The sequence below is a fragment of the Streptomyces gamaensis genome, assembly GCF_042656465.1.
Lineage (GTDB): Bacteria > Actinomycetota > Actinomycetes > Streptomycetales > Streptomycetaceae > Streptomyces > Streptomyces gamaensis.
Window position 1 is genome coordinate 57,429 of the sequence record NZ_JBHSPB010000007.1, and the last position, 228,196, is coordinate 285,624.

A 228,196-nucleotide genomic window follows, 5' to 3' on the forward strand; every position below is an offset into this window, starting at 1 on the left:
AGTTGAGCGTCCCGGTTGGCGGGCCGCACGAACATCTGCAGCGGCATGTCCTCCTGGAAGGGGCGCCCGATCAGGAAGTCGAGCAGTGCCTTGCCGCCCTCGGGGTTCTTCGCGCCCTTGAGCAGCCCGGCGAACTCGGTCTGCCGGAAGCAGGTACCGGTCGCGACGCCGGTCGGCGCGTCCTCGGCGCTCTTGGGCTGCTCCTTCATGCCGACGACCTCGACGGGCGGGCTGGAGGCGTAGGAGACCACGAGCGGCCGGTCGCCGCCCGCCTTCTTCCCCGCGGCGGAGCCGGAGAAGCGGTCGTTGTACGCCTGCTCCCAGCCGTCGACGACCTCGACGCCGTTGGCCTTGAGCCGCTTCCAGTAGTCCTGCCAGCCCTGTTCGCCGTGCGCGGCGATCGTGGCGAGCTGGAAGGCGAGGCCGGGCGAGGACGTGGCGGCGTTCTCGGTGACCAGGAGGTTCTTGTACTCGGGCTTGAGCAGGTCGTCGAAGGTCCGCGGCGGCTGCAGCCCGTGTTCGGCGAAGTAGGCGCGGTCGTAGTTGACGCAGATGTCGCCGGTGTCGACCGGGGTCACCCGGTGCTCGGGGTCGGCCTGGAGGTCCTTGGGGATCCGGTCCAGGCCGCGGGCCTCGTAGGGCGTGAACAGGCCGTTGTCCAGGGCGCGGGAGAGCAGGGTGTTGTCGACGCCGAAGAAGACGTCGCCCTGCGGGTGGGCCTTGGACAGGACGGCCTGGTTGACGGCCGCTCCGGCGTCACCGCCCTTGACGACCTTGACGGTGTAGCCGCTGGTCTTCTCGAACTCCTTGAGCACGGCGTCCGAGGCGCTGAAGGAGTCGTGCGAGACGAGCGTGACGGTCCTGGCGTCGCCGGCGGCGGAACCGCCGGAGCTGCCGCAGGCGGCCAGGGCCGGAAGGCCGAGCGCGAGGGCGGCGGCCGCGCCCAGGGCACGCCGGAGGCTGGTGTTCATGATGGTGCTGACTCCCTACGCCGGTATGACCCGGATCAGGTCCTGAGGGTCTGCGGGCCGTTCCCGCACTCTCAGCGCTCTGCGCGCTCCCCTGTCGGATGTTCATTTGTGCGAGTGCACCGTATCAGTGCCGGTCGGCGGGCCCCGGGGCGCGGGGCCCGCGCGGTCAGCGCTCGGCCGCCGCCAGCTGTCCGCAGGCGCCGTCGATCTCCTGGCCGCGTGTGTCCCGTACGGTCACGGGCACGCCGTGCGCGGCGATCGCCGCGACGAAGGCGCGCTCGTCCTCCGGCCGGGAGGCGGTCCACTTCGAGCCCGGGGTGGGGTTGAGCGGGATGAGGTTGACGTGGACGCGCTTGCCCTTGAGCAGCCGGCCGAGCAGGTCGCCGCGCCACGCCTGGTCGTTGATGTCGCGGATCAGCGCGTACTCGATCGAGACGCGGCGGCCGGACTTCTCGGCGTACTCCCAGGCCGCGTCGAGGACCTCGCGGACCTTCCAGCGGGTGTTGACCGGCACGAGGGTGTCGCGCAGCTCGTCGTCGGGCGCGTGCAGGGAGACCGCCAGACGGCACTTGAGGCCCTCGTCGGCGAACCGCAGCATGGCCGGGACCAGGCCGACGGTGGAGACGGTGATGCCGCGCTGGGACAGGCCCAGGCCGTCGGGCTCGGGGTCGGTGAGCCGGCGGATGGCGCCGATGACGCGCTTGTAGTTGGCGAGCGGTTCGCCCATGCCCATGAAGACGATGTTGGACAGCCGGGCGGGGCCCCCGGGCACCTCGCCGTCGCGCAGCGCCCGCATCCCGTCGACGATCTGGTGCACGATCTCGGCGGTCGACAGGTTGCGCTCCAGGCCGGCCTGGCCGGTGGCGCAGAACGGGCAGTTCATGCCGCAGCCCGCCTGCGAGCTGATGCACATGGTGACCCGGTCCGGGTAGCGCATCAGGACGGACTCGACGAGCTTGCCGTCGTGCAGCCGCCACAGGGTCTTGCGGGTGGTGTCCTCGTCGCAGGAGATGTGCCGCACGATGCTCATCAGCTCCGGCAGCAGCCCTTCCGCGAGCTTCTCGCGGGCGGCGGCCGGGATGTCGGTCCACTGCGCGGGGTCGTGCGCGTAGCGGGCGAAGTAGTGCTGCGAGAGCTGCTTGGCGCGGAACGGCTTCTCGCCGAGGGCGGCGACGGCCTCGCGGCGCTCGGCGGGGCTGAGGTCGGCGAGGTGGCGCGGGGGCTGCTTGGCACCGCGCGGCGCGACGAACGTGAGCACACCGGGCTGGGGCGGTGCCATGGGCAGGACTCCTCGGGGGACGACGGTGACGGCGGCGTTCCGCGCCGACGCCGCGCGGGCGTACGGTGCGCGGGCGGGGCCGGGCCGGGGCCCGCGGCCGCCGCGGGGCCGGAAAAGGGCCCGCCGCGTGGGCGGCGAGCCCTTCCAGGGTAACCGGCGCGCGTCAGGCCGCGCCGACGAAGATCACCATGAGCAGCCAGACCACGGGCGCGGTCGGCAGCAGCGAGTCCAGCCGGTCCATGATCCCGCCGTGGCCGGGCAGCAGGGCTCCCATGTCCTTGATGCCCAGATCCCGCTTGATCATCGACTCGCCCAGGTCGCCGAGGGTGGCGCTGGCCGCGACCGCGAGGCCGAGCAGCAGCCCCTGCCACCAGGCGCCGCCGTCGATGAGGAACTGCATGCACAGCGCGCCCGCCACCATCGCGAAGACGACCGCGCCGATGAGCCCCTCACGGGTCTTGCCGGGGCTGATGCGCGGAGCGAGCTTGCGCCGGCCGAACTTCCAGCCGACCGCGTACGCGCCGGTGTCGCTGACGACCGTCAGGATCAGGAAGGTCAGCACCCGCCAGGCACCGTCGCCCGCCGCGAGCATCAGCGCCACGAAGGTGGCGAGGAACGGTACGTAGAACGCCGCGAAGATGCCCGCGGTGACATCCCGGAGGTAGTCCTCGGGCGGCTCGGTCATCCGCCACAGCAGCACCGCCAGCGCGGTGAAGGCCATGGCCACCCACGCGCCCTCGGCGCCGGCCGCGTAGCCGGCGATGACCATGGCGGCGCCGCCGAGCGCGAGCGGCACCAGGGGGGCCCGGATCGCCTTGCGCTCGGCGAGCCGGGAGGTCAGCTCCCACAGCCCGACGACGACGGCGAGCACGATCACGCCGAGGAAGACGGGCTTGTAGATGAACAGCGAGGCGAGGATCACCGCACCGAGCCCCAGCCCGACCCCTATCGCGGCACGCAGATCGCGGCCGGCGCTCTTCTTCCCGGCCTGGGACACCTGGGGGGACGAGGGCACCGGTGCGGGCTCCTGGGGCCGGATGGCGGGCTCCTGTTCATCGCGGAACAGGGGGCCGCTCAGGCGGGCGGCCCCCTGGTCACGGTCGTCCTGGTCTCCGCCTGCGGCGGGCACGATGGGCATGGGCCGAGTCTGCGCCGCGCCGCCGCTCTCGCGCACAGGACCCGCCGATACGGCCGGTCCCCGGTCGGCGGGCCACCGGTGCCCGGTGCTCGGCGGGGCCCCCCAGGATGTCTCGTTCATCAGACCTCTAGGAGCTCGGATTCCTTGTGCTTGAGCAGCTCGTCCACCTGCGCGACGTACTTCGCGGTGAGGTCGTCGAGCTCCTTCTCCGCGCGGCGCACCTCGTCCTCGCCCGTCTCCTTGTCCTTGACGAGCTTGTCGAGGGCGTCCTTGGCCTTGCGGCGCACGGAACGGATCGAGACCTTGGCGTCCTCGCCCTTGGTCTTGGCGACCTTCACGAACTCACGGCGGCGCTGCTCGGTCAGCTCGGGGAACGTCACCCGGATGATATTGCCGTCGTTGCTGGGGTTGACGCCCAGGTCGGAGTCGCGGATGGCCTGCTCGATATTGCGCAGTGCGCTCTTGTCGAAGGGCGTCACCACGGCCATGCGCGGCTCGGGCACCGAGAAGGACGCCAGCTGGTTGATCGGCGTCAGCGCCCCGTAGTAGTCGGCCACGATCTTGTTGAACATCGCGGGGTGCGCACGCCCGGTGCGGATCGCCGCGAAGTCCTCCTTGGCGACCACAACGGCCTTCTCCATCTTCTCCTCGGCTTCGAGGAGGATCTCTTCGATCACCACTTGCTCCTGGTGTTATCAGTAAGCAGAGCCTCGCCCCTGCGCGCGTCTTCTCCTGCACGGTGTCCGACCGGCAGGCGGTTGTCCATCCCCGTGCCGAGGTCTTCCCGCGGCCGGGGGTTGCCGTCCGCCACCGGCTGCTGCGGCGGGACGGGCTGCGGGAGGTCAGTCCCGCGTGCTCTGGTCGCTCACGAGCGTGCCGATCTTCTCACCCTTGACAGCGCGCCCGATGTTGCCCTCGGCGAGCAGCTCGAAGACCAGGATCGGCAGCTTGTTGTCCATGCACAGGCTGATGGCGGTGGCGTCGGCGACCTTCAGACCGCGGGCGAGCACCTCGCTGTACTCCAGGGCGTCGAACTTCACCGCGTCGGGGTTCTTCTTCGGGTCCGAGTCGTAGACCCCGTCGACGCCGTTCTTGCCCATGAGGATGGCCTCGGCGTGGATCTCCAGAGCACGCTGGGCGGCGGTGGTGTCGGTGGAGAAGTAGGGCATGCCCATGCCCGCGCCGAAGATCACGACACGGCCCTTCTCCAGGTGCCGCACCGCGCGCAGCGGGATGAAGGGCTCGGCGACCTGGCCCATGGTGATCCCGGTCTGCACCCGGGTCTCGATGCCCTCCTTGACCAGGAAGTCCTGCAGGGCCAGGGAGTTCATCACGGTGCCGAGCATGCCCATGTAGTCGGAGCGGGCCCGGTCCATGCCGCGCTGCTGCAGCTCGGCGCCGCGGAAGAAGTTGCCTCCGCCGATGACGACCGCGATCTCGTAGCCCTCGCGGACGACCGCGGCGATCTCCCGGGCGATGGCGTGCACGACATCGGGGTCGACACCGAGCCCCCCGCCGCCGGCGAAGGCCTCGCCGGACAGTTTCAGCAGGAAGCGGCGGCGTCCGCCGTGGTGAGCGCTCTTGTCGTCGGCGGCCTGCGCGGCGTCAGCACCCTGGTTCATTGGAGATCTCCTCGTGCACATACGAAGAAGGCCATTGCCGGTGGGTCCTGTGAGATCCCTGTGCGGCAATGGCCTCCTCGTCACATCAGCGGCCGACCGGTGACGGGCCGGCTGCGTACGACCCTAGCGGGTCGCAGGTCTTTCGCTGCCCTGCTGACGACTCAGGCGCCGACGCGGATGCGCGCGAAGCGCTTCAGCGTGACACCGGCCTCGTCGAGGACCTTCTGGACGGTCTTCTTGCTGTCCTTGGCGAACGCCTGCTCCAGCACGGCGTTCTCCTTGACGAAGCCCGTGACACGACCCTCGACGATCTTCGGCAGGGCGGCCTCGGGCTTGCCCTCCTCGCGGGCGGTCGCCTCGGCGACGCGACGCTCGTTGTCCAGGAGGTCGGCCGGGATGTCCGCGCGGGAGACGAACTTCGGGGCGAACGCGGCGATGTGCTGCGCGACGTCCTTGGCGACCTCGGCGTTCTCCTTGTCGAGCTCGACGAGGACGGCGACCTGCGGCGGCAGGTCGGCGGCCGTGCGGTGCATGTAGACAGCGACGTAGCCGTCGGCGAAGCGGGCGAAGCGGTCCACGACGATCTTCTCGCCGAGGGTCGCGTTGGCCTCGTCCACGAAGGCCTGCACGGTCTTGCCGGGCTCGATCTCGGAGGCCATCAGGGCCTCGGCGTCGGCCGGAGCGGTCTTGGCGACGTGGGCGGCGAGCGCGTCGGCGACGGCCAGGAACTTCTCGCCCTTGGCGACGAAGTCGGTCTCGCACTTGAGCTCAAGGATCACGCCGGAGGCGTTGTCCTCGGCGATCACGGAGACGACGGCACCGTTCTCGGTGGTGCGGCTCTCGCGCTTGGCCACGCCCTTCAGGCCCTTGACGCGGACGATCTCGACGGCCTTGTCCAGGTCGCCCTCGGCCTCGGTCAGCGCCTTCTTGCAGTCCATCATGCCGGCGCCGGTGAGCTCGCGGAGCTTCTTGACGTCAGCGGCGGTGAAGTTCGCCATGGTCTGTGAATCTTCCTCGAAAGTCGTTCGTGACTACGGGTGCACGGCGGGGGCGGTGCTGCTGCACCGGCCCCCGCCGTCGACTACCGCGACGTGAATTGTCAGGCCTGCTCGGCGTCCGCGGCCGGAGCCTCGGCAGCGGCCTCGGCCGGCTTCTCGTCGGCCTTCTTCTCGCCCTCGAGCAGGTCGCGCTCCCACTCGGCGAGCGGCTCGCCGGCGGCCTTCTCGCCCTTGCCCTCACCGGCGGCACCGGAGCGGGCGATGAGGCCCTCGGCGACGGCGTCGGCGATCACACGGGTGAGCAGGGTGACGGAGCGGATCGCGTCGTCGTTGCCCGGGATCTTGTAGTCGACCTCGTCGGGGTCGCAGTTGGTGTCGAGGATCGCGACGACCGGGATCTTGAGCTTGCGCGCCTCACCGACGGCGATGTGCTCCTTCTTGGTGTCCACGACCCAGATGGCGCTCGGCACCTTCTGCATCTCGCGGATACCGCCGAGGGTCTTCTCCAGCTTGGCCTTCTCGCGGGAGAGGACCAGGAGCTCCTTCTTGGTGAGGCCGGAGGCGGCCACATCCTCGAAGTCGATGAGCTCGAGCTCCTTCAGGCGCTGCAGGCGCTTGTAGACGGTCGAGAAGTTGGTGAGCATGCCGCCCAGCCAGCGCTGGTTGACGTAGGGCATGCCGACGCGGGTCGCCTGCTCGGCGATGGCCTCCTGGGCCTGCTTCTTCGTGCCGACGAACATGATGGAACCGCCGTGCGCGACGGTCTCCTTCACGAACTCGTAGGCGCGGTCGATGTAGGACAGCGACTGCAGCAGGTCGATGATGTAGATGCCGTTGCGCTCCGTGAAGATGAAACGCTTCATCTTCGGGTTCCAACGACGGGTCTGGTGACCGAAGTGGACGCCGCTCTCCAGCAGCTCCCGCATCGTGACGACGGCCATGGCCGCGCTCCTTGAAATACTCGGTTCGTGACGACGGCCGGGTGGCCGCCGCTCCTGACGCCCCGGCGCGCCTGCCGTGGAGGGTGCCCTTGCGAGGAACCTTTCCGCGGACCGAGAGGCACGGCCACCGGGCTGCCCGAGGAGGGACGAAAGCACCGGCGGCGGGGCGTGCGAAGTCGACCCGGTGACCCGGATCGCCATGAGAAGTGTACGGGACCGGGCGGGGCCCGGGTGACGGGCTTGTCCCCAACCGGTGGGTAATCCACAGATCAGGCTCAAGATCCCCGCGATGCGGCGGCTTGCGCCACGGTACGGACATGACCTCGCTCCCGGCTTCCGCGCGGCGCTCCGGGCGCCGTCCCCGTCACCGGTCCCGCCCGCCCGCGGGGCCGCCGCCCACGCGCCGCCGGCCCGTGGCACGGCCTCCGTCGGCGTCACGTCCGCTCCTGGCGGCGGTCACGCTCTGTGTCCTCGTGGCGGTCGTGTCCCTCGTCGCGGGCGTGGCGTACGCGCGGCCCGCGCCGGCCGCCGCGGTGGCCTCGGCGGTGACGGCCGAGGGCGGCGGGGCGGGGCTCGCCGCGGGGGAACGGGCGTGGCCGGTCAGCGGCTCCCACGGGCCCCGGCCCCGGGTCGTGCGGGCCTTCCGGCCGCCCCCGGTGCGCTGGGCGGCGGGCCACCGCGGCGTCGACCTCGACGCCCGCCCCGGACAGCCGCTGCGCGCGGCCGCCCCCGGCACCGTCTCCTTCGTGGGCACGGTCGCCGGGCGCGGCGTGCTGGCGATCGAGCTGTCCGCGACGGGCGAGCCGCCGCTGCGGATCACCTACGAGCCGGTGCGGGCCACGGTGCGCAAGGGCGACCGCGTCGCGGCGGGGCAGGAGGTCGCCACCCTGGACGCCGGCCCCTTCCTCCCCCACTGCGCGGAACCGGCGGCCGCCGCCCCGGGCCCGGTGAGCTGTCTGCACTGGGGCCTGCTGCGCGGCGAGGTCTATCTCGACCCGCTCACCCTGCTGCCGCCGTGGATGCTGCGCCGACCGCCGTCACGCCTGCTGCCCCTCGCCCGCGACCCCGTGCAGGGCCATGGAGACCGCCGCTTCCGTGATGCGGTCCGGGTGCTCGGCGGCGCCGAGTTCGATGCGGCGGACGGCGGCGTCCACCACGCCCTGCAGGAGCATCGCGGCGAGGCGGGGCTGCTCGTGGCCCAGCCCTTCCAGGGCCTCCACGACCATGGCGACGAGCCCGCCGTGCGCGGCGCGGATCTTCTCCCGGGCGCCCGCGTCCAGCTCGCCCGCGGAGATCGCCACGACGGCCCGGTGCCGCCGGTCGCCGACGAGGGCGAGCTGCCGGCGCACATACACCTCGATCTTCGCCTCGGGGGTGTCCACGCCCTCCATGGCGGCCTCGACCTCGGCCGCCCAGACGGGGAAGTCGACGGCGCACAGCTCCTCGACCACGGCTCCCCGCGAGCGGAAGTACTCATAGACGGAGGACCGCGCCAGACCCGTCCGCTCGGCCAGGGCCGGGAAGGTCAGCGCCTCCGTACCGCCTTCGGAGAGCAGGGTGCGGGCGGCGTCCAGCAGGGCGGCTCGCTGCATCGTCCGGTGCTCGGCCACTGAGGCCGCTCGAATCCTGGGCACGACCCCACTCTACGGACAGCGGGCGCCGCGATCGAGGTCGGCGGGGTGTTCGACACCCGCGCCCGGCCGGATCCGCCCCGCCGGCGGCCTCCGCCCCGCTTCCGCTGCGCCTCCGGGCCGGTCAGCGGCCGACGTCGGCGAGCTTGGCCCGCAGCTGGAGCACGGACTTGGTGTGGATCTGGCTCACCCGGCTCTCCGTGACACCGAGCACCTGACCGATCTCGGCGAGGGTGAGGCCCTCGTAGTAGTAGAGGGTGACCACCGTCTTCTCGCGTTCCGGCAGGGTGTTGATGGCCCGGGCGAGGAGCCGGCGCAGCTCCCGGTCCTCGGCCACCTCGACCGGGTCGTCGGCGGCGGTGTCCTCCAGCGTGTCCATCAGGCTCAGCCGCTCGCCGCCCTCGCCGCCGACGTGCAGCAGCTCCTCCAGCGCCACCACGTTGGCGAGCGACAACTGGCTGAAAACCCCGTGCAGTTCCTCGACGGCGATGCCCATCTCCGCCGCCACCTCGGCCTCGCTGGGGGTACGCCGCAGCGCCGCCTCCAGCGTCGCGTACGCCTGCTCGACGGCGCGCGCCTTCTGCCGTACGGAACGGGGGATCCAGTCCAGCGCCCGCAGTTCGTCGATCATCGCCCCGCGGATCCGGGTGATGGCGTAGGTCTCGAACTTGATCTCCCGGGCGGGGTCGAACTTCTCGATGGCGTCGATGAGTCCGAAGACCCCGGAGGAGACGAAGTCCGCCTGCTCGACATTGGGCGGCAGCCCCACGCTGACCCGGCCCGCCACGTATTTCACCAGGGGCGAGTAGTGCAGGATCAGCTGCTCCCGCAACCGGTCGTCGCCCGACGCCTTGTACGACCGCCACAGCTCGTCGAGCGTCGAGGGTGCGCCGGTGCGCACGGCGCCGCGCGCTGCGGGCGGTACCGCCGCGCGGTCGGAACCGGAGGTGTGCTGGGGCATGCGTCGTCTTGAGCCGTTCTGCTGTGACGTGGGATCGGTCGCCGTATCGGCCCCCGTGGTCGTCCCCTTAACCTTTTCACCCGATCGCCCCAGGTCAAGAACCGCCTCGCCGCGCGGGTGGGCGCCGTCCGGGGGGCTTGGGGGTGCCGGATGTTGACGAGGGCCCGGCCAACTGCCATTGCTCACCGTGGCGTTCGACGAAGCCGAGGGCCTGGAGCTCGTAGAGGCGTTTGAGCGTGCCGTCCGGGCCGAGGCCCGCGTCGCGGGCGACGGTCTCCAGCGTCCCGCCGTCCGCCGGCACCGCTTCCAGCACGGCCGCCACCGCGGGGGAGAGCAGGTCCCGCGCCACGACGGGGCCGCGCCGCCGCGGAGCCAGCTCCCCCATGGCGCCCACCAGTTCGGCGATGTCGTCGGCATCGGTCACCAGGCACGCCTCCCCCCGCAGCAGTTCGTGGACCCCCGCCGACAGCGCCGAGGTGACCGGGCCCGGCACGGCCATCGTGTGCCTGCCCAACTCCCGTGCCCGCCGGGCCGTGACGAGTGATCCGCTGCGGTACTGGGCCTCCACGACCACGGTCCCCCGCGTCAACGCGGCGATGACTCTGTTACGCAGGACGAAGCGGCTGCGCGTGGGGTGCCCTCCGGGCGGCAACTCGGCCACGAGGAGGCCCTGTTCGACGATGCGGTCGAGCAACTCCGTGTGTCCCCTGGGGTAGGGCACATCGATCCCGCAGGCCAGGACGGCCACGGTCGCCCCGCTCGCGGCGAGCGCCCCCCGGTGCGCCGCCCCGTCCACGCCGTAGGCCGCCCCGCTGACGACGGCCCAGCCGCGCTCGGCGAGCCCGGCGCCGAGCCGGGTGGCGACGTGCGAGCCGTAGTCGCTGCAGGCCCGGGCACCGACGACGGCGACCGAGCGCAGGGCCCACAGCCGCAGGTCGGCGCTGCCGCGCACCCACAGCCCGACGGGGCGGGCATCCCCCAAGTCGTCGAGCTGTCCGGGCCATTCGAGGTCGCCGGGGCACACGAAGCGGCCGCCCAGCGCCGCGACGTACTCCAGGTCGCGGCGGGGATCGGCCGCGGCTGCCCGTGCCCGGCAGCCGGCCAGCCGCTCCGCGCTCGCCCCCTTCGGGGGCGGCCCGGCCCCGGTCAGCCCGCGCGCCAGCCGTACCGGCCCGAGCTGTCGCAGCCATCTCCCCACGGTCTCGTCCCCCGGCTCGGTGAGCCGCGTCAGCGCGGCCCGCGCCAGCTGCTCCTCCGTCCACGGCCCACCCGCCCCGCTCGGCACGGCCATCTCCCCCGCTCCCTTCCGCCGCTGCCGCCCCACGCTGTGAACTCCGGCCCGCCCGGGCCCCTCGCCTCCGGTCGCCCCCGCCCGGCCGTCCCCGTTCCCGGCACCGCGGGCTCGGGGGGGCCAGCGTCGACGGACCCGCCCCGCCCTTCACCGGCCACCCGCCCGTCTCACCCCGAGCCCACCGGCTGCCCCCTCGGCACCCCCGTACGCAGTTCGAGGGCCTGCGCGACATCCCCGGCCTCGGGGCGGTCGCGGCCGGACAGGTCCGCGACCGTCCAGGCGACGCGAAGCACCCGGTCCAGGCCACGGGCCGTCAACAGCCCGTACTCCAGATCGCGTTCGGCCTCCCGCAGCGCGTCGGGCGCCGGATGCCAGCGGGTGCGCAGCTCGTGCCCCGGCACCTCGCTGTTGACCCGCCACGGGGTCGCCCCGTACCGGGCGGCGGCCCGCTCACGGGCCTCGCGCACCCGTGCGGCGATCGTCCCGGTGCTCTCCGCCGGGCCGTCCCGCCCGGACAGCTCGGCCCGACTCACCGCCTCGACCCTGACCCGCAGATCGACCCGGTCGAGCAGCGGCCCGGACAGCCGCGCCTGGTAGCGGCGGATCGCCATCGGCGTGCACTCGCAGCCCTCCACGAGCTCCGAATGCCGCCCGCACGGGCACGGATTGGCGGCCAGCAGGAGGAGGAACCTGGCGGGCATGCGCATCATCCCGGCGGACCGGGCGACCACCACGTGCCCGGACTCCAGGGGCTGTCTGAGCGCTTCGAGCGCCCGGCTTCCGAACTCCGGCGCCTCGTCCAGGAAGAGAACGCCCTTGTGCGCCAGCGACACCGCGCCCGGCCTCGGCAACCCGGTGCCGCCGCCGATCAGCGACGCCATCGTCGCCGAGTGGTGCGGGGCGCAGTACGGCGGGGTGTCCACCAGCGGCTTGCCGGGCGGCAGGACTCCGGCCACCGAGTGCACCGCGGTGACTTCCAGGGCCTCCTGCTGCGTCAGCGGCGGCAGCAGCCCCGGGAGTCGCTCGGCGAGCATCGTCTTGCCGGCGCCGGGCGGCCCGGAGAGATAGAGGTGGTGGCCGCCCGCGGCCGCGACCTCCAGGGCCCGGCGGGCGGTGCCCTGGCCCGCGACCTCGGCCATGTCGAGCGGCCGGGCCGTGGCGCCCTCCCGGCACAGCACTCCGGTGCCCAGCCCCGCCCCGGGCACCGACAGCCCGGCGAGCATGGGATCGGGCTGCCCCTCCCGGGGCGGCTCCTCCTCCTCGGGCACCGGCTCGTCCGCCAGGACCGCGATCAGCTGGCGCAGGCTGCGCACACCGAGCACCGAGACTCCGGGGACCAGCGCGGCCTCGGCCGCCGTCCGCTCGGGGACCACGACCTGGCGGTATCCGGCGTCGGCGGCGGCCAGGACGGCCGGCAGCACCCCGCGCACGGGGCGCACCCGGCCGTCGAGGCCGAGCTCGCCGATGAGCACGAGCTCGGCCATGGCGCGCGGGTCGAGGCGCTCGGCCGCGCCGAGGACCGCGCAGGCCACGGCGAGGTCGAAGCCGCTGCCGGCCTTGGGCACCGAGGCCGGGCTCAGCCCCACGGTCAGCTTCTTCTGCGGCCACTCGGCGCCCGAGTTCACCATGGCCGCCCGGACCCGGTCCCGGCTCTCCACGAGGCTCTTGTCGGGCAGCCCCACCAGCGTGAAGGCGGCCACCCCGGGCTCCAGGTCGGCCTGCACCTCGACGACCACGCCCTCGACGCCGACCAGGGCCACCGAGCAGGTGCGTGCGAAGCCCATCACGCCACCCCTTTGACGTGCTCGACGAAGGGAGCTCCCCGGTCGGGGACCACGACGCCCACCACGTCGATGCGCACCCCGCCCGGCGGCGCGCCGCCGCGCCCGGCGAGCCACCCCTCGGCGAGCCGCCGCAGCCGCTCGGCCTTGGCCGGGGTGACCGCCGCCATCGGATGCTCGTAGCCGCCGCGGCGGCGGGTCTTGACCTCGACGACGACCAGCGCGTCGCCGTCGCGCGCGATCACGTCGAGCTCGCCGCCCCGGCAGCGCCAGTTGCGCTCCAGGACCACGAGCCCCGCCTCGGTGAGCCGGCGCACCGCCAGGCCCTCCCCGTACCGCCCGAGCGCCCGCCGGGCCTGCCCGGAGCCGCCCCCGCCGGCCGCCGGTCCCCCGGCCGCCGCCCGCAGGGCCCGGCCGGCCCGCGCCCCTCCGTGTCCCGGGAACGCCCCGTCCCCCCTCGCCCGCAGCATGGGCACCACCTCCGGCACCGACTGTGCCGCACCCGCCGCGAACTGTTGGATCTTGGTGGACTACCGGCCGGTTGTGGAGAACTCAGCCACTCGGAAGGTCGAGATCGCTCTTGTTGAGCTCCTCGATGTTCACGTCCTTGAAGGTCAGCACGCGCACCTGCTTGACGAAGCGGGCGGGCCGGTACATGTCCCACACCCACGCGTCGGCCATCGACACCTCGAAGAAGACCTCCCCCTGCACCGAGTGCACCTGCATCTCGTAGTCGTTGGTGAGGTAGAAGCGACGCTCGGTCTCGATCACGTATTTGAACAGACCGACGACATCGCGGTACTCCCGGTAGAGCTTGAGCTCCATCTCGGTCTCGTACTTTTCGAGGTCCTCGGCGCTCATGGCATGTTCCCCTTCAGCCGTGCGTCCCCCCATTGTGCGTCAGGACCGCTCCGTCTCCAGGAGCACGGGTGTCCTCGGGGGCCCCTCGTCGAGCAGCCTACGCAGCAGTCCGGCGAGACTGGTCGGATACACCGTCTCACGGGACGTGAACAGTTCCGCGCACGTCCACCAGCGCAGTCCCGTGACGCTGCGCCGTTCCAGGTCCGTACTGCCGCCCGTCCACACCCCGCGCTGCCGGGTGCGGGCCAGGTAGAAGTCCTCCTCCTGCTCCCAGCGCCGCCCGTCGAAGGGGAAGGAGCAGCGGCGCCGCCACAGCAGCGGGCCGAGCTCGGCGTCGGTGATACCGGTCTCCTCGGCGAGCTCGCGGCGGGCCGCCTCCTCGCCGCTCTCGTCGCCCTCGATCCCGCCGCCGGGCGTGAACCACCATGTGCTCGCGGGATCGTCGGGGTCGTGGCCGTACAGGAGCAGGACGCGGTCGTCCGGATCGAGCAGGACGACGCGCGCGGCGCGCCGGTACCCCGTGGCCGGGGTCGCGGGTGCGTCATCGGGCACCGCTCGCCACCTCCTTCGCACCGCCGGCCCGCCGTGGGGCGAGCAGGCGCGCCAGCGGCCCGTACGCCGCGCCGCCCAGGACGAGCAGCGCGCCCGCGCCCGCCGCGGCCGCGATCAGCGGCAGCGGGCCCGGCCGGGAGGTGCCGCCCGGCAGGGCGTCGAACGCGGGGGGCCTGTCCATCATCCCCCAGCTGCCCGCCGGCCAGGCCGTGGCGTCGACGCGCGCTTTCACCGCGTCCCGGGGCACGGTGCCCTGGCCGGCATCCGCGAGGTGGCCCCGGGAGTCGATGGAGTCGCCGCGGTGGTCCCCCAGGAGGAACAGCCGCCCCTCGGGCACGGTGGTGGAGAACGGGGTGAGGGAGGCGGGACCGGACGACCGCAGATACGGTTCGTCGACCGGCCGGCCGGCCACGGTCAGCCGTCCCTGGCGGTCGCAGCAGGCCACTGTGTCGCCGCCGACCGCGACCACGCGTTTGATCATGGGGGTGTCGCCCCAGAGCCGGTCCTGGAAGACGACGATGTCCCCGCGCCGCACCTGTCCGCCGGTCACGCGCTGGGCGAGGACGTGGTCGCCGCTCCCGATGGTGGGCGCCATGGAGTCCGTGGGCACGGTGTACGGGCGGTACAGCAGCGCTCCCCAGACGAAAGCGCCGAGGAAGAGCACACAGCCGACGGCCACGGCCAGCCCGGACAGCACCCTGCCGGCACGGCCGTGGCCCTCGCGTCCCGCTCCGCTCATCCCGTGCCCCCCGGTCGTGGAAAAGGTGCGTTCCCGCGCTCGTCGAGCGCGGGAACGCACCTTACCGGGCGGTACGCGGGCCGGTCAGCCCCGCGTGCTCCCGTTCTCCCGCTGTGCTGCCGACGCGGACTGGCCGGAATGCGCCGCCTTCGCCAGGATCCGGCGCCGGCGCCACAGGACGAGCGGCACGGCCCCGGCGAGCCCGAGCGCCGGGGGCACCGCGCCCGCCGCCGCGTTCAGCCCGGGCTGGTCGAAGGTGTCGGGGACGGGCAGGAAGCTCCAGCGGTTGATCGGCCAGCCCACCGCGAAGGCACGGCCGACGACGTCCTCGACCGAGATGGTGCCGTCGTTGAGGTTCTGGTGCCAGCGCGAGTCCATGGAGTCCTGGCGGTGGTCGCCCATCACCCACAGCCGGTCCTTGGGGATCTTGATGGGGCCGAAGGGCTTGTCGCCGCAGGGGGTGTTGTCGGGGAAGATGTAGGACTTCTCGCTCAGCGGCTTGCCGTTGACGAGCACCGGCGAGTCGTTGCCCTTGCACTCGACGGTGTCGCCGCCGACCGCGATGACCCGCTTGATGAGGTCCTTCTCCTCCGCGGACGGCATCAGCCCGATGAAGCTGAGCACCTTCTGCACCCCGCTGCCGAGCGGGCCGGAGGGCTGGGTCTGGGTGTTGTCCAGCCAGCCGCCCGGATCGTGGAAGACGACGACCTCGCCGCGCTCGGGTTTCGCCCCGAACCAGGGCGTGAGTTTGTCCACCAGCACCCGGTCGCCCCGCTGCAGGGTGTTCTGCATCGAGTCGGACGGGATCGAGAACGCCTGCACCAGGAACGTCTTGATGACGAGCGCGAGCACCAGGGCGATGCCGATGAGGATCGGCAGCTCCTTCAGGAACGAGCGCTGCTTCTTCGGCTGCGTGTCACCGGAGCCCGTGCCGGGGCCGTCACCAGGCGCCCCGCCGTCGCCCCCGGACCTCTCCGGTCCCCCCTCGTCCGTCCGGGCCGCCCGGTCCGCAGAGGACATGGCATCCTCCGGCGCTCCGCCCGCCGGCGACCCGTCGGTCCCTCCGGGCCGCTTGTCGGGCTCTTCGTGACCGGACCGTGCGCCGACCGCCAAGTCCCCCACAACCACTCCTTTCGCCACTGTGCCGCCTGTCGTACGTACGACGCAGGCCCGCCACTCCCATAACGAGCGGGAGTTCCGCAGGGGTCGGGAGCCGGATCATTCCGTCCTGATCCGTGAGGGACACACTATGCGTGAAGCCGCCCGGTTGCGGTGCCGCGCGCGGCGCGTTGCCCACGGATGCGAACGGTCCCGGTTCCGACAGGCTCCGCCAGTGTCCCAGCGGCCAGGCGATCACCACCGCGCGCCCGACGACGAGGTCCTCCGGGACGGTACCGCCGCCGGGTTCGTTCAAGTGGTAGCGCGAGTCACCGGAGTTGCTGCGGTGGTCGCCCAGGACGAACAGCCGCCCCGGTGGCACGCGCACGTTGAACTCCAGCTGCGAGGGCGGGTTCCCGGGATGGATGTAGGGCTCGTCGAGAGCCTTGCCGTTGACCGTGATTTTGCCGTTGGTGTCACAGCACGTGACGGTGTCGCCGCCGACGCCGATGACCCGCTTGATCAGGTCCTGTTCGTCGGCGGACGGCAGCAGCCCGATGAACGTGAGGAATTCCTTGGCCTGTTTGACGCCCACCGGGTCGCTCGCGGCGGCGGCCGCCCGCTGTTCGGCGTCCAGCCAGCCGCCGGGGTCCTTGAAGACCACGACGTCGCCGCGCCCGGGCTTCGAACCGAACCAGGGCGTGAGTTTGTCCACCAGCACCCGGTCGCCGATGCGGATCGTCTGCTCCATCGACCCGGAGGGGATCACGAACGCCTGCACAAGGAACGTCTTGAGCACCAGGGCGATCAGCAGCGCCACCGTGATGAGGACCGGCACCTCCTTGGCCAGGGACCGGCGCCGGCGCCGCTTGACCCGCTGGGCCGCTCTGCGGCGCGCGGCACGGCCGCCGGGGACCGCGGCGGCCTGCCCGCCGGCCTCGGCCCGTACCGGGCGCGCGTGCCCCGGCTGCGTACGCCCCCGGCTACCCATGCGGCGCCCCGGCGTGCCCAGGACCGGAGTCCGGGTCGGGGACCCGCGCGAACGAGCCGGGCCGCTGGAGCGAGCGGATGTGCCCGAAGGGCCAGCCGATCCAGTCCGCGCGCCCGACGACCCGGTCCACCGGGACGGTGCCGCCGCCCGGCTCCCCCAGGTGGTCGCGCGAGTCCCGGGAGTCGCTGCGGTGGTCGCCCATCACCCACAGCCTGCCGTCCGGCACCACGATGTCGAAGGGCACCCTCGACGGCTCGTCGCCCGGATACAGGTAGTCCTCGTCGACGGGCTGCCCGTTGACCATGATCCGGCCGAGCCGGTCGCAGCAGGTGACGCGGTCACCGCCGGTGCCCACGACGCGCTTGATGTAGTCGTTGCGCGCGGGGCTCATGAGACCGACCGAGGAGGCGCCCTCGCGGACGAGCGCGGCCAGCGGGTTCTCCTCGGGCGTCTCCTGGGTGAAGGAGCCGAGGCCGTCGAAGACGATCACGTCGCCGCGCTGCGGCGTCCCGCCGAAGCGGTAGGCGAGCTTGTTGACCAGCACCCGGTCCCCCACGGCGAGGGTGCCGCGCATCGAGCCGCTGGGGATCAGGAAGGGCTGGACGAGACAGTTGCCGACCAGCAGCAGCACGATCACGCAGGCCACGAGCAGCACCCCGGCCCGGCGCAGCGGCCCGCCCCCGCCCGGCCACCGGAGCACGGCGGACAGCGCCCCGCGCAGGCCGCCGCGGTCCGTGATACGCGCGGAGCGCGGCCCCTCCTCCTCGCCCTGTACGGGCCCGGAGGAGCGGTCGCGCTCCGGAAGCTGTGTGTCGGTGTCCATCGGGCCAGAGCCTATCCGGCCGCTCCGGAACACCGGCGAGAAGCTCAGTGCTCGCGCTTCTCCTTGATCTTCGCGGCCTTGCCGCGCAGCTCACGCAGGTAGTACAGCTTGGCGCGGCGGACGTCACCGCGGCTGATCAGCTCGATCTTCTCGAAGATCGGGCTGTGCACCGGGAAGGTGCGCTCGACGCCGACGGAGAAGGAGACCTTGCGGACCGTGAAGGTCTCGCGGACGCCCGCACCCTGGCGGCGGATGACAACACCCTTGAACTGCTGGATACGGGAGCGGTTGCCCTCGATCACGCGGACGTGCACGTTGACGGTGTCACCGGGGCGGAAGGCCGGGACGTCGGTGCGCAGCGACGCGGCGTCGACGGAGTCGAGCAGGTGGGACATGATGTCTGCTTCCTCGCCGATGCCACAGGTCATCAGCGGTATTCGTAGAGAGTCTGACAGTGCTGCCGATCCACCGGGCGGGCGTCTGTCCCCCTGTGGCAGGGGCGCACACCGGGCGCAAGGCAACGGCTCATTCTTCCACGTCCGGGGCCACCCGCCCAAATCGGCCGTCGGGGCCGGGGGCCCAGCCCAGGATCGAGAGCATCTCGCGGTCCTTCTTGTCGAAGGCGGCCGGGTCGGCGCGCTCGATCAGATCGGGCCGGTTGACGGTCGTACGCCGCAGCGCCTCGTCGCGGCGCCAGCGGGCGATCTTCCCGTGGTGGCCGCTGAGCAGTACCTCGGGGATGCCGCGTCCGCGCCACTGCGGCGGCTTGGTGTAGACCGGGCCCTCCAGCAGGTCGGCCATGGCGCCAGGGGCGAAGGAGTCGTCGCGGTGCGACTCGGCGTTGCCGAGGACGCCGGGCAGCAGCCGGGCGACCGCCTCGACCATGACGAGCACCGGGGCCTCGCCGCCCGCGAGCACGTAGTCGCCGATGGAGACCTCGCGCACGTCGTATCGCTCGCCGTACTCCTCGATGACGCGGCGGTCGATGCCCTCGTAGCGGGCCGGGGTGAAGACGAGCCAGGGCCGCTCGGAGAGTTCGACGGCCAGCTCCTGGGTGAAGGGCCTGCCGCTGGGGGTGGGGACGACGATCGTGGGCCCGCCGTCCGGGACCCGCGTGCCCTCCACCTGCTCGCCGCCGCTCCCGGAGGCGATGATCTCGTCGAGGGCCTCGCCCCACGGGTCGGGCTTCATGACCATGCCGGGGCCGCCGCCGCAGGGGGTGTCGTCGACGGTGTTGTGCCGGTCGTGCGTCCAGTGCCGCAGATCGTGGACCCGCACGTCGAGCACGCCGCGGGCGCGGGCCTTGCCGACGAGCGAGACGTTCAGCGGCTCCAGGTACTCGGGGAAGATCGTGACGATGTCGAGCCGCACTACGCCTCGTCCTCCCCCGCGCGCTCGGCGCCTTCGGTCTCGCGGGAGCCCGCGACGACGGCCTCGGCGGCGTCGATCAGTCCGGGCGGCGGGTCGACGACCGCGCGCTGCGCGCTCAGGTCGATCTCCGGGACGATCTCCTCGACGAAGGGGATCATCAGCTCGCCGCCGTCGGGCCGCTCCACGATCAGCAGGTCCTGGGAGGGCAGGTGCGCGATCTCGGTGATCCGGCCGAGTGGGGTGCCGTCGACGGTGACGACGTCGAGGTCCACGAGCTGGTGGTCGTAGAACTCCTCGGGGTCCTCGGGCTGCTCGTCCGGGTCGACCTCGGCGATCAGCAGCGTGTTGCGCAGTGCCTCGGCGGCGTTGCGGTTGGCGACGCCCTCGAAGCGCAGCAGCAGCCGCCCGCTGTGCACCCTGCCGGCCGCGACGGTCAGCGGGCCCGCGGCCGCCGGGTCCGTGGCCAGTACGGCGCCGGGCCCGAGCCGCAGCTCCGGTTCGTCCGTACGCACCTCAACGGTGACCTCGCCCTTGATCCCGTGGGCGCGGCCGATCCTGCCGACTACCAGCTGCATGCTGCTGTCCCTCGAACTGTCCCTCAAAAACTGTCTACACCGACAAAGGCCGGGGGTGGCAAGCCACCCCCGGCCCCAGCCGGTGCTCAATCGCCGCTCAGCGGACCTGATCCACATCGACGAGGTCGACGCGGATGCCACGGCCGCCGATGGCGCCCACGACGGTGCGCAGAGCGCGCGCGGTGCGGCCGTTGCGGCCGATCACCTTGCCGAGGTCGTCGGGGTGCACCCGGACCTCCAGCACGCGCCCACGACGCAGGTTGCGCGAGGCGACCTGCACATCGTCGGGGTTGTCGACGATGCCCTTCACGAGGTGCTCAAGGGCCTCCTCAAGCATCCTCAGGCCTCGGTCGACGCGGACTCGGCCTCGGCGGCCTCGTCCTTCTTCTCCGACTTCTTGGCCTTCGGGGTGATGGCCTCACCCTTCGACTCGCTCGCCTCAAGGGCCTTGGTGAACTCCTCGAACGCGGCGCGCTTGTCCTTCGGCTCGGCCACGAGCATCGGGGCCGGGGCCGGCAGACCCTTGAACTTCTGCCAGTCGCCGGTGACCTTCAGGATGGCCAGCACCGGCTCGGTCGGCTGCGCGCCGACACCCAGCCAGTACTGGGCGCGCTCGCTGTCGACCTCGATGCGCGAGGGGTTCTGCGTCGGGTGGTACAGACCGATCTCCTCGATGGCCCGGCCGTCACGGCGGGTGCGGGAGTCGGCGACGACGATGCGGTAGTGAGGCGCGCGGATCTTGCCCAGACGCTTCAGCTTGATCTTGACTGCCACGGAAGTGGTGTCTCCTGGTCTTGACGTGGTTGGGCACAACAAGATGCCACGTGGGGTTGCGGTACTCGGGTGCCCGATGGACGCGTCAGCCGGAGGAGAGAGGGGTCCTGTGCGACTGTCGAGTACAGCCACCCATTGTGCCACACGGCTCCGGCTCAGCCGACCGGGACCGCCTCGGGGATCCGGAACGGCTGCCCGCAGCCCCCGCACATGATCGGCGCCTGGGCCAGCACCGAGGGCACGACCCGGACATTGCGCCCGCAGTCGCACACCGCCTTCACCCGCACCCCGCCGCCGGACGAGCCGTGCCGCGCGGCGGGACCGCGGAAGGAGCGCGCCGTGTCGGCGGCGGTCGCCGCCGTGTGCGCCTTCAGGGCCCGCTGGAGTCTGTCGATGGTCGGGCGGTAGCGCTTGCGCGCCTCCGCGGTGAGCACGACCAGCGAGAAGCCGCTGCTGGGATGCGGCTCGGCACCGTGGTCGAGGCCCAGCTCCTCGGCGATCGCCAGGAACCGGCGGTTGTGATAGCGGCCCGCGCGCGAGGTGTCACGCACACCGCGGGCGGCCGCGATGCCGTGCACGGCCTCGTGCAGCAGCCGTTCGAAGGAGAGCTCGGCGCCGCAGGCGGACGACGACTCCCCGATCAGCGATTCGGGCGCGGCGAGATCCGGCAGCTCGGGGTGGAACCGCTGAATGTCGGCCCACGCCTGCGCCAGCTCCGCGGCGAGAACAGGTGGTGTCGTGCTCACGTCGTGACAACGAGCAAGGACGGCCCGGTGTTCCGATACCGGGCCATCCCAAATAATTTGCACGTACCAGTCAGTTTCACGCTCATGCGTCCCGACGAGGGCGGGTGCGCCGAACTATGGAGAAGCCGCGCACCCGTCCGCAAGCCGGGACGTACTGACTCGCGGGTCAGCACACGCCGGGAGCGTGCGCCCCGCGCGCGCTCAGTAGGCGCGCGCGACGATCGCCACGGCGCCCGGCGCGTCGTCCGACTCCGGCACGGAGCCGTCCTCACCCACCAGACAGCGCACCGTCACGGCCTGCTCGGCCAGCTCGGCCTCGCCCTCCGTGCCCAGCACCGCCCACGGGATCCGCGCCCAGCCACCCGCGAGCGCGGCCTCGGCCGCCTCACCGATCGTGGCGACATCGCTCGTGCGCGACTCCCGGCGCTCACGCGACTGACGCAGCAGCAGCGCCTGGTCCTCCTCCAGCACCTTCGGCAGCAGCGCCGCGAGCTCCTCGATACGCACCGGCTCCTTGCCGCCCGGAATGCGCCGCGCCAGCATCGCCGTACCGTTCTCCAGGTCACGCGGACCGACCTCGACGCGCACCGGGACACCCTTGAGCTCCCAGTCGACCGCACGCCGCCCGAACGGCGTGTCCGTACGGTCGTCGACCTGCACCCGCACCCCGGCCGCCGCGAGCGCGTCACCGATCTCGCGGACCTTCGCGAGCACCGCCTCGTCACCCTTGATCGCCAGCACGACCGCCTGCACCGGCGCCAGCCGCGGCGGCACCCGCAGACCGCTGTCGTCACCGTGCGACATGATCAGACCGCCGACCATACGCGTCGAGACACCCCACGAGGTCTGCCACACCAGCTCCTGCTGCCCGTCCTTCGACAGGTAGGAGGTGTTGAACGCCTTCGCGAAGTTCTGCCCCAGCTCATGGCTCGTACCCAGCTGCAGCGCCTTGCCGTCACCCATCATGCCTTCCAGCGTCAGGGTGTTGATCGCGCCGGCGAACCGCTCCCGGGGCGTCTTGCGACCGAGCACCACATCGATGCCCAGCACATTGACCATGAAGTCGTAGTACACGTCCCGGTGGATGCGCGCCGCGTAGTCACGCGCGTCCTCGTACGTCGCGTGCGCCGTGTGCCCCTCCTGCCACAGGAACTCACTGGTGCGCAGGAACACCCGCGGACGCATCTCCCAACGCACCACGTTCGCCCACTGGTTGATCAGCAGCGGCAGATCGCGGTAGCTCTGCACCCACTTCGAGAAGTACTCGTTGATGATGGTCTCGGACGTGGGCCGGACGACGACGGGCTCCTCCAGCTCCTTGCCGCCGCCGTGCGTGACCACCGCCAGCTCGGGCGCGAAACCCTCGACGTGCTCGGCCTCCCGCGTCAGATACGACTGCGGGATGAACAGCGGGAAGTACGCGTTCGAGGCGCCCGCCGCCTTGATCCGCACGTCCATCTCCTGCTGCATCCGCTCCCAGAGCCCGTACCCGTACGGCCGGATGACCATGGTGCCGCGCACCGGGCCGTTGTCGGCCAGCTCGGCCTTGTTGATCAAGTCCTGGTACCAGCGCGGGAAGTCCTCCGCCTGGGGAGTGAGAATGGGAGCCTTTGCCATGGTGCGAATGGTACGGGGCCGATCCCCCCGAGCGTGAATCCGCTCCCTCCCACCCCCGCCCGCACCACCCCGCAGCCCGTGCGAAAGCTCCTGGCACATGCCATCGTGGACCCCACGGCAACTCGCCCGCGCGCGCCCCTGGACGCCGGGACCCAAGCGGAGTTCCCTGGCATCGGGGGGCTCTTCGCTGCGGCGCGCACAGCGGCAGCACCTGGGGGACAGCAGGTCTCGGACAGCACGTCTCTCCGCGGATTGGGGCGCAATCGATGACACCGACCCTCGTACGACGGCACCCGCCGTCCGCCACGCAGCCCACCGCCCGGGCCCGCGACTGGGCGGAGATCCAGGAACGCATGCTGGTGCCCCTCTACGAAGCGGTGTACGACCGCCTGGAAGTCGGCCCCGCCACCCGCCTGCTCAGCCTCGGCTGCGGCTCCGGCCTCGCCCTGCTCATGGCCGCCGCCCGCGGCGCCCGCGTCTGCGGAATCGACCCCGACGCCCGCCGCCTGGACCTCGCCCGCGAACGCCTCCAGCCCCGCGGCGAACTCCCCGGCGGCACCCGCCTCGGCCGCGGCGGCCCCGAGACCGTCCACGCCCCCGGCACCCCCGCCTTCACCCTCGTCACCGCCTTCGACCCCCTGCACTGCGCCGGCAGCACCACCCGCAGTCCCGTCCGCAGCCTCGTCCGCGCCCTCACCCGCGCCGCCGCCCACGCCGAACGCGGCACCCCCGTCGTCCTCGCCGGCTGGGGACCCCCCGAACGCTGCGCCGCCTCCGGGGCACTGCGCGTCGCCGCCCGGCTCGCCGACCCCGTGGGCAACCCCGCCCGCTGGCGCCCCAGCGGCCGCGACGACCTCGAAAACCTCGCCCACCACGCCGGACTGCGCCCCGACGGATCCGGCCGCGTCGCCTGCCCGTACGGCTACGCCGACATGGACAGCGCCCTCCGCGGCCTGCTGTCCACCGGCGCCTTCGACGCCGCCGCCCGCGCCACCGACGAGGAACAGGTCACCAAGGAGCTCACCGAGGCCCTCCACCCCTATCTGCGCGGCGACGGCACCGTCTGGATGCCCAACGTCTTCCGCTACCTCATAGCACGCACCTGACACGCACGAGGGCTCCCCGCGAACCCGTCGCGGGGAGCCCTCACTTGCCCGGTCGCGCACGCCACGACCAGTGCGTCACTTCATGAACTTCTTGAACTCCTCCGGGAGTTCGAACTGCTCGTCCTGACCCGACGGCAGCCCGAACGCGCCACCGGACTGCGCCTGCTCACGGCGCGCGGCCGCCGCCTGCTCCTCGGCCTTGCGCTTCATCGGGTTGCCGCTCTGCCGCTTGCCCTTGGCCTGCTTCTGCTGCTTCTTCTTACGGGCGGCACCGCCACCCATGCCCGGCATACCCGGCAGCCCCGGCATGCCACCGCCCTGCGCCATGCGCGACATCATCTTGCGCGCGTCGAAGAACCGCTCCACGAGGTTCTTCACCGCGCTGACGTCCACACCCGAACCCTTGGCGATCCGGGCCCGGCGCGAACCGTTGATGATCGTCGGGTCCTGGCGCTCGGCCGGGGTCATCGACTTGATGATCGCGGCGGTGCGGTCGACGTCCCGCTCGTCGAGGTTGTTGATCTGCTCCTTCATCTGGGCCATGCCCGGGAGCATGCCGAGCAGCTTGCTGATGCTGCCCATCTTGCGGACCTGTTCCATCTGGGACAGGAAGTCGTCGAGCGTGAACTCCTTCGGCCCCTTCGCCAGCTTGGCCGCCATCTTCTCGGCCTCGTCCTGGCTGAAGGTCTGCTCGGCCTTCTCGATGAGGCTGAGCACATCGCCCATGCCGAGGATGCGGGACGCCATGCGGTCCGGGTGGAACGCGTCGAAGTCGTCCAGCTTCTCGCCGTTGGAGGCGAACATGATCTGCTTGCCGGTCACGTGCGCGACCGACAGCGCGGCACCACCCCGGGCGTCACCGTCGAGCTTGGAGAGCACCACGCCGTCGAAGCCGACACCGTCGCGGAACGCCTCGGCCGTGTTGACCGCGTCCTGACCGATCATCGCGTCGACGACGAAGAGGACCTCGTCCGGCTGCACCGCGTCGCGGATGTCCGCGGCCTGCTGCATCAGCTCGGCGTCGATACCGAGACGGCCGGCGGTGTCCACGATCACGATGTCGTGGACCTTGGTCCTGGCGTACTCGATCGAGTCCTTGGCGACCTGCACCGGGTCGCCGACGCCGTTGCCCGGCTGCGGCGCGTAGACGGCCACGCCCGCGCGCTCGGCGACGACGCTCAGCTGGTTGACGGCGTTGGGGCGCTGGAGGTCACAGGCGACGAGCAGCGGGGAGTGGCCCTGCTTCTTCAGCCAGAGACCGAGCTTTCCGGCGAGCGTGGTCTTACCGGCACCCTGCAGACCGGCGAGCATGATCACGGTCGGGGCGGTCTTGGCGAACCGGAGGCGGCGGGTCTCACCACCGAGGATCGTGATCAGCTCGTCGTTAACGATCTTGATAATGGTTTGCGCAGGATTAAGGGCCTTGGAGACCTCGGCCCCGAGCGCCCGCTCCTTGACCTGCTTGATGAACGCGCGGACGACGGGCAGAGCGACGTCGGCTTCGAGCAGGGCGATACGGATCTCGCGCGCCGTGGCGTCGATGTCCGCCTCGGAGAGTCGGCCCCGGCTCCGGAGGTTCTTGAAAACATCCGCAAGGCGATCGGAAAGGGTATCGAACACGTCGCTCGTCGGTCCTCGGAGTCGGGGGCAACCAGATATCGCTCCCCAGGGTATCCGGCCGGGCGGACAAGGGGGCCCCTGCCCGGCGATATCACCGGAGAGGAGCCCGAAACCCCGCATGCGCGGGGACGAGCGCATTGACGATCTTCACGATCTGCTGCGCCGGTGGAACATCCCCGCACGCGCGGGGCCCACACCCGGCACAACGCCCCGCCGCCCCGCAGGTCACGCCCCCAACGCCCCCTCCACCGCGCGGGCCACCGCCACCGCCCGCTCCCCCTCCAGCGGCCCGCCCGCCACGTCCGTCACATAGAACGCGTCCACCACGCTCGCCCCCAGCGTGCTCACGTGCGCGCTGCGCACCCACACCCCCGCGTCCTCCAGCGCCCTCCCGATGCGGTGCAGCAGGCCCGGGGCGTCCTGCGCCCGTACCTCCAGCACCGTGGCGTCCGCCGGGCCGTCCGCCGCGACCGTCACGCGGGGCGGCGGGGCGGGGCGCCCCCGGCGGCGGCCGCCGTAGGCCGCTTCGCGTTCGGCGAGGCGGGCCGCGACGTCGAGGGTGCCCTCCAGCGCCCGTACGAGATCCGCGCGCAGCCGGGCGGCCTCCGGCAGGGAGCCGTACTCGGCGGCCACCCGCCACTCCAGCAGCAGCGCCCCGGCCTCCCCCGGTACGTCGAGCGCGCGCAGGTCGGCCGCGCGGACCGTGAGCCGGTGCAGGGCGAGCACGCCCGCGACGGCCGGGAGGACACCGGGCTGCCGGGGTACGGCCAGCAGCAGCTCGGCGCCGAGCGCTGCCGCTCCCTCCGCGCCGGGGCCCTCCGGCCGTGGCCGCAGCGTGAGCGCGGGCCCGCCGGTGCGGCACGCCTCGGCGGCCAGGCGCCGCTGCCCGTCGGTGGGTTCGGGGCGCTCGGGGCGCCGCGGCTGCGTACCGCTGCCGAGGGCGGCGGCCGCGCGCCGCACCAGTTCGGCGACCAGGGACGCGCGCCAGGGGCTCCACGCGGCGGGACCCGTGGCCCGGGCGTCGGCGACCGTCAGGGCGTGCAGCAGCTCCAGCGTCCCGGTGTCGGGGACCGCGTCGGTGACCGTACGGACCGTGGCGGGGTCGTCGAGATCGCGCCGGGTGGCGGTGTCGACGAGCAGCAGGTGGTGGCGGACGAGCACGGCGAGGGTGTCGACGTCGGCGGGGCCGAGGCCGAGCCTGGTCGCGATGTCCCGGGCGAGGGCCTCGCCGGTCACCGCGTGGTCGCCGGGCCGGCCCTTGCCCATGTCGTGCAGCAGGGCGGCGAGGAGCAGCAGGTCGGGGCGGCCGACGTCGCGGGCGGACTCCCCGGCGCGCACGGCCGTCTCGACCAGGTGGCGGTCGACGGTCCAGCGGTGCACGGGGTTGCGCTGCGGGCGGCAGCGCACCGTCTCCCACTCGGGGAGCAGCCGGGAGACCAGGCCGTCGGCTTCGAGCGCCTCCCACACGGGGACGGCGGCCTCGCCCGCGCCGAGCAGGGTGACCAGCGCCTCGCGGGCCTCGGCGGGCCAGGGCAGCGGCAGCGGTCCGGCCCGGTCGGCGAGGCGGCGCACGGCGTGCGGGGCGAGCGGCAGCCCGGCCTGCGCGGCGGCGGCCGCGGCACGCAGCGGCAGGACGGGGTCGTGCTCGGGCCGGGCGGTACGGGCGAGGACCGCCTCGCCGTCCTGCTCGACGACGCCCTCTGCGAGCGGCAGGCGCTCGGGTTCGGCGAAACCGCCGCGGCCGCCGCGCCCGCCCAGGATGCGGCGCAGCCGGGGCCGGCCGGAGCGGGCGCGCAGGATGCGGCCGACCTCGCGCCAGGTGATGTCGGCGGCGTAGGAGACGGTGCGGGCCGCTTCGTACACGCCGTGCAGCAGGGCGTCGGCGTCGGGCAGGCCGAGGGCGGCGGCGACCTGGTCCTGTTCCTGGAGGGAGAGCCGGTCGGTGGCCCGTCCCGTGGTCAGGTGCAGGGCGTCGCGGACGTCGAGGAGGTGGGCGCGGGCGCGGGCCAGGCCGGAGCGGGGGGCGTCGGCGAGCCAGGAGGCGGCGACGGCGCGCAGGGCGGTGGCGTCGCGCAGTCCGCCGCGCGCCTCCTTCAGGTCGGGCTCCAGCAGGAAGCGCAACTCGCCCTGGACGCGGGCGCGTTCCTCGCCGAGTTCGCGCAGTTCGGGCAGCCGGGCGGGGGCCTGGGCGCGCCAGTCGGCGTAGGCGGTGGCGCGGACGGCGGAGGTCAGACGGGCGTCGCCGGCGAGGTGGCGGGCGTCGAGGAGGCCGAGGTGGACCCGCAGGTCGCCGGCGGCGGCCTTGCGGGCCTCCAGCGGGGTGCGCACGGAGTGGTCGAGGGCGAGGCCCATGTCCCACACCGGGTACCAGACGCGGTCGGCGACGGCGCCGAGTTCGCCGGGGCCGGCGGAGCCGTCGTGCAGCAGCAGGACGTCGAGGTCGCTGCGCGGGGAGAGTTCGCCGCGCCCGTAGCCGCCGACGGCCACGAGCGCGACGCCGCGGCTGTGGCCGAGCAGCCCGCCGAGCCACTGGTCGGTGAGGCGGGCGAGGGCGGCGCGGCGGGGCGGGCCGGTGAGGGTGTCGCGGTGCAGCAGGTGCAGCCGGGCGGCCGCGTAGCCGCCGGACTCCGCGGTGCTGCCGTCCGTCGTCAGCTGCGTCAACTGCGGTCCCCTCGTGGTCGCTTGTCCGTGCCGTCGGCTCAGAGCGCGTCGGCGCCGCGTTCGCCGGTGCGGACCCGCACGACCGTCTCGACGGGGACGACCCATACCTTGCCGTCGCCGATCTTTCCGGTGCGGGCGGCCTTGGTGATGACGTCGACGATGTCCTCGACGTCGGCGTCCTCGGCGAGGACCTCGATACGGACCTTCGGTACGAGGTCGACGCGGTACTCGGCGCCCCGGTAGACCTCGGTGTGGCCGCGCTGCCGGCCGTAGCCGCTGGCCTCGGTGACGGTCAGGCCATGGACGTTGAATCTCTGCAGGGCGTCCTTGACGGCGTCGCGCTGGAAGGGCTTGACGATCGCGGTGATGAGCTTCATGCCTCCACCTTCTTGTGCGGCGCCGACGGCTGCTGCGGCTGCTCGGCCGCGTGCTGCCGGTCGGGTTCGGGCGTGCTGCCGCGGGGGGCCGCGGCGCCGCCGACGGCGCTGAAGTCGTAGCCGGTCTCGGCGTGGTACGCCTGGTCGAGGCCGCTGATCTCGTCGTCGTGGCGGGAGCGGAAGCCGATGGTCCTGTCGACGAGTTTGGCCAGCAGCCAGGAGAGGGTGAAGGAGTAGGCCATGACGGAGAAGGCCCCGGTGGCCTGCCGGCCGAGCTGGGTGAGTCCTCCGACGCCGTCCGTGGCGAGCAGGCCGACGAGCAGGGTGCCGATGACGCCGCCGACGAGGTGGACGCCGACCACGTCGAGGGAGTCGTCGAAGCCGAGCCGGAACTTCAGGCCGACCGCCCAGGAGCAGACGGCGCCGGCGACGAGGCCGATGAGGAGGGCGCCGAAGGCGTTCACGGCGGCGCCGGAGGGGGTGATGGCGACGAGTCCGGCGACGGCGCCGGAGGCCGCGCCGAGGGTGGTGAACGCGCCGTGCCGCACGCGCTCGTAGGCGAGCCAGCCGAGCATGGCGGCGCCGGTGGCCACCTGGGTGTTGAAGGCCATGTTGGCGGCGGTGCCGTTCGCGGCGAGCGCCGAGCCGGCGTTGAAGCCGAACCAGCCGAACCACAGCAGGCCCGCGCCGAGCAGGACCAGCGGCAGGTTGTGCGGCCGCATCGGCTCCTTGGCGAAGCCGGTGCGCCTGCCGACGACGAGGACGGCGGCGAGCGCGCCGATGCCCGCGTTGATGTGGACGGCCGTCCCGCCCGCGAAGTCGATGACCTTGAGCCGGGCGAGCCAGCCGTCGGTCTGCCAGACCCAGTGCGCGACGGGGAAGTACACGACGCTCACCCACAGCGTGATGAACAGCGCCCAGGCGCTGAACTTCACCCGGTCCGCGAGCGCCCCGCTCATCAGCGCCGGGGTCAGTACCGCGAACATCAGCTGGAAGAGGGCGAAGGCGAGGACGGGCACGGACTCCTTGCCCGCGTCCGTCAGCGAGGACGGGCCGATGCCGCGCAGGCCGAGGTGGGCGAAGTCGCCCAGCAGTCCGGCGCCCAGGTCGTCCCCGAAGGCGAGCGCGTAGCCGTAGAGGACCCACAGGACGCTGACGATGCCCAGCGAGATGAAGGACATCATCAGCATGTTGAGGGCGCTCTTGACGCGCACCATGCCGCCGTAGAAGAAGGCCAGCCCGGGTGTCATCAGCATCACCAGGGCGGCACTGATCAAAACGAACGCTGTGTTGGCGCCATTCATGGTCGGTCTCCGTCGGTCTCCTCGAAGCGGCGGCCGCCCGTACACCCGAGCGGGCGGGGACTTCGGTGGGCCGGTGTGGCCACGAGGCTGACGCAGACGGGTTTCAGCCGATGCAGCGGGTTGTTTCGCTCCAGTGACGAAGACGTCCTTGGTGTTACGCACGGATGAACCGGCCTTGATCGTCCGCCGCCGGCGCGCGGGAGGGCGCGGGAGCGGGGTGCGATGAGCCGGCCGCGGCGACCGCTCGGCGGACCTGGCGTGGGGGAGCCGAGTCGGGCTGTACGGGCGGTGCGCCGCGGCCGGGTCCGAAAGGCCCCGCGAGCGGGGCCGGGCCGGGCCGAAGGAGGCGGGTCAGACCGCGTGCGCGGCCTCGGCGGACTCCGGCAGATGGACGGAGAGTTGGTCGGTGAGCGCGACGACCTCGGCGACATCCCCGAAGTCGCGCGCGGCCGTGCCCACCGTCTTGCGCAGCCGGTTGTTGACCCGCTCGGAGCGCACCCGCTTGGCGATCCGCAGGGCCTTGGCCGCGTAGACGGCGGACTCCTCGGGCTCGCGCTCCATCAGATTCACGGTGGCCAGGCCGATGAGGTTGAGCGCGTACGAGCGGTAGTGCTCGGTGTCCTGGGAGAACAGCTCGACCGCGCGCTCCATCTTGGGCCGGGCCAGCGAGGTGTAGGCGGGGCTGCGGCCGGCCACATACGCCAGGTCGCGGTAGGAGTGGGCGTTCTCCGCGTTGAGCTCGGCCTCGGAGAAGAAGCGGATCCAGTCGGGGTCGCCGTCGCGCGCGGCGCAGTCCGCGAAGCAGTCCTCCGCCATGTGCACGGCGCGCTTGCACTTGGCCGGCTGGCCCAGGGTGGCGTACGCGCGGGCCTCGACCGCGTACAGCATCGCCTGGGTGCGGGGGGTGGCCGTCTCGCGGGAGCCGTACTGCCCGAGGTGGATCAGCTCCAACGCGTCCTCGGGGCGGCCGAGATGGATCATCTGGCGGCTCATGCTGGAGAGGATGTACGAGCCGAGGGGGCGGTCACCGGCCTCCTTGGCGGCGTGCAGGGCGAGCACGAAGTACTTCTGGGCGGTGGGGTGCAGGCCGATGTCATAGCTCATCCAGCCCGCCAGCTGGGCCAGTTCGGCCGCGACCTTGAACAGGCGCTTGCCCGTGGCCTCGGACTGCGGCTCCTGGAGCAGATCCGTCACCTCGTGCAGCTGGCCGACGACGGCCTTGCGGCGCAGGCCCCCGCCGCACTGGGCGTCCCACTGCCGGAACATCGTCGTGGTGGACTCCAGCAGGTCGAGCTCGGGCGGGGAGAGCTTGGCGCGGCGCGGACCGCCGTGCCGGTCGGCCGCCGCGACGGCGGCCTCCCGGCCCGAGGAGCCCGGGGCCAGCCAGCGCTGCATCGGCTCGATGAGCGCGGGGCCCGCGGACAGCGCGAGCGAGGCGCCGAGGAAGCCGCGCCGGGCCAGCATCAGATCGCTGCGCGAGAACTCGCTGATCAGCTCGACCGTGCGGGGGCCCGCCCAGGGCAGGTCCACCCCGGAGACGGACGGCGACTGGTGCGCGGGCCGCAGCCCGATGTCCTCGATGCCCACGACACAGCCGAACCGCTCGGAGAACAGCTCCGAGAGGATCTTGGGGATGGGCTCGCGCGGCTGCTCGCCGTCCAGCCAGCGGCGCACCCGGGAGGTGTCGGTGCTGATGTGGTGGGCGCCCAGCTGCCGCGCTCTGCGGTTGACCTGGCGCGCGAGCTCGCCCTTCGACCAGCCGCTGCGCAGGAACCAGGAGTTGAGCTGCTCATTGGGGCGCTTGCCGTCCCGCTCGGCCGCGTCGGCCGTCCCAGCCCTGTCGGCGCCGACGGTACCGCCGGTGCCGCTGTCGTTGCCGCTCAACCGGAACGCCCCCATCCAAAGAGCTCTGCTTCTGCGCGCGGCCCCGTCCGCGGCCGCGTGAACGACCCACGGTCCGCCGCCTCTTGCGGCCGCCCGCACTGTCCGCGGCACTCCCGGCGGCACGTCCCCCGTGGTCGGATCCTGATCGGAAACCTTCGCGACGAGGGCCTCTGCGGCGGGAGACGGGGAGAGTCCGCGCACCGAAAGTAATCCTACGATCACCGATGAAGCGAGGGCAGTCCAGCAATCGCCACCATTCGCCACCCCAAGGAATGAACCCAACGGGGCCGTGAGGCGATTGACTTGACGCCGGCTTGACGCGGGACGATCAGAGAGGGGCCAGGGAGAGGGTGGATCGGTGCACGTCATGGCGCACACCCCGGGCCGCACCACCTGCCGCACACCGTCACGCCGCCCCACAAAGGGATTCGGCGACCGTCCGTGTTCGAGACACTCCGACTCGTAACCATCGGCGAGCACGACCCGTTGGAGGGGGCATGGGCTTCACAATCGGCGGCATCCGGGACCTGCGTCCGAGCACTCGGCGCCGTGGACGCGCGCCCGAGTGCGTGACGGCGGTGGCGGAGTACACCGGCCTGTGGCGGTGGGACGTGGTGCCGGGGGCCCGTGCCTCGCGCGGCGGCGGGCGCGTGGTCTGCTCGTGCGGGGCCGCCGACTGCCCGGCCCCCGGCGCCCACCCGCTCTCCTTCGCCTCCGCGGTCCCGGCGGGCGCCACGCTGGACGCCGCGAGTGCCGCGTGGGCCGAAGTGCCGGGCGCCGCCGTGCTGTTGCCGGTGGGCCGCAGCTTCGACGTCCTGGAGGTCGCGGAGGCCGCGGGGCGGCACGCCCTGGCCCGCCTTGAGCGGATGGGGCTGCCGCTCGGCCCGGTCGCCCTCAGCCCGCACGGGCGCGCGCTGTTCTTCGTCGCCCCCGGTGCCGCGGCCGAACTCCCGCAGCTGCTCTACCGGATGGGCTGGGACGACGCGCGGCTGGACCTGCGCTGCCTGGGCCCCGGCGACCACGTCACCGCGCCGCCCTCCGACCACGCGGGCCTGGGCCCGATGCGCTGGCTGCGCCCGCCCACCCTCGACACGGCGGGCCGCCCGCCGCAGGCCCGGCTGCTGCTGGGCACCCTGGCCTACGTCTGCCACCGCTCGGCGACGGCCTGAGCACCGCCGCGCCCCGGAGGAAGCGCCCCGGGCCGGGACGGCCCGGGTGAACCCCCGTACGAAAGGGCCCCGTTCGCAGCTGCACCTGCGAACGGGGCCCTTTCTCCGCCCTCGCTGTGCCGCCCGCGCCGGGCGGCGGGGGGTCAGTCCCCGATCAGGGCGTCGACGAACGCCTCCGGCTCGAACGGCGCCAGGTCGTCCGCACCCTCGCCCAGGCCCACCAGCTTCACCGGCACGCCCAGTTCGCGCTGGACGGCCACGACGATGCCGCCCTTGGCGGTGCCGTCCAGCTTGGTGAGCACGATGCCCGTGATGTCCACGACCTCGGCGAAGACCCGCGCCTGCGTCAGGCCGTTCTGCCCGGTCGTCGCGTCCAGGACGAGCAGCACCTCGTCGACCGCGCCGTGCTTCTCCACCACGCGCTTGACCTTGCCGAGCTCGTCCATGAGCCCGGTCTTGGTGTGCAGCCGGCCGGCGGTGTCGATGAGGACGACATCGGCGTTCTCCGCGATGCCCTCCTTGACCGCGTCGAAGGCGACGGAGGCCGGGTCACCGCCCTCGGGCCCGCGGACCGTACGGGCGCCGACGCGCTCGCCCCAGGTCTGGAGCTGATCGGCGGCGGCGGCACGGAAGGTGTCGGCGGCACCCAGGACCACGGACCTGCCGTCCGCGACGAGCACCCGGGCGAGCTTGCCGGTGGTGGTGGTCTTGCCGACGCCGTTGACGCCGACGACCAGGACGACACCGGGCTTCTCCGCGCCGTTCACGCCGACACCGGGCTCGGTGTGGACGGCGCGGTCGGCGTCGGCGCCGATGAGGGCGACGAGCTCCTCGCGGAGCAGGCCGCGCAGCTCCTCGGGGGTGCGGGTGCCGAGCACCTTCACGCGCTCCCGCAGCCGCTCGACGAGCTCCTGGGTGGGGCCGACGCCGACGTCGGCGGTGAGCAGGGTGTCCTCGATCTCCTCCCACGTCTCCTCGTCGAGGTGCTCGCGGGAGAGCAGGGTCAGCAGACCCTTGCCCAGGGAGTTCTGCGAACGGGAGAGCCGGGTGCGCAGCCGCACGAGCCGGCCGGCGGTCGGCTCCGGGACCTCGATCGCGGGCGCGGCCGGGGCCTCCGGCTCGACGACCGGGGCGGGCTCGGCCGGGGCCGCCGGCGCCTCGGCGGCCGGCAGCTCCACTTCCTCGATGGTCCGGCGGGGGGCCTCGGGCGCCGCCTCCGCCTCCTCGCCGACGTGCGGCTCGGCGGGCGGCGCGGTGACGGACGGGCTGCTCGGCGGGGCCGGGGGCAGCTGCTTCTTCTTGCGGCTGCTCACCACGAGCCCGCTGATCGCGCCGAGCGCGACGACAGCGATGACTACGGCAAGGATGACGATTTCCATAACGGACCCAGTATCGGACACCGCGGCGGCAGGACCGCGCCGTCGGCGGTGCGCCGGATTTTTTGCCGTCGAGACCGACTCGGTACGACTCAGTACGGCCTGTTTTTGGAGGTATCTCTAAGGACTAAAGCCACTTTCCGGCCAAAGTTGGAGCAAAGTACGATGGCATGCGACGTTGCGACGCGCGTAGAGTCCCAGCGTTCCCCTCCTGTCAACGGCACGTAAAGCCCCGCTTCACCGGAGCCCCCCACATGGACAACGCGTCCACCGTCACCGAGGTCAACGGCGACCTCGACGGCGCCATAGAAACCCGCGGCATCGAGCCCGTACCCGACCACGAGCGACACGGCAGGGTCCGCGAGCTCTTCCCCACCTGGGTCGCCGCCAACATCAGCGTCCTGCTGCTCACCATGGGTGCCGCCCTGGTGGTCTTCAACAAGCTGAACTTCTGGCAGGTCCTGATCGTCGCGGCGTGCGCCGCGGTCGCGTCCTTCGGCCTCGTGGGGCTGCTGTCGGTCTCCGGCAAGTGGGGCGGTGCTCCCGGCGCGATGCTCTCCCGGGCCACCTTCGGTGTGCGCGGCAACCTCTTCCCCGGCGCGATCCTGTGGGTCGCCCGCTTCGGCTGGGAGACGATCAACGCGGTCACCGGCGCCTACGCCGTACTGACCGTCCTGGACCTGCTCTTCGGCATCAAGAGCAACACGATCCTGATCGTCGTCACCCTGTTCGCCTTCGTGGCCTGCACCTTCCTGGTCAGCGGCATGGGCCGCAAGGCGCTCAACGTCTGCAACAAGTGGTCGACGTACCTCTTCGGCGTCTTCAGCGTCCTCGTGCTGGTCTACCTGATCGCCAACATGGACTGGGACAACGTCTTCTCCAAGCCCGCCGGCTCCACCGCCATGATGATCGCGGGCATCGGCACCATCGCCGCCGGCGGCATCAGCTGGGTGCCCACCGGCCCCGACTTCGCGCGCTACCTGCCGCACGCCGCCTCCGGCAAGAAGATCGTCGGTGCGACCGTCTCCGGCGCGGGCATCGTCATGGTGCCGATGGTCCTCATGGGCGCCGTGATGGCCGTCGCCACCCCCGGCCTGGCCGACGCCCCGGACCCGGTGTCCTTCCTCGGCGACATCCTGCCGACCTGGATCGCCGTGCCGTACCTGGTCACCGCGATCGTCGGCATGCTGCTGATCAACAGCCTGTCCATGTACTCCGCCGGTTTCACCGCGCAGACCATGGGCGTCAAGCTGCCGCGAGCCCTCGCCGTCAGCATCAACGCCGTCATCTCCCTCGTCGGCGGTCTGCTCCTGATGCTCGTCGCGAAGAGCTTCCTCAGCTCCTTCATCACCTTCCTGATCCTGCTCGCGGTCTCCTTCTCCGCCTGGATCGGCGTCTACTCCGTCGACATGCTGCGCCGCCGCGCGCGTGCCGTGCGCTACGACGCGGAGGGGCTCATGGACACCGGGCGCACCAGCCGCTACTGGTACGCGGGCGGTTTCTGCTGGCAGGCCATGACCTCCTGGGCCGTGGCGCTCCTCGCGGGCCTGTCCTTCACCGCCTGCGACTGGTTCAGCGGCCCGCTGTCGTCGACGTTCATCGGCAAGTACGGGCTGGGCTGGGCGGCCACGATCGCCATCTCGGCGCTGCTGATGGCCGTACTGCCGACGCCGCGCGAGAACGGCTCCGAGGAGTCCGCGGCGGAGGCGGACGCCGGGGCCGAGAAGGTCTCCGTGTAAGGGCGCGCTCGCCGCTCCGGGTCCGAGGCCCCCTTCACCGCTCAGAGCGGTTGGAGGGGGCCTTTGCCGTGCCGTGCCCACCCACGCTCCCGGCACCCGGAAACACGTCCTCCCCCACCGGGGGCTCCGCCCCTGGGCCTCCTATAGCGGTGGTTACCGGTGAGTTTACCCACCGTGGGTACTCACGGTGGGATCGATTCCTGAACTGGCGCCCGCAATGCTGCTGGGCATGAAGGGGAAGCAGGAAGAGATCGAAACGGTCTTCCGGCGTGACGGCCGGACCGCGGTGGACGACGCGGACCACCGGCGCCCCGCGGCCCGTGCTGACGACGAGCACGGCGGCTGGGGACTGTCCCTGCCGGCGGCGCCCGCCGACTGCCGGGGCGTGAGCAGCCAGTCAGACATCGGCAAGTCCGGGCCATGCGCGAGTCAGACAGCCTGTGGTCCGACGCGGGAGAGCCCGACCCGGACCTGGTGGCGTGGGTGCGCGGAGTGGACTACGTGACGGGCTGGCGTGCGGCGAAGGACGCGGCGGCGGAGCTGGAGCAGGCACTGACGGCGGCGGGAGTGGACGCGGTCGGAGCCTCGATGTCGGCGGCGGCGCGGGCGGACGGGGCCGGGGTGGTGCGGCTGGTGTGGCCGGTGGAGACCGTACGGACCCTGGCAGGGCTACTGGAGGGCGCAGGGGAGCCGAAGCGGGCCGGGTGAGCCGCAACTCCCCATGGTGGAGCGGGCGGACGCCTGGCCACGGTGGTGCCACGCCGAGCGGAGCGCCCACGACGGGCCCGGCCACAGCGCGGCAGCTGCCCGCTCCCCCAAACCACGGCCTATGGCCTATGGTGCGGCCTCCTCACGCGGCCCCGCCCGACGCGGTTACCGGACCCGCGCCCCCATCGCCCGCTCTCGGCCTCCGCCCGGGTCGGCGCCGGGGCCGCCCGGTGCGCCCGTGGGCGGCGGCTCGGGGGCGGCAGCTGAACGCGCGCGGGGTTCGTCCGGGGCGGATACGATCTTGGAGTTCGCGCTGCTTGAGGGGGATTGAGGGGCTTTGCTGAGGCGTATAGGGGACTGGGGGATCTGGTCCACACCCCTGGGGGCTGTCGTGGTTTTCGCCCTGATCCTTGGGATCCCGTTCGTCATCATCGGCGCAGTGGTGCGCAGCAAGACGACTCCGCGAGAGGTCAACGAGGTACTGACCAGGAGCAGCAGCCTGATAGGACTGTGCGAACTCCCGCCCAGCTACTTCCGCGGGAGCGCGCCCCGGACGGGAGCCGGCCCGGCTCCCGTCTGGCTCTACCACCAGCAGAGCGGCGGCAGCCCCGGCCGGGCCCGGATCGAACTGGGTTCCCTGCCCGACAGCGCGCATCTGACGTGGAAGGAGCAGGACGCCCGTCGGGTGCAACTGGTCGGCTGCACGGGCATCGACAAGGACGACAACTGGGCCACCGGGCGGACCTGCACCTACGCGGGCCGCAGCGTCCCGCTCCGGACCGGGAAGTACCTGCTGGAGCTCCGCGCGGCCGCCACAGGCCACGTCATCGCATCCGGCAAAGTCGTCCCGGCTTCTCGCCAGTGCCCCGCAGAGGAGGGGTACATCACGCCGAGCGCTGAGGAGTACGCCGATGCGTTCGAGCAACTCGCCAAGGAAGCCGCTGGTTAGACGGCCGTCGCCAGAGGCTCAAGAACGCTTGGGCGGCGTGCGTGCTGCCCCGCATCCGCATCCGCATCCGCGCTCGCACCCCGCACCCCGCACCCCGCACCCCACGCAAAAGGCCGCTGCCCCGGCTCCGCGTGGAGCCAAGGCAGCGGCCTTCGAGGAGAAGGGCGGCGGGGGGGGTTAGCCCATCTCCTCCAACGCCTTGCCCTTGGTCTCCTTCACGAACTTCAGCACGAAGGGGATCGAGAGCACGGCGAAGACCGCGTAGATGATGTACGCCCCGGACAGGTTCCAGTCGGACAGGCTCGGGAAGCTGGCCGTGATGGCCCAGTTGGCGACCCACTGCGCGGAGGCGGCGACGCCGAGGGCCGCGGCGCGGATGCGGTTGGGGAACATCTCGCCGAGGAAGACCCAGACCACGACACCCCACGACAGGGCGAAGAAGAGCACGAAGGCGTGGGCCGCGATGAGGGCGACGGTGCCCTGGGCGGTCGGCAGGGTGCCGTCCGCGGTCTTGGAGGCGAAGGCCCAGGCTTCGAGGGCGAGGGAGACGGCCATGCCGGCGGAGCCGACGAGGGCGAGCGGCCTGCGGCCGATGCGGTCGACGAGGACCATCGCGATCACGGTGCCGACGATGTTGATGATCGACGTGGTGAAGCTGTAGAAGAACGAGCTCTCGGGGTTGATGCCCACGGACTGCCACAGCGTCGAGGAGTAGTAGAACGCGACGTTGATGCCGACGAACTGCTGGAAGACGGAGAGGCCGATGCCGATCCAGACGATGGGCAGCAGGCCGAAGCGGCCGCCGAGCAGGTCCTTGAAGGTGGACTTCTGCTCGCTGTGCATCGCGTGCTCGATCTCGGCGACGCGGGCGTCGAGGTCGATGCCGCTGCCCTCGACGTCGGCCAGTACGGCCTTGGCCTTGTCGATCTTGTTGACGGAGATCAGGAAGCGGGGGGACTCGGGGATCGCGAAGGAGAGCAGGCCGTAGAGGACGGCCGGGACGACCATGACGCCGAGCATGACCTGCCAGGCCTCGATGCCGAGGAGGTGACCGCGCTGCTCGCCGTTGGCGGCGTTGAGGATGCCCCAGTTGACCAGCTGGGAGACCGCGATGCCGACGACGATGGCGGCCTGCTGGAAGGAGCCGAGGCGGCCGCGGTAGGCGGGCGGGGAGACCTCGGCGATGTAGGCGGGGCCGATGACGGAGGCCATGCCGATGGCGATGCCGCCCAGGACGCGCCACATGGCCAGGTCCCACAGGGCGAAGGGCAGGGCCGAGCCGATCGCGCTGATCGTGAAGAGGACGGCGGAGATCTGCATGACGCGGATCCGGCCGATGCGGTCCGCGAGCCGGCCCGCGGTGGCGGCGCCGACGGCGCAGCCGATCAGGGCGATGGCGATGACCTGGGCCAGGGTGGCCGAGCCGATGCCGTACTTCCCTCGGATGCCCTCGACGGCGCCGTTGATCACGGAGCTGTCGTAGCCGAAGAGGAAGCCACCCATGGCCGCGGCCGCGGTGATGAAGATGACATGGCCGAGGTGGTCGGGCTGGGCCTTGCGGCCCTGCGACCCCTGCGCCATCGCAGTGCTGGTCAACGTGTACTCCAAAGGCCCGGCGACACTGCCGGACGTGAGGGGGGTGGCCCTTCCAGTGGGGCACGGAACGAGGGGGGCCACCACTTGAAGGTAATAGCAACGTTGCAGACCCTAAGCCTTCATTTTTCTAAGTCAATAGGTCGTAAGCAAGAAGTTTCTCCCAAGCTTCGCGGATGTTGACTTCAACACATGAAGGGAACTGGGAAGGGAAGCAAAGGGATGGCTCAGCGCAGTCGCTGGCTGATGACCTTGGACACCCCGTCGCCCTGCATGGAGACGCCGTAGAGCGCGTCCGCGACCTCCATCGTGCGCTTCTGATGCGTGATCACGATCAGCTGCGAACTCTCCTGCAGCTCCTTCATGATCCCGATAAGGCGCTGGAGATTGGTGTCGTCGAGGGCGGCCTCGACCTCGTCCATCACGTAGAAGGGGCTGGGGCGCGCCTTGAAGATCGCGACGAGGAGCGCGACCGCGGTCAGTGAGCGTTCGCCGCCGGAGAGCAGCGAGAGCCGTTTGACCTTCTTGCCGGGCGGACGGGCCTCGACGTCGACGCCGGTGGCCAGCATGTCCTCGGGGTCGGTGAGGACGAGACGGCCCTCGCCGCCGGGGAAGAGCCGGGAGAAGACGCCCTCGAACTCGCGGGCGGTGTCGCGGTAGGCCTCGGTGAAGACCTCCTCGACCCGCCGGTCGACGTCCTTGACGACCTGCAGCAGGTCGCTGCGGGTCTTCTTGAGGTCCGCGAGCTGTTCGGAGAGGAAGTTGTGCCGCTCCTCCAGGGCCGCGTACTCCTCCAGCGCGAGCGGGTTGACCTTGCCCAGCTGCTGGTGGGCGCGCTCGGCGGCCTTCAGGCGCTTCTCCTGTTCGGCGCGGTCGTAGGGCCGGGGCCGCATCCCGGGGTGGTCCGGGTCCTCGGGCAGCCGCTCGCCCTCGGCGGGGGGTGAGGGCGGTACGGGCTGGTCCGGGCCGTACTCGGCGATCAGCCCGGCGGGTTCGACGCCCAGTTCCTCCAGGGCCCTGGTCTCCAGTTGCTCGATGCGCAGCCGCTTCTCGGCGCCGAGGACCTCGCCGCGGTGCACGGAGTCGGTGAGCTTGTCGAGCTCGGCCTTCAGCCCGCGGCCGCGGTCGCGTTCGACGGTGAGCTCGCGTTCCCGCTCGGCCTTCGCCGCCTCGGCCCGGGTGCGCTCCTCCTCGGCGCGGACGAGGGAGACCTCGACGTGGGCGAGCAGTTGCCGGGCGCCGGCCGCGACCGCGCCGGCCACCCGGGCCTCGTACTGGAGCCGGGCGCGGCGCTGGGCGGCCCGGGAGCGCGCCTCGCGTTCGGCGCGGGCCGCCCGGTCGAGTCCGTCCGCCCGGCCCGCGAGGGCCTTGACGCGCTCCTCGTGCGTACGGACCTGGAGGCGGGCCTCCATCTCGGTCTGCCGCGCGTTGGCGGCGTCGGCGGCCAGCCGGTCGCGGACGGAGGTGTCGGGTTCGTCCGTGCCGGTGCCGGGGGCGGCCTCCTCGGCGGCGGCCAGCCGTGCGGCCAGTTCCTCGGCCTCCTCGGCGGCCCGGGCGAGGGCCTCCTCGGCGCGGGTGACGGCGGCGGCGGCGCGTCCGGCCTCCTCGGCGGCGGCGCGCGCCTGCCCGGCGAGGCGGCCCAGCGCCTGGGCGACCTGGGACTTCTCGCGGTCGGCCGCGCTGCGCCGGGCCGCGAGCTCCGCCACGCGCGCGGCGCACTCGGTGCGCCGTTCCCCGGCGGCCCGTTGCTCGGCGGCCAGGTGCTCGCAGTGGGCGGCGAGGCGGGCGAGTTCGGCGTCGGCCTCGTCGACGGCGGCCTGGGTCTCCAGCAGGCTGGGCGCCCCGCCGGAGCCGCCGCGCGCGAAGTGGGCGCCGAGCAGGTCGCCTTCGGCGGTGACGGCCGTGAACCGCGGGTGCGCGGCGACGAGTTCCTCCGCGTCCTCCAGGGTGGCGACGACCACGATGTCGCGCAGCAGGGCGTGCACGGCGGGCAGCAACTCCTCGGGGCCGCCGACGAGTTCGGCCGCGCGGCGCAGTCCGTCCGGCGCGGGTTCGGGGCGCGGCGCGAGGAGGCCGCCGCTGACGAGCAGGGCCACCCGGCCCGCGTCCTGCTTGCGCAGCCGCCGCAGCGCATCGGCCGCGGTGGCGGTGTCGGTGACGGCGAGAGCGTCGGCGGCGGCGCCGAGGGCGGCGGCGAGGGGAAGCTCGAAGCCGGGGGTGACGGTGAGGAGTTCGGCGGCCGGGCCCAGCAGACCGGCCAAACGATCCTGCGCGCTGAGCAGGGCCCCGGTGCCGTCCTTGCGGCGCAGGCCCAGGGCGAGCGCGTCCCGGCGGGCGGCGGTCGCGGCGCGGCGGCGTTCGGCGGCGGTGAGTTCCTCGCGGGCCGCGGCGAACGCGGCGTCGGCGGCGGCCAGTTCGTCGCCGGCCGCCGTGTGCGCTCCGGCGAGCTCGGTGTCGCCGGCCGCGAGGCCGTCGACCTCGGCCTGCCGGCGCTCGTACTCCTCCTGGGCCCGGGCGGCGCGTTCGGCGGACTCGGCGCGGGCCGCGGCGAGCCGGCCGATCTCGGCGCGGGCGGCGGCGGCGCGCCCGTGGGCGGCGGTGACCCTGCCCTGGAGCCGGGCGAGTCCTTCGCGGTGGTCGGCGAGGGCGCGGGCGGCGTCGCGGAGCCGGCGGTCCTCCTCGGCGAGGCGGCGTTCCAGCTCGGCCCGGTGCGCGGCGGTGTCCTCCAGGGCCCGGCTCGCGGCTTCCAGGGCGGCCTCCAGCTCGGCCTCCTGCTCGCGGATCCGCACCGCCTCGCGCTCCAGGTCCTCGGGGTCGCGGCCGCGCCGCTCCTCCTCGGGGGCCGCGCCGGCGCTGGTGACCCGGGCGTCGGCGAGCCCGATCGTGCCGCGCACCCGTTCGGCGAGCCGGGACAGCTCGTGCCAGGTCTGCTGGGCGCGGGCGAGGCGGGGGGTGAGGGTGCGCAGCTGTTCCTCAAGGCGGGCCTCGCGGTGTGCGGTTTCCCGCAGTTCCGCCTCGGTGGCCTCCTTGCGGCTGCGCAGGGCCGCCTCGTCGGCGACCTCGGTGCGCAGCGCCTCGCGCAGGGTCACCAGGTCGTCGGCGAGCAGCCGCAGCCGGGCGTCGCGCAGGTCGGCCTGGATGACGGCGGCCCGGCGGGCGACCGCGGCCTGCCGGCCCAGTGGCTTGAGCTGGCGGCGCAGTTCCTCGGTGAGGTCCTGGACGCGGGAGAGGTTGGCCTGCATCGCGTCCAGCTTGCGCAGCGCCTTCTCCTTGCGCTTGCGGTGCTTGAGGACGCCGGCGGCCTCCTCGATGAAGGCGCGGCGTCCGGCCGGGTCGGCGTGCAGGACGGAGTCGAGCTGGCCCTGGCCGACGATGACGTGCATCTCGCGGCCGATGCCGGAGTCGGACAGGAGCTCCTGGATGTCCAGCAGGCGGCAGGTGTCGCCGTTGATCTGGTACTCGCTGCCGCCGTTGCGGAACATGGTCCGCGTGATGGTGACCTCGGTGTACTCGATGGGCAGGGCACCGTCGGAGTTGTCGATGGTCAGGGACACCTCGGCGCGGCCGAGCGGCGGACGGCCAGTGGTCCCGGCGAAGATGACGTCCTCCATCTTGCCGCCGCGCAGGGACTTGGCGCCCTGCTCGCCCATGACCCAGGACAGGGCGTCGACGACATTGGACTTGCCGGAGCCGTTGGGGCCGACGACGCAGGTGATGCCGGGTTCGAAGCGCAGGGTCGTGGCGGAGGCGAAGGACTTGAACCCGCGCAGGGTCAGGCTCTTGAGGTGCACGCGGTAGGACTCTACCGGCCGCCCGGCTCCCACCGGCGCCCCGTGGCGGCGGCTGGCGCGCCGTCCGCGTCAGGGGCGCGCCGACGACCGGTGTCCTTGGCCGTGTCCTTGGTCAACGCGGGGTTTCGCCCGGCGGGAGGCAGGGCACATCAGACGTGAAGCGCGCGAGGGAAAACGGCCGGAAACGGCGGGGCACAGGGCTTGCGTACGGGGCGGACACGACGAAGGGACGCCGAAGCGCCCCTTGCAGAATCTCAAGCGGTTGACAGTGCGGCCCGACCGGCCCTCGGGGGCAGGGCGTGCGGTCAGGCGAGCGCAGGCTCCGCCTTGGATACGTCGATGCTGTCGAGCAGCGAGTCGCCGTGGTGAGCGGCGGCAGTCAGCGCGTCGTTCTCGGCCTGCATCCGGATGAGCTCGGATTCCAGGTCCTGGACGCGCTGCTGAAGCCGTCGCATCTCGGCGAGGACTCGGGGGTCGGAGCCGCCGACGTAACCGAGAAGCGCCTTTGCCATGATGGATGGTCCTCCACACTGAGTGACCGACCGAAGCGGTGTGGGTCGTGAGGGATTCGCACCCGCGGTGTCTGCCATCGCTACTGCGGTGCTCAATGCCAAACAGCTAAGGTGCGCGGGGCTTCCAGAGTCTCACCAAAAAGTTTGACGGTCAACACGATCACACCCTGTATCCACGGGCGTCGCCGGGGGCGCGGCGGGGAATCCGCGGCTCTTTGTCACCCGGGCCCGGGGGGCGTGGAGATCATCCGTTGACTGGCAGCCTTCCACGGCTCGGCCGTCTTGGCAACCATCAGGGAATTGCTGCCTTTTGCATATGCCAATGACATATCGAGCAAGGCCGCCGCTTCCCTGTCGCCCCTTGGGTTCCGGCGCTTCACTTCCCCCGCGCGGAATATCCTTTTCCGCTCCCGTCCCGCCCCCGCTCCCCCGCCCGGCAGGGGACTCCTCAACGGATCTCGAAGCCGCCGTAGCCGCCGCGCGGCTCGCCCCAGATCTCCGTGACACCCTCGACGCGGCCCGGCGTGTCGCCGGTACGCAACCAGTCGAGCAATCGTTCGCAGCCTTCCCGGGTTCCTTCGGCGACCACCTGGACGCGGCCGTCGGCGAGATTCGAGGCGAATCCGGTGAGCCCTCCGATCCGCAGCGCATTCTCCCGTGCGAACCAACGGAAGCCGACACCTTGCACACGACCACGGACCCACGCCGTCAGACGGACATTCTCGTTCATGTCTGCACGCTAACCGGCCAATTGCAGACGCAGCACTTCGGCCCCGCGCTTATTGCCCTACAGTCGCCGCGCACAGCTCTCCCTCGTGGTCTCCCCGTACGAGTGACGCACGATCGACGCCGAGCAGCCAAGGAAGGCAGCGGATGGGCCGCCATCGACGCTCCGCCCACCGGACCCCGGGTCTCCCGTCGGTGACTCCCCCGAGCACCGGGATCCCCCTGACGAGCGGCACCGCCGCGAGCGGCCCCCCGCGCACCGGTCCGCCGTCCGAGCAGGACGGCGGGACCGCCGCCGGACGGCACCGCGGCGGGCGCCGGGGCGGCCGGGGCCGCCTGCCGGGCCGGCGGACGCCCGCGCGGACCGGCCTGCTGGGGGCGTCCGCCGCGATGGCGATGGGCGTGGTCGCGATGGCCTCGGGGCTGTTCTCCGGCGGCGACAGCGTGCAGCTCGGGGGCGGCCCGGGCGGCCAGGTACGGGCGGACGAGGCACCGGCGCCGCGCACCCGGCCCGAGGCCCCCGCGCCGGACCGCGGGCAGTCCCACCTCAGCCGCCGCGACGAGCGCGCACCGCTCCCCCCGGCCGCCCCTCCCGCCCCCTCGGCGCACCCCGCCCCCGCGCCACCGGCCGGGGCCGTCCCGGCCCCTTCCCCGCCCGCCCCCGACGTCGCCCCGGCCCAGGGCGGCGCCCCCGGCGCGGCCCCGCCCCAGGCCCGCGGGCCCGCCGGGCCCGGCGCGGGCACCGTGGCGCACCTGGCCCCGGTCGCCGACCGCGCCTCCGGCGAGGCTCCGCAGCACCGGGCCGAGCGCCCCTCCGCCGCCCGTCAGGTGCTGGCGCTGGTCAACGAGGAACGGGCACGGGTGGGCTGCCGTCCGCTCGTGGCCACGGCCCAACTGTCCGGCCTCGCCCAGGCGTTCAGCGACGACATGGCCCGCCGGGGCTTCTTCTCGCACACCGACCCCGAGGGCCGCACCCCCTGGGACCGGGCCTCCGTGCGCGGCGTCAGGAACCTCGGCGGGGAGAACATCGCCCGCGGCCACCCGGACGCGCAGGCGGTCATGGACGCCTGGATGCGCAGCGCCGGGCACCGCGCGAACATCCTCAACTGCGACTACCGCACCCTGGGCGTCGGGGTCAGCCCCGGCCCCAACGGCCCTTGGTGGACCCAGGACTTCGGCTATTAGCCACGATGAGCCGCTGTGAGCCGCGCCCCGCGCCCCGGCCCTCAGGCCGGGCGCGGAGGGCGCTGGCAGCGCGGGCAGAAGTAGCTGGACCGGTTCATCCACGGGCGGCGGCGGATGGCGGTGCCGCAGCGGCGGCAGGGCTCGTCCTCGCGCCCGTAGGCGTCCAACGACCTGTCGAAATAGCCGGATTCGCCGTTCACGTCGACATAGAGGGAGTCGAAGCTGGTGCCGCCGACGGCGAGGGCCTCGCGCATCACCTCGCGGACGTGGGTGAGGAGTTCGGCCGTGCGCGGGCGGGTGAGGGTCGCGGTGGGGCGCTCGTAGTGCAGCCGGGTGCGCCACAGCGCCTCGTCGGCGTAGATGTTGCCGACGCCGCTGATCAGCGACTGGTCCAGCAGGGCCCGCTTGACCGTGGTGCGGCGGTGGCGCAGCGCGCTGTGGAAGGCGGCGTCGTCGAAGGCGGGGTCGAGCGGGTCGCGGGCGATGTGGGCGATGACGCCGGGCAGGCCCTCGGGGTCGTCGGGCACGCAGTCGTGCAGGGACAGCCCGCCGAAGGTGCGCTGGTCGACGAAGCGCAGCTCGGTGCCGGCGGCCTCGTCGGCGGCGCTCACGGGCGCTTCGGTGTCGGTGAAGCGGACGCGGACGCGCAGGTGCTTCTCGTCGGGGGCGCCGTGCGGCTGCACCAGGAGCTGGCCGCTCATCCCCAGGTGGGCGAGCACGGCCTGGCCGGGAGTGTCCCCGGAATGCCCGACGGGCAGCCAGAGGTACTTGCCGCGCCGCCGGGCGGGGCCGAGGCGGTGCCCGGTGAGCCGGTCGGCGAAGTCCCGCGCCCCGGCCGGGTGCCGGCGCACCGCGCGCGGGTGCAGCACCTCCACCCCGGCGACCGTACGGCCGCTGACCCAGCGCTCCAGGCCGCGCCGTACGACCTCGACCTCGGGCAATTCGGGCATGTGCCTCTTCCCCTCCCCTGCGGACGGACAGCCGACGGCCGGCCCACGGCGCGGGTGCGCCGTGGGCCGGCCGGGGTTCTCGGATCAGGCGCCGCGGGTGCCGCCGGCGGCGGGGTCCGCCCCGGTGCCCTGCGCTTCGCACTCGGCCTTCGCCTCGGCGGCCCGTGCCTCGGCCGCCGCGTGGATGGCCCGCCAGGCGGCCTCCGCCGCCTGCTGCTCCGCTTCCTTCTTGCTGCGGCCGGTGCCGGTGCCGTACGCGACACCACCGACGCGGGCAGCAGCCGTGAAGGTCTTCTCGTGGTCGGGTCCGGTCTCGGTGACCAGGTACTCGGGAACGCCGAGGCCCTCGGTGGCCGTGAGCTCCTGGAGGCTGGTCTTCCAGTCCAGGCCGGCGCCCAGGTTGGAGGACTTCTCGATCAGCGGGTCGAAGAGCCGGTGCACCAGCTCGGCGGCCGCGTCGAGGCCCTGGTCGAGATAGACCGCGCCGATCACCGCTTCGAGGGTGTCGGCGAGGATGGACGCCTTGTTGCGCCCGCCCGTGCCCTCCTCACCGCGGCCGAGCCGGATGAAGGAGCCGAGGTCCAGGCCGCGGCCGACCTCCGCGAGCGCCCGGGAGTTGACCACCGCGGCCCGCAGCTTGGCCAGCTGGCCCTCGGGCAGGTCCGGGTGGATCCGGTAGAGAGTGTCGGTGACCACCAGGCCCAGCACGGAGTCCCCGAGGAACTCCAGCCGCTCGTTGGTGGGCAGCCCGCCGTTCTCGTAGGCGTAGGAACGGTGCGTCAGCGCACGCACCAGAAGGGCGGTCTCGAGTGTGTACCCGAGCCGCCCTTCCAGAAGCGTGTGGGACGAGGCCGTGTCCGCCTGCGGCGCCTTCTTCGGCGTGGTGGCGTCTGACATGAAGCCTGTCACCCGCCGATCAGACCGCGAGGACCTGGCGCTTGTTGTAGGTGCCGCAGCTGGGGCACGCGATGTGCTGCTGCTTCGGCTCGTGGCAGCGCTCGCACGCCACCAGGGTGGGGACCGCAGCCTTCCACTGCGACCGGCGGTGGCGCGTGTTGCTGCGCGACATCTTCCGCTTCGGAACAGCCACGGCTACTTCTCCTGTGAGTCATCCCCGCCGGAGCGGGGTGCGTTGTCCATCTCGCCGTCCGTGTCGGATCCGGCGAATCCCTGCAGTGCCGCCCAACGAATGTCGACGGTCTCGTGGTGGTGGTCCGGGTCGTCCGCCAGCCGTTCCCCGCAATCGGGGCACAGACCGGGGCAGTCCTCCCGGCACACCGGCTGCAACGGCAGTGCGAGCACCACCGCATCCCGCAGCACGGGTTCGAGGTCGAACAGGTCGCCCTCTAGGAAGAGCGTGTCCTCCTCTTCCTCGGCGTCGTCGCCGGATTCCGCGGGGCGGCTCCGGTCGTCGGCGTCGGGGTAGGAGAACAGCTCCTGGAAGCCGACTTCGAGCTCTCGCTCAAGCGGCTCCAGACACCTTACGCACTCCCCCGTGAGCGGCGCACGCGCGGTGCCTGTGACAAGCACCCCTTCGACGACCGACTCCAGGCGGAGCTCCAGCTCCACCGCCGCGCCCTCGGCCACACCGATGACCTCGATACCGAGATCCGCGGGCGCCTCGATCGAGCGGGAGAGCCGCTTGAGCGCGCCAGGACGCCGGCCCAGCTCACGTGTGTCGAACACGAGCGGGGAACGGGGGTCAAGACGGGCGTTCAGGGCTTCCTGCTTTCTACGCTGCGGTGCGGCCGCCCGACGTCGTTGTCGCACGCGGGCAGCCCTGATCGCGGATGCACGCGCGACCGAAGAACCAGAATACTGGACGGGCCGCCGTGGTCCCAATCGGCCACCCGCGTCACCGGCCCGGCCCCGCCTGGCCGGCTGGGGCCGGGGCGGGTCAGCGGCCCTGCTCGTACCGGCGGAGCGTGTTCAGGTCGATCATGCTGGTGTCGAACAGGCTCGTCTCGTCGAGCTGCCGGGGCGGCTGCTGCGCCTCCTGCTGCCCTGCCTGCTGCCCTGTCTGGTGTGCCGCGGGCTGCTGGGGGGCGTAGCCGCCGGCGGCCCCATAGCCGCCGTCCGCGGCCGGTGCGGGCCAGCCGTAGGGGTCGTAGCCCGGCTGCGGCTGGTAGCCGCCCTGGGTGCCCTGCAGGCCGTGCTCCTGGGGCATCGCGTAGGGGTCGGCCTGCTGTCCGTAGGGCTGCTGCTGATAGCCGTAGGAACCGGCCTGGTAGCTCTCGTCCTGCCGGTAGTGGCCGGGCTGCTGCGGGGGCTCGGGGGCCTGCTGGGGCGCGGTGGGCGCGGGCTGCTGGGGGGCGGCGAGCCCGGCGAGGTAGTCGGCGTCGCTGGTGGGGGCGCCGGACAGGCCGTCCTGGGCGGCCAGGTGCGCGCCCAGTTCGTCGATGGGCCGGGCGCCCTCCAGCTTCTGGCGGCCGCGTCCGACGGCCTCCAGGGTGCTGCCCAGGACGGCCGCGACGGCGCCGAGGCGGGCATCGACATAGGCGTCGGCGCGCTGGCGCTGCGTGTGCGGGTCGGCGCTGGGCTCGGGGAGCTCCTCGCCGTCGTCGTGGCCGGCGGAGCCGTCGGCGCGGCCCAGCAGCTTCTCGCGGCCGCGCTCGACGGAGCCGATGGTCTTGGTGAGGACGACCTCGAAGTTGGCGAGCTTGGCGTCGACGTAGTCGTCGGCCTCGGCCCGCACCTCCGCGGCCTCGCGGCGGGCCTGGTCGAGGATGCGCCCGGCCTCCTCCCGGGCGGAGCGGGCGATCTCGGTGTCGGAGATCAGCGAGCCGCGGTGGGCGCGCGCGGCGTCGATGATCCGCTCGGCCTCCTCGCGGGCCTCGGCGACCACCTGTTCCCGGTCGCCGATCAGCTCCCGGGCGCTGGCCAGTTGGGCGGGCAGCGCCGTGCGGACCTCTTCGAGCATGGCGAGCAGATCCGCGCGGTTGAGCACGCAGGACGCCGACATGGGCATGGACCGGGCACCGGCGACGACCGTGACGATCTCGTCGAGCTTCTTCTGGACGTCCACCTTGGCGCTCGCCACTCTCTCCTGACGGATGGACACGGGACGCAACGACTGTACGGCCGCCCGGGGCCCGCCCGACACCTGATGACGGAACGTCAGTGAAGCCCGGGGCGGTCCGTCGCCGGCCGCCCCGGAGGGTCACCGGTCGCGGTGGAGCCGCTCGCCCAGGGCCTGGAGCACCACCGGCGGCACCAGGTGCGAGACGTCGCCGCCCCAGGCCGCGACCTCCTTGACGAGGCTGGAGGAGAGGAAGCTGTAGGTGGGGTTGGTGGGGACGAAGAGGGTCTCGACACCGGAGAGCCCGTTGTTCATCTGGGCCATCTGCAGCTCGTAGTCGAAGTCACTGACGGCCCGCAGTCCCTTGACGATCGCGGGGATGTCGCGCTGCTTGCAGAAGTCGACCAGGAGACCGTGGAAGGACTCCACCTCCACGTTGCCGTACTCGGCGGTGACCTGGCGCAGCAGGTCCATGCGCTCGTCGACGGTGAACAGGCCCTGCTTGGACTTGTTGATCATCACGGCGACATGCACGACGTCGTACAGCCTGGACGCGCGGGCGATGATGTCGAGGTGTCCATTGGTGACGGGGTCGAACGACCCCGGACAGACGGCGCGGCGCAACAGTGGTTCCTCGCTCTCCGGTCCATTCATGACGCGCATGCGGTCCCTACTCGTCCGTGCACGTCGAGGCGGCGCGACCGTACCAAAGCGTCCCCTCGCCGTAGCGGCGGGCCCTGACCGGCTCGAAGCCCTCCGGCCAGGGGAATTCGCCGCTGCGTGTGCTGCGCTCCACGGTGACCAGCGCCTCCTCGGCAAGCCAGCCCCCCGAGCGGAGTGTGAGGAGAATCTCGCACAGGTGCTCGTTGTCCACGACGTAGGGGGGGTCGAGGAAGACCACGTCGTAGGGGCGCCCGGGGGCCGGACCGGCGGCGGTCTGCTCGGCCCTGCCGGAGCGGACCTCGGCGCCCGGCAGCCCGATGGCGCGGACGTTCTCGCGGATGGTGCGCAGGGCGCGGGCGTCGGACTCGACGAGCAGGACGTGCTCGGCGCCGCGCGAGAGCGCCTCCAGGCCGACGGCGCCGGAGCCGCCGTACAGGTCGAGGACGCGGGTGCCGTGCAGGGTGCCGAGCAGCGACTGCCAGGTGGAGAACAGTCCCTCGCGCGCCCGGTCGGAGGTCGGGCGGGTGCCGGTGCCCGGCGGCACGGCCAGGCGGCGCCCGCCGGCGGCGCCGGCGATCACGCGGGTCATGGGGTCTTCGGGTCCTTCGCGAGCGGGGGTGGGTGTGCGGCCGGCGCCGTCCGGCCCGTACGCGCGCGTACGGGCGGGGCACCGCACCCTCAGCCTAGGCCGTCGCCCCGCGGCGGGCTCCGCGCGGGCTGCCGGACGGGGCAGGCCGGGGCGCGGGGGCGGCTAGCCCTTGTCGAGGTAGCGCTCGCGGTCGGCGTCGAGGAGGGCGTCCAGCGCGGTGCGCAGGGCGGGGAGGGCGGCGAGCTCCGGGTCGGCGGCCACGATCGCGCCCGCCTCCTCGCGGGCGGCGGCGATGACCTCCTCGTCGTCGATGACGGTGAGCATCCGCAGGCTGGAGCGGACCCCGGACTGGGCCTGGCCGAGGACATCGCCCTCGCGCCGCTGTTCCAGGTCGATGCGGGAGAGCTCGAAGCCGTCGAGGGTGCCGGCGACGGCGGCGAGCCGGGCGCGCGCGGGGCTCGCCTCGGGCGCCTCGCTGACCAGGAGGCACAGGCCGGGGGCGGAGCCGCGGCCGACGCGGCCGCGCAGCTGGTGCAGCTGCGAGACGCCGAACCGGTCCGCGTCCATGATCACCATGACGGTGGCGTTGGGCACGTTCACGCCGACCTCGATGACGGTGGTGGCGACCATGACGTCCGTCTCGCCAGCGGCGAAGCGGCGCATGACCTCGTCCTTGGCGTCCGGCTGCATCCGGCCGTGCAGCACCTCCACGCGCAGTCCGGCGAGGGGGCCCTTGGCGAGCTGTTCGGCGACGTCGAGGACGGCCAGCGGCGGGCGCCGCTCGTCGCCGGCCTCCTCCTGCTGCCGGGCCTTGTCGCCCTTGGTGCCGTTGTTCTCGTCGAGGTCGTCGCCGATGCGCGGGCAGACCACGTACGCCTGGTGGCCGGCCTGCACCTCCTCGCGCACCCGCTCCCAGGCGCGCGTGAGGAAGTGCGGTTTGTCCTTGGCGGGCACGACGTGGGAGGCGATCGGGGAGCGGCCGGCCGGGAGCTGGTCCAGCACGGAGGTCTCCAGGTCGCCGAAGACGGTCATGGCGACGGTGCGCGGGATGGGGGTGGCGGTCATCACCAGCAGGTGCGGCGGCTGTCTGCCCTTCGAGCGCAGGGCGTCGCGCTGCTCGACGCCGAAGCGGTGCTGTTCGTCGACGACGACCAGGCCGAGGTCGTGGAAGCGCACCTTGTCCTCGATCAGGGCGTGGGTGCCGATGACGATGCCGGCCTCGCCGGTGACGAGGTCGAGCAGGGCCTGGCGGCGGGCAGGGGCGCCCATGGAGCCGGTCAGGAGCACGACCTTCGTGCCGTGCTCGGCGCCGCCGAGGAGGCCGCCCTCGGCGAGCTCGCCCATCATCTCCGTGATGGAGCGGTGGTGCTGCTGGGCGAGGACCTCGGTGGGGGCGAGCATGGCGGCCTGGCCGCCCGCGTCGACGACGCCGAGCATCGCGCGCAGGGCGACGAGCGTCTTGCCGGAGCCGACCTCGCCCTGGAGCAGCCGGTGCATGGGGTGGGCGGTGGCGAGGTCGGCGAAGATCTCGGCGGAGACGGCCTGCTGGCCCTCGGTGAGGGTGAAGGGCAGCTTGGCGTCGAAGGAGTCGAGGATGCCGCCCGGCCCGGGCTTGCGGGGGACGGCGGGGAGCTGGCCGTCGGCGTGCCGGCGGCGGGCGAGGGCGACCTGGAGGACGAACGCCTCGTCCCACTTGAGCCGGGCGCGGGCGTCCTCGATGTCGGCCTTGGTGCGCGGCCGGTGGACCTTGCGGAAGGCGTCGGGGAGCTCGTCCAGGCCGCGGCCCTCGCGCAGGGCGGGCGGCAGCGGGTCGACGAGGGCGGCCCACTGCTCGGCCTCGAAGAGGGCGAGGAGGGTGTCGACGGCCTTGCTGATCTTCCAGGACTGGAACTGCTTGCAGGCGGGGTAGATCGGCAGCAGCCGGCCGGCGAAGGACTCGGCGGCGTCCGCGCCGCTGTCGCGGTCGAGCAGCTCGTAGTCGGGGTGCAGGAGCTGGCGGGCGCGGTTGAAGACGGAGACCTTGCCGGCGAACATGCCGCGCCGCCCGGGCACCAGCTCCCGCTCGCGCGCGTAGGCGCTGCGGCCGAAGAAGACGAGGGTCAGCGAGCCGCTGCCGTCGGTGACGACGACCTCCAGGCGGACGCCCTTGCCGTGGTTGAAGGTCTTCATGGCGGCCTTGGCGACCTGGGCGACGACGGTGACGTGCTCGTCGAGCGGCAGGTCGGCGAGGCGGGTCAGCTCGCCGCGCTCGGCGTACCGCCGCGGGTAGTGGTGCAGCAGGTCACCGGCGGTGTGCAGGCCGAGGTGCTCGGCCATCACCTTCGCGGTGTTGCCGCCGAGGAGCTTCTTGAGAGGTTCGTCGAGCGCGGGCACGCCACCTATTGCACACCATGGCACCGACATCCCGGCGGGATCGCGGGCGGCCCGTCACTCCCGGCCGCATGCCCTCGCCGGGTGCTCACTCCACGCCGAGGATCAGCGGCGGGGAGTGCTGTCCGCCCCGGTAGACGACGGTGTCGACGGCGAGGTGGCCGCCGCGCACGTGTCTCTCCAGCCGCTCGGCGACCGCGTCGGGGACGTCGGCGCCGAGGACGAGGGTGACCATCTCGCCGCCGGCCGCGAGCATGCGGTCGAGCACGGTCTCGGCGGTGGCGGCGAGGCCGTCGCCGATGACGGCGACGTCGCCGTCGATCAGGCCGAGGACGTCGCCGGCCTGGCAGACGCCGGCCATGGTCCACGAGCGGCGTTCGGCGACGGCGAGTTCGGCGTGGCGGGTGGCGCCAGCGGCGGCGGTCATCGCGACGACGTCCTCGTCGAAGCGGCGGCCGGGCTCGTGGACGGCGAGCGCGGCGATGCCCTGGACCGGGGAGCGGGTGGGGATGAGGGCGACGCGCACGCCCTCGCCGCGGGCCTGCTCGGCGGCGGCGGCCGCGGCGTGCCGCAGTGCGGGGTCGTTGGGCAGCAGCACCACTTCGCGTGCGTGGGCGCGGCGGACGGCGCCCGCGAGTTCGCCGCTGGCGGGCGGTTCGCCGGGGCGTACGGTCACGGCGGTGGCGCCGGCCCGCTCGCACAGGGCGGCCAGTCCCTCGCCGGGCACGACGGCGACGACGGCGCGCTGGACGGGCTCGCGGGCGGCCGCCGCCGCGGTGGTGCGGGCGCTGCCGAAGTGGGTGATGCGGACGCGGTACGGGCGGCCGGCGTCGATGCCGGCCTCGACGGCGGCGCCGGCGTCGTCGACGTGCACGTGGACGTTCCACAGGCCGTCGCCGCCGACGACGACGAGGGAGTCGCCGAGGGCGTCGAGGCGGGCGCGCAGCCGGTGCACGGCGTCGTCGTCCGCCTCCAGCAGGTAGATGACCTCGAAGGCGGGGGCGCCGTCTGCGGGGGCTGCCTCGCCGGGGTCGGCGCGGCAGCCTGCCGCCTGCCACGCGCGCGTGCCCGCGTCCGTGGCGGGGGCGGCGGGTGCGGTGGCGCCGCGCAGGGTGCGTTCCAGCGCGCCCAGGACCTCGACCAGGCCGCGGCCGCCGGGGTCGACGATCCCGGCCCGGCCGAGGGCCTCCAGCTGCCGGGGGGTCGCGGCCAGCGCGGCGCGGGCGGCGGTGTGCGCGGCGCCCGCGACGGCCGCGCTGTCGCCCTCGGCGGCCGCCGCGGCGCCGGCGGCCGCGGCGCCGACGGTGAGCACGGTGCCCTCCACGGGGCGGGCCACGCCCTCGTAGGCGGACTCGGCAGCGCGCCGCAGGGCCTGCCGCAGCGCGGCCGCCTCGTCGGTCTCCCCCGCCGTGCCGGCCGCGTCGGCGGCGAGGGTCTCGGCCATGCCGCGCAGCAGCTGGGCGAGGATCGTGCCGGAGTTGCCCCGGGCCCCGATCAGGGCGCCGTGGGCCATGGCGCGCATGGCCTCGGGGAGGGCGGGGCGGGCGGTGGGGCCGGTGGTGGCGTGGGCGTCGAAGACGGCGTCGACGGCGCTGCGCGCGGACTCGACGGTCAGGTAGAGGTTGGTGCCGGTGTCGCCGTCCGCGACCGGGTAGACGTTGATCGCGTCGATCTCCTCGCGGGCCCGGCCCAGGGCGTCGAGGGCCAGCGCGCACCAGGTGCGTACCGCGTCGGCGTCCAGCGGGTGGGGCACCGGCTTCTCCTTCCCGGCCGGGGCGTTCCGCGCTCCCGGCGGTGATCGGCGTGCGTGGCAGTGACCGGCAGCGTAGTCCGCCGCCGTGCGTGCCGGGACGGCCGGTGGGGGCGTCGGCGGCGGCCGGGCGGGCCACGGACCGGGCGTGATAGTTTCGTGGTCAGGGAGCGGCCGTTGTATGCTGCTCCGGTTGCCTGATGAGAATCAGGCGGATCCCCCCTGGCACTGCCGGTCATCGAATCCACTTCAGACTTCGATCCCGTCCTTGCCGGGATTTCACCGTAAGTGCATCTGAAGTCTTTGGAGTGACCCGTGGCTGCCAACTGCGACGTCTGCGGCAAGGGGCCGGGCTTCGGCAACAACATTTCGCACTCGCACCGCCGTACGTCCCGTCGCTGGAACCCCAACATCCAGCGCGTGCGTGCGATGGTCGGTCGGACGCCGAAGCGGCTCAACGTCTGCACCTCGTGCATCAAGGCCGGCAAGGTCTCGCGCTAGCGAGTGGTCCTCCCCGCGCAAGCGGGGGTGAGCCGGTCTCGCGCCGACGGCTTCCGTCGTGGCGCAGCCCCCTCCGGTTGCGTGAAAGCCGGTCCGCCTCAGGGCGGACCGGCTTTTCGCGTGCCCGCGTGCCCGCGCACCCCGGGACGGCGCGTGGCGGTGCCTCAGCCGCGCAGCCGCCAGGCGTGGTCGACCGGTCCGATGCCGGCGCCGAGCGGGAAGCCGGCGGCGATGGCACCGGTGACGTAGTCCTTGGCCTCGGCGACGGCCGCGGGCACCTGGCGGCCCTTGGCGAGTCCGGCGGCGATCGCGCTGGCGAGGGTGCAACCGGTGCCGTGCGTGTGCCGGTTGTCGTGGCGTGCGGCCCGCAGCCAGTGCTCCTCGGTGCCGTCGGTGAGCAGGTCGACCGCGTCGCCCGCCAGGTGCCCGCCCTTGATCAGGGCCCAGCGCGGCCCGTGGGCGAGCACGGCGTGCGCGGCGCGGCGCAGGTCGGCCTCGCCGGTGACGCGGACGCCGGTGAGGGAGGCGACCTCGTCGAGGTTGGGGGTGGCGACGGTGGCCAGCGGCAGCAGTTTCGCGCGCAGGACGTCCAGGGCGGAGCCGGCCAGCAGCGCGTCGCCGTGCTTGGAGACGCCGACGGGGTCGACGACGACGGGCGCTCCGAGGCCGGTGAGCAGGTCGGCGACGGTGGCGACGAGTTCCGCGGAGGCGAGCATGCCGGTCTTGACGGCCTGGACGCCGATGTCGTCGACGACGCTGCGGAACTGGGCCCGTACCGCCTCGGCGGGCAGCTCCCACGCCCCTTGCACACCGCGGGAGTTCTGGGCGGTGACGGCGGTGAGCACGCTCATGCCGTGTGTGCCGAGGGCGAGCATCGTCTTCAGGTCGGCCTGGATGCCCGCGCCGCCGCCGGAGTCGGATCCGGCGACGGTCAGGACGCGTGGTGGTATCGGCATGCCGCCGAATCTACCGACCCGTTCACCCGCGTCCTCGGCCGCCCGCCGGGGGCTAGCCCTCCGCGTCCCCGAAGTGGTCCCAGCCGCCCGCCTTGTCCCAGGGGGCGCCGTCGACGGTCACCTGTGGCAGTGCGGAGGGGTTGAGGACCTCTCCGATGACCTTCCAGCGCGCCGGGAGCTTCACGTCGGGCGGGAAGGTCGCGACGATCGCGTGGTCCTCTCCCCCGGTGAGCACCCACTGCAGGGGGTCGACGCCGACGGCCTGCCCGATGTCGTGCATCTGGGTGGGCACGTCGATGGCGGCCGTGCGCAGGTCGATACGGACCTTGCTGGCCTCGGCGATATGGCCGAGGTCGGCGATCAGCCCGTCGCTGACGTCGGTCATGGAGCTCGCGCCGAGCGCGGCGGCGGCGGGGCCGGCGTGGTAGGGCGGTTCGGGGCGGCGGTGGGCCTCGACGAAGGCGCGCGGTGAGCGGAAGCCGCGCACCAGTACCGCGTGCCCGGCCGCTGACCAGCCGAGCCAGCCGGTGACGGCGACGACGTCGCCGGGCCGGGCGCCGGAGCGGGTGACGGGTTCGGCGTTGCGCAGGTCGCCCAGGGCCGTGATGGCGACGGTGATGGTCTCGCCGCGTACGACGTCGCCGCCGACCACGGCCGCGCCGGCGACCTGGCACTCGTCGCGGATGCCGTCCATGAGCTCGGTCGGCCAGGTGGCGGGGAGTTCGGCGGGCACGACGAGGCCGAGCAGGACCGCGGTGGGCACGGCGCCCATGGCGGCGATGTCCGCGAGGTTCTGGGCGGCCGCCTTGCGGCCGACGTCGTAGGCGGTGGACCAGTCGCGCCGGAAGTGCCGTCCTTCCAGCAGCACGTCCGTGCTCGCCACGACTCTGCGGTCGGGGGCGGCGACCACCGCGGCGTCGTCACCCGGCCCGAGCCGGACCGCAGGGGTGGTGGTGAGCCGGGAGGTGAGCTCTCTGATGAGCCCGAACTCCCCCAACTCGCCCACGGTGCCTTTCACTGAGCTCCTCCTAGGAGTATTCCGTTGTGACGTGCGCCGCGCCGCGCACGCAGCGCGGGTCTCCCCGTGCCGTACGGCGACGCGGTACCGTGGCGTCTCTTCTCCCCACATGATCCTCGTAGCCGCCCTGGAGGTTCCGTGGTACAGGCGTACATCCTGATCCAGACCGAGGTCGGCAAGGCGTCGACCGTGGCCGAAGTCGTGGCGAAGATCGCGGGGGTGGTGCAGGCCGAGGACGTGACGGGCCCGTACGACGTCATCGTGCGCGCCCAGGCGGAGACCGTGGACGAGCTCGGCCGCATGGTGGTGGCCAAGGTGCAGAAGGTGGAGGGCATCACCCGGACCCTGACCTGTCCGATCGTCCACATCTAGTCCCCCCGTATGCTCGGCCGGTGAAGTCTTCGCTCCGCCGGCCGTCCGCGCTGTCCGCCCTCGTTGTGCTGCTCGCCGTCGCCGGCTGCGCGACGGAGCGCGGCCGGGCCGCGGCTCCCGCGCCTCCCACGCCGGGTGCGCGGGAGGCCGGGCTGTGCCGGGCCCTGCAGCGGGAGCTGCCGCGGACCGTCGACGGGCGGGAGCGGCGGGAGACCGGCTCGGAGCTGACCGCCGTGTGGGGTCCGGCCTCGGGGCCGTCGATCGTGCTGCGCTGCGGGGTGCCGCGCCCGGAGGTCCTCACGCCCGGTTCCGCACACTACAGCCCCACCACGGACGCGGCGGAGATCGACGGGGTGGACTGGGTGCCGGAGCGGCAGCCGGACGGCAGCGTGCGCTGTACGACCCAGTGGCGCGCGGCCTTCGTCGAGGTGACCCTGCCGAAGGAGGTCACCGGCGGCGCCGGCGACATCAGTGCGCTCACCGACCTCGCCGACGCCGTCAAGAAGGCTCTCCCCTTCGGGGCGTTCTAGAACGCCGCCCAGAACGCCGCGCGGGCTCTAGCGCAGGCCCGTCGGGCGCCGCAGCGCGGCCTCGACCAGCCGGTCGATGAGCTCCGGGTAGCTCACGCCGCTCTCCTGCCACATGCGCGGGTACATGGAGATGGGCGTGAAGCCGGGCATGGTGTTGATCTCGTTGATGACGAACTCGCCGTCCTCGGTGAGGAAGAAGTCGGCGCGCACCAGGCCCTCGCAGGAGGCGGCGTCGAAGGCGCGCACGGCGAGCTCCTGGACCCGGCGCGTCTCCTCCTCGGTCAGCGGCGCGGGCACGATGCCGGACGCGGAGTCGATGTACTTCGCCTCGAAGTCGTAGAAGTCGTGGGCGGTGACGGGCGGGATCTCGGCGGGGACGCTCGCGCGCGGACCGTCGGCGAACTCCAGCACGCCGCACTCGATCTCCCGGCCGCGCAGCAGCGCCTCGACGAGGATCTTGGGGTCGTGGCGCTGGGCCTCGGCGATGGCCTCGTCCAGACCGGCGGCGTCGGCGACCTTGGTGATGCCCATGGACGAGCCGGCGCGGGCGGGCTTGACGAAGAGCGGCCAGCCGTGCTGCTCGGCGAAGTCGGTGATCTTGCGGCGGGCGGCGACCGGGTCGGCGGCCCACTCGCGGGGGCGGATCACCTCGTACGGGCCGACGGGCAGCCCGAAGGAGAGGAAGATCCGCTTCATGTACTCCTTGTCCTGGCCGACGGCCGAGGCGAGCACCCCGGAGCCGACGTAGGGCACCCCGGCGAGGTCGAGCATGCCCTGGAGGGTGCCGTCCTCGCCGTACGGGCCGTGCAGCACGGGGAAGACGACGTCGACCTCGCCCAGCGCCTTGGGCACCGTTCCGGGCTCGCTGTAGACGACCTCGCGGTCGGAGGGGTCGACGGGGAGCACGACGGTGCCGTCGGGCGAGCGGTCGAGCTGCTCGACGCTGGGCAGGGCGCGCTCGGTGATCGCCATCCGCTCGGGGTCGTCGGTGGTCAGCGCCCAACGGCCGTCGGTGGTGATACCGATCGGCAGCACGTCGTACTTCGTGCGGTCGATGGCGCGGAGCACGGCACCGGCGGTGACGACGGAGATCGCGTGCTCGGAACTGCGGCCGCCGAAGACGACCGCGACGCGCGGCTTGCGGCCCGTCTGCGGGCTCTGGGGGGAGATCTCGCTGCTCATATCGCGTCGAGACTACCTCGTGCCCGTGGCGGTCAGCGCCGCTCGGGCTTGGCACTGCGCGACATCAGCTCCGCGAGGGCCACGAGCGGCGGCTTGCCCTCGTGGACGATGCCGACGACGGTCTCGGTGATGGGCATCTCGACGCCGTGCCGGCGGGCCAGATCCAGCACGGATTCACAGGACTTGACGCCTTCGGCGGTCTGCCGGGTGACCGCGATGGTCTCCTCCAGGGTCATGCCGCGGCCGAGGTTGGCGCCGAAGGTGTGGTTGCGGGACAGCGGCGAGGAGCAGGTGGCGACGAGGTCGCCCATGCCGGCGAGCCCGGCGAAGGTGTGCGCGTCGGCGCCCATCGCCAGTCCCAGCCGGGTGGTTTCGGCCAGTCCCCGGGTGATGAGCGAGGCCTTGGCGTTGTCGCCGAGCCCCATGCCGTCGGCGATGCCGACCGCGAGCGCGATGACGTTCTTGACGGCGCCGCCGAGTTCGCAGCCGACGACGTCGGTGTTGGTGTACGGGCGGAAGTACGCGGTGTGGCAGGCCGTCTGGAGCCGTTGGGCCACCGGCTCGTCGCGGCAGGCGACCACGGCGGCGGCGGGCTGCCGGGCGGCGATCTCCTTGGCGAGGTTGGGCCCGGTGAGCACGGCGACCTGTTCCGGGCCGACCTTGGCGACCTCCTCGATCACCTCGCTCATCCGCTTGGCGGTGCCGAGTTCGACACCCTTCATCAGGGAGACGAGGATCGTGTCGGGGGGCAGCAGGGGCGCCCACTCGGCGAGATTGCCGCGCAGCGTCTGCGAGGGGACGGCCAGTACGGTGAACTCGGCGTCCCGCGCGGCGAGCGCCGGGTCGGTGGTGGCCCGTACGCCGTCGGGGAGTTCGACGCCCGGCAGGTAGTCGGGGTTGGCGCGGGTGGTGTTGATGGCGTCGACGAGGGCCGAACGGCGGCCCCACATGGTCACTTGGCAGCCGGCGTCGGCGAGGACCATGGCGAAGGCCGTTCCCCAGGAGCCGGTTCCGTAGACGGCGCAGCGCGTCACTTGGCGTCCTCCTGCGGCAGGTTGTCCCCGCGGTCCTCACGGCGGGCGGCGGCGCGGGCCCTCCTGGGGCTGTACGGCTGCTCGGGGGCGGGCTCCCCGCGGAGTTCGGCGAGGAGGGCGGTGATGGCGGCCATGATGTCCTCGGTGGCCGCGCGCAGGACCTCGGCGGTGGGCTCCTTGCCGTAGTACGCGGACAGGTCGACCGGCGGACCGGCCAGCACCCGCAGCGTCTTGCGGGGGAAGAGCCGCAGCTTTTTGTCCTTCGCGTACGGCGGCATGGCCTCGTTGGCGCCCCACTGGGCGACGGGGATGACGGGGGCGCGGGTGAGCAGGGCGACGCGGGCGGCGCCGGTCTTGCCCTCCATGGGCCACATGTCGGGGTCGCGGGTGAGGGTGCCCTCGGGGTAGAAGGCCACGCACTCGCCCTTGTTGATGGCCGCGACGGCGGCGCGGAAGGCGGCCGCGGCGTCGGAGGACTCGCGGTAGACGGGGATCTGTCCGGTGCCGCGCAGCACGGCGCCGACGAACGTGCCCTTGAACAGGGCCGCCTTGGCGAGGAAGCGGGGCACTCGCCCGGTGTTGTACTGGTAGTGCGCGTAGGACAGCGGGTCCAGATAGGAGTTGTGGTTGACGGCGGTGATGAAACCGCCCTCCGCCGGAATGTGCTCCGTCCCGCGCCAGTCCCGCTTGAAGAGAACCACGAGCGGCGGTTTCGCCAACACCGCCGCGAAGCGGTACCAGAAGCCGATTCTGTGGCGGGACACTCCAACACCCTTCTCTTGGGACCTGGGGGCTGTGCTGAACCCGGGGGCCGCACAAGTGCCGCACAAGTGTCGCCCCAGGTACCCGGTCTGTCGAGAACACCGTAACCCCGCGCTCGGCGGGCGGTCGCGGCGGCGGACAATGGGGCCGTTGCCGAGGAGAGGGGGCGAGGGGCGGTGGTGGCCTGGAGCGTGGTCGTGCCCGTCAAGCCGCTCGCGCTGGCCAAGAGCCGTCTCGCGCACGGGCTCGGGCCGGTCCCCCGCTCCGCGCTCGCGCTGGCCTTCGCGCTGGACACGGTGGCCGCCGCGGCCTCCTGCGGGGCGGTACGGGATGTGGCGGTCGTCACGGACGACGCCCTGGCGGGGGCGGAACTGGCGGGGCTCGGGGCGCGGGTGCTGCCCGAACCGGCGGGTGGCGGCGGGCTGAACGCGGCGCTCGCGCACGGCGCTCGCTGGGTGCGCTCGCACCGGCCGCGGGCGGCGGTGGCGACACTCAACGCGGATCTGCCGGCGCTGCGTCCGGGGGAACTGGCGCGGGTGCTGGCCGCCGCCGGGGAATTCCCGCGCGCTTTTCTCGCGGACGCGGCCGGAATCGGGACGACGCTGCTGGCGGCGGCTCCCGGGGTGGATCTGGAGCCGGCCTTCGAGGGCCGTTCCCGTGCCCGTCATCTGGCGTCCGGGGCGTGCGAGATCGCTGTGGCGGACGTGGATTCCGTGCGCCAGGACGTGGACAGCGAGGCGGATTTGCGGGCGGCCCTGGCGCTGGGGGTGGGGCCGCGCACGGCGGCCGCAGCGAGAGGGCTGCCGGCCTGTGGAGCGGCCCGGTCCGACTGAGTGGGCCGCGCCGGACCTCCGCCGCCGGCGCCGGGGGTCCGGTGGAGCGCTTAGGCTTCGAGGTATGCAGGCCACCGCGTACACCTTCGACCCCGGGACCCGCTCCGGCAGCGTGCTGCTGGACGACGGCACCCCCTTGTCCTTCGACGCGGCGGCGTTCGACGCGGGCGGGCTGCGGCTGCTGCGGCCGGGGCAGCGGGTGCGGATCGTCCTCGAAGAGACCGAGAACGAGACCGAGGACGGGACCGGGGAAGAGAGCGGGAGGGCCGGGCAGGACGCCCAGGGGGCCGCAGGAGGCCCTCGCCCCGACGTGGCGGACTCCGCGGGCGGCGGGGCCGGTTCGGGGGGCCAGGGGGCCGCGCAGACGGCTCAGGGCCCGTTCGCGGGCCGGCGTGTGACGCTCGTGACACTGCAGACGTTCTGAGCGAACGTTCCGAGTGGACGTCCTGAGAGGACGTTCCGGGGAGACGGAACGCGGGGTTCCGGGGCTCGCGGGCCCCAAGGCGCCCACAGGTCCGGCCGATCGGGCCGCCGCCCGGGCGCAACGGCCGCCGGAACGCACCGCGGGCCGGGCTCCCCCGAGGGGGCCCGGCCCGGCGGTGACGCCGTGGGCGGCCTGGTGTTACTTCTTCTTGGCAGCCGTCTTCTTGGCGGTGGTCTTGCGCGCGGTGGTCTTGCGCGCCGGCGCCGTCTTGGCGGGAGCCTTCTTGGCGACGGTCTTCTTCGCCGTGGTCTTCTTGGCCGTGGTCTTCTTGGCGGCGGTGGCCTTCTTGGCCGCCGTCGCCTTCTTGGCCGTGGTCTTCTTCGCGGTCACCTTCTTCGCGGCCGTCGTCTTCTTGACGGCGGCCTTCTTGGCGGTGGTCGCCTTCTTCGCGGCCGTCTTCTTGGCGGTGGCCTTCTTCGCCGCGGCCTTCTTCACGGTGGCCTTGGCGCCCGTCAGGCTGCCCTTGGGCGCCTTCTTGACCGCGATCTCGCCGCCCTTGGGCAGCTTCTTGGTGCCGCTCACCAGGTCCTTGAAGCCCTGGCCCGCGCGGAAGCGCGGCACGGAGGTCTTCTTGACCCGCACGCGCTCGCCCGTCTGCGGGTTGCGGGCGTAACGGGCCGGGCGGTCGACCTTCTCGAACGAGCCGAAGCCGGTGACCGAGACACGGTCCCCGCTCACAACTGCGCGGACGATGGCGTCGAGTACGGCGTCGACGGCGTCGGCTGCCTGCTGGCGGCCACCGAGCTTGTCGGCAATCTCTTCAACGAGCTGCGCCTTGTTCACGTCTTCCCCTTCGGAGACTTTGCTGGAATCCGTTCCAGCGTTTTCGCACGTTAGGCAGATATATACCGCAAATCAAACACGAAACGGTCTAATCACCCTTGTGCCGCAACGAACTCGACCATCACGCAGTTCCGTCACGGTCGGGCTCTTCGGGGAAACGGCCCTCGTCGAGGTCGTTCATCAGCCGGTCCAGACGCTTTGCCGCGCCTGAGAGATCGTGCTTTGCCGCAGCCGTGATGGCCAGCAGCTTCCGGGACAGCGCCACCCGTACGCCCTCCGGGACTTGCAGTGTGCGCACCCTCGCGTGCGCTTCCTTCAGCCGGTCCGCGACGAGCCGGTAAAGCACGAGTTGGCTGTCGCGTTCCATGCACCGATTGTGCCATCTGCGGCGAGTTGTCGCCTCACGGGGCCTCAACATGGCGATGCGCCCCCTGTCCGAGGACAGGGGGCGCATCATGCCAAACCCCGGGTGAGCAGCGGAAATCCAGGACCACCGAAGGGGGACACGGGGGCCCGCGACAGGCCCGAAATCCGTGTCAGACCCGGGCGGTCGAGGGCTTGAACGAGGGCCGCGCGGCCTCGTACGCGGCGATGTCCGCCTCGTGCCGCAGGGTCAGCGCGATGTCGTCCAGACCCTCCAGGAGTCGCCACCGGGCGTTCTCGTCAAGGTCGAAACCGGCCGTGATGCCCTCGGCGCGGACCTCCCGCGCCACGAGGTCGACGGTCACCTCGGCGGTGGGGTCGGCCTCGGTGAGCCTCCACAGCGCGTCCACAGTCTCCTGCGGCAGGACGACCGTCAGCAGGCCGTTCTTCAGCGAGTTGCCGCGGAAGATGTCGGCGAAGCGCGCGGAGACGACGGCCTTGAAGCCGTAGTTCTGCAGCGCCCACACGGCGTGCTCACGGGAGGAGCCGGTGCCGAAGTCCGGGCCGGCCACCAGGATCGAGGCGCCCTGCCGCTCGGGGCGGTTGAGCACGAACTCCGGGTCCTTGCGCCACGCCTCGAAGAGCCCGTCCTCGAAGCCGTCGCGGGTGACCTTCTTCAGCCAGTGCGCGGGGATGATCTGGTCGGTGTCGACATTGCCGCGGCGCAGCGGTACGGCGCGGCCGGTGTGCGAGGTGAACGCTTCCATCGGGACTCAGGCCTCCACGGGGGTGCGGGCGTCGGCCGAACCAGTCGGACCGGTCGGTTCTTTCAGGTCTGCGGGCGAGGCCAGATGCCCCAGCACGGCGGTGGCGGCGGCGACCTGGGGCGAGACGAGGTGGGTACGGCCGCCCTTGCCCTGCCTGCCCTCGAAGTTGCGGTTGGAGGTCGACGCGCACCGCTCGCCGGGGGCGAGTTGGTCGGGGTTCATGCCCAGGCACATCGAGCAGCCCGCGTGCCGCCATTCGGCCCCTGCGGCGGTGAACACCTTGTCCAGTCCCTCCTCGACGGCCTGCAGCGACACGCGGACCGAGCCGGGGACGACCAGCATGCGGACGCCGTCGGCGACGCGGCGGCCGTCGAGGACCCCGGCGGCGGCGCGCAGGTCCTCGATACGGCCATTGGTGCACGAGCCCACGAACACGGCGTCCACCGTGACGTCGCGCAGCGCCTGACCCGCCGTCAACCCCATGTATTCCAGGGCGTTTTCGGCGGCCAGCCGGTCGGAGGGGTCGGCGTAGGAGGCCGGGTCGGGGACGCGCTCGGAAAGCGGCGCGCCCTGGCCGGGGTTGGTGCCCCAGGTGACGAACGGGGAGAGCTCGGAGGCGTCGATGACCACTTCGTGGTCGAAGACGGCGTCGTCGTCCGTGCGCAGGGTGCGCCAGTACGCGACGGCGGCGTCCCAGTCGGCGCCCTGCGGCGCGTGCGGACGGTCCTTGAGGTAGGCGAACGTGGTCTCGTCGGGGGCGATCATCCCGGCGCGGGCGCCTGCCTCGATGGACATGTTGCACACGGTCATGCGTGCCTCCATCGAGAGTTTCTCGATGGCGGGGCCGCGGTACTCGATGACGTAGCCCTGGCCGCCGCCGGTGCCGATGCGCGCGATGACCGCGAGGATCAGGTCCTTGGCCGTGACGCCGGCGGGCAGTTCGCCCTCGACGGTGACCGCCATGGTCCGGAACGGCGCCAACGGCAGTGTCTGGGTGGCCAGGACGTGCTCGACCTGGCTGGTGCCGATGCCGAAGGCCAGCGCGCCGAAGGCGCCGTGGGTGGAGGTGTGGCTGTCGCCGCAGACCACGGTGGTGCCCGGCTGGGTCAGTCCCAGCTGCGGTCCCACGACGTGGACGACTCCCTGCTCGACGTCGCCGAGGGGGTGCAGCCGTACGCCGAACTCGGCGCAGTTCCGGCGCAGGGTCTCCAGCTGGGTGCGGGAGACGGGGTCGGCGATCGGCTTGTCGATGTCGAGGGTGGGGGTGTTGTGGTCCTCGGTGGCGATGGTCAGGTCCAGGCGGCGGACCCCGCGGCCGGCCCGGCGCAGCCCGTCGAAGGCCTGCGGACTGGTGACCTCGTGGAGCAGGTGCAGATCGATGAAGAGCAGGTCGGGCTCGCCTTCGGCGCGCCTGACGACATGGTCGTCCCAGACCTTTTGCGCGAGTGTCCGTCCCATCGCAGTCCCTCCGGCCGGCGGCGTCGCCGGGCAGTTCGTGTGCCTGTGGATCGCTGTGGGATCCAGGTTGGCGGGTCCGCCGGAAAATTGAACTTGCGTTTCACAGTGTGAGACGTGAGTATCGTTGCATGGACAACACGGGTGGCGCCTCCAGCGGCGTCGGCGTTCTCGACAAGGCGGCCCTGGTACTGAGTGCCCTGGAGGCCGGACCGGCCACGCTCGCCGGCCTGGTCACGGCCACGGGGCTCGCGCGCCCCACGGCGCACCGGCTCGCGGTCGCGCTGGAGCACCACCGGATGGTGGCGCGGGACATGCAGGGCCGTTTCGTCCTCGGCCCGCGGCTGAGCGAGCTGGCCGCCGCCGCGGGCGAGGACCGGCTGCTGGCGATGGCCGGGCCCGTGCTGACGCATCTGCGGGACGTCACGGGCGAGAGCGCCCAGCTCTACCGCCGCCAGGGCGACATGCGGATCTGCGTGGCCGCGGCGGAGCGGCTGTCCGGACTGCGGGACACCGTTCCGGTCGGCTCCACGCTGCCGATGAAGGCCGGTTCCGCGGCCCAGGTGCTCATGGCCTGGGAGGAGCCCGAGCGGCTGCACCGCGGGCTGCAGGGCGCCCGCTTCACGGCGACCGCGCTCTCGGGCGTACGGCGCCGGGGCTGGGCCCAGTCGATCGGCGAGCGCGAGCCCGGGGTGGCCTCGGTCTCCGCGCCCGTGCGCGGCCCCTCCAACCGCGTGGTGGCCGCCGTCTCCGTCTCCGGCCCGATCGAGCGCCTGACCCGGCACCCGGGCCGGATGCACGCCCAGGCGGTCGCGGACGCGGCCGTCCGCCTCACGGAGGCCCTGCGGCGCAACGGCGGCTGATCGGGCGAGCGGGCGGTTTCCTCGTACGGGCAGGTCGCCGCGCCGTCCCCCAGGGACGCGGGCTGCGCCCGGTGCGGGCGCTGTTCCGGTCCGGGAAGGCGGGGCGGTGACCACCGCGAGGGAATCACGGCCGCCGCCCGCCACACACGGCCCGGGGCCGCTCGCCGGACACTGCCGCACGCGGTGCTGCCTGGCGGCGGGACGCGGCCGCCGCTCCCAGCACGGGCCCGGGGCCCGCTCCCCGGGCGTCACGGCACGCCGACCGTCTCCTCGGCCATCCTGGCCCGGCACGGCCCGGCCGCCGCTCCCAGCGCGGGCTTCGGGGCCGCTGACCGCCTCCTCGGCCGTCCCTGGCCCGGCCCGGGGCCGCGCCCCGGACACTGCCGCACACGCCGGTGCCCGGTTCTGGCGGCCGTTGGTCGCACGGCCGCGGCACGGCCCGGCCGACACTCCGTGCACGGGACCGGGGCACGCTCCTCGGGCATTGCGGCACGCCGACCGCCTTCGCAGCCACCCTGGCCCGGCTCAGGGCCGTGCCCCGGACGGGACCGGCCTCGCTGCCGTGTACGCGCCGCCGACACCGGCTCGGCCGCCACCGCGTGCGCCTGAACGTCGCGGCACACTGACCGCCTCCGCAGCCACCCTCCCCCGGCCCGGGGCCCCGCCCCGAACAGGACCCGGCCTCGCGGCCGAGCCGCACGCCGGGGCAGCCCCGTGCCCCTTCGGGGCGTTATCCGAACCGCACCGCAGCCCGCGCGCCTTCGCGCTCCGGGAAGCCGGTCCGGCGGTCAGCGGCCGCCCGTCCCGGGCCGGCCGCGGGCGGCGCCGAGTCGTAGGCCGGGGGTGCGGTCCCAGCCGACGATCGTGATCACTTGCAGCAGGGACGGCAGCAGTCCGGACAGTTCGACCGTGCGGTGGCGGGCGGCGCGGGCCCTGGCGAAGCTCATGAGCAGCCGCAGCCCGGAGAGGTCCGGGAACTCCACGCGGGACACCTCCAGGCGCAGATCGCCCCGCACGGACGCCACCGACCGCAGGGCGTCCCGCAGCTGCTGGTGGGATCCCGCGTCGACCACGCCCTCGATGCGCAGGCCCGGTGGGCTGCAGGTGCGGACGACGGTCAGTCCGGCCGCGCGCGGGCCGAACTGCGCGGCGGGCAGAGCCTGGTGGCACGGCCCCTCCGGGGCGTCGGCGTACGGCTCACCGCTCTCCCCCGGCTCCCGCCGGCCCGTTCCCCGGGCGTCCCGCCCGGCCGGCTCGGAGGGCCCGGCGGCTGCCAACGTGTCCGGTGGCGGGGGGAGTTGGGGGGCGCCAGGCGGGCGCGCGGGGCTGCGGGGAGGCCGGTCGTCGGCGTGGACCCGGCGGCGGGCGCCGTTGCGGTGGGCCATGCCTGGATTATCGGGCCCGGGCGGGGCCCGCGGAAGGCCGCCGGGGAAAGCCCGGAAGAACGGTCCGGAGCAGGGCGCGCGGCGGGCACGAAAAATGCCCCCCGCGATTGCGGGAGGCATTTTCCTCACGTACCCCCGACCGGATTCGAACCGGCGCTACCGCCTTGAGAGGGCGGCGTGCTAGGCCGCTACACAACGGGGGCTCGCTCTTGCAGAGCATTCTGCTCTCTGCGCTGGGGTACCAGGACTCGAACCTAGACTAAATGAACCAGAATCACTCGTGCTGCCAATTACACCATACCCCATGGTGATCTATGAAGTTATCGCGTACCCCCGACCGGATTCGAACCGGCGCTACCGCCTTGAGAGGGCGGCGTGCTAGGCCGCTACACAACGGGGGCCCTTGGCGATCCATGGTTCACGCCGCCTCCGGAAGCGATCCGGATGGTGACGGATTTCAGGATCAGTACCCCCGACCGGATTCGAACCGGCGCTACCGCCTTGAGAGGGCGGCGTGCTAGGCCGCTACACAACGGGGGCTCGCACTGTTTTTCCTGACAAGAGCTTACCTCATGAATTTCCGGGAGAATTTCACCGAATTTCGCAAGGAAATCTCTTGCTGGGGTACCAGGACTCGAACCTAGACTAAGTGAACCAGAATCACTCGTGCTGCCAATTACACCATACCCCACCAGAGTTCGACCCCCGCCGGGGGTCTTGCTCGGGCTGCTCCGCCCCGCTCCGGCCTCTCGGCCCTCTCGGGCGGCGCAGGAAGAACATTACCCGAAGGTGGACGGGGCTCCAAAACCGATAACCCCGAGCAGCAGCGCGGGCAGCTCGTCGAGCCCCCGGATCCGCCGGACCCCGTCCGGCACGGTCTGCGCCGGTGCCCCGTCCGCCGCTGCCGCCCCGTCCGTTCCGCGGCCATTCGGCCCGCCCCAGGGCACCGCCCCGGGCCGGTCGAGCCAGATGCCGCGCAGTCCGGCCCGTACCGCGCCGACCGCGTCCACGTCGAGGTTGTCGCCCACGTACGCGACCTCGCCCGGCGGCAGCCCCAGCGCCGCGCAGGCGGCCGCGAAGGCGGCCGGGTCGGGCTTGGCGCAGCCCAGCCGGTCCGCGCACAGCACGTGCTCGAAGCGGCCTTCCAGGCCGAGGGCGCGCAGCTTGCGTTCCTGGTGCGCGGTGGCGGAGTTGGAGAGCACCGCGTGCCGGAAGGGCCGCCGCAGCGCGTCGAGGGCGGGCACGGCGTCGGGGAAGAGGGCCCAGGCGGCCTCGTAGCGGGTCACGTAGCGGCCGAACCAGGCCTCGGCGTCGGAGTCGGCCAGCGGGGCGCCCAGGAAGGCCCGTACGCGCTCGCGGCGGTGCTCGGCGAAGTCGATCTCGCCGGAGAGGAAGCGGGCGTACTGCTCCTCCATCACCGCGCGCCACATGCCCCAGGCGGCCTCGGGCGTCGCGAAGCGGGCGAGCACGCCCTCGGCGGCGAAGTGGCGCAGCGCGCCGGTCCGGTCGGAGCCGGTGTAGTCGAAGAGCGTGTCGTCGACGTCCCAGAGGACCGCCCGCACGGGAGCGGGGACGGAGGTGGCCATGGGACCGACCGTAACGCGCCGGGAACGCCTGTGGGGCCCGTGAGCGGGTGCTCACGGGCCCCACGGTGGGCCGTGCCGTGTCGCGGCGCGTTACGTGCGTTACGCCGTGAGCCTGGCCAGCGCCGCGTCGATACGGGCCAGCGTCCGCTCCCGGCCGAGGACTTCGAGGGACTCGAAGAGCGGCAGGCCGACCGTGCGGCCGGTGACGGCGACCCGGACCGGGGCCTGGGCCTTGCCGAGCTTGAGGCCGTGCTCCTCGCCGGCGGCGACGACGGCGGCCTTGAGGGCGTCGGCGTTCCAGTCGGCGGCCTCCAGCCGGGCGCGGGCGGTGCGCAGCAGCGCGTCCGAGCCCTCCTTCATCGCCTTGTTCCAGGACGCCTCGTCCTCCACCGGCCGCTCCAGGAAGAGGAAGTCGACGTTGGGGACGATGTCGGACAGGACCGTCAGCCGGGTCTGGGCGTGCGGGGCGATGGCCTCGAACCGCGCCTGGTCGAAGTCCTCGGGGGCCCACGGCGCGTGCGGGGCGGTGAGCCAGGGGGCGCACGCGTCGACGAACGCCTTCACGTCCAGCTGCCGGATGTGGTCGGCGTTGATGGCCTCGGCCTTCTTCAGGTCGAAGCGGGCCGGGTTGGCGTTGACGTCCTTGATGTCGAAGGCCGCGACCAGCTCGTCCATCGAGAAGATGTCCTGGTCGGCGGAGAGCGACCAGCCCAGCAGGGAAAGGTAGTTGAGCAGGCCCTGCGGCAGGAAGCCGCGCTCCCGGTAGAGGTTGAGGGACGCCTGCGGGTCGCGCTTGGAGAGCTTCTTGTTGCCCTCGCCCATGACGTACGGCAGGTGCCCGAACTCCGGGACGGTGCCGCCTCCGACGCCGATCTCGGCGAGGGCGCGGTAGAGCGCGATCTGGCGCGGGGTGGAGGAGAGCAGGTCCTCGCCGCGCAGGACGTGCGTGATCTCCATCAGCGCGTCGTCGACGGGGTTGACGAGCGTGTAGAGGGGGGCGCCGTTGGCGCGGACGATGCCGAAGTCCGGCACGTTCTCCGGGGTGAAGGTCAGCTCGCCGCGCACCAGGTCGGTGAAGGTGATCGGCTCGTCGGGCATCCGGAAGCGGACGATGGGCGTGCGGCCCTCCGCCTCGTAGGCGGCCACCTGCTCGGCGGTCAGCTCACGGCACGCGCCGTCGTAACCGGAGGGCCTGCCGGCGGCGCGGGCGGCCTCGCGGCGGGCGTCGAGCTCCTCGGTGGTGCAGTAGCACTTGTAGGCGAAGCCGCGCTCCAGGAGCCGGCCGGCGACGTCCTTGTAGATGTCCATGCGCTGCGACTGGCGGTACGGCGCGTGGGGGCCGCCGACCTCGGGGCCCTCGTCCCAGTCGAGACCCAGCCAGCGCATCGACTCCAGCAGCTGCGTGTACGACTCCTCCGAGTCGCGCGCCGCGTCGGTGTCCTCGATGCGGAAGACCAGGGTGCCGCCGTGGTGGCGGGCGAACGCCCAGTTGAACAGGGCGGTGCGGACCAGGCCCACGTGGGGGTTGCCGGTCGGCGAGGGACAGAAACGTACGCGGACGTTCGCGTTAGCCACGCTTGATCACCTTGTTGGTGAGAGTGCCGATGCCTTCGATGGTGACGGCGACCTCGTCGCCGACGTTCAGGGGTCCGACGCCGGCGGGGGTGCCGGTGAGCACGACGTCGCCGGGGAGCAGCGTCATCGCCTCGGTGATGTGGACGATCAGGTCCTCGACGGAGCGGACCATCTCGGCGGTGCGGCCGAGCTGGCGCTGTTCGCCGTTGACCGTGCACATGATGCCGAGGTCGCCCGGGTCGAGCTCGGTCTCGATCCAGGGGCCGAGGGGGCAGGAGGTGTCGAAGCCCTTGGCGCGGGCCCACTGCTCCTCGCGGCGCTGGACGTCGCGGGCGGTGATGTCGTTGGCGCAGGTGTAGCCGAGGACGACGTCCTTGACGCGCTCGCGCGGGACCTCGCGGCACATCCGGCCGATGACGACGGCCAGTTCGGCCTCGTGGTGCACCTCGGAGGAGAACGACGGGTAGACGACGGCGTCGCCGGGGCCGACGACCGAGGTCGACGGCTTGAAGAAGACGACGGGGGCGTCGGGGACCTCGTTGCCCAGTTCGGCGGCGTGCTCGGCGTAGTTGCGGCCGACGGCGACGACCTTGTTGGGCAGGACGGGCGGCAGCAGCCGCACCTTGTCGAGCGGGATCCTCTTGCCCGAGCGCTCGAATTCGGCGAAGGGGTGTCCCTTGATGATGTCGAGGACGGGACCGCCTTCTGTCTGGGCGTCCCCCTCCACGACGCCGAAGGCGACGTTGCCGTCGATGGAGAACCTGGCGATGCGCACGGGAAGCTGCTGCCTCTCACCTGATCGTGCCGGAATCGGACACCCCAGGCTATCGCGGGCCGGCCACGCGGTCCGGCGCGGCCGGACGGGGCGGGTACGGGCGCCGCGCCGACCGCGTTCCGGTGCGGGCCCGGGCCCGTGCGGCCCCGCCGGAGCGGTGCGCGGGTCCGCGCGAGGACGGTACCGCCGGCGGGGTTCGCGGGTCACCGCAGGACGTACGGGGCCGTACGCACCGCACGGCGGCCTCGGGCACACGCCCGCCGGGGTGCCACCGGCACGGCGGGTACGGGCGCCGCGTCGGCCGTGTCCGGGAGCGGGCCCGGGTCCGCGTGAGGACGGTGCTGCCGGCCGGGTTCGCGGGTCACCGCAGGACGTACGGGGCCGTACGCACCGCACGGCGGCCTCGGGCACACGCCCGCCGGGGCGCCACCGGCACGGCGGGTACGGGCGCCGCGTCCGGCCGTGTCCGGGAGCGGGCCCGGTCCGCGTGAGGACGGTGCTGCCGGCAGGGTCGCGGGGCGCCGCGGCACGTACGGGACCGTACGCACCGCACGGCGGCCTCGGGCACGCGCGCGGTGTGCCCGGAAGCGTGCGGCGGTGGCGCGGGGGTCAGTCCTGCGGGGACGGGGTGGCCGGGGCCGTCATGAGGGTCGTGCGGCGGGGGTTCGCGGTGACCGCGGGCAGCTTCTCGGCGTGGACGGGGGCCTCGGCGACGCGCAGCGCCGTGGTGTCCGTCAGGTGGGCGAGCGTCGTACGGCGCGGGTTGGCGGTCTTGCGGGCCGTCAGCGTCGTCCGGGTCGCCTTCGCCGTCTTCGTGGTCTTCACTTACTGCCTCGCTGCCTCGCGTGTGTCCGGATTCGCGGTGTCGTTCTCGCGATTGTGTAAAGGACCAGGCTAGGCGTGCCCCTCCCCCGGGGATGACGGGAGGAGTCCCGAGTTGCTTGTGAGTTTGCTCACGAACCCGATAGAGAAATGCCGCATAGCGGTCAGTCACTCCACCCCGACGAAACAGGACATCACGGGACTGAATGCCCCGTTCCGCTCTGGATCACGACGACCGCGGCGCGAGGCGACTGCCAGCCCCGACGGGGCGACTCGCCCGCGAATGCCCCTTGTAAAGAGGGGAGTTCGGGACAGCGGGCCGAAATCCGGCTACACTCCGTCACCGATTCCGCGCCCACGTGCACCGGCCTTGTTGCGAGATCCGGCACTGTGCTGGAATTCCACGGACCGCCAGGGGGCAACCGCGGTCCCCCCATCGACTCGACACCGTCCCTCCGCTCCGCCGGAAGGGACGCCTGGTCCAGAGGTTGCGACGCTAGTGCAGGGACGTTTCAAGAGGGATGGCAGCGCTGCGGCGGAGCCGGAGCCGCGCGGTGCGACCGACCGCGGCACGCCCGCCGGTGAGCCGGCCGGGCCCGCTTCCGCCGGCCGGCCGAAGTCCAAGGCCAAGGTGAAGGGCAAGGCCAGGACGCGCAAGCCGGGCCGGAAGGGCGGCGCGGGGACGCCGGCCCCGGAGCAGCCGGGCACCGCCAAGGTCCCCCACGACCCGGGCTCGCGAATAGCCCTGCGCAACTGGCGCATCAGCACCCGACTGATATCCCTGCTGGCCCTGCCGGTCGTCGCGGCCACCGCGCTCGGCGCGCTGCGTATCCAGAGCAACCTGGAGAACGTCGACCAGCTCGACCACATGAAGCTCCTGACGGACATGACGAGTTCGGCCACCCGGCTCGCCAACGCCCTGCAGGACGAACGCGACCGCTCCGCGGGCCCCCTGGTCACCGGCAACGACAAGGACGACCGCGTCGTCTCCTCCCGGCAGCAGACCGACCAGGCCATCGGCGACTTCCGCAAGGCGACGGCCGAGGTCAAGCCCAACGACGAGGCCATGGTCGGTGTGACCACGACCCTGGTGGAGATCACCAGGCAGCTGGACCGCATCAAGGACGTCCGCAACTCGGCCTACAAGAACAGCGACTACTACGCGCGCACCGTCAACAACTACGACGCGCTCATCAACTCGCTGCTCTCGCTCTCGCAGGACATGGCCCAGGCCACCAGCAACAGCGAGATGATCACCAGCACCCGTGCGCTGGCCTCGTTCTCCTCCGCCAAGGAGTACGCCTCCATCCAGCGCGCCGTGATCACCGCGGCGCTCGCCAACACCAAGGGCCCCGCCCTCTCCCCCAACGACCGCGAGTACGGCCAGGAGGCACTGGCCGGCGAGAACGAGGCACTGGCCCGGTTCACCGCCATCCGCGGCGAGGACGCCAAGCAACTGCTGCAGGCGCTCAACGGCGGCGTCCCGGAGATCACCGCAGCGAAGAACTACGCCGACCGCGCGCTGAACCGCACCGACGGGCTCAAGGCCGACGCGAAGTCGTACCCCGACTGGTACGACCAGGCCAGCATCAAGGTCAACGAGATGGCCAAGGTCGAGCAGACCCTGCTCAACCAGATGCAGCAGAAGGCCCGCGAACTGCGCGACGAAGCGGACCAGGAGACCTGGCTCAACGCCGCGCTCATCGTCCTCGTCCTCGGCATCTCGCTCGTCGGCGCCTTCTTCGTGGCCCGCTCCATGGTGCGTTCGCTGCGGCGGCTGCAGGACACCGCCCAGAAGGTCGCCCACGACCGGCTGCCCGAGCTCGTCCAGCAGCTCTCCGAGAGCGACCCGCAGGACGTCGACACCTCTGTCGAGTCCGTCGGCGTGCACAGCCGTGACGAGATCGGCAAGGTGGCCGCGGCCTTCGACGAGGTGCACCGCGAGGCGGTCCGCCTCGCCGCCGAACAGGCCCTGCTGCGCGGCAACGTCAACGCGATGTTCACCAACCTCTCGCGCCGCAGCCAGGGTCTGATCCAGCGTCAGCTCTCGTTGATCTCCGAGCTGGAGTCCCGCGAGGCCGACCCGGACCAGCTGTCCTCGCTGTTCAAGCTCGACCACCTCGCGACCCGTATGCGCCGCAACGGCGAGAACCTCCTCGTCCTCGCCGGTGAGGAGCCGGGCCGGCGGTGGACACGGCCCGTCCCGCTCGTCGACGTGCTGCGCGCCGCCGCGTCCGAGGTGGAGCAGTACGAGCGCATCGAACTGTCCGGCGTGCCGCCGACCGAGGTCGCGGGCCGCGTCGTCAACGACCTCGTGCACCTGCTCGCCGAGCTGCTGGAGAACGCGACCTCGTTCTCCTCCCCACAGACCAAGGTCAAGGTCACCGGTCACGCGCTGCCCGACGGCCGGGTGCTCGTGGAGATCCACGACACCGGCATCGGTCTGTCGCCGGACGACCTGGCCTCCATCAACGACCGTCTCGCGAGCCCGCCGACCGTGGACGTGTCGGTCTCCCGCCGCATGGGTCTGTTCGTGGTCGGCCGGCTGTCCCTGCGGCACGGCATCCGCGTACAGCTGCGGCCGTCCGACTCCGGCGGTACGACCGCGCTCGTCATGCTGCCGGTCGATGTCGCGCAGGGCGGCAAGAAGCCGATGCCTGGTGCCGTGCCCCCGGCGGGCGGCGGCAGCGGCATGGCCGGCCTGATGACGGCCGGCCAGCGCCGCCAGGTGCCGCCGGGCGCCGACGGCGGTGCCCCGCGTCCGGGGCTGCCGGGCCAGGGCGGCACGACCAGGAACGGGCTGCCGACGCGGCCCGCCCCGTCCGGCGGGCCGGGCTTCGACCCGGCGGCCGGCAGCCTCTTCGACACCTCGCCGCGCGGCGGTACGGACCCGGGTGCGGCGGGCCCCAAGGGTGCCGACGGCCGTGCCGCGCTGCCGACCCGCGGCGCGGGTGCCGTACCGCCGCCCCCGGCCGGAGACCACACGGGCCGTCCGGAACGTCCCGCCGCCACCGACCCGGCGGGGCTGCCGACGCGGCCGACGCCGAGCTGGGGCGCCGGAGCGCCGTCCGCCGCGCCCGTCGACGACTGGCCGCCGGCCTCGGCCGGCGCCGCGCGCGGCCACGAGGACGTCGACCGGCCGGCGCGGGGCGCGAAGACCCCGCCGAACGCCGCCGACCCGGCCGGACTGCCGTCCACCACGGGCGAGTTCAGGCTGCCGGGCGGGCCCGGCGACACGGCGCAGTTCCCGCCCGTCGACGCCACGGGCGCGCCGGCGGACGGCGGCACCGGGCAGTTCCCGCTCGGGAAGTCCACGGACAGCGCGTCCGGGCACGGCGCTCCCGGTGACACGGCGCAGTTCCCGCGGATCCCGGACACCGGCGTACTCCCCGGCACACCGGACCAGTTGCCGGCCGAGCCGCTGAGCAGCACCTCCGGCCAGCACCCGCAGCCGTCCTACGGCGACCCGCAGAACAGCACCTCCGGCCAACACGGCCTGCCCGGCTCCGGCGAACCGCTCAGCAGCACGTCCGGCCAGTACGAGCGCCCCGCCTCCGGGGACCCGCTCGGCAGCACGTCGGGGCAGTACGACCTGCCGGCCGGCGGCGAGCCGCTGGGCAGCACGTCCGGCCAGCACACCCTGCCCGGCTCCGGCGAACCGATCGGCAGCACGTCGGGACAGCACGCACAACCGCACCTCGGCGAACCGCCGAACAGCACGTCCGGCCAACACGGCCTGCCCGCCCCCGGCGACCCGCTGGGCAGCACCTCCGGCCAGTACGCCCGGCCGACCGCCGGGGAACCGCTCGGCGGCACCTCCGGCCAGTACGCGCAGCCCAACCCCGGCGAACCGCCGAACAGCACGTCCGGCCAGCACGGCCTGCCCGGCTCCGGGGACCCGCTCGGCAGCACGTCCGGCCAGTACGACCGCCCCGCTCCCGGCGAATCGCTCGGCAGCACGTCCGGACAGCACCAGCAGCCCACCCTCGGCGACCCGCAGAGCACCGGCCAGTACGCGCAGCCGCCCTTCGGCGACCCGCAGAGCAGCACGTCCGGCCAGTACGACCTGCCGGCCGGCGGCGAGCCGCTGGGCAGCACGTCCGGCCAGCACACCCTGCCCGGCTCCGGCGAACCGATCGGCAGCACCTCGGGGCAGCACGCACAGCCGCACTTCGGCGAACCGCCGAACAGCACGTCCGGACAGCACCAGCAGCCCACCCTCGGCGACCCGCTGGGCAGCGCCTCCGGGCAGTACGGGCTGTCCGACGGCTCCGCCGCGCCGGCGAGCGCGCGGACGCCGCTCTTCGAGGAGCTGGAGTCCAACTGGTTCCGGGGCGCGGACGAAGAGGACGCCGCCCCGGCCCCGAAGGTGGAGGAGGCGCCGCGGCCGCCCCGCCGGGAGGCCCGCAACCCGCTGGCCCAGCAGGACCGTTCGCAGGACGCCCCCTGGCGCGACTCGCCCAACGACGAGCGCTGGCGCCGGGCCGAGCAGCTGCGCGAGCCCGCGGCGGGCGGACTCACCTCGTCCGGACTGCCCCGCCGTGTGCCGCGTGCGAACCTCGTGGAGGGGACCGCCGCACAGCAGCAGCAGACCCATCCGGCCGGTCCGCAGGTCTCGCGTGCGCCCGACGACGTACGCGGCCGGCTGACCAATCTCCGCCGGGGCATCCAGCAGGGCCGGCAGGCCGGCGGGGCCTCGACCACCGGCAGCCACCACGTTGGCCCCACTCACCAGCAGGAGCGATAGTTGAGTCCGATGAGCCAGGCGGCGCAGAATCTGAACTGGTTGATCACCAACTTCGTGGAGAACACCCCGGGGGTGTCCCACACGGTGGTGGTCTCCGCCGACGGCCTTCTGCTGGCGATGTCCGAGGGCTTCCCCCGTGACCGCGCCGACCAACTGGCCGCGGTCGCCTCGGGGCTGACGTCCCTGACGTCCGGCGCCTCGCGCATCTTCGAGGGGGGCCCGGTCAATCAGACCGTGGTGGAGATGGAGCGCGGCTTCCTGTTCATCATGTCCGTCTCGGACGGTTCCTCGCTGGCCGTACTGGCGCACCCGGAGTGCGACATCGGCCTCGTGGGCTACGAGATGGCCCTGCTGGTCGACCGCGCGGGCACGGTGCTCACACCGGATCTGCGCGCCGAACTGCAGGGCAGCCTGCTGAACTGACCGGCACATCCCGCATGTTCCGTCCGACCGTACGGCCGAAAACCCCCCAACGGCCCCCGCTCGACGGCATTATTGCCTTCCTGCTGTCCCGTCCGGAGGATCCATGACCCCGCCCGCCTCGCCCGGCCCGTACGGCGTTCCGCACGACGCGTCGTACGGGAGTGACAGCGACCAGCCGCTGGTCCGCCCCTACGCCATGACGGGGGGACGCACCCGGCCGCGCTACCAGCTCGCCATCGAGGCGCTGGTCAGCTCCACGGCCGATCCGGCCACCCTCGCCGGACTGCTCCCCGAGCACCAGCGGATCTGCCACCTGTGCCGGGAGGTCAAGTCGGTCGCCGAGGTCTCGGCGCTGCTGAACATGCCCCTGGGGGTGGCCCGCATCCTGGTCGCGGATCTGGCGGAGGCCGGCATGGTGGCGATCCACCAGCCGGGCGGCAGCGGCGAGTCCGGCGGAACGCCGGATGTGACACTGCTCGAAAGGGTGCTCAGTGGACTTCGGAAGCTCTAGCGGCGGAGCCGGCCGCTCCACGACCAGCGCGAAGATCGTGGTGGCGGGCGGCTTCGGCGTGGGCAAGACGACCTTCGTCGGCGCGGTCTCGGAAATCAGCCCGCTGCGCACCGAGGCCGTCATGACCTCCGCCTCGGCGGGGATCGACGATCTGAGCCACGTCCAGGACAAGACCACCACCACGGTGGCGATGGATTTCGGCCGGATCACGCTGGACCAGGATCTGATCCTTTATCTGTTCGGCACTCCGGGCCAGGACCGCTTCTGGTTCATGTGGGACGACCTGGTGCGCGGCGCGATCGGCGCCGTGGTGCTCGTCGACACCCGCAGACTGGCGGACTGTTTCCCGGCGGTGGACTACTTCGAGAACAGCGGACTGCCGTTCGTGATCGCGCTGAACGGGTTCGACGGGCACCAGCCGTACGCTCCGGAGGAAGTCCGCGAGGCCTTGCAGATCGGCCCGGACACCCCGATCATCACCACCGACGCCCGCCATCGCGACGAGGCCAAGAGTGCCTTGATCACTTTGGTCGAGCATGCCCTGATGGCGCGTCTGAAGTAAATCCAGGAAGTTACCGGGGAGTTGGTTCCGGAAATCGACTGTGGCCTTCAACACGGCCCGCCCCGGGGTTCATAACGTTTCGACAGAGAATCGGCCGGACGCGACCACCCCTCGCGTTCGGTCGACTTCGCTGTGCGCACAAATCGCCCGTCATTTGGCGCCGCTCGCTCTTAATGCCCGTTTTATGTCGGGCGTATCGTCGGGACCGCCGGTGACGGCCGCTGTTTGGATTGCGCCTGCCTCACGTGCTGGAATTCCTTGAACTGGGCGGTAACGGCTCAGTCAGCAATACGGCACACCAGGCAGGTGCCGACGCCGAGAGGTTGTTGGTCGAGTGACGCGCAGAAAGACGGGCGCCGCACAGCAGGCGCGGGACGAACGGGGCAACTTCACCCCTCCGTCCCGCAACACGGCGGTGCCGCCTTCCGACGTCCCCGAAACGCCCGCGCCCGACACCGGCCGCGGCGGCCGCTTCTCGCCCCGCAACTGGCGGGTGCCGGTCCGGCTGAACGCGATCCTGCTGATCCCGGTGCTCGTGGCCCTCGTCTTCGGCGGTTTCGACGTCAAGGGCTCGGTGGACACCTGGACCGAGGCCAAGGAGGCCGCCGACACGGCCCGGCTGGTGCGGGCCGCGGCCACGTACGCGCACGCCGTCATCGACGAGCGCGACCTGACCGCCAAGCCGCTGCTGGAGGGCAACCGCGACGCCCCGGTGGTGAAGAAGGCGACGGACGCGACGGACGCCGCCCGCGCCGCTTTCGACAAGGCCGTCAAGGCCGCCCCGGACACCCCGAGTCTGCGCCGCCGTCTGAAGCTCTTCCGCGAGGCGGAGCAGAAGCTGCCGAAGCTGCGCAAGTCCGCCTACACCTCCGATCTGCCCGCGGTGCAGACCGAGGACGGCTACGGCGCCATCCAGCGCCCGCTGATGGCCTTCACCAACGAGCTCGGCCTCGGCACCGAGAACGCCAACTCCTACGGCCGCATGGTCTACGCGATCTCGCTCGCCAAGGCCGCCGAGTCGCTGCAGCGCTCCATCGGTGTGCACCTGATCCTCAAGCCGGCCACCGACGACAAGGAGCGCCGGGCCCAGCTGACGGCCTTCACCTCCTACAACTTCCTTGAGTACATCGCCCGTATCGAGTACGACTCGGGCGGCACCGAGGACGACATCAGCCGGCTGAACGACGCGATCGCCACCAAGGCCAAGGGCTCCGAGATCGACAAGGTCTCGCAGGCGATCATGGCGGGCAAGACGCCCGAGCAGCTCAAGGCCATGGGCATCACGGCGGACTCCTGGCTGGCCGCCGCCACCACGAAGTTCGACGCCTACCGCTCCGTCGAGCAGGAGCTGATGAACAAGGCGGTGGACGACGCCGAGAAGATCTCCGACGAGGCGCAGACCGACGCCATCGTCAACTCCTCGATCATGATCGTCGCGCTGCTCGCCGCGTTCTTCGTGGCCGGCATGATGGCCCGCTCGATGGGCCGCAGCATGCGCCGTCTGCGCCGCGCCGCCTCCGACGTGGCCGAGAACAGGCTGCCGGCGCTGGTCGGCCAGCTCTCGCGGACCGACCCCGGGCACATCGACACCCGTGTCCAGCCCATCCCGATCACCACCAAGGACGAGATCGGCGAGATCGCCCGCGCCTTCGACCAGATCCACCGCGAGGCCGTCCGCCTCGCCGCCGAACAGGCCCTGCTGCGGGGCAACATCAACGCGATCTTCACCAACCTCTCGCGCCGCAACCAGAGCCTGATCGAGGGCCAGCTGACCCTGATCACGGAGCTGGAGGAGCACGAGGCCGACCCGGACCAGCTGGAGAACCTCTTCCGCCTGGACCACCTGGCGACCCGTATGCGCCGCAACGGCGAGAACCTCCTGGTCCTCGCGGGCGAGGAGGCCGGCCGCCGCTGGGACCAGCCGGTGCCGCTGGTCGACGTGCTGCGCGCGGCCTCCTCCGAGGTGGAGGCGTACGAGCGCATCGAGCTGTCGGGCGTCCCCGACGCCGACATCCACGGACTGGCCGTCACCGACCTCGTGCACCTGCTCGCGGAGCTGCTGGAGAACGCCACCACCTTCTCCTCCCCGCACACCAAGGTCCGCGTCACCGCGACCCGGCTGCCCGACGGCCGGGTGATGGTCGAGATCCACGACAAGGGCATCGGCCTGACCGCCGAGGACTTCGCGGACATCAACCACAAGCTGGCCAACCCGCCGACGGTGGACGTCGCGGTCGCGCAGCGCATGGGCCTGTTCGTGGTCGGCCGGCTGGCCGCCCGGCACGGCATCCGGGTGCAGCTGCGCCCCTCCGGCGAGCAGGCCGGCACCACCTCGCTGGTCATGCTGCCGGACGCGATCACGCACGGCGGTGGCGGCGAGGACGAGGCCGGCCCGGACGACTTCACGGTCTCGCCGATGGTGCCCGGCCAGAAGGCCGCCCCGGTCGACCGCATGCGCACGGCCGCCGAACTCGGCTTCGACGACTCCCGTTACGACAGGGGCCCCGAGAGCGCGAACGGCGCGCTGCCGGACCCGCTGGACCCGCTCGGCCGCGCGCGGCTGCGCGAGGAGCGGCGCAGCGCGCTGGAGGCCCAGGCCGCCGCGCACCGCGCCGACTTCGGCCGGCAGCAGGAATACGAGCGGCAGGAATACGAGCAGCAGGGCTACCCGCAGCCGGACTACGAGCAGCAGGCCCCGCAGGGCTACGGCCGGCAGCTCGGGTACGAGCAGCAGCAGGCGCCGTACGGGCAGCAGCACGCTCCGCTCGGCGAGCAGCAACTGCCCTACGACCAGCCGCAGTCCGGCGGGCCGTCCGACCGGCAGTCGATGCAGCAGCCGATGCAGCAGGACGTGCGCCAGGACGTGCAGCAACAGGGTGCGCAGCCGTCGCACGGCTATCCGCAGGCCGGTTATCCGGAAGCGGGTCATGCCGATGCCGGCTACACCGAGCAGCAGACCTTCGGTGACGGAGGGGCGCTGCCCCAGCAGGGCGACTGGCAGGGGTCTGGTCCGTACCAGAGCGGGCTCCCGCGGCGTCACCGGACCGAATCGGAATCCCTGCCGCCCGCTGACACGGCGCGGCCGGAGCGCGTAGAGTTCGACCGTCCGAGCCCCGCACCGAGCGGCTCCCACTCGTTGACCGGGGCCGGTCTGCCGCGCCGCGGAACGCAGTGGCAGCAGCCTGAGAGTGTCGACGAGGCCGCGGGGGCCGGCGATGCGGAGCAGCCCCGGCAGGACGTCCCACAGCAGCCCCACGAGGGTGCCGACCGGCGGGCGGCGAACGACGAGCGCTGGCACCGCGCCGAGCAGCTCCGGGATCCGAAGGCCGGCGGAGTGACCCCCTCCGGTCTGCCCCGCCGAGTGCCCAAGGCGAATCTGATCGAGGGCACGGCGGCACAGACCGCGCAGAACGGCCCCCAGATATCCCGCGCCCCGGAGGACGTCCGCGGCAGGCTGAGCAATCTGCGCCGCGGTGTCCAGCAGGGGCGCAGCGCGGGGACGGAGTCCGCGGAGTTCCCGATGACCTCCGCGCAGGAGCAGCATGAGCACAACGACCGGGGCCCCGGCCCCGGCGGCACCTACGATCAGGAGCGTTAGTGTGAGCCCGATGAGCCAGGCGGCGCAGAACCTGAACTGGTTGATCACCAGTTTCGTGGAGAACACCCCAGGGGTGTCCCACACCGTCGTGGTCTCCGCCGACGGACTCCTTCTGGCGATGTCCGAAGGCTTTCCGCGGGACCGCGCCGACCAGCTGGCGGCGGTCGCCTCCGGTCTCACCTCGCTGACCGCGGGCGCCTCCCGCATCTTCGAGGGGGGCGCGGTCAACCAGACCGTGGTGGAGATGGAGCGCGGCTTCCTGTTCATCATGTCCATTTCCGACGGTTCCTCGCTGGCCGTGCTGGCGCACCCGGAGTGCGACATCGGCCTCGTCGGCTACGAGATGGCCCTCCTCGTCGACCGCGCGGGTACGGTGCTGACGCCCGACCTGCGTGCCGAACTGCAGGGGAGCCTTCTCAACTAGCAAAGAGGCAGTGCGTTTCGCGCCACCGCGCCATAGGGTGCGGTGGCGCGACCAGCAGCAGACAGGCAAGTTGGAGGAGGAGACGTGGCAACGCCCCCAGGCGGTTACCCGTACGGAAATGATCAGCAGGCTCAACCACCGTTGAACCGCTTCAACTTCCCCTCCGCACCGAGCCACCGGGCCCAGCCGGAGATGCCGCGCCCGCAGACCGCTCCGCCGGTCCCGCCGGCCCAGGACCGGCAGCACCGGCGGGCGGAGCGGCCGGGCGCGGGCGGCGGCAGGTCCGGGGGCCGGCACAACCCACTGGTCCGCCCGTACGCGATGACCGGCGGCCGGACCCGGCCCCGCTACCAGCTCGCCATCGAGGCGCTGGTGCACACCACGGCCCAGCCCTCCCAGCTCCAAGGGCAGTTGCCGGAACACCAGCGCATCTGCCACCTGTGCCGTGAGATCAAGTCCGTGGCCGAGATCTCGGCACTTCTGACCATTCCCCTCGGCGTCGCCCGGATCCTCGTCGCCGACCTGGCCGAGGCGGGGCTCGTCGCCATCCACCACCCCGGCGGCGACGAATCCGCCGGCGGCCAGCCTGACGTGACACTGCTCGAAAGGGTGCTCAGTGGACTTCGGAACCTCTAGCGGCGAGGCAGCCCGCTCCACCACCTCCGCGAAGATCGTGGTGGCCGGCGGCTTCGGCGTGGGCAAGACCACGTTCGTCGGCGCCGTCTCGGAGATCAACCCGCTGCGTACCGAAGCCGTGATGACTTCCGCCTCCGCGGGCATCGACGATCTCACCCACGCGCCGGACAAGACCACGACGACCGTGGCCATGGACTTCGGCAGGATCACCCTGGACCAGGACCTGATCCTCTACCTGTTCGGCACGCCCGGCCAGGACCGCTTCTGGTTCATGTGGGACGACCTGGTGCGCGGCGCGATCGGCGCCGTGGTGCTCGTCGACACCCGCCGGCTCGCCGACTGCTTCCCGGCCGTGGACTACTTCGAGAACAGCGGACTGCCGTTCGTGATCGCCCTCAACGGGTTCGACGGGCAGCAGCCGTACGCCCCGGAGGAAGTCCGCGAGGCCCTGCAGATCGGCCCGGACGCGCCGATCATCACCACCGACGCCCGGCACCGCGGCGAGGCGAAGAGCACGCTGATCACGCTGGTCGAGCACGCGCTGATGGCACGGCTGCGGTGAGGCCCGTCCGGGCCGGCACGACGACGCGAAAAGGTCCCCGCACTCACGAGGAGAGTGCGGGGACCTTGTGCACGTGGTCCCTGCGCGCCGAGGGGCCGCGCTGAGGGGCTCAGCCCTGCCAGCTGTGCGGGGCCCGGCTGTGCCAACCCGGGGGACGCTGCGTCTGACAGCGGCTCCGCCGCGGGCCGGACCCCCGGCAGAAGGCCGGCTCAGCCCTGCCAGCTGTGCGGGGCCCGGAAGCCCGGGGTGCGCTCCAGGCGGCGCCAGGCCGCCGTGGTGCGGCGCGGGCGGGCCGGGGCGGCGTGCGCGGAGCCGGCCGCGGCGCGGGCGAGGAGCACGGCCGTGACGGCCGCGAGCTCCTCCGCGTCCGCGGTGCCCTTCTCGACGCGAACGAACGTCTTGTCCATGCGTGACTCCCTTTACTGGGGTGGGTTGCCGTGCTTGCGGGAGGGCAGGTCGGCGTGCTTGCCCGCGAGCATGGCGAGTGCCTTGATGAGGACCGGCCGGGTCTCGGCGGGGTCGATGACGTCGTCGACGAGCCCGCGCTCGGCCGCGTAGTACGGGTGCATGAGCTCGGCCTTGTACTCCTTGACCATGCGGGCCCGCATCGCCTCGGGGTCGTCGGCCTCCGCGATCTGCCGGCGGAAGATCACGTTGGCGGCGCCCTCCGCGCCCATCACGGCGATCTCGTTGGTCGGCCAGGCGTAGGTCAGGTCCGCGCCGATGGACTGGGAGTCCATGACGATGTAGGCGCCGCCGTACGCCTTGCGCAGGATCACCGAGATCCGCGGCACGGTCGCGTTGCAGTAGGCGTACAGCAGCTTCGCGCCGTGCCGGATGATTCCACCGTGCTCCTGGTCGACGCCCGGCAGGAAGCCCGGGACGTCCAGAAGGGTGACGATGGGGATGTTGAAGGCGTCGCACATCTGGATGAAACGCGCGGCCTTCTCGCTGGCCTCGATGTCCAGTACACCGGCCAGGTGCTGCGGCTGGCTGGCGACGATGCCCACGACCTGCCCGTCGAGCCGGGACAGCGCGCAGATGATGTTGGTGGCCCAGCGCTCGTGGATCTCCAGGAAGTCGCCGTCGTCGACGATCTCCTCGATGACCCGGCGCATGTCGTAGGGGCGGTTGCCGTCGGCGGGCACCAGGTCCAGCAGTGCCTGTCCCGGCCGGTCGGCCGGGTCCTCGCAGGCCACCCGGGGCGGGTTCTCGCGGTTGTTCTGCGGCAGGAGCGAGAGGAGGTAGCGGACCTCCTCCAGGCAGGTCTCCTCGTCGTCGTAGGCGAAGTGCGCCACGCCCGAGGTCCCGGCGTGCACGTCGGCGCCGCCCAGCCCGTTCTGGGTGATCTCCTCACCGGTGACGGCCCTGACCACGTCGGGACCGGTGATGAACATCTGCGAGGTGTCACGGACCATGAACACGAAGTCGGTCAGGGCCGGGCTGTAGGCCGCGCCGCCCGCGCACGGGCCGAGCATCACCGAGATCTGCGGGATGACCCCGGAGGCCTTGGTGTTGCGCTGGAAGATGCCGCCGTAGCCGGCGAGCGCCGAGACGCCCTCCTGGATACGGGCGCCCGCGCCGTCGTTGAGGGAGACCAGCGGGGCACCGGCCGCGATGGCCTTGTCCATGATCTTGTGGATCTTCGTGGCGTGGGCCTCGCCCAGCGCCCCGCCGAAGATCCGGAAGTCGTGCGCGTACACGAAGACGGTCCGGCCGTGGACGGTGCCCCAGCCCGTGATCACACCGTCGGTGTACGGCTTCTTGCTCTCCAGCCCGAACCCCTGGGCCCGGTGCCGCCGCAGCGGCTCGACCTCGCAGAACGACCCCTCGTCCAGAAGCAGATCGATCCGCTCCCGGGCGGTCAGCTTCCCCTTGGCCTTCTGGGCCTGGGTCGCCCGCTCGCTCGGACCACGCCGAACCTGCTCGCGGATGGCGTGCAGCTCGGCGACGCGCCCACGGACGTCACTCGCCTCTACGGGCGCACCTTCGAGATTGCTCATGCATAGACGGTACGTGGCAGGGGCCCCGGAAACTCATGTCGGTTCCATACAACGTCATGTGCCTTTTGGTGGGCAGGCGGCACAGAAGTGCACAGGGGCTTCCCCACTTGACACCCCCGATCGGGGGGTGCAGCTGTTGACCTTCCACAAAACCACTTCCCCTGGCCGGTAGGGCGGAAAGCTTGACGCCGCTCACCCACCGGGCGGTCGCCCGGCGCCCGACGCGAGCTCGACGGCGCAGCGGTGGGAGGCGCAGGCGGTACCCGGGGTGACGCGCAGCCGCAGCGAGCGTCCGGCCTCGATCACCCGCACCGAGGCGTCGTGCGCGAGGACCCGGCGCACGGGCCGGTCCCACACGAGCTCGACCGCCGCTCCGGTGCGCGGGGGCTCGGCGAGGTGGAGGGCGGCCTGCCGGCCCCGGTGGCGGACGAGCACGGCGGCGGGGGCCGTGACGGTGAGCCCCCCGGCGCTGCCGGCGGTCCAGAACGCGGCCCCGGTCAGTCCCAGGGGCGGAAAGGAAACCGCTTGGCAGGACGGGGAGTTGCTCAGCACGATGAGCCCCGGGTCAGCGGCGCGGGCGGCGGTGGCGGCCGCGTCGGCGCCGGGGAGCAGGAGGCAGGCGTAGGCGGCGCCCGCGGGGTCGGTGCCGTGGGGGTGCCAGAGGGTGAGGTAGCGGCGGGTGAGGCGGTCGGGGGCGCCGCCGGTGTTGATGTCGCGCCACGCTCCCGTGCGGGCCTCGCGCAGGGCCGCGAGGGGGGCTCCGCCGGGGAGGACGTAGCCGCCGTGGCCCTCCAGGTGCGCCCAGCGGGCCCGCTCGTAGCGCCGGGTCCAGCCGTCGCGGACGGGCTCGGCGCGGCCGTCGACGGTGAGCGCGGCCGTACCGGCCGCACCGAGGTTGCGGTTGTCGACGACCGTTTCGACGGGGACTCCGTCGCGTGCGGTGATCCCGGCGCCCAGGCACAGGACCGCGTCGGCCGCGCAGAACCAGGACTTGCGTGCTTCGAGTGTGGAGCCGAGGCCCTTGAGGTGCTGGCCGACGACCGCGAACTCGCCGTCGGTGACGCCGCCGACCCAGCGCGCGGCTGGTTTGGGCGCGCCCCAGGCGCCGCCCTCGTTGTCGGCGGGTCGCTTGGCGCAGACGGTGGTTCCGGGCAGGCGCAGGGGGTCGACGGTGGGCCAGAAGGCGTCGCTGTACTGGTCGCCGCCGGAGCCGTCGGCCCACCAGTAGAGCATCCCGGAGCCGGTGTGCCAGCCGTGCGGGTTCTCGCCGTTGCCGTTCTCGTAGTGGGTGATGCGCTCGGAGGCCATGGCGATGTTGACGGTCCAGCCGGGGCGCCGGTGCACGGCCCGGTCCATGGCGGCGAGCAGCCGGTGCCCGGTGGGCTCGGGGGCCGCCGGTCCCGGGGCGGCGTCGATCGCGGCGAGGCGCGCCAGCGCGTCGGTGCCGAGGCGGGGGTCGGTGCGCAGGGGGCTGGTGGTGGCGCGGGCGATCCAGCCCTTGACCAGGGCGTGCCAGCGGGCCCGTTCGGCCGTGCCCGCGCTGTCGGCGAGCAGGGCGATGGCGGCGATGACGGCGTGGCCGCGCTGGTGGTCGCTCTGTGCCGACCCGTAGGGGTCGTCGGCCTGGAGCCCCCGGCTGACGGCGCGGCCGCTGACGCTGTCCATGACCAGGCCGTCGTGCAGGACGGGCACGAAGGCCCGCTCGACGCTGTCGAGGACGGTCCGCCGCGCTGGGTCGGTGATCTCCCAGCTCGATCCGCGCAGCAGGGCGAAGAGGCGGGCCAGTCCGTCGAGGAGGACGCAGCCGTAGGTGCCGGTGTAGGCGACCCAGGTGTGCTGGACGAAGGAGCCGTCGGCGTACAGGCCGTCGCCCGAGGTGACGTGGGGGAAGACGGGCGAGAGGGCGTCGCGGGCGAGCGCGGTGCGGTCGGGGTCCTCGCCGAGGATCCCGTGCAGGGCGGCGACCCGGCACAGGTCGACGCGGTTGGCCCCGGTGCTCGTGCCGCTGTAGTCGTCGAACAGCTCGTCGGGGACGAAGTGTCCGATGGCGGCCAGGAGTTGCTCCCGCAGTGCGTCGCCCGTTCTCCCGTGGAGCAGGGTGAGGGTGTCGAGGAGCAGCCGGGGGGTGCCGATCTGCCAGTCCCACCAGTTGCCGTGGCGGGTGGTCGTGGTGGTGTACGCGCGCTCGCCGACGTGGGCCAGGCCGGTGGCGGTGGCGGTGGCGAGGTCCGCGTCGCCGGTGAGCCCGGTGCCGGGCTGGGCGTAGGCCTGGGCCATGGCGTACAGGCGTGCGCAGCTGCGGGTGATGCCGGCGGACCGCTCGAACGGGGCGTCGGGCCACAGGGAGCCGGGGGCGGGGTGCATGCTCGCGCGGTGGGTGCGGGCGAGCCCGCCGGTGCGGCGCAGAACGGTGGCGAAGGGTTCGGCGGCCGGGTCGAAGCCCGTGCCGAGCAGCAGTCCGCGCCAGCGCTCCCGCAGCAGCGCGAACTCCCCTGCACGGCCTGCGGCTTGGGGCCGTCGGCCGGCCGCCGTGGGGCGGCGGGGGTCGGCGGCAGCCCGGTCCGCTCCGAGCGCGAGGGCGCTCGCGGTGACGGCGAGGAAGCCGCGGCGGGTCCAGCGGGCAGGCGGCATGGCTGGTCCTCCCGGGGGGCGCTGGGCAAGGGGGCGCAGGCCGCACACCGTGGCACGGCGGGGCCGCCCCCGCAATGCCCGTGCGCGGAACCGCGCCCGGCGCGTCGCACCGCGCGCGGCCGCTCTCCCCCTGCGAGCCGTGCGACCAGGCGCCGCAGGAGGTCACGCAGCGGCGTCATGGAATCACCCCCTCGACACGGTTGAAATTTGAATAAGGTCGCGCTACCGTCAATCTCGTTGAACTTTAAACAACACCTCTTCCCGCCAAGGAGCAGTCATGGGCCTCTTCAGCCGCAAGCACAGCACCACCCCGGCCGCCGGCACGGCGGCCACCGCGACCGCCGCCGTCCCGGCCCAGGCCGTGGACCCGGCGCTGGCCGCCCTGACCGGCGACTACACCATCGACCCGAGCCACAGCAGCATCGGCTTCACCGTGCGCCACGCGATGGTCACCAACGTCCGGGGCTCGTTCACCGAGCACGAGGGCACCCTGCGCCTGGACGGCGCCGACCCGTCCCGCTCCACCGCCGCCATCGACGTCAGGATCGCCAGCGTGGACACCGGCATCCGGGACCGCGACGCCCATCTGCGGAGCGCGGACTTCTTCGACGCCGAGACCTTCCCGCTGATGTCCTTCCGCTCCACGAAGGCCGAGCAGCTCGGCGGCGACCGCTACCGCATCACCGGCGACCTCACCATCAAGGACGTCACCCGCCCCCTCTCCATCGACCTGGAGTTCCACGGCTCGGCCACCGACGTCTACGGCAACGAGCGCGTCGGCTTCGAGGGCGGCACGGAGATCCTGCGCTCCGACTGGGGCCTGACCTGGAACGCGGCGCTGGAGGCCGGCGGCGTGATGGTCAGCGACAAGGTGAAGCTGACCTTCGACATCTCGGCGATCAAGACCGCACCCCAGGGCTGAACCGGTGCGCTGTCAGCGGCCGAGGCGCGCCAGGCACTCCATGACCTCCGCGCCCCGGTCCGCCGCCGTGCTCAGCGCGACGTGGTTGTCGGGCCGCACGAGGACGAGCCCGTCGCCCTCGATGCCGTAGGCCGTGCGCGCGTGGCCGTGGACGTCCGCCACGCGCTCGTCTCCCAAGACCCCCTCGGTTCCCGGGACTTCCCCGCCTCCTCCCGCGCCGCCGTCGATCAGGCAGGTGCGCACGAGCCCGGCGTACCGCTCCCGCGCCCCGGCGAGCGCCCGCCCGCTGCCCGCGCCGAAGCCCAGCAGCGTGAAGTGCGGCCCCGCGAAGACCTCGAAGAGCCGCCTCGGGGCACCGCTCACCGCGTCCGCGCACGGCGCGTCCGGAGCCCGTGCGCCGGCGAGCGGGCCGCCCGCCGCGAGCGAGCTCCAGGCATAGCCGACGCCCAGGGTGGTGGTGTCCTCGGTGAACACGGCCTCCGTGCCGACCCCCGCCGTCCTGACCGCCTCGTTGACGACGCGCAGGCGCTCGTCGGTGAGCCGCAGCGTCCAGGCGGCGACGGGCAGCCGCTCCTCCTCGTAGGTGTCCAACAGCCCTTCCCCCGCCGCCCCCTTGACCACCAGCGCGAGCTTCCAGCCCAGGTTGAAGGCGTCCTGGATCCCGGTGTTCATGCCCAGCCCGCCGGCTATCGAGTGCACGTGCGCGGCGTCACCGGCGATGAACACCCGGCCCGCCCTGAAGCGGTCCGCCATACGGACGTTGACACGGTAGGTGGACATCCACAACGGATCGCCCAGCCGCACCCCCGGCATCCGGGCGTGCCGGTCGAAGATACGCTGGAAGCTCTCCAGCGACGGCCCCAGCGGCCGCCCCCGGTCGTCGCGCTCGGGCGATGCCTGGAGCTGCCAGTGCCTGCTGTCGCGGAACGGGCTCAGCAGGATCGCGCCGTCCTCGTCGAACCACTGGTGCCAGAAGCGGGGATCGAGGCCGTCCGCCGTGACATCGCCGACGAGCATGCACTCCTCGGCCTCCGTGCGCCCCTCGAAGCGCACGCCGAGCGCCTTGCGCACGGGACTGCGGCCGCCGTCGCAGCCCACGAGATACCGGGCCCGCAGCCGGCGACCATCGGCCAGGCGCACGTCGACGCCGCCCTCGTCCTGCGTGAACCCGACGACCTCGCAGCCGAGTTCGACCCGCGTCCCGTACTCGGCGAGCCTGTCGCGCAGGATCTCCTCGACGCGCCACTGGGGAATGGCCAGCGAGCTCGCATGGGGCCGGTCGGGGGTGGGGGCGCGGTCGCCGAAGGTGACGTGATCGGCGATGGGCACGCCGTCGCGGTACTTGCGCAGCACCACGTGCTCCAGGCCCGAGGCGGCGGCCCGCTCCCCCACCCCGAGGTCGTCCAGGATCTCCCGGGTGCGCTGATTGAGCCCCTTGCCCCGCGAACCCCGCTGGAACGCGGGCGACTTGTCCAGGACACGCACGGACACCCCGGCCCGGGCGAGCGTGCACGCGAGGGTGAGACCGGTGGGCCCGGCCCCCACGACGAGCACCTCGGCAGGTGCGGCGGGCACAGCCGACGCAACAGGCACAGTCAGCACAGCAGGCACAGCTGACGCAGCAGGCATGCAGGACATACGACACCCCTCGATTCCCCCTCGGCCCCTCGACTCCCTCAGCCGGGGCGGCCGGTGTCTCCATGAAAGACCCGTCGCCCAGAAAACGCAACCGGGTAATAAAAGTTTCTCGGTAACGAGACGCGGGTACGATGAGGGCGTGAGCGAGGTGACGCCCGGCACGACCGGGCTTCGGGAGTTGAAGAAGCAGCGCACGCGGGAGGCGCTGTCGCGCACGGCCGTCGAGCTCTTCCTGGAGCGCGGCTTCGACCAGGTCTCGGTGGCGGACGTGGCGGCGGCGGTGGAGGTGTCCAAGCCGACGCTGTTCCGCTACTTCCCGGCCAAGGAGGACCTGGCGCTGTACCGGATCGCCGACCACCAGGGCGAGGCGGCCCGGGTGGTGCGGGCCCGGGCGGCCGGCGAGTCGCCGCTGGAGGCGCTGCGCGCCCATTTCCACGCGCGACTCGACGCCTTCGACCCGGTGACGGGCTTGTGCGACCGGCCGGAGGTCGTGGCGTTCCGCGACATGCTCTACTCCACCCCGAGCCTGGTCGCCCGCCTGGCCCACTACACCCAGGACGACGAACGGGCCCTGGAGGAAGCCCTGCTGGACACCTCGGGTACGGACGCGGTGACGGCGCGCCTGGCGGCCGCCCAGATCATCGCCGTGCACCACGTCCTCGCCCGCGACAACTGGCGCCGGCTGGCGGACGGCTCCCCCGCCGGCTCCGTCCTGCCCGCCGCCCATGAGGACTCCGAGCGGGCCTACGGCCTGCTGGGGGCGGGTCTTGCGGCCCGGGGGCTGTGACCCGCCCCGGATCACTCCTGCGGCTCCACCCCCGCGCGCCGCAGCCCGTAGGCGTAGGCGTCGTCGAGGGCCTGCCAGGAGGCGGCGATGACGTTCTCGGCGACGCCCACGGTGGACCATTCGCCGCGCTCGTCGCTCGTGGAGACCAGGACGCGGGTGGTCGAGCCCGTGCCCTGACTGCCTTCCAGGATGCGGACCTTGTAGTCGGTCAGCCGCAGGCCGGCCAGCTGGGGGTAGATGCGCTCCAGGGCGTGGCGCAGCGCGCGGTCGAGCGCGTCGACGGGGCCGTTGCCCTCGGCGGTCGCGACGATGCGCTCGCCCTTCGCCCACAGCTTCACGGTCGCCTCGTTGGCGTGGGTGCCGTCGGGGCGGTCCTCGGTGATCGCCCGCCAGGACTCGACGCGGTAGTAGCGGCGCGGCGTGCCGCCCTCGGCCTCGGCGCGCAGCAGGAGTTCGAAGGAGGCGTCGGCGGCCTCGTAGGTGTAGCCCTTGAGTTCGCGTTCCTTGACCCGCTCGACGATGCGGCCGATCAGTTCGCGGTCGCCGCCGAGGTCGATGCCCAGTTCCTTGCCCTTGAGCTCGACGGAGGCGCGGCCGGCCATGTCGGAGACGAGCATCCGCATGGTGTTGCCGACGCGTTCGGGGTCGATGTGCTGGTAGAGGTCCGGGTCGACCTTGATGGCGGAGGCGTGCAGCCCGGCCTTGTGGGCGAAGGCGGAGAGGCCCACGTACGGCTGGTGGGTGGCGGGGGTGAGGTTGACGACCTCGGCGATCGCGTGCGAGATCCGGGTCATCTCGGCGAGGGCGCCCGAAGGCAGCACGCTCCGGCCGTACTTGAGCTCCAGCGCGGCGACGACGGGGAAGAGATTGGCGTTGCCGACGCGTTCGCCGTAGCCGTTGGCGGTGCATTGCACATGGGTGGCCCCCGCGTCCACGGCGGCGAGGGTGTTGGCGACCGCGCAGCCGGTGTCGTCCTGGGCGTGGATGCCCAGCCGCGCGCCCGTGGCCTCGCGCACCGCGCGGACGACCTCGCCGACCTGCGCCGGCAGCATGCCGCCGTTGGTGTCGCACAGCACCACCACGTCGGCTCCGGCCTCGTGCGCGGTGCGCACGACCCGCAGGGCGTACTCGGGGTCGGCGCGGTAGCCGTCGAAGAAGTGCTCGCAGTCGACGAAGACGCGGCGGCCGTGCTCGCGCAGATGGCGCACGGTGTCGCGGACCATGGCGAGGTTCTCGTCGAGCGTGGTGCGCAGGGCGAGTTCGACGTGCCGGTCATGGGCCTTGGCGACCACGGTGATCACCGGGGCACCGGAGTCGAGCAGCGCCGCGACCTGCGGGTCGTTCTCGGCGCGGATCCCGGGTTTACGGGTGGCGCCGAAGGCGACGAGCCGGGCGTGCCGGAAGTCGATCTCCGTACGGGCCCGTTGGAAGAACTCGGTGTCGCGCGGATTGGCCCCGGGCCAGCCGCCCTCGATGAATCCGACCCCGAAGTCGTCCAGGTGGCGGGCGATGGTCAGCTTGTCCGCGACCGTGAGGTTGATGCCCTCGCGCTGCGCGCCGTCGCGCAGCGTGGTGTCGAAGACATGGAAGCTGTCGTCGGGGGCGTCGGGTGCGTCCGTCATGCTGCTGTGAACTCCTGTCGGGATCGCGGATACCGGAAAGGACCGGTAACTACCGGAAATTACCGGTGCCGCCGTCCCCGGGGGTCCCCGCGCGCCTGGCGTCCCCGGTTCAGGTGGGCCAGGAAACGCAAAAACCTCTCGCGGGTGCGAGAGGTCTGCGCGCGGGTCTGGGACGACGGTGTCCGCTTCGTACGGGTGGTACGAGGCGGTCACTGCGGACCGGCGCGCCTGCTGCCGATAATCATGGCCAGCGGGAACACAGGGCCATCCTGGCACGGTTCGTCCCCGCTGTGCCGCAAGGTCTCACGATGCGGGCACGCCGTCGCGCGCGGAGGATCCCCCGGTCCCGGCCCCGTCCGCCGTCCCGGACCGCTCCTGACCGCCGCCCACCCGCGTGAGGTCGATGTCACGGGTCTCGCGCATCGTGAGGTAGACCACGAGCGAGACCGCCGCGCAGCCCGCGACGTACCAGGAGAAGCCGGATTCCATACCGCTGTTCTTGAACCACAGCGCCACGTACTCGGCCGTGCCGCCGAACAGCGCGTTGGCGAGCGCGTACGGCAGCGCGACCCCGAGCGCGCGCACCCCGGTGGGGAACAGCTCCGCCTTCACGCACGCGTTGATCGAGGTGTAGCCGGTGACGACGAGCAGCGCCAGCAGGGACAGTCCCAGCGCCGGCCAGAACGAACCGGCGTGCTTCAGCAGCGCCATGATCGGCACGGTCAGGAAGGTCGAGCCGACGGCGAAGGTGATCAGCAGCGGGCGGCGGCCGATCCGGTCGGAGAGCGCGCCCGCGAGCGGCTGCAGGGCGGCGAAGACGAGCAGGGCGAAGAAGCTGACGAGGGTGGCGGTCTGCTTGGGCAGACCGGCGGTGTTGGAGAGGTACTTGGTGAGGTAGGTGGTGTACGTGTAGTAGGCGACCGTGCCGCCCATCGTCAGCGCGACGACGAGCAGTGCCTCCCGCTTGTGCCGCAGCAGCGCCCTGATCGTGCCGCGCTCACCGCGCTCGGCCCCGCTCCCGCCGTGCGCGTCCTCCGCGTTCTCCGCGTCCTCATAGACCTCCGTCTCCAGCATGTTCCGCCGCAGATAGAAGATGACGGCCGCGCCCAACGCCCCGACGGCGAACGGGATGCGCCAGCCCCAGCTGTGCAACTCGTCGCTGGAGAGGGTGTGCTGCAGCAGGATGAGCAGGCCCAGGCCCGCTATCTGCCCGGCGGTCATCGACACGTACTGGAAGCTGGAGGCGAAGCCGCGGCGGCCCGGGGCGGACGCCTCGGTCAGATAGGTGGCGCTCGCCGCGTACTCGCCGCCGACGGAAAGTCCTTGCAGCAGACGGGCGATGAGCAGGACGGCCACGCCGCCGTAGCCCGCGGTCGCGTAGGTCGGGGCGAGCGCGATGAGGATCGCGGACGCGGACATCAGGGTCACGGTCAGGGTGAGGGCCGCCTTGCGGCCGCGGCGGTCGCCGACCCGGCCGAGGAGCCAGCCGCCCACGGGGCGCATGAAGAAGCCGACGGCGAAGATACCGGCGGTGTTCATGAGCTTGGCGGTGTCGTTGCCGTCGGGGAAGAAGGAAGAGGCGAAGTAGGTGGCGAAGCTGGCATAGACGAACCAGTCGAACCACTCGACCATGTTGCCGGCCGAGCCGATCCAGATCTTCCGCCAGTGGTTCGGCTGCCGTGCTGCTCGCGCTTGCGGGTGTCCCATGGTCGTTCACCGTTGCCGGTGAGGGCCGTTCGGACAAGGTCCCGCGGATAACGATCACGTGTCCCCGGAGGGGTGCCCCCGGACGGGCCGCGTTCCCGGCCCGTCCGGTCGCGGAAAGGCTCAGCCCAGCCGGTGCATCCACCCGTGCGTGTCCTGCGCCGCCCCCGTCTGGATGTCCAGGAGCGCCTTGCGGAGCCTCATCGTGACCTCGCCCGGCTTGCCGTCGGCGACCGTCCAGTCGGCGCGCGTGGACTTGACCGAGCCGACGGGGGTGATGACGGCGGCGGTGCCGCAGGCGAAGACCTCGGTGAGGGTGCCGTCGGCGTTGCCGTTCTTCCAGTCGTCGACGGAGACGCGGCCCTCGGCCACCTCGTAGCCGAGGTCCTCGGCGATGCGCAGCAGGGAGGCGCGGGTGATGCCGGGGAGCAGGGAGCCGGACAGTTCGGGGGTGACGATGCGGGCGCCGCCGTCCTCGTCGCCGTAGACGAAGTACAGGTTCATGCCGCCCATTTCCTCGATCCAGCGGCGCTCGATGGCGTCCAGCCACACCACCTGGTCGCAGCCGTGCTCGGCCGCCTGGGCCTGGGCGACGAGGGAGGCGGCGTAGTTGCCGCCGGCCTTGGCGGCGCCGGTGCCGCCGGGGCAGGCGCGCACGTACTCCTCGGACAGCCACACCGAGACGGGCTTGACGCCGCCGGGGAAGTACGCACCGGCGGGCGAGGCGATGACGACGAAGAGGTACTCGTTGGCGGGGCGCACCCCGAGCCCGACCTCGGTCGCGATCATGAACGGCCGCAGATAGAGGGAGGCTTCGCCGGAGGAGGGCACCCACGCCTTGTCCTGGCGCACGAGCGCGTCGCAGGCCGCGACGAAGGTCTCGACGGGCAGTTCCGGCATGGCCAGGCGGCGCGCGGAGGCCTGGAAGCGCTTGGCGTTCTCCTCGGGGCGGAAGGTGGCGACGCCGCCGTCGGGCTGCCGGTACGCCTTGAGGCCCTCGAAGATCGTCTGCGCGTAGTGCAGGGTCATGTTGGCCGGGTCGACCGACAGCGGCGCGTACGGCACGAGCTGGGCGTCGTGCCAGCCCCGGCCCTCGGTCCACTTGATCGTCACCATGTGGTCGGTGAAGTGGCGGCCGAAGCCGGGGCTGGTCAGGATCCGCTCCCGCTCCGCATCCGCGAGGGGGTGCGAGGAGGGCTTGAGCTCGATCGTGGGCGTCGTCATGTGCGTGTCCTTCACCTTGGCGTGTGTCGGACCGCGAGCTCGTCGGCGCACCGGCGGCTGCCGGCGCGCCCGGGCTTCCCCCGTGTTCCGCGGCCCCACGTTCGATTATCGCGCGCGGACCGGGGGACGGAAATCGTGTGCGCGTAACAGTCCTGGTCAGCCCGCGGCCCGGGCGGCGAGCGCGTCTCCGGTCGCGTCCGTGGTCCGGGTCTTCCCGGTGCGCTCGGCGAGATCGGCGGCGACGGCCCGCTCGACGCGTACCGCTTCCGCCTCGTACCCGAGGTGGCGCAGCAGCAGGGCCACGGACAGGACGGTCGCCGTGGGGTCGGCCTTGCCGGTGCCGGCGATGTCGGGCGCCGAGCCGTGCACCGGCTCGAACATCGAGGGGAAGGCGCCGGCGGGGTTGATGTTGCCGGAGGCGGCGAGGCCGATGCCGCCGGTGACGGCGGCCGCGAGGTCGGTGAGGATGTCGCCGAAGAGGTTGTCGGTGACGATGACGTCGAAGCGCTCGGGCTGGGTGACGAAGAAGATCGTCGCGGCGTCGACGTGCAGATAGTCGGTGGTGACGTCGGGGTACTCGGCGCCGACGCGGTCGAAGACGCTCTTCCACAGCTGCCCCGCGTGCACCAGGACATTGGTCTTGTGCACGAGTGTGAGCCGCTTGCGGGGGCGGGAACGGGCGCGCTCGTAGGCATCGCGCACCACGCGCTCCACGCCGTACGCCGTGTTCACGCTCACCTCGGTGGCGACCTCGTGGGGGGTGCCGGTGCGCAGGGAGCCGCCGTTGCCGGTGTAGGGGCCCTCGGTGCCCTCGCGGACGACGACGAAGTCGATGTCGGGGCGGCCCGCGAGCGGGGTGGGGGTGTTGGGGAAGAGCTTGGAGGGGCGGAGGTTGACGTAGTGGTCGAAGGCGAAGCGGAGTTTGAGCAGCAGTCCGCGCTCCAGGACGCCCGAGGGCACGGAGGGGTCGCCGATCGCGCCGAGCAGGATCGCGTCGTGGTCCTTGAGCGAGTCGAGTTCGGCGTCGGGGAGGGTCTCGCCCGTCGCGTGCCAGCGCCTGGCGCCGAGGTCGTAGGGGCGGGTGTCGAGCTTGACGTCCGAAGGGAGCACGGCGCCAAGGACCTTGAGGCCCTGAGCGACGACTTCGGGGCCGATTCCGTCACCGGGGATCACTGCGAGGCGAATGCTGCGAGACATGACCGGACCGTACCGCCGCGTTCCGCTGAATGACACACACCGTCCACGATTCGGACAGATTGCCATCCGGTCAGGTCTCGTTCATTCAAAGTCCGTGTCGCAGTCGCCGATTCCTGGCACGTTGTGCCGCATGGACACACCACGGGTAGGCATTCCCGAGCACCTCGCGAGCCGCATGACCATGGCGGAGCAGCACGAGTACCTCCGCGCGCACCTGCCGCGGCGGCGCTTCACCCGGCGCGGCATGCTGCGCGCCGGCGCCGCGACGGCGGGCGCCGTGGCCGGCGCGGGGCTGCTGGGCGCGGCCCCGGGCGCGCTCGCGTTCACGCCCCCGCCGGGGCCGTCCGGCACCCCGGGCGCCTCACCCACCCTGCTGCCCTCCCCAGCCGCCGTGCAGGTGGACGGCCGGCACGTCGCGCCCTTCGGCCGGCACCTGGCCTTCGGCTCCGATCCGCGCACGCAGATGCGGATCTCCTGGCAGGTGCCGTTCGCGGTCCGCCGCCCGTACGTGCGCTTCGGCCTCAAGCCGTGGGAGCTGGGCCAGAAGGTCCCGGCGGAGGTGCGCGACCTGCACACCCCGGCGCTGTCGAAAAAACTCCCCGCCGTCGACCAGTTCTTCCTGCACGCGGCGCTGGGCGGGCTCAAGCCCGGGCAGACGTACTACTACGGTGTCGGCCACGACGGCTTCGACCCGGCCGATCCGCGCAACTTCTCGACCATAGGCACCTTCCGCACCGCCCCGGACCACGCGGAGCCCTTCGTCTTCACCGCGTTCGGCGACCAGGGCGTCAGCTATCACGCCCTGGCCAACGACCAGTTGATCCTCGGACAGAACCCGGTCTTCCATCTCCACGCGGGCGACATCTGCTACGCCGACGACAGCGGCGAGGGCCGCCCCACGGACGTCTACGACGCCCGCACCTGGGACTCGTTCCTGGCGCAGACCGAGTCGGTCGCCAAGAGCGTGCCGTGGATGGTCACCACCGGCAACCACGACATGGAGGCCTGGTACTCCCCCAACGGCTACGGCGGGCAGAGCGCCCGCTGGTCGCTGCCGGACAACGGCTTCGACCCGCGCACCTCACCGGGCGTGTACTCCTTCACGTACGGCAATGTCGGCGTCGTCGCGCTCGACGCGAACGACGTCAGCTACGAGATCACCGCCAACACCGGTTACTCCGGGGGCCGGCAGACGCGCTGGCTCGACCGGCGGCTCGGCGAGCTGCGGGCGCGCCGTGACATCGACTTCATCGTGGTCTTCTTCCACCACTGCGCCTTCTCCACGACGAACGGGCACGCCTCGGACGGCGGGGTGCGCGACGCGTGGGTGCCGCTGTTCGACAAGCACAAGGTCGATCTCGTCATCAACGGCCACAACCACGTCTACGAGCGCACGGACGCGCTGCGCGGACAGCGGGTCGGCAAGGAGCTGCCCATCGGCGAGAGCGCGGACTCCGCGAAGGACGGCATCGTCTACGTCACGGCCGGCGGCGCGGGCAAGTCGCTGTACGACTTCCCGGCCCCGGACAGCTACGAGGGGCACGTCGACGACGTCGACAGCGTCGAGACCTACCACTGGGACAAGAGCGGCAAGAAGGCCAAGGAGGAAGTGGAGTGGTCCCGGGTGCGCTACACCGGCTACTCCTTCCTCGCCGTGGAGGTGCGGCCGGGCCGCCACCCGAGGCTGCGGGTGACGGCGCTGGCGGAGAGCGGGGCGCGCGTCGACGCGTTCGAGATCACGCGCCCCGGGAAGTGAGCCGGGTGCGTGCCGCGGGCGGGCCCGGTGGCGGGCCCGCCCGGCTCAGTGGCCGGTGACTCCGCCGTTGTCGCGCCGGTCCAGCGCCCGCTGGAGCGCGGCGGCGGCGTTGGTCCGGTCCGCTTCACGGGCGGCGGCGTCGGTGGCGCGGGCGGAGCGGGGGGTGCGGCGTGCGCCGCGGACAGCGGTGTCGGCCATGACAGTCACGTCTCCTCAAGCTGGAAGTCCTGGTGATCGCGCGCGGGCACGGATCGGACGGCGGATCCCCGAGAAGGTCGGATGAGTGCCGGAAGAAGTGCGGGGCCGGGGGTGCGGCAGGGGTCACCTGCCCACGGGCACCTCGGCTCGGCCGCTGCCGCTCGATGGAGCGGACCGCTCGGCTCCCTCCACGCTAAAACAGCGGGGCCGTGCTGTCTGCTCGATTACTGGGACTTCCTACTATCTGAGACGGAGCCCACCCGGACAGCGCACCGCCCCCGTCCCGGCCGGTGGGCCGGGACGGGGGCGGAGTTCACCAGGAAGGTGCCGGTCAGCCCATGTGCGGGTAGCCGTAGTCGGTCGGCGGCACCAGGGTCTCCTTGATGGAACGGGAGGAGACCCAGCGCAGCAGGTTGGTCGCCGCGCCGGCCTTGTCGTTGGTGCCGGAGGCACGGCCGCCGCCGAAGGGCTGCTGGCCGACGACGGCGCCGGTGGACTTGTCGTTGATGTAGAAGTTGCCCGCGGCGAAGCGCAGCCTGTCCATCGTCGCGGCGACGGCGGCGCGGTCCTGGGCGATGACCGAGCCGGTCAGCGCGTACGCGGACACGGACTCCATCTGCTCCAGCATCGCGTCGTACTCGGCGTCCTCGTAGACGTGCACGGCGAGGACCGGGCCGAAGTACTCGGTGGTGAAGACCTCGTTGGCGGGGTCGGTGCACTCGATGACGGTCGGGCGCACGAAGTAGCCCACCGAGTCGTCGCAGCTGCCGCCGGCGACGATCGTGCAGCTCGGGTCGGCCTTGGCGCGGTCGATGGCGGCCTTGTTCTTGGCGAAGGCGCGCTCGTCGATGACGGCCCCGACGAAGTTCGACAGGTCGGTGACATCACCCATGGCGATGCCGTCGACCTCGGCCGCGAACTCCTCCTTGAAGCCGCTCTCCCACAGGGAGCGCGGAATGTAGGCGCGGGAGGTGGCCGAGCACTTCTGGCCCTGGAACTCGAAGGCGCCACGGGTCAGGGCGGTCTTCAGCACGGCGCGGTCGGCGCTGGGGTGGGCGACGACGAAGTCCTTGCCGCCGGTCTCGCCGACCAGCCGCGGGTACGAGCGGTACTTCTCGATGTTGGCGCCGACCGTCTTCCACAGGTACTGGAAGGTCCGGGTCGAGCCGGTGAAGTGGATACCGGCCAGCTCGGGGTGGTTCAGGGCGACTTCGGAGACGGCGACGCCGTCACCGGTCACCAGGTTGATCACGCCCTTGGGCAGGCCGGCCTCCTCCAGCAGCTGCATGAGCAGCACCGCGGAGTGGGTCTGCGTCGGGGACGGCTTCCACACCACGACGTTGCCCATGAGCGCGGGCGCGGTCGGCAGATTGCCCGCGATCGCCGTGAAGTTGAACGGCGTGATCGCGTAGACGAAGCCCTCCAGCGGGCGGTGGTCGCTGCGGTTCCACACGCCGGCGGAGTTGGCGGGCGGCTGCTCGGCGAGGATCTGGCGCGCGAAGTGCACGTTGAAGCGCCAGAAGTCGACGAGCTCGCAGGGGGTGTCGATCTCGGCCTGCTGGGCGGTCTTGGACTGGCCGAGCATGGTGGAGGCGGCCAGCGTCTCGCGCCAGGGGCCCGACAGCAGTTCGGCGGCGCGCAGGAAGATCGCGGCGCGGTCGTCGAAGGACAGGGCGCGCCAGGCCGGGGCGGCGGCGAGCGCGGCGTCGATGGCGTCCTTCGCGTCCGCCTGCGTGGCGTTGCGGTAGGTGCCGAGCACGGCGGCGTGGCGGTGCGGCTGGACGACCTGGAAGGGCTCGCCGCCGCCCATGCGCTTCTCGCCGCCGATGGTCATCGGCAGGTCGACCGGGTTGCCGGCCAGCTCCTTGAGCCTGGCCTCCAGCCGGGCGCGCTCCGGGCTGCCGGGGGCGTAGCCGTGCACCGGCTCGTTCACCGGGGCGGGGACCTGGGTCACAGCGTCCATGGCCGTGTCTCCTTCTCGTGTTCCGGGGGCGGATGGGGGTGGGATCGTGGGGCCGCGGGTCAGCCGCGGGTGGCCAGGGACCTCAGGAAGAAGGTCAGGTTGGCCGGGCGCTCCGCGAGGCGGCGCATGAAGTAGCCGTACCAGTCGGTGCCGTAGGGGATGTACACGCGCATCCGGTGGCCGTCGGCGACGAGCCGCTGCTGTTCGGCCTCGCGGATGCCGTACAGCATCTGGAACTCGTACTCGTCCGGCTTGCGCTCGCCGCGCCGGGCGAGCTCCTGGGCGATGGCGACCATGCGCGGGTCGTGCGAGCCGATCATGGGGTAACCCTTGCCCGCCATGAGGATCTTCAGGCAGCGGACGTACGCGAGGTCGACCTCGCGCTTGTCCTGGAAGGCCACGGACGCGGGCTCCTTGTACGCGCCCTTGACCAGCCGCACGCGGGAGCCTTCCCCGGCGAGCCGGTGGCAGTCCTCCTCGGTGCGGAAGAGGTAGGACTGCAGCACCGCGCCCGTCCGCGGGAACCTCTCGCGCAGCTCCGCCAGGATCGCGAGCGTGGAGTCGACCGTGGTGTGGTCCTCCATGTCCAGTGTGACGGTGGTGCCGGCCTCGGTGGCGGCCTCGACGACCGGGGTGACATTGGCCAGGGCCAGGTCGTGGCCGCCGGGCAGCGCCTGCCCGAACGCGGACAGCTTCACCGACATCTCGGCGCGCGCGCCCAGGCCCATGGTCTTCAGGGCCTCGGCCAGCGCCAGGTAGGCGTCGCGGGTGCGCAGTGCCTCACTGGCGTCGGTGATGTCCTCGCCGAGGTGGTCGAGGGTCACCTCCAGGCCGCGCTCGGTGAGGGCCCGTACGACGGCCATGGACTCCTCCAGGGCCTCGCCGGCGATGAAGCGGTCGACCACCGGGCGGGTGAGCGGGGCGGCCGAGACGATACGGCGGATGGCATCGCTGCGCGAGGCGGCGAGCAGCACGGGACCCAGCACGGGCACCTCCACGATGACGGCCGTCCGCGCAGGGGGGACGGCGTAAGTGACTCATCGTGAAACCTAGAGATCACCCCGATCCTCGGCCATCGACAGCTGTCACGCATCCGTGGCCGAGATCTCAGACAGATGTATGACAATGGTGCCCGGCGCATACGACGCATACGCACGACGGCACGGGACCGCACTCCCCCGGGCGGCACAGCCGTTTTCGTGACCTGGCCGATCCGGCCCCGGAAGGGAGAGCGGTACCTCATGCGCGGCGACTACCAGCAGTTCGTGGACGAGATATCGGCGGCGCTCGGCGCGCCCGCGACCCTGGAGGACCGGGACTTCGTCCTGATCGCCTTCGGCGCGCACGGCGGGGACGACGACCTGGAGCCGGCGATGGACCCGGTGCGGACCCGGTCGATCCTGCGGCGCCGTTCGACGGCCGCGGTACGGGCGTGGTTCGAGGCGTTCGGGATCGCCCGGGCGCAGGCGCCGCTGCGGATCCCGCCGGATCCGGCGGCGGGGGTCTTCACGGGGCGGATCTGTCTGCCGGTGCGCCACCGGGGCGTGGTGCACGGCTATGTGTGGCTGCTGGACGACGAGCACCTGGCGGGCCTGGACCTGGCCGTGCCGTACGCGGACCCGCGCCTGGCGCAGGCCATGGAGACCGCCGACCGGATCGGGGCGCTGCTGGCGGCCGAGGGCCGCGCGGGCGCCGAACTCGGGGAGCTGCTGCGGGAGGCGCTGACCGGCCGTCCCGCCGGGCGGGACGCGGCGCGCGGCGCGCTGCGCGAGGCGCTGGGTCCCTCGGCGGACGGGCCGACGGCGCTGGTCGCGGTGGTCCCGTGGTGGCCGGCGGGCGAGAGCGGGGACGAGGAGGGGACCTCGTCCTCCCTGGCCGCGCAGTCCGGGGTGGCCGCGCTGTGCACGGTCACGGACGCGCTGCCGGACGGCTCGCCCGCGCTGGCCGCGCTGGTCCGGCTGCGGGCGCTGTCCTCGCCGGCCCCGGCCCGTACGGCCGCCGACCGGCTGCTGCGCTCGCCGCGCGCGGGCGGCCCGTCTCCCGCCGCGCGGGCCACGGCCGGGCTCGGCACCCCGCGCCGGGGGCTGGTGGAGCTCGCCGACGCCTGGCGCGAGGCCCTCGCGGCGGCGCGGGCGGCGGGCGCGCAGGCCCGGCTGGGCCCGGTCGCCCAGTGGTCGGGCATCGGCCCGTACCGGGTGCTCTCCGCGCTCCCCCGGGACGCCGCGGCCGACACGGCCGTACGTCCGCTGCTCGCCCCCACCCACACCGAACTGGCCCGTACCGCCGAGGTGTTCCTCGACTGCGCGGGCCAGGCCGGGCGGACGGCGGCCGCGCTCGGCATCCACCGGCAGACCCTCTACTACCGGCTGTCGCGGGTCGAGCAGCTCACGGGCCTGGACCTGGACGAGGGCGAGGACCGTCTGCTGCTGCACATGGCGCTGAAGGCGGCGCGGCTGTAGCCGGCGCGGTGTGCCGGTGTCAGTCCTCCTCCACGGTGATCGCCTGTACGGGGCAGGCGCGCGCGGCCTCCTTGACGAGCGGGTCGCCCGCGCCGTCCTCCTTGCCCTCGATGACCTGGCCGAAGCCGTCGTCGTCCTGGGTGAAGACGCCGGGGGCGGTCAGGGCGCACTGCCCGGAGCCGATGCAGATATCGGTATCGATGCTGACGTGAACGCTGTGCTTGGTGCTCATGGAGTGGTTCCGTTCTCGGTCGGTGGCGGCCGGGGCGTCCGTGGCGGCCGGGGCGCCGGCGGTCACCAGGTGACGGGGAGCTCGTAGACGCCCTGGAGGGTGTCGCCCGGCTTGACGGGGATCTTCTCCGGGGCAACGGCCAGCCGCAGCCCGGGGATACGGTCGAAGAGGGTGCCCAGCGCGATCTCCAGCTCGGCGCGGGCGAGGTTCTGGCCCAGGCACTGGTGCACGCCGTAGCCGAAGGCGACGTGGTGCCGGGCGGAGCGGGTGACGTCGAGGGCTTCGGCGCGCGCGTAGGCGGCCTCGTCCCGGTTGATGAGCGAGGCGCTGAAAGCCACGCCGTCGCCCGCGCGCACCGTCCGTCCGGCGATCTCGATGTCCTCGGTGGCCACCCGCATCAGCCCGTCCGCGATCGACAGATAGCGCAGCAGTTCCTCGACGGCACCCGGCAGCAGGCCGCGGTCGGCCCGCAAGGCGGCCAGTTCGCGCGGGTGCTGGAGCAGCGTGAACATCCCGAGGGAGATCATGTTGGACGTGGTCTCATGTCCCGCGACGAGCAACAGCAGGGCCATCATGACCAGTTCGTCGCGGTCCAGGTGTCCGTCGGCGAGCTGTTCGGCGATGAGCCCGTCGAGCAGGCCGTCCCCCGGTTCGGCCCGCTTGCGCTCCACGAGTCCGTGCAGATACTCGCGCAGCGCGTCGCGGGCGGCGACGGCGTCGTCGGCGGTCTTCGCGGAGAGCAGCGCGCGGGACTTCGCCTCGAAGAACTCGTGGTCGTCGTAGGGCACGCCGAGCAGTTCGCAGATCACCGTGGACGGCACCGGCAGCGCGAACGCCGACACCAGCTCCGCTCCCGGCCCCTTGGCCAGCATGTCGTCGACGAGCCGGTCCACGATCTCCTGGATCCGCGGCCGCATCGCGTTGACGCGCTTGACACCGAACTGGGAGATCAACATCCGCCGCTGGCGGGCGTGTTCGGGGTCGTCCACGCCGAGCAGCGGCAGGACGACCTCCGACTGCCGTTCCGCGCGCGGCGCCAGCACGGGGAAGGCCGGGTCGCGCCGGTCCGCCGAGAGCCGCTTGTCGGCCAGCAGCTCCCGCGCCTCGGCGTGGCCCGTCACCAGCCACACGCGACGCCCGTCGTACAGCGTCACGGGCGCGAGCGGCCCGTCGGCCGCGATCGCCTCGTAGCCCTCCGGTGGCCGGTACGGACAGGTACGGTCGCGCGGGAACCCGGGGGCCGGGGTGGGGGTGGGCGCGGCGAGAGAGGTTCCGGTTTCGGGCATGGGTCACCTTCCGGACGCTCGGACTGATGGTATGTACAGCCGTTGTGTCCAGTCCACGGGCATGTGCCGATTTCCGCCATGTACGGTTCGGCCATCTTCGTGACGGTGGCCGGAATGCGAGGGTGGAATCCGGCCGGGGCCCGGCCCCGCGACGGGAGCCGACGCGCCGCGCGGACCGCGGCTCAACACCCCACCCGCGCCACATGCACCGCCAGCCCGTCCAGCAGCCTCTCCATCCCGAACTCGAACATCACATCGCACGTCAGATCCGCCCCGAAGCCCGCTCCCCCCTCCCCCAGGTCCGCCGCCACCCCGCGGACGAAGCCGCTGACCGTCGCCCCGATCGACAGCAGCGCGGGGGCCTGGAGGCCCAGACGGACCAGGGGGGCGGTGCCCCACTCCCACTGCTCCAGCAGACGCGGGGGGAGCGGGGGGCGGGTGACGGGCAGGGCGCGCGGCAGCCACGGGTGGCGGCGGCACAGCGCCCACTGGTGACGGGCCATGGCCTCCAGACGGGAGCGCCAGCCGCCGGGCGCGTGGTCGGGGACGCCCGCTTCGGCGAGCACCGTGTCCACCATCAGGGAGACCAGCTGCGCCTTCCCCGGTACCGCGCGGTACAACGCCACGGTGGACACCCCGAGTTCGGCGGCGACGGAGCGCATGGAGACGGCGGCCCCGCCCGCCTTGTCGGCGATGCCGACGGCGGTGCGGACGACGCGGCCCGGGGTGAGCACGGCCCCGGCGGGCGGGCCGTCGCGGCGGCGCCGGGCGGCCGCCCGCAGGCCGGGCGCGTCCACGACCGTACCGACGCCCGGTAACGCCCGTACGAGCCCTTCCTGGCGCAGGACCGCGAGGACCTTCGTGGCGGTGGCGGTGGCGACGCCCCACTCCTGGCTGATCCGCCTGGTCGAGGGGACCCGTTCGCCGGCGCGCAGCTCGCCCGAGGCGATACGGGCCCGCAGTTCGGCGGCGATCCTGAGGTAGGGCGGCGGGGTCGCGGACCGTTCCGGTGCACCCATGTCCACCAAATTAGCCCTGCGGGCCCGGCCCGGGACGGGCGCGGAAACGCATCCTTAGCGCCGGGTATACGCTCCCCGGATCACCACCCCAAGGGATCGACCCCTGAGCGAAGAGGCACCACATGGCACAGGCCCCGACCGCGATACGCACCGCAGTCATGGCGGCGACGGGCGCCGCTCTCGCGCTCGCCCTCACGGCGTGCGGCGGCGGCTCCGGCGACGACGCGAAGAAGGACGGCGCGGGTGACGCGCAGAGCGCCCTCAAGGAGACCGCGCGCAAGACCGCCCAGCAGAACGCGTACCGCACCGAGCGCGTCCGCACCGACAACAAGGGCGAGGTCCGCGCCGCGTACGCCTTCCAGCGCAAGCCGGAACTCGCGCAGCGGCGGACCTCGGGTCCGGCGGCCGGCACCACCGACGAGGCGATCACCACCCAGGACGCGCTCTACTCCCGCAACCAGAGCCTCCCCGAGGGCAAATGGCTCAGGACCGACGCCCGCCCGCAGGGCGACGGCAAACCCGCGGACGGCGAGCGGCAGAACACCGCCCAGGGCGATCTGCCCGTGCTGCTCGGCGTGCTCGCCACGGCCAAGGACGTGGCGAAGACCGGCGACGAGAAGGTGGGCGGGCAGAGCGCCGCGCACTACCGGGGCTCCGTCGTCCTCAACGAACTCGCGCAGTACCAGGGCGACGCCCTCCAGGAGCAGCCGCGCGACCTGTACGTCAAGCAGCGCGACGAGGCCGGTCTGGAGAAGGTCGGCATCGACGTGTGGATCGGCGAGGACGGACTCGCCGTCAAGTCCCAGGAGACGGGCACCGGTTCCAAGGGGGAGGTCAGGCTGACCGAGGAGTACTCCGGCTACGGCGCCGACCCGAAGATCCAGGTCCCGGCCGCCGGGGACGTCCTGACGTCCGAGCAGTACCTCCAGCTCCAGATCGAGAAGGCCGCGGGCCAGCGCAAGCGCTGATCCCACGCAGGCGTCGACCCGGCCCGTCGGCGGTCCGGGCCCGGTCGCACCGCCACCCGGCCCGGACCGCCCGGAGCCTTCAGTCCGTCAGGTTCACCGCGCGCGCCGACGCCGCCCCGATCTCCTGCGCGATCTCCGCGAGGACCGGTGCCGGAATCGACTCGTCCACCGTCAGCGCCACGAGCGCCTCGCCGCCCTCCACCGCGCGCGAGACCTGCATGCCCGCGATGTTGATGCCGGCCTCGCCGAGGACCCGGCCGATGGTGCCGACGACGCCGGGCCGGTCCTCGTAGCGCAGGAAGGCCATGTGGTCGGCGAGCGCGAGGTCCACGGAGTTCTCCCCGACGGCCACGATCTTCTGCAGGTGCCGGGGGCCGACGAGGGTGCCGGAGATGGAGACCTCGTCGCCGCCCGCGAGGGTGCCGCGCACGGTGACCACATTGCGGTGCTCGTTCGCCTCGGAGCTGGTGGTCAGCCGGACCTCGACGCCGCGCTCCTGCGCGAACAGGGGGGCGTTGACGTAGGAGACGGTCTCGTCGACGACATCCTCGAACACGCCCTTGAGGGCGGAGAGTTCGAGGACCTTCACATCGTGCTGGGTGAGCTCGCCGTAGACCTCGACGTCGAGCCGGACCGCGACCTCGCCCGCGAGCGCGGTGAAGATCCGGCCGAGCTTCTCGGCCAGCGGCAGGGCCGGCTTGACGTCCTCGGCGATGACGCCGCCCTGGACATTGACCGCGTCCGGCACCAGCTCGCCGGCGAGCGCGAGACGGACGGACCTGGCGACGGCGATGCCGGCCTTCTCCTGGGCCTCACCGGTGGAGGCGCCCAGGTGCGGGGTGGCGACGACGCTGTCGAACTCGAAGAGCGGGGAGTCCGTGCAGGGCTCCGAGGCGTAGACGTCCAGGCCGGCGCCCGCGACGCGGCCCTCCTTCAGCGCGGCGGCCAGGGCCGCCTCGTCCACGATGCCGCCGCGCGCGGCGTTGACGATCCGCACCGTGGGCTTGACCTTGTGCAGCGCCTCGTCACCGATCAGGCCGATGGTCTCGGGGGTCTTGGGCAGGTGCACGGTGATGAAGTCGGCGGCCTGGAGCAGCTCGTCGAGGGAGAGGAGCTTGACGCCCATCTGCGCGGCGCGCGCGGGCTGCACGTACGGGTCGTAGGCGACGATCTTCATGCCGAACGCGGACATGCGCTGCGCGACGAGCACACCGATGCGGCCGAGGCCGACGACGCCCAGGGTCTTCTCCGACAGCTCGACACCGGTGTACTTCGAGCGCTTCCACTCGCCGTTCTTCAGCGCGGAGTTGGCCTGCGGGATGTTGCGGGCGGTGGCGATGAGCAGTCCGCAGGCGAGCTCGGCGGCGGTGACGATATTGGAGGTCGGGGCGTTGACGACCATGACGCCGGCCTTGGTGGCCGCGGAGACGTCGACATTGTCCAGACCGACGCCGGCGCGGGCGACGACCTTCAGCCCCTTCGCGGCGTTGATCGCCTCGGCGTCGACGCGGGTCGCCGAACGCACCAGCACGGCGTCGACCCCGGCGAGCGCGGGCAGCAGCTCCGCGCGGTCCGCGCCGTTGCAGTGGCGGATCTCGAAGTCCGGCCCGAGGGCGTCGACCGTGGCCGGGGAGAGCTCCTCGGCGATGAGGACGACGGGCTTGCGGGGCGAATCAGCAGTGCTCACGGGACCTCACTAGTCCTGGGCAGACGGCCGTCCCGACGGCCGAAGGCGCGGTGAAGAGGGCAGCCGCGTGGAGACGCACGACGCTGTGAGCCTGACGCGTTGTTGCTCCGCAGCAGTGTATCCGGGCTCACGCCGCCGCCGGGTGCCGATCCGTAAGGCTCACCCTCCGGCGCCTGTACGCGGTGGACAACGGCGGTGCGCGGGCCCCGGGGTGCGTACACCCCGGGGCCCGCGCACCGCGTGCGGGGTCACTGCTGGTCGTCGACCCAGCTCATCAGCTTGCGCAGCTTCTTGCCGGTGGTCTCCAGCAGGTGGTTCTCGTCGGCCTTCTTGTACTCGTTGTACTGGGGCAGGCCGGCCTCGTACTCCTTCATCCAGTTCTTGGCGAAGGTGCCGTCCTGGATCTCGGCGAGGACCTTCTTCATCTCGGCCTTGGTGGCGTCGTTGACGATGCGCGGGCCGGTGACGTAGTCGCCCCACTCGGCGGTCTCGGAGACCGACCAGCGCATCTTCTCCAGGCCGCCCTCGTACATCAGGTCCACGATGAGCTTGAGCTCGTGGAGGCACTCGAAGTAGGCGATCTCCGGCTGGTAGCCGGCCTCGACGAGGGTCTCGAAGCCCGCCTTGACCAGGGCGGAGGCGCCACCGCACAGCACCGCCTGCTCGCCGAAGAGGTCGGTCTCGGTCTCCTCGGTGAAGGTGGTCTTGATGACGCCGGCGCGGGTGCCGCCGATGGCCTTGGCGTAGGAGAGGGCCAGGGCGAAGGCGCTGCCCGAGGCGTCCTGCTCGACGGCCGCGATACAGGGGACACCGCGGCCCTCCTCGTACTGGCGGCGCACGAGGTGGCCCGGGCCCTTGGGGGCGACCATGCACACATCGACACCGGCCGGGGGCTTGATGAAGCCGAAACGGATGTTGAAGCCGTGCCCGAAGAACAGGGCGTCGCCGTCCTTGAGGTGGTCCTTGACGGACTCCTCGTAGACCTTGGCCTGGATCGGGTCGGGAACGAGCATCATGATGACGTCGGCCTCGGCGGCGGCCTCGGCGGGGGTGACCACGCGCAGCCCCTGCTCCTCGGCCTTCACCCGCGACGTGGAGCCCTCGGGCAGGCCCACGCGGACGTCGACGCCCGAGTCGCGCAGGGACAGCGCGTGGGCGTGGCCCTGGCTGCCGTAGCCGAGGACCGCGACCTTGCGGCCCTGGATGACGGAAAGGTCTGCGTCGTTGTCGTAGAACAGCTCGGCGGCCACTGCGTTATCTCCTTGATTCCGGTTTTCCGGTGGTACGTGCCCACCGTATGTCGGTGGGCCGGGGGGTGGCTTACGGGTCCCGTGTCCGGGGACGGTTCAGGCCGTACGGTCCAGGGCGCGCAGGCTGCGGTCGGTGATGGACCGGGCGCCGCGTCCTATGGCGATCGTGCCGGACTGCACGAGCTCCTTGATGCCGAACGGTTCCAGCATCCTGAGCATCGCGCCGAGTTTGTCGCTGCCGCCGGTGGCCTCGATGGTGACGGCCTCGGGCGAGACGTCGACGGTCTTGGCGCGGAACAGCTGGACGATCTCGACGATCTGGGAGCGGGTCTCGTTGTCGGCGCGGACCTTCACGAGGACGAGTTCGCGGTGGATCGCGCTGCTGTCCTCCAACTCCACGATCTTCAGCACGTTGACGAGTTTGTTGAGCTGCTTGGTGACCTGTTCCAGGGGCAGCGTCTCGACGTTGACGACGATGGTGATGCGGGAGATGTCGGGGTGCTCGGTGACACCGACGGCGAGCGAGTCGATGTTGAAGCCCCGGCGCGAGAACAGGGAGGCGATCCGGGCCAGGATGCCGGGGGTGTTCTCCACCAGGACGGAGAGCGTGTGCTTGGTCATGGGTGTTCCTGCTTCCTCTCCGCCTGCTCTTACTCGTCCTCGCTGTCGCCGAAGTCGGGGCGCACGCCCCGTGCGGCGAGGATCTCGTCGTTGGAGGTGCCGGCGGCGACCATCGGCCAGACCATGGCGTCCTGGTGGACGACGAAGTCGACGACGACGGGGCGGTCGTCGATCGCGTTGGCCTGCTCGATGACCGCGTCGAGTTCGGCCGGGTCCTCGCAGCGCAGGCCCACGCAGCCCATGGCCTCGGCGAGTTTCACGAAGTCGGGGACGCGGGTGCCCTGGCACCGGCCGCCGGTGCCGGGGGCCTCGTGCAGATCGGTGTTGGAGTAGCGCTGGTTGTAGAAGAGGGTCTGCCACTGGCGGACCATGCCCAGCGCCCCGTTGTTGATGACCGCGACCTTGATGGGGATGTTGTTGAGCGCGCAGGTGACGAGCTCCTGGTTGGTCATCTGGAAGCAGCCGTCGCCGTCGATGGCCCACACCGTGCGGCCGGGGGCGCCGGCCTTGGCGCCCATCGCGGCGGGCACGGCGTAGCCCATCGTGCCGGCGCCGCCGGAGTTGAGCCAGGTGGCGGGGCGCTCGTGGCCGATGAAGTGGGCGGCCCACATCTGGTGCTGGCCGACGCCGGCGGCGTAGATCGTGTCCTTCGGGGCGAGTTGGCCGATGCGCTGGATGACCTGCTGCGGGGCGAGGCTGCCGTCCTCGGGCCTGTCGTAGCCCAGCGGGTAGGTCTCGCGCCAGCGGTTCAGATCGCGCCACCAGTTCGCGTAGTCGGGCTGGTGGCCCTCGGCGAACTCGGCCTGCAGCGCGACGATCAGGTCGGCGACGACCTCGCGGGCGTCGCCGACGATCGGCACGTCCGCGGCGCGGTTCTTGCCGATCTCGGCGGGGTCGATATCGGCGTGGACGATCTTGGCGTACGGGGCGAAGGAGTCGAGTCTGCCGGTGACGCGGTCGTCGAAGCGGGCGCCGAGGGCGACGATCAGGTCGGCCTTCTGCAGGGCGGTGACGGCCGCGACGGAGCCGTGCATGCCGGGCATGCCCAGGTGCTGCGGGTGGCTGTCGGGGAAGGCGCCGAGCGCCATCAGCGTGGTGGTCACGGGCGCGCCGGTGAGCTCGGCGAGGACCTTCAACTCGGCGGTGGCGCGGGCCTTGAGGACCCCGCCGCCGACGTAGAGCACGGGGCGGGCGGCCTGGGCGATCAGGCGGGCGGCCTCGCGGATCTGCTTGGCGTGCGGTTTGGTGACCGGGCGGTAGCCGGGCAGGTCGGCCTGCGGGGGCCAGCTGAAGACCGTCCGCGCCTGCAGGGCGTCCTTGGAGATGTCGACGAGGACGGGGCCGGGGCGGCCGGTGGAGGCGACGTGGAAGGCCTCGGCGATGGTGCGGGGGATCTCGGCGGGGTCGGTCACCAGCCAGTTGTGCTTGGTGATCGGCATGGTGATGCCGCAGATGTCCGCCTCCTGGAAGGCGTCCGTGCCGATCGACGGGGAGGGGACCTGTCCGGTGATGGCGACCAGCGGGACGGAGTCCATGTGGGCGTCGGCGATGGGCGTGACGAGGTTGGTCGCGCCGGGGCCCGAAGTGGCCATGCACACCCCGACCTTGCCGGTGGCCTGGGCGTAGCCGGTGGCCGCGTGTCCGGCGCCCTGCTCGTGGCGGACGAGGACGTGGCGGACCTTCGCGGAGTCCATCATCGGGTCGTAGGCGGGGAGGATCGCACCGCCCGGGATACCGAAGACGATCTCGGCGCCGACCTCCTCCAGCGAGCGGATGAGGGACTGCGCGCCCGTGACGTGCTCGACGATCGCGGGCTGCTGCTGGTGCTGCTGCGGCGCGCCGCTGCGGGCCCGCGGCTGCGGATGGTGGGCCCCGGTGGCCTGCTCGGTCATCGACATTCTCTTCTCGAAGTACTCGACGGAATCGACGGTTTCGGCGGAATCAGCGGAATCGGCGGTTTCGGAGGGAGTGATTCGTGGTGGTCTGCGCGGTTGTGCGGGGTTTCGATGCAACAAAAAACCCCTCGTGCCGTGAGGCAAGCGAGGGGAGCGCGCCGGTGAGGTCCAGCGGGGCCTGGGAGGCGGCCCGCTTCAGCCGACGCGCTGTCCAAGTACGAGAATTCGGGTGCGCATGACCCCGACCCTCCACCCGCCGTACGGGGGGTGTCAAGCGGGTGGGACGGGCGTCTCATTATTTGAGCGCAATGGAGCATGGGCGAGGGAGCCCGCTCCGCCCCCGGTCACCGACCGGGAGGCCGACGGCAGACCCGCGGGCGCGGGCAGCGCGCCGACCGGCAGCGCGCCCACGCCGTCCACGGCGGACGCCGGCACGGGATAGCTGCCGCGGTCCAGGGCGAGCCGCAGCCGGTGCTCGTCGAGCGGTCCGGCGAAGGCGGTGCCCAGGCCGTGCGTGCAGCCCATCGCGCGCAGGGCCAGCACATGGCCGGCGACGTCGACGCCCTCGGCCACGGACTGCATGCCCAGGTCGGTGGCGATCCGCAGCAGCCCGGCGGTGATCTTGTGGAGCCGGGCGGACTCGACGACGCCGTCGACCAGCCCGCGGTCGAGCTTGAGGGTGTCGATGGGCAGCCGGCGCAGCGCGCTGATCGCGGCGTAGCCGCTGCCGAAGCCGTCGAGGGCGATGCGCACGCCGAGCCGGCGCAGCGCCGTCAGCCGTCGCTCCAGCTCGTCCATGGGGACGCGCGGGTCGCTGCCCGAGAGCTCCAGCACGAGCGCGCCGGAGGGCAGTCCGTGCCGCACCAGCAGCTCCTCCAGGTGCTTGGGGGGCAGGGAGCGGTCCAGCAGCCGGCTCGCGGAGAGCCGGACGTGGACCGGGACGGCGTGGCCCGCGCGGCGGCGGGCGGCGGCCTGCTCGACGGCCTTCTCCACGGTCCAGCGGCCGAGTTCGGCGGTGCGCGCGCACTCGTCGCCGCGGTCGCTCTCGGCCACGCGGAGGTACTCGGCGGGCGTGAAGAGGATGCCCTGGGCCGAGCGCCAGCGCGGCTGGGCGGCGACGGCGGTGATCCGGCCGGTCTGGAGGTCGACGATCGGCTGGTGCAGCAGCGCGAACTCGCCGTCGTGCAGGGCGGTGCGCAGCCGGCTGGCCAGCTCGGTGCGGCGCACCACGTCGGCCTGCATCTGCGGCGCGTACAGCTCGACGCGGCCCTTGCCGGCCTGCTTGGCGCGGTACATGGCGAGGTCGGCGTTGCGCATCAGCTCGCCGGGGGTGATGCCCGGTTCGGCGAAGGCGACGCCGATGCTGGCGGCGACGCGGACCTCCGTGCCTCCTTCCACGCGGTAGGGCTGGGAGAGGGTGAGCCGCAGCCGGTCGGCGATCTCCAGGATGCGCACCTCGCGGGCGGCGGGGTCGCGGGTGCCGTCGCCGAGGATGAGGGCCGCGAACTCGTCGCCGCCGAAGCGGGCGGTGGAGTCCCCGGCCCGGACCGAGTCCTGGAGCCGGCGGGCGGCCTGGACCAGCAGCTCGTCGCCGGCCTGGTGGCCGACGGTGTCGTTGACGGCCTTGAAGCCGTCGAGGTCGATGAAGAGCACGGCGGTGCCCGCGTCGGTCGCTCTGCGCCCGCTGAGGGCCTGCTGCACACGCTTGGTGAACAGGGCGCGGTTGGGCAGGTCAGTGAGCGGGTCGTGCTCGGCGGTGTGCTGCAACTGGGCCTGAAGGCGCACGCGTTCGGTGACGTCCCGGCTGTTGAAGATGAGGCCGCCGTGATGGCGGTTGACGGTCGACTCGACGTTGAGCCACTCGCCGCCGCCGGAGCGGAAGCGGCACTCGATGCGGGTGGTGGGCTCCTCGGCGGGCTGCGCGGCCAGGAAGCGGCGCACCTCGTGGACGACTCTGCCGAGGTCCTCCGGGTGGATCAGGGAGGCCAGTTCGGAGCCGACGAGGTCCTCGGCCTCCCGGCCGTAGACCCCGGCGGCGGCCGGGCTGACGTAGCGCAGGATCCCGGTGGGCGCGGCGATCATGATGACGTCGCTGGAGCCCTGCACCAGGGAGCGGAAGTGGTTCTCCTTCTGGGCCAGTTCCTGGGTGAGGGAGATGTTGTCGAGCAGCATGATGCCCTGGCGGACGACCAGGGCCAGCACGACCGTGCAGCCCGTGAAGAGGACCACGCGGTCCACGCGGTGGCCGTCGAGGACGTTGTAGAGGATGCCCAACGTGCACACGGCGGCGGCGAGATACGGGGTGAGCGCGGCCAGTGAGCCGGCGATGGGCCGGCTCGGGTGGTGCGCGGGGTGCGCGGCGCGGGGCGCGGCCACGGGCCCCTCCTCGCGGGCGACCCACGGCGCGTACGCCATGAGCATGTAGCCCGCGAACCAGCCCGCGTCGAGGATCTGCCCCGAGCGGTAGTGCGAGCGCAGCAGCGGCGAGGTGAACAGGGCGTCGCACAGCACCGTCAACGCCAGTGCGGCGATCGCGGTGTTGATCGCGGAGCGGTTGGTGGTCGAGCGCCGGAAGTGCAGCGCGAGCACCATGGACACCAGGGCGATGTCCAGCAGCGGATAGGCCAGCGACAGCGCGGCGTGCGCCACGGACTCGCCCTGGAAGTGCGCGGTGTGCGCGAGCGCCAGGCTCCAGGAGAGGGTGAGCAGCGAGCCGCCGGTGAGCCAGGCGTCGAGCGCGAGGCACACCCAGCCGGCGCGGGTGACGGGCCGCCGGGCGAGCACCAGCAGGCCGATGATCGCGGGCGGCGCGAACAGCAGGAAGCAGAAGTCGGCCGCCGACAGCGCCGGGACGTGCTGGTCGAGGACCACCTCGTACCAGCCCCAGACAACGTTGCCCAGGCCGGCCATGGCCGAGGAGGCGGCGAAGAGGAACCACGCGAGGCGGAAGCGGGTCCGGTGGGTGCGCCCGTACCAGAAGCAGGACAGCGCGGCCAGGACGGCGGCGCCGCCGAGCCCGAAGTCGCCCATGGTGGAGGCCAGCTCGCGCGAGCCCCAGCCGAAGGCGGCGCCCGTGGCGTAACCGCCGCAGACGAGGGCGAGCAGCAGCTGTGACGCGGGCCCCGAGCCGCCGGCCGCCGAGGACCGGCGGGGCAGGGCCGCTCCGGGGGCGCTCACCGCGCCGCCGTCCTGAGCCAGGAAACCCATGGGAGCCACAGGAGCACAGTCGCCACGCAACGAAGCCGTGGCCGTCGCATGAGCCGCGTCGGGTAGATCGTCCATTGGCCGTGCATCGCCCGTCGCCCCCCTTGAGTTCCGGTACTTCGCTGCGCCGTACGGTGCCCGGCGCAGCCCCCGGTCCGGACGATACACCAGACTCGTCACGCAGGGACATAGCTCATATACATAGCGTAACTAGCTACGGGATTATGGACACTGAGTGCAGTCGCACGGTACCTCTACGTGGCACCTAGGGGGCTGTGGCTACGACATTTTGCAGGGGCGCGTCCAGGACGAATCCGGCCAATCGGTCTCGCAACAGCCGCTGGGCGCGCGGCATGAACGCCGAGGAAGGTCCACCCACATGGGGGGTGACGAGTACCCCCGGCGCTTGCCACAACGGGTGCCCCGCGGGCAGCGGTTCGGGCTCGGTGACGTCCAGCGCGGCCCGCAGCCGACCGCTCTCCACCTCGGCGAGCAGGGCCTTGGTGTCCACCACCGCGCCGCGCGCGATGTTCACCAGGAGCGCGCCGTCCTTCATGCGCCCCAGGAACTCCGCGTTGACGAGCCCGCGGGTCTCGGCCGTCAGCGGCGTCGCCAGGATCACCACATCGGCCTCGGGCAGCAGCGCGGGCAGGGCGTTGATCGGTTGCACCGGACCGTGCGCGGCGTCACGGGCGGAGCGCGCGACGCGCGCCACCCGCGCGCATTCGAAGGGCACGAGCCGGTCCTCGATGGCCTCCCCGATCGACCCGTACCCCACGATCAGCACGGACTTGTCCGCCAGCGATTCGAGATACGCCGGACTCCACTCCCCCCGGTCCTGCGCCCGCACGAAGCCGGGGATGCCCCGCAGCGAGGACAGGGTCAGCGCGAGGGCCAGCTCGGCGGTGCTCGCGTCGTGCAGTCCGCGCGCGTTGCACAGCCGTGCCCCGGAGGGGAGTTGGGGCAGGGCGGACAGCAGATGGTCCACGCCGGCGGTCAGGGTCTGCACGACCTTCAGGTTCGGCATGTGCGGCAGCGGCCGCGCGCACACCTCGCCGCTCGCCATGTACGGCGGCACGTAGAACACGCAGTGCGCGGGATCGGCGGGGAACTCCTCCTCCCCGTTCCAGTACACGTACTCCAGTTCCTTCGGCAGGCCCTCGATCCGCTCGGGCCGGATGGGCAGCCAGGCTGCACGGTGATCTGCGCTCATGCCTGGAGGCTATGCGAAAAGACGTTCCCGGCAGAGGTTAGTTTGGGGGTGAGGAACGGGAGGGTGTACGAGCGGTGGAGCGCAGGACAATCGGTGCGGCGACGCTCGAAGTGGGTGCGATCGGCCTCGGGTGCATGCCCATGCACTGGGCGTACTCCGCCTCCCGGCGCAGCGGGGAGGGTTCGCTGCGCACCGTGCACGCGGCGCTGGACGCCGGGGTGAGCCTGCTGGACACCGCCGACATGTACGGGCCGTTCACCAACGAGCTGCTGGTGGGCCGCGTCCTGCGCGAGCGGCGCGCGGAGGCCTTCGTCGCCACCAAGTGCGGACTGCTCGCGGGCGAGCAGCACGTCGTCGCCAACGGCCGCCCCGGCTACGTCCGGCGCGCCTGCGACGCCTCGCTGCGGCGGCTGCAGACCGATGTCATCGACCTGTACCAGCTGCACCGCCCCGACCCCGAGGTGCCCGTCGAGGAGACCTGGGGGGCGATGGCCGAACTGGTCTCGGCGGGCAAGGTCCGGGCACTGGGCTGGTGCGCGCTCGGGCCGCGGGCCCGCAGCGGTACGGGCGCCTCGTCCCGCTCCGCGCGGCGCCCGGGTGCCGCGCCCGCGGACCCGTACGAGGCGGTGATCCGGCAACTGGAGCGCGTACAGCAGGTCTTCCCCGTCAGCGCGGTGCAGACGGAGCTGTCGGTGTGGTCGCCCGAGGCCCTCGACGCACTCGTGCCGTGGTGCGTCTCGCGCGGCGTGGGCGTGCTCGCGGCGATGCCCCTGGGCAACGGTTTCCTCAGCGGGACCCTCGTGCCCGGCCAGGGCTTCGAGCCGGACGACGTACGGGCCCGCCACCCCCGCTTCACCGCCGAGATGATGGCCGCGAACCAGCCGATCGTGGCCGGACTGCGCCGGGTCGCCCTGCGCCACGGCGCGACGCCCGCGCAGGTGGCCCTCGCGTGGGTCCTGGCGCGGGGCCGGCACGTCGTGCCGGTGCCGGGCACGAAGCAGGCGCGCTGGGCGGTGCAGAACGCGCGGGCCGCGCAACTGCGGCTGACCGGGGAGGACTTCGCGGAGATAGCGCGGCTGCCCCGGGCACGGCAGTCTTGGCACTGACCGTCCGCGAACCTTCCTGCCCGCGGCACCCGGACCGGGTGCCGCGGGCTCTGCGAGAGGAACGAACCGTGCCCCTCCCCCGCTCGCGCCCGCCGCTGTCCGTCACCGCGATCGCCGTCCTCGCCCTGGCGGGCTGTTCCGGGAGCGGGGGCCTGCCGGGCGCGGCCCCGGCACCGGGGCCGGCCTCCCCGTCGGGGGCCCCGGGCGCGCGGACGGCCCCGCCCTCCCCCGCGCCGGCCCACGGCTCGGCGAAGGTCGTACGGACGCTCACCGGCAAGCTCTCCTCGCCCTGGGGCGTGGCCACGCTGCCCGGCGGCGATCTGCTCGTGGGCTCCCGGGACACCGGGACGGTCGCCCGGATCGCGGCGAAGGACGGCGCGATCAGCGAGGTGGGGACGGTCCCGGGGGTGAGCGCGGGCGGCGAGGGCGGGCTGCTGGGGCTCGCGGTGTCCGCCGGCTTCGCCACCGACCACCTGCTGTACGCGTACTTCACCACCGACTCCGACAACCGCGTCGCCCGGCTGCGCTACGACCCGGACAGACCGGCCGGGCAGCGCCTCGGCGCCCCCGACACGATCCTGCGGGACATTCCGAAGGGGAAGGTCCACGACGGCGGCAGGCTCGCCTTCGGCCCGGACGGGATGCTGTACGCGGGCACGGGCGAGGCCGGCCGTCCCGAACTCGCCCAGGACAAGGGCTCCCTGGGCGGCAAGATCCTGCGCATGACCCCCGACGGCCGCCCCGCCCCCGGCAATCCGGACGCCTCGTCCGTCGTCTACTCCCTGGGCCACCGCAATGTGCAGGGCCTGGCCTGGGACGCGGGGCAGCGGCTGTGGGCGGCGGAGTTCGGGCAGGACACCTGGGACGAGCTCAACCTGATCCGGCCGGGCGGCAATTACGGCTGGCCCGCTGTGGAGGGCAGGGCGGGCAGACCGGGCTTCCTCGACCCCGTCGAGCAGTGGCGCCCCGCCGACGCCTCCCCCAGCGGCCTCGCCTTCGCCAAGGGTTCCCTGTGGCTGGCGGGCCTGCGCGGCGAGCGCCTGTGGCGCGTCCCGCTGAACGGGGACCGGCCGGCCGCCGCGCCGCAGGAGTTCCTCAAGGGCGAGTACGGGCGGCTGCGCACCGTGCTCGCGACGGACGACGGCGGGCTGTGGCTCACCACCAGCAATACCGACGGGCGCGGCCGGCCGGGCCCCGACGACGACCGGCTGCTGCGGCTCGACGTGTCCTGAGGAACCCGAGGAATGCGAGGACCCAAAAACGCGCTCCCGTTCCGTACGGCCGTCTGCCTATGCTGAAACGGCCAGGGGGACGGTGCCGCGACGGGAGTCGAGATGTTCAACGTGCTGGAGGAAGTGTTCGCGCCGGGCCGCAAGCACACCCACGAGGAGCGCAACCGGCTGGAGCTGTCCCGGGACGACACCGGCGACGCCGACCCCGGCCAGGGCCCGATCGACCTCGACTCGGGCCGGGTCGTCATACGGCCCCGGCAGGGCTGACCGGCCACGGGGGCTGGAGAGGCCGGAGGGGCCCTCGGGTCAGCGCAGGCCGTCCCAGCTGTGCGCCACGTCCACCACGATGTGGTTGTCGCTCTGGAAGACGCGGAACGGCAGCCTGGCCCGTACCCCCAGACCGACCTGGGTGTCGCCCTCGAAGCTGCCGGCGAAGCGCGCGTCGCGGAACGTGCGGTAGCCGGTGAGGTCCACTCCGGGCAGCGGTTTGCCGAGCTTGCCGGGGTAGCGCGTGCTGTTCGAGGCCACGTCGTGGCTGGGGGCCGCCACCCGGATCGCGAGGACCGCGCCCCCGCCGACGGGGACCACGTCCCCCGAACCGTCCTGGTGGACCTTGTCGACATAGCCCACCCGGTAGCCGATGGGGTGGCCCTCGGTGGTGTGGACGTCGAAGACGATACGGTCGAAGCACGCGTGCCGGTCGGTTCTGATGTCCGTCAGCGGGTGGTATTCGGTGTCGGTGCTGACCCGCTCCCGGCTGCCCCAGCCCACGGCCGCGCAGCTCGACCCGGCGGCGTCGGCGGCCGCGCTCGTCCCGGCGGTCGCGGTCAGGCCCCCGCCCGCGAGGACGAGGGCGGCCAGCGCCGTGACCGCCCTCCGGCCCGTCCGCCGCCCCGAGTGCCGGCTCGTGTGTCGCATGGTCGGTCGCATGTGCGTGCCCCCAGCCCTGGATTCGACGGGCGCGCGGTCCGGCCCGTTCGACCGGATCATGCCGGACCGGCGCCGCACATGGGGTATCTACCGGTTATTTCCGGCCAACTCCCGCTGTGTACGCGTTCGGTGCGCGGGTCCGTACACGACGGCGGCCGCCCCTCCGTGCGGAGGGGCGGCCGCGGCACAACCGGAAAACCGAGGGGTCAGCCCTCGACGCCCAGCTTCTGAAGGATCAGCTCGCGCACGCGGGCCGCGTCGGCCTGACCGCGCGTGGCCTTCATGACCGCGCCGACGAGCGCGCCCGCCGCCGCGACCTTGCCGCCGCGGATCTTGTCCGCGATGGCCGCGTTGGCGGCGATGGCCTCGTCCACGGCCGTGCCCAGCGCGCCCTCGTCGGAGACGACCTTCAGGCCGCGCGCCTCGACGACCTCGTCCGGGCCGCCCTCGCCCGCGAGAACGCCCTCGATGACCTGGCGGGCCAGCTTGTCGTTGAGGGAGCCCTCCGCGACCAGCGCGGCGATCCGCGCGACCTGCCCGGGGGTGATCGCCAGGGCGGACAGCTCGACGCCGTCCTCGTTGGCGCGGCGGGCGAGCTCGCCCATCCACCACTTGCGGGCGGCGGCCGCGTCCGCGCCCGCCTCGGTCGTGGCGACGATCAGGTCGACGGCGCCCGCGTTGAGGATCGACTGCATGTCGTGGGCGGAGACACCCCACTGCTCGCGCAGCCGGTTGCGGCGCACCCGCGGCAACTCCGGGAGGCCGGCCCGCAGTTCCTCGACCCACTCGCGGGAGGGGGCCACCGGCACCAGGTCCGGCTCGGGGAAGTAGCGGTAGTCCTCGGCCTCTTCCTTGATGCGGCCGGAGGTCGTGGAGCCGTCCTCCTCGTGGAAGTGCCGGGTCTCCTGCACGATCGTGCCGCCCGAGGAGAGCACGGCCGCGTGCCGCTGGATCTCGAAGCGCACGGCACGCTCGACCGAGCGCAGCGAGTTGACGTTCTTCGTCTCGCTGCGGGTGCCGAACTTCTCGGTGCCGTTGGGGCGCAGCGACAGGTTGACGTCGCAGCGCATCTGGCCCATCTCCATACGGGCCTCGGAGACACCGAGCGCCTTGATGAGCTCGCGCAGCTCGGCCACATAGGCCTTGGCGACCTCGGGGGCGCGCTCGCCGGCCCCGGTGATCGGCTTGGTGACGATCTCGATGAGCGGGATGCCGGCCCGGTTGTAGTCGAGCAGCGAGTGCGAGGCGCCGTGGATACGGCCGGTGGCACCGCCCACGTGCGTGGACTTGCCGGTGTCCTCCTCCATGTGGGCGCGCTCGATCTCCACGCGGAAGACCTCGCCGTCCTCCAGCTGGACGTCCAGGTAGCCGTTGAAGGCGATGGGCTCGTCGTACTGGGAGGTCTGGAAGTTCTTCGGCATGTCCGGATAGAAGTAGTTCTTCCGGGCGAAGCGGCACCACTCGGCGATCTCGCAGTGCAGCGCGAGGCCGATCTTGATGGCGGACTCGACGCCGGTCGCGTTGACGACCGGCAGCGAGCCCGGCAGGCCGAGGCAGGTGGGGCAGGTCTGCGCGTTGGGCTCGGCGCCCAGCTCGGTGGAGCAGCCGCAGAACATCTTGGTCTTGGTGCCCAGCTCGACGTGGACCTCAAGGCCCATGACGGGATCGTAGGACGCCAACGCGTCCTCGTACGGCACCAGTTCGGTGACGGTCACGGAAAACTTACCTCTCAGTCCGCGAGGACGTCGTCGCTGTTCATACGGCGCAGCTCGCGCACGAGCAGAGCGACGCCGGTGACGATGGCGGCGGCGGAGACGACCGCGTCGACGAGCTGGAGCGTGTCGTGCTCGCCGCGGGCCTTCTTCGCCTGCTTGATGACACTGATCGCGCCGAACGCGGTGGTGCCGATCGACAGGTACGTGCCCGGCTTGGACTTCTTGAAGCCCTTGGCCTTCTTCAGCGCACTGCCCTTGTCCTTGCTCACAGCAGCATTGCTCACAGCGACGGTGCCTCCTCCAGCAGCGGGTGTCCCCAACGGGCGGTGAACGCGGCCTCGACGGCGGCACCCACCTTGTAGAGCCGGTCGTCCTGCATCGCGGGCGCGATGATCTGCAGGCCCACGGGCAGCCCGTCCTCGGGCGCCAGGCCGCAGGGCAGCGACATCGCGGCGTTGCCCGCCAGGTTGACCGGGATGGTGCACAGGTCCGCGAGGTACATCGCCATCGGGTCGTCGGCGCGCTCGCCGATCGGGAAGGCGGTGGTCGGCGTCGTCGGCGAGACGATCACGTCGACCTGCTCGAAGGACCGCTCGAAGTCCCGGGTGATCAGGGTGCGGACCTTCTGCGCGGAGCCGTAGTACGCGTCGTAGTAGCCGGAGCTCAGGGCGTACGTACCGAGCATGACGCGGCGCTTGACCTCGGGGCCGAAGCCGGCCTCGCGGGTGAGCGCGGTGACGTCCTCGGCGGAGCGGCTGCCGTCGTCGCCGGTGCGCAGGCCGTAACGCAGGCCGTCGAAGCGGGCCAGGTTCGAGGAGCACTCGGACGGGGCGATGAGGTAGTAGGCGGCGAGCGCGAGGTCGAAGGACGGGCAGTCCAGCTCGACGATCTCCGCGCCCAGCTCCCGCAGCAGCTCGACGGACTCGTCGAAGCGCTGCAGCACACCGGCCTGGTAGCCCTCGCCGCGGAACTGCTTGACGACACCGACGCGCAGGCCGCGCACATCGCCGTTCCGCGCGGCCTCGACGACCGGGGGCACCGGGGCGTCGACGGAGGTCGAGTCCAGCGGGTCGTGGCCGGCGATCACCTCGTGCAGCAGGGCCGCGTCCAGGACCGTACGGGCGCAGGGGCCGCCCTGGTCGAGGGAGGAGGAGAAGGCCACCATGCCGTAGCGGGAGACCCCGCCGTAGGTGGGCTTGACGCCGACGGTGCCGGTGACGGCGGCGGGCTGGCGGATCGAGCCGCCGGTGTCCGTGCCGATCGCGAGGGGGGCCTCGAAGGCGGCGAGCGCGGCGGCGGAACCGCCGCCGGAACCGCCGGGGATCCTCGTGAGGTCCCAGGGGTTGCCGGTCGGGCCGTAGGCGCTGTTCTCCGTCGACGACCCCATGGCGAACTCGTCCATGTTGGTCTTGCCGAGGATGACGACGTCGGCTTCCTTGAGCCTGCGGGTCAGCGTCGCGTCGTACGGCGGCAGCCAGCCCTCAAGGATCTTGGAGCCCACGGTGGTGGGGACGCCCTGCGTGGTGAAGATGTCCTTCAGGGCGAGCGGCACACCGGCCAGCGGGCCGAGCTTCTCGCCGCGCTCCCGCTTGGCGTCGACGGCGCGGGCCTGCGCGAGGGCGCCCTCGCGGTCGATGTGCAGGAAGGCGTGCACCTTCTCGTCCACGGCCTCGATACGGGCCAGGTGGGCCTCGGTCACCGCGACGGCGGTGAGCTCGCCGGAGGCGATCTTCGCGGCGGTCTCGGCCGCCGTGAGCTTGACGATCTTTTCGTTGGCCGTCACGGGATCAGTCCTCCCCCAGGATCTGCGGCACCTTGAAACGCTGCTGCTCCTGGGCGGGGGCGCCGGACAGCGCCTGCTCGGGGCTCAGCGACGGACGGACCTCGTCCGCGCGCATGACATTGGTCAGCGGCAGCGGGTGGGAGGTCGGCGGGACGTCTTGGCCGGCGACCTCGGAGACGCGGGCGACCGCGCCGATGATGTCGTCGAGCTGGGTGGCGAAGTGGTCGAGCTCGTCGTCCTGCAGCTCAAGACGTGCCAGCCGGGCGAGGTGTGCGACCTCCTCGCGCGTGATGCCAGGCATGCGGCGATCCTCAGGGTGAGTACGTGGGTCTTCGAGGTTTCTCGATGATTTCGCGCCCAATCCTATGGCGCCGCACCGACTGCCCGCGAAACGGTTTCGCTCGGCGCTGGGCCAGCACGCGTTTCCGGGGCCCCGGGCCCGTACGGACACGCGCCAAATCAAGCCCGTCCGGCGTTTGAGGACGAGCGGCGCAGCCGCGATCGGGGGTCTGGGGGCGCAGCCCCCTGGCAGGGCCCGGAGGCGCAGCCCCTGGGATACCCGGCGCCCCACCGGCTAGGTGACGGGCTGGTCCGCTTCCGCCTCCTCCGCCGCCAGGCGGCCCCGTACGCCGGCGCCCTCCTGGCGCAGCCGGAGCCAGGCCGTGGTCTCGTCGGGCGGCATCGCGGCGGCGACGAGCCAGCCCTGGACGGCGTCGCAGCCCAGGTCGCGCAGCCGCTCCCAGGTCTCGTCGTCCTCGACGCCCTCGGCGACCACCAGCAGCCCCAGGGAGTGCGCGAGGTCCAGGGTGCAGCGCACGATCTCGGCGTCCTCGTTGTCGATCGCGAGCCGGGCCACGAAGGAGCGGTCGATCTTCAGCTCGCTGACCGGCAGCCGCCGCAGGTGCACGAGCGAGGAGTAGCCGGTGCCGAAGTCGTCGAGGGACATCTTCACGCCGTGCCCGGTGAGTCCGGCGAGGGTGTCGGCGGCGCGCTGCGGGTCCTCCAGCAGGACGTGCTCGGTGATCTCCAGCTGGAGCGCCCCGGCGGGCACGCCGTGCCGGGCGAGGCGGGCGGCGACCGAGCCGGCGAAGCCGGGGGTGTGCACGTCGCGCGGGGAGACATTGACGGCGACGGGCACCTGGAGGCCCATCGCCCACCACTTGGCGACCTGCCCGAGGGCGGTCTCCAGGACGTACTCGGTGAGCCGGGGCATCAGCCCCGAGGACTCGGCGATGGCGATGAACTCGTCCGGGGAGACTCTGCCGCGCTCGGGGTGCACCCAGCGCACCAGCGCCTCCAGCCCCTCGACATGGCCGTCGAAGCCGACCTTGGGCTGGTAGTGGAGCTCGACGTCGCCCGCGTCCAGGGCGCGCCGCAGATCTCCCAGCAGGCCCAGCCGGTCGGGGGTGTTGCCGTCGCGGCGGGCCTCGTAGACCTCGACGCCGCTGCGGTCGCGCTTGGCCTGGTACATCGCGACGTCGGCGCGGCGCAGCAGGCCCTCGGCGTCCAGGGCGTGATCGGGGTAGACGGCGACGCCGGCGCTGGCCTCCAGCACGAGGGTGAGGCCGTCGAGGTCGAGGGGGGAGCCGAGGGCGGAGACGAGGGAACGCGCCACGCGCTGGGCCCCGGTGAGGGAGTCGGTGACGGGCAGCAGGACCGCGAACTCGTCGCCGCCGAGCCGCGCGGCCTCCGCCTCGTGCGGCAGGGCGAGGCGCAGCCGCTCGGCTATCTGCAGCAGCAGCCGGTCCCCGGCGAGATGCCCGAGGGTGTCGTTGACGGACCGGAAGCGGTCCAGGTCTATCAGCACCAGGGCGGAGCGGGAGCCGGCCCGCTCGGACTCGTCGAGGGCGGCCCAGGTGCGCTCCAGCAGCCACTGGCGGTTGGGGAGCCCGGTGAGCGGGTCGCGCAGTTGCTCCTCGGCGCGGGCGCGGGCGATCCACAGGGTGGAGTCGAGGGCGACGAGGGGGACGGCGAACAGGGGCAGCAGCAGTGGCGCGTGGTCGGCGACGACGGCGATGAGGGGGGCGATGCCGAGCAGGGCCCCGCCGACGAGTGCCTGCCGGACGAGCGCGGTGCGGGCGATGCTGGTGAGCGCCGTGCGCGGCGCCATCGAATACCACAACAGGGCGCGGGTGACGGCGAGATAGCAGAAGGCGGCGAGCGCGATCGGCGGGGCCGCGGCGGGCGTCCAGGCGTCGGGCAGCCAGGGGCTCTCGACGCTCGGTGTGATGCCGCACAGGGCGAGGCCGAGGCCGCCGGCGGCGATGCCGAGGACGTCGACGGCGCCGTGCAGTAATGCCTGCCGCCACCGGTGGCGGCGGGCGGCGGCCACCAGCAGCACGACGGCGATGCTGATCAGCGAGGCCGGGAGCCAGCCGTAGAGCAGCAGCACGGCGAGGGTGAGGGCGGCTCCGGAGCCGGTGCCGCCCCACCAGCGGTCCCGGCCCAGGGCCACGAGGTGGGCGACGATCACGGCGGTGAGGGCGGCCAGGGCCCAGCCGGCCGCGTGCCCGGGGAAGACGGCCCGGCCCGCGCCGACGGCCCGGCAGATCCCGCCGCCCAGCGCGAAGGCGGCGACGCTCACACAGAGCGTCGGCAGCGCGGGCGGGGGAACCCGGTGCAGACGGGATGCCGGGTCGGCGCTGTCGGTGGGTTTCATGCCCGTCCCTCTCACAGCCGGCGGTGCCAGCGCCACGGCAGGCGCACATCTCAACAGTAGGCCGCAGAAGGCTACGGCGGGCAGCGATCGGCAGCGGTTGCCCGATCGGGATGCGGCCTGAAGTAGCCGTCCGGCAAGCGATGTAGAGGTAATGCCCACTGCCTGTGCGGGCATTACTCCACGGGGGTGGCGATCCGGATCCGGGCGGCGGGCCGGCCGCTCACCCGGCCTCGTCCGCCGGAACGGCCAATTCCCGTGCCGCGTCGGGGCCTTGGTCCAGCAGCACGGCGAAGCCGTCCTCGCGCAGGACCGGGACCTTCAGCTGCATGGCCTTGTCGTACTTGGAGCCGGGGTTGTCGCCGACGACGACGAAGTCCGTCTTCTTCGACACCGAGCCGGTGACCTTGGCGCCGCGGCTCTGCAGCGCCTCCTTGGCGGCGTCGCGGGTGTGGCCGGCGAGCGTGCCGGTGACGACGACGGTCAGGCCCTCCAGGGGGCGCGGGCCCTCGTCCTCGCCGGTCGCCTCCTCCTCCATGCGCACGCCCGCGGCCCGCCACTTCTCGACGATCTCGCGGTGCCAGTCCTCGGCGAACCACTGCTTGACGGAGGCGGCGATGATGCCGCCGACGCCCTCGACGGCGGCCAGCTCCTCCTCGCTGGCCGCGGCGATCCGTTCCAGCGAGCGGAACTCGCGGGCCAGGGCGACGGCCGCGACGGGCCCGACGTGCCGGATGGACAGGCCGGTGAGGATGCGGGCGAGGGGGCGCTGCCGGGCTGCCTTGATGTTCTCCAGCATCGCGAGGGCGTTCTTCTTCGGTTCGCCCTTCTGGTTGGCGAAGAAGGTGACGACCTTCTCCTTGCCGGTCTTCGGGTCGTGCTTGGGCAGTCCGGTGTCCGGGTCGAGGACGTAGGACTTGATGGGCAGCAGCTCCTCGATGGTGAGGTCGAACAGGTCGCCCTCGTCCTTCAGGGGCGGGGCGGCCGGCTCCAGCGGCTGGGTGAGGGCGGTGGCCGCGACGTAGCCGAAGTGCTCGATGTCGAGGCACTTGCGGCCGGCGAGGTAGTACAGGCGCTCGCGGATCTGGGCGGGGCAGCCGCGGGCGTTGGGGCAGCGCAGGTCGATGTCGCCCTCCTTCATCGGCTGCAGGGCGCTGCCGCACTCGGGGCACTGCGCGGGCATGACGAACTCGCGCTCGCTGCCGTCGCGCAGGTCGGCGACGGGGCCGAGGATCTCGGGGATGACGTCGCCGGCCTTGCGCAGTACGACGGTGTCGCCGATCAGGACGCCCTTGGCCTTGACGACGTCCTGGTTGTGCAGGGTGGCGAACTCGACCTCGGAGCCGGCGACGGTGACCGGCTCGACCACCGCGTAGGGGGTGACGCGGCCGGTGCGGCCGACGCCGACGCGGATGTCGACGAGCTTGGTGTTGACCTCCTCCGGCGGGTACTTCCAGGCGATCGCCCAGCGCGGGGCGCGCGAGGTGGAGCCGAGGCGCCCCTGCAGCGGGATCTCGTCGAGCTTGACGACGACGCCGTCGATCTCGTGCTCCATGGAGTGCCGGACGTCCGCGTCGCCGTAGTGGGCGATGTAGGCGCGCACGCCCTCCAGGGAGTCGACCACCCGGGCGTGCGCGGCGGTGGGCAGGCCCCACTCGCGCAGCAGCTCGTAGGCGTGCGACTGGCAGTCGATGTCGAAGCCGTCGCGGGCGCCGATGCCGTGGACGACCATGTGCAGCGGGCGGGTGGCGGTGACCCGGGGGTCCTTCTGGCGCAGGGAACCGGCGGCCGCGTTGCGCGGGTTGGCGAAGGGCTTCTCGCCGGCTTCCACGAGCCGGGCGTTGAGCTCCTCGAACTTCTCCATGGGGAAGAAGACCTCGCCGCGGATCTCCACGAGGTCCGGGACGCGGTCGCCCTGGATGCGGTCGGGGATCTCCTTGATGGTGCGGACGTTGAGGGTGATGTCCTCGCCGGTGCGGCCGTCGCCGCGGGTGGCGGCGCGGGTGAGCCGCCCGTGCTCGTAGGTGAGGTTGACGGCGAGGCCGTCGATCTTCAGCTCGCACAGGAAGTGGTAGGCAGTGCCCTCGCCGACCTCCTTGGCGACCCGGTCGGCCCAGGCGGCGAGCTCCTCGTCGTCGAAGGCGTTGTCGAGGGAGAGCATGCGCTCGCGGTGCTCGACGGAGCTAAACGTCAAGAATGCTTCGGCGTAGGAGCCGGCGACCTTCTGGGTCGGCGAGTCGGGGGTGCGCAGCTGGGGGTACTGCTCCTCCAGCTGCTCCAGGGAGCGCAGCAGCTTGTCGAACTCGGCGTCGCTGACGACCGGCTGGTTCTTGACGTAGTACCGGAAGCGGTGCTCCTCGATCTGCTCCGCGAGGCGCGCGTGGCGCTCGCGTGCTTCGGCGGGCGCCGTGGGGCCGCCCGCAAGCCGTTCGCCGTGCTGTCCGCCGGTCACCGTCTCGTCCTCCCTCGGCCCGTGGGCACCACGGGCTTCATTACTCAGGGTTGTCCGCGAGAGATCTCGCTGCCCGGGCGCAGTGCGCGAGAGCCGTACGGGCATAGGCGGGCGAAGCGCCCGCGAGCCCGCACGACGGGGTGACCACGACGGACTCCGCGAGAGTCCCCGGTGCCAGCCCCAGCCTGCGCCACAGCGTCCTGACACCCATGACGCTACCGGCAGGGTCGGACAACGGGGCGGTGGCCGTGTGCTGAGCGGGCACGGCGCCCGCGAAGAGGGTGAGGCCGGCCTCCACGGCCTCCCCGACCGCCTCGTCCTCACGCTCGGTGAGCAGTGAGAAGTCGAAGGAGACTCCGGCGACGCCCGCGCGGCGCAGCAGCGCGAAGGGCACGCCGGGGGCGCAGGAGTGCACCACGGGCGCCGAGCCGGTCGTCTCCCGGGCCACGGCGGCCAGTTCGCGCAGGGCGCCCTCGACGACGGCGCGGTCCACAGCCCGGTGGGTGCGGTAGCCGCTGGCCGTACGGACCCGCCCGGTCAGTACCGCCGGCAGCGAGGGCTCGTCGAGCTGGAGCAGCAGACGGGCACCGGGCACCCGCCGGCGGACCTCGGCCAGGTGCGCGCGCAGCCCCTCGGCGAGCGAGGCGGCGAGGTCCCGGCAGGCACCCGGATCGCTCACGGCCGCCTCGCCGCCGCGCAGTTCGAGCGCGGCGGCGAGGGTCCACGGGCCGACGGCGGAGACCTTCAGCGCGCCCTCATGCCCTTGCGTGAACTCCTCCAGCGCGTCGAGGTCCTCCCCGAGCCAGGAGCGGGCCCGCCGGGTGTCGCGGCCGGGCCGGTCGCTGAAGCGCCAGCCGCTGGGCTCGACGTGCGCGTACAGGTCGACCAGCATCCCGGCGGTCCGGCCGATCATGTCGGCGCCGGGGCCGCGCGCGGGCAGTTCGGGCAGGAACGGCAGGGACTCCAGCGAGCCGGTGACGGTCTTCGCGGCCTCGCGGGCGTCGCCGCCCGGCATCGATCCGACGCCGGTGGCGACGCCTGCTCCCAGGTTCAGCTGACTCTTCTCGCTCACGCGGGAAGCCTACGCGGACGCGCGGCCCCCTTCATCCGCCTCCACCCGCCTCGACCTGCGGCTTCGGTCCGCTCAGCGGCCGGGCCGCACCGTCAGGTCGTTGATCTCCGCGTCCCGCGGCAGATCCAGCGCGCACAGCACCGTCGTGGCCACCGACTCCGGATCGATCCACTGCCCCGCGTCGTACTCCCTGCCCTCCTGCTGGTGCACCTTGACCTGCATCGGGGTGGCCGTGCGGCCCGGGTAGACGCTGGTGACGCGCACGCCGTTCGCGTGCTCCTCGGCCCGCAGGGAGTCCGCGAGGGCCTTCAGACCGTGCTTGCTCGCCGCGTACGCGGCCCAGGTGGCATGGGCGTTGAGGCCCGCCCCGGAGTTGACGAAGACGACGTGCCCGTTGGCGACGCGCAGCTGGGGCAGGAACAGCCGGGTCAGCTCGGCCGGGGAGACCAGGTTCGCGGCGAGGGTGGCGTTCCAGGTGCGCGTGGTCAGCTCGCCCACCGTGCCGAGGTCGACGACGCCGGCGATGTGCAGCAGGGAGTCGACGCGCTCGGGCAGCTGCTGGTGGTCGAGCGCCCAGGAGAGCCGGTCGGGAACGGCGAGGTCGGCGACGAGGGTGTGCGCGCCGGGAAAGCGGTCGGCGAGCTCCTTGGCCCGTCCGGCGTTCCGGGCGAACAGATACAGTTCGTCGCCCCGTGCGAGAAGCCGGCCGGCCACGGCCGCGCCGATGCCCGAACCGGCTCCGGTGATCAGGTGTGTTGCCATGGGGCCAGCTTGCCCGATACCCGGCGACTTTACCGACTTTACTTGTCCTACGGGCGAACGGCCGCTGCCGTACGCTCCGTTGTCGCGATCGTCGCGGACCCCACCACGCGCGTCCCGTCGTACAGCACGATGGCCTGCCCCGGAGCGACGCCGCGCACCGGCTCGGTGAAGGTCACCTTCAGCTCGTCGCCGACGGGTTCGGCGGTGACCTCGGTCTCGCCGCCGTGGGCGCGCAGCTGGGCGGTGTAGGTGCCGGGGCCCTGGGGGGCGGCGCCGCACCAGCGGGGGCGGATGGCGGTCAGGGACGACACGTCGAGGGCGGCGGCCGGGCCGACCGTGACCGTGTTGTCCACGGGCGAGATGTCGAGGACGTAGCGGGGCTTGCCGTCGGGGGCCGGGCGGCCCAGGCGCAGGCCCTTGCGCTGGCCGATGGTGAAGCCGTAGGCGCCCTCGTGGGTGCCGACCTTGTTGCCGTCCTCGTCGACGATGTCGCCCTCGGCCCTGCCCAGGCGGCGGGAGAGGAAGCCCTGGGTGTCGCCGTCGGCGATGAAGCAGATGTCGTGGCTGTCGGGCTTCTTCGCGACGGCGAGACCGCGCCGCTCGGCCTCCGCGCGGATCTCCTCCTTGGTGGTGACCGTGTCACCGAGGGGGAACATCGCGTGGGCGAGCTGGCGGTCGTCCAGGACGCCGAGGACGTAGGACTGGTCCTTGGCCATGTCGGAGGCGCGGTGCAGCTCGCGGCTGCCGTCCTCGTTCACGACGACCGTGGCGTAGTGGCCCGTGCACACCGCGTCGAAGCCGAGCGCGAGGGCCTTGTCGAGCAGCGCCGCGAACTTGATCTTCTCGTTGCAGCGCAGGCAGGGGTTGGGGGTGCGGCCCGCCTCGTACTCGGCTATGAAGTCCTCGACGACGTCCTCGCGGAAACGTTCGGCCAGATCCCAGCAGTAGAAGGGGATGCCGATGACGTCGGCGGCGCGGCGGGCGTCGCGGGAGTCCTCGATGGTGCAGCAGCCGCGGGCGCCCGTACGGAAGGACTGGGGGTTCGCGGAGAGGGCGAGGTGGACTCCGGTCACGTCGTGCCCGGCCTCCGCGGCTCGGGCCGCGGCCACGGCGGAGTCCACACCGCCCGACATGGCGGCGAGGACGCGAAGGCGACGGCCGTCGCGGGGGCCGGAGGGTGCGCCAGGGAAGTCAGTCATAACCCGTCCAGGGTAAGTCAGGACAGTCCCGCGCTCCTGGCCCGCTCCACCACCGGGCCGATGGCCCCGGTCACGGCCTCGACGTCCGCCCGTGTCGAGGTGTGCCCCAGGGAGAACCGCAGCGTGCCCCGCGCGAGGTCCGCGTCGGTGCCCGTCGCGAGGACGACGTGGCTGGGCTGGGCGACGCCGGCCGTGCACGCCGAGCCCGTCGAGCACTCGATGCCCTGGGCGTCCAGGAGCAGCAGCAGGGAGTCGCCCTCGCAGCCGGGGAAGGCGAAGTGGGCGTTGGCGGGGAGCCGGCCCGCCGGGTCGGGGTCGCCGCCGAGGACGGCGTCGGGGACGGCGGCCCGTACGCCCAGGACGAGCTCGTCGCGCAGGGCGCCGATCTCGCGGGCGAAGTCCGCGCGCCGCTCGGCCGCGAGGGTGCCGGCGACGGCGAAGGCGGTGATGGCGGGCACGTCCAGGGTGCCGGAGCGCACGTGCCGCTCCTGGCCTCCGCCGTGCAGCAGGGGTACGGGCGTGTACTGCCGGCCCAGGAGCAGCGCGCCGATCCCGTAGGGGCCGCCGACCTTGTGGCCGGAGACGGTCATCGCGGCGAGCCCGGAGGCGGCGAAGTCGACGTCGAGCTGGCCGAAGGCCTGGACCGCGTCGGCGTGCAGGGGTATGCCGAACTCGGCGGCGGCGTCGGCGAGTTCGCGGACCGGCATGACGGTGCCGATCTCGTTGTTGGCCCACATGACCGTGGCGAGGGCGACGTCGCCGGGGTCGCGGGCGATGGCCTCGCGCAGCGCCTCGGGGTGCACGCGCCCGTGGGCGTCGACGGGCAGGTACTCCACCGTCGCGCCCTCGTGCGTGGCGAGCCAGTCGACGGCGTCGAGCACGGCGTGGTGCTCGACGGGGCTGGCGAGGACGCGGGTGCGGCGCGGGTCGGCGGCGCGGCGGGCCCAGAACAGGCCCTTGACGGCGAGGTTGTCGGCTTCGGTGCCGCCCGCCGTCCAGACGAGCTCGCTGGGCCGGGCGCCGAGCGCGGCCGCGAGGGCCTCGCGGGCCTCCTCGACGGTGCGGCGGGCACGCCGTCCGGCGGCGTGCAGGGAGGAGGCGTTCCCGGTGACGGCGAGCTGGGCGGTCATCGCCCGCACCGCCTCCGGCAGCATCGGGGTGGTGGCGGCGTGGTCGAGGTAGGCCATGGTGGGACCGATTCTACGAGTTGCCCCGCGCCCGGTGTCCGCCCCGTGGCCGCTGCTGGTGCGGGAACGGCGGGCGGGCCCTACGGTCGGGGCATGGACGAGGAGCGGGACAGGCGGGCGCGCTTCGAGCGCGGGATGGCGGTGCTGCGGGAGATCGACGGCGAGGAGGCCCGGCGGGTGCTCGACACGCTCGCGGACGTCTCGCCGGAGCTGGCCCACCAGATCGTGGCGTGGGGCTTCGGCGAGATCTACGCGCGGCCGCGGCTGCCGCCGCGCGACCGGCAACTGGTGACTCTGGGCATGCTGACGGCGCTGGGCGGCTGCGAGCCGCAGCTCCAGGTTCATGTGGGGGTGTGTCTGAACGTGGGGCTGACGCCCGCCGAGATCGTGGAGGCGCTGCTGCACGCGGCGCCCTACTGCGGGGTCCCCCGGGCGCTCAACGCCACGCTGGTGGCGAAGCGGGTGTTCGCGGAGCGGGGCCTGCTGCCGGTGGTGGACGCCGGGCGCGCGGAGTAGCAGTCGGCTCCCCCGAACTCACCCGGCCTTCCCGGCCCCTTCCGCTCACCCGGCCCTCTTGACGACGGGCCGGGCCAGCTGCCGGGACTGGGCGACGAGGCGGTCCTGGGTGTCCCAGACCTCGGCGTCCTCCTCCAGGTAGCCGCCGGCGAGGTTGCGGGTCACGACGCAGACGCGCAGCGGGCCGGGGGCGGGGCGGCGGCGGACGTGCGCGGTGAGCTCGACGGTGGGCACCCAGCCGGTCAGGCCCATCTCGAAGGCGGTGGGCGGCAGGGCGTCGACGGCCAGGAGCAGGGCGAGCGGGTCGGGGTCGCGGCCGTCGGCGAGGCCGAACCAGGCGCGCATCTCGCCGCGGCCGCTGGGCGCCCCGACGGCCCAGCCGGCGGTGGCGGGGTCCAGGCGCACGTCGAGCCGCTCGGACAGCGCGGCCGCGGCGTCGGGGACCGGGTCCCGGCCCTCGTCCCGGCCCCGGTCACGGCCCTCGTTCCGGCCGGCGCAGTGCTCGTAGGGCGGGATCGCGGGCGGTTTGGCGGTGGTGCGGATGTCGGCGGGCAGGGCGTCGAGGTCGCCGTAGGAGGCCAGGACGCGGACGCGCTCGGTCTCGGTGCCGTCGGGGGCCGTCTGGCACAGGCTCGCCTGGCCGGTGGAGAGGCCGCGGCCGCCGCGCACGGCGGTGGTGCGGACGAGCGCGGGGCCGGGCCGGGTGGCGCCGAGGTAGTGCGCGGTGATGGTGAAGGGGTGGGGGTGCGGCAGGGTGTCGCCGAGGGCCCGGCCGATCAGGGCGAGGAGGTAGCCGCCGTTGGCGGCGCCGTGGACGGTCCACCCGGCGGACACCCGGGCCTCGTACACGCCGGGCTCCCGCCGTGTCACGGCGGTGTCGCGGTCGAACTCGCTGTTGCCGATGGTTGCCTGTGCCATGCGGGCACGCTACCCGCGCGGGTTACCGTCGGGTAAGCCACAAGTGGGGTCTGCTGCCTCACAGTTCGCGAGCGGAACGAGCGGAACAAGCAGAAAGAACGGAAGGAACGGAACGGGCCTACGGCGCTTCCCTCGCCGCGCTGCGCCGGTGCCAGGCGCGCGGTGCCCGCCAGTGGTACTTCATCGCGAGCAGCCGCAGGACGAACGCGACGACGACGGGTATCGCGGCGGTCGGCCCGTCCAGCGCGTCGAAGCGGAGGAGCACGGCGGCCAGGGCCGCGCCGACCATCGCGGGCACCGCGTACAGGTCGCGGTCCCAGCGCAGCAGCGAGGGCACCTCGTGGGCGAGGATGTCGCGCAGCACTCCCCCGCCGACGGCGGTGGCCATGCCCAGGGTCGCGGCGAAGGTCAGGCCGAGCCCGTGCCCGTACGCCTTGACCGTGCCGGAGACGCAGAACAGCCCGAGTCCGGCCGCGTCGAAGACCCCTACCGCCTTGGTGATCCGCTCCACCTCGGGGTGGAGGAAGACCACGATGAGGGCGGCGGCGAGGGGGGTGAGGAAGTAGCCGAGGTCGGTGAAGGCGGCGGGCGGCACGGCGCCGATGATCAGGTCCCGCAGTACCCCGCCGCCGAGCGCCGTGACCTCCGCCAGTACCGCCATGCCGAAGACGTCGAAGTTCTTGCGCACGGCGAGGAGCGCGCCGGACATCGCGAAGACGAAGATCCCGGCGAGGTCCAGCAGGTGCTGGACGGAGGGGCTGAACAGGTCGGTGAGCACGCGACATTCTTACGTGCTCCGAACACCCGCACGTACCGCCGGACGCATCGGTTGATACGGGTTCATATCAGTCCAACTCACCGTCATCCAGGGGCAACAGTGGTCGGCTGGGTCGACTCCGGGACGTTCTCGGGATGGTGGCAGGCCACCCGGTGCCCCGGCGCGAGCTCCAGCAGCGGCGGCTCCTGCGCCGCGCACACCTCGGTCGCCTTCCAGCAGCGGGTGTGGAAGCGGCAGCCGGAGGGCGGGGAGATCGGCGAGGGCACGTCGCCCTTGAGCAGAATCCTCTCGCGCCGGGTGCGCCGCCCGGGGTCGGGGACCGGCACGGCGGACAGCAGGGCCTTGGTGTAGGGGTGCATGGGCGTCTCGTACAGCGCGGCACGGTCGGAGAGTTCGACCAGTTTACCCAGATACATCACCGCGATGCGGTCCGAGACATGGCGGATGACGGACAGGTCGTGCGCGATGATGACGTAGGTCAGGCCGAGTTCTTCCTGGAGGTCGTCCAGGAGGTTGACGACCTGGGCCTGGATGGAGACGTCCAGCGCGGAGACCGGTTCGTCCGCGACGACCAGCCGGGGCTTGAGGGCGAGGGCCCGCGCGATGCCGATGCGCTGCCGCTGGCCGCCGGAGAACTCGTGCGGATAGCGGTTGTAGTGCTCGGGGCTGAGTCCGACGAGCTCCAGCAGCCCCTGGACCGCCTTCTTCACCCCGCCCTCGGGGTCCAGGCCCTGCAGCCTGAACGGCGCGCCGACGATCGTGCCGACGGTGTGCCGGGGGTTGAGCGAGGAGTACGGGTCCTGGAAGATCATCTGGACGTCGCGGCGCAGCGGCCGCATCCCCGCGGCCCCCAGGTGCGTGATGTCCCTGCCCTCGAACTCGACGGTGCCGCCGGTGGGTTCGAGCAGCCGGGTGATCAGCCGGCCCATGGTGGACTTGCCGCAGCCGGACTCCCCGACGACGCCCAGGGTCTCCCCCGCTCGTACCTCGAAGGTGATGCCGTCGACGGCCTGCACGGCGCCGGTCCGGCGGCGCAGCACCCCCTTGGTGACGGGGAAGTGCTTGACCAGTCCGGTCACCTTCAGCAGGGGCCCGGACTCCGCGGCCGCCGTCGGCACGCGCTGCTGCTCGGGGACGGTCATGTCGCGGGCCTCTGCGTTCTGGGGTGTCTCGCGGTTCTCGGCGTCGGTCACAGCTTGGGCGCAATCTCTTCGGTCCAGATACGTCCGCGGTCCTCCGGGGAGAGGTGGCAGGCCGACCAGTGCGGTCCGCCGTCCTCCCCCTCGGCGCGCGATCCGGCGGGGACGAGCCGCAGTTCGGGCCGCTCGGTGCGGGTGATGCCGCCCTCGGGGAGGTCGGCGTAGGGGCAGCGGGGGTGGAAGGCGCAGCCGGAGGGCACGTTGATGAGGCTGGGCGGGGTCCCCCTGACGGGGATGAGCCGGTCGGTCTGTTCGCGGTCGATGCGCGGCATGGAGCCCAGCAGCCCCCAGGTGTAGGGGTGTTGGGGGGCGTGGAAGACCTGCTCGGCGGGACCGCGTTCGACGCAGCGGCCGGCGTACATCACGAGGATGTCGTCGGCGAGCTCGGCGACGACGCCCAGGTCGTGGGTGATGATGATGACGGCGGAGCCGAACTCCTGCTGGAGGTCGCGGATCAGGTCGAGGATCTGGGCCTGCACGGTGACGTCGAGGGCGGTCGTCGGCTCGTCGGCGATGAGCAGTTCGGGGTTGTTGACGAGCGCCATGGCGATCATCGCGCGCTGGCGCATACCGCCGGAGAACTGGTGCGGGTAGTCGTCGACGCGGCGGTCGGGCTGCGGGATGCCGACCCGGTCGAGGAGTTCGACCGCGCGTGTGCGGGCGGTCTTCCTGTCGGTGTCGTGGTGCACCCGGTACGCCTCGACGATCTGGGCGCCGACGGTGAAGTACGGGTGCATGGCGGACAGCGGGTCCTGGAAGATCATCGCCATTCTGCTGCCGCGCAGCCGCCGCACCCGGTCGGGGTCGGCGCCGATCAGCTCCTCGCCGTCGAGGTGGATCTCGCCGGAGATCCGGGCGCGGGAGCTGCGGTGCAGGCCCATGATGCCCAGTGAGGTCACCGACTTGCCGGAGCCGGACTCGCCGACCACGCCGAGGGTACGGCCGCGTTCGAGGTCGAAGCTGACGCCGTCGACGGACCTCACCAGCCCGTCGTCGGTCTCGAAGTGGATGCGCAGGTCCCGTACGGACAGGAAGGGGCGGCCGGGGGCGGTGTCCGCCGGGGTGGCTGCCGGCCGCGGGGAGTTGTCGAGCTCGCTCACGAGTACCTCACCCTGGGGTCGATGGCCGCGTAGACCAGGTCCACCAGCAGGTTGCAGAAGACGATGAAGAAGGCGGCGACCAGGGTGACGCCCATGACGATGGGCAGGTCGTTGTCGCGGATGCCGGAGACGGCGTACTCGCCGAGTCCCTTGAAGGAGAAGACCTGTTCGGTGATGACGGCGCCGCCGATGAGCAGCCCGAAGTCCATGCCGAAGATGGTGACGATCGGGGTGAGGGCGGCGCGCAGCCCGTGCTTGGCGATGACCTTGCGCTCGGTGAGGCCCTTGGCGCGGGCGGTGCGGATGTAGTCCTCGCCCATGGTCTCCAGCATGCCCGCGCGGGTGAGCCGGGCGTAGAGCGCGGAGTACAGGAAGGCGAGGCTGCACCAGGGCAGCAGCAGGTTCCACGCCCACTGTCCGGGATTGTCGGTCAGGGAGACGTAGTTGACGCCGTCGCCCCACAGCGGCCACTGCACCGTGAAGACGGCCAGTCCGAGCATCCCGGTGAAGAAGATCGGCAGGGAGACGCCGGCCAGGGCGACACCCATCGACAGCCGGTCGAAGAAGGAGCCCTTCCTGATCGCCGAGAGGATGCCCACGGCGACGCCCGAGACGAGCCAGATCACGGCGGCGCCGATGGCCAGGGACAGCGTGACCGGAATGCGGTCGGTCAGCTGCGGCCAGACCTCGATGTGGTTCTTGAAGGAGTAGCCGAAGCAGGGGGCGGAGCAGTGGGCGGGGTCGGGGCCGAAGCGGTAGTCGGCGCCGGCGACGATGGCCTTGACGAAGCGCCAGTACTGCTCGTGGACGGGCAGGTCGAGGCCGAGGTTGTGCTTGACCGCCGCGACGGAGGCGGGGTTGGCGTCCTTGCCCACGTACTGCGCGGCGAGCTGGTCCACCGTCTGCCCGGCGATCCGGGGGACGAGGAAGAAGATCGCGAAGGTGACTGCGCTGACCACCAGCATCAGTAGCACCGCGGCGAACAGGCGTCGGATGATGTACGCAGCCACAGCGATTGCGGCGCCGGGGCCGCCCGGCGGGGGATGCCCGCCGGGCGGTTCCCGGTGCCTTCACCTGCCTTTCGGTGTGCGTGCGGTCGGGGCCGGAAGGCGACGCGGGGCGGCCACTACTTGTTGGAGCCCATCAGGACGTAGTCGTACATGCCCAGGTAGGCCTGGGTGACGGTGACGTTGGTGGCGTTCTCCGGCCGGAAGAGCAGGTTCTTGGCGTAGCTCAGCGGCACGGCGGAGGCGTTCTCGGCGATCATCCTGTCGACGTCGCCCCAGGCCTTGGTACGGGCGGCCGCGTCGGTGTTCTTGATGCCGTCGTTGAGCGCCTGGTTGATCTTCGGGTCGTCGAGCTCCTGGACGTTGTTGCCGCCGGAGGGCTTGATGGCCGAGCCGTTGGCGATCTGGTCCAGGAAGCCGAAGCCGGTGGGCCAGTCGGGCCCCCATCCCGTGAGGATCATGCCGAGGTCGTGGCTGTGCACGTAGTCCGGCACCCCGGCGAAGTTGGTGAAGTACTTGCCGGTCGGGAACTGCTGGATATTGATCTTGATGCCGATCCGCGCCAGGGACTGCTGGATCGCGGTGGCCATGGCGACCTCGTAGTCACGGTCGGAGCGCGCGGTGAGATTGGCACTGAAGCCGTTCGGCTGACCGCACTTGGCCAGGGCCTCCTTGGCCTTGGCGACGTCGCCCTTGCTGCCCTCGGAGGGGTAGAGGTCGAACTTCGCGTAGCCGTTGACCGTCGGCGGCAGCAGGGTCGTGGCGATGTCGCCCTTGGTGCTGCCGCCCCGGGCGGTCTGGACGGAGGCCCGGTCGATGCCCCACTGCACGGCCTTGCGGCACTCGATGTTGTCGAAGGGCTTCACGTGCACATTGAGGGCGAGATAGTCGGTGGCGCTGGAGTACGAGTCGTCGGTCTGCTTCTTGTACTTGGGGTCCTGCAGCACCTTGGGCTGGGCCTGCGTGCCCACGCCACGGCCGTACGCGTCGACGGTGAGGCTGCCGTTGAGCAGGTTGTTGTCGACGGTCACCTGGTTGATCTTGAACTTGATCTCGACCTTGTCCGGCAGGGCGGGACGGTTGGGGTCGGTCTTGGGATCCCACTGCGGGTTGCGTACCAGGGCCGCACCCTTGCCGTCCTCGTACGAGGAGAACTTGTACGGGCCCGAGGAGACGATGTGCTTGACGTAGTCGGCGCCCTTGTCCGCCGCCCGTGGCACGGGCGCGGTCTGCGAGAAGGTGGCCAGGTAGTCGAAGTCCGCGAAGGCTTCCTTGAAGTGGAAGACGATCGTCTGGTCGTCCGGGGTCTCGATGGACTTGATGCCCTCGGGGGACTTGTCCTTGTACGGGCCCTGGTACTTGTCGCCGTCGACGAGCTTGGCCTTGAAGTAGGTGGGGCCGTTGGACAGCGCCTCGGGCGCGAAGTTGCTGCGCTCGACGGCGTACTTGATGTCCTTGGAGGTGATCGGCGAGCCGTCCTCGAACTTCAGGCCCTGACGCAGCCTGTACGTCCAGGTCTTCGCGTCGTCGCTGGGCTTGCCGAGGTTCTCGGCGAGGTCCGGGACGACCTGCAGTCCCTCCTTGCCGGGCGCCGGCTTGAACATGGTGAGCGTGCGCCCGTACAGCCGGGAGAAGTTCTGCACCCAGCCGTAGTAGGTGTTGCCCGGGTCCAGGGAGTCGGGGACGTCGGCCAGGGCGAGGCTCAGCGTCCCGCCTTTCTTGTCCGACTTGTTGACGATCGTGGTCAGGGCCGCGTCCGCGACGGCCTTGCCGCCGCCCCCGCCGCCGCTCTTGGAACCGCCGCCGCACGCCGTGACGCCCAGCGCCACGGCCGCTGCCACGGCGACGGCCGCCGTTGTTGTCCTTCTCTTCACCTGGGAAGCCCCCCTCGGTCGGTGGTGATGACGGATGATGGTGCGCGGCGCTCCAACGGGCTGCCGCAGAAGGTCACTTGCTGCGGGGGTCGAGCGCGTCGCGCAGCCCGTCGCCCAGCAGGTTGAAGGCCAGGACGGTGAGGAAGATGGCGAGACCCGGCACCATCATGAACTCCGGGTCGGCCTGGTAGTACTTCGTGGCGTCGGTGAGCATGCCGCCCCAGGACGCCTGCGGCGGCGCGATGCCCACGCCGAGGAAGCTGAGCGCCGCCTCGAAGAGGATGTTGGTGGGGATCAGCAGGGTGGAGTAGACGAGGATCGGCGCGACCAGGTTGGGCAGCAGTTCCCGGAAGAGGATGAACGGGCCGCGCGCGCCCAGGCTCCGGGCGGCCTCGACGAACTCGCGCTCGCGCAGGCTGAGGGTCTGCGCGCGCACGATCCGGCCCATGTAGGGCCAGTTGAAGAAGCCGATCACGAAGATGAGCACGCTGATCCGCAGCGGCAGCCCGGACAGCCCGAACGCCTTGCCCTGCAGCGAGGCCGAGATGGAGATCGCGAACAGCAGCAGCGGGAAGGCCAGGAAGGTGTCCATCGCCCGGCTGACGACGGAGTCGACCCAGCCGCCGTAGAAGCCGGCGACCACGCCGAGGACGGTGCCGATGACGACCGACAGCAGGGTCGCGCCGGCGCCGACGAGCAGCGAGACCCACGAGCCCTCGATGATCCGGGCGAGCAGGTCGCGCCCGTACTGCGGCTCCACGCCCAGCGGGTGCTCCCAGCCCATGCCGCCCCAGCCGCCCTTGGGAGTGGACAGGTCGGGGTCGAGGAGGTCCTGGTAGAAGGTGTTGGGGTCCAGGCCGAAGACCGACTCGATCGGCTTGGCCAGGGCGGCGAGCAGGATCAGCAGGATCACGACGATGCCGCCCGCCACGGCGACCCTGTCGCGCCGGAAACGGGCCCAGGCGATCTGCAGGAGCGAGCGTCCCTCGATCTGGCCGCGCCGGGCGCCGGCGAGGACTGCCTCGGGATCCGCACCGGCGGGCGTCCCGGTGGTCTCGATCGGTGCCGTCATCGTCTGGAGGACCCCCCTTGGGCCGGCGGTACCCGGCCCGACGCGAGCCGCTGCGCGGCTGGTTCACATCACTGGTGCGAAGTGCGTGCGGAGTGCGGAAGTGCGAGACGTGTGCGGTAGTGCGGGTGGTGCGTCAGGTGCGCTGTGCTGCGCGAGATGCAGTGGTACCGGAGTGTGTACTACGCGGAGCGGTGAGGACACGGACGCCTCACGGGGCGGTGTGCGCCCGGCAGCGGGAATGTCCGTGTGGCGGGAGTCTTCAGCCACGCCGCGATCACTCGCCAGCCCCGGTCGGCAAAGGATGCGCAACCGTGATGTACAACGCGGTGTTCCGTTATACGGACAGTCGTTGCCCCTGAACGGATCAGTAACTCGTAAGGGGTGAGGGCCAGTTGGGACCCTGTCGAAGCGGAATGCCGCTGTCCGGCGCGGGCCCGCCGGCGGCGTCGCGGTCGTAGAACGGACGGGTGCGGGCACGCATCCACAGCACGACCGGGTCGTGCTCGTCGGCCATCGCCACCGTGGACACCGGCAGCCCCTCGGGCACCACGGCGACCGCCTCGCGCATCATCGAGCGTACGGACTCCACGGCCGCCGGGGAGGTGTCGTACAGATCGAGGCCGATGGCCAGGTACGGGCTGCCGAGCGCGGGCCGCACCCAGGCGCGGCTGAGGGCGCGCACCGCGGGCGTGCGCCCGGCGAGTTGCGCGAGCAGCGCGTAGAACTGCGGGATCTCCGCGCCGGGTTCGCTCAGGCGCAGCGGCCCGGCGGGCAGCCGGTCCAGTCCGCAGGCGATACGCCGCAGATCGGGCCAGGGGACGCCGACCCCGCCGCCGGGGGCGTGCGGGTTGAGCCACAGGCCCCAGCGGCCCGGCCAGAGCGCGGCGGCGACGGCACGGCCGGAGACCGTCTCGTGGTCACGGTTCCAGCCGCTGGCGGCCAGCTCCCGCTCGGAGGTCACGCACGGCGCGTACCCGAGGCCGTCGACCTCCATGTTGGCGTACTGCGCGTCGGGCGAGCCGGGCCGCCCGTGCCACAGCAGCATCCACAGCCGGCCCTCGGCGAGCGCGCGCAGCAGCGCTTCGTAGGTGTCGTACCGGCCGGGCGCCACGTGGCGCAGGACCTGCTCGACGCCGCTCTCCGCGCCCGCGCTCACCTGGTTCCGCTCCTTCCGCCGGCCGTGGGTCCCGGCGGTGCCGCCGGCTGTCTTCCTCTCGTCCGCCGCGCGGCGCCGGGCCGTTGTGCCGGGTCCGCCGCGCTGCCCGGGACGCGCCTGTGCGCCCCCTCGGAACATCCAACCAGCTTACGGGCCCTCGGTGGCGGGCCGTGCCGCGCTCACAGGTCACGGTCGTAGAACGGGCGGACGCGGGCCAGCATCCACGCGGCGACCGGATCCGGGGTCACGTCGAGGAAGACGAGCTGGACGGGCCAGGCCACACCGGCGGCGCCCAGGGCCCGGCCGACGGCGTTCAGCGCCTCGGAGCGGCTGCCCGGGTCGGGCAGGTCCAGCTCGACCCCGACGAACAGGGCGGGGCCGCCGCCCTCCACGCTCGCGAGGGCCCGCCGCGCAGTGCGGACACCGGGGGCGGCGCCGAACTCCAGCCCCGCCGCGGCGAGGAAGGCCGTCGGCTCGTCCTGCCAGTCCGGCTCGTACAGCCGCACCCGGCCGCCGGTGGGCTCGCCGTCGAGCCGCACCCGCCCGGCCCGGCACAGCTCGGCGACCGCGGGCGGCGGCAGCGGAACCCCGGCCGTGCCCTCGGGGTTGACGACGATGCCCGCCTGCGGGGGCAGACCGCGCGCGAACTCGACGGCGGGCGCCACCGCGAAGGACAGGTGCGCGCCGGCCACCCGCCGGAACTCGGCCTCGGAGCTGAAGACGGGCACGAACGCGGCGCCGCCCAGCTCCACGGTGGGCAGGTCGAGATCGGGGCTGTCGGGGCCGCCCCCGGCCGGCAGCGGGATCCACAGCGCGCTGCGGCCGAGCACCTCCAGGATGCGCGCACCCGCGCCGGGGACGCCCACGGACGCCGAGAGCACCTCTTCGAGCTCGTTCGCGGGCCAGCCCTCGGGGGGGCCGCCGCCCAGGGGGTGCCGGCCGTACTGCCCGGGGTCGATCGTCTCGTCCAACGCCGTTCCACCGCTGTCGTCGCTGTTGTCGTTCGCGTGTGCCGCGCTCGCGCGCGCTCCGCGGCTGTCCCCAGGGGGTCGCCGGCACCGCAACCGCACCCTAACGGCTGCCGCCGGCCGCTTCGGCGGCGGCCGCCGCGAGCACGGCAACGCCCCAGGTCATCGCGGCGCGGCCGGGCCGCGGTCCCTCGTACGGGCGCGGGGGCGCGGGTTGCGGGGTGCGCGGGGCCGTGCACACGGTGATCACAGTTCACCGCAGGCCCGCCGAGAGCGAAAGGACACCCAGCATGCGCTTCGAGAAGCCGGCCCCCGCCGTGCCCGCGTCCGCCAGGCCCGCTGCCGCCCGGTTCGCCTCCGGCGCCATAACTGCCGTCGCCTGCGGGGTGCTCGTCCTGGGCGCCGCCGGTCCAGCCCCGGCCGGTGACGGCCTGAAGTCCGCGCCGAAACCGACCCCGAAGGCCGCCGCGGTCGAGCGGCAGCTCGACACGGTCAGCGCGCTGGGCGAGACCCTCACCCTGGTCTCCCGGATCGGCAAGGAGGCCCAGCGGCCCGCCCCCAACGTCAGGGTGCTGCGGGATCTGCAGAGCCGGCTGCGGGCGAGCGGCGACGCGCTGCTGGCGGCCGTCCGGCTGCGCGGACAGGCCGGGCGGGGCACCTCCGCGGGCCACCGGGCCCCGGCCGGACCCCGCGCCTCCGACGGCGTCGAGGAGGTCAGGAACGCCCTGACCCGGCTCGTGGCCAGCACCGGCAAGGCCATCGCGGACGTGGAGAGCGGCAACTCCGCCGGCCTCACCGGGGACATCGCCAAGGCCGTCGCGGACGCCCAGAGCCTGACCCAGAAGGTCTCGGCCCTCGACGGAACGCCCACCGGGCAGCCACCGACGGCCCCGGGTCGGCCACCGACCGCACCGGGGGTTCCGGGAGTTCCGGGAGTTCCCGGGGCCTGACGGGCCGTCGGCCAAGGCGACCGACGCGGCCCAGTGCGGCCGCCCGCCACCCCGGGCGTCCCGGGGGTTCCAGGAGTCCCGGGCGTCCCCGGGGCCTGACGGACTGTCGCAAGGCGGCCGTCACGGGCCGGTGCGGCCGCCGACCACCCCGGGCGTCCCGGGGGGTTCCGGGAGTTCCGGGGGCCTGACAGGCCGCCGGCCAAGGCGACCGAGACGGCCGACGCGGCCCGGTGCTGCCGCCGACCGCACCGGGCGTCCCGGGAGTTCCCGGGCATCCCAGGTGTCCCGGGGACCTGACGGCCGTCGCAAGGCGGCCGACGCGAGCCGGTGCGGTCGCCGACCACCCCGGGGGTCCCGGTGTCCGGGAGGCCTGACGGGCCGCCGACCGATGCGGCCCGGTGCGGACACCAACCGCCCCGGGAGTTCCGGGCGTCCCCGGGCGCCCCGGGGGCCTGACGGGCCGTCGACCAAGGCGACCGACGCGGCCCGTACAACCGACCCGGCCCGGCGCGCCCCTCGGACCCCCGGGGCGCCCCGCGCCCCGCGCCCCGCGCCCCGCACCCCGCGCCCCGCGCCCCGCGCCCCGCGCCCCGCGCCCCGGGAACGTGACACATCCCGTCTCACTCCCCGGGGCCTCCGCCCCGCTCGAAGGAGATCGTCCGCAACGCGTCCGCGGCCGGGCGGTCCAGGAGTACCACCGACGCCGTGCCGCGCGGCTGCGCACCCCCGGTCACAGCGGCGGTCAGCCGCGCGATCGCCCGCCGGTGCCGGGCGAAGACGCGGGGCGCGACCCGGCGGCCGCGCGCCTCCTGCCCGGCGAGGGCGGTGGCGGCGCCCACGTCCAGCAGGAGCAGGTGCAGCGCGGCGCCCCGGCGGCGCGCCTCGCGGGCGAGCCAGGCCCGTACCCAGCGCACCCGGCCGGAGTCGTGGACGACCGTACTCGCGCCCGTCCGCACGACGCGGCGCAGCGCGGCGTAGTGGACGAGACGGACGCAGGGGCGCGCGAGCGCGTACGGCAGCCGGTGCGGCAGCAGCCGCTCGAAGCGCTCGCGCGTGTCCTGGGAGTCGACGCGCCGCACCGCCCGCTCCCCGGCCACCGCGCGCCGGATGAGTGTGGACTTGCCGCTGCCGGGCAGCCCGGAGACGACCAGGACGTCGCCCGCCGGGTAGCACAGCCGCTCCCGCCCGGCGCCGCCGCGCAGATCCACGGTCCCCTCGGGCCACAGGGGCGGACTCGCGGCCTCCTGGTCCGGCGCCTGCACGCTGATCGGCCTCCTCGGTCGCCCTCGGCTCCCGCCTACCCGCCACTCCTGCCCGCAACGGGTAAAGGAAAGGTAATGGAAATCTTCCGCCGGAGGGAGGTCCGTCAAACGCCAGTACGTGCAATGATGTGCGCGCCGAACCGCATGACCCAACAGAACACCGGCCGCATGAATCCGCGCGGGAGAGTCCCGGCCGCCGCCGCACGACGGCACGGACCGGGCGCCGAAGGAGCAAGTTCCTCCCTTGAATCTCTCAGGCCCCGTACCGCGTGGACGAGGCAGATCTGAAAAGCGGGCCGCCGTGCGCGGCGGTCCCACCCAAGGTGCAAGCCGGGCCCCGCGGGCGCCCGGTGAACCTCTCAGGTTCCGATGACAGATGGGGAGGGGCTGTGTCCCCTTCGTCCCCCTTCCGCGAGTCCTCGCCGGGCCTCGCGCACACGTCCGGGAGCCTGACCTCATGACCGCTGCCTCCGGCACCACGGGTGCCCCCCGCCGCACCGCGCTCGACGCGCTGCACCGCGCGCTCGGCGCGACGATGACCGACTTCGCGGGGTGGGACATGCCCCTGCGCTACGGCAGCGAGCGGGACGAGCACCAGGCGGTGCGCACCCGCGCCGGCCTGTTCGACCTCTCCCACATGGGCGAGATCACCCTGACCGGCCCGCAGGCGGGAGCCGCGCTGGACTTCGCGCTCGTCGGCAACCTCTCCGCGCTGGCCGTGGGCCGGGCCCGCTACACGATGATCTGCGCCGAGGACGGCGGCATCCTCGACGACCTGATCGTCTACCGCCTCGCCGAGGACACGTACATGGTCGTCGCCAACGCCTCCAACGCGCAGACCGTGCTGGACGCCCTGACCGAGCGCGCCGCCGGCTTCGGGACGGCCGTGCGCGACGACCGCGAGAACTACGCGCTCATCGCCGTCCAGGGACCCGAGTCCCCCGGCATCCTCGCGTCCCTCACCGACGCCGACCTCGACGGCCTGAAGTACTACGCGGGCCTGCCGGGCACCGTCGCCGGTGTCGACGCCCTCATCGCCCGCACCGGCTACACCGGCGAGGACGGTTTCGAGCTGTTCGTCGCCCCGGCCGACGCCGAGCGGCTGTGGCAGGCGCTCACCGAGGCCGGCCGGGGCGCCGGCCTGGTGCCCTGCGGGCTCTCCTGCCGGGACACCCTCCGGCTGGAGGCGGGCATGCCGCTGTACGGGCACGAACTGACCACCGCGACCACGCCCTTCGACGCCGGGCTGGGCCGCGTGGTGAAGTTCGACAAGGAGGGCGACTTCGTGGGGCGCGCGGCGCTGGAGGCCGCCGCCGAGCGGGCCCGTACCAGCCCGCCGCGCAAGCTGGTCGGTCTCGTCGCCGCCGGGCGGCGCGTCCCGCGCGCCGGCTACCCGGTCGTCGCCGGCGGCGAGGTGATCGGCGAGGTCACCTCCGGCGCCCCCTCCCCCACCCTCGGCAAGCCGGTCGCGATCGCCTACGTGGACGCCGCGCACGCCGAGCCGGGCACCGGGGGCGTGGCCGTCGACATCCGCGGCAGCCACGAGCCGTACGAGGTCGTCGCGCTGCCCTTCTACCGGCGGACCCGGTAGGGCCCGCCCCGCGGGCCCGGCGGTCTCCGCGGCCCGCTCCCGTACCGCCTGTCAAGACCCTCTGCACGAGCACCACCACTCATCCAGGAGAATCTAGCCATGAGCAACCCCCAGCAGCTGCGCTACAGCAAGGACCACGAGTGGCTGTCGGCCGTCGACGAGAACGGTGTGGCGACCGTCGGCATCACCGAGTTCGCGGCCAACTCGCTCGGTGACGTCGTCTTCGCCCAGCTGCCCGCGGTCGGCGACACGGTCACCGCGGGCGAGACCTGTGGCGAGCTGGAGTCGACCAAGTCGGTCAGCGATCTGTACTCCCCGGTCACGGGCGAGGTCGTCGCGGCCAACCAGGACGTCGTGGACGACCCCTCGCTGGTGAACACCGCCCCGTTCACGGGCGGCTGGCTGTTCAAGGTCAAGGTCACGGACGAGGCGGCGGACCTGATGGACGCCGACGCGTACACGGCCTTCGCCGGAAGCTGATCGAAGCCTCGTCGCCCTCTCCCCCCAGGAAGAACTCATGTCCCTGCTGAACAGCTCCCTCCATGAGCTCGACCCCGACGTCGCCGCCGCTGTCGACGCCGAACTCCACCGCCAGCAGTCCACCCTCGAAATGATCGCGTCGGAGAACTTCGCTCCCGTCGCCGTCATGGAGGCCCAGGGCTCGGTCCTCACGAACAAGTACGCCGAGGGCTACCCGGGCCGCCGCTACTACGGCGGCTGCGAGCACGTGGACGTCGTCGAGCAGATCGCCATCGACCGCATCAAGGCGCTCTTCGGCGCCGAGCACGCCAACGTCCAGCCGCACTCCGGCGCGCAGGCCAACGCGGCCGCGATGTTCGCGCTGCTCTCCCCCGGCGACACGATCCTGGGGCTGAACCTCGCGCACGGCGGTCACCTGACCCACGGCATGAAGATCAACTTCTCCGGCAAGCTCTACAACGTGGTGGCCTACCACGTGGACGAGCAGACCGGCCGGGTGGACATGGACGAGGTCGAGCGCCTCGCCCAGGAGCACCGCCCGAAGCTGATCGTCGCCGGCTGGTCCGCCTACCCGCGCCAGCTGGACTTCGCCGCGTTCCGCCGGATCGCCGACGAGGTCGGCGCGTACCTGATGGTCGACATGGCGCACTTCGCGGGTCTGGTCGCCGCCGGGCTGCACCCCAGCCCGGTGCCGCACGCCCACGTCGTGACCACCACCACCCACAAGACGCTGGGCGGTCCGCGCGGCGGCGTCATCCTGTCCACCGCCGAACTCGCCAAGAAGATCAACTCCGCGGTCTTCCCCGGCCAGCAGGGCGGCCCGCTGGAGCACGTGATCGCCGCGAAGGCCGTCGCCTTCAAGGTCGCGGCCAGCGAGGAGTTCAAGGACCGCCAGCGCCGCACCCTGGAGGGCGCGAAGATCCTGGCCGAGCGCCTGGTCCAGGACGACGTCAAGCAGACCGGCGTCTCGGTGCTGTCCGGCGGTACGGACGTGCACCTGGTCCTGGTCGACCTGCGCGACTCCGAGCTCGACGGCCGGCAGGCCGAGGACCGCCTCCACGAGGTCGGCATCACGGTCAACCGCAACGCCGTCCCGAACGACCCGCGCCCCCCGATGGTCACCTCGGGCCTGCGCATCGGCACCCCGGCCCTGGCCACCCGCGGCTTCGGCGCCGAGGACTTCCGCGAGGTCGCGGACATCATCGCCGAGACGCTCAAGCCCAGCTACGACGCCCAGGCGCTGCGCGGCCGCGTGACCGCCCTGGCCGACAAGCACCCGCTGTACCCCGGTCTGAAGTGACCCGCTAGGACCCGATTCACCTGCGGGTGCGGGGCACCGTGCACACTGGAGAGAGTGCGCCGGTGCCCCGCACCGTGCGCCCCCTCTGTGACGACCCCCGCGCACGCGGGCGTCCGCACCACCCGAACCACCCCTGACACCCCAAGGAGCTGCCACCGTGGCCATCTCCGTCTTCGATCTCTTCTCGATCGGCATAGGCCCCTCCAGCTCCCACACGGTCGGGCCGATGCGGGCCGCCCAGATGTTCGTACGGCGCCTGAAGAACGAGGGCCTGCTCGCCCACACCGTCTCCGTACGCGCCGAGCTCTACGGCTCCCTGGGCGCCACCGGGCACGGCCACGGCACCCCCAAGGCCGTCCTGCTGGGCCTGGAGGGCTACTCCCCGCGCACCGTGGACGTCGAGCGCGCCGACGACGAGGTCGAGCGGATCCGGGCCACGAAGCGGCTGCGGCTGCTCGGCGCGGAGATCGGCGCCGACCACGAGATCGACTTCGACGAGTCGACCGAGATGATCCTGCACCGCCGCCGCGCCCTGCCGTACCACGCCAACGGCATGACGCTCTTCGCCTACGACGAGGCCGGCGCCCCGCTGCTGGAGAAGACCTACTACTCCGTCGGCGGCGGCTTCGTCGTCGACGAGGACGCCGTCGGCGCCGACCGCATCAAGCTCGACGACACCGTCCTGAAGTACCCCTTCCGCACCGGCGACGAGCTGCTGCGCCTCTCCCGCGAGACCGGCCTGTCGATCTCCGCGCTGATGCTGGAGAACGAGAAGGCCTGGCGCACCGAGGACGAGATCCGCGCCGGCCTGCTGGAGATCTGGGGCGTCATGCAGGGCTGCGTCAGCCGCGGCCTGTCCCGCGAGGGCATCCTCCCCGGCGGCCTGAAGGTCCGCCGCCGCGCCGCCACCTCCGCCCGCCAGCTGCGCGCCGAGGGCGACGCCCAGGCCCGCGCCATGGAGTGGATCACCCTCTACGCCATGGCCGTCAACGAGGAGAACGCCGCCGGCGGCCGCGTCGTGACCGCCCCCACCAACGGCGCGGCCGGCATCATCCCCGCTGTCCTGCACTACTACATCAACTTCGTCCCCGGAGCGGACGAGGACGGCATCGTCCGCTTCCTGCTCGCCGCCGGTGCCATCGGCATGCTCTTCAAGGAGAACGCCTCCATCTCCGGCGCCGAGGTCGGCTGCCAGGGCGAGGTCGGCTCCGCCTGCTCCATGGCCGCCGGCGGCCTCGCCGAGGTCCTCGGCGGCTCCCCCGAGCAGGTCGAGAACGCCGCCGAGATCGGCATGGAACACAACCTGGGCCTGACCTGCGACCCCGTCGGCGGCCTCGTCCAGATCCCCTGCATCGAACGCAACGGCATGGCCGCCGCCAAGGCCGTCACCGCCGCCCGCATGGCCCTGCGCGGCGACGGCCGCCACCACGTCTCCCTCGACAAGGTCATCAAGACCATGAAGGAGACCGGGGCGGACATGAGCGTGAAGTACAAGGAGACGGCGCGGGGCGGGCTCGCGGTGAACATCATCGAGTGCTGAGGCCGCTGCGGCAGCCCAAATCCGTTTGCCCCGCCCCCGTACGCCGTGATGTCGTACCCCTGTTTGTCCGGAGATCCGGACGGCGGCGATGACGACTGGGCGACATCACGGGGGCGGGGCACGTATGCGTACCGACGGCTGGGCCGAAGACGGGTTCGGGAAGGTGGCGGACGCGTTCGCCGGGGTGCTGGCCGGGCAGGGGGACGGCGGGGCCGCGGTCGCGGTGTTCCTCGGCGGCAGGCCGGTGGTGGATCTGTGGGGCGGGGTCGCCGACGTGACGACCGGGCGGGCCTGGGAGCGGGAGACGGCGACGGTCGTGTGGTCGTGCGCCAAGGGTCTGGTGAGTCTGCTCGTGCACCGGCTCGCGCAGGAGGGGCGGATCGACCTGGACGCGCCGGTGGCCGCGTACTGGCCGGAGTTCGCCCAGGGCGGCAAGGAGACGGTCACGGTGCGGACGGTGCTCGCGCACCGGGCCGGACTGCCCCTGGTGGACGCCGGGTTGAGCTTCGAGGACGTCCTGGCGTGGGAGCCGGTCGTCACGGCCCTGGCGGCGCAGGAGCCGCTGTGGGAGCCGGGGCGGGAGTACGCCTACCACGGGCAGACCTTCGGCTGGCTGGCCGGCGAGCTGATCCGGCGGGTGACCGGGCTGACCCCCGGCGGGTACTTCCGTGAGCTGCTCGGCGATCCACTGGGCCTGGAGACCTGGATCGGTCTGCCGCCCGGGGAGACCGGCCGCCTCGCGCGGCTGATCGGCCCGGCGGAGCCCTCGCGGCTGCCGGAGCTGTTCTCCCGGATGCTGACCGTGGACGGCGCGATCGACTTCCCCGGGATCGACAGCCCGCGCGGCTACAACTCGCCGGCGCTGCTGGCCGCCGAACTGCCCGGTTCCAACGCGGTGTCGACCGCGCGCGGCCTGGCCGGGGCCTACGCGGCGGCGGCCACCGGCCTGGACGGGGGTCCGCGGCTGCTCGACGAGGCCACGGTCACCGACGCGCTGCGGCTGCGGTCCAGCGGCCCGATGTGGCCGGACGGACTGGACATGGGCGCGGGCTGGGGCACCGGCTTCACGACCAGCGCCGCGACGGCCTGGAGCACCCTGGGCCCGCGCACCTTCGGCCACGACGGCGCCGGCGGCAACAGCGCCTACGGCGACGACGAGTACGGCATCGGCTTCGCGCTCGTCACCAACCGCATGGTGGGCCCGGGCGACGACCGGGCGCAGCGGTTGTCGGGGGCTCTGCGGGACTGCCTGGGCTGAGGGGGGGGCGGCCCCTGGTTCACTTCCGCGCGGCTTCCCGCCTTCCCAGGCGTACGTACGTCACTGCCGCCTGCACGGTCAGGGCGACGGGGGCCGCGTACAGCAGCCCTTCCGCCTGCGTGCCGGCGGCCACGGCGGCGGTGCACAGCGCGGTGGGCAGGGTGGCGGCGAGGGTGATGCGCGTGCGAACGGTGCGGTCCACGAAGGGGCTCCTTGCTGTGGGGTGATGTCAACTTCGGTCAGCGGCCGGCAGGTTCGCCGGCGGTGGCTGCGGCGCGGGCGCGCTCCACGTACTCCGCGAGGTCGCGCCAGGTGCCGGCCTCGGCGGGCGTGAGGGCGTGCCCGGACAGCACCCCCGGGTCCTCGCGCCAGGCGGCGCGCACCCCGCCGGAGAGGGCGGCGTCCCCGCCGGTGAACCGCGCGCTCAGCTCGTCCATGCGGGCCACCAGCCGCCGTACGCGCGAGTCGGTGCCCTCCCGCGGTGCGCCGGGAGGGGCTGAGCAGACCGGTGGTGTCCCAGTGGTGCTGGTCCGCGCTGTCGGTACCCCCCGTTACCCTCGCAAGCATGGGTTACGCAGAGCTGCGCGAGCTGCAGAGCGCGCTGAACACGGCTTCGGACATCGCCTTCGGGCTGGACGCCGCGGCGCCGGCCGCGCACGAGGCGGAGCAGCTCGTGGATGCTCTGCGGCGGGCGCTGGCGGCGGCGGGGTCGCTGGGGGCCGGGGCGGGGGCGACGGGGTGTGCGGAGCATCCGAAGGGGGCCGTGGATCCGTTGTACGGGGACAAGGAGGATCCGCTGCCGCCGGGGTGGGGGCGCTGTCTGCTGTGCAACGACCGGCGTCGCCGGGCCGAGGCGCAGCGGCGGGGCTGGCGCTGACCCGGCGGGCGGCGGGCCGGGGTCAGGCCCGCGCGTTGACCAGGCGCAGGTAGCGGTCCCAGTCCCAGTGCGGGCCGGGGTCGGTGTGCGTGGAGCCGGGCACCTCGATGTGGCCGATGATGTGCTCCCGGGTGGCGGGGATGCCGTAGCGGTCGCAGATCGCGGCGGCCAGGTGCGCGGAGGAGCGGTAGAGGGCGTCGGTGAAGTATTCGGGGCGGTCGATCCAGCCTTCGTGCTCGATGCCGATGCTGCGGGTGTTGTAGCTCCAGTTCCCGGCGTGCCAGGCGATGTCCTTCTCGCGGACGAACTGGCCGATGCGGCCGTCGGCGGAGGCCACCATGTAGTGCGCGGAGACCCGGGACTGCGGGTCCTGGAAGATCCGCGTGGCGTCGGCGAAGGTCTCCTGGGTCACGTGGATCACGAGGAGGTCGACGGGGTGGGCGGCGGGGCGGGAGGAGACGGTGTAGTTGGCACTGTCGGCCGGTATCCAGTGGGTGGGCGGGTAGGGGCTGCGGGTGCCTGCTGCGTCGGCTGCGCCTGCTGCCTCGTGCATGATGCGCTCCCGTGGGGGTCTCGTCGGCCTGGGCCGTCGCGCGACGTGTGGCGGTCTCCGTCATCACACCCGCGAAAGCGGTCCTCCGCAAGGACTCCTCCGCACGGACCTGTCCGCGGGCCTCTCTGTGGACCCTTCTGCGAGGCCCCCTCCGCCGGGCGCCGCGCACAGCGCGTATAGAAATAAAACATTCCGCTGATTTATTCATGGAATGGAAGGCGGGTGTCGCAACTCACCTTTGATCTCCGAGCGTTCCTTCCGGAATTGCCCGGATCTGCCCAGATAGCCGTTTTGGCTGCCCGCTGCCCGTCTGCCATAGTCGAGGCAACGACCCCCATTGACCCGGGCAAGGTCGTCCACACCGCCGTGGACCACACCCCAATTCGTCCGCGGCGGCCCGAAGAGGCCCCCGGCCCGTCCACGCGGCGCAAGGGGGCCTCTTCGTTTCCGGGTTCTTCACCGGTCCGCGACCCGCATCTCGAACCACGTGGTCTTGCCGCGCGCCAGCAGATCCACGCCCCAGCGGTCGGAGAGCTTGTCGACCAGGAACAGCCCCCGCCCACTGGTGTCGAGCGGGCGCACCGGCAGCAGGCAGGGCAGCCCGCGCGAGGGATCGCGCACCTCCATGCGCAGCCAGCCGCGCCGGCGCATCATCCGCAGCCCGAAACAGCGCGCGCCGGTGTGGCGGACGGCGTTGCCGACGAGTTCGGAGACCAGCAGTACGGCGTGCTCGCTGAGTTGGGGCGACAGGCCCCACAGCCGCAGCACCACGCACTGGGTCAGACGGCGCGCGGCGACGGCGGACTCGGGGCGGGAGAGCAGCGTGACCTCGTCGAGGCTGGGGTTGCCGTACTGCTCAAGCACCTTGAGCCCCAGCTCGTCCTCCACGGCCGGCGTCCACCGCACCGCGGCCGCACCGCCCCGCTGCCGCGGCTGCTCGCCGCTCTCCAGGCCCGCCATGCCCCCATCATGGCCGCCGCGCCGCCCTCTGGGGCTGGAACGGTGGGATTGCCACCGCGACCGGGGGCGCGGAACCGGCGCTTCCACGCCCGCCGCGGGACATATGCCATGGGCAGGCAGTGGGCTGGAAAATCGATACTGACCTGCGGGGACCGTACGGCCGCCACGGTCCGTACGGGGCCGGGGGCGCGGTCGCGCGGGGGGCGGCGCGCGCCCTGGCGAATTCCCCCACAAGTGGCAACGCCGGAGTGCGCCCCGCACCCCGGCGTCAACCCGCCCGGGGTCAGCGGAACTTGGCCTTGCCGGGCCCGTCCTCGACGAAGCTGCGCATGCCCCGCTCCCGGTCCTCGGTCGCGAACAGGCCCGCGAACCAGTTCCGTTCGATGGTGAGACCGGTGTCGAGGTCGGTCTCCAGCCCGGCGTCCACGCACTCCTTGGCGGCGCGCAGGGCCAGGGCGGGGCCGGCGGCGAGCTTCGCGGCCCACGCGTGCGCCTGCTCGTACACCTCGGCGGCCGGGACGACCCGGTCGACGAGGCCGATCGCGAGCGCCTCGTCGGCCTTGACCTGACGGCCGGTGAAGATGAGGTCCTTGGCCTTGGCGGGGCCGACGAGCCGGGAGAGGCGCTGGGTGCCGCCCGCTCCGGGGATCAGCCCGAGCAGGATCTCCGGCTGCCCGAACCGGGCGTTCTCGGCGGCGATACGGAGGTCGGCGCACAGCGCGAGTTCGCAGCCGCCGCCGAGGGCGTATCCGGTGACGGCGGCGACGACGGGCTTGGGGATGCGGGCGACGGCGGTCAGGGAGTCCTGCAGGGGGCGGGAGCGCAGGACCATCGCCTCGTGGTCCATGCGCTGCATCTCCTTGATGTCCGCGCCGGCCGCGAACACCTTCTCCCCGCCCCACAGCACGACGGCGCGGACGTCGTCGCGGCGCGCGGCCTCCTCGGCCAGTTCGCGGAGCCGGTCCTGGGTGGCGATGTCGAGCGCGTTCATCGGCGGGCGGTCCAGGCGGATGGTCCCCACGCCCTCGGCAACATCGAGATGCACAGTCATGCCAGCAGGTTAGCCGCGCGGCAGGGTGCCGCACCCTGCCGCCGGCACGTCAATCGCCGCAGGACCGCGCGTCAACCTCCCGCCCCGGAGGCGTCAACTCCCCCTGGACTCCCTCCTGGACTGCCTCCGGGACTGGCCCCTGGGCTCCCCTCCGGACTGCCCCCGGCACTGCCCTTGGTCCACTCGGTCCAGGACATGTTCCAGCCGTTGAGACCGTTGTCCGGCTGGACCGTCCGGTCGTGGGAGTTCTGCACGACGACGACGTCACCCACGAGCGAGTTGTTGTAGAACCACGCGGCGGGGGTGCCGGGGTCGCCGCCACCGCGCTCGTCGTACAGGCCCACGCAGCCGTGGCTGGCGTTGGCCGAGCCGAAGGTGCCCTGCCCGGACCAGTAGTTGCCGTGGATGAAGGTGCCGGAGGTGGACAGCCGCATCGCGTGCGGCACGTCCTTGATGTCGTACTCGCCGCCGAAGCCGACCGTGTCCCCGTTCATCCGGGTCACGTCGTACTTCTCGCTGATGACCATCTGCCCGTTGTACGTGGAGTGCCCGGGGGCGCCGGCCGATATCGGGACGGTCTTGATGACCTGCCCGTCGCGCCGGACGGTCATCTCGTGGGTCCTGGCGTCGACGGTGCTGATCTGGCTGCGGCCCACGGTGAAGCGGACGGTCTTGGTCTGGGTGCCGTAGACGCCCTCGCGGCCCTCGACGCCGTTCAGGTCGAGTTCGAGGGTGACCTTGGTACCGGGGGTCCAGTAGTGCTCGGGCCGGAAGTCGAGGCGGTCGTTGCCGAACCAGTGCGGCCTGATGTCCACGGCCGGTTCGGAGGTCACCTTCACGGCGCTCTCGACGGCCTTGGTGTCGGTGATCCCGCGGCTGAAACCGATCGACACGGGCATGCCCACGCCCACCGTGGAACCATCCTCCGGCGTGAAGTAGCCAACGAAGGTGTTCTTGGGGGTGAGCGTGGTGAAGGTGGCGTGCTTGGCGGACGCGCGCCCGTCCTTGTCCTTGGCGAGCGCGTCCACCGTGTACTTGGTGGCGGCGCCCAGATGGCCGCTCGGCTCCCAGGCCGTGCCGTCGGCACTGACCTTGCCGCCGACCGGCCGGCCCTTGTCGTCGACGACCTTCACCGACGTCAACGTGCCCTTGTCGGCGGTCACTTTGAGTGCGCCGCTGGTGGCCACGTCACTGGCCCCGTCCTTCGGCGCGATGGTCACGACGGCCTGCGACTCGTCCGCGGCCTTCCCGCCCGCCTTGCCGTCGGAGTCCCCTCCGCCGCAGGCGGTGACCACCAGCAACAGACCTCCGAGCAGCAGCGCGGGCGCTCCCCTGCGACCCGCGCGCCGCCTCGATATCGGCTGCGTTTTCACGGCAGTTGTCTCCCCTCGCGCGGCCCGTGGCCGCGCGTCGCCCCCTCAGCGCGGTGCACGCGCATGGCGATAGGTAACCACACGGCACCGACAGCGGATCCCTCGGGAATGTCACCGTTCCGTCCCGAATGAGAGCCGAGTTGCGGACAGGACACCTGAGAGGAACACGGCGGCCGGAATCACGCGCTACATTCCGGCCGCCGCGGCCGGGGCCCATCGGGGGCGCTTGCCGCGTCCCGCGTGCGTGCGCGGTGCCGCGCGTGCGGGTCCCGTGCCGGTACGGGACCGACGCCGCTCCCCCGCCGCGCCGTGTCGTACGTGTGAGCGCACAGCGGGTTCTGGGCAGAACTGGGGGCAAGGACGCACCGCCGCGGCCCGGTTCGGGAAGCCGGGTGCCCGGCGCGCCGGTCGAGCCGCCGGAGGCGAGAACGTGTCGAGCGCATCCCAGCAGGACGCCGGGCGGGAGGGCGCCGGGGCGCCCGGGGGTGCCCCGGCGCGTACGGGGCAGGGCCCAGGCAGCGGCCGTACGGACGCGGCGCAGCGCCCAGGGCCCCGCGCCAACGGGCAGCGGCACCCCGCGCCCCGGGCGGACCCGCCGCCCGTGTGGCCCGGCGGCCCCGAACCGCTGGGCGCGCACTGCCGCACCACGGCGGACGGGGTCGCGGGGGTGAACTTCGCGCTGTGGGCCGGGGGCGCGGAGGCCGTGGAGCTGTGCCTCTTCGACGACGACCCCGACGCCCCGCCCGGCGCGCCCCTCACCCGCCAGAGGGAAACCCGCTGTCCATTGCGCGAGTTGACGCACGAGGTGTGGCACGGCTTCGTCCCCGGGATACGCCCCGGCCAGCGCTACGGCTACCGCGTGCACGGCCGCTGGGACCCCTGGACGGGCGCCCGCTGGAACCCGGCCAAGCTGCTGCTGGACCCGTACGCGCGGGCGGTCGAGGGGGAGTTCACGCTGCCGCCCGAGGTGTACGGGCACGTCCGCGACTGGCCGGACCAGCGCGTCGCGGACACCGTGCGCGACGAGCGCGACTCGGCCCCCTTCGTACCCAAGGGCGTCGTCGTCGCCGACGGGGACGACCGCGCGGACGACCACCGCCCCCGCACCCCCTGGGCCGACACAGTGGTCTACGAACTGCACGTGCGCGGCTTCACGATGCGCCACCCGCGGATACCCGAGCGGCTGCGCGGCACGTACGCGGGCCTGGCGCACCCGGCGGCCGTCGAGCATCTGCGGCGGCTGGGGGTGACGGCCGTGGAACTGCTGCCGGTGCACCAGTTCGCGCACGAGGACCATCTGCTGCGGCGCGGGCTGCGCAACTTCTGGGGCTACAACTCCATCGGCTACTTCGCGCCGCACTGCGGCTACGCGGCCACCGGCACGCGTGGCGCCCAGGTCGGCGAGTTCCGGCGGATGGTGCGCGCGCTGCACGCCGCCGGCATCGAGGTCATCCTCGACGTGGTCTACAACCACACGGCGGAGGGCGGCGAGTTCGGCCCCACGCTCTCGCTGCGCGGCATCGACAACCGCCGCTACTACCGGTTGCAGCCCGACGCCCGCCGCTACGCCGACTGCACCGGCTGCGGCAACACCCTGCACGTCGTCCAGCCCAACGTGCTGCGGCTGATCACCGATTCGCTGCGCTACTGGGTGACGGAGATGGGGGTCGACGGCTTCCGCTTCGACCTGGCGGCCGCGCTCGCGCGCTCCCCGCACGACGTCGACATGCTCTCGCCCTTCCTCACCGTCATCGCGCAGGACCCGGTGCTGCGCCGCGTCAAGCTCATCGCCGAGCCGTGGGACGTGGGCGCGGGCGGCTATCAGGTGGGTGCCTTCCCGCCGCTGTGGACGGAGTGGAACGACCGCTACCGCGACGCGGTGCGCGACTTCTGGCGCGGCGCCCTGCCGGACCTGCGGGAGCTGGGCTACCGGCTGTCGGGCTCCAGCGACCTGTACGCGTGGGGCGGCCGCCGCCCGTACGCCTCCGTCAACTTCGTGACCGCGCACGACGGTTACACACTCCGGGACCTGGTCAGCTACGAACGCAAGCACAACGAGGCCAACGGCGAGGGCAACCGGGACGGCACGAACGACAACCGCTCGTGGAACTGCGGCGCCGAGGGCGAGACGGCCGACGCGGACGTACTGGCGCTGCGGCGGCGGCAGTTACGCAGCCTGCTGACGACACTGCTGCTGTCCACGGGCGTGCCCATGCTGGTCGCGGGCGACGAGATGGGCCGCACCCAGGGCGGCAACAACAACGCCTACTGCCAGGACAACGAGACCGGCTGGATCGACTGGTCACTGCTGGAGCAGCCCGGCTGGCGGGCGCTCGCCGACCTGGCCGCCCGGCTGCTGGCACTGCGCCGCGCGCACCCCGTGCTGCGCAGCCGCGCCTTCTTCTCCGGCAGCGCACACGGTCCTGACGGGCTGCGGGACCTGGCATGGTTCACGCCGCGCGGCACGGAGATGACGCGGGACGACTGGTACGCGCCCGCCTCCGCCCTGGGGATGTACCTCTCCGGCCGGGACGTCCCCGGGCGCGGGCCACGGGGCGAGGCCGTCCTGGACGACAGCTTCCTGGCCGTCCTGCACACGGGGGAACGGCCGCTGCGCTTCCTGCTGCCGGGACGGCCCTGGGCGGACGCCTACGAACTCCTCGTCGACACCTCCCTGGAGGACCAGCGCGCGGCCCCCGGAACGCGCCGTGCGGCGGGCCTGCCGGTGCTCGTCCGGGCCCGTTCGGTGATGCTGTGGCGCGTGGTGCACGAGGATGCCCCGCAGGGGTCGTAGCCGCGAAATCCGCGTGAGCGGTGTCAGTGGTGAACCGTAGTCTCACTCATGATGAATACGTCCACGCGCGCCCCCGAGAGGGCCCAACCCCGGTCCGCTGTGCGGTCGTTGCTGCGCCTGTGGCCCTACGTACGGCCCGTGCGCGGCAGACTCGCGGCCGCCGCGCTGACGGCCGTGCTCGGCTCGTGCACGAGCCTGGTCATCCCGCTCGCGCTCAAGTGGCTCGTGGACGGCCCGGTGGCGGGCCGCGATCCGCGCGGGGTGTGGCTGGGCGGAGCCGTGGTGTTCGGCCTCGGGGTGGCCGAGGCGACGCTGTTCATGCTGCGGCGCGTGATCGTGGCGCGCCCGCTGGCGCGCGTCGAGGCGGACATGCGCGCCGCGCTGTACGGGCACCTGCAGCGGCTGCCCGTCGTCTTCCACGACCGCTGGCCCTCCGGGCAGTTGCTCTCGCGCGGCACCAACGACCTGACCCTGGTGCGGATCTTCCTCGCGTTCCCGCTGACCTTCCTGATCGTCAACGGCGTGACGATCACGGCGGGTTTCGCGATCCTGCTCGCGCAGCGGTGGACGCTGGGGCTGCTGCTGCTGGCGCCCGTCGCCCCGCTGATCGTCCTGTGCTGGTTCTTCGAGAACAGCTACTCCCGCCTGGCGCGCACCGCGCAGGACCGCGCCGGCGATCTGACCACGGTGATCGAGGAGAGCGTCCTCGGCATCCGCGTCATCAAGGGGTTCGGCCGGCACCGGGGCCGCCGGCGGGAGTTCTCGGCGCTCTCCGGGGAGCTGCGCGGCATCGAGCTGCGCAAGGCGCGGCTGCTGGGCATGCTGTGGGCGCTGGTGATGACCCTGCCGGAGCTGGTCATCGGCACCGCGCTGGTCCTGGGCGTCCTCCAGGTCGCGGACGGCGGGCTGTCGGCGGGCACGCTGGTGGCCTTCCTGTCGACAGCGCTCGCCCTGCGCTGGCCGGTGGAGTCGATCGGCTTCCTCCTCGCCATCACGCAGGACGCGGCGACGGCGACGGACCGCTTCTTCGAGGTACTGGACGAGCCGCTGCCGACGGCGGCCGGTACGCGCGCGGGGGCGGGCACCGGGACAAGCACCGGACCCGTGGAGGGCACAAGTGCCCCCGCCCGGACGGGTGTCCGCGCCGCCGCGCCCGGCTCCTGCGGCTCCCGTGCCCCTGCCCGGAAGGGCACCCGTGCCGGGCTGCTCCTGGAAGGTGTCGAGTTCCGTTACCCCGGATCCCCGGCGGGAGCCGAACCCGTGCTGCGGGGGGTCGATCTGCACATCAGGCCCGGGGAGACGATGGCCCTCGTCGGGCCCACCGGCAGTGGGAAGACCACGCTGACCGCGCTCGTCCCCCGGCTGTACGAGCCGACCGCCGGGCGGATCAGCCTCGACGGCCAGGACATCGCGGCGCTGCCGCGCGAACGGCTGCGGGAGCTGGTGTCCGTGGCCTTCGAGGAGCCGACGCTGTTCTCGGCCACGGCGGGCGAGAACGTGCTCATGGGCGCGGAGGGCGCCGAAGAGGCCGATCTGATGAGGGCGTTGCGCATCGCGCAGGCCGACTTCGTGCACGAGCTGCCCGAGGGGCACCGTACCCAGGTCGGTGAGCAGGGGCTGAGTCTCTCCGGCGGCCAGCGGCAGCGGCTGGCGCTGGCGCGCGCGGTCGTCGGGCGCCCGCGCTTCCTCGTCCTCGACGACCCGCTGTCGGCGCTGGACGTGCACACCGAGGCACTGGTGGAGGCGGCGCTGCGGGAGGTCCTGGCGACCACGACGGCACTCGTCGTCGCCCACCGCCCGTCCACGGTGCTGCTCGCCGACCGCGTGGCCCTGCTCTCGCGCGGGCGCGTCACCGCGGTGGGCACCCATCACGAACTCCTGCGCACCAGCGGGGAGTACGCGGCGCTCATGACCGGCCGCGGCGGGGACGGGCCCGCCGGCGCCGGGCGGGGAGGGAAGGCGCGATGAGCACGAGCGTGAGCGGCCGGTCGAAGGCCGACGGCCGGCGCCCCGGCGGCGCTCCCCCGGGCCCGCACCCCGCGTCCGGGCCCGGTGAGGACGCCGTCGGCGCCGATCTGCTGGCCGTCCCCGAGGGGGCGCCCCGCGCGCTGCTGCGCGCGCTGCTGGCGCCGTCGCGGTGGCGGGTCCGGCTCGCGGTCGTGCTGGTGCTGTTGCAGCAGGCCGCCGTGCAGGCGGGCCCGCTGCTCGTGGCGTACGCGATCGACCGCGCCGTCCCCGCGACGCGCGCCGGCGACCACGGTCCGCTCGTCGCCGTCGCCGTGGCCTACGCCGGGTGCGCGCTGGCCTCCGGGCTGCTGCAGCTGGCGTTCGTGCGGCTCTCGGCGCGCATCGGCCAGGACGTCCTGCTGGAGCTGCGCAGCCGGATCTTCCATCACGCGCAGCGGCTGAGCATCGACTTCCACGAGCGCTACACCTCGGGCCGGCTGATCTCCCGCGCGACCACGGACGTCGAGTCGATCCGCGAGCTGCTCAACGACGGGCTGCAGGAGCTCGTCGGCATCGGCCTGTCGGTGGTGTACATCGGCGGCACCCTGCTGTGGCTCGACGCGAGCACGGGCGGCGCGGCCGTGCTGTCGCTGGTGCCGCTGTATCTGCTCGTGCGCTCCTACCAACGGCGTTCCCTGATCGCCTACCGGGCCCGGTCGACGGCGATCGCGGCGGTCATCGTGAAGTTCACCGAGACCATGAACGGGATCCGGCCCGTGCAGGCGTTCCGCCGCGAACGCGCCAACGCCGCGCACTTCGCGGAGCTCAACGCCCGCCACCGCAGGGCCAACGGGGACGTCACCCTGGAGATGGCCCGCTATGTGGTCCTCTCCCGGCTGGTGGCCGCCGCCGTGCTCGCCACGGTGGTGCTGTGGGGCGCCCGCCGGGTCGCGGACGGCGAGCTGGAACTGGGGGTGCTCGCGGCCTCGGTGCTGTATCTGCGGCGGCTGTACGACCCGGTGGACCGGCTGGGGATGTTCCTCAACTCCTACCAGTCCGCGGCCGCTTCGCTGGAGAAGATCGCGGGTCTGCTGGCGCGGCGCCCGTCCGTGCCCGAGCCCGAGCACCCCAGACCGCTGCCGGAGCGGCCGGCGGGCTCCCCCGGCCGCGAGGTCGTCTTCGAGGGGGTGAGCTTCGCCTACCGGTCGGGCGCCGAGGTGCTGCCCCGCTTCGATCTGACGCTGCGGGCCGGACAGACCGTCGCGGTCGTCGGTTCGACGGGCGCGGGGAAGTCCACGCTCGCCAAGCTGCTGGCCCGCTTCTACGACCCGGTGGAGGGCCGGGTGCTCCTCGACGGAGTGCCGCTGGGCGAGTTGTCGGCGGCGGAGCTGCGGCGCGGGGTGGTCATGGTGACGCAGGAGGCCTTCCTGTTCTCCGGCACGGTCGCGGAGAACATCGCGATCGGCCGGCCCGGCGCGAGCCGCGCCGAGATCGAGCAGGCGGCGAGGGCGATCGGCGCGCACGAGTTCATCACGGCCCTGCCGGACGGCTACGACACCGATGTACGCAAGCGCGGCGGCCGGATCTCCGCCGGGCAGCGGCAGCTCGTCGCCTTCGCGCGGGCCCTGCTGGCCGATCCGGCGGTCCTCATCCTCGACGAGGCCACCTCCTCCCTGGACATCCCCGGCGAACAGGCGGTGCAGCGGGCGATGCGCACGGTGCTGCGCGGCCGTACGGCCCTGGTGGTCGCGCACCGCCTGTCGACGGTGGAGATCGCCGACCGGGTCCTGGTGATGGCGGACGGCCGGGTGGTGGAGGACGGCACCCCCGCCGAACTCACCGCCGGCACGGGCCGCTTCGCGGACCTGCACCGGACGTGGCGGGAGAGCCTGGTGTGAACGGCCCGCACCGCCCGGCCCGTCCTACCGCCCGTCGCCCCGGGTGTACGGGCGTACGTCGATCACGGCCATGCCCGCGGCACGGGCGGCGGCGACGCCCTCGTCGCTGTCCTCGTAGACCAGGCAGCGGGAGGGGTGGGCGCCCAGGGCGTCGGCGGCGGCCAGGAAGATGTCGGGGGCGGGCTTGCCGCGCTCGACGTCGTCGCGGGTGACCATGGCCGAGAAGGCGTCGTGGAACGGCTGGTGGCGCAGGGTGGCCTCGATGACGTGGCGGGCTCCGCCGGAGGCGACGGCCATGGGCAGCCGGCCGCGCATGGCCTCGACGACGGCGTGCACCGGCGCGAGGGGGCGGATGGTGTGGGCCTCCTTGAGGAAGAGGGCGTCACGCTCGGCGACGAGGTCGTCGACGGGCCGGCTGAGCGCCGCGTTCCGCTCGTCCCGCAGCGTGCGGATCATCTCGGCGGAGGACGTGCCGGTCCGGGCGTCGAACCACTCCTGTTCGAGGGTGATGCCCTCGGTGGCCAGAGTCGCCGCCATGGCCCGGTAGTTGGCGTACTGGGTGTCGACGAGCGTGCCGTCCCAGTCGAACAGCAGGCAGGCGGCGGTACGGGGGGCGAGGTCGGGGTGCATGAACGGCCTTTGCTTGTCCGGGATCTTCGCTGGTACGAGGCTGGTACGGGTGTCGGGCGGGTCAGGGTGAGAGCGGTGGGGCGTCCGGGGCCGCCGTGGCGAGCTGCCGCCCCCGGGTCTCCGGCATCCAGCGGCCCAGGGCGAGCGCGGAGGCGAGGGTGATCGCGGCGTAGAGGGTGAACGCGCCGGCCAGGGACAGCTCCTGGACCAGGGGGAGGAAGGTGGTGGCCACGACGAAGTCCGCGCCCCAGTGCGCCCCCGTGGCCAGGCTCATCAGCGCCCCGCGCACGTCCACGGGGTAGATCTCCGCGATGTACACCCAGAACACGGCGGCGGGGCCGACGGCGCCCGCGGTGATGAAGACGCACAGCAGCAGCGCGGTGGCCGTGCCCTGCGCCCCGGTGTGCTGCGCGACGGCGATCGCCGCGGCGGCCACGGCCATGACGGCCAGGCCGCCCAGCATCAGCGGGCGCCGCCCCCAGCGGTCGAGGAAGACGATCGTGACGACGGTGGCGAGGACGTTGCACAGGCCGACGAGCACGGACCCGGCGATGCCGCCGCTGGCGGTCAGTCCGCTGGCGGCCAGGATCGTGGGCGCGTAGTAGATGGCCGTGTTGAGCCCGGTCAGATGCACCAGGACCGCGATGGCCAGGCCCAGCGCCACCCACCGGGATCCGGCCAGCCGGCAGGCGCGGCGCAGCCCGGGGGCGGGGGCGGGCGCGAAGTCACCGGGCACCGGGGGCAGTTCGATGCCCAGGCGGTGTGCCGCGTCCTGCGCGCGTGCCGTGCGGCCGCGGGCCCGCAGCCAGTCCGGGGACTCGGGGACGGCGGGCATGCCGGCCAGCAGGGCCAGGGCCGGCAGGGCGCCCAGGCCCAGGACGGTCCGCCACTGTCCGCCGGGCTCCAGGGCGTAGGCGACGACGTACGCGAGCAGCAGCCCGATGGTGATCATGAGCTGGTTGAGGGTGACCATGGCGCCGCGGCGGGCGGGCGGCGCGATCTCGGAGATGTACAGCGGTACGGCGAAGGACGTGGCGCCCAGGGCGAGTCCGACGAGGAAGCGCCCGGCCACCAGTGCGGCGGGGCCGGTCGCCAGCGCCGAGCCGGCCGTTCCCGCGATGTAGACGGCGGCGGCCGCCGCGATGACCGGGCGGCGGCCGAGGCGGTCGGCCAGCCGTCCGCTGGTGGGGGCGGTCAGTGCCGCCCCCACGAGGGCCGCCGAGACGGCCGCGCCCTGGCTCCAGGACGACAGCCGGTAGGTGCCGGCCACCATCGGCAGCACTCCGGCCATCACGCCCGTGCCGTAGCCGAACATCAGGCCGCCGACCGAGGCGAGGGAGACGGTGAACGCGCGCAGGACGCGGGGGGAGATCATCGCGGGGTCTTCGGACTGTCCGCCGTGGTGACCGGACGGCCCTGGGAGGCGGCCGAGGCGGCCAGGGCCGCCCCGACCCGGGCGGCGCGCCGCGAGTCGGTGAGGGTGACGGCCGTACTGCCGCCGTCGCGGACGGCCCGGGCGAAGGCGGCCACCTGCTCCTGGTAGTGGTCGGCGGCGGGCACCGTCTCCTCGCGGACGCCGTCGGCGGTCAGGACGGTGAGGTGCCCGTCCTCCCCGCTCATCGCCCAGGCGTTGCGGACCGACAAGGTGCCGTGCGTGCCCTGGAGTTCGTAGGCGGCTCGCGGCCCGTAGTCGATGCTGTAGTCGACCACGGCGGCGCGGCCGTCGCCGAAGTCCATGGTGGCGACGGCGCTGGTGTCGACCGTGAGGCCGGGGCGGCTGCTGAAGCGGGCGGAGACCTCCTGGGGGGCCTGTCCGAAGAAGAGCATGGGCGCGTCGATCGCGTAGGGGCCGACGTCCCAGGTGGCGCCGCCGCCGAGGGAGGGTTCGAGGCGGATGTTGCCGCTGCCGGTCCCGATCGCGAAGGCGAACGAGGCGCGGACGACGCGCAGTTCACCGATCTCCCCGGAGGCGAGAATCTCGGCGGCGCGCCGCTGCTGCGGGTGGAAGCGGTACATGAACGCCTCCATGACGGTGCGCGAGGCGGCGCGGGCCGCCTGCTCGACGCGGGCGCAGCCCTCCTCGTCCATGGCCATGGGCTTCTCGACCAGGACGTGCTTGCCGGCCTCCAGGGCCCTGACGGTCCACTCGACGTGGTCGGTGTTGGGCAGGGCGATGTAGACGGCGTCGATGCCCGGGTCGGCGACGAGGGCGGCGTAGTCCGCGTGGGCCGTGGCGCCGAACGGCCGTGCGGCGGCCTCGGCTTGGGCCCTGCGGTGGGGGCGGGAGGCCACGGCGGTCAGCGCGCAGCCGGGGGTCGCGGCGATGGCGGGCATGAGGTGGCCGGCGATGTAGGAGGTGGCTCCCAGTACGCCCCAGCGCAGGGTTCGCGTGGTCTGCTCGGTCATGCGTGGTCCTCCGCGAGGAAGTCGGCGGCCCGCTCGGCGATGGCCACGACGGCCGCGTGGATGTTTCCGGTGATCATGCTGGGGATGACGGAGGCGTCCGCGACGCGCAGGCCCGCGACTCCCCTGACCCGCAGCCGGGGGTCGACCACCGCGAGCGGGTCGGTGTCCTGGCCGATCCGGCAGGTGCCGACGGGGTGGAACTGGGTCTGCGCGTGCTGCCGTACGAACGTCTCGATCTCGTGCCGGCCGGCCCGGGGGGCGAGCGGGGTGCTGGTGGCCAGGGAGGCCAGCGGGTCGGTGGCGGCGATGTCGCGGGCGATGCGCACGCCTTCCACGAGGTCGTCGAGGTCCGCCGGGTCGCTGAGGTAGGCGGGGTCGATCAGGGGGTGGGCCTCGGGGTCGGCGGAGGCGAGGGTGAGCCGGCCGCGGCTGCGCGGCCGGGTCAGGCCGGGGCCGAGGGTGAAGCCGTGGCCGAGCCGGGAGCCGTTGTTGAGGTCCTTCATGGGGGCGAAGGAGAACTGGATGTCGGGGGCCGGCGAGTGCTCGTGCAGGGTGTGGAAGCCGCCTGCCTCACCGAGGTTGGAGAAGTCGGCGACGGGGTGGCCCTCGGCGGTGTCGTGGGCGAGCGACACCTGGATGTGGTCGTGCAGGTTGGCGCCGACTCCCGGCAGATGGACGGCCGGCGCGATGCCGAGTGCGGCGAGTTCGTCGGCCGGGCCGATGCCGCTGAGCTGGAGCAGCTGCGGGGCGGCCACGCTGCCGCCGCACAGGACGACTTCGGCCGTGCAGCGGACGGTGGTGACCTCCGTGCCGCGCCGGATCCGTACGCCGGCGGCCCGGCCGCCCTCCAGCAGGACGCCGTGGACGGTGGCGTCGGTCAGGAGGGTCAGGTTGGGCCGGTCGAGGGCCGGGCGCAGATGGGTGTGGGCGGTGTTGCCGCGGCGGGCGGGGGCGTCCGGGGAGTCCGCGGTGCGGGTGGTCCGGTACAGTCCGACGCCTTCCTGGCCGCCGGTGTTGAAGTCCGGGTTGCCGGGCAGCCCGTACTTCTGGGCGGCCGCGAGGAAGGCGGCGGCGAACGGGTGCGGGGCGGTGTTGTCGGCGACGGGGATCCGGCCGTATCCGGCGGAGTCCGCCGGGCCCTCGATGCGCCGCAGGTACGGCTCCAGGTGCGCGAAGTCCCACAGGTCCCCGCCCCACGGGGTCCAGGCGTCGAAGTCGCCGGGCGCGCCGAGGACATGGACCATGGCGTTGATCGCCGCGGAGCCGCCGACGACCCGGCCCCGGGGCCAGTGGAGGCGGCGGCCGGCGAGGGCGGGCTGCGGGACGGTGCGGTAGCGCCAGTCGAGTTCACCGCCGAGCAGGAAGGGCCAGGAGGCGGGCCGGGCGATGCGCGGGTCGTGGTCGGCCGGGCCCGCCTCGACGAGCAGGACGCTGCGGTCGGGGTGTTCGCTGAGCCGGGCGGCGAGGACGCTGCCGGCGGCTCCGGCACCGACGACGACGAAGTCGTAGGCGGCGTCAGGGTGCATGCGGGTTCCTAGGGTGTGCGCGGGGGCGGGAGGAGGGGCGTCACGGCGCGGGCGCGCGGGGCGGTGCCGCGCGGGCGGGGGCGTCACGTCGCCAGGAAGCCGCCGTCGACGCCGATCGTCTGCCCGTTGACGTAGGAGGAGGCCGGCGAGAACAGCCACAGCGCCACGTCGGCCACCTGCCGGGGGGTGCCGATCTCCCCGGAGGGGATGAGTCCGCGCCAGGTGGTGGCCCCGCCGACGGCCGCCTCGGAGGCGGCGAGCATCTCGGTCTCGATCGGGCCGGGGGCCAGGGCGTTGACGCGGACGCCGTCCCGGGCGTGCTCGACGGCGGCGACGCGGGTCAGGGCCACGGCGGCGTGCTTGGAGGCCACGTAGGCGCCGATGCCGGGGAAGACGGTGCGCAGGCCGTGCACGGAGGTGTTGTTGACGATGCTGCCGTGGCCCTGGGCGGCCATCAGCCGCAGCTCCTGCCGCAGACACAGCCACAGTCCCCGGGAGTTGACGGCGAAGGTCCGGTCGAAGTCCTCCGGGGAGAGGTCCACCAGCCGGCCGTCGCCGGGGACGCCGGCGTTGTTGAAGGCGCAGTCGAGGCGGCCGTACAGCTCGACGGCGCGGGCGAAGAGGGCCTCGACCTGGTCGGGGTCGGTGATGTCGCAGCGCACGAAGGCGGCTTCGCCGCCGTCGGCGCGGATCTCCCGCGCGGCCCGTTCGCCGCGCGTGCGGTCCCGGCCGGCCAGGACCACGCGCATTCCGGCCTCCGCGAAGGCGGCGGCCGCCGCGCGTCCGATGCCGGCCGTGGCCCCGGTGACGACGACGCTGCGCCCGCGCGGCTGACCGGGCGTGCCGGTGGCCCCGGTCACCGGGCGTCCGCCGGCCGCGCGTCGAGCAGGTCGGCCATCGTGGCGCAGGCCTGCTTGATCTCGGCCTCGGTCACGTCGTCGAGGAAGCAGACCTCGCCGATCGCGGTGAGCATGGGCAGGTTCTGCCGGCCGTCGCGGTGGCGGACGGTGTCCGCGAGCGCTTCGAGGACCAGGTCGGCGTCGCAGAACAGGGGGTGCGCGGGGGCCAGGCCCAGCCGGCCGGCCACCTCGACGACGGTGGTGAAGTCGGCCGCGTCGAGCAGGCCCCGTCCGGTGGCGACGACCGCGGAGAACACGCAGTCCATCGCGACGGCCTCGCCGTGCAGCAGCTCGGGCAGCGCGCGCATCTCCACCAGGGGGGAGAAGGAGTGCCCGTAGTCCACGCTGCGCCGCAGGTTCTTCTCCCAGAGGTTGGGTTCCAGTTCCTCGGCCATGCCGGCGATGGCCCGGCCGATCACCTCGTCGGCGACGGTGCCGGGGACGCCGTCCTGGCCCGGTCCGGGGTCCTGGAAGCGGGCTTCGACGAGCCCCGCGCCGTACTCGGCGAGCAGGTCGAACAGCCGCCGGTCCTTGATCAGGGCCATCTTGAAGATCTCGCCCATGCCGTTGCGCAGCTGCCGTTCGGGAACGGTGGCGAGGAACTCCCGGTCGATCAGGGTGAGCGGGGGCGGGCTGTAGCTGCCCAGCCGGTTGCGGTAACCCCCGTAGTTGACCCCGGTCTTGGCGGCGACGCCGACGTCGACCTGGGCCAGGAGCGTGGTGGGGACGCGGACGCTGGGGATGCCGCGCCGGTACAGGCTCGCCGCGAGGCCGACGACGTCCGCGACGACCCCGCCGCCGATGACGAGCGGGGGTGTGCTGAGCCGGTTGGTGCCGACGGCGTTGAGCTTGTCGACCACGTCGAGGGCGCGCTCGACGGTCTTGTTCTCCTCCGAGCCCGGCAGGACCAAGTAGGCGACAGGCACGTCCCGTTGGTCGAAGTAGGTACGGATCCGCTCGCCGTAGAGGGCCTCGACGGCGTCGTCCAGGACGACCACCCGGGTGCCGGAGCGGCCTGCCGTGCCGGGGACGGAGGCGAGCGCCGGGTTGTCGGGGTCCAGCAGACCGGGGGCGTCGACTATCTCGTACTCGACGATCTGCTCACTGCGTAAACGCCAACTCCGGCCGTGCCGGGAGGAGGTGACCATGCTGTTCGTTCCCGCCCTTCGCACACGCGAGGGACGGCGCGTGCGTCGAGCACGGTGTCCGCGAACTGCGGTGCTCCACGCCCGGATCCCGTGGTGTCCGGGGGCGCCGCCCTGCGCGATCAAGATCTTCGGGAACGCTACGCCGCGGGCCACGGCGGAGCAAGGGAGTTCAGGAGTCCGGAATGCCCGCGAAAAGAGACGATAAAGGGACGCGGCACACCGGCCGTTGGCGTGTACACGGGCCCGGACGGCGGGTGCGTGTGAGCGTTTTCACGGACCGATTCCGGTCGGACCCGGTATCGCCATGACACTGCGTGCCGCACCGCGGGCACCGGGTGACATGCACCGCTATGCGGACCACGCTCTTTCGTCAACGGACGGATTCCGGCCAACTTGTTGTCGCACTCCTGACACGTACATGCCGTCGATGGCACTCTTCCCTCCACCGGCGCAACGGTTCCCCACGGCACCACCGCCGGAGCCCCGGCGTCCGCCGGCCCCGCCGGCGCGCGCCGGCAGTCCATCGGCCGCCGACGGCCCGACCGCCGGCACCCCACCGGCCCCTGCCCCGCGCAGCCGGCCGGCTCCCGCACACCCCCGGCCCCTCCTCCCGCTCCCGGCCCCGGCCGCCCGACAGGACCGCCGGACCGCCGCGCGGGACGCGCTCCACCCGCACCGCCTTGTGCACCCGTACCGCCCTTTCCACCTGCACTGCCTTTGTCCGCCGGACGCGAACGACCGCCGTCCGGCTGCCCCCGGCCGCACCCACCGAACAGCGGCCACCGCAGAAGGAGTCCAGCGTGAGACCCACCCCCCACCACCGCGCGGTCGCCACCGGCGCCCTGGTCGCCGTGACCGCGCTGCTCGCCGTCGGAGTGCAGTCCACCTCCGCCACCGCCCGGCCCGAGGCGGCCGGTGCCCGCGCGGGCGGGCAGAGGATCGTCCAGCCCGACCCCGGCGCCCAGCCCGCGAAGCTCTCCCCCTCGCAGCGCGCGGAGCTGCTGCGCGCCGCGAACGCCACGACGGCGGACACCGCGCGCTCCCTGGGCCTGGGCCCGAAGGAGAAACTGGTCGTCAAGGACGTCGTCAAGGACAACAACGGCGCCACGCACACCCGTTACGAGCGCAGCTACGACGGACTGCCCGTCCTCGGCGGCGACCTCGTGGTCGAGGCCGCGAAGGGCGGCCAGGTCAAGGGCGTCACCAAGGCCACCAAGGCCCGCATCGCGGTGGCCTCGACCACCCCGAAGCTGGCTCCCGCCGCCGCCGAGCGGGCGGCCGTGAAGTCCGCGAAGGCCCAGGGCTCGCAGGCCGGCGCGGCCGACGTCGCGCCGCGCAAGGTGATCTGGGCGGCCGACGGCCGGCCCACCCTCGCCTACGAGACGGTCGTCGGCGGGCTGCAGGACGACGGCACGCCCAACCAACTGCACGTGATCACGGACGCGAACACCGGCGAGAAGCTCTTCGAGTACCAGGGCATCAAGACCGGCACCGGCAACACCATGTACAGCGGCCAGGTCACCCTCGGCACCTCAGGCTCGTACGAGCTCAACGACCCCACGCGCGGCGGGCACAAGACCTACACCCTGGGCGGCGGCACCTCCGGCCAGGGCACCCTGGTCACCAGCCCCAACGACACCTTCGGCGACGGCACCAACAACGACCCGAACACCGCCGCCGCCGACGCGCACTACGGCGCGCAGGTCACCTGGGACTACTACAAGAACGTCCACGGCCGCTCGGGGATCCGCGGCGACGGCGTGGGCGCCTACAGCCGGGTCCACTACAGCTACGCCTACGTCAACGCCTTCTGGGACGACGGCTGCTTCTGCATGACCTACGGCGACGGCGAGAACAACGCCAAACCGCTGACCGCGCTGGACGTGGCCGGGCACGAGATGACGCACGGCGTCACCTCCGCGACCGCGAACCTCACCTACAGCGGGGAGTCCGGCGGACTCAACGAGGGCACCTCCGACATCTTCGGCAAGTCGGTGGAGTTCTGGGCCAACAACCCCAACGTGCCGGGGAACTACTTCATCGGCCAGCAGATCGACATCAACGGCAACGGCACTCCGCTGCGGTACATGGACAAACCCAGCAAGGACGGCCGCAGCGCCGACTCCTGGTACAGCGGTGTGGGCAACAAGGACGTGCACTACTCGTCCGGTGTCGCCAACCACTTCTTCTACCTGCTGTCCGAGGGCAGCGGGCCGAAGGACATCGGCAAGTTCCACTACGACAGCCCCACTTCCGACGGGCAGCCGGTCACCGGCATAGGCCGGGACAACGCCGCGAAGATCTGGTACAAGGCGCTCTCCGAGAAGATGAAGTCCAACACGGACTACGCCGACGCGCGCACCTCGACGCTGTGGGCCGCGGGCCAGCTGTTCGGCGTCGGCAGCGACACCTACAACGCGGTCGGCAACGCCTGGGCGGCCGTCAACGTCGGCAGCCGGCTCTCCTCCGGCGTCGAGGTCACCGGCCCCGGCGACCAGACCTCGATCGTCAACACGGCCGTCTCGCTGCAGATCAAGGCCAGCAGCCCGAACGGCGCCGCGCTCAGCTACTCCGCGACCGGGCTGCCCGCGGGCCTCGCGATCGACGCGAGGACCGGGCTGATCTCCGGCACCCCGACGGCCACCGGCGCCAGCACCGTGACCGTGACGGTCAAGGACGCCTCCGGCAGGACCGGCACCATCACCTTCAAGTGGACCGTCGGCACCGACAGCGGCGGCAGCGTCTTCGAGAACACCACCCCGGTGGCCATCCCGGACGCCGGCCCCGCGGTCACCTCGCCGATCACCGTCACCCGCAGCGGCAACGCCCCGGCGGCACTGAAGGTCGACGTGACCATCCGGCACACCTACCGCGGTGACCTCCAGATCGACCTCGTCGCCCCCGACGGCAGGAAGACCTGGCGGCTCAAGAGCGCCGACCCCTGGGACTCGGCCGCCGACGTCAGGGCGACCTACACCGTGGACGCCTCCGGCACCGCCGCGAGCGGCACCTGGAAGCTCCAGGTGAAGGACCTCTACGCCGGTGACACCGGCACCCTCGACCGCTGGCGGCTCTCCTTCTGACGTCCCGCCGGCCACGGACCGGGCGCCGTCCGGGGTGAGTCCGCCTCCCCCGGACGGCGCCCTCACGCGCGCGGCGTCAGCGCAGCAGCACCCCGGCGTTCTCGCCGGTCGCCTCGGGGGGCAGCGCGACCAGCCCCATCTCGGCGCCCCCGGCCAGCAGCGGGTGCGCGGGCAGGATGCGCACGGTGTAGCCGAACGGCCCGGTGCGGTCCAGGGTCAGCGGGCCCTCGTAGATGCGCCGCCCGTCGAGCGCGGCGGCACCGGCGGGCTTGAGCGGGAAGGTACTGGTGCGGCTGAGGCGGTCGGTGGGGTCGACGCGGCCGGCCACCGCCTGCACCTCGACGTCGGACGGGTCCAGGGTGCCGAGCGTGACGCTGACCCGCAGCGAGACCGTCGAGCCCAGCTCGGCGGTGCCGTTGACGCCGGTGTCGGAGACCGCCTCGACGTGGTCGACGGCGACCGCGTGCCAGGCGTCGCGCACCCGGGCCTTCCAGACGGCCAGCTCCCGGGCCGCGTCCGCGTCCAGGGCCCGCTGGGCCTCGGCCGCGGGCGTGTACAGCCGCTCCACGTACTCGCGCACCATGCGCCCGGCGAGCACCTTCGGGCCCAGGGTGGTCAGGGTGCGGCGCACCATCTCGATCCAGCGGCCCGGCAGTCCGCCCGCGCTGCGGTCGTAGAAGGCGGGGGCCACCCGCTCCTCCAGCAGCCCGTAGAGGGCCGCGGCCTCCAGGTCGTCGCGGCGGTTGTCGTCGGTGGTGGCGGTGCCGTCGGCGGTGGGGATCGCCCAGCCGAAGTCGGGCTCGAACCACTCGTCCCACCAGCCGTCCAGGACCGAGAGGTTGAGACAGCCGTTGAGGGCGGCCTTCATCCCGGAGGTGCCGCACGCCTCCAGCGGGCGCAGCGGGTTGTTCAGCCACACGTCGCAGCCGGGGTAGAGCTTCTGGGCCATCGCCATGCCGTAGTCGGGCAGGAAGACCAGGCGGTGGCGCACGCGCGGGTCGTCGGCGAACCGCACGAGCTCCTGCACCAGGCGTTTGCCGCTGTCGTCCGCCGGGTGGGCCTTGCCCGCGACGACGATCTGCACGGGCCGCTCGGGGTGCAGCAGCAGCCGGGTGAGCCGTTCGCGGTCGCGGAGCATGAGGGTCAGGCGCTTGTAGGAGGGCACGCGGCGGGCGAAGCCGATGGTGAGCACGTCGGGGTCCAGGGCCGTCTCGATCCAGCCGAGTTCGGCGGCCCCGGCGCCGCGCTCGCGCCAGGAGGCGCGCAGCCGGGTGCGGACCTCCTCCACGAGCTGCTCGCGCAGGGTGCGGCGCAGCTCCCAGATGTCGGCCTCGGGGATGTCGGCGACGGCGTCCCAGCGCTGGGAGCCGCCGACGGTCAGGGCGTCCTCGGCGCGGCTCTGCCCGATCTGCCGGGCGCCGAGCCGCAGGACCTCGGGGGCGACCCAGGTGGGGGCGTGGACGCCGTTGGTGACGGAGGCGATGGGCACCTCCTCGGGGTCGAAGCCCGGCCACAGCCCGGCGAACATCTGCCGGCTGACCTGCCCGTGGAGGGTGGAGACGCCGTTGGCGCGCTGGGCCAGGCGCAGGCCCATGACGGCCATGTTGAACAAGGCGGGCTCGCCGCCGGGGTAGTTCTCCAGGCCGAGGTCGAGGACGCGCTCGACCTCGATGCCGGGCAGCTCGCCGCCGGGCCCGAAGTGGCGGGCGACGAGCTCGCGTTCGAAGCGGTCGATTCCGGCGGGCACGGGGGTGTGCGTGGTGAAGACGGCGCCCGCCCGCGCGCGCTCCAGCGCGGAGTCGAAGTCCGCGCCGGCGTCGACGAGTTCGCGGATGCGCTCCAGGCCGAGGAAGCCGGCGTGGCCCTCGTTGGTGTGGAAGACCTCGGGCTCGGGGTGGCCGGTGAGCCGGCAGTACGTACGGACGGCCCGTACCCCGCCGATGCCCAGCAGCATCTCCTGGAGCAGCCGGTGCTCGCCGCCGCCCCCGTAGAGCCGGTCGGTGACCTCGCGTTCGCCGGGCGCGTTCTCCTCCACGTCGGAGTCGAGCAGCAGCAGCGGGACCCGGCCCACCCGGGCCTGCCAGACGTAGGCGAACAGCGAGCGGCCGCCGGGCAGGGCGAGGACGACGCGGCTGGGGGAGCCGTCGGCCTCGCGCAGCATCGTCAGCGGCAGCTCGTTGGGGTCGAGCAGGGGGTAGTGCTCCTGCTGCCAGCCCTCGCGGGAGAGGGACTGCCGGAAGTAGCCGTGGCGGTAGAGCAGTCCGACGCCGATCAGGGGGACGCCGAGGTCGCTGGCGGACTTCAGGTGGTCCCCGGCGAGGATGCCCAGGCCCCCGCTGTACTGCGGCAGGGCGGCGGTGATGCCGAACTCGGGCGAGAAGTAGGCGATCGCGGCGGGCAGGCCGGGGGGCTGCTCCTGGTACCAGCGCCGGCCGGTGAGGTAGTCGTGCAGGTCGTCGGCGGCGGCGGCCAGCCGCCGCTTGAAGCGGCGGTCCTCGGCGAGGGCGGCCAGCCGGGCGGCGGGCACGGAGCCGAGGAGCCGCATCGGGTCGCCGCCGGCGGCCCGCCAGCCCTCGGGGTCGACGGACTGGAACAGCTCTCGGGTCTCGGGGTGCCAGGACCAGCGCAGATTGCGCGCCAGTTCGCTGAGCGGTCGTAGGGACTCCGGAAGGACGGGGCGCACACTGAAACGACGAATGGCCTTCACCCTCACGAAGGTAGCGGCGCGACGCCGCTCCTTCGTGCCCCTTGCGCGCAACGGCCCGTGGCGTGCGAGGGCCGTGGCCGCAGGGCCCTCGGGGGCGGGCAGGACGCGGCAGCAGGAGCGGGACGGGCGTGAACTGCTCCTGGGATGCCCTCAGTTGACCCGGTGCGGCCGCCTCTGCCGCCCGCCCGGATTCACTCGCACGTGGGTCGGCCCAGCCCATTGTTCGACCACGGGCGATTCCGCTTCCGGACGCCGCTCCGCGCGTGGCGCATTCCGCTTCCCCCGCCCGCCGGATCTTGCCCGAGCGCCCGGCCGTGGCCGGGGGCCCGCTCCCGCGGCGCGCCACGCGTCCATATGCTGGACACTGCGCAACGGGCCTCCGCCGGGCGCCGCCCCGTGCCTGATACGACCGGCCGATGCGGAACTACGCACCGCCTACGGCGCCCCTCGTGGCGGCCGGAAGCCGCTACGGACTTCGACGGCGCGGGCGGACCGCCATTCCCCCATCTGGGCGCCGGTTACCCCCTTTTCGCGCATTGCACACGATCGGCCCAACGAGGAGACTTCGTACGAGTGACGGAGTGCCCGCCGTCCTCCTCACCGGGTGCCACGGGAACTACGCACCGGTAGCTCCGGCGGTGCGGGCATGCCGGGCCGGGGCCGGTGGGAAAGCTCACCCGGTGTCCGGCGGCACCCGCCGGCGGACACCCCGCGCGCGCTCCGCCAGTCGTCCGTACGCCCGCATCCGACCCCTCCTCGTGACCACGGCCCGAACTCCTCCGCATCCCTTCCGCATCCACCCGAGTGAACGCGGCCAGGAGCCGTCATGCCCGCAGCCAGCCGACCGCCGACGGACCGGATAGAAAGAACAGCACCCGCGGCATCCGCCGGATCCGTCGCATCCGCCAAACTCCCGGACTCCTCAGGTGATTTCATGATCGGTCGCATCCCCGTGCTCGACCTCGGCCCGGCCGTGGACTGCGGCCGCAGGCCGGTCAAGGCGGTGGTCGGCGAGCCCTTCGAGGTGAGCGCCACGGTCTTCCGCGAGGGCCACGAGGCGCTCGGCGCCAATGTGGTGCTGCGCGACCCCGCGGGCCGCTGCGGCCCGTGGACCCCGATGCGGGAGCTCGCGCCCGGCACCGACCGCTGGGGCGCCGAGGTCGTGTGCACGGGCCGGGGCCGCTGGACGTACGCGGTGGAGGCGTGGAGCGATCCGGTGGCGACCTGGCGCCACGACGCCGGCATCAAGATCCCGCTCGGCGACGCCGCGGAGTGCGAACTGGTCCTGGAGGAAGGCGCGCTGCTGCACGAGCGGGCCGCCGCCGAGGTGCCCAAGCGCGCGGGCCGCGAGAGTGTGCTCGCGGCCGCCGACGCGCTGCGGGACGCCTCCCGCCCGTACGAGCGGCGGCTCGCGGCGGCGCTCACCGAGGAGGTACGGGCCGTACTGGGCCGGTATCCGCTGCGCGAGCTGGTGACCGCGAGCCGGCCGATGCCGGTGCTCGTCGAGCGCGAACGGGCCCTGTACGGCGCGTGGTACGAGCTGTTCCCGCGCTCGGAGGGGGCGGTCGTGGCGGAGGGGCGGCCGCCGGTGAGCGGCACGCTGCGCACCGCGGCGGAACGGCTCCCGGCCGTCGCGGCGATGGGCTTCGACGTCGTCTACCTCCCGCCGGTGCACCCCATCGGCCACTCCTACCGCAAGGGCCCCAACAACGCGCTCGCGGCGGGCCCGTACGACGTCGGCTGCCCCTGGGCGATCGGCTCGGCCGCCGGCGGGCACGACGCGATCCACCCGGACCTGGGCACCTTCGAGGACTTCGACCACTTCGTGGCGCGCGCCCGCGAGCTGCGGATGGAGGTCGCGCTCGACTTCGCCCTGCAGTGCTCGCCCGACCACCCCTGGGTGGAGAAGTACCCGCAGTGGTTCCGCCACCGCGCGGACGGCTCGATCGCCTACGCGGAGAACCCGCCGAAGAAGTACCAGGACATCTATCCCCTGTCGTTCGACGCGGACTTCACGGGCATCGTCCGGGAGACCCTGCGGCTGCTGCGCCTGTGGATGGGGCACGGCGTGCGGATCTTCCGCGTCGACAATCCGCACACCAAGCCGGTGGCCTTCTGGGAGAAGGTCATCGCGGAGATCAACCGCACCGACCCCGATGTCGTCTTCCTCGCCGAGGCGTTCACCCGTCCCGCGATGATGCGCACGCTCGGCGCCGTCGGATTCCAGCAGTCCTACACGTATTTCACCTGGCGCAACAGCAAGCAGGAGCTCACCGACTACCTCACCGAGCTCTCGCGCGAGTCGGCCGCCTGCATGCGCCCGAACCTCTTCGTCAACACCCCTGACATCCTGCACGCCTTTCTGCAGCACGGCGGCAGGCCGGCCTTCGAGGTGCGCGCCGTGCTCGCGGCGACGCTCTCGCCGTCCTGGGGCATGTACGCGGGCTACGAGCTGTGCGAGAACACCCCGGTGCGCGAGGGCAGCGAGGAGTACCTGGACTCGGAGAAGTACCAGTTGCGGCCGCGCGACTGGGCGGCGGCCGAGCGGGCGGGGCGCGGCATCGCCCCGCTGGTCACGGCTCTCAACCGGCTGCGCCGCCGCCAGCCCGCGCTGCGGCAGCTGCGCAATCTGCGCTTCCACCACGCCGACAACGACGCCGTCATCGTGTACTCCAAGCGCTCCGGCGGCTCGTGCGTGCTCACGGTCGCGAACCTCGACCCCCACCACACCCAGGAGGCCACGGTCTCGTTGGACATGCCGGAACTCGGCCTGGAGTGGCACGAGTCCGTGCCGGTGCGCGACGAGCTCACCGGAGAGACCTACCACTGGGGCAGGGACAACTATGTGCGCCTTGAGCCGGGCCGCTCCCTCGCGCCCGCGCACGTGTTCTCCCTGCGACCGTCCTCACCGATCGGAGGGTCACCCACACCATGATCGTCAATGAGCCCGTCATCGACACGTTCGAGGACACCCCCGCGAAGGACCGGGACCCGCAGTGGTTCAAGCGGGCCGTCTTCTACGAGGTGCTCGTCCGCTCCTTCCAGGACAGTGACGGGGACGGCATCGGCGACCTGAAGGGTCTGACGGCGAAGCTGGACTATCTGCAGTGGCTGGGCGTCGACTGCCTGTGGCTGCCGCCGTTCTTCGCCTCGCCACTGCGGGACGGCGGCTACGACGTCTCCGACTACACCGCGGTGCTCCCCGAGTTCGGCGACCTCGCGGACTTCGTGGAGTTCGTGGACGCGGCCCATCAGCGCGGGATGCGGGTCATCATCGACTTTGTCATGAACCATACGAGCGATCAGCACGAGTGGTTCCAGCAGTCCCGCTCCGACCCCGAGGGCCCCTACGGCGACTACTACGTCTGGGCCGACGACGACAAGCAGTACCAGGACGCGCGCATCATCTTCGTGGACACCGAGTCCTCGAACTGGACCTTCGACCCGGTCCGCAAGCAGTACTACTGGCACCGCTTCTTCTCCCACCAGCCGGACCTCAACTACGAGAACCCGGCGGTGCAGGAGGAGATCCTGGCCGCGCTGCGGTTCTGGCTGGACCTGGGCATCGACGGCTTCCGGCTGGACGCGGTGCCCTACCTCTTCGCCGAGGAGGGCACCAACTGCGAGAACCTGCCGCGCAGTCACGACTTCCTCAAGCGCGTACGGGCCGAGATCGACGCCCACTACCCGGACACCGTCCTGCTCGCCGAGGCCAACCAGTGGCCCGAGGACGTCGTCGACTACTTCGGCGACTACGAAAAGGGCGGCGACGAGTGCCACATGGCCTTCCACTTCCCCGTCATGCCGCGCATCTTCATGGCGGTGCGGCGCGAGTCGCGCTACCCGGTCTCGGAAATCCTCGCCAAGACCCCGGCGATCCCGGCCGGCTGCCAGTGGGGCATCTTCCTGCGCAACCACGACGAGCTGACGCTGGAGATGGTCACCGACGAGGAACGCGACTACATGTACGCGGAGTACGCCAAGGACCCGCGCATGCGCGCCAACATCGGCATCCGCCGCCGACTCGCCCCGCTGCTCGACAACGACCGCAACCAGATCGAGCTGTTCACCGCGCTCCTGCTGTCGCTGCCCGGCTCGCCGATCCTCTACTACGGCGACGAGATCGGCATGGGTGACAACATCTGGCTCGGCGACCGCGACGGGGTGCGCACCCCGATGCAGTGGACACCCGACCGCAACGCGGGCTTCTCCTCCTGCGACCCGGGCCGGCTGTATCTGCCGGTCATCATGGACCCGGTCTACGGCTACCAGGTCACCAACGTCGAGGCGGCGATGAGCAGTCCGTCCTCGCTGCTGCACTGGACCCGGCGGATGATCGAGATCCGCAAGCAGAACCCCGCCTTCGGCCTCGGCTCGTACACCGAACTGCCCTCCAGCAACCCGGCGGTGCTCGCGTTCCTGCGCGAAGTGCGGCTGCCCGGGCAGCGGGACGACGACCTGGTCCTGTGCGTGAACAATTTCTCGCGCTTCGCGCAGCCGACCGAGCTGGATCTGCGGACGTACAACGGCCGCCATCCCGTCGAGCTGATCGGCGGGGTGCGCTTCCCCGCCATCGGCGAACTGCCCTATCTGCTCACGCTCGCCGGTCACGGCTTCTACTGGTTCCGGCTCCGCCGCGGCGCGCCGCCGCCCGCCGGACAGTGACCGGAACCGGACGTACGACGGTGCGGCGTGGGTACCCCGGCCACGACGGGGTACCCACGCCGCACACGGCCATTACCGCACTGCCCACACCGCAATACGGGAGACTTGCCCAAACCCCCCAAAATACTGCATACCCGGGGAAAGGACGCGAGCCATGACGGATGCTGCACCGCTCCACACACCCCTGGGCGAGAGTCCGGCCGGCCCGGCCGGGGCGCGGGGCGCGCCCCGCCGCACGGCGGCACGGGCGGACACGGACCACGAGGCCGGCGAGCGGCTGCTCGCCTCGCTCGTACCGCTGCTCGCGGAATGGCTGCCCCGGCAGCGGTGGTTCGCCGGGAAGGGCCGGCCCATCACCGGCTTCACCCTCGTCGCCGCCACCGAGCTGCTGCCCCACCGCGCCGGAGCCGGCGCCCCGGGCCTGCTGCACCTGCTCGTCCGCGCCCAGCAGCCCGGCCCGCCGGCCGGACACCCCGCCGGCAGCGACCTGCTGGAGCCGAGCGGACCGGCGGTGCTGCCCGGCACCGACGACTGCTACCAACTCCTGCTCGGCGTCCAGGACGTGCTCCCCCCGCAGCTCGCGCACGCCGTCGTCGGCCGCCCGCACAGCGGGCCGCTGGGCGGCCGCACCGTCTACGAGGGGCTCGCCGACCCCCGGCTCGCGGCCCTGCTGCTGGAGCGGCTGCGGGTGCCCGGCCGGCTCGGCCCGCTGCGCTTCACCCGCGAGGAGGGCGTCACGATCTCCGCCGGGCTCACCCCCCGGCTGCTCGGCGCCGAGCAGTCCAACTCCTCGGTCGTGTACGGCGAAACGTACATCCTCAAACTCTTCCGCCGCGTCTGCCCCGGCACCAACCCCGATCTCGAACTCCCCCGCGCCCTCGCCGCCACCGGCTGCGCCCGGGTACCGGCGCCCGCCGCCTGGTTCGAGGCCGAACTGCCCGACGAGGGCGGCGCGGCGATGACCCTCGGCGTGCTCCAGCCCTATCTGCCCGGTTCCGCCGACGGCTGGCAACTGGCGCTCAGCGCCCTCGCGGTCCGCGCCGACTTCGCCGCCTCCGCCCGGGCCCTGGGCCATGCCACCGCCGAGGTCCACCTCGCGCTCGCCGAGGCCATGCCCACCGTCGTCCTGCGCCGCCCCCAGCTGGAGCACCTCGCCGCCGCCATGACCCGGCGCCTGGACACCGCCGCCAACGCCGTTCCCGCGCTGCGCCCCTACCGGGCGGCGCTGCGCGGCGCCTACGAGGAGCTCGCGGCCCTCGGCCGCGCCGGGCGCACCTGGCACGCCCAGCGCATCCACGGCGATCTGCACCTCGGCCAGGCGCTGCGCACCGCCGAGGACGGCCGCTGGGCGCTCATCGACTTCGAGGGCGAGCCCGCGCGCCCGCTGGCCGAACGCTGCCGGCCGCAGCCCGCCGCCCGCGATGTCGCGGGCATGCTGCGCTCGTTCGACTACGCGGCGGCGGTCGGCCGGGCCGGCGGCAGCGCGTGGCCGGAACGGGCCCGCGCCGCGTTCTGCGAGGGCTACGCGTCCGTGCACGGCGACCCCCGCGAGGAACCCCAGCTGCTGCGCGCCCACGAGACGGACAAGGCCGTCTACGAAGTCTTCTACGAGGCCCGCCACCGCCCCGAATGGCTCCCGGTCCCGATGTCCGCGATCCGCCGCCTGGCCGGCGCGTCCGCCGACGAGGCGTCACGGCCGGTACCGGCGGCGACGGGGGCGCGGGCGCGGCCGGCGCCCAGGGGTACGGGCGCGTGCCCCGGGGAGAGCCCGCCCGGCCGGCGGGCACAGGACGCCGCGCGCGGGGCATCGTGCGCGACGGGCCCAGCCGACGGGCGTCCGTCCCGCACCGGATACGCGCCAACGCCCGCGCCGAGCCGGGCTGTCGGCGACACCCCGGAAGCACCGGGCACGCCCCGCCTGTACCACGACGCCCGTGACAGCGGCGCCGACGCCGCACCGCCGCACGCGGCAGACCCGGCCGACACGCGTCCGTCCCGCACCGGATACGCGACAACACCCGCACCGGACCGCGCCGTCGGCAGCACCCCGGAGCCACCGGGCACGCCCCGCCCGTACCACGACGCCCGCGACGCCGACACCACACCGCCGCACGCGGCAGGCCCGGCCGACGCGCGTCCATCCCGCACCGGGTACGCGACAACGCCCGCGCCGGACCGCGCCGTCGGCGGCGCCGACGCCGCACCGCCGGACGGCGCGCGGCATCCCTGACCCGTCCACCGGACCGACCGCCCCGCGACCGTTGTACCGAACCACCCCCGGCCGCCGCCGGGGAACCCGAGGAGGATCCGCCCCGTGACCGCCCGACCGCCGTCCAGCCGCCCGTCCCGCGAGCCCGGGGCCGCGCCTTCTTCCGCTCCCCGCGACCCTCTTGGCGTGCCGGCCACGTTCCTGCCGGGGGCGGGTGCCCGGGCGCCCGGCCGCGCCGACGGCACCGGGACCCCGGACCCGGACGGCGCCCGTACGAGCCCGGCGGCACCGGGCCGTGCGGAGGGCGCCCACCCCGCCGTCCGCCGCGCCGACCCCCTCGACCCCGCCGACCGGGACCGGCTGCTGCGCGGCGCGCACCACGATCCGCACGCGCTGCTCGGCGCGCGCCCCGTGCCCGGTGGCGTGCTCTTCCGGGCGCTCAAACCCTTCGCGCGCCGGGTCGAGGTGCGCGCGCCCGGGCTGCGGGCGCCGCTGCACCCGGAGGGCGACGGGCTCTTCGGGGGCGTACTGCCCCTGGAGGAAGTCCCCGACTACCGGCTGCGGGTCACCTACGACGAGGCCGAGCCCGAGCTGCACGACCCGTACCGCTTCCTGCCCGCCCTCGGCGAGCTCGACCTGCACCTGATCGGCGAGGGCCGCCACGAGCAGCTCTGGCAGGCGCTGGGCGCGCGCCCGATGGAGCACCAGGGCGTGACCGGCACCCGCTTCACGGTGTGGGCGCCCAACGCCCAAGGCGTGCGCGTCGCGGGGGACTTCAACTACTGGGACGGCACCGGCCACCCCATGCGCTCGCTGGGCGGCTCGGGCGTGTGGGAGCTGTTCCTGCCGGGCGTCGGCGAGGGCACCCTGTACAAGTTCGCCGTCACCCGGCCCGACGGCACGACGACGCTGCGCGCCGACCCGATGGCCCGCCGCACGGAGGCCCCGCCCGCCAACGCCTCCGTCGTGCACGCCTCGCACCACGAGTGGCGCGACGCGCGGTGGATGGCGCACCGCGCGGACCGGCCCGTGCACGAGGCCCCGTTCTCCGTGTACGAGGTGCACCTGCCGTCCTGGCGCCCCGGGCTGACCTACCGGCAGCTCGCCGCGCAACTGCCCGCCTACGTCAAGGACCTGGGCTTCACGCACGTGGAGTTCCTGCCGGTCGCCGAGCACCCCTTCGGGGGCTCGTGGGGCTACCAGGTCACCGGCTTCTACGCGCCGACCGCGCGCCTGGGCACCCCCGACGACTTCAAGTACCTCGTCGACGCCCTGCACCGCTCCGGCATCGGGGTGCTCATGGACTGGGTGCCCGCGCACTTCCCGCGCGACGACTGGGCGCTCGCGGAGTTCGACGGCCGGCCCCTGTACGAGCACAGCGACCCGGCGCGGGCCGCGCACCCGGACTGGGGGACCCTGGAGTTCGACTACGGGCGCACGGAGGTGCGCAACTTCCTGGTGGCGAACGCCGTGTACTGGTGCGAGGAGTACCACATCGACGGGCTGCGGGTGGACGCCGTCGCCTCGATGCTCTACCTCGACTACTCGCGCGAGCCGGGCCAGTGGACGCCGAACGAGCACGGCGGGCGGGAGAACCTCGACGCGGTGGCGTTCCTCCAGGAGATGAACGCGACGGTCTACCGCCGCTGTCCCGGCGTCGTGACGATCGCCGAGGAGTCCACCGCCTGGGACGGCGTCACCCGCGCCACCCACCACGTGGGCGCGGGCGGCCTCGGCGGTCTCGGCTTCGGCCTGAAGTGGAACATGGGCTGGATGCACGACTCGCTGCTCTACATGGCCAAGGAGCCGGTCCACCGCAAGTACCACCACGGCGAGATGACGTTCTCCATGGTCTACGCCTACAGCGAGAACTACGTGCTGCCGATCTCGCACGACGAGGTCGTGCACGGCAAGCGTTCGCTGGTGTCGAAGATGCCGGGCGACTGGTGGCAGCAGCGCGCCGACCACCGCGCGTATCTGGGCTTCATGTGGGCGCACCCGGGCAAGCAACTGCTCTTCATGGGGCAGGAGTTCGCGCAGGGCGCGGAGTGGTCGGAGGCCCACGGCCCGGACTGGTGGCTGCTGGACCCCTCGTACGCGGCGGAGCCGGACCACCGGGGGGTGCGCGAGCTGGTCCGCGACCTCAACCTCTGCTATCGGGCCACGCCCGCGCTGTGGGAGCGCGACACCTCCCCGGAGGGCTTCCAGTGGGTGGCCGGCGACGCCGGCGAGGACAACGTCCTGGCCTTCCTGCGCCTGGCGGCCGACGGCTCGCCGCTGCTGGTGGTCTGCAACTTCTCGCCCGTGGTGCGGCACGCGTACCGCCTGGGCGTACCGCCGGAGCACACCGCCTGGCAGCAGGTCCTCAACACCGACGGGGCCCGCTACGGCGGCAGCGGCGTCACCGAGGACGAACCGGTCAAGGCGGAAACGGCCCGCAGCCACGGCCGCCCGGCGAGCGTCACGGTGACACTGCCGCCACTGGCGACGGTGTGGCTGCGGCCGGTGGCCCCCTAGCAACGCGCGTGCCCCGCGCCCCCGTTGCGAGGGCGCGGGGCACGAAGACGGACCCGGGGCCGGGTCAGACGCGCTCGGCCTCGCGCTGCTCGGCCGGGGCCTCCGCGGCCGCGGCCTGCGTCGCGGCGCGGCGCGGCAGCAGGAAGCCGACCAGGACCGTACCGACGCCGAGGATGACGGCGCCGACGACGCTGGTGTGCGAGACCGCGTCGGCGAACGCCTTGTGCACGGCGTCGACGACGTGCTGCGCCTGCTGGGCGCCCAGGGCGGCGGCCTTCTCGGCGCCGACCTTCGGCGCGGCGCCGGCGGCGACCTGCTCGCCGACCTTCTGGGCCACGGCCAGGCCCGCGCCCACCGAGTCCTGCGCGACGCTCAGCGCCTTCTCCGGCAGCTTGGGGCCGCCGGAGGCGGCCACCTGGGCGGCGGCGTCACCCAGGTTGGAGGAGTAGCTCTTGGCCAGCACCGTGCCGAGGATGGCGATGCCCAGGGAGCCGCCCATCTCGATGGAGGTGCTGTTGACGGCGCCGCCGACGCCGAGCTGGGTCTCGGGGAAGGAGCCCATGATGGCGTTGGTGCACGGCGACAGGGACAGGCCGATGGCCAGGCCCAGGATCACCAGCGGCAGCACGAAGTCGTTGTAGGTGGAGTCCGCGTCGATGCGGGTCAGCAGCGCGATGGCGACCGTACCGACGGACATGCCCAGCGCGACGGTGACCTTCATGCCGAACTTCGGCGTGAGCACCGCGGTCAGCGCGCCGCCGACGAAGACGGCACCGGCCAGCGGCAGCATCCGCACACCGGTGTCCAGCGGCGAGTAGCCGAGCACGAACTGCAGGTGCTGGGTGAGGTAGTAGAAGGCGCCGAAGACGGCGAGGAAGAACAGCGCGACGGCCGTCGTGGAACCGGCGAACGCGCGCTGGGCGAAGCGGCGCACGTCCAGCACCGGGCGCGGGTGGCGCAGCTCCCACACGATGAACAGCACGAAGCCGACGCCGGCCACGACGGCGGCGGTGATCGCCTTCGCGCCCCAGCCGAAGTGCGGACCCTCGATGATCATGTAGATCAGCGAGCCGACCCAGATCACGGACAGCAGCCCGCCGATGTAGTCGATCTTCTCGATGTTGCTCGCCTTGGACGGCGGCACGAGCACGAACGCGCCGACGATGCCGAGCGCGGCGATCGGCACGTTGATCAGGAACGTGGAGGCCCAGCCGTGGTCCTCCAGCAGCGCGCCCGCGACCAGCGGGCCGACGGCGATGGCCAGACCGGCGGTCGCGGTCCAGATCGTGATCGCCTTGGCGCGCTCGGCGCGCGGGAAGGTCGCGGCGAGCAGCGACAGCGTGGCCGGCATGATCATGGCCGCGCCGACGCCCATCGCGGCCCGCGCGGCGATGACGCCGCCCGCGCTGTCGACCAGCGAGCCGGCGACGGAGGCGGCGCCGAAGACGAGCAGACCGAGGGTGAGCGCCCCGCGGCGGCTGTACTTGTCACCGACGGCACCCAGGATCAGCATCAGCGCGGCGTACGGCACGGTGTAGCCGTCGATGACCCACTGCAGGTCGGAGCTGCCCAGGCCGAGGTCCTTGACCATGTCCGGCGCCGCGACCGTCAGGGACGTGTTCGCCATCACGATGATCAGCAGGCTGATGCACAGCACGCCGAGCGCCGCCCAGCGCCTCTTGTAGGGACCGTCCATCTCGTCGACCGGTGTCGACACGGCGAGGCCCATCGGCCACCCCTCTCCATCACTTGCACACTGTTGTGCAATTACACAGTAGTGTGCAATTTAAGGGGCTGGGCCGTCGCGTGCCAAATGAAGGGCAAAATGACGGTCAGGAGGCGGGCTGTCGCGTCCTCCACGACCTCCACGTCCTCCACGACCGAGAAGGGACCCGCCCCATGGCCGGGAGAGCCGACGCCAACCGCCGTCGCATCATGGACATCGCCCTCGCGGAGCTGCTGCGCGACGCGGACGCGAGCATGGACCAGATCGCGCGCGCCGCCGGCGTCGTACGGCGCACCGTCTACGGGCACTTCCCCAGCCGCGACGCGCTGATCGGCGCCCTCACCGACGACGCCGCGGAAGCCGTCGCCGAGGCCCAGGCCGCCGCCCTGCAAGGCGTCGACGACCCGGCCGAGGCCCTCGCCCGCTCCATGCTCGCCGTCTGGGACATCGCCGACGGCTACCGCCTGCTCATCTCCCTCGCCCAGCGCAGCGTCACCGTCGAGGGCATCCACCGCCGCATGGCCCCCGTCCGCCACGAGTGCACCGCGATCCTCCAACGCGGCCTGGACGAGGGCCGCTTCGTCTCCCCCCTCCCCGCCGAGGCCCTCGCCTACGTCCGCGAACAACTCCTCTTCGGCCTCATGCAGGCCGTCAACGACGGCGTCCTGCCCCCGGAACAGGCCGGCCGCTCGGCGGCGGTGACGGCCCTGACGGCGGCGGGCGTACCGGCACGGGAGGCGGGGGAACTGGTGGCGGGGCTGACGTAGCGGCCGCGGTACGGGACGCTACGGAGTCGGTAGGGGCGTACGTACACTCCGGGGCCGGTACGGGCGTACGTGCGCTCAGCCGCCGCCCTCGTCACCGGAACGCTCCGGCACCCGGTACCCCGGCACGGACGGCCAGCGCACCGTCAGCACGACGGACTCCTCCTCCGCGTACCAGGAGTGGTCCACGCCCCGCCCCCACACGACGTAGTCCCCCTGCTCGACGAGGACGACACTGCGCCCGGGCAACTCCACCCGGAACCGGCCATTGATCAGCACCAGCAGCGCCGTCCGCTCCTCACCGGTGACCCACCGCGCCCGCTCGTCCCCCTTGGGATGAACACCCCACTTGATCTCGACGTCCTCGCTGTGCCGGGGATCGCCGGCCGCCTTGAAGTGCCCGAGCAGCCAGCCCCGGTCGAGGGCGGCGTCGCGGCCGGCGTTGCCGGTGTACACGGTGTCGTTCACATCTGCGGACGCTAACAGCCCACGTCAGGAGTCGGGCACGGCCCGCTCACCCGGTGCGCCGAGTCGGGGAATCCCCCACACCGCTTCGGGAGGCACGTCCGGCAGCGGCATCCGGAGCGAGCCGTAGTCGGTGTGACGCTCCATGCCGCACAGGCGGCAGCGATCCACGCCGTACGGGCCGGACCAGCCTCCTCCGTGTTCGCAGGGAAGGGCCACGAGCCGCCCGAGCGCGACCCGGGGTGCGGGCATGGCGGTCATGAGTGCACGATCCGCTGGTGCCGGACGAACTCAACGTTCCACGCTTCGGCCTCGGCGTGGCGCCCCAGTCGGGTGGCGCTGTGGTACCGAAGGCGGATCTCGGCACAACGCAGGCACCATCGGCGCAGCTCCGCACAGACACGGGGATCGACTGGCCCGCCTCCGGATTCCGGATACCCGTCTTGACCGGTTGACGCACTCATGAAGCCGCCTCCGAACATCGATGTCCCGCGCCACAGCCATGCGTGGGAGCGAATCCCGCACTTCGTTCAACTCGCGGGCTCGCACGACCACTTGGCGCGCTCTCCGCATGGCGATGACCATAGAGCAGGCCGTAGAACGTCTGCTACTGAATCAGGCGCACTCGTTTGACTGACACGTCGTTCAGACGACCGACATGACAGCATGAGGGCGACCTCGAAGGAGGAGAAGCGTGCCACCGAGGACAGCACCAACCGCACGACAGCGCCGACTTGGTACAGAGCTGCGCAAGATGCGCGAGCGCGCAGGCTTGAACGCACCGCAAGCAGCAGAACAGCTGGGAACGAACCGAACCGGTATCAGCAACATCGAAGCGGGCCGCTTCGGCGTCAGCGGAGAACGCGTGCAAGCACTCGCCCGGATCTACACATGCACGGATCAGCCATACATCGCCGCCCTCGTCGCCATGGCCGAGGAACGTGGCCGCAGCTGGTGGGAGGACTACCGGGGAACTCTGTCCGCAGGCGCCCTCGACGTTGCCGAGCTCGAATATCACGCCTGCAGTCTTCGTTCGGTCCAAATCATGCACATCCCAGGACTGTTGCAGACCGAGGACTACGCCAAGGCCGTGCTGTCGACAGCACTCCCCAAGCCTTCACCGACGGAGCTGCGGCGGAGGCTTTCCTATCGCATGCGACGACGTGACATCCTCGACCGTGAAAACCCGCCGCATTGCACTTTCGTCATCCACGAGGCCGCGTTGCGGATGCAGTTCGGCGGCCCCAAGGTCACGCGCCGTCAGCTGGAGCACACTCTGGAGGCATCGGAGCGCGGGAACGTCACCGTGCGCGCGATCCCCTTCAGCGCCGGCGGTTTCCCCAACTCCGGTACGTCGACGCTGTATGTGTCGGGGCCAGTACCGCAGCTCGACACCGTCCACCTCGATGTCGCCCACGGCAGTGCGCTGCTGGACGCGGAAGACCACCTGGCCAATTACCGGGCTATCCTGGACCGCACACAGGAGATTTCGCTGAACCCCGAAGAAACGCGCGACCTGATGCGCGATGCGGCCAGACGACTGTGAAGGCGTGGCATGTCGGAAATCCGGTGGCAAAAATCCTCGTTCTCCACGGACGGGAATGAGTGCATAGAACTCTCCCGCTCCCCCAGGGGGATCTTCATACGCGAGGGCGACAGCCCGAACCATTTCGTCACGACGAGCCCGACACGGTTGAAAGTCTTCATGAGCGGCATCAGATCCGGCAAGCTCCCACTCACCTGCCGAGGGTGAGCTCATCACCAGTTGCAGCATCAATGAGTCTGCGACCGCCCAGCGGGGCATGGAGTCTGACGTCCACGTGGTCGACGCGGTCCCTCTCGTCCTCGCACGGGGCCTTGAAAACCATCCCTGTCCTCAGCGTCAGCACGACAGAGGCCGGCGACTCCTGGGCGGCAAGCTGCGGGCGCGCCCCGCCGCAATGAGGGAACCAGCCCTCGGCGACCGAGACGGTGCGCCCGTCGCCGCTGACCCACACTTTGCCGATTCCGCTGACCTTGCGGTCGTGATGCATACGGTCGTCCCACCGCCACCACGCCGTCACCGCCACGGCGACAACCACCACCGCGCCCGCGATCCACAGCATGGGCTCAACTCGCTTACGGTGAGCAGACATCACGATCCGGGCTCCAGCGATCATCCGGTGACGAGCGTCGGGCCGAGGCCCGTCGTCACCATGACCGTACGCGGATCGGGCGGCCCGTCTTACGTCAACCCGAAACACACCCCCCAGTGGGCCGGAAGGGGGCCGCGGGACGGGTTTCACCGGTAGCGTGAAGCTGAATGACGCCCCAACCACCGCCCACAGCAAGGCCGTTCCCATGCTCATGCTCTTCGAACCCCACGACCAGGACTTCGGGACAGCCGCCGGCGCGCTGGCGGACCGTGTCGACGCATGGGCACGTGAACACGGCGCCGAGGCGGACACCTTCACGGTGGGGTCGGCGCTGGAGTACCGCCACCACGGAACGGTCGACGGCCGGCTGGGGCTGTGGCAGGAGCGCCACGTCGGGGAATTCCTGCTGGACTGGCTGCCGCGCCAACTGACCGTGCTGCCCGGTCAGCCGCTGCCGGACGGGCCGGGGGATCTGCTGGCCCTGCTGCGGTATCTCGACGCCATGGGTCTGGCCGATCCGCGCGGGGACGCCCTGCCGGTGCTGGAGCGGGCGGTCGGGGCCGCAGCCGGGGAGTTCGCGGACGCGATGGCGGACCGTACGCGGTGGGGCCCGGCGAAGTTCTGGGCGGCGACCGCCGCCGAGCAGGGTGTGGACGTCACGGACCCGGACGCGATGACGCGCTTCACCGAGCGTGCCCGACGGGACGAAGTGCCGTACGACCGCAGGGCACTCGACACGATCATGCGGCGGCACCTGCTGACCGGCCCGGCCCGGGTGCCTCGGGCGGAGCCGCAGTTGCCGGTCGTTCTGCCGCCCGAGGACGTCCTGCGGGAGCAGGCCGCCGCCACGGCGTCGGCCGGGCAGTTGGCCGGGCTGGCCGCGTGGGCGGGGAGCGGACAGCCGCTGACCAGGCTGGGGCGGCTGCGGGTCGCCGACGCCCGCCGGCTCGCGGAGACGCTGGAGACGGGTGACCGTGCCACAGCGCCGCGCAGCAGTGCCGAACTGCCGCGCCTGAGCCTGCTGTTCGCCATGGCGAAGCAGGCGCGGCTGATCAGGGTGGCTAAAGGCCGCGCGTACGCGGTCGCCAAGGCGCGCCCCGTCATCGCGGATCCGCTGGCCCTGTGGGAGCGGGCCTTCACGGCGCTGTTCGAGCTGCGGGAGCCGCTGCTGGGCGGCACGGGCTGGTCCTCGGGCCCTTCCCTGTTGTACACGGCCTATGAGGACGTGCTGCCGGACGTCCTCAACACCCTTTACAGCCTGCCCCATCCGATGCCGTGGCCACGGCTGCGCGCGTCGGTCCACTTCGCCTACGGGTTGCGCTTCGATCTCGGTGCCGTGCCCGAGCACGTACGGCGGCTGTGGCTGCTGGCCGCCGACCGGGACCTGCGCCGTGTCCTGGACGCCCTGGAGGACCTCGGGGCGATCGCCCGTGAACAGGGCATGGCCGACCCCGCCTACCTCGACATGACCGGCCTGGACGGGACCCCCGGCGAGGATGCCGACTCCCCCGAACCGCCCGACGGCCTGCCGCCGGAGCTCGCCCGGCCCCTGGGCGCCGTCCCGGGACCCCCGGACCCGGACTCCCGCGCGAGTGCACAAGCCCTGCGCGAGGAACTGACCGCAGGACCGGTGGAGTTGATCCGCCTGACCGACCTGGGCACCTACGCGGTGCGGCAGCGGCTGCTGGCCGAGGGCCGCAGCGCCCCGCTCGTCGGTGAGCTCGCCCACGCCTGCGCCACCGCCGTTCTGGGCGTCGTGTCCCAGGAGTACGACCCGGACAGCGCCCGCGCGGAGCTCTCCGCCTGGGCGGAGGCCCACGGCGGGCCCGAGCACGCACGCGGCCTGCTGCTGGACGCCGTGCGCGAGAGCCCGTTCCGGGTCCGGTCCACGGCCTTCCTCGACACCCTCACCGCCGCCCTGCCCGAAGGGCAGCGCCTGCCCCACAGCCTGCGCGGCGACCCACAGCTCGCCCCGACCGCGCTCAGTGTCCTCACCCACCGGGACATCCTGGCCCCCGAGGACCTCACCGGCACCGAGTCCGCGCTCCTGGTCGCCGAGAGCCTCCTGCAACTGCTGGAGTCCGGCGACCAGGACGTGTTCGTGGAGCACCTGCTGGCCGCCGGCCGCCGCGACGCGCAGACGATGATCGGCGCCGCGCTGGGCTCCGGCCACCCCGACCGGGACGGCCTCGCGCGTCTGGCCCGTATCGCGGACGGACCGCTGCGTGCCCGCGCCACCCAGCTCGGCCGGCTGAACGCGGCCCGCGCCCGCCGGCGGCAGAGCGGCGCGGGGAAGCGGGGGCGCCGCCGCTGACGGCGGTACGGCCCGTACGGCGGCCGGCCCGTACGGCCCCCGGCGTGCGGGATCCCGCCCACAGCGCGAGCATGGACTGTGGATGGATGGTGAACAGGCACGCACCCGTTTCCTCAGGAGGCACGCCATGACCACCGCCAAGGACATCATGCACCCGGGAGCGCACTGGATCCCCAAGACCGAGACGCTGGAGCACGCCGCGATGCGGATGCGCGATCTCCATGTGGGCGCGCTGCCGGTCAGCGACGAGGACGAGCGGCTCTGCGGGATCATCACCGACCGCGACATCGTGATCAAGTGCGTGGCCGAGGGCCGCGACGCGTCCACGTGCACGGCCGGTGACCTGTGTGTGGGCACGCCGCGCTGGATCAGCGCGAACGCGGACGCCGACGCGGTGCTGAGCGAGATGGAGACGCACCGCATCCGCCGGCTGCCGGTGATCGACGAGAACAAGCGGCTGGTCGGGATGATCAGTGAGGCCGATCTGGCCAAGCATCTGGACGAGCACCAGATCGCGGAGTTCGCGCAGAAGGTGTATGCGGCGTCCTGACCACCCCGGGGGGTGGCGATCGAGGCCAACTCCCCGGGAGAAGTACCCCTCTCACACCCCGGCCGCGCTCTTCTCCTCCCCTCGGGCCGCGGGCCCGTCCGCCGTCGCCTCCTCCGTCAACACCGCCTCGTCGAAGGGGAGTCGGCCCGCGAGCACCTCCCGGCACCGTCCCGCGTCGATCTCCTTGGTCCAGGTGCCGACCAGGACCGTCGCCACCGCGTTGCCCGCGAAGTTGGTCATCGCGCGGGCCTCGCTCATGAAGCGGTCGATGCCGACGATGAGGCCGACGCCGTCGACCAGTTCCGGCCGGTGGGACTGGAGTCCGCCGGCGAGCGTGGCGAGCCCGGCGCCGGTCACCCCGGCCGCGCCCTTCGACGCCACGATCATGAACAGCAGCAGCGAGATCTGCTGCGACAGCGACAGCGGCTCCCCCATCGCCTCGGCGATGAACAGGGACGACATGGTCAGGTAGATGGCCGTGCCGTCCAGGTTGAAGGAGTAGCCGGTGGGCACGGTGATGCCGACGACGGGCCGGCTCACGCCCAGGTGCTCCATCTTCGCGATCAGGCGCGGCAGCGCGGACTCCGACGACGAGGTCGACAGGATCAGCAGGAACTCGCGTCCCAGATACTTCAGCAGGGCGAAGATGCTCACGCCGGCGACGAGGCGCAGCAGCGCGCCCAGGACCACGACCACGAACAGCCCGCACGTGACGTAGAAGCCGAGCATGATGACGGCGAGGGACTTGAGCGCGTCGACGCCCGTCTCGCCGACCACGGCGGCCATCGCGCCGAACGCGCCCACCGGGGCGGCCCACATGATCATGGCGAGGATGCGGAAGACGAGCTTCTGCACATGGCCGATGCCGCGCAGGACGGGCTCGCCCGCGCTGCCCATGGCCTGCAGGGCGAAGCCGGCCAGCAGGGCCACCAGCAGGGTCTGCAGGACCTGTCCGCCGGTGAAGGCGGAGACCATGGTCGTGGGGATGATGCCGAGCAGGAACTGGGCGGTGGACTCGTGGGCGCCCTTGGCCTGGGCCTCTCCGGCGTGCCGCAGGGAGTCGGTCAGGTGCAGCCCGCTGCCGGGTTCCAGGATGTTGCCGACGACGAGCCCGATGGCGAGGGCGACGGTGGACATCGCGAGGAAGTAGCCGAGGGCGAGCCCGCCGACGGCGCCGACCTTGGCGGCCTTGCGGACGGAGCCGATGCCCAGCACGATCGTGCAGAAGATGACGGGCGAGATCATCATCTTGATGAGGTTCACGAAGCCGGTGCCGAGCGGCTTGAGTTCGACGGCCACGCCGGGCGCGGCGAGGCCGACGGCGATCCCGACGACGACGGCCGCGATCACGGCGAGATAGAGGTAGTGGGTGCGGTCGCGGCGGCCGGGGCGGCCAGGGCCGTGCGTAAGGGACGGCGGCGTTGGCGGTGACTGCGTTGTCACGGAGCGTCTCCTCGGGGTGTGCGGCTCGTGGGTCCCCTCTCCCGACAAGTGGGGGCTCCGGCGAACTATGCACGCCTCTGTGACTGTGGTCACCCTTATGTGCATTACGTTCACGGCCCGGGCCCGGTGCACACTGTCGGCCATGCGCAGACCCCGCATACGCCGCCCGCGCAGCCTGGCCGGGCAGCTCTTCGCGATGCAGATCGTGCTGGTCACCGCGGTGGTGGCCGGCTGCGCGGCGTTCGCGTACGCGGCCGACCGCGGCGAGGCCGAGGAGTCCGCCCGGCACCGGGTGACGGCCGCGGCGGCCGCCGTCGCCGCGTCGCCGGACGTACGGGAAGCGGTGCGCTCGTCCGATCCGGCGGCGGTGCTGCGTCCGTACGCGGAGCAGGTGCGTCGCGACTCGGGCGTGGACTTCGTGACGGTCATGAGCCCGCGGGGGATCCGCTGGACGCACCCGGACCCGGCGCGGGTCGGGGAGCCGTTCCTCGGGCACACCGGACCGGCGCTGGCGGGGCGGATGTTCTCGGAGACGTACACGGGCACGCTGGGGCCCTCGGTGCGGGCGGTGGCGCCCGTACAGGACCGGGGGGAGGTCACGGCGCTGGTCAGTGTGGGGATCACGGTCGAGGCGATCAGCGCGGAGGAGCGGCGGCAGCTCCTCTGGCTGCTCACCGTCGCGCTGGGCGCGCTGGCGCTCGGCGGGGCGGGTACGTACCTGCTCACCACCCGGCTGCGGAGGCACACGCGGGGGATGAACGCGGCCGAGCTGGCCCGGATGCGCGACTACCACGAAGCCGCGCTGCACGCGGTACGCGAGGGGCTGCTGCTGCTCGACGGGCAGCGGCGCGTCGCACTGGTCAATGACGCGGGGCGGGAACTCCTCGGCCTGCGCGGCGAGCCGACCGGCCGGCACGTCACGGAGCTGGGGCTGCCGCCGGCGCTCACGCGGGCGCTGCTGGCGCCGGAGCCGTGCGTGGACGAGGTGCTGCCGACGGCCGAGCGGATCGTGGTGCTCAACACCTCGCCGGTCTCGGGCGGCGAGCGCTGCGGCACGGTCGTCACGCTGCGGGACCACACGGAACTCCAGGAGCTCTCCAGCGAGTTGGACTCGGTGCGGGGCTTCGCGGAGGCGCTGCGCTCGCAGGCGCACGAGGCCGCGAACCGGCTGCACGCCGTGGTCTCGCTGATCGAGCTGGGCCGCGCGGACGAGGCCGTGGACTTCGCGACGTCCGAGCTGGAGCTGGCGCAGGCCCTGACGGACCGCGTGGTGGCGGCGGTCGCGGAGCCGGTGCTGGCGGCGCTGCTGCTGGGCAAGGCGGCGCAGGCCCATGAGCACGGGGTGGAGCTGCTGCTGACCCCGGAGACGCGCGTGGACGACGGGCTGCTGCCGCAAGAGCTGCCGCCGCGCGATCTGGTGACGATCCTCGGCAATCTCGTCGACAACGCGATGTCCGCCGCCGAGGAGGCGTGCCGACGGGCGGAGCCGGCTGCCGGGGGGCCGGACGGTTCCGGGGGCCTGGGCGTTTCCGGGGAGGCGGACGGCTCCGGGGGGCCGGACAGGCGCGCGGGGTCCGCGCCGTGCGCCTTCGCGCAGGACTGCGCGGGGACGGACGGGCCCGCGGCTCTCGGCGTGGTCCCGCCGGAAGACGCCGCGCGGTCCGGCGCGTTCACCGCGGGGGGCACCACTGAGGCGTACGGAGCGGACGAGCACGACGGTGCCGGCGGAGCGGACGGGGGACCCGGCCCGGACGGCCCCCGGTGCGCGCTCTCCAGCACCTGCGACCAGACCCAGGGCGGGCCCCTTCCCGCCGCGCGGCCCGCGCGCGTTACCGTCACTCTCCGCCCCGACGGTGGCGAACTGCTCATCCGCGTCGCGGACACCGGGGCCGGCGTGCCGGAGGAGGCCGTGGAGGATGTCTTCCGGCGCGGCTGGTCGACCAAGGAGCCGGGCGCCTCCCCGCACGGCCGGGGCATCGGGCTCGCGCTCGTCCGGCAGGCCGCGCGGCGCAACGGCGGTACGGTCACGGTGGCCGGATCCCCCGAGGGGGGCGCGGAGTTCACCGTCCGGCTGCCGCTGGCCGCGCAGTGCGCGGGCGGGGCGGCGGCCGCGGGAACCGGGGTGCGGCCATGAGTACATCCCCGCCCACGGAAGCGCGCCCCCCGGTCCGCGTGCTGGTCGTCGAGGACGACCCCGTGGCCGCCGCCGCGCACGCGCAGTACGTACGGCGCGTACCCGGCTTCACCCTCGCCGGGGTCGTGCACTCGCGGGGCGACGCCTCGCAGTTCCTCAAGCGCACGGCCGTGGACCTGCTGCTGCTCGACCTGTACCTGCCGGACGGGCACGGGCTGCAGCTGGTCCGCTCGCTGCGGACCGCCGGGCATGCCGCCGACGTCATCGCGGTCACGTCGGCGCGTGATCTGGGGGTGGTGCGGGAGGGCGTCTCGCTCGGGGTCGTGCAGTACGTCCTCAAGCCGTTCACGTTCGCGACGCTGCGGGACCGGCTCGTGCGCTACGCCGAGTACCACGCGGTGATCGGCGAGGCCAGTGGGCAGGAGGAAGTCGACCGCGCGCTCGCGGTGTTGCGCGCCCCGCAGCCGGCCGCGCTCCCCAAGGGGCTGAGCCTGGACACGCTGCAGACGGTCACCGACGCCCTGCGCGCGGCCGGCCCCGACGGGCTCACCTCGGGCACGGCGGGCACGGACCTGGGCATGTCCCGGATCACCGCGCGCCGCTACCTGGAACACCTGGTGACAACGGGCCGCGCCACGCGGGCCCCCCAGTACGGGCAGGTGGGCCGGCCGGAGCTGCGGTACCGGTGGGTGACGGAGCGGGGTTGAGGGGGCGGGGGTGACGGGGCGGCCCGTACGGGGTGCGTGAGGCGCGTACGCGCGCGACAGCCGCCGCCCGCAGGGGCATCCGTACACGGGCATGGCCCCGTACCCGCACCGCCCGGCGCCCCGGCACGCGTGCCGGGGCGCCCCCGCGGGAACGTACGACCTCAGCAAGGTGCCGACCGGCCCGGCCCGTTCCGGGCGCCGTACGGGCGCCCGCGGCGGCCGGCCGCCCGCCGAGGCCCGTAGGAGGTCGCCGTGCCCGCGCGCCCCACCGCCCGTCCGCTCACCGCCCTGTTCGCCGCCGGGGCCCTCCTCGCCGGACCCGTCCTCACCGGCTGCGGCGGCGGCAGCGGCGGCGACCCGGACACCGTCAAGGTCGCCTACAACCGCAACACCGACAACAAGACGCGGATCCTGGACGACTATCTGGCCGCCGTACAGAAGCAGTTCGAGCACGACCACCCCGGCAAGAAGGTGCGTCTGGTGCCCATCCAGGCGTCCCAGGCCGACTACTACGCCAAGCTCCAGCAGATGATGCGGTCGCCGAAGACCGCGCCCGACCTCGTCCGCGAGGACACCTTCCTCATCAACTCCGACATCCGCAGCGGCTACTTGAGACCGCTCGACGACAAGCTCGGGAACTGGCCGGAGTGGCGGCACTACGTGCCCGGCGCGAAGACGGCGGCACGGGCCGAGGACGGCAGGACGTACGGCGTGCCCGACGGCACCGACACCCGCGGACTGTGGTTCAACAAGGAGCTGTTCGCGCGAGCCGGACTGCCGGCCGACTGGCGGCCGGCGACCTGGCAAGACGTCCTCGACGCGGCCCGTACCGTCAAACGCCGGCTGCCCGGCGTCATCCCGCTCAACATCTACACCGGCAAGGGGCCCGGCGAACGCTCGTCCATGCAGGGCTTCGAGATGCTGCTGTACGGCACCGGCAAGGACCCGCTCTACGACCCGGACGCGAAGAAGTGGGTGCTCGGCGGGCAGGGGCTCAAGGACTCCCTGGACTTCGTGCGCACGGTCTTCGCGGAGAAACTCGGCCCCGACCCGTCCGACGCGGTCGACCCCAACATCGACACCCGAGTGACCACGCAATGGCTGCCCTCCGGCAAGCTGGCCATCGACCTCGACGGCTCCTGGCTCGGCCAGAACTGGCTGCCCACCGGCGGCAAACCGTGGCCCCAGTGGGCGCGCGTGATGGGGCAGGCGGCCTTCCCCACGCAGCACGGGGCCGCGCCCGGGAAAGTGAGCATGTCCGGCGGCTGGACATGGTCGATCCCCGCCAAGTCGCCCCGCGCGGACCTGGCCTGGCAACTCGTCGAGACACTGCAGACGCGGCAGAACGCGGTCGAGTGGAACGTGCGCGACGCGGAGATCGCCGTACGCGACGACGTGGCGGCCGACCCGCGGTACCGCACCTCGATGCCGGGCGTCGACTTCTTCACAGGCCTGGTGGCCGCCACCCACTACCGCCCCGCGCTGCCGGTCTACCCGCGCGTCTCGGCGGCCATCCAGGAGGCGATGGAATCGGTGACGACGGGCGACACGACGGCCCAGCAGGCGGCGCGCCGCTACGACGAACAGGTCACGTCGATCGCGGGGGACGGCGGGACGGTGGTGAGGGGGCGGTGAGGGGGCGCGCTGCCGGCGGGGAGGTATCGGGCGACGGCACGGGCGGTACGGTCCGTACGGACGGCAGCGGGCGCGCCGCCGGCGGGGAGGCACCGGGCAGCGGTACAGGCCGTGCGCGCCGTACGGACGCGGGCGGGGCCGCCGCCGCGCACTCGGCGGGGCAGAGCGCCGGGCCGGCACGGGCGGCGGGTGCGAGCGCCGGTACGCCCATGCCCGGCAGCGGGACCGGCCCCCCGGCGCGGGTGGACGGCACCGGAGCCGGCACCCCGGGCGGCGGACGCCGCACGTCGTACGGCCCGGTACCGGGAGGCACCCCCGCCCCCCGTCACCCTCTGCGCACCGCCACCCGCTGGCTCCCCCTCGCCCCCGCGACCGCGCTCCTGCTCGCCTTTCTCGCCGGCCCCATCGGCTACTGCGTCTACCTCGCCTTCACCGACACCCAGCTCACCGGCCAGGCCACCGCCTCATTCGTCGGACTGGCCAACTTCCGCCGGGCGTTCGCCGACGACGCCTTCCGCAACGCCGTCCTGCTCACCCTCGTCTTCACGGTCCTGTCCTCGCTCGTCGGCCAGAACACGCTCGGCCTCGCCCTCGCCGCGCTGATGCGGCGCGCGTCACGGACCGTGCGTACCCTCACCGGCACGGTGGTGATCGCGGCCTGGGTGCTGCCGGAGATCGTGGCCGCGTTCCTGCTCTACACGTTCTTCAACCGGCGCGGCACGCTCGACGCGGTCCTGGAATGGCTCCATCTCCCCACCCAGAACTGGCTGTTCACGCTCCCGGTCCTCGCCGTGTCCTTCGCGAACGTCTGGCGCGGCACGGCGTTCTCGATGCTCGTGTACTCCGCCGCGCTCGCGGAGATCCCGCAGGACATCGACGAGGCGGCCCAGGTCGACGGGGCGAGCGGTCCGCGCCGCTTCTGGCACGTCACCCTGCCGATGATCCGCCGCTCGGTCGCCACGAACCTGATGCTCAACACCCTGCAGACGCTCTCCGTGTTCGGCCTCATCTGGGCGATGACGCGCGGCGGTCCGGGCCACCGCAGCGAGACCCTGCCGGTGTTCATGTACGACCAGGCGTTCCTGAAGTCGCTGATCGGCTACGGCACGGCGGTGGCCCTGCTCCTGCTGCTGGTGGGGGCGGTGTTCTCGGCCGTGTACCTGCGGTTGCTGAGGGAGGAGGTGTGAGCCGCTCCTACGGGCGAGCCGCTCCTACGGGCCGGCGGGCTCCGCGATCTCGATGCGCACCCCGGCGGCCCGCAGATCACCGAGGAACTGGGCCCACTCCTCCTCGCCCCACCCCTCCCGCAGCCGCTCCAGGATCCGCGCCCCCGCGACGACCACGACGCTCACCCCGGCCCGCGCCAGGAACGCGGCGAGCCGCCCGGACGGCCGGCGCACGGACCAGATGTCGTAACCGGCCCGTACACAGCCGTTCCGCTCCGTCCACGCGCTGATCACGTCCAGTTGCGCCGACCAGTCCTTCTCGAAGTCGCTGTAGAGCGGGGGCCCGCCCTCCGACTCGTCCACCTCGCGCGCCCCGAACACCCAACCCCAGGCCCGTGGCCTGCCGTCTCGGTCAAGCATGGGGCAGACGCTACCGCGCCGGACGCCCCCGCCGCCGGGTCCCGCACGTTGCGCGAAGGTGTACGTGCAGGACGCCCGCTTCGGGGAATGATCCGGCGTGCGAGGCCCATCCGGGGGCGTACGCGGGACAGTTGCAGGAGGTGGGCCCCATGGCGGACAGAGTCAGTGGCAGGGTCAAGTGGTACAACCAGGCCCGTGGTTACGGCTATATCGTCGGTGACGACGGCCGGGAGGCACGGGTGGCGGTCGCCGCACTGGAGGACGGCACGTTCCTGACGGAAGGTCTGCGCGTCACCTACGTCCTGGTGGACGACGGCGAGGACGAGGCGCACGCGGAGCGGGTACGGATAGTCGACTGACGGCGGCGGGGCCGGGGTTGTGCCCGGGCCATGAAAGCCGGACGGGGCGGTGCGCGGAGAACGATCCGCGCACCGCCCCTGTCCGTCACACCGGCTGAGCCCCGCTCAGAACCAGTCGCCGTCACCGTCGGAGTCGATGAACTCGTTGTGGTTCTCAGTGATGTTGACGACCTGGCGCGGCTCGTCGTCGTCCATCATCTCGTTGATGAGCGCGCCACCGGCCAGACCGGCGATACCGGCGGCGGCGACCCCGCCCCAGCCCGGCCCCTGCCGCTGCGGCTGCCCCTGCCCGTACCCGTGGGCCTGCGGCGCCTGCGCGTACCCCTGCTGCGGGGGCTGCGCGTAGCCCTGCCCCTGCTGCGGCGCGGGAGCGTACCCCTGGGCGTAACCGGCGTTCTGCCCGGCCGCCGCCTGCTGCTGCACCGTGGCCCACCGCTGCGCGCACGCGACACAGCTCATGACGTTCCGCGCGACGCCCCACTGCGGCGCCCACATGACGGTCTGCACACCCGGGCCGTGCGACGGATCAAAGAAACAGTTCAACGAACTCTCCAAACAAAACGCCCTGCGTTACGGGCAGGTGACGGACTTCAGGCTACCTCGGGCCGGGTGGCGACGCCCCGGACGGCCGGGGCGGTTCGGGCGGGTGGGCCCGGTATCAGAGGGGGACGTGCGGGGTGGGGGGAGGGTTCCCGTTTTGACGTGCTGTTGACACTGCTGCCTCACCCCTCGCTCGGCCGCGCAAAGTACGCCACCAGCATCTCCCCCGGCCAGGCCGGCTGCCGTACCTCGCCCCGTGGGCCCATCTCCCGGAACCACGGCTTGATGTCGAGGACCGGCGTGCCGTCCACAGCATCGAGTTCCTCGACATGCAGGTCGAGCCCGTCCACCTCGACCAGGCGGCATCGGGAGACACCGATCCGGTTGACACGGCGCATGTTGCGGTGACCGAAGGTGCCCACCTCGGGCCAGGCGGGGTTGTCGCGGGGGCGACGGGCGCCGGGATTCACGTCGTCCGGGTCGGTCAGGTGGAAGTGGAAGACGACTTCGAGATGGGAGAACGCGTCGAGGTTCTTGGTCGCCTCGGGCGTGAAGCGGTCACCGTCGACGCGGATGACGGATCGCATGCCACCCCAGTGGTCGTCGGTGGGTTCGACGCGGCCGCCGACGACATGGGCCACGGGGACGACGTGGACGAGCTGATCGGTCATGACGCCTTCCTGCGCTCGCGGTCATGGGGTCCTACGGCAGCCGACCGGCCCTCTCGACCGGTACCGACTCGTCGAGATACGCGGCTGCCCGGGCATCCAGTTCGGCGGCTTCCCGCACTCCTCTCTTGCGGAAGGGAACGAGCCCGGCTCTGATGTCACGCGCCGTCTGGCGCGTACGGCCCGAACGTACGCCGTCCATGGCGTCCAGAGCCTGCGACCACGTCCGGCGGGCCTCCTCGAAGTCGCCTTGCCGCACCTGAACCGATCCGAGATTGCCGAGGGTGAGAGCGTGTGTCCGTGTGAAGGCCGACGCCTTGCGGGTCCGGACGCTCCGCCGGAACTGGCCTGCCGCCCCCTTGAGATCCCCGGAGTCACGCAAGGTGCAGGCCGTCTGATGCGCGAGGCTCGCCTCCTGGAAGAAGAACACCCGGCCTGGCTCCTCGTCCCCCGGCCTCGCGGAAGCGAGATCGTCTTCAGCGCGGAGCAGCGCGGCCGCAGCAGCCGCTCTCTGCCCGGTCACGGCCAGGCCCCGCGCGTGCACAACACCGGTCAGCGCCCGCTCCCGTGGTGTGGCCTCGGTATATCTCCTCCCCTCGACCGCCGCAGCCGACAGCTCCAGGGCACCTCTCGCATGACCGAGATCAACGGCCTGGTGCGCCATGGCACGCAGGACATGTCCGGCCATGGGCGCGTCGTCGGCCTCAGCAGCCAGCTTCACGGCGAGAGAGAAGTAGCGTTGCGCGACCGGGTGTTCGGCGTTGTCGAAAGCCATCCATCCCGACAGATAAGCCAGTTCACTGGCCGCCGAGAACATCTGACGGCGCACACCGTCGTCGCCGTACCTCCCCGTCAGATACCCGGCGACGTCCGACACCAGATACTGCACAACTGCTGTACGGGCATGGCCGCCACCCCGCCGCTGGTCCAGGCGGGAGAACGCCGACACCATGTCGCGTACGGCTTCCACGTCCCCACGGCCGACACGCCGGGCGCCGGGCACGCTCCGACGGCTGCCGCGCTCGGCCATGCGCTGCCACCACGCGTCCCCGGGGAGAACCAGCGCGGCGGCCGAATACACCGCAGTGCCGAGTGCTCGTCTGCGTTCCATGTCCACGTCGGCGCTCCCGAGTTCGGCCAGCGTCACCAGCGTATCCGCACACCAGTCCACCGGCCCAGGGGAATCCGACGTGGCCGCCAGACCGATCTCCTGCGGGGTGACGACACGCTTCAGACGGCGCGACAACGTCTCGCACAACAACTCAGGCGCCCGTCCCGAAGGCTGGGTACCGCCCACCCAGTGGGACACGTGGGAGCGCCCGACTCCTGCCAACTCACGAGCGCCGTGCTCGATCGCCACCCTCACGAAAGCCATCGCCAACTGTGCATGGGACCAGGATGTTTCATCGAGCACAGCAGCAAGCTTGACGTTGCGCCTGCGTGCCTCCGGCATACGGCCCCCCTGCGGCACCAAATGATCTTTCACCGCTTTCCCCGCATCGCTGCTCGGCCCGGCATGTCCACGAACACCGGTCTGCGGTTCGCTAAGCGTAGCCGCACCGTCACCACCCCACTGGGACGTCGAACAGAGCGCCCACAGGGGCTCCTTGGAGGTACAGCGTGAACAGCACGAGGCCCTCGGACAACATCCCATCCCGACCGACAGAGGTCGCGCACCCGGCAGACCTCACGCACTGGTGCCTGCGCTGCGCCGAACTCAGACTCCGCTACCGCACCGCGACACGCCTCGGGCGCTACGCAGAGGCCGAAACCCTCGACCTGGAATTCGCCCGGCATCAGCGCATGGTGCACGCGTGAGCACCGCCCACCAAGCGGCAGCAGACCGACGCGCCTGCGACTGCCCGCACCCGGCACTCCGGGCACCCGTCCACGGGGTCGAGCGATGCCCCCAGTGCGGCGCCGAACGCTACGACGCCTACGACCTCCTGCGCCTGCCGCTGCCCGACAGCGTCCTGGACACGTCCTGGGGACTGCCGCAGCTGGGCGCTCCAGGGAAAAGGGTCCCCGCCCCCGGCGTCGACTCCTGTTACGCACCTGCGGGAGGCGTTCCCGCTCATTGCTGAGGGAGGCCGGCTCGTCCGCAGCGGCGAGCCTCCCACCGACCCCGCCACCCGACCGTGGGTCCTGCGGTTCGCGGTGACCCCTGATCCCGCGAAAGCCTTCGTACCGACCGGGTCGTGAAGGTGCCCATGGCGCGCGGGGCGGAGGTGTTCCGTATGACACCGCCGAGTTTCCGCGACGGCTCACCCTTGCCGGGCGTATCGATGCCCGGCAAGGGTGGGACGGCGGACTGTCCACACCACACCGCGCCGCGCCGTCGACCTCGCCGCGATCAGCGGCACCGGCTGCTCGCCGCCGAAGTCCGCGCAGGCAGCGAACAGGCCCACGTGGACTGGCGCAGCGACTACCGCTCACTGACCTACCGGGCCACCCGGACCCCCGACGGCATCGCCGAGTCGGTACGACGCTTGATGCGCCGCCTTGAACTCCGTTTCGCCGCCCTGGACTTCGTCGTGTCGCCTTCGGGAGAGTGGACGTTCCTGGAGGCGAATCCCTGTGGGCAATGGGACTGGATCCAGCACGCCACGGGACTGCCCATCGCCGAAGCCATCGCCGACGAACTCACCGGAGCCGCCGCGTGACCGATGCCGCCCGCCCGTACCTGGCCGCGCTCGCCGCCGAACTCCAGAGGGCCGGCACGATCCGGTCGCTGCAGTGGGCCGAAGCGTTCGCCTCCGTGCCGCGACACGTGTTCGTGCCCGAGTGGTACGAACAGGAGACCAACGACAAAGGCATCGCCGTCTGGCGCCGGCACCACGCCACTACGGCCGACGAGCAACTCGCCCACGTCTACCGCGACACCACCCTCGTCACCGCCCTGGACCCCGCCACCGCCGAACAGGTCGACGACACCGCCTGGACCGGCGTCCCCACCTCCTCCAGCACCCTGCCCAGCCTCATGGCCGGAATGCTGGAAGAACTCACCGTCGAGGACGGCGACCGCGTTCTCGAAATCGGCACCGGCACCGGCTACAACGCCGCCCTGCTGTGCGCCCGCCTCGGCGACCACAACGTCCACTCCGTCGACGTCGACCCCGCCCTCATCCACGCCGCACAGCAAAACCTGGCCGAGGCCGGATACGCCCCACAACTCGCCGCCGCCGATGGACAGGCCGGTTACCCCGACGGCGCCCCGTTCGACCGCGTCATCGCCACCTGCTCCGTACCCGCCGTCCCACCGGCATGGATCGAACAGACCAAGCCCGGATCGGTCATCCTCACCGACGTGGCACTCGGCATCGAGGGCGGACTCGTCCGCCTCACCCTCGACGAGGACACCCGCGCACGCGGCGCCTTCACGCGCACCACCGGCCGCTTCATGGCCGCACGCAACGACGCCCTCGTCTACCCCAGCCCCCGGCACACAGCCGCCGCCCCCGAGACCGGCACACGCCCGACCCCCGTCACAGCACACGACATCCGCACCACCTACCCGTTCCGCCTGCTGCTCGCCTTCCAGCTCCCCCGGACCCGGCTCGTCTACCACCTCGACGACGCCGGCACCACATCCGTCCAGCTCCAGAGCAGCGACGGCTCATGGGCCCGAGTGCCCCTCACCGGCGACGGCGTCGGGACAGTCAAGTACGGCGGCGCAGAGGATCTATGGCATCAGGTCGAGGACACGTGGCAGTGGTGGAACGACGCCGGGCGCCCGGCACAGGACCAGTTCGGCTACATCCGGGAGCCGGACGGGACCGCGTACGTGTGGCACATCCCCGACGGCCGCCAATGGCGGCTCACGCCCCCGGGCTGAGGGTCGCCAAGGGGAGACCTTTGGGCACCCACCGCACCAGATCCACGCGCGCACACCATTTCGCCTCAGCCCTTCTGGTGAACCTCCGCCAGATACCCGCCCGGAAACTGCACGATCGCCGCCTTCCCGCCGTGCGCCGACGCCGGAACGACGACTTTCGCCCCCGACCCCGTCGCCTTGTCCAGCGTCCCCGGGAGGTCCATCACCTCGTAGCCGCTGTGTTCCCTCCCGTAGGGGTACGGAAGATGTCCGTCGGTCGCGAGGACCTCGGCCTTGCCGAACTTCCCGGCGTCGATCAGCACTTTGCGGAGTGTGCCGCCCTTCATGCCCACTTCGGCGCCGTCGGCGGACTTGTTGTCCGAGGTGACCCTGCCACCCGTGAATCCCGTGTAGGCGGACACGAAGTCGTCCGCCGCGTCCAGGGGTACGTAGTACCTGTCGGTCGGTACGGACTTCAGGTCGGGGTACGTCGCGGCAGCGTACTTGCCGCTTTTCTGGAAGAGCTGGACCACGACGCCGCCGGGGAACTGGACCAGCGTTTCCTGGCCCGTCTCCTCCGTCCAGGGCTGCACGATGTTCTTCGCGCCCGCCCCTGTCGCGGCTTTGACGGCCGCCTTGACATCTTTCACGCGGAAGCCCGCCTGATCGGTGCCGAACGGGTACGGGAGCGGGGTCAGGGCGAGCAGCGAGAGATTGCCGTAGGGGGACGGCATGACGCCACCCGTGTCCCTCGTCTGTCCGGCGGGGGTGATGTTGCTGTACTGCCCGATGTTGACGCCGGGCGAGTCGAAGGTCTTCTTCCAGCTGTTCACCAGAGCCGGTTCGTCCTTCGCGTCCAGATAGACGTGCGTGGTGTTGTAGGCCGGTCCGAACGCGAGGTCCTGAGCGCTGTTGCCCAGTGCGGACGCGGGCATTCCGGCCGCTGCTCCCTTCGCGCCCCCGTCCGTCGTGCAGGAGGCCGACGTCAGCATCAACAGCGCGCACAGAGCGGCAGGCCCGTGCACGGCTGCGACGCGGCGGCGGCCACTCGCCGCCTTCATGTGCCGCTCCTGCGTGAAGCTGCGGCCGCAGCGGCCTCGTTGTAGGCGCACGGGATGTTGACGTCGAAGTGGAGCCAGTTGAACAGCGGATAGCCGGCGTCGAACTCCGGCATCGGGAACTCGGCCTTGGTCTGGTCGAGGGTCAGGCCCTGCTCGACCGCGGACCGGGTATGGGCGACGAGCGTTTCGAGGTACTCGATGAAGAAGAGCATGCCGTTCTTGTCCGTCACCCGCCCGTGCCCGGGGACGATCCTCGCGTCGTCCGGCAGCCAGTCGTGGATCTTCCGCAGGGTCTGCGCGGGCTTTTCCGCGACCCCGTCCAACAGCCAGGGAATGGCGGGGCGTTCGCAGATGAACGCATTGCCCGCGAAGGCGGCCTTCGCCTTCGGGTCCCAGTACCACAGGTCGCCGGGTGTCTGGCCCTGCCCCAGGTCGAGGACTTCCACGACATGCCCGCCGAGGTCCACCACGAGCCGTCCGCCCTCGCCGACCAGCAGATCGGCGGGCCGGTACTCGACCTCCTCGATGCCCTTGCCGACGTCGAACCAGCCCATCTGTGCCTTCTTGCGCGGCTCGATGCCGGTCTCGGCGATGCCGCGCGCGGCGTTCTCGTGCTGGATGATCCTGGCGTCCTCCGGCATGAGGTAGTTGCCGAAGAAGTGGTCGCCGTGGTCGGAGGTGACTCCGACATAGCGGATCGGTTTGCCGGTCGTCGCCGCGACCAGGTCGAGGACCTGCCGGGCCAGGCCCGGGGTCATCATGGACTCGATGACCATGACCGCTTCGCCGCCGACGACGAAACCGCCGGACGTGGCCTGAGGAACGCCCTCCGTGGTCTGGACGTCCGCTGTGTCGGCCACGACGGCGAACACTCCCTCGCCGAGATCCTGGGACATCAGCCGGACGGTGTCCGCGTCCCAGATGGGAACGGGCCACGGGGTGTTTCCCTTGTCGGTGCCGGGCATGGCTGCTCCTCACGCTGCGTTCCGGTGCTCCCCCGGCGATCCCCCGAGCGGTACCAGGCGACCGCTCCCAGTATTCGCCGCCCGTCGCGCGCACCGGCAAGTTCTGCTCCTCCGGACGGGACAGCCGTCAGAAACAGCCGCCGAGCGGATCGGCCGGTGGCGGCTCCGGAACCGCCTCACCGCGCCCGCGCCGCCAGGCGAGGTGTTCCTCGGACTCCGCGACCGCGTCGAGGAGGTGCCGGGCCTGGACGACACCGTCCGGATCCCCCCGCCGGTAGCCGCCGAACCGGGCCACGGGGCTCCAGGCGGGGAGCACCGGGGGCGGCGGGGCCGCCAGCCCCTCGTACTCGGCCGTGCCGTGCACGACGCGTCCGCCGACCACGGTCAGCAGTGACTCGATACGGGCGATGTCGGCCTCGTCGACGCCGAAGTAGTCGGCCGACAGCACGGCGAGATCGGCGTACTTGCCCACCTCGACGGTGCCCTTCACGTCCGCCTCACCGGTCAGTTCGGCGCCGGCGAGGGTGTACATGCGCAGCGCCGTCTCCCGGTCCACCCGGTCCGCCGCCCGGTTCAGCCGGCCGCCGTCGACGGTGAAGCCGCCGACGAGCCAGGCCAGCGAGAGCCAGGGGTTGTAGCTGGAGACCCGGGTGGCGTCGGTTCCGGCGGCCACCGTCAGCCCGCGGTCCAGCATGGCGCGTACGGGCGGCGCGGTCTGGGCGCGTGCGGCCCCGTACCGGTCGATGAAAGCCCGTCCCTGGAACATCATGCGGTTCTGCACCGACAGCGCCCCGCCCAGTGCCTTGATCCGGTCCAGGTTCGCCTCGCTGACGGTTTCGGCGTGGTCGAAGAACCAGCTCGTGCCGCGGGGGAAGAGCCCTTCGGCCGCGAGCTTGTCGAACACGTCGAGGTCCTGTTGGATGGTCTCGTCGTAGGTGGCGTGCAGCCGGAAGCCCCAGCCGTGGGTCATCAACAGCCGTACGGCGGCCTCCAGATCGTCCTGGGCCCGGGCTTCGAGCTCCGGGCGGGGTTCGGCGAAGTTCTCGAAGTCGGCGGGCGACCATGCCAGGTTCTCCCCGGCCCCGTTGCAGCGCAGCCACGCGTCCCCGTCGCCGGGGGAGACCATGCCCGTCCAGCGTTCGAGGTCCCGCAGCTCCTGGCCGGGTGTCTGAGGGAAGAGATGGTAGGCGATGCGGACCGTCAGCTCGCCCGCGCGGGCCAGGTCCATGATCACGCCGTAGTTGTCGGGGAAGTTCTGGAAGCCCCCGGCCGCGTCCACCGCGCCGGTCAGACCGAAGCGGTTGAGTTCGCGCAGGAAGTGCCGTGTGGACGAGACCTGTTCGGGCGGGCTGAGGGACGGTCCCTGGGCGAGGGTCGCGTACAGCAGACCGGCGGCGGGGGCCGCGAGCAGCATCCCGGTGGGGTTCCCGGCGTGGTCGCGGACGATCTGCCCGCCGGGCGGGTCCGGGGTGTCGCGGGTGTGGCCGACAGCCGTGACGGCAGCACGGTTGAGTACGGCGGCCTGGTACAGGTGCAGGACGAACACCGGGGTGTCGGGGGCGACGGCCGTCAGCTCGGCGGGGGTGGGCAGGCGTTTCTCGGTGAACTGGTCCTTGCTCCAGCCGCCGACGACGCGCACCCACTGGCCCTTCGGGGTGCGCTCCACCTGCTCGCGCAGCATGCGCAGTCCCTGCCGCAGCGAGGTCACGCCGTCCCAGCGCAGTTCCAGCAGGTAGTTCAGACCGCCGCGGATGACGTGCAGATGGGAGTCGATCAGGCCGGGGATCACGCGGCGGCCCAGTGCGTCGACGACCGTCGTGTCCGGGCCGACGTGCGCGGCGATGTCCGCGTCGTCGCCCACGGCGACGAACACGCCGTCGCGGACGGCCACCGCCGAGGCGGCAGGCAGGCGCGGATCACCGGTGTGGATACGGGCGTTGCGCACCACGAGTCCGGCGGGATCCGGGACACCGGGGCCGGGACGGATGCCGCCTACCGGCATGGTGGACGTCATGCTCATCCGCCTCCAGGGCCTGGGAGGGCGCGTGAGCGCTCACCACCACCGACATCACGACAAATCAGGCTTTTCACACCGTTTCGACCCTAGTGGGTGCCCCGGAAGCCCACAACCCGAAGCACTCCCCCGGGCGGTCCGGGGAATCCACAAGTCATGCGAACCCTGCGCACCCGCTCCCGCTCCCGCAGAGCCCTCCACCGTCTCGCCGCCGACGCCGCTCTCCTCGCCGTCGCCGCCGGCTTCGCCGCCCCGCTCGTGTGGCTGCTCCTCGCGTCCGTCGACCCGGAAGCGGGACTGAGCGTCAAGACGCCCTCGCACCCCACTCTGGAGAACTTCTCCGCTGTGGCGACGGACGAGATCGCTTTCACGCCGATGCTCAACAGCCTTCTGCTGTGCGGAAGCGCGACCGTGCTGACGGTCGTGTGCGCGACCCTCGCCGCGTACCCGCTCTCCCGCTTCCGCTCGCGCTTCGCCAGGCCGTATCTGCTCACGGTCCTGTTCACCACGTGTCTGCCGATCACGGCGGTCATGGTCCCCGTCTACGGGCTGTTCGTCCGCGTCGACCTGATCGACACCGTCCACGGCACCGCGCTGTTCCTGGCGGCGGCGCAACTGCCGTTCGCCATCTGGCTGATGAAGAATTTCATGGACGGGGTTCCGGCCGTCCTGGAGGAGGCGGCCTGGACGGACGGGGCGAGCCGGTTCCAGGCGCTGACGAGAGTGATCCTGCCGCTGATGGGGCCGGGTCTGGCGGTGGTGACGAGCTATACGTTCATCATGGCGTGGGGGAACTTCTTCGTGCCGTTCATGCTGCTGCTCTCGCCGGACCAACTCCCGGCGTCCGTCAGCATTTTCACGTTCTTCGGGAACTACGGCCAGGTCGCCTACGGGCAACTGGCCGCGTTCTCGATCCTGTACTCGACGCCGGTGGTGCTGCTGTACGCGCTCATCGCGCGGCGGCTGGGCGGAGGGTTCGCGCTGGCGGGAGCGGTGAAGGGCTGACGGCACGGCGCTTTGGAGGGGCGCTGCGGAGGGGATCGGGGACCGCCCCGTCGTCGGGCCGCGTGACGGCGGGGCACCCTTGCGGGTGCGGCCCTGGATGTCCCCCGTGGATCCAGGGCCGCGCGTCCGCCGGGCGCGGGCCGGGCCGGCGGCTCCGACGTGGCCGGCCGAGGAGCGACTGTCCCGAATGCACCGTGGGACGGACCCCGCCCTTGACTGCGGACAACCACGACGGTACTAACGGGGCGACCCGAACGGCTACTCGCCGAACGCGGCTCTCGGCCCGAGAACGCGGACACTCCCTCAGGACACCCGATGACCGAACCCAGCGTGGGACCCAACGCCCCCGGAAACATGCGCACGCTCGTGCACAGCAACAATCTCGACGAGACCCGCGAGATCATCAGCAGCGCGTACAGCCCGTACGACCTGAGCGTGCTCGGCGACCCCAGGGCGTTCTCCGCGTGGTACGCGGAGGGCGGCTTCCCCGGGATCACGGTCTCCGGGCTGCAGTACGGCGCCGAGACCCTGGTCGCGCCGCAGCCGCTGGACTCGTACCTGCTGGTGTGCCAGCTGGTACGCGGCAGTGTGAAGGTGATGTCCCCGGGGCGCGAGGAGCGCTTCGTGGGGCCGGGCGAGACATACGTGCTCGACCCGTACCGTTCCTTCCGGGTGCACTGGTCGCCCGGCGCCCGGATGACGACGGTACGGCTGGCGCGGGAGACCGTGGAGCAGGCGGCGGCGGACGCGCTGGGGCTGGACGGGCCGATCCGGGCCCGGTTCTCCCTCGGCGGGACGCTGTCGAAGGCCGCTGCGCGCAGCTGGGCGGGGGTCTCGGCCGTCGTCCACCGCGAGGTGCTGGGCGAGGGGGTCGCGCGGTCGAGTCCGCTGATCGCCTCGCAGCTGACCCAGCTGACGGCCGCCACGCTGATGCAGACGCACCGGCTGGTCACCGACGGGGTGGACGCGCAGCGTACGGGCGTGGTGGCGCACCCGGCGGTGCGCCGGGCGATGGCGGTCGCGGAGGCCCGGGCGGACGAGCCGCTGACACTGCGGGACCTCGCTCTGGCGGCCCGCGTCAGCCCACGGGCCCTGCAGGAGGCGTTCCGCCGGCACCTGGGGACGACGCCCCTGGGGTATCTGCGCGAGGTACGGCTGGGGAGGGCGCACGAGGAACTGGCGGCCGCGCGCGGCGACGGCGATGTCACCGTCTCGCAGGTCGCCTATCGTTGGGGGTTCAACAACCTCGGCCGTTTCGCGGCCTATTACCAGCAGCGGTACGGGCACTCGCCGTCCAGCACGCTGCGGAACTGAGCGGCCGGCGGGCCGGGTGCGGCTGCCGCCGGGCCGGGTACCGCGACGGTCCATCACCGGCAGCCATGCGTCCCGGGGATGACGGCATCCGTCTCCAGGACTACGGCGCGGTCCCGCTCCATACCCAAAGTGCGACGCCGCTTTCCAGTCGTTCGGCTGACGCGCCGGTGCCTTCGTGCCGCCGAGAATGGAACCGTTGATCCCAGCGGTGGCGCGCTCACCCCGTCGAACTGCTCATCCCCCGTCGGACCGTGGCCCCCACGTGTCCGCGTGCACGGCGACCCCGCTGGGCTCCGCTCCCCGGTCCCGTACCGGAGCACCGCACGCACCCCACCCTTTTCCGAGGAGCCCTCGTGTATCGCACGGCTGCCCATTCCGCGGGTTCGCCCGCCGCCCCCGCGCCCGCCGGCACCGTCGCCGTCGCCGCCCGCGCCACCGAGCTGAGCAAGGTCTACGGGCGGGGCGAGACCCAGGTGACGGCCCTGGACCGGGTGTCCGTGGAGTTCCGGCGGGGCGAGTTCACCGCGATCATGGGGCCGTCGGGCTCCGGCAAGTCCACGCTCATGCACTGCATGGCCGGGCTGGACTCCATATCCTCCGGCTCCACGCGCATCGGTGACGTCGAGCTGGCCGCGCTGGGCGACAAGCAGCTGACGCAGCTGCGCCGGGACCGGATCGGCTTCGTCTTCCAGGCGTTCAACCTGCTGCCGACGCTCACGGCCCTGGAGAACATCACGCTGCCGCTGGACATCGCCGGCCGCAGGCCCGACCGGGAGTGGCTGGAGCGGGTGGTGAGCACGGTCGGGCTCTCCGGGCGGCTCGCGCACCGGCCGAGCCAGCTCTCCGGCGGCCAGCAGCAGCGAGTGGCCGTGGCCCGGGCGCTCACCGCGAAGCCGGAGATCGTCTTCGCGGACGAGCCGACCGGCAACCTCGACTCGCGCTCCGGCGCCGAACTGCTGGGCTTCCTGCGCGAGTCGGTGCGGGCGATGGAGCAGACGGTCGTGATGGTCACCCACGACCCGGTCGCCGCCTCGTACGCGGACCGCGTGGTGTTCCTGGCGGACGGCCGGATCGTCGACGAGATGCGCAGGCCCACAGCGGACGCGGTCCTGGACCGTATGAAGGCTTTCGACGCCAAGGGCCGTACGAGCTGACGGACCGGTCCCCCACCACCCCGACTTCAGGACAGATCCAGCCACATGTTCCGCACCGCCCTGCGCAATCTCCTCGCGCACAAGACCAGGCTGATGATGACCGCGCTCGCGGTCCTCCTCGGCACCGCCTTCGTCTCCGGCACGCTCGTCTTCAGCGACTCCGTCGGCAAGGCCTTCCACAACAAGATGGCCCAGAGCCTGGACGACGTCGCCGTCCAGGTGAACCCGGGCAGGCCGGACCCCCGGGAGAGCTCCGCCATCGACGACCGTCTCGCCGGGCGGATCGCCGCGCTGCCGGGCGTGGCGTCCGTACGCCCCTCCGTGCAGGGCACCGTGACGGTGGCCGACAAGGACAACAACCCCGCGGGCAGCGAGTGGGGCCGCCAGGGCGTCAACTACGTGCCGGGCAAGGACGGCAAGGACAGCCGTTATCCGCTGCTCCAGGGGCGCGGCCCCGCCTCCGCCGACGAGGTCGCCCTCGATCAGAAGACCGCCGCGAAGACCGGCGCGAAGGTCGGCGGCACGGTGCGGCTGGCCATCGACGGGCCCGTGATGAGCAAGAAGCTCACCGGCATCGTCACCACCCGCGACCCGCGCGTCGGCGCGGGCGGCAGCCTCGCCCTGTTCGACACCGCGACCGCGCAGGAACTCTTCGGCAAGAAGGGCGAGTTCGGCGAGCTGGTCGTCTCGGCGGCCAAGGGCGCCGACCAGGAGGCGCTCGCCGCCAAGGTGCGGGCCGCCCTGCCCAAGGGCCTGGAAGCGCGGAGCGGCAAGCAGCTGGCCGCCCTGGAGACGAGGCTCATCGAGCACCAGACCAGCTCGATCCGCAACACCTTCCTGGTCTTCGCCGGTATCTCGCTGTTCGTCGGCATCTTCGTCATCGCCAACACCTTCACCATGCTCATCGCGCAGCGCAGCCGTGAGATCGCGCTGCTGCGCGCGGTGGGGGCCTCGCGCCGTCAGGTGGTGCGCTCGGTGCTGGCCGAGGCCGGGCTGCTGGGAATGATCGCCTCGGCGGCGGGCTTCGTGCTGGGCCTGGGCGTCGCGGTGGGCATGCGCGCGGCCCTGGCCGGGGCCGGGACCGATCTGCCGGAAGGCCCGCTGGTGATCGAGCCGACAGCGGTGCTCGCCGCGCTCGCGGTCGGCGTGGGCGTGACCGTGCTGGCCGCGTGGCTGCCCTCCCGCAAGGCGGCCCGGATCGCCCCCGTCGAGGCCATGGCCACCGTCGAGGCGGCGCCGACCCCCAAGAGCCTGGTGCTGCGCAACTCCCTCGGCGCCGCCCTGACATCGCTGGGCATCGCGGTCATGCTGTATGTGACGACACTGCGGGACTCGGGTGGCCTCACGGCCGCCATGGCGGGCTCCGCGCTGACGCTCACCGGCATCATCGTGCTGGCTCCGCTGCTGTCCCGCCCGTTCGTCCGGCTCTTCGGCCGGGCCACCCGCCGACTTGCCGGGGTGAACGGCAAGCTCGCCCAGGAGAACGCGCTGCGCAATCCGCGCCGCACCGCCGCGACCGCCTCGGCGCTGATGATCGGCCTCACGCTGATCACCGGGCTGACCGTGGCCGGGGCCTCCATGGACCGGGAGATGGAGCGCAAGGGCCGCAAGGACATGACGGCCGACTACCGTGTGGGCTCCACCAGTTACCTGGGCCTGCACCCCGACGTGGCCCGCAAGCTCGGCGAACTGCCGGGCGTCGAGGCCGCCGTGCCCCTGCGGATGGCGGGCTTCCAGTCGAAGGAGATACCCGGCGGCGTCATGGCCACGGACCTGGCCCGGCTCGGCAAGGTCACCGACCTCAAGGTCACCGCCGGCTCGCTCGCCGACCTCCGGGGCACCGCCGCGATCGCCGTCACCGAGGCCTACGCCCAACAGCACGGTCTGAAGCCCGGTTCGACGCTGCCGATGGAGTTCTACGACGGCAAGAAGGCAAGCCCCAAGGTCGTCGCCGTCTACGCCAAGAACGGCATCGTCACCGCCGACACCCTGGCCGCGCCCGAGCTGGTCGATCCGCACCTGGAACGGGTGCGTGACGACGAGGTGTGGGTCAAGGCCGCTCCCGGCGCGGCCGCCGGACTGCCCGCCAAGGTCAAGGAGGCCATGGGCGGCAACCCGATCATCAAGGTGCAGAGCGAGGGGGACCTGCGCCGCGAGGGTGCCGGCACCAGCGGCTCCATCCTGAACATGGTGTACGGGCTGCTCGGTCTGGCCGTGGTCATCGCGGTCCTCGGAGTCGTCAACACCCTGGCGATGTCCGTCTTCGAGCGGACCCGCGAGATCGGCATGCTGCGGGCGATCGGCCTGGCCCGGCAGGGCGTCAAGCAGATGGTGCGCCTGGAGTCCGTGATGATCGCGATGTTCGGCGCGGTCCTGGGCATCGGCGTCGGCATCTTCCTCGCCTGGGCGGGCGGACACCTGCTGCGCTCGTCCTACCCCGCCTACGCGACGGTCGTGCCGTGGGCGCGGATCGGACTGTTCCTGCTGCTGGCCCTGGCCGTGGGCGTGCTCGCGGCGGTCTGGCCGGCCCGGCGGGCGGCACGGCTGAATGTGCTGGAGTCGATCGGGGCCCAGTAGCGGTACGCACCGCCTGCCGCACACAACACAGCGGTGCGCGGCCCGGGTTCGCCCCGGGCCGCGCACCGGCCGTCGTATGTGCTGCCTCGTGGAAGGCAGTTACCCGTTCGGAGGGCTCAGAAGACCGACTCGGCCTCGTCCATCCGGTCCTCCGGCACCCGCTTGAGCTCGGTGACGGCCTCGGCGAGCGGGACCATGGTGATGTCGGTGCCACGCAGCGCGGTCATCTTGCCGAAGTCGCCGCGGTGGGCGGCCTCGACGGCGTGCCAGCCGAAGCGGGTCGCGAGGACCCGGTCGTAGGCGGTGGGGGTGCCGCCGCGCTGGACGTGGCCGAGGATGACCGGGCGGGCCTCCTTGCCCAGGCGCCGCTCCAGCTCGGTGGCGAGCTTGGTGCCGATGCCGGCGAAGCGCTCGTGGCCGAACTGGTCTATGGCGCCCTTCTTGTAGTCCATCGTGCCGTCCTTGGGGTGGGCGCCCTCGGCGACGCAGACGACCGCGAACTTCTTGCCGCGCGCGAAGCGCTCCTCGACCATGGTGACGAGGTCGGCCGGGTCGAAGGCGCGCTCGGGCAGGCAGATGCCGTGGGCGCCGCCGGCCATGCCGGACTCCAGCGCGATCCAGCCCGCGTGCCGGCCCATGACCTCGACGACCATGACGCGCTGGTGCGACTCGGCGGTCGTCTTCAGCCGGTCGATGGCCTCGGTGGCGACGCCGACGGCCGTGTCGAAGCCGAAGGTGCGGTCGGTGGAGGAGATGTCGTTGTCGATCGTCTTGGGGACGCCGACCACGGGCAGCCCGGCGTCGGAGAGCATCCGGGCCGCGGTGAGCGTGCCCTCGCCGCCGATGGGGATGAGCACGTCGATGCCGTATTCGCGGGAGAAGTCCTTGGCGCTCTCGCAGGCCTCGCGCAGCCGGGCGCGCTCCAGGCGGGCGGAGCCGAGGATGGTGCCGCCGCGGGCCAGGATGCCGCTGACCGCGTCCAGGTCGAGCTTGCGGAAGCGGCCGTCGAGCAGGCCCTTGAAGCCGTCCTCGAAGCCGATGACCTCGTCGCCGTGTTCCACGAGTGCCCGGTGCACCACCGAGCGGATGACAGCGTTCAGGCCGGGGCAGTCGCCGCCCGCGGTGAGGACTCCGATGCGCATCGTGTGCTGTGTCTCCTGCTCTGGGACCCCCGGCCGGGCGGGGGATCGTACATGTGAGCCGAACCGATTGTTTCACGGGCCGGACTGTCCTGCCGGTCACCCTATGACGGCCGGGGAAACCCCGGTGGCACCCCGAGGGAAGACAGCCTGGATGCAGCGTGAATACAGCCTGGCGCGCGCCTTATCCAGGGGCGCAGGTATTGTCAAGAGGGCAAGCCCACCATAACGGGTATTTTTTGGCTCGCAGAACCGCGGCCGGAACACGGCCCACCACACAGGCGATGGATCAAGGAGAGCACGCGTGACGCGCAGCGTGTACGTGACCGGTACCGACCGGGGCGACGGACGCCAGGTCATCGAGCTGGGAGTCATGGAGCTCCTCACCCGCCAGGTCGACCGGGTCGGCGTCTTCCGCCCGCTCGTGCACGACAGCGGACCCGACCGGCTCTTCGACCTGCTGCGCTCCCGCTACCGGCTGACCCAGTCCCCCGAATCGGTCTACGGACTGACCTACGGCGAGGCCTCCGCCCTGCAGGCGGAGAAGGGCACGGACGAGCTGGTCTCGCTGCTGGTCGAGCGCTATCTGGCGGTGGCCCGCGCCTACGACTACGTGCTGGTGCTCGGCACCGACTTCGCCGAGACCAGCCTCCCCGACGAACTGGCCCTCAACGCCCGGCTGGCCAACGAGTTCGGCGCCTTCGTCATCCCCGTCACCGGCGGCCGGAACCAGCCCGCCGAGTCGGTGCCGGCCGAGGCCCGCAACGCCTTCCGTGCCTACCAGGCGCTGGGCTGCGACGTGGTCGCCGTGATCGTCAACCGGGTCGCCCCCGAGGACCGCGAGGAGGTCGCGGCCCAGCTGGACTCCTCCCTGCCGGTGCCCTGCTACGCGCTGCCCGAGGACGGTTCGCTGTCGGCGCCGACCGTGGCGCAGATCGTCCGCAAGCTGGGCGCCGAGGTGCTGCTGGGCGACGACGCGGGGCTGGCCCGCGACGCCCGCGACTTCGTCTTCGGCGGCGCCATGCTGCCGACCTTCCTGCCCGCGCTGACCAACGGCTGCCTGGTGGTGACCCCCGGCGACCGCGTGGACCTGGTCGTCGGCGCGCTCGCCGCGCACAGCGCCGGGGCCCCCGCGATCGCGGGCGTGCTGCTGACCCTGGACGAGCGGCCGGGCCCGGACATCCTGGCGCTGGCGAACCGGCTGGCCCCGGGCACCCCGGTGGTCTCGGTGCCGGGCGGCTCCTTCCCGACCGCGGCCGAGCTGTTCTCCATCGAGGGCAAGCTGGACGCGTTCTCGCCGCGCAAGGCGGAGACGGCCCTCGGTCTCTTCGAACGGCACGTGGACACCACGGAGTTGACGAACCGTATCTCCGTGGCCCGCTCCGCCCGCGTCACCCCGATGATGTTCGAGCACGAGCTGATCGAGCGCTCCCGCTCCGGCCGCCGCCGGGTGGTGCTGCCCGAGGGCACCGAGGAGCGCGTGCTGCGCGCCGCCGATGTGCTGCTGCGCCGCGACGTGTGCGACCTGACGCTGCTGGGCGAGGAGGAGGCGGTCCGCAAGCGCGCCGCCGAGCTGGGCATCGACCTGGGCGAGGCGCAGGTCATCGACCCGCAGACGTCCCCGCTGCGGGAGCGTTTCGCCGAGGTCTACGCCCAGGCCCGCGCCCACAAGGGCATGACCGTCGAGCTCGCTCACGACGTGGTCGCCGATGTCTCCTACTTCGGCACGCTGATGGTCCAGGAGGGCCTGGCCGACGGCATGGTCTCCGGTGCGGTGCACTCCACCGCGGCGACCATCCGCCCCGCCTTCGAGATCATCAAGACGGCGCCGGGCGCGCAGATCGTCTCCTCGGTGTTCTTCATGTGCCTGGCCGACCGAGTGCTGGTCTACGGCGACTGCGCCGTCAACCCGGACCCCAACGCCGAGCAGCTCGCGGACATCGCCATCCAGTCCGCCACGACCGCCGCCCAGTTCGGTGTCGAGCCGCGGATCGCGATGCTGTCGTACTCGACCGGTACCTCCGGTTCCGGCGCGGACGTCGACAAGGTCCGCCGGGCCACCGAGCTGGTGCGCGAGCGCCGTCCCGACCTGCTGGTGGAGGGTCCGATCCAGTACGACGCCGCCGTCGACCCCAAGGTCGCGGCGACCAAGCTGCCGGGCTCGCAGGTCGCGGGCAAGGCCACCGTGCTGATCTTCCCGGACCTGAACACCGGCAACAACACCTACAAGGCCGTGCAGCGTTCGGCCGGCGCCGTCGCGGTCGGCCCGGTCCTGCAGGGCCTGCGCAAGCCCGTCAACGACCTCTCGCGCGGCGCGCTGGTGCAGGACATCGTCAACACCGTCGCCATCACCGCGATCCAGGCGCAGGGCGAGCGCGCCTGAGCCGCCGGGTACGGGGCCGGCCGGACCGGCCCCGTACCGTCCGCCCCGCATCCGACCCCCACACGGAAAGCTCCATGACTGCCAACCCCTCCCGCGTCCTCGTCCTCAACTCCGGCTCCTCGTCGGTGAAGTACCAGCTGCTCGACATGGCCGACGGTGCCCGCCTCGCGGTGGGCCTGGTCGAGCGCATCGGTGAGCAGACCTCCCGCCTCGCCCACACCCCGCTCGCGACCGGCGGCGCCAAGCGCGAGAAGGAGGCCCCGATCGCCGACCACGACGCCGCGCTGAAGGCCGTCGCCGAGGAGCTGGCCGCCGACGGTCTGGGCCTGGACTCCCCCGAGCTGGCCGCGATCGGCCACCGTGTGGTGCACGGCGGCAGTGAGTTCACCGCGCCGACCCTGATCACCGACGAGGTCGTCGAGCACATCGAGCGCCTGGTCCCGGTCGCGCCGCTGCACAACCCGGCGAACATCACCGGCATCCGCACCGCCCGCGCGCTGCGCCCGGACCTGCCGCAGGTCGCCGTCTTCGACACGGCCTTCCACACCACGATGCCGGAGTCCGCGGCCCGCTACGCGATCGACACCGGGACCGCCGACGCGCACATGATCCGCCGCTACGGCTTCCACGGCACCTCGCACGCCTATGTCTCCCGCGAGACCGCCAAGCTGCTGGGCAAGGCCCCCGAGGAGGTCAACGTCATCGTCCTGCACCTGGGCAACGGCGCCTCGGCCTCCGCCGTGCGCGGCGGTCGGTGCGTGGACACCTCCATGGGTCTGACCCCGCTGGAGGGCCTGGTCATGGGCACCCGTTCCGGGGATCTGGACCCGGCGGTGATCTTCCACCTGGCGCGCAACGCGGGCATGTCCGTCGACGAGATCGACTCGCTGCTGAACAAGAAGAGCGGTCTGATCGGTCTGTGCGGCGACAACGACATGCGCGAGATCCGCCGGCGCGTCGACGAGGGCGACGAGCAGGCGCGCCTCGCCTTCGACATCTATGTGCACCGGCTGAAGAAGTACATCGGCGCGTACTACGCCGTGCTCGGCAGGGTCGACGCGGTGGCCTTCACCGCCGGTGTGGGCGAGAACGCCGCCCCGGTGCGCGAGGCCGCGATGGCCGGTCTGGAGGAGCTGGGCCTGGCCGTGGACGCCGCGCTGAACGAGGTGCGCTCCGGCGAGCCGCGGCTGATCTCCCCGGAGTACGCCCGGGTCGCGGTCGCCGTCGTCCCCACCGACGAGGAGCTGGAGATCGCCACCCAGGCGTACGCCCTGGTCAGCGCTTGATCACCGGTCAGGCCTCGGTCTTTCCCACAGCACGAATATTCCGCTCCGAAACAAACCGATAGGATCTGCCCCATGCGCCGTTCCAAAATCGTCTGCACCCTGGGCCCCGCCGTCGACTCCTTCGAGCAGCTGAAGACGCTGATCGAGGCCGGCATGAACGTGGCCCGTTTCAACATGAGCCACGGGTCCCACGCGGAGCACGAGGAGCGGTACCACCGCCTCCGCAAGGCCGCCGAGGAGACCGGCCGCGCGGTCGGCGTCCTCGCCGACCTGCAGGGCCCGAAGATCCGTCTGGAGACCTTCGCGGACGGCCCGGTGGAGCTGGTGCGCGGTGACGAGTTCACCATCACCACGGAGGACGTCCCCGGCGACAAGACCATCTGCGGTACGACCTACAAGGGTCTGCCCGGCGATGTCGCCAAGGGCGACCAGGTCCTCATCAACGACGGCAACGTCGAGCTGCGGGTCACCGAGATCGAGGGCCCGCGGGTGAAGACGATCGTCATCGAGGGCGGTGTCATCTCCGACCACAAGGGCATCAACCTGCCCGGTGCGGCGGTCAACGTCCCGGCGCTGTCCGAGAAGGACGTCGAGGACCTGAAGTTCGCGCTCGCGATGGGCTGCGACATGGTCGCGCTGTCCTTCGTCCGCGACGCGAAGGACGTCCTGGACGTGCACCGCGTCATGGACGAGGTGGGCCGCCGGGTGCCGGTCATCGCCAAGGTCGAGAAGCCGCAGGCCGTCGCCAACATGCAGGACGTCGTGATGGCGTTCGACGGTGTGATGGTGGCCCGTGGCGACCTGGCGGTGGAGTACCCGCTGGAGAAGGTCCCGATGGTGCAGAAGCGGCTCATCGAGATGTGCCGCCGCAACGCCAAGCCGGTGATCGTCGCGACCCAGATGATGGAGTCGATGATCACCAACTCCCGTCCGACGCGCGCCGAGGCGTCCGACGTCGCCAACGCCATCCTCGACGGCGCCGACGCGGTCATGCTCTCCGCCGAGTCGAGCGTGGGCGCCTATCCGATCGAGACGGTCAAGACCATGTCGAAGATCGTCAAGGCGGCCGAGGAGGAGCTGCTCTCCAAGGGCCTGCAGCCGCTGGTGCCGGGCAAGAAGCCGCGTACGCAGGGCGGTTCGGTGGCCCGCGCGGCCTGCGAGATCGCAGACTTCCTGGGCGGCAAGGCGCTGGTGGCCTTCACCAAGTCCGGTGACACGGCCCGCCGGCTGTCCCGCTACCGCACGGCCCAGCCGATCCTGGCCTTCACCACGGACGAGGGCACCCGCAATCAGCTGGCGCTGAGCTGGGGCGTGGAGACCTTCGTCGTGCCGCACGTGGACAACACCGACGCGATGGTCGACCTGGTCGACGCCGAGCTGCTCAAGCTCAAGCGCTACAACGCGGGCGACACCATGGTCATCACCGCCGGCTCGCCGCCCGGTGTCCCGGGCACCACCAACATGGTGCGCGTCCACCACCTGGGCGAGGGCCGCTGACCCTCCCGTCCCGTCCGGTACGTACGGCCGTGGCCGTCATCCCCTTCACGGGGGTGACGGCCACGGCCTTTTCCGGCGGCTCCCGGACCGGGGGCGGGCACGTCACGGATACGTGCCGTCGGTGAGGTAGAGGTGGAGCCGGGGAACGGTGAGCGTGCCGCCGTACTGGCCCGCCTGACGGATCTTCACGTCGGTGAAGACCAGAAACGGCAGGGTCAGCGGGGGCGGGCTCGACGGGCTGAAGGAGACGGGGATGACACCGAAGAGATTCCCCTTCAACTCCTCGGTATACAGGGTGACTTTGCCGCCCCGCAGGGTGGGCGTCGGACCGTTGCCGGTGATGTGGTACTCCTTGCCCCGGCTGTTGACGATCTGGTGCATGTCCTTGATGTCCAGCGCGGTCGCGGTGAACTTCAGGACCGGCTTCTCCTGCCCGCTCGCGGTACGGACCTTCTTGATCCCCTCGTAGTCCAGCCCGTTCAGCGTCAGGACGCTGGCCTCCAGGTACCAGGGATTGTCGGGCAGGACGTGACTGTCGTCGGGCTGCGCTGCGGCGAGCGCCCTGGGGTCGGGGACGGGGCAGGGGTACGCGGGCTTGTCCTCCTCCCCCGGGTGCGCGGGAACGCTGGGGGCGGAGGAGGGCGCGGGGGCTGCGGGGGACGGAGTGGCCTGCGGGGCGGAGGGCGTCGTACGGGCCGCGGAGGCGCTCGGCGTCGCGGCGGGGCGCGGACTCGCGTCGGGGTGCGGGCCTACGCCCGTACGCGCGCCCGTCCGGGCTGTGCCCGTACTCGCCGCCGTCTCCGGAGCCGGCGCGCACGACGCGCCGCGGAAAGGATTCGCCGGAACCGGCTTGGCGAGCGCCAGTTGGGGGGTGAAGCCCATGCCCATGAGCACCGCCGTCGGCATCGCGGCGAGCGCGACCGCCTTGCCGGCCGGCATGTGCAGCCGGTCCAGCAGCGGCTTGCGCGGCGCGGCGTGCCGCGGGCCGGGCCGTACGCGCTCACCGGAACCGTGCCCCGTGGCGGGGCGCTCGTCGTGTGCGGGACGTGCCTCGTCAGTCGGCACGATGCCTCCCGTTCGTCTCCTTCTCCAGCGACGGCCCGGACTGCTCCCGCACACCGTCGCGCTCGTCCCGGTCGAACAACTCGGCGGCCGGAACGACCGGTTCGTCCGGTCCGCCGGGCGGACCGGCATGCTTCGGCCCGGCCTCGGCGCGCGGCCCGCCGGGCGCCCAGGAGACCCCGAGCGCGCCGCCGATCAGGGCCAGCAGGAAGCCGATGAAGAAGGCGCCGAAGTTCGAGACGACCAGGGACACCAGCGCGAGCAGGATGGCCGCGACCCCCGCGAAGACCCGGGACTGCGGCTGGAACCAGAGCGTCAGTCCGAGGACGACCAGCAGCACGCCGATGATCAGCGAACCGGCGCCGGCCGTGGTGGCCAGCCGGATGTGCAGATCTCCCAACGTCACGGTCTGGTAGGGGATGTACATGATCGGGATGCCCGCCAGCAGGGTCCACAGCCCGCCCCAGAAGGGGCGTCGCCCGCGCCACTGCCGAAAGGCACGGCGCGCGCGGCCGAAGGAGTCCGCCTGCCGGGGTCGCGCGTCGGCGTCGCTCATGGTGAACAGCTCCTCGGGACTGGCGAGTTCGGTGGTACGGGTGGGTCGGGTGGTCCCCCCTGCGGGGCGTGCGCCGGCCCGGTACGGGCACGGGAGCCCAGCTGTGCCGTCCCGTACCCGACCGTCCGGGGCGTCAGCCGGCGGGGTTGCAGACCTGCTTGCCGAGGCCGACGCCCAGATGCAGTCCGGGGAGGGTGAACGTGCCGGCCGAGGTCGCCCAGGCCCGCTGGTCGACGTCCGTGAAGTCGACGCTCTGGGCCTGCTGCGCGAAGGAGCCCGGCACCCACTCCCCCTTGTGCCCGTCCTTGGGCGCCGGTCCGGGCCCCTTGGTGGTGTTGTCCACCGAGACCCCGATGTCGACGTTGTGGAACGTGGCGTTGGCCTTCATGTCGTCGGCGTCGATGTAGATCTTGGACGCCTGGACCTGCTGGCCGCCGTCGCCCGCCATCAGCTTCAGCCCCACGTCGCCCAGCGGCGTGGGGATGTTGACCGCCTGGCAGAGCTTGGTGATCCTCGCCTCGTTGATGCCGACCACGGCGACCGGCTTGACGCCCGCCTTGGTCTCGTCGGTCGCCCCGTACTGGACGAACCCCTCGCCGTGCAGGGTCTTCGCCGTCACCTGGAACTGCTGTCCCGACACACTGAACGACGCCGCCAGCGCGCCCTGCGCGATCGCGACCCCGATGGCGGCCGTCGCCGCCAGGCTGGGCACCATGACGACGGCGAACCGGCGCCATCTGGTCCCGCCGCGAGTCTGCGACTCCATGACTTGCCTCCTTCTCGGACGTGCATCCCCGGCACGGAAATCGGGGACCCGTGCCCGGGATGGGAGACGTGCAACGTCCTCGGGAGGAAGGGCGCCGCGGCGTGCGCGGGCGCCCACGGCACCCGGTACGACGGCGACCACCCCCGAGCGACAACCACTGGCCACGCCTGCGCGTGGGCCGCGGGACGTCGGCGGGTCCCGCCGCGCGCGGAGGGAACGCCCCTGTCCCGTGAGGCGGACGTCAACTGCCCACGCCCGCCTGCCCGGTGGGGACCCATCGGCCACGCCCGGCCGGCTGCCGGGTGCGGAAATGGACCGAGCCCGGCCGATCGTGGTCCATTCGGGGCCGGGGCACAAGAGGTTGATTACTTGCGAGTAACGAGCCGATAACCACGGGGCGTACGGTGCGCATCGAGCGCCCCGGAGAGCTTGGCGCAGCGTGCCCGTCAGAACGTGGAGGTATACGAAAAAACCCGGGCGAACGCCCGGGTTTTTCTTACCCGCAGTGACGGATGCCAAGGATTGCCAAGCTTTGGCAAAATGGCCGATCCGTGTCGGGTCGCGGTCGCGTCAGAACAGTGCCCGCGACAGCGCCGTGCGCGCGGCCGTCACTCTCGGGTCCTCCGCCCCGATCACCTCGAAGAGCTCCAGCAGCCGTACCCGGGCCGCGTCCCGGTCCTCGCCGGCCGTCCGCCGGACGGTGTCGAGCAGCCGCCCGAAGGCGTCCTCGACGTGCCCGCCGACCAGATCGAGATCGGCGGCCGCGATCTGCGCCTGGACGTCCGCCGGGGCGTCGGCGGCGGCCTTGCGGACCGCCTGCGCGTCCATCCCCTGGACGCGGCGCAGGAGTTCGGCCTGCGCGAGGCCCGCCTTGGCCTCGGGGTGGCCCGGGTCGTCGGAGAGCACGTTCTTGTACGCCTGGACGGCACCGCCGAGGTCCCCGCGGTCCAGGGCCTCCGCCGCGGCGTTCAGCGCGGCGTCGTAGGGGCCGGGCGGGGCGGCCTGCGGGGCCGGGGCGCCCTCCTCGCCGGGCTCGACGGGCGCGCCCACGATCCCGAACTGCTTCTCGGCGACCATGACCAGCTGGTCCAGCACCTGGCGGATCTGCTCCTCGGGCGCCGCGCCCTGGAACAGCGGCAGCAACTGCCCGCCCACCACCGCGAAGACCGCCGGGATGGACTGCACGCCGAACTGCTGGAAGAGCAGCTGATTGGCCTCGACGTCGACCTTGGCGAGGACGAACCTGCCGGCGTACTCCCGCGCCAGCCGCTCCAGCAGCGGGCCCAGCTGCTTGCACGGCTCGCACCAGTCGGCCCAGAAGTCGATGACGACCGGGACCTCGGTGGAGCGCTGCAGCACTTCCTGCTGGAAGCCCGCCTCGTCGACGTCGAAGACGAGCGGGCCGGCGGGGGCCTGCACGCCCTGGCGGGCGGCCTCGGCGCGCGCCTGCTCCGCCTTCTGCTTGGCTTCCCCGGCCGCCTTCACCGCGGCGAGGTCGACCACTCCACTCATGGACATGTTCCGTGGCTGCATGGTCCCTATCCTCCCCCCTCCACGCGGCGATCGGGAAAGCGCGCCGTACGGTTCAGCTCTCAGCGTTCACGCGCGGCACCGGGTCCCCACCTGGCGCCTGTGGTTGTCGCTCGCTGTTTCGCTACGACCCGTAGCGTAACTGGAAGGCGGGCCGCGCCGAAGACCGTCCGCGAAGCTTTTACGTGATCTGGCTCATACACCCGGAACTACTCGGCGGTAAGGTACGCGCATGACCTCCGCCGCCCCCTCCTCCCGCCAGGGCGGCAGCGCCCGTACGGGCCGGCCGCGCAGCGCCGAGGCCGACCGCGCCATCCTCGCCGCGACGCGCGAGGCACTCGTCGAACTCGGCTGGCCCGGGCTGACCCTGGGCGATGTCGCGGCGCGGGCCGGGGTCGCGAAGACCACCCTCTACCGCCGCTGGCCCGGCAAGAGCGCCCTCGTCGTCGACGCCGTGGCCGCCCTCTTCGACGAGCGGCTCGACCTGCCCGACCTCGGCAGCCTCCAGGCCGATATCGAGGGCGTGGTACGGCAGTTCGCGGCCCTGCTGGACCGCCCCGAGACCAAGACCGCGCTCATGGCCGTCGTGGCCGAGTCCACCCGCGACGACGCCCTGCGCGAACGCATCCGCACCGCGATCGTCGACCGGCAGAAACGCCTGGTGCTCCTGGGCCGCGAGCGCGCCCAGGCCCGGGGCGAACTCCCCCGCGACACCGACCCGGTGGCCTCCGCCCGCACCGCGGACCTGATCTTCGACGTCGTCGCCGGCGCGGTCGTCCACCGCACCCTCGTCAGCGCCGAACCCGTCGACACCGACTGGGCCCGGCGCTTCGCGGCGCTGCTGCTGGGGGGACTGACGGCGGCGACGGGCGACTGACCACGGAGACTGCTAGAACCCCGCCGGCTCCGTGTACACCCCCCACTCCTCGCGCAGGGCGTCGCAGATCTCGCC

The 228,196-nt window shown here is 72.6% G+C and carries 196 protein-coding genes, 5 tRNA genes, 2 pseudogenes and 2 riboswitches (2 of these 205 only partly in view); of the genes and pseudogenes, 68 read left to right on the forward strand and 135 right to left on the reverse strand.

Annotated elements, in window-relative coordinates:
- The 7 genes from ACFP1Z_RS13195 to rpsB all read right to left on the reverse strand — a co-directional run.
- On the reverse strand, nt 1-971 hold the 5' portion of the coding sequence (locus tag ACFP1Z_RS13195; protein WP_390316362.1) for a thiamine ABC transporter substrate-binding protein. Its footprint begins 121 nt before the window's first position; only the first 971 of its 1,092 coding nucleotides appear in the window; its start codon is at nt 969-971; its stop codon lies beyond the left edge, outside the window.
- A riboswitch (TPP riboswitch) is annotated at nt 967-1,074 on the reverse strand. Its footprint overlaps the gene before it by 5 nt.
- 63 nt (nt 1,075-1,137) lie before the next feature.
- Nucleotides 1,138-2,250 carry a dual-specificity RNA methyltransferase RlmN gene (gene rlmN / locus ACFP1Z_RS13200; RefSeq protein ID WP_390316363.1) on the reverse strand — a complete coding sequence of 371 codons (1,113 nt, stop codon included), beginning with the start codon at nt 2,248-2,250 and terminating at the stop codon, nt 1,138-1,140.
- A 163-nt stretch (nt 2,251-2,413) separates the two neighbouring features.
- Nucleotides 2,414-3,508: a phosphatidate cytidylyltransferase gene (locus ACFP1Z_RS13205; protein ID WP_390316364.1), complete on the reverse strand. Its 1,095-nt coding sequence runs from the start codon at nt 3,506-3,508 to the stop codon at nt 2,414-2,416.
- Complete coding sequence (gene frr / locus ACFP1Z_RS13210; protein WP_390316365.1) at nt 3,508-4,065, reverse strand: ribosome recycling factor; 558 nt, start codon at nt 4,063-4,065, stop codon at nt 3,508-3,510. The genes ACFP1Z_RS13205 and frr overlap by 1 nt, the downstream gene beginning before the upstream one ends.
- A gap of 165 nt (nt 4,066-4,230) precedes the next feature.
- A complete protein-coding gene (gene pyrH, locus ACFP1Z_RS13215) occupies nt 4,231-5,010 on the reverse strand; it encodes a UMP kinase (protein ID WP_390316366.1) in 780 nt (259 codons plus the stop codon).
- 161 nt (nt 5,011-5,171) lie between these two features.
- On the reverse strand, nt 5,172-6,008 hold the full coding sequence (tsf, locus tag ACFP1Z_RS13220) for a translation elongation factor Ts (RefSeq protein WP_390316367.1): 837 nt from the start codon (nt 6,006-6,008) through the stop codon (nt 5,172-5,174).
- Nucleotides 6,009-6,109: 101 nt separating this feature from the next.
- Nucleotides 6,110-6,949 carry a 30S ribosomal protein S2 gene (gene rpsB / locus ACFP1Z_RS13225; protein ID WP_390316368.1) on the reverse strand — a complete coding sequence of 280 codons (840 nt, stop codon included), beginning with the start codon at nt 6,947-6,949 and terminating at the stop codon, nt 6,110-6,112.
- Between the two features lie 317 nt (nt 6,950-7,266).
- Here rpsB and ACFP1Z_RS13230 point away from each other — a divergent pair.
- Nucleotides 7,267-7,782, forward strand: a pseudogene (locus ACFP1Z_RS13230) (M23 family metallopeptidase); the annotation flags it as partial.
- 204 nt (nt 7,783-7,986) lie between these two features.
- Here ACFP1Z_RS13230 and ACFP1Z_RS13235 read toward each other — a convergent pair.
- The 18 genes from ACFP1Z_RS13235 to proS all read right to left on the reverse strand — a co-directional run bounded on the left by ACFP1Z_RS13235 (nt 7,987) and on the right by proS (nt 22,760).
- On the reverse strand, nt 7,987-8,541 hold the full coding sequence (locus ACFP1Z_RS13235) for a TetR/AcrR family transcriptional regulator (protein WP_390316680.1): 555 nt from the start codon (nt 8,539-8,541) through the stop codon (nt 7,987-7,989).
- Nucleotides 8,542-8,704: 163 nt separating this feature from the next.
- The gene (whiG, locus tag ACFP1Z_RS13240) at nt 8,705-9,541 is read right to left on the reverse strand and encodes an RNA polymerase sigma factor WhiG (protein WP_390316369.1); all 837 of its coding nucleotides are present in this window, start codon (nt 9,539-9,541) and stop codon (nt 8,705-8,707) included.
- A gap of 94 nt (nt 9,542-9,635) precedes the next feature.
- Nucleotides 9,636-10,832: a DNA-processing protein DprA gene (gene dprA / locus ACFP1Z_RS13245; protein ID WP_390316370.1), complete on the reverse strand. Its 1,197-nt coding sequence runs from the start codon at nt 10,830-10,832 to the stop codon at nt 9,636-9,638.
- A 167-nt stretch (nt 10,833-10,999) separates the two neighbouring features.
- Nucleotides 11,000-12,616 (reverse strand): YifB family Mg chelatase-like AAA ATPase, encoded by a 1,617-nt coding sequence (locus tag ACFP1Z_RS13250; RefSeq protein WP_390316371.1) that lies wholly within the window; start codon nt 12,614-12,616, stop codon nt 11,000-11,002.
- Nucleotides 12,616-13,020 (reverse strand): YraN family protein, encoded by a 405-nt coding sequence (locus tag ACFP1Z_RS13255; protein WP_390316681.1) that lies wholly within the window; start codon nt 13,018-13,020, stop codon nt 12,616-12,618. Before ACFP1Z_RS13255 ends, ACFP1Z_RS13250 begins: the two co-directional genes overlap by 1 nt.
- A 145-nt stretch (nt 13,021-13,165) precedes the next feature.
- The gene (locus ACFP1Z_RS13260; RefSeq protein ID WP_004944840.1) at nt 13,166-13,474 is read right to left on the reverse strand and encodes a DUF2469 domain-containing protein; all 309 of its coding nucleotides are present in this window, start codon (nt 13,472-13,474) and stop codon (nt 13,166-13,168) included.
- A 39-nt stretch (nt 13,475-13,513) separates the two neighbouring features.
- Nucleotides 13,514-14,026 carry an NUDIX hydrolase gene (locus tag ACFP1Z_RS13265; protein WP_390316372.1) on the reverse strand — a complete coding sequence of 171 codons (513 nt, stop codon included), beginning with the start codon at nt 14,024-14,026 and terminating at the stop codon, nt 13,514-13,516.
- Nucleotides 14,016-14,765 (reverse strand): signal peptidase I, encoded by a 750-nt coding sequence (lepB, locus tag ACFP1Z_RS13270; protein WP_390316373.1) that lies wholly within the window; start codon nt 14,763-14,765, stop codon nt 14,016-14,018. Before lepB (ACFP1Z_RS13270) ends, ACFP1Z_RS13265 begins: the two co-directional genes overlap by 11 nt.
- Before the next feature lie 84 nt (nt 14,766-14,849).
- Complete coding sequence (lepB, locus tag ACFP1Z_RS13275) at nt 14,850-15,785, reverse strand: signal peptidase I (protein WP_390316374.1); 936 nt, start codon at nt 15,783-15,785, stop codon at nt 14,850-14,852.
- On the reverse strand, nt 15,706-16,854 hold the full coding sequence (gene lepB, locus ACFP1Z_RS13280; protein ID WP_390316375.1) for a signal peptidase I: 1,149 nt from the start codon (nt 16,852-16,854) through the stop codon (nt 15,706-15,708). Before lepB (ACFP1Z_RS13280) ends, lepB (ACFP1Z_RS13275) begins: the two co-directional genes overlap by 80 nt.
- Entirely contained in the window at nt 16,847-17,677 is an 831-nt protein-coding gene (lepB, locus tag ACFP1Z_RS13285; protein ID WP_390316376.1) for a signal peptidase I, read from the reverse strand. The genes lepB (ACFP1Z_RS13280) and lepB (ACFP1Z_RS13285) overlap by 8 nt, the downstream gene beginning before the upstream one ends.
- 44 nt (nt 17,678-17,721) lie before the next feature.
- Complete coding sequence (gene rplS, locus ACFP1Z_RS13290; RefSeq protein WP_390316682.1) at nt 17,722-18,072, reverse strand: 50S ribosomal protein L19; 351 nt, start codon at nt 18,070-18,072, stop codon at nt 17,722-17,724.
- 130 nt (nt 18,073-18,202) lie between these two features.
- Nucleotides 18,203-19,048 (reverse strand): tRNA (guanosine(37)-N1)-methyltransferase TrmD, encoded by an 846-nt coding sequence (gene trmD, locus ACFP1Z_RS13295; RefSeq protein WP_390316377.1) that lies wholly within the window; start codon nt 19,046-19,048, stop codon nt 18,203-18,205.
- Nucleotides 19,048-19,623, reverse strand: coding sequence for a ribosome maturation factor RimM (rimM, locus tag ACFP1Z_RS13300; RefSeq protein WP_390316378.1), 576 nt, complete (start codon nt 19,621-19,623; stop codon nt 19,048-19,050). The genes trmD and rimM overlap by 1 nt, the downstream gene beginning before the upstream one ends.
- A 97-nt stretch (nt 19,624-19,720) precedes the next feature.
- A complete protein-coding gene (locus ACFP1Z_RS13305) occupies nt 19,721-19,960 on the reverse strand; it encodes an RNA-binding protein (RefSeq protein WP_005311361.1) in 240 nt (79 codons plus the stop codon).
- Between the two features lie 2 nt (nt 19,961-19,962).
- Nucleotides 19,963-20,397, reverse strand: coding sequence for a 30S ribosomal protein S16 (rpsP, locus tag ACFP1Z_RS13310; protein ID WP_390316379.1), 435 nt, complete (start codon nt 20,395-20,397; stop codon nt 19,963-19,965).
- A 155-nt stretch (nt 20,398-20,552) separates the two neighbouring features.
- Nucleotides 20,553-21,143: a hypothetical protein gene (locus ACFP1Z_RS13315; protein ID WP_390316381.1), complete on the reverse strand. Its 591-nt coding sequence runs from the start codon at nt 21,141-21,143 to the stop codon at nt 20,553-20,555.
- 201 nt (nt 21,144-21,344) lie between these two features.
- Nucleotides 21,345-22,760, reverse strand: coding sequence for a proline--tRNA ligase (gene proS / locus ACFP1Z_RS13320; RefSeq protein ID WP_390316382.1), 1,416 nt, complete (start codon nt 22,758-22,760; stop codon nt 21,345-21,347).
- A 266-nt stretch (nt 22,761-23,026) separates the two neighbouring features.
- Between proS and ACFP1Z_RS13325 the strand changes: the two genes are divergently transcribed.
- Nucleotides 23,027-23,866 (forward strand): class I SAM-dependent methyltransferase, encoded by an 840-nt coding sequence (locus ACFP1Z_RS13325; protein WP_390316383.1) that lies wholly within the window; start codon nt 23,027-23,029, stop codon nt 23,864-23,866.
- A 75-nt stretch (nt 23,867-23,941) separates the two neighbouring features.
- Here the strand turns inward: ACFP1Z_RS13325 and ffh are convergent, their stop codons facing one another.
- The 5 genes from ffh to nsdA form a co-directional block, all read right to left on the reverse strand.
- Nucleotides 23,942-25,486 (reverse strand): signal recognition particle protein, encoded by a 1,545-nt coding sequence (gene ffh, locus ACFP1Z_RS13330; protein ID WP_390316384.1) that lies wholly within the window; start codon nt 25,484-25,486, stop codon nt 23,942-23,944.
- Between the two features lie 225 nt (nt 25,487-25,711).
- Entirely contained in the window at nt 25,712-28,147 is a 2,436-nt protein-coding gene (locus ACFP1Z_RS13335; protein ID WP_390316385.1) for a [protein-PII] uridylyltransferase, read from the reverse strand.
- 38 nt (nt 28,148-28,185) lie between these two features.
- Nucleotides 28,186-28,524, reverse strand: coding sequence for a P-II family nitrogen regulator (locus ACFP1Z_RS13340; protein ID WP_390316386.1), 339 nt, complete (start codon nt 28,522-28,524; stop codon nt 28,186-28,188).
- Entirely contained in the window at nt 28,521-29,828 is a 1,308-nt protein-coding gene (locus ACFP1Z_RS13345; RefSeq protein ID WP_390316387.1) for an ammonium transporter, read from the reverse strand. Before ACFP1Z_RS13345 ends, ACFP1Z_RS13340 begins: the two co-directional genes overlap by 4 nt.
- 351 nt (nt 29,829-30,179) lie before the next feature.
- Entirely contained in the window at nt 30,180-31,727 is a 1,548-nt protein-coding gene (nsdA, locus tag ACFP1Z_RS13350; RefSeq protein WP_390316388.1) for a transcriptional repressor NsdA, read from the reverse strand.
- A 482-nt stretch (nt 31,728-32,209) separates the two neighbouring features.
- Here nsdA and ACFP1Z_RS13355 point away from each other — a divergent pair, with 482 nt between their 5' ends.
- A complete protein-coding gene (locus ACFP1Z_RS13355; RefSeq protein WP_390316389.1) occupies nt 32,210-32,881 on the forward strand; it encodes a bifunctional DNA primase/polymerase in 672 nt (223 codons plus the stop codon).
- Between the two features lie 143 nt (nt 32,882-33,024).
- Here the strand turns inward: ACFP1Z_RS13355 and ftsY are convergent, their stop codons facing one another.
- Entirely contained in the window at nt 33,025-34,260 is a 1,236-nt protein-coding gene (ftsY, locus tag ACFP1Z_RS13360) for a signal recognition particle-docking protein FtsY (RefSeq protein ID WP_390316391.1), read from the reverse strand.
- Nucleotides 34,261-34,511: 251 nt separating this feature from the next.
- Here ftsY and ACFP1Z_RS13365 point away from each other — a divergent pair, with 251 nt between their 5' ends.
- The 3 genes from ACFP1Z_RS13365 to ACFP1Z_RS13375 all read left to right on the forward strand — a co-directional run bounded on the left by ACFP1Z_RS13365 (nt 34,512) and on the right by ACFP1Z_RS13375 (nt 37,653).
- Complete coding sequence (locus ACFP1Z_RS13365) at nt 34,512-35,996, forward strand: purine-cytosine permease family protein (protein WP_390316392.1); 1,485 nt, start codon at nt 34,512-34,514, stop codon at nt 35,994-35,996.
- A 420-nt stretch (nt 35,997-36,416) separates the two neighbouring features.
- A complete protein-coding gene (locus tag ACFP1Z_RS13370; RefSeq protein ID WP_390316393.1) occupies nt 36,417-36,704 on the forward strand; it encodes a hypothetical protein in 288 nt (95 codons plus the stop codon).
- 439 nt (nt 36,705-37,143) lie between these two features.
- Entirely contained in the window at nt 37,144-37,653 is a 510-nt protein-coding gene (locus ACFP1Z_RS13375) for a hypothetical protein (RefSeq protein ID WP_390316394.1), read from the forward strand.
- A gap of 177 nt (nt 37,654-37,830) precedes the next feature.
- Here ACFP1Z_RS13375 and ACFP1Z_RS13380 read toward each other — a convergent pair whose 3' ends face one another.
- The 4 genes from ACFP1Z_RS13380 to ACFP1Z_RS13395 all read right to left on the reverse strand — a co-directional run bounded on the left by ACFP1Z_RS13380 (nt 37,831) and on the right by ACFP1Z_RS13395 (nt 44,279).
- Nucleotides 37,831-39,249, reverse strand: coding sequence for a sugar porter family MFS transporter (locus ACFP1Z_RS13380; protein ID WP_390316395.1), 1,419 nt, complete (start codon nt 39,247-39,249; stop codon nt 37,831-37,833).
- 224 nt (nt 39,250-39,473) lie between these two features.
- The gene (smc, locus tag ACFP1Z_RS13385) at nt 39,474-43,037 is read right to left on the reverse strand and encodes a chromosome segregation protein SMC (protein ID WP_390316396.1); all 3,564 of its coding nucleotides are present in this window, start codon (nt 43,035-43,037) and stop codon (nt 39,474-39,476) included.
- Between the two features lie 305 nt (nt 43,038-43,342).
- Nucleotides 43,343-43,549: a hypothetical protein gene (locus ACFP1Z_RS13390; protein WP_171087512.1), complete on the reverse strand. Its 207-nt coding sequence runs from the start codon at nt 43,547-43,549 to the stop codon at nt 43,343-43,345.
- A gap of 448 nt (nt 43,550-43,997) precedes the next feature.
- A complete protein-coding gene (locus ACFP1Z_RS13395; RefSeq protein ID WP_390316397.1) occupies nt 43,998-44,279 on the reverse strand; it encodes an acylphosphatase in 282 nt (93 codons plus the stop codon).
- Nucleotides 44,280-44,470: 191 nt separating this feature from the next.
- Here ACFP1Z_RS13395 and ACFP1Z_RS13400 point away from each other — a divergent pair, with 191 nt between their 5' ends.
- Entirely contained in the window at nt 44,471-45,460 is a 990-nt protein-coding gene (locus ACFP1Z_RS13400) for a CAP domain-containing protein (protein WP_390316398.1), read from the forward strand.
- Between the two features lie 41 nt (nt 45,461-45,501).
- On the opposite strand, the gene mutM is transcribed toward ACFP1Z_RS13400, so the two are convergent.
- From mutM to ACFP1Z_RS13445, 9 genes are all read right to left on the reverse strand, one after another.
- On the reverse strand, nt 45,502-46,410 hold the full coding sequence (gene mutM / locus ACFP1Z_RS13405; protein ID WP_390316399.1) for a bifunctional DNA-formamidopyrimidine glycosylase/DNA-(apurinic or apyrimidinic site) lyase: 909 nt from the start codon (nt 46,408-46,410) through the stop codon (nt 45,502-45,504).
- An 84-nt stretch (nt 46,411-46,494) separates the two neighbouring features.
- Complete coding sequence (gene rnc, locus ACFP1Z_RS13410; RefSeq protein WP_390316400.1) at nt 46,495-47,307, reverse strand: ribonuclease III; 813 nt, start codon at nt 47,305-47,307, stop codon at nt 46,495-46,497.
- 19 nt (nt 47,308-47,326) lie between these two features.
- Entirely contained in the window at nt 47,327-47,500 is a 174-nt protein-coding gene (gene rpmF / locus ACFP1Z_RS13415) for a 50S ribosomal protein L32 (RefSeq protein WP_099201005.1), read from the reverse strand.
- Between the two features lie 2 nt (nt 47,501-47,502).
- On the reverse strand, nt 47,503-48,096 hold the full coding sequence (locus ACFP1Z_RS13420; protein ID WP_390316401.1) for a YceD family protein: 594 nt from the start codon (nt 48,094-48,096) through the stop codon (nt 47,503-47,505).
- 211 nt (nt 48,097-48,307) lie between these two features.
- On the reverse strand, nt 48,308-49,435 hold the full coding sequence (locus ACFP1Z_RS13425) for an ATP synthase subunit B family protein (protein ID WP_390316683.1): 1,128 nt from the start codon (nt 49,433-49,435) through the stop codon (nt 48,308-48,310).
- 135 nt (nt 49,436-49,570) lie between these two features.
- On the reverse strand, nt 49,571-50,083 hold the full coding sequence (gene coaD, locus ACFP1Z_RS13430; protein WP_390316684.1) for a pantetheine-phosphate adenylyltransferase: 513 nt from the start codon (nt 50,081-50,083) through the stop codon (nt 49,571-49,573).
- A gap of 16 nt (nt 50,084-50,099) precedes the next feature.
- Nucleotides 50,100-50,681 (reverse strand): 16S rRNA (guanine(966)-N(2))-methyltransferase RsmD, encoded by a 582-nt coding sequence (rsmD, locus tag ACFP1Z_RS13435; RefSeq protein ID WP_390316402.1) that lies wholly within the window; start codon nt 50,679-50,681, stop codon nt 50,100-50,102.
- 162 nt (nt 50,682-50,843) lie between these two features.
- On the reverse strand, nt 50,844-53,084 hold the full coding sequence (gene recG / locus ACFP1Z_RS13440) for an ATP-dependent DNA helicase RecG (protein WP_390316403.1): 2,241 nt from the start codon (nt 53,082-53,084) through the stop codon (nt 50,844-50,846).
- Nucleotides 53,085-53,139: 55 nt separating this feature from the next.
- Nucleotides 53,140-54,804 carry a DAK2 domain-containing protein gene (locus ACFP1Z_RS13445; RefSeq protein ID WP_390316404.1) on the reverse strand — a complete coding sequence of 555 codons (1,665 nt, stop codon included), beginning with the start codon at nt 54,802-54,804 and terminating at the stop codon, nt 53,140-53,142.
- 312 nt (nt 54,805-55,116) lie between these two features.
- Here ACFP1Z_RS13445 and rpmB point away from each other — a divergent pair, with 312 nt between their 5' ends.
- A complete protein-coding gene (rpmB, locus tag ACFP1Z_RS13450) occupies nt 55,117-55,302 on the forward strand; it encodes a 50S ribosomal protein L28 (protein WP_093662092.1) in 186 nt (61 codons plus the stop codon).
- A gap of 164 nt (nt 55,303-55,466) precedes the next feature.
- On the opposite strand, the gene thiD is transcribed toward rpmB, so the two are convergent.
- The gene (gene thiD / locus ACFP1Z_RS13455; protein WP_390316405.1) at nt 55,467-56,258 is read right to left on the reverse strand and encodes a bifunctional hydroxymethylpyrimidine kinase/phosphomethylpyrimidine kinase; all 792 of its coding nucleotides are present in this window, start codon (nt 56,256-56,258) and stop codon (nt 55,467-55,469) included.
- Between the two features lie 52 nt (nt 56,259-56,310).
- Nucleotides 56,311-57,276, reverse strand: coding sequence for a thiamine-phosphate kinase (locus tag ACFP1Z_RS13460; RefSeq protein ID WP_390316407.1), 966 nt, complete (start codon nt 57,274-57,276; stop codon nt 56,311-56,313).
- Between the two features lie 138 nt (nt 57,277-57,414).
- Here ACFP1Z_RS13460 and ACFP1Z_RS13465 point away from each other — a divergent pair, with 138 nt between their 5' ends.
- Together ACFP1Z_RS13465 and ACFP1Z_RS13470 are read left to right on the forward strand one after the other, a co-directional pair.
- Nucleotides 57,415-57,648 (forward strand): Lrp/AsnC ligand binding domain-containing protein, encoded by a 234-nt coding sequence (locus ACFP1Z_RS13465; protein WP_390316408.1) that lies wholly within the window; start codon nt 57,415-57,417, stop codon nt 57,646-57,648.
- Nucleotides 57,649-57,668: 20 nt separating this feature from the next.
- Nucleotides 57,669-58,178 carry a DUF3515 domain-containing protein gene (locus ACFP1Z_RS13470; protein WP_390316409.1) on the forward strand — a complete coding sequence of 170 codons (510 nt, stop codon included), beginning with the start codon at nt 57,669-57,671 and terminating at the stop codon, nt 58,176-58,178.
- Nucleotides 58,179-58,205: 27 nt separating this feature from the next.
- On the opposite strand, the gene ACFP1Z_RS13475 is transcribed toward ACFP1Z_RS13470, so the two are convergent.
- From ACFP1Z_RS13475 to ACFP1Z_RS13485, 3 genes are read right to left on the reverse strand one after another with little or no spacing between them, the layout of a single operon-like run.
- Nucleotides 58,206-59,360 carry a D-alanine--D-alanine ligase family protein gene (locus ACFP1Z_RS13475; RefSeq protein WP_390316410.1) on the reverse strand — a complete coding sequence of 385 codons (1,155 nt, stop codon included), beginning with the start codon at nt 59,358-59,360 and terminating at the stop codon, nt 58,206-58,208.
- Between the two features lie 32 nt (nt 59,361-59,392).
- Nucleotides 59,393-60,394, reverse strand: a complete 1,002-nt coding sequence (locus ACFP1Z_RS13480) for an NAD(P)H-dependent glycerol-3-phosphate dehydrogenase (RefSeq protein ID WP_390316411.1) — start codon at nt 60,392-60,394, stop codon at nt 59,393-59,395.
- On the reverse strand, nt 60,391-61,158 hold the full coding sequence (locus ACFP1Z_RS13485) for a lysophospholipid acyltransferase family protein (RefSeq protein WP_390316412.1): 768 nt from the start codon (nt 61,156-61,158) through the stop codon (nt 60,391-60,393). The genes ACFP1Z_RS13480 and ACFP1Z_RS13485 overlap by 4 nt, the downstream gene beginning before the upstream one ends.
- Nucleotides 61,159-61,335: 177 nt before the next feature.
- Here ACFP1Z_RS13485 and cofC point away from each other — a divergent pair, with 177 nt between their 5' ends.
- Together cofC and ACFP1Z_RS13495 are read left to right on the forward strand one after the other, a co-directional pair.
- Nucleotides 61,336-61,989 carry a 2-phospho-L-lactate guanylyltransferase gene (gene cofC / locus ACFP1Z_RS13490; protein WP_390316413.1) on the forward strand — a complete coding sequence of 218 codons (654 nt, stop codon included), beginning with the start codon at nt 61,336-61,338 and terminating at the stop codon, nt 61,987-61,989.
- Between the two features lie 64 nt (nt 61,990-62,053).
- A complete protein-coding gene (locus tag ACFP1Z_RS13495) occupies nt 62,054-62,413 on the forward strand; it encodes a hypothetical protein (protein WP_390316701.1) in 360 nt (119 codons plus the stop codon).
- A 198-nt stretch (nt 62,414-62,611) separates the two neighbouring features.
- On the opposite strand, the gene ACFP1Z_RS13500 is transcribed toward ACFP1Z_RS13495, so the two are convergent.
- The 4 genes from ACFP1Z_RS13500 to leuC all read right to left on the reverse strand — a co-directional run bounded on the left by ACFP1Z_RS13500 (nt 62,612) and on the right by leuC (nt 65,844).
- Nucleotides 62,612-63,256, reverse strand: a complete 645-nt coding sequence (locus ACFP1Z_RS13500) for an HU family DNA-binding protein (protein ID WP_390316414.1) — start codon at nt 63,254-63,256, stop codon at nt 62,612-62,614.
- Between the two features lie 121 nt (nt 63,257-63,377).
- Nucleotides 63,378-63,623, reverse strand: coding sequence for an SCO5555 family protein (locus tag ACFP1Z_RS13505; protein WP_390316416.1), 246 nt, complete (start codon nt 63,621-63,623; stop codon nt 63,378-63,380).
- Nucleotides 63,624-63,792: 169 nt separating this feature from the next.
- A complete protein-coding gene (gene leuD, locus ACFP1Z_RS13510; protein WP_390316417.1) occupies nt 63,793-64,386 on the reverse strand; it encodes a 3-isopropylmalate dehydratase small subunit in 594 nt (197 codons plus the stop codon).
- Between the two features lie 6 nt (nt 64,387-64,392).
- Complete coding sequence (leuC, locus tag ACFP1Z_RS13515; RefSeq protein ID WP_390316418.1) at nt 64,393-65,844, reverse strand: 3-isopropylmalate dehydratase large subunit; 1,452 nt, start codon at nt 65,842-65,844, stop codon at nt 64,393-64,395.
- 128 nt (nt 65,845-65,972) lie between these two features.
- On the opposite strand from leuC, the gene ACFP1Z_RS13520 reads away from it, so the two are divergent.
- Nucleotides 65,973-66,704 carry an IclR family transcriptional regulator gene (locus tag ACFP1Z_RS13520; protein WP_390316419.1) on the forward strand — a complete coding sequence of 244 codons (732 nt, stop codon included), beginning with the start codon at nt 65,973-65,975 and terminating at the stop codon, nt 66,702-66,704.
- A gap of 788 nt (nt 66,705-67,492) precedes the next feature.
- Here ACFP1Z_RS13520 and ACFP1Z_RS13525 read toward each other — a convergent pair.
- The 10 genes from ACFP1Z_RS13525 to ACFP1Z_RS13570 form a co-directional block, all read right to left on the reverse strand.
- On the reverse strand, nt 67,493-68,089 hold the full coding sequence (locus ACFP1Z_RS13525) for an STAS domain-containing protein (protein ID WP_390316420.1): 597 nt from the start codon (nt 68,087-68,089) through the stop codon (nt 67,493-67,495).
- 130 nt (nt 68,090-68,219) lie between these two features.
- Nucleotides 68,220-68,292, reverse strand: a tRNA-Glu gene (locus ACFP1Z_RS13530).
- 30 nt (nt 68,293-68,322) lie between these two features.
- Nucleotides 68,323-68,394 (reverse strand) — tRNA-Gln (locus ACFP1Z_RS13535).
- 23 nt (nt 68,395-68,417) lie between these two features.
- Nucleotides 68,418-68,490: transfer RNA gene (locus ACFP1Z_RS13540), tRNA-Glu, on the reverse strand.
- A gap of 66 nt (nt 68,491-68,556) precedes the next feature.
- A tRNA-Glu gene (locus ACFP1Z_RS13545) sits at nt 68,557-68,629 on the reverse strand.
- A gap of 79 nt (nt 68,630-68,708) precedes the next feature.
- Nucleotides 68,709-68,780 (reverse strand) — tRNA-Gln (locus ACFP1Z_RS13550).
- An 88-nt stretch (nt 68,781-68,868) separates the two neighbouring features.
- A complete protein-coding gene (locus ACFP1Z_RS13555; RefSeq protein ID WP_390316421.1) occupies nt 68,869-69,675 on the reverse strand; it encodes an HAD family hydrolase in 807 nt (268 codons plus the stop codon).
- Between the two features lie 99 nt (nt 69,676-69,774).
- Nucleotides 69,775-71,250 (reverse strand): glutamate--tRNA ligase, encoded by a 1,476-nt coding sequence (gltX, locus tag ACFP1Z_RS13560; RefSeq protein ID WP_390316422.1) that lies wholly within the window; start codon nt 71,248-71,250, stop codon nt 69,775-69,777.
- Nucleotides 71,243-72,025 (reverse strand): fumarylacetoacetate hydrolase family protein, encoded by a 783-nt coding sequence (locus tag ACFP1Z_RS13565; protein WP_390316423.1) that lies wholly within the window; start codon nt 72,023-72,025, stop codon nt 71,243-71,245. Before ACFP1Z_RS13565 ends, gltX begins: the two co-directional genes overlap by 8 nt.
- 609 nt (nt 72,026-72,634) lie before the next feature.
- Nucleotides 72,635-72,850, reverse strand: coding sequence for a hypothetical protein (locus tag ACFP1Z_RS13570; RefSeq protein WP_390316424.1), 216 nt, complete (start codon nt 72,848-72,850; stop codon nt 72,635-72,637).
- 496 nt (nt 72,851-73,346) lie between these two features.
- Between ACFP1Z_RS13570 and ACFP1Z_RS13575 the strand changes: the two genes are divergently transcribed.
- From ACFP1Z_RS13575 to ACFP1Z_RS13615, 9 genes and pseudogenes are all read left to right on the forward strand, one after another.
- The gene (locus ACFP1Z_RS13575; protein WP_390316425.1) at nt 73,347-77,594 is read left to right on the forward strand and encodes a sensor histidine kinase; all 4,248 of its coding nucleotides are present in this window, start codon (nt 73,347-73,349) and stop codon (nt 77,592-77,594) included.
- A complete protein-coding gene (locus ACFP1Z_RS13580; protein ID WP_344964248.1) occupies nt 77,595-78,017 on the forward strand; it encodes a roadblock/LC7 domain-containing protein in 423 nt (140 codons plus the stop codon). It begins immediately after the preceding gene.
- A 103-nt stretch (nt 78,018-78,120) separates the two neighbouring features.
- Nucleotides 78,121-78,528: a DUF742 domain-containing protein gene (locus ACFP1Z_RS13585; RefSeq protein WP_390316426.1), complete on the forward strand. Its 408-nt coding sequence runs from the start codon at nt 78,121-78,123 to the stop codon at nt 78,526-78,528.
- Nucleotides 78,509-79,090: a GTP-binding protein gene (locus ACFP1Z_RS13590; protein ID WP_390316427.1), complete on the forward strand. Its 582-nt coding sequence runs from the start codon at nt 78,509-78,511 to the stop codon at nt 79,088-79,090. The genes ACFP1Z_RS13585 and ACFP1Z_RS13590 overlap by 20 nt, the downstream gene beginning before the upstream one ends.
- Nucleotides 79,091-79,712: 622 nt before the next feature.
- Nucleotides 79,713-80,435 (forward strand): annotated as a pseudogene (locus ACFP1Z_RS13595) (nitrate- and nitrite sensing domain-containing protein); the annotation flags it as partial.
- 147 nt (nt 80,436-80,582) lie between these two features.
- Nucleotides 80,583-82,688, forward strand: a complete 2,106-nt coding sequence (locus tag ACFP1Z_RS13600) for a HAMP domain-containing sensor histidine kinase (protein ID WP_465269275.1) — start codon at nt 80,583-80,585, stop codon at nt 82,686-82,688.
- 10 nt (nt 82,689-82,698) lie between these two features.
- A complete protein-coding gene (locus ACFP1Z_RS13605; protein WP_390316687.1) occupies nt 82,699-83,112 on the forward strand; it encodes a roadblock/LC7 domain-containing protein in 414 nt (137 codons plus the stop codon).
- 84 nt (nt 83,113-83,196) lie between these two features.
- On the forward strand, nt 83,197-83,748 hold the full coding sequence (locus ACFP1Z_RS13610) for a DUF742 domain-containing protein (RefSeq protein ID WP_390316428.1): 552 nt from the start codon (nt 83,197-83,199) through the stop codon (nt 83,746-83,748).
- Nucleotides 83,729-84,310, forward strand: a complete 582-nt coding sequence (locus ACFP1Z_RS13615; protein WP_390316429.1) for a GTP-binding protein — start codon at nt 83,729-83,731, stop codon at nt 84,308-84,310. The genes ACFP1Z_RS13610 and ACFP1Z_RS13615 overlap by 20 nt, the downstream gene beginning before the upstream one ends.
- Nucleotides 84,311-84,519: 209 nt before the next feature.
- On the opposite strand, the gene ACFP1Z_RS13620 is transcribed toward ACFP1Z_RS13615, so the two are convergent.
- The 3 genes from ACFP1Z_RS13620 to ACFP1Z_RS13630 all read right to left on the reverse strand — a co-directional run bounded on the left by ACFP1Z_RS13620 (nt 84,520) and on the right by ACFP1Z_RS13630 (nt 88,944).
- Complete coding sequence (locus ACFP1Z_RS13620) at nt 84,520-84,717, reverse strand: acyl-CoA carboxylase subunit epsilon (RefSeq protein ID WP_390316430.1); 198 nt, start codon at nt 84,715-84,717, stop codon at nt 84,520-84,522.
- 12 nt (nt 84,718-84,729) lie between these two features.
- On the reverse strand, nt 84,730-86,313 hold the full coding sequence (locus ACFP1Z_RS13625; RefSeq protein ID WP_390316431.1) for an acyl-CoA carboxylase subunit beta: 1,584 nt from the start codon (nt 86,311-86,313) through the stop codon (nt 84,730-84,732).
- Between the two features lie 192 nt (nt 86,314-86,505).
- On the reverse strand, nt 86,506-88,944 hold the full coding sequence (locus tag ACFP1Z_RS13630; RefSeq protein WP_390316432.1) for a polysaccharide lyase 8 family protein: 2,439 nt from the start codon (nt 88,942-88,944) through the stop codon (nt 86,506-86,508).
- A gap of 277 nt (nt 88,945-89,221) precedes the next feature.
- Here ACFP1Z_RS13630 and ACFP1Z_RS13635 point away from each other — a divergent pair, with 277 nt between their 5' ends.
- A complete protein-coding gene (locus tag ACFP1Z_RS13635) occupies nt 89,222-89,866 on the forward strand; it encodes a YceI family protein (protein WP_390316434.1) in 645 nt (214 codons plus the stop codon).
- Between the two features lie 12 nt (nt 89,867-89,878).
- Here ACFP1Z_RS13635 and ACFP1Z_RS13640 read toward each other — a convergent pair whose 3' ends face one another.
- Nucleotides 89,879-91,441 (reverse strand): FAD-dependent monooxygenase, encoded by a 1,563-nt coding sequence (locus ACFP1Z_RS13640; RefSeq protein WP_390316435.1) that lies wholly within the window; start codon nt 91,439-91,441, stop codon nt 89,879-89,881.
- Nucleotides 91,442-91,643: 202 nt separating this feature from the next.
- On the opposite strand from ACFP1Z_RS13640, the gene ACFP1Z_RS13645 reads away from it, so the two are divergent.
- A complete protein-coding gene (locus ACFP1Z_RS13645; protein WP_390316437.1) occupies nt 91,644-92,291 on the forward strand; it encodes a TetR/AcrR family transcriptional regulator in 648 nt (215 codons plus the stop codon).
- 11 nt (nt 92,292-92,302) lie between these two features.
- Here the strand turns inward: ACFP1Z_RS13645 and cimA are convergent, their stop codons facing one another.
- From cimA to ACFP1Z_RS13665, 4 genes are all read right to left on the reverse strand, one after another.
- Nucleotides 92,303-93,913 (reverse strand): citramalate synthase, encoded by a 1,611-nt coding sequence (gene cimA, locus ACFP1Z_RS13650; RefSeq protein ID WP_390316438.1) that lies wholly within the window; start codon nt 93,911-93,913, stop codon nt 92,303-92,305.
- 303 nt (nt 93,914-94,216) lie between these two features.
- Entirely contained in the window at nt 94,217-95,620 is a 1,404-nt protein-coding gene (locus tag ACFP1Z_RS13655) for an MFS transporter (protein ID WP_390316439.1), read from the reverse strand.
- 120 nt (nt 95,621-95,740) lie between these two features.
- Entirely contained in the window at nt 95,741-96,841 is a 1,101-nt protein-coding gene (locus tag ACFP1Z_RS13660) for a branched-chain amino acid aminotransferase (RefSeq protein ID WP_390316440.1), read from the reverse strand.
- A 156-nt stretch (nt 96,842-96,997) separates the two neighbouring features.
- On the reverse strand, nt 96,998-98,038 hold the full coding sequence (locus tag ACFP1Z_RS13665; RefSeq protein WP_390316441.1) for a 3-isopropylmalate dehydrogenase: 1,041 nt from the start codon (nt 98,036-98,038) through the stop codon (nt 96,998-97,000).
- Between the two features lie 130 nt (nt 98,039-98,168).
- Between ACFP1Z_RS13665 and ACFP1Z_RS13670 the strand changes: the two genes are divergently transcribed.
- Nucleotides 98,169-99,794 (forward strand): purple acid phosphatase family protein, encoded by a 1,626-nt coding sequence (locus tag ACFP1Z_RS13670; protein WP_390316443.1) that lies wholly within the window; start codon nt 98,169-98,171, stop codon nt 99,792-99,794.
- Nucleotides 99,795-99,839: 45 nt separating this feature from the next.
- Here ACFP1Z_RS13670 and ACFP1Z_RS13675 read toward each other — a convergent pair whose 3' ends face one another.
- The 3 genes from ACFP1Z_RS13675 to ACFP1Z_RS13685 all read right to left on the reverse strand — a co-directional run bounded on the left by ACFP1Z_RS13675 (nt 99,840) and on the right by ACFP1Z_RS13685 (nt 102,941).
- The gene (locus tag ACFP1Z_RS13675) at nt 99,840-99,992 is read right to left on the reverse strand and encodes a hypothetical protein (RefSeq protein WP_390316444.1); all 153 of its coding nucleotides are present in this window, start codon (nt 99,990-99,992) and stop codon (nt 99,840-99,842) included.
- 331 nt (nt 99,993-100,323) lie between these two features.
- Nucleotides 100,324-101,955, reverse strand: coding sequence for an L-glutamate gamma-semialdehyde dehydrogenase (pruA, locus tag ACFP1Z_RS13680; protein WP_390316445.1), 1,632 nt, complete (start codon nt 101,953-101,955; stop codon nt 100,324-100,326).
- 59 nt (nt 101,956-102,014) lie between these two features.
- A complete protein-coding gene (locus tag ACFP1Z_RS13685; protein ID WP_390316446.1) occupies nt 102,015-102,941 on the reverse strand; it encodes a proline dehydrogenase family protein in 927 nt (308 codons plus the stop codon).
- Nucleotides 102,942-103,196: 255 nt separating this feature from the next.
- On the opposite strand from ACFP1Z_RS13685, the gene ACFP1Z_RS13690 reads away from it, so the two are divergent.
- Complete coding sequence (locus ACFP1Z_RS13690) at nt 103,197-104,414, forward strand: PucR family transcriptional regulator (protein ID WP_390316688.1); 1,218 nt, start codon at nt 103,197-103,199, stop codon at nt 104,412-104,414.
- 19 nt (nt 104,415-104,433) lie between these two features.
- Here the strand turns inward: ACFP1Z_RS13690 and ACFP1Z_RS13695 are convergent, their stop codons facing one another.
- The 3 genes from ACFP1Z_RS13695 to ACFP1Z_RS13705 form a co-directional block, all read right to left on the reverse strand.
- Nucleotides 104,434-104,646, reverse strand: a complete 213-nt coding sequence (locus tag ACFP1Z_RS13695; protein WP_390316447.1) for a ferredoxin — start codon at nt 104,644-104,646, stop codon at nt 104,434-104,436.
- Between the two features lie 62 nt (nt 104,647-104,708).
- Nucleotides 104,709-105,932 (reverse strand): cytochrome P450, encoded by a 1,224-nt coding sequence (locus ACFP1Z_RS13700; protein WP_390316448.1) that lies wholly within the window; start codon nt 105,930-105,932, stop codon nt 104,709-104,711.
- 182 nt (nt 105,933-106,114) lie between these two features.
- On the reverse strand, nt 106,115-106,951 hold the full coding sequence (locus ACFP1Z_RS13705; RefSeq protein ID WP_390316449.1) for a GntR family transcriptional regulator: 837 nt from the start codon (nt 106,949-106,951) through the stop codon (nt 106,115-106,117).
- A gap of 122 nt (nt 106,952-107,073) precedes the next feature.
- Between ACFP1Z_RS13705 and ACFP1Z_RS13710 the strand changes: the two genes are divergently transcribed.
- Nucleotides 107,074-107,919 (forward strand): SCO4651 family lipoprotein, encoded by an 846-nt coding sequence (locus ACFP1Z_RS13710; protein WP_390316450.1) that lies wholly within the window; start codon nt 107,074-107,076, stop codon nt 107,917-107,919.
- Nucleotides 107,920-107,998: 79 nt separating this feature from the next.
- Here ACFP1Z_RS13710 and serA read toward each other — a convergent pair whose 3' ends face one another.
- The 6 genes from serA to ACFP1Z_RS13740 all read right to left on the reverse strand — a co-directional run bounded on the left by serA (nt 107,999) and on the right by ACFP1Z_RS13740 (nt 117,789).
- Complete coding sequence (serA, locus tag ACFP1Z_RS13715; protein ID WP_390316451.1) at nt 107,999-109,606, reverse strand: phosphoglycerate dehydrogenase; 1,608 nt, start codon at nt 109,604-109,606, stop codon at nt 107,999-108,001.
- Nucleotides 109,607-109,854: 248 nt separating this feature from the next.
- Nucleotides 109,855-110,856: a ketol-acid reductoisomerase gene (gene ilvC, locus ACFP1Z_RS13720; RefSeq protein WP_390316452.1), complete on the reverse strand. Its 1,002-nt coding sequence runs from the start codon at nt 110,854-110,856 to the stop codon at nt 109,855-109,857.
- Nucleotides 110,857-110,952: 96 nt separating this feature from the next.
- Nucleotides 110,953-111,477, reverse strand: a complete 525-nt coding sequence (gene ilvN / locus ACFP1Z_RS13725; RefSeq protein WP_390316453.1) for an acetolactate synthase small subunit — start codon at nt 111,475-111,477, stop codon at nt 110,953-110,955.
- 29 nt (nt 111,478-111,506) lie between these two features.
- Entirely contained in the window at nt 111,507-113,375 is a 1,869-nt protein-coding gene (locus tag ACFP1Z_RS13730; protein ID WP_390316454.1) for an acetolactate synthase large subunit, read from the reverse strand.
- Nucleotides 113,376-113,642: 267 nt separating this feature from the next.
- A complete protein-coding gene (locus ACFP1Z_RS13735; protein ID WP_390316455.1) occupies nt 113,643-116,579 on the reverse strand; it encodes a putative bifunctional diguanylate cyclase/phosphodiesterase in 2,937 nt (978 codons plus the stop codon).
- A gap of 262 nt (nt 116,580-116,841) precedes the next feature.
- Nucleotides 116,842-117,789, reverse strand: coding sequence for a 2-hydroxyacid dehydrogenase (locus tag ACFP1Z_RS13740; RefSeq protein ID WP_390316456.1), 948 nt, complete (start codon nt 117,787-117,789; stop codon nt 116,842-116,844).
- 74 nt (nt 117,790-117,863) lie between these two features.
- Between ACFP1Z_RS13740 and ACFP1Z_RS13745 the strand changes: the two genes are divergently transcribed.
- From ACFP1Z_RS13745 to ACFP1Z_RS13755, 3 genes are all read left to right on the forward strand, one after another.
- Entirely contained in the window at nt 117,864-118,895 is a 1,032-nt protein-coding gene (locus tag ACFP1Z_RS13745; RefSeq protein WP_390316457.1) for an aldo/keto reductase, read from the forward strand.
- 68 nt (nt 118,896-118,963) lie between these two features.
- On the forward strand, nt 118,964-120,127 hold the full coding sequence (locus ACFP1Z_RS13750; RefSeq protein WP_390316459.1) for a PQQ-dependent sugar dehydrogenase: 1,164 nt from the start codon (nt 118,964-118,966) through the stop codon (nt 120,125-120,127).
- 102 nt (nt 120,128-120,229) lie between these two features.
- A complete protein-coding gene (locus ACFP1Z_RS13755; protein WP_390316460.1) occupies nt 120,230-120,394 on the forward strand; it encodes a DUF6191 domain-containing protein in 165 nt (54 codons plus the stop codon).
- A 39-nt stretch (nt 120,395-120,433) separates the two neighbouring features.
- Here ACFP1Z_RS13755 and ACFP1Z_RS13760 read toward each other — a convergent pair whose 3' ends face one another.
- The 11 genes from ACFP1Z_RS13760 to ACFP1Z_RS13810 all read right to left on the reverse strand — a co-directional run bounded on the left by ACFP1Z_RS13760 (nt 120,434) and on the right by ACFP1Z_RS13810 (nt 133,883).
- Nucleotides 120,434-121,045 carry an AMIN-like domain-containing (lipo)protein gene (locus tag ACFP1Z_RS13760; RefSeq protein ID WP_390316461.1) on the reverse strand — a complete coding sequence of 204 codons (612 nt, stop codon included), beginning with the start codon at nt 121,043-121,045 and terminating at the stop codon, nt 120,434-120,436.
- A 218-nt stretch (nt 121,046-121,263) separates the two neighbouring features.
- Nucleotides 121,264-122,772: an Asp-tRNA(Asn)/Glu-tRNA(Gln) amidotransferase subunit GatB gene (gatB, locus tag ACFP1Z_RS13765; RefSeq protein WP_390316462.1), complete on the reverse strand. Its 1,509-nt coding sequence runs from the start codon at nt 122,770-122,772 to the stop codon at nt 121,264-121,266.
- Between the two features lie 14 nt (nt 122,773-122,786).
- Complete coding sequence (locus tag ACFP1Z_RS13770; RefSeq protein WP_390316463.1) at nt 122,787-123,056, reverse strand: hypothetical protein; 270 nt, start codon at nt 123,054-123,056, stop codon at nt 122,787-122,789.
- Nucleotides 123,053-124,555: an Asp-tRNA(Asn)/Glu-tRNA(Gln) amidotransferase subunit GatA gene (gene gatA, locus ACFP1Z_RS13775; RefSeq protein ID WP_390316464.1), complete on the reverse strand. Its 1,503-nt coding sequence runs from the start codon at nt 124,553-124,555 to the stop codon at nt 123,053-123,055. The genes ACFP1Z_RS13770 and gatA overlap by 4 nt, the downstream gene beginning before the upstream one ends.
- A 4-nt stretch (nt 124,556-124,559) precedes the next feature.
- Nucleotides 124,560-124,856 (reverse strand): Asp-tRNA(Asn)/Glu-tRNA(Gln) amidotransferase subunit GatC, encoded by a 297-nt coding sequence (gene gatC / locus ACFP1Z_RS13780; RefSeq protein WP_390316465.1) that lies wholly within the window; start codon nt 124,854-124,856, stop codon nt 124,560-124,562.
- 273 nt (nt 124,857-125,129) lie between these two features.
- Nucleotides 125,130-127,214: a putative bifunctional diguanylate cyclase/phosphodiesterase gene (locus tag ACFP1Z_RS13785; protein WP_390316467.1), complete on the reverse strand. Its 2,085-nt coding sequence runs from the start codon at nt 127,212-127,214 to the stop codon at nt 125,130-125,132.
- 220 nt (nt 127,215-127,434) lie between these two features.
- Nucleotides 127,435-129,768, reverse strand: coding sequence for an NAD-dependent DNA ligase LigA (gene ligA / locus ACFP1Z_RS13790; protein ID WP_390316468.1), 2,334 nt, complete (start codon nt 129,766-129,768; stop codon nt 127,435-127,437).
- Nucleotides 129,704-130,735 (reverse strand): methionine synthase, encoded by a 1,032-nt coding sequence (locus tag ACFP1Z_RS13795; RefSeq protein ID WP_390316469.1) that lies wholly within the window; start codon nt 130,733-130,735, stop codon nt 129,704-129,706. Before ACFP1Z_RS13795 ends, ligA begins: the two co-directional genes overlap by 65 nt.
- 72 nt (nt 130,736-130,807) lie before the next feature.
- Nucleotides 130,808-131,497: an SDR family oxidoreductase gene (locus ACFP1Z_RS13800; RefSeq protein WP_390316470.1), complete on the reverse strand. Its 690-nt coding sequence runs from the start codon at nt 131,495-131,497 to the stop codon at nt 130,808-130,810.
- Nucleotides 131,498-131,544: 47 nt separating this feature from the next.
- On the reverse strand, nt 131,545-132,696 hold the full coding sequence (mnmA, locus tag ACFP1Z_RS13805) for a tRNA 2-thiouridine(34) synthase MnmA (protein WP_390316471.1): 1,152 nt from the start codon (nt 132,694-132,696) through the stop codon (nt 131,545-131,547).
- A gap of 17 nt (nt 132,697-132,713) precedes the next feature.
- Entirely contained in the window at nt 132,714-133,883 is a 1,170-nt protein-coding gene (locus tag ACFP1Z_RS13810) for a cysteine desulfurase family protein (protein ID WP_390316473.1), read from the reverse strand.
- Between the two features lie 93 nt (nt 133,884-133,976).
- Between ACFP1Z_RS13810 and ACFP1Z_RS13815 the strand changes: the two genes are divergently transcribed.
- Complete coding sequence (locus ACFP1Z_RS13815) at nt 133,977-134,399, forward strand: carboxymuconolactone decarboxylase family protein (protein ID WP_390316474.1); 423 nt, start codon at nt 133,977-133,979, stop codon at nt 134,397-134,399.
- Between the two features lie 45 nt (nt 134,400-134,444).
- Here ACFP1Z_RS13815 and ACFP1Z_RS13820 read toward each other — a convergent pair whose 3' ends face one another.
- The 9 genes from ACFP1Z_RS13820 to ACFP1Z_RS13860 form a co-directional block, all read right to left on the reverse strand.
- Complete coding sequence (locus ACFP1Z_RS13820) at nt 134,445-135,317, reverse strand: thioesterase family protein (protein ID WP_390316475.1); 873 nt, start codon at nt 135,315-135,317, stop codon at nt 134,445-134,447.
- A 118-nt stretch (nt 135,318-135,435) separates the two neighbouring features.
- Complete coding sequence (locus ACFP1Z_RS13825; protein ID WP_390316476.1) at nt 135,436-136,095, reverse strand: trimeric intracellular cation channel family protein; 660 nt, start codon at nt 136,093-136,095, stop codon at nt 135,436-135,438.
- Nucleotides 136,096-136,178: 83 nt separating this feature from the next.
- On the reverse strand, nt 136,179-137,237 hold the full coding sequence (locus ACFP1Z_RS13830) for an ABC transporter ATP-binding protein (protein ID WP_390316689.1): 1,059 nt from the start codon (nt 137,235-137,237) through the stop codon (nt 136,179-136,181).
- 47 nt (nt 137,238-137,284) lie between these two features.
- Nucleotides 137,285-138,394: an ABC transporter ATP-binding protein gene (locus ACFP1Z_RS13835; protein ID WP_390316477.1), complete on the reverse strand. Its 1,110-nt coding sequence runs from the start codon at nt 138,392-138,394 to the stop codon at nt 137,285-137,287.
- Nucleotides 138,391-139,404 (reverse strand): ABC transporter permease, encoded by a 1,014-nt coding sequence (locus ACFP1Z_RS13840; protein ID WP_390316478.1) that lies wholly within the window; start codon nt 139,402-139,404, stop codon nt 138,391-138,393. The genes ACFP1Z_RS13835 and ACFP1Z_RS13840 overlap by 4 nt, the downstream gene beginning before the upstream one ends.
- 116 nt (nt 139,405-139,520) lie before the next feature.
- Nucleotides 139,521-141,275 (reverse strand): ABC transporter substrate-binding protein, encoded by a 1,755-nt coding sequence (locus tag ACFP1Z_RS13845; protein WP_390316479.1) that lies wholly within the window; start codon nt 141,273-141,275, stop codon nt 139,521-139,523.
- A 73-nt stretch (nt 141,276-141,348) separates the two neighbouring features.
- On the reverse strand, nt 141,349-142,347 hold the full coding sequence (locus ACFP1Z_RS13850; protein ID WP_390316480.1) for an ABC transporter permease: 999 nt from the start codon (nt 142,345-142,347) through the stop codon (nt 141,349-141,351).
- 364 nt (nt 142,348-142,711) lie between these two features.
- A complete protein-coding gene (locus tag ACFP1Z_RS13855) occupies nt 142,712-143,503 on the reverse strand; it encodes an enhanced serine sensitivity protein SseB C-terminal domain-containing protein (RefSeq protein WP_390316481.1) in 792 nt (263 codons plus the stop codon).
- 179 nt (nt 143,504-143,682) lie between these two features.
- The gene (locus ACFP1Z_RS13860; protein ID WP_390316482.1) at nt 143,683-144,474 is read right to left on the reverse strand and encodes an enhanced serine sensitivity protein SseB; all 792 of its coding nucleotides are present in this window, start codon (nt 144,472-144,474) and stop codon (nt 143,683-143,685) included.
- Nucleotides 144,475-144,761: 287 nt separating this feature from the next.
- On the opposite strand from ACFP1Z_RS13860, the gene ACFP1Z_RS13865 reads away from it, so the two are divergent.
- A complete protein-coding gene (locus tag ACFP1Z_RS13865; protein ID WP_390316483.1) occupies nt 144,762-145,421 on the forward strand; it encodes a hypothetical protein in 660 nt (219 codons plus the stop codon).
- 620 nt (nt 145,422-146,041) lie between these two features.
- Here ACFP1Z_RS13865 and ACFP1Z_RS13870 read toward each other — a convergent pair.
- Entirely contained in the window at nt 146,042-146,683 is a 642-nt protein-coding gene (locus ACFP1Z_RS13870) for an AAA family ATPase (protein ID WP_390316484.1), read from the reverse strand.
- 169 nt (nt 146,684-146,852) lie between these two features.
- Nucleotides 146,853-146,961, forward strand: a riboswitch (glycine riboswitch).
- Between the two features lie 179 nt (nt 146,962-147,140).
- Between ACFP1Z_RS13870 and gcvT the strand changes: the two genes are divergently transcribed.
- From gcvT to ACFP1Z_RS13895, 5 genes are all read left to right on the forward strand, one after another.
- Nucleotides 147,141-148,274, forward strand: coding sequence for a glycine cleavage system aminomethyltransferase GcvT (gcvT, locus tag ACFP1Z_RS13875; protein ID WP_390316485.1), 1,134 nt, complete (start codon nt 147,141-147,143; stop codon nt 148,272-148,274).
- 99 nt (nt 148,275-148,373) lie between these two features.
- The gene (gcvH, locus tag ACFP1Z_RS13880; RefSeq protein WP_390316486.1) at nt 148,374-148,754 is read left to right on the forward strand and encodes a glycine cleavage system protein GcvH; all 381 of its coding nucleotides are present in this window, start codon (nt 148,374-148,376) and stop codon (nt 148,752-148,754) included.
- A 37-nt stretch (nt 148,755-148,791) separates the two neighbouring features.
- A complete protein-coding gene (gene glyA / locus ACFP1Z_RS13885; protein ID WP_390316487.1) occupies nt 148,792-150,054 on the forward strand; it encodes a serine hydroxymethyltransferase in 1,263 nt (420 codons plus the stop codon).
- A gap of 157 nt (nt 150,055-150,211) precedes the next feature.
- A complete protein-coding gene (locus tag ACFP1Z_RS13890; RefSeq protein WP_390316488.1) occupies nt 150,212-151,594 on the forward strand; it encodes an L-serine ammonia-lyase in 1,383 nt (460 codons plus the stop codon).
- A 124-nt stretch (nt 151,595-151,718) separates the two neighbouring features.
- Nucleotides 151,719-152,852 (forward strand): serine hydrolase domain-containing protein, encoded by a 1,134-nt coding sequence (locus tag ACFP1Z_RS13895; protein WP_390316489.1) that lies wholly within the window; start codon nt 151,719-151,721, stop codon nt 152,850-152,852.
- Between the two features lie 19 nt (nt 152,853-152,871).
- On the opposite strand, the gene ACFP1Z_RS13900 is transcribed toward ACFP1Z_RS13895, so the two are convergent.
- Both ACFP1Z_RS13900 and ACFP1Z_RS13905 read right to left on the reverse strand, forming a co-directional pair.
- Complete coding sequence (locus ACFP1Z_RS13900) at nt 152,872-153,054, reverse strand: hypothetical protein (RefSeq protein WP_390316491.1); 183 nt, start codon at nt 153,052-153,054, stop codon at nt 152,872-152,874.
- A 37-nt stretch (nt 153,055-153,091) separates the two neighbouring features.
- Nucleotides 153,092-153,289 (reverse strand): hypothetical protein, encoded by a 198-nt coding sequence (locus ACFP1Z_RS13905; protein ID WP_390316492.1) that lies wholly within the window; start codon nt 153,287-153,289, stop codon nt 153,092-153,094.
- Nucleotides 153,290-153,417: 128 nt separating this feature from the next.
- On the opposite strand from ACFP1Z_RS13905, the gene ACFP1Z_RS13910 reads away from it, so the two are divergent.
- Complete coding sequence (locus ACFP1Z_RS13910; RefSeq protein WP_390316493.1) at nt 153,418-153,729, forward strand: hypothetical protein; 312 nt, start codon at nt 153,418-153,420, stop codon at nt 153,727-153,729.
- 22 nt (nt 153,730-153,751) lie between these two features.
- Here the strand turns inward: ACFP1Z_RS13910 and ACFP1Z_RS13915 are convergent, their stop codons facing one another.
- The 4 genes from ACFP1Z_RS13915 to ACFP1Z_RS13930 all read right to left on the reverse strand — a co-directional run bounded on the left by ACFP1Z_RS13915 (nt 153,752) and on the right by ACFP1Z_RS13930 (nt 157,666).
- Nucleotides 153,752-154,282 (reverse strand): N-acetylmuramoyl-L-alanine amidase, encoded by a 531-nt coding sequence (locus ACFP1Z_RS13915; protein WP_390316494.1) that lies wholly within the window; start codon nt 154,280-154,282, stop codon nt 153,752-153,754.
- Nucleotides 154,283-154,738: 456 nt separating this feature from the next.
- Nucleotides 154,739-155,242 carry an ATP-binding protein gene (locus ACFP1Z_RS13920; RefSeq protein ID WP_390316495.1) on the reverse strand — a complete coding sequence of 168 codons (504 nt, stop codon included), beginning with the start codon at nt 155,240-155,242 and terminating at the stop codon, nt 154,739-154,741.
- Between the two features lie 283 nt (nt 155,243-155,525).
- On the reverse strand, nt 155,526-156,293 hold the full coding sequence (locus ACFP1Z_RS13925) for an enoyl-CoA hydratase/isomerase family protein (RefSeq protein WP_390316496.1): 768 nt from the start codon (nt 156,291-156,293) through the stop codon (nt 155,526-155,528).
- A gap of 71 nt (nt 156,294-156,364) precedes the next feature.
- Nucleotides 156,365-157,666: a L,D-transpeptidase gene (locus ACFP1Z_RS13930; protein ID WP_390316498.1), complete on the reverse strand. Its 1,302-nt coding sequence runs from the start codon at nt 157,664-157,666 to the stop codon at nt 156,365-156,367.
- A 430-nt stretch (nt 157,667-158,096) separates the two neighbouring features.
- On the opposite strand from ACFP1Z_RS13930, the gene glgX reads away from it, so the two are divergent.
- From glgX to ACFP1Z_RS13945, 3 genes are read left to right on the forward strand one after another with little or no spacing between them, the layout of a single operon-like run.
- A complete protein-coding gene (gene glgX / locus ACFP1Z_RS13935; protein ID WP_390316499.1) occupies nt 158,097-160,460 on the forward strand; it encodes a glycogen debranching protein GlgX in 2,364 nt (787 codons plus the stop codon).
- Nucleotides 160,461-160,508: 48 nt separating this feature from the next.
- A complete protein-coding gene (locus tag ACFP1Z_RS13940) occupies nt 160,509-162,428 on the forward strand; it encodes an ABC transporter ATP-binding protein (RefSeq protein ID WP_390316500.1) in 1,920 nt (639 codons plus the stop codon).
- On the forward strand, nt 162,425-164,305 hold the full coding sequence (locus ACFP1Z_RS13945) for an ABC transporter ATP-binding protein (protein ID WP_390316502.1): 1,881 nt from the start codon (nt 162,425-162,427) through the stop codon (nt 164,303-164,305). The genes ACFP1Z_RS13940 and ACFP1Z_RS13945 overlap by 4 nt, the downstream gene beginning before the upstream one ends.
- A gap of 24 nt (nt 164,306-164,329) precedes the next feature.
- Here ACFP1Z_RS13945 and ACFP1Z_RS13950 read toward each other — a convergent pair whose 3' ends face one another.
- The 6 genes from ACFP1Z_RS13950 to ACFP1Z_RS13975 form a co-directional block, all read right to left on the reverse strand.
- The gene (locus tag ACFP1Z_RS13950; protein WP_390316503.1) at nt 164,330-164,935 is read right to left on the reverse strand and encodes an HAD family hydrolase; all 606 of its coding nucleotides are present in this window, start codon (nt 164,933-164,935) and stop codon (nt 164,330-164,332) included.
- 61 nt (nt 164,936-164,996) lie between these two features.
- Nucleotides 164,997-166,310, reverse strand: a complete 1,314-nt coding sequence (locus ACFP1Z_RS13955; protein WP_390316504.1) for an MFS transporter — start codon at nt 166,308-166,310, stop codon at nt 164,997-164,999.
- Complete coding sequence (locus ACFP1Z_RS13960; protein ID WP_390316505.1) at nt 166,307-167,341, reverse strand: Gfo/Idh/MocA family protein; 1,035 nt, start codon at nt 167,339-167,341, stop codon at nt 166,307-166,309. The genes ACFP1Z_RS13955 and ACFP1Z_RS13960 overlap by 4 nt, the downstream gene beginning before the upstream one ends.
- On the reverse strand, nt 167,338-168,867 hold the full coding sequence (locus ACFP1Z_RS13965) for a GMC family oxidoreductase (RefSeq protein WP_390316507.1): 1,530 nt from the start codon (nt 168,865-168,867) through the stop codon (nt 167,338-167,340). Before ACFP1Z_RS13965 ends, ACFP1Z_RS13960 begins: the two co-directional genes overlap by 4 nt.
- A gap of 83 nt (nt 168,868-168,950) precedes the next feature.
- The gene (locus tag ACFP1Z_RS13970; RefSeq protein ID WP_390316510.1) at nt 168,951-169,727 is read right to left on the reverse strand and encodes an SDR family NAD(P)-dependent oxidoreductase; all 777 of its coding nucleotides are present in this window, start codon (nt 169,725-169,727) and stop codon (nt 168,951-168,953) included.
- A complete protein-coding gene (locus tag ACFP1Z_RS13975) occupies nt 169,724-170,914 on the reverse strand; it encodes a sedoheptulose 7-phosphate cyclase (protein WP_390316511.1) in 1,191 nt (396 codons plus the stop codon). Before ACFP1Z_RS13975 ends, ACFP1Z_RS13970 begins: the two co-directional genes overlap by 4 nt.
- Before the next feature lie 800 nt (nt 170,915-171,714).
- Here ACFP1Z_RS13975 and ACFP1Z_RS13980 point away from each other — a divergent pair.
- Entirely contained in the window at nt 171,715-173,997 is a 2,283-nt protein-coding gene (locus ACFP1Z_RS13980; protein ID WP_390316513.1) for a M4 family metallopeptidase, read from the forward strand.
- A gap of 76 nt (nt 173,998-174,073) precedes the next feature.
- Here ACFP1Z_RS13980 and glgP read toward each other — a convergent pair whose 3' ends face one another.
- The gene (gene glgP / locus ACFP1Z_RS13985) at nt 174,074-176,704 is read right to left on the reverse strand and encodes an alpha-glucan family phosphorylase (protein ID WP_390316515.1); all 2,631 of its coding nucleotides are present in this window, start codon (nt 176,702-176,704) and stop codon (nt 174,074-174,076) included.
- Between the two features lie 934 nt (nt 176,705-177,638).
- On the opposite strand from glgP, the gene ACFP1Z_RS13990 reads away from it, so the two are divergent.
- The 4 genes from ACFP1Z_RS13990 (at nt 177,639) to glgB (ending at nt 186,095) form a co-directional block, all read left to right on the forward strand.
- The gene (locus ACFP1Z_RS13990) at nt 177,639-179,639 is read left to right on the forward strand and encodes an alpha-1,4-glucan--maltose-1-phosphate maltosyltransferase (RefSeq protein ID WP_390316517.1); all 2,001 of its coding nucleotides are present in this window, start codon (nt 177,639-177,641) and stop codon (nt 179,637-179,639) included.
- Nucleotides 179,636-181,369 (forward strand): maltose alpha-D-glucosyltransferase, encoded by a 1,734-nt coding sequence (gene treS / locus ACFP1Z_RS13995; RefSeq protein WP_390316519.1) that lies wholly within the window; start codon nt 179,636-179,638, stop codon nt 181,367-181,369. The genes ACFP1Z_RS13990 and treS overlap by 4 nt, the downstream gene beginning before the upstream one ends.
- A gap of 154 nt (nt 181,370-181,523) precedes the next feature.
- Entirely contained in the window at nt 181,524-183,599 is a 2,076-nt protein-coding gene (locus ACFP1Z_RS14000) for a maltokinase N-terminal cap-like domain-containing protein (RefSeq protein WP_390316521.1), read from the forward strand.
- 84 nt (nt 183,600-183,683) lie between these two features.
- Nucleotides 183,684-186,095, forward strand: a complete 2,412-nt coding sequence (glgB, locus tag ACFP1Z_RS14005; protein WP_390316523.1) for a 1,4-alpha-glucan branching enzyme — start codon at nt 183,684-183,686, stop codon at nt 186,093-186,095.
- Nucleotides 186,096-186,159: 64 nt separating this feature from the next.
- Here glgB and ACFP1Z_RS14010 read toward each other — a convergent pair whose 3' ends face one another.
- A complete protein-coding gene (locus ACFP1Z_RS14010) occupies nt 186,160-187,824 on the reverse strand; it encodes an MFS transporter (protein WP_390316525.1) in 1,665 nt (554 codons plus the stop codon).
- A gap of 170 nt (nt 187,825-187,994) precedes the next feature.
- Here ACFP1Z_RS14010 and ACFP1Z_RS14015 point away from each other — a divergent pair, with 170 nt between their 5' ends.
- Nucleotides 187,995-188,588, forward strand: a complete 594-nt coding sequence (locus ACFP1Z_RS14015) for a TetR/AcrR family transcriptional regulator (protein ID WP_390316526.1) — start codon at nt 187,995-187,997, stop codon at nt 188,586-188,588.
- Between the two features lie 75 nt (nt 188,589-188,663).
- Here the strand turns inward: ACFP1Z_RS14015 and ACFP1Z_RS14020 are convergent, their stop codons facing one another.
- Both ACFP1Z_RS14020 and ACFP1Z_RS14025 read right to left on the reverse strand, forming a co-directional pair.
- Nucleotides 188,664-189,053, reverse strand: a complete 390-nt coding sequence (locus ACFP1Z_RS14020; RefSeq protein WP_390316527.1) for a cupin domain-containing protein — start codon at nt 189,051-189,053, stop codon at nt 188,664-188,666.
- A 24-nt stretch (nt 189,054-189,077) separates the two neighbouring features.
- Nucleotides 189,078-189,311: a DUF6255 family natural product biosynthesis protein gene (locus tag ACFP1Z_RS14025; protein ID WP_390316528.1), complete on the reverse strand. Its 234-nt coding sequence runs from the start codon at nt 189,309-189,311 to the stop codon at nt 189,078-189,080.
- A 433-nt stretch (nt 189,312-189,744) separates the two neighbouring features.
- Here ACFP1Z_RS14025 and ACFP1Z_RS14030 point away from each other — a divergent pair, with 433 nt between their 5' ends.
- Together ACFP1Z_RS14030 and ACFP1Z_RS14035 are read left to right on the forward strand one after the other, a co-directional pair.
- A complete protein-coding gene (locus ACFP1Z_RS14030; protein WP_390316529.1) occupies nt 189,745-190,596 on the forward strand; it encodes a Scr1 family TA system antitoxin-like transcriptional regulator in 852 nt (283 codons plus the stop codon).
- 9 nt (nt 190,597-190,605) lie between these two features.
- Nucleotides 190,606-190,803 carry a DUF397 domain-containing protein gene (locus ACFP1Z_RS14035; RefSeq protein WP_390316530.1) on the forward strand — a complete coding sequence of 66 codons (198 nt, stop codon included), beginning with the start codon at nt 190,606-190,608 and terminating at the stop codon, nt 190,801-190,803.
- On the opposite strand, the gene ACFP1Z_RS14040 is transcribed toward ACFP1Z_RS14035, so the two are convergent.
- The gene (locus tag ACFP1Z_RS14040) at nt 190,787-191,185 is read right to left on the reverse strand and encodes a hypothetical protein (RefSeq protein ID WP_390316532.1); all 399 of its coding nucleotides are present in this window, start codon (nt 191,183-191,185) and stop codon (nt 190,787-190,789) included. The genes ACFP1Z_RS14035 and ACFP1Z_RS14040 overlap by 17 nt on opposite strands.
- A gap of 157 nt (nt 191,186-191,342) precedes the next feature.
- Here ACFP1Z_RS14040 and ACFP1Z_RS14045 point away from each other — a divergent pair, with 157 nt between their 5' ends.
- Both ACFP1Z_RS14045 and ACFP1Z_RS14050 read left to right on the forward strand, forming a co-directional pair.
- Nucleotides 191,343-193,499, forward strand: coding sequence for a hypothetical protein (locus ACFP1Z_RS14045; RefSeq protein ID WP_390316533.1), 2,157 nt, complete (start codon nt 191,343-191,345; stop codon nt 193,497-193,499).
- A gap of 127 nt (nt 193,500-193,626) precedes the next feature.
- On the forward strand, nt 193,627-194,049 hold the full coding sequence (locus ACFP1Z_RS14050) for a CBS domain-containing protein (RefSeq protein ID WP_390316534.1): 423 nt from the start codon (nt 193,627-193,629) through the stop codon (nt 194,047-194,049).
- A gap of 51 nt (nt 194,050-194,100) precedes the next feature.
- Here the strand turns inward: ACFP1Z_RS14050 and ACFP1Z_RS14055 are convergent, their stop codons facing one another.
- A complete protein-coding gene (locus ACFP1Z_RS14055; RefSeq protein WP_390316536.1) occupies nt 194,101-195,492 on the reverse strand; it encodes a cation:dicarboxylate symporter family transporter in 1,392 nt (463 codons plus the stop codon).
- 142 nt (nt 195,493-195,634) lie between these two features.
- Here ACFP1Z_RS14055 and ACFP1Z_RS14060 point away from each other — a divergent pair, with 142 nt between their 5' ends.
- The 4 genes from ACFP1Z_RS14060 to ACFP1Z_RS14075 all read left to right on the forward strand — a co-directional run bounded on the left by ACFP1Z_RS14060 (nt 195,635) and on the right by ACFP1Z_RS14075 (nt 201,155).
- Entirely contained in the window at nt 195,635-197,626 is a 1,992-nt protein-coding gene (locus ACFP1Z_RS14060; protein ID WP_390316538.1) for a sensor histidine kinase, read from the forward strand.
- On the forward strand, nt 197,623-198,333 hold the full coding sequence (locus ACFP1Z_RS14065) for a response regulator (protein WP_390316539.1): 711 nt from the start codon (nt 197,623-197,625) through the stop codon (nt 198,331-198,333). The genes ACFP1Z_RS14060 and ACFP1Z_RS14065 overlap by 4 nt, the downstream gene beginning before the upstream one ends.
- A gap of 252 nt (nt 198,334-198,585) precedes the next feature.
- The gene (locus tag ACFP1Z_RS14070; protein WP_390316540.1) at nt 198,586-199,968 is read left to right on the forward strand and encodes an extracellular solute-binding protein; all 1,383 of its coding nucleotides are present in this window, start codon (nt 198,586-198,588) and stop codon (nt 199,966-199,968) included.
- A 209-nt stretch (nt 199,969-200,177) separates the two neighbouring features.
- Complete coding sequence (locus ACFP1Z_RS14075; protein ID WP_390316690.1) at nt 200,178-201,155, forward strand: carbohydrate ABC transporter permease; 978 nt, start codon at nt 200,178-200,180, stop codon at nt 201,153-201,155.
- Nucleotides 201,156-201,179: 24 nt separating this feature from the next.
- Here the strand turns inward: ACFP1Z_RS14075 and ACFP1Z_RS14080 are convergent, their stop codons facing one another.
- Entirely contained in the window at nt 201,180-201,554 is a 375-nt protein-coding gene (locus ACFP1Z_RS14080; RefSeq protein WP_390316541.1) for a hypothetical protein, read from the reverse strand.
- 149 nt (nt 201,555-201,703) lie between these two features.
- Here ACFP1Z_RS14080 and ACFP1Z_RS14085 point away from each other — a divergent pair, with 149 nt between their 5' ends.
- A complete protein-coding gene (locus tag ACFP1Z_RS14085) occupies nt 201,704-201,913 on the forward strand; it encodes a cold-shock protein (RefSeq protein ID WP_390316542.1) in 210 nt (69 codons plus the stop codon).
- A gap of 105 nt (nt 201,914-202,018) precedes the next feature.
- Here the strand turns inward: ACFP1Z_RS14085 and ACFP1Z_RS14090 are convergent, their stop codons facing one another.
- From ACFP1Z_RS14090 to ACFP1Z_RS14100, 3 genes are all read right to left on the reverse strand, one after another.
- Nucleotides 202,019-202,420, reverse strand: coding sequence for a hypothetical protein (locus tag ACFP1Z_RS14090; protein WP_390316543.1), 402 nt, complete (start codon nt 202,418-202,420; stop codon nt 202,019-202,021).
- A 215-nt stretch (nt 202,421-202,635) separates the two neighbouring features.
- Nucleotides 202,636-203,124, reverse strand: coding sequence for an SAM-dependent methyltransferase (locus ACFP1Z_RS14095; RefSeq protein WP_390316545.1), 489 nt, complete (start codon nt 203,122-203,124; stop codon nt 202,636-202,638).
- A gap of 31 nt (nt 203,125-203,155) precedes the next feature.
- Nucleotides 203,156-204,574 carry a Tat pathway signal protein gene (locus tag ACFP1Z_RS14100; RefSeq protein WP_390316546.1) on the reverse strand — a complete coding sequence of 473 codons (1,419 nt, stop codon included), beginning with the start codon at nt 204,572-204,574 and terminating at the stop codon, nt 203,156-203,158.
- Nucleotides 204,575-204,741: 167 nt separating this feature from the next.
- Here ACFP1Z_RS14100 and ACFP1Z_RS14105 point away from each other — a divergent pair, with 167 nt between their 5' ends.
- From ACFP1Z_RS14105 to ACFP1Z_RS14120, 4 genes are all read left to right on the forward strand, one after another.
- Complete coding sequence (locus ACFP1Z_RS14105; RefSeq protein ID WP_390316549.1) at nt 204,742-204,939, forward strand: hypothetical protein; 198 nt, start codon at nt 204,742-204,744, stop codon at nt 204,937-204,939.
- The gene (locus ACFP1Z_RS14110) at nt 204,936-205,205 is read left to right on the forward strand and encodes a DUF6255 family natural product biosynthesis protein (RefSeq protein ID WP_390316551.1); all 270 of its coding nucleotides are present in this window, start codon (nt 204,936-204,938) and stop codon (nt 205,203-205,205) included. Before ACFP1Z_RS14105 ends, ACFP1Z_RS14110 begins: the two co-directional genes overlap by 4 nt.
- A 153-nt stretch (nt 205,206-205,358) precedes the next feature.
- Nucleotides 205,359-205,784 carry an MvdC/MvdD family ATP grasp protein gene (locus tag ACFP1Z_RS14115; protein ID WP_390316552.1) on the forward strand — a complete coding sequence of 142 codons (426 nt, stop codon included), beginning with the start codon at nt 205,359-205,361 and terminating at the stop codon, nt 205,782-205,784.
- Nucleotides 205,781-206,956 carry a methyltransferase domain-containing protein gene (locus tag ACFP1Z_RS14120; protein WP_390316553.1) on the forward strand — a complete coding sequence of 392 codons (1,176 nt, stop codon included), beginning with the start codon at nt 205,781-205,783 and terminating at the stop codon, nt 206,954-206,956. The genes ACFP1Z_RS14115 and ACFP1Z_RS14120 overlap by 4 nt, the downstream gene beginning before the upstream one ends.
- A 65-nt stretch (nt 206,957-207,021) precedes the next feature.
- On the opposite strand, the gene ACFP1Z_RS14125 is transcribed toward ACFP1Z_RS14120, so the two are convergent.
- The 3 genes from ACFP1Z_RS14125 to ACFP1Z_RS14135 form a co-directional block, all read right to left on the reverse strand.
- Nucleotides 207,022-207,996, reverse strand: a complete 975-nt coding sequence (locus ACFP1Z_RS14125) for a VOC family protein (RefSeq protein WP_390316554.1) — start codon at nt 207,994-207,996, stop codon at nt 207,022-207,024.
- A complete protein-coding gene (locus tag ACFP1Z_RS14130) occupies nt 207,993-208,961 on the reverse strand; it encodes an MBL fold metallo-hydrolase (RefSeq protein WP_390316555.1) in 969 nt (322 codons plus the stop codon). The genes ACFP1Z_RS14125 and ACFP1Z_RS14130 overlap by 4 nt, the downstream gene beginning before the upstream one ends.
- A gap of 127 nt (nt 208,962-209,088) precedes the next feature.
- Nucleotides 209,089-210,975, reverse strand: a complete 1,887-nt coding sequence (locus tag ACFP1Z_RS14135) for an amidohydrolase (RefSeq protein ID WP_390316556.1) — start codon at nt 210,973-210,975, stop codon at nt 209,089-209,091.
- Between the two features lie 156 nt (nt 210,976-211,131).
- On the opposite strand from ACFP1Z_RS14135, the gene ACFP1Z_RS14140 reads away from it, so the two are divergent.
- The 4 genes from ACFP1Z_RS14140 (at nt 211,132) to ACFP1Z_RS14155 (ending at nt 217,025) form a co-directional block, all read left to right on the forward strand.
- Nucleotides 211,132-211,980, forward strand: a complete 849-nt coding sequence (locus tag ACFP1Z_RS14140) for a carbohydrate ABC transporter permease (RefSeq protein WP_390316557.1) — start codon at nt 211,132-211,134, stop codon at nt 211,978-211,980.
- Between the two features lie 315 nt (nt 211,981-212,295).
- Nucleotides 212,296-213,294, forward strand: coding sequence for an AraC family transcriptional regulator (locus ACFP1Z_RS14145; protein ID WP_390316559.1), 999 nt, complete (start codon nt 212,296-212,298; stop codon nt 213,292-213,294).
- A 353-nt stretch (nt 213,295-213,647) separates the two neighbouring features.
- Complete coding sequence (locus ACFP1Z_RS14150; RefSeq protein ID WP_390316560.1) at nt 213,648-214,448, forward strand: ABC transporter ATP-binding protein; 801 nt, start codon at nt 213,648-213,650, stop codon at nt 214,446-214,448.
- A 45-nt stretch (nt 214,449-214,493) separates the two neighbouring features.
- Entirely contained in the window at nt 214,494-217,025 is a 2,532-nt protein-coding gene (locus ACFP1Z_RS14155; RefSeq protein ID WP_390316562.1) for an ABC transporter permease, read from the forward strand.
- Nucleotides 217,026-217,141: 116 nt separating this feature from the next.
- Here the strand turns inward: ACFP1Z_RS14155 and ACFP1Z_RS14160 are convergent, their stop codons facing one another.
- Nucleotides 217,142-218,167: an ATP-dependent 6-phosphofructokinase gene (locus tag ACFP1Z_RS14160; protein WP_390316563.1), complete on the reverse strand. Its 1,026-nt coding sequence runs from the start codon at nt 218,165-218,167 to the stop codon at nt 217,142-217,144.
- Nucleotides 218,168-218,468: 301 nt separating this feature from the next.
- Between ACFP1Z_RS14160 and pta the strand changes: the two genes are divergently transcribed.
- From pta to pyk, 3 genes are all read left to right on the forward strand, one after another.
- Nucleotides 218,469-220,547 (forward strand): phosphate acetyltransferase, encoded by a 2,079-nt coding sequence (pta, locus tag ACFP1Z_RS14165; RefSeq protein WP_390316565.1) that lies wholly within the window; start codon nt 218,469-218,471, stop codon nt 220,545-220,547.
- A 74-nt stretch (nt 220,548-220,621) separates the two neighbouring features.
- A complete protein-coding gene (locus ACFP1Z_RS14170) occupies nt 220,622-221,833 on the forward strand; it encodes an acetate kinase (protein ID WP_390316566.1) in 1,212 nt (403 codons plus the stop codon).
- Between the two features lie 72 nt (nt 221,834-221,905).
- A complete protein-coding gene (pyk, locus tag ACFP1Z_RS14175) occupies nt 221,906-223,330 on the forward strand; it encodes a pyruvate kinase (RefSeq protein ID WP_390316568.1) in 1,425 nt (474 codons plus the stop codon).
- Between the two features lie 102 nt (nt 223,331-223,432).
- On the opposite strand, the gene ACFP1Z_RS14180 is transcribed toward pyk, so the two are convergent.
- The 4 genes from ACFP1Z_RS14180 to ACFP1Z_RS14195 all read right to left on the reverse strand — a co-directional run bounded on the left by ACFP1Z_RS14180 (nt 223,433) and on the right by ACFP1Z_RS14195 (nt 227,247).
- Nucleotides 223,433-224,395, reverse strand: coding sequence for a hypothetical protein (locus tag ACFP1Z_RS14180; protein ID WP_390316569.1), 963 nt, complete (start codon nt 224,393-224,395; stop codon nt 223,433-223,435).
- A complete protein-coding gene (locus ACFP1Z_RS14185) occupies nt 224,385-224,948 on the reverse strand; it encodes a DUF6114 domain-containing protein (protein WP_390316570.1) in 564 nt (187 codons plus the stop codon). The genes ACFP1Z_RS14180 and ACFP1Z_RS14185 overlap by 11 nt, the downstream gene beginning before the upstream one ends.
- Before the next feature lie 133 nt (nt 224,949-225,081).
- On the reverse strand, nt 225,082-225,714 hold the full coding sequence (locus ACFP1Z_RS14190) for a DUF6230 family protein (RefSeq protein WP_390316571.1): 633 nt from the start codon (nt 225,712-225,714) through the stop codon (nt 225,082-225,084).
- Nucleotides 225,715-226,284: 570 nt separating this feature from the next.
- A complete protein-coding gene (locus ACFP1Z_RS14195; protein ID WP_390316572.1) occupies nt 226,285-227,247 on the reverse strand; it encodes a tetratricopeptide repeat protein in 963 nt (320 codons plus the stop codon).
- A 229-nt stretch (nt 227,248-227,476) separates the two neighbouring features.
- Between ACFP1Z_RS14195 and ACFP1Z_RS14200 the strand changes: the two genes are divergently transcribed.
- On the forward strand, nt 227,477-228,121 hold the full coding sequence (locus ACFP1Z_RS14200; RefSeq protein WP_390316573.1) for a TetR/AcrR family transcriptional regulator: 645 nt from the start codon (nt 227,477-227,479) through the stop codon (nt 228,119-228,121).
- Between the two features lie 12 nt (nt 228,122-228,133).
- Here ACFP1Z_RS14200 and ACFP1Z_RS14205 read toward each other — a convergent pair whose 3' ends face one another.
- On the reverse strand, nt 228,134-228,196 hold the 3' end of the coding sequence (locus ACFP1Z_RS14205; RefSeq protein WP_390316574.1) for an acyl-CoA mutase large subunit family protein. Its footprint extends 1,638 nt past the window's final position; the window shows 63 of its 1,701 coding nt (coding positions 1,639-1,701); its start codon lies beyond the right edge, outside the window; it ends in the stop codon at nt 228,134-228,136.

Bases quoted from the DNA above. Each gene is read 5' to 3' on its own strand.
- rlmN (WP_390316363.1), bottom strand. From the start codon at position 2,250: ATGGCACCGCCCCAGCCCGGTGTGCTCACGTTCGTCGCGCCGCGCGGT.
- ACFP1Z_RS13205 (WP_390316364.1), bottom strand. From the start codon at position 3,508: ATGAACGAGACATCCTGGGGGGCCCCGCCGAGCACCGGGCACCGGTGG.
- pyrH (WP_390316366.1), bottom strand. From the start codon at position 5,010: ATGAACCAGGGTGCTGACGCCGCGCAGGCCGCCGACGACAAGAGCGCT.
- tsf (WP_390316367.1), bottom strand. From the start codon at position 6,008: ATGGCGAACTTCACCGCCGCTGACGTCAAGAAGCTCCGCGAGCTCACC.
- rpsB (WP_390316368.1), bottom strand. From the start codon at position 6,949: ATGGCCGTCGTCACGATGCGGGAGCTGCTGGAGAGCGGCGTCCACTTC.
- ACFP1Z_RS13235 (WP_390316680.1), bottom strand. From the start codon at position 8,541: ATGCAGCGAGCCGCCCTGCTGGACGCCGCCCGCACCCTGCTCTCCGAA.
- whiG (WP_390316369.1), bottom strand. From the start codon at position 9,541: ATGCCCCAGCACACCTCCGGTTCCGACCGCGCGGCGGTACCGCCCGCA.
- dprA (WP_390316370.1), bottom strand. From the start codon at position 10,832: ATGGCCGTGCCGAGCGGGGCGGGTGGGCCGTGGACGGAGGAGCAGCTG.
- ACFP1Z_RS13250 (WP_390316371.1), bottom strand. From the start codon at position 12,616: ATGGGCTTCGCACGCACCTGCTCGGTGGCCCTGGTCGGCGTCGAGGGC.
- ACFP1Z_RS13260 (WP_004944840.1), bottom strand. From the start codon at position 13,474: ATGAGCGCCGAGGACCTCGAAAAGTACGAGACCGAGATGGAGCTCAAG.
- lepB (WP_390316373.1), bottom strand. From the start codon at position 14,765: ATGAGCGGAGCGGGACGCGAGGGCCACGGCCGTGCCGGCAGGGTGCTG.
- lepB (WP_390316374.1), bottom strand. From the start codon at position 15,785: ATGTCCTCTGCGGACCGGGCGGCCCGGACGGACGAGGGGGGACCGGAG.
- lepB (WP_390316375.1), bottom strand. From the start codon at position 16,854: ATGGGTAGCCGGGGGCGTACGCAGCCGGGGCACGCGCGCCCGGTACGG.
- lepB (WP_390316376.1), bottom strand. From the start codon at position 17,677: ATGGACACCGACACACAGCTTCCGGAGCGCGACCGCTCCTCCGGGCCC.
- rplS (WP_390316682.1), bottom strand. From the start codon at position 18,072: ATGTCCCACCTGCTCGACTCCGTCGACGCCGCGTCGCTGCGCACCGAC.
- rimM (WP_390316378.1), bottom strand. From the start codon at position 19,623: ATGCAGCTGGTAGTCGGCAGGATCGGCCGCGCCCACGGGATCAAGGGC.
- ACFP1Z_RS13305 (WP_005311361.1), bottom strand. From the start codon at position 19,960: ATGCTTGAGGAGGCCCTTGAGCACCTCGTGAAGGGCATCGTCGACAAC.
- proS (WP_390316382.1), bottom strand. From the start codon at position 22,760: ATGGCAAAGGCTCCCATTCTCACTCCCCAGGCGGAGGACTTCCCGCGC.
- ACFP1Z_RS13325 (WP_390316383.1), top strand. From the start codon at position 23,027: ATGACACCGACCCTCGTACGACGGCACCCGCCGTCCGCCACGCAGCCC.
- ACFP1Z_RS13340 (WP_390316386.1), bottom strand. From the start codon at position 28,524: ATGAAGCTCATCACCGCGATCGTCAAGCCCTTCCAGCGCGACGCCGTC.
- ACFP1Z_RS13345 (WP_390316387.1), bottom strand. From the start codon at position 29,828: ATGAATGGCGCCAACACAGCGTTCGTTTTGATCAGTGCCGCCCTGGTG.
- nsdA (WP_390316388.1), bottom strand. From the start codon at position 31,727: ATGGGGGCGTTCCGGTTGAGCGGCAACGACAGCGGCACCGGCGGTACC.
- ACFP1Z_RS13355 (WP_390316389.1), top strand. From the start codon at position 32,210: ATGGGCTTCACAATCGGCGGCATCCGGGACCTGCGTCCGAGCACTCGG.
- ftsY (WP_390316391.1), bottom strand. From the start codon at position 34,260: ATGGAAATCGTCATCCTTGCCGTAGTCATCGCTGTCGTCGCGCTCGGC.
- ACFP1Z_RS13365 (WP_390316392.1), top strand. From the start codon at position 34,512: ATGGACAACGCGTCCACCGTCACCGAGGTCAACGGCGACCTCGACGGC.
- ACFP1Z_RS13370 (WP_390316393.1), top strand. From the start codon at position 36,417: ATGCGCGAGTCAGACAGCCTGTGGTCCGACGCGGGAGAGCCCGACCCG.
- ACFP1Z_RS13390 (WP_171087512.1), bottom strand. From the start codon at position 43,549: ATGGCAAAGGCGCTTCTCGGTTACGTCGGCGGCTCCGACCCCCGAGTC.
- ACFP1Z_RS13395 (WP_390316397.1), bottom strand. From the start codon at position 44,279: ATGAACGAGAATGTCCGTCTGACGGCGTGGGTCCGTGGTCGTGTGCAA.
- mutM (WP_390316399.1), bottom strand. From the start codon at position 46,410: ATGCCCGAATTGCCCGAGGTCGAGGTCGTACGGCGCGGCCTGGAGCGC.
- rnc (WP_390316400.1), bottom strand. From the start codon at position 47,307: ATGTCAGACGCCACCACGCCGAAGAAGGCGCCGCAGGCGGACACGGCC.
- coaD (WP_390316684.1), bottom strand. From the start codon at position 50,083: ATGAATGGACCGGAGAGCGAGGAACCACTGTTGCGCCGCGCCGTCTGT.
- rsmD (WP_390316402.1), bottom strand. From the start codon at position 50,681: ATGACCCGCGTGATCGCCGGCGCCGCCGGCGGGCGCCGCCTGGCCGTG.
- recG (WP_390316403.1), bottom strand. From the start codon at position 53,084: ATGTCGGTGCCATGGTGTGCAATAGGTGGCGTGCCCGCGCTCGACGAA.
- thiD (WP_390316405.1), bottom strand. From the start codon at position 56,258: ATGCCGATACCACCACGCGTCCTGACCGTCGCCGGATCCGACTCCGGC.
- ACFP1Z_RS13475 (WP_390316410.1), bottom strand. From the start codon at position 59,360: ATGAGCAGCGAGATCTCCCCCCAGAGCCCGCAGACGGGCCGCAAGCCG.
- ACFP1Z_RS13495 (WP_390316701.1), top strand. From the start codon at position 62,054: ATGCAGGCCACCGCGTACACCTTCGACCCCGGGACCCGCTCCGGCAGC.
- ACFP1Z_RS13505 (WP_390316416.1), bottom strand. From the start codon at position 63,623: ATGGAACGCGACAGCCAACTCGTGCTTTACCGGCTCGTCGCGGACCGG.
- leuD (WP_390316417.1), bottom strand. From the start codon at position 64,386: ATGGAAGCGTTCACCTCGCACACCGGCCGCGCCGTACCGCTGCGCCGC.
- leuC (WP_390316418.1), bottom strand. From the start codon at position 65,844: ATGGGACGGACACTCGCGCAAAAGGTCTGGGACGACCATGTCGTCAGG.
- ACFP1Z_RS13520 (WP_390316419.1), top strand. From the start codon at position 65,973: ATGGACAACACGGGTGGCGCCTCCAGCGGCGTCGGCGTTCTCGACAAG.
- ACFP1Z_RS13525 (WP_390316420.1), bottom strand. From the start codon at position 68,089: ATGGCCCACCGCAACGGCGCCCGCCGCCGGGTCCACGCCGACGACCGG.
- ACFP1Z_RS13555 (WP_390316421.1), bottom strand. From the start codon at position 69,675: ATGGCCACCTCCGTCCCCGCTCCCGTGCGGGCGGTCCTCTGGGACGTC.
- ACFP1Z_RS13585 (WP_390316426.1), top strand. From the start codon at position 78,121: ATGACCCCGCCCGCCTCGCCCGGCCCGTACGGCGTTCCGCACGACGCG.
- ACFP1Z_RS13600 (WP_465269275.1), top strand. From the start codon at position 80,583: ATGCGCCGTCTGCGCCGCGCCGCCTCCGACGTGGCCGAGAACAGGCTG.
- ACFP1Z_RS13605 (WP_390316687.1), top strand. From the start codon at position 82,699: ATGAGCCAGGCGGCGCAGAACCTGAACTGGTTGATCACCAGTTTCGTG.
- ACFP1Z_RS13620 (WP_390316430.1), bottom strand. From the start codon at position 84,717: ATGGACAAGACGTTCGTTCGCGTCGAGAAGGGCACCGCGGACGCGGAG.
- ACFP1Z_RS13625 (WP_390316431.1), bottom strand. From the start codon at position 86,313: ATGAGCAATCTCGAAGGTGCGCCCGTAGAGGCGAGTGACGTCCGTGGG.
- ACFP1Z_RS13630 (WP_390316432.1), bottom strand. From the start codon at position 88,944: ATGCCGCCTGCCCGCTGGACCCGCCGCGGCTTCCTCGCCGTCACCGCG.
- ACFP1Z_RS13635 (WP_390316434.1), top strand. From the start codon at position 89,222: ATGGGCCTCTTCAGCCGCAAGCACAGCACCACCCCGGCCGCCGGCACG.
- cimA (WP_390316438.1), bottom strand. From the start codon at position 93,913: ATGACGGACGCACCCGACGCCCCCGACGACAGCTTCCATGTCTTCGAC.
- ACFP1Z_RS13655 (WP_390316439.1), bottom strand. From the start codon at position 95,620: ATGGGACACCCGCAAGCGCGAGCAGCACGGCAGCCGAACCACTGGCGG.
- ACFP1Z_RS13660 (WP_390316440.1), bottom strand. From the start codon at position 96,841: ATGACGACGCCCACGATCGAGCTCAAGCCCTCCTCGCACCCCCTCGCG.
- ACFP1Z_RS13665 (WP_390316441.1), bottom strand. From the start codon at position 98,038: ATGTCTCGCAGCATTCGCCTCGCAGTGATCCCCGGTGACGGAATCGGC.
- ACFP1Z_RS13670 (WP_390316443.1), top strand. From the start codon at position 98,169: ATGGACACACCACGGGTAGGCATTCCCGAGCACCTCGCGAGCCGCATG.
- ACFP1Z_RS13675 (WP_390316444.1), bottom strand. From the start codon at position 99,992: ATGGCCGACACCGCTGTCCGCGGCGCACGCCGCACCCCCCGCTCCGCC.
- pruA (WP_390316445.1), bottom strand. From the start codon at position 101,955: ATGGACGCTGTGACCCAGGTCCCCGCCCCGGTGAACGAGCCGGTGCAC.
- ACFP1Z_RS13690 (WP_390316688.1), top strand. From the start codon at position 103,197: ATGCGCGGCGACTACCAGCAGTTCGTGGACGAGATATCGGCGGCGCTC.
- ACFP1Z_RS13695 (WP_390316447.1), bottom strand. From the start codon at position 104,646: ATGAGCACCAAGCACAGCGTTCACGTCAGCATCGATACCGATATCTGC.
- ACFP1Z_RS13700 (WP_390316448.1), bottom strand. From the start codon at position 105,932: ATGCCCGAAACCGGAACCTCTCTCGCCGCGCCCACCCCCACCCCGGCC.
- ACFP1Z_RS13705 (WP_390316449.1), bottom strand. From the start codon at position 106,951: ATGGGTGCACCGGAACGGTCCGCGACCCCGCCGCCCTACCTCAGGATC.
- ACFP1Z_RS13710 (WP_390316450.1), top strand. From the start codon at position 107,074: ATGGCACAGGCCCCGACCGCGATACGCACCGCAGTCATGGCGGCGACG.
- ilvN (WP_390316453.1), bottom strand. From the start codon at position 111,477: ATGACCAAGCACACGCTCTCCGTCCTGGTGGAGAACACCCCCGGCATC.
- ACFP1Z_RS13730 (WP_390316454.1), bottom strand. From the start codon at position 113,375: ATGTCGATGACCGAGCAGGCCACCGGGGCCCACCATCCGCAGCCGCGG.
- ACFP1Z_RS13735 (WP_390316455.1), bottom strand. From the start codon at position 116,579: ATGGGTTTCCTGGCTCAGGACGGCGGCGCGGTGAGCGCCCCCGGAGCG.
- ACFP1Z_RS13740 (WP_390316456.1), bottom strand. From the start codon at position 117,789: ATGAGCGCAGATCACCGTGCAGCCTGGCTGCCCATCCGGCCCGAGCGG.
- ACFP1Z_RS13755 (WP_390316460.1), top strand. From the start codon at position 120,230: ATGTTCAACGTGCTGGAGGAAGTGTTCGCGCCGGGCCGCAAGCACACC.
- ACFP1Z_RS13760 (WP_390316461.1), bottom strand. From the start codon at position 121,045: ATGCGACACACGAGCCGGCACTCGGGGCGGCGGACGGGCCGGAGGGCG.
- gatC (WP_390316465.1), bottom strand. From the start codon at position 124,856: ATGCCTGGCATCACGCGCGAGGAGGTCGCACACCTCGCCCGGCTGGCA.
- ACFP1Z_RS13785 (WP_390316467.1), bottom strand. From the start codon at position 127,214: ATGAAACCCACCGACAGCGCCGACCCGGCATCCCGTCTGCACCGGGTT.
- ligA (WP_390316468.1), bottom strand. From the start codon at position 129,768: ATGCCCGTACGGCTCTCGCGCACTGCGCCCGGGCAGCGAGATCTCTCG.
- ACFP1Z_RS13800 (WP_390316470.1), bottom strand. From the start codon at position 131,497: ATGGCAACACACCTGATCACCGGAGCCGGTTCGGGCATCGGCGCGGCC.
- mnmA (WP_390316471.1), bottom strand. From the start codon at position 132,696: ATGACTGACTTCCCTGGCGCACCCTCCGGCCCCCGCGACGGCCGTCGC.
- ACFP1Z_RS13810 (WP_390316473.1), bottom strand. From the start codon at position 133,883: ATGGCCTACCTCGACCACGCCGCCACCACCCCGATGCTGCCGGAGGCG.
- ACFP1Z_RS13815 (WP_390316474.1), top strand. From the start codon at position 133,977: ATGGACGAGGAGCGGGACAGGCGGGCGCGCTTCGAGCGCGGGATGGCG.
- ACFP1Z_RS13820 (WP_390316475.1), bottom strand. From the start codon at position 135,317: ATGGCACAGGCAACCATCGGCAACAGCGAGTTCGACCGCGACACCGCC.
- ACFP1Z_RS13830 (WP_390316689.1), bottom strand. From the start codon at position 137,237: ATGACCGTCCCCGAGCAGCAGCGCGTGCCGACGGCGGCCGCGGAGTCC.
- ACFP1Z_RS13850 (WP_390316480.1), bottom strand. From the start codon at position 142,347: ATGACGGCACCGATCGAGACCACCGGGACGCCCGCCGGTGCGGATCCC.
- ACFP1Z_RS13865 (WP_390316483.1), top strand. From the start codon at position 144,762: ATGCGCTTCGAGAAGCCGGCCCCCGCCGTGCCCGCGTCCGCCAGGCCC.
- gcvT (WP_390316485.1), top strand. From the start codon at position 147,141: ATGACCGCTGCCTCCGGCACCACGGGTGCCCCCCGCCGCACCGCGCTC.
- gcvH (WP_390316486.1), top strand. From the start codon at position 148,374: ATGAGCAACCCCCAGCAGCTGCGCTACAGCAAGGACCACGAGTGGCTG.
- glyA (WP_390316487.1), top strand. From the start codon at position 148,792: ATGTCCCTGCTGAACAGCTCCCTCCATGAGCTCGACCCCGACGTCGCC.
- ACFP1Z_RS13895 (WP_390316489.1), top strand. From the start codon at position 151,719: ATGCGTACCGACGGCTGGGCCGAAGACGGGTTCGGGAAGGTGGCGGAC.
- ACFP1Z_RS13905 (WP_390316492.1), bottom strand. From the start codon at position 153,289: ATGGACGAGCTGAGCGCGCGGTTCACCGGCGGGGACGCCGCCCTCTCC.
- ACFP1Z_RS13910 (WP_390316493.1), top strand. From the start codon at position 153,418: ATGGGTTACGCAGAGCTGCGCGAGCTGCAGAGCGCGCTGAACACGGCT.
- ACFP1Z_RS13915 (WP_390316494.1), bottom strand. From the start codon at position 154,282: ATGCACGAGGCAGCAGGCGCAGCCGACGCAGCAGGCACCCGCAGCCCC.
- ACFP1Z_RS13920 (WP_390316495.1), bottom strand. From the start codon at position 155,242: ATGGCGGGCCTGGAGAGCGGCGAGCAGCCGCGGCAGCGGGGCGGTGCG.
- ACFP1Z_RS13925 (WP_390316496.1), bottom strand. From the start codon at position 156,293: ATGACTGTGCATCTCGATGTTGCCGAGGGCGTGGGGACCATCCGCCTG.
- ACFP1Z_RS13940 (WP_390316500.1), top strand. From the start codon at position 160,509: ATGATGAATACGTCCACGCGCGCCCCCGAGAGGGCCCAACCCCGGTCC.
- ACFP1Z_RS13945 (WP_390316502.1), top strand. From the start codon at position 162,425: ATGAGCACGAGCGTGAGCGGCCGGTCGAAGGCCGACGGCCGGCGCCCC.
- ACFP1Z_RS13950 (WP_390316503.1), bottom strand. From the start codon at position 164,935: ATGCACCCCGACCTCGCCCCCCGTACCGCCGCCTGCCTGCTGTTCGAC.
- ACFP1Z_RS13955 (WP_390316504.1), bottom strand. From the start codon at position 166,310: ATGATCTCCCCCCGCGTCCTGCGCGCGTTCACCGTCTCCCTCGCCTCG.
- ACFP1Z_RS13960 (WP_390316505.1), bottom strand. From the start codon at position 167,341: ATGACCGAGCAGACCACGCGAACCCTGCGCTGGGGCGTACTGGGAGCC.
- ACFP1Z_RS13965 (WP_390316507.1), bottom strand. From the start codon at position 168,867: ATGCACCCTGACGCCGCCTACGACTTCGTCGTCGTCGGTGCCGGAGCC.
- ACFP1Z_RS13975 (WP_390316511.1), bottom strand. From the start codon at position 170,914: ATGGTCACCTCCTCCCGGCACGGCCGGAGTTGGCGTTTACGCAGTGAG.
- ACFP1Z_RS13990 (WP_390316517.1), top strand. From the start codon at position 177,639: ATGATCGGTCGCATCCCCGTGCTCGACCTCGGCCCGGCCGTGGACTGC.
- treS (WP_390316519.1), top strand. From the start codon at position 179,636: ATGATCGTCAATGAGCCCGTCATCGACACGTTCGAGGACACCCCCGCG.
- ACFP1Z_RS14000 (WP_390316521.1), top strand. From the start codon at position 181,524: ATGACGGATGCTGCACCGCTCCACACACCCCTGGGCGAGAGTCCGGCC.
- ACFP1Z_RS14010 (WP_390316525.1), bottom strand. From the start codon at position 187,824: ATGGGCCTCGCCGTGTCGACACCGGTCGACGAGATGGACGGTCCCTAC.
- ACFP1Z_RS14015 (WP_390316526.1), top strand. From the start codon at position 187,995: ATGGCCGGGAGAGCCGACGCCAACCGCCGTCGCATCATGGACATCGCC.
- ACFP1Z_RS14025 (WP_390316528.1), bottom strand. From the start codon at position 189,311: ATGACCGCCATGCCCGCACCCCGGGTCGCGCTCGGGCGGCTCGTGGCC.
- ACFP1Z_RS14035 (WP_390316530.1), top strand. From the start codon at position 190,606: ATGTCGGAAATCCGGTGGCAAAAATCCTCGTTCTCCACGGACGGGAAT.
- ACFP1Z_RS14040 (WP_390316532.1), bottom strand. From the start codon at position 191,185: ATGTCTGCTCACCGTAAGCGAGTTGAGCCCATGCTGTGGATCGCGGGC.
- ACFP1Z_RS14050 (WP_390316534.1), top strand. From the start codon at position 193,627: ATGACCACCGCCAAGGACATCATGCACCCGGGAGCGCACTGGATCCCC.
- ACFP1Z_RS14060 (WP_390316538.1), top strand. From the start codon at position 195,635: ATGCGCAGACCCCGCATACGCCGCCCGCGCAGCCTGGCCGGGCAGCTC.
- ACFP1Z_RS14065 (WP_390316539.1), top strand. From the start codon at position 197,623: ATGAGTACATCCCCGCCCACGGAAGCGCGCCCCCCGGTCCGCGTGCTG.
- ACFP1Z_RS14075 (WP_390316690.1), top strand. From the start codon at position 200,178: ATGCCCGGCAGCGGGACCGGCCCCCCGGCGCGGGTGGACGGCACCGGA.
- ACFP1Z_RS14080 (WP_390316541.1), bottom strand. From the start codon at position 201,554: ATGCTTGACCGAGACGGCAGGCCACGGGCCTGGGGTTGGGTGTTCGGG.
- ACFP1Z_RS14085 (WP_390316542.1), top strand. From the start codon at position 201,704: ATGGCGGACAGAGTCAGTGGCAGGGTCAAGTGGTACAACCAGGCCCGT.
- ACFP1Z_RS14095 (WP_390316545.1), bottom strand. From the start codon at position 203,124: ATGACCGATCAGCTCGTCCACGTCGTCCCCGTGGCCCATGTCGTCGGC.
- ACFP1Z_RS14100 (WP_390316546.1), bottom strand. From the start codon at position 204,574: ATGCCGGAGGCACGCAGGCGCAACGTCAAGCTTGCTGCTGTGCTCGAT.
- ACFP1Z_RS14115 (WP_390316552.1), top strand. From the start codon at position 205,359: ATGACACCGCCGAGTTTCCGCGACGGCTCACCCTTGCCGGGCGTATCG.
- ACFP1Z_RS14125 (WP_390316554.1), bottom strand. From the start codon at position 207,996: ATGAAGGCGGCGAGTGGCCGCCGCCGCGTCGCAGCCGTGCACGGGCCT.
- ACFP1Z_RS14130 (WP_390316555.1), bottom strand. From the start codon at position 208,961: ATGCCCGGCACCGACAAGGGAAACACCCCGTGGCCCGTTCCCATCTGG.
- ACFP1Z_RS14135 (WP_390316556.1), bottom strand. From the start codon at position 210,975: ATGACGTCCACCATGCCGGTAGGCGGCATCCGTCCCGGCCCCGGTGTC.
- ACFP1Z_RS14140 (WP_390316557.1), top strand. From the start codon at position 211,132: ATGCGAACCCTGCGCACCCGCTCCCGCTCCCGCAGAGCCCTCCACCGT.
- ACFP1Z_RS14145 (WP_390316559.1), top strand. From the start codon at position 212,296: ATGACCGAACCCAGCGTGGGACCCAACGCCCCCGGAAACATGCGCACG.
- ACFP1Z_RS14155 (WP_390316562.1), top strand. From the start codon at position 214,494: ATGTTCCGCACCGCCCTGCGCAATCTCCTCGCGCACAAGACCAGGCTG.
- ACFP1Z_RS14160 (WP_390316563.1), bottom strand. From the start codon at position 218,167: ATGCGCATCGGAGTCCTCACCGCGGGCGGCGACTGCCCCGGCCTGAAC.
- ACFP1Z_RS14170 (WP_390316566.1), top strand. From the start codon at position 220,622: ATGACTGCCAACCCCTCCCGCGTCCTCGTCCTCAACTCCGGCTCCTCG.
- pyk (WP_390316568.1), top strand. From the start codon at position 221,906: ATGCGCCGTTCCAAAATCGTCTGCACCCTGGGCCCCGCCGTCGACTCC.
- ACFP1Z_RS14185 (WP_390316570.1), bottom strand. From the start codon at position 224,948: ATGAGCGACGCCGACGCGCGACCCCGGCAGGCGGACTCCTTCGGCCGC.
- ACFP1Z_RS14190 (WP_390316571.1), bottom strand. From the start codon at position 225,714: ATGGAGTCGCAGACTCGCGGCGGGACCAGATGGCGCCGGTTCGCCGTC.
- ACFP1Z_RS14195 (WP_390316572.1), bottom strand. From the start codon at position 227,247: ATGCAGCCACGGAACATGTCCATGAGTGGAGTGGTCGACCTCGCCGCG.
- ACFP1Z_RS14200 (WP_390316573.1), top strand. From the start codon at position 227,477: ATGACCTCCGCCGCCCCCTCCTCCCGCCAGGGCGGCAGCGCCCGTACG.